The following is a 225,916-nucleotide window of genomic DNA, read 5'->3' as shown; positions in this document are numbered from 1 at the left end:
GATGAACTTTCGGATGATATCGATCCGGCGACGTTCGCAAGCGCCGGCGCGACCCTTACGCCGTCGGCCGTCTTGCTCCCTCTCCCGCTTGCGGGAGAGGGCAGGGGTGAGGGCCAGCGGCTGTGGCAGGCCGCAGCCGCACCCCGGCCAGCCGCGCCGCATACATCGCGGCACCGAGTTCCGGACCGAAGCGCGGCGCGATCAGCGTCGCGCCAGGCACGTCGCGGGCGAGCGCGCGCCGCAGCGCGTCAGTGACGGTGGCGCCGGCTTCGAAGACGCCGCCGGTGTAGGAGACCGGGACCTGCGCGTCCGCCGGCAGCGCCAACTGCCGCGCGATGGCGCCGGCGAGTGCCGCGAGTTCATCGCCGGCGCGCCCCAGCAGCGCGATGGCCTGCGAATCCCCGTCGGCGGCCGCCGCGGACACGAGCCGCGCGAACTGCGCGAGCCGGCTGCGCGCCGCGTCGCCGTTGATCGCCGCGCAGAGGTCCAGGTCGTGCGTGAGCTTGAAATGTTCCCGCACGAGCCCGAGCAGTGGGCCCGGTGCCGCACGTCCGTCGGCCATGCGCGAGAACAGCGCCAGCCCCTCGCGCGCCAGCCAGTAGGCCGAGCCTTCGTCGCCGAAGACTTCACCCCAACCGCCCGAGCGCGCACCGCGGCCTTGCCATTCGCCATAGGCGATCGAGCCGGTGCCCGCGACGAGGCTGATGCCGTCGTCGCCGCCTAGCGAGCCGGCCCAGCTGCAGACCATGTCGTTGCCGATGACCGCGCGCGGCAGGGCGCCGGCCAGCAGGCTGTCGAAGTCGGCGGTGAGCGCGCTGTCCTCGCCGTGCGCCGGGAGGCCGGCGAAGGCGGACGTGACGCGCTCCGGCGCGAGACCGGCGAGCTTCAGCGTCTCGGCGACGCCGTCGCGCAGCAGCGCGCGCAGCGCGCCGAAGCCGATCTCCAGGTAGTAGCTGGTCGTCGTCGTGTGGCGGGCGAGCAGCCGGCCGTCGCCGTCCAGCAGCAGGAAGGAGGTCTTGGTGCCGCCGCCGTCGATGCCGAGGAAGATCGGTCGATGGTCGCCGGCCTGAGTGCCGTGGGTGCCTGGAGTCATGAGCAGGTCAGTGGGCTGGTCGGAGGTCGGAGCGATGCGGGTTCCGCGGGTCGTGCGCGGATCGACTCAAGGACTCGGCGCGGTCAGGGGATGGATGATGACGCCGCTGACGACGCGTGTCACGGTGCCGGAGGCGCTCGGATTGTCCGGCGTGATGCCGAGCTTGAGCGAGGCCAGCAGCGCCAGGCACTGCGCGAAGACCAGCGCCACCGGCGCGAGGGCCAGGTCGGGCGCGTTCACCGGCAGGTCGAGCAGCACGTCGTCCTCGGCGAGCGCATCCTCGGCGTTCAGCGCCGAGGTGCTGAGCGCGACGATCCGGCCGCGGCCCTGGCGGCGCAGCTCGCGCAGCAGGTCCAGGTCGTAGCGACGGGTGTAGCTGTCGTTGGACAGGACGATCAGCACCAGCGTGCGGTCGTTCAGCACCGTCTTCGGACCGTGACGGAAACCCAGTGGCGAATCGGCCAGCGCGACCAGCCGGCCGTCGCTCAGCTCCAGCACCTTCAGCGCGGCTTCCTTCGCCAGACCCTGCAGGCCGTTGCTGCCGAGCACGACGACGCGTTCGAAGGGCACGGCGTTCAGCGCGTCCAGCCGGGCCGCCTCGGTCGCGAGCAACTGGCGCGCCGCGTCGCCGAGCGCTTCGGCCGAGGGCAGTGCCAGGCCGAAGGCCCAGGCCGCCGCCAGCAGCATGCCGGTGAAGCTGGAGGTCATCGCGAAGGCGCGGTCGTGGGTCTCGTCGGGCAGCAGCAGCACGTGGGCGCGCTGGCGATCGCCGAGCCGGCGCGCCAGCGTGCCTTCGGCCGCGCAGGTGACCGCCAGGTGATGGCACTCGCGCACTGTCGCGTCGGCCAGCTCCACCGCCGCCAGGCTCTCCGGGCTGTTGCCGGAGCGGGCGAAGGACACCAGCAGCGTCGGCACGCCCGGCTGCAGGCACTGCGCGGGGTTGGACACGATGTCGGTCGTGGCGATGGCCTCGACGCGGATCCCGGGCCTGGTGCCGAGCAACTCCAGCAGCGCCGGGGTCAGGCATTGCCCGATGAACGCGGAGCTGCCCGCGCCCGTCAGCACGATGCGCAGGTCCGGCAGCGCCAGCAGCGGCTGCAGGAAGGCATCGATCGCCGCGCGCTGCGACTGCACCAGCGCATGCACCGTGCGCCAGACCTCCGGTTGCTGGGCGATCTCGCGCGCGGTGTGCGGCGCGCCGCGGCGGGCGAGTTCGGCGGATTCGAAGTGGAGCAGGCTCATCGTGACGGGTCTTGTTTTGTGGGAAAGGGCCGGAGGTCGAAGCGGTTCAGGTCGTCGCGCGTTCTGGCATCCGGACGTTCGGGCGTTCTTGCGTTCTGTCGTTCATGCGGCGCAGGCGGCGAGGTAGGGGCGCAGCGACTGCGCGGCGCCGTCGCGCAGCAGCTCCGCGGGTCGGTTGCGCAGGCGGCCGTCGCGGATCGCGTCGTACTGGCGCGGCAGGAACTGGCTCAGGAGCGTCAGCGGCGGCGGCGAATGCTCCAGCCGGTCCAGCAGCGCCGCGCAGGCGGTCTGCACCTTCGGATGCGCCCAGTAGTAGCGGATGCGGTCGCTCAGGCTGTAGGCCAGGTCGACCTGCACACGCGCCGGGTCTTGGTAATAGGGCGCCCAATGGCCGGGCTCCGCGCGCATCACGCCGAGCACCGTGTCGATCAGGTTGTCCTGGCCGGTCTGCGGGCCCAGCCATTCGCGTTCGACGGCGGCCAGCGCCCACAGCGTCTCGCGCAGCGCGAAGGTGGCGCCCGGGCCGACCTTCAGGATCGCGAAGTGGTCGCGCGCCAGTTGCGCCAGGCGCTCCGGCGTCTGGTAGTCGGTCGAGTGCGCCTCGAAGACGAGGCCCGGCTGCGATGCGATGAACGCGCTCAGCGCGCGCGCTTTCTCGGGCTTGTAGTCGATGACCTTGTGGTGGTCGAACTCGACGCCCGGCTGGACGACCATCGCGATCACGCGTTCCCAGGCCGCGTCGAGTCCCGACTTCGCGAACGCATCGCGGTGCAGCGCCAGCGTCGCGCCGGCCGCCTCGGGCGAGGTCACCGCGAGGTCTTCCAGGTCCTCATGCGCGCCGCCCGGCACCGGCACCTCGGTGCCGATGACGTAGACCGGCGGCTCGCCGCGGTCGGGCGTGTCGCGCCAGGCGGCCTCGGCGGCCAGGCACAGGCGCACGGCGCGGGCGGCGATCTCGGCTTCGGACAGCGGCACCGGATCGTCCGCGCAGGACATCGAGCAATCCAGATGGATCTTGCGGAAGCCCGCCGCGACGTACTGCGCCACCATGACCTCCGCCTTGGCCATCGCCTGCGCCGCGGGCTGCTTGCGCCAGGCGTTGGGACCGAGGTGGTCGCCGCCGAGGATCAGCAGGCCGGGATCGACGCCTTCGGCTGTCGCGATCGCCTCGACGAAGCGGCGGAAGTCCGCCGGCTTCATGCCGGTGTAGCCGCCGTCCTGGTTGACCTGGTTGGAGGTCGCCTCGATCAGCGCGGGGCGGCCGAGCGCGCCGCACTCGCGCAGCGTCGCGGCGATGACGACCGGGTGGGCCGAGCACATCGACGGGATGCCGATGGCCGGAGCGGCCGGCCCGGCCGAACCTGCCGTGGCCCCGGACGCCGACTGCTTGTGGCGTCGCACGAGATCGAGCATGAGCTTCAAGGGGAATCCTTCCTGTCGAATCTGTCGGATGAGGGTGGGGCGGGCGACCGGGCCGTGGGGGTCAGGTCTTGGCGTCGCCTTCGGGTTGGAGGGCCAGCAGCAGCGCGGCGAGCAGCGCCAGCGCGACACCGGCCAGCTTGAAACCGCCGGGGGCGGCGCCGCTCATCGCCATCGACGCCAGCGCCGTCAGCAGCGGGGCGCCGGCGTTGACCAGCGGCGAGACCACGAGCGCCTTGCCGTAGCGGAAGGCGTAGACCAGCGTGAGCGCGCCGATCGCGTTGAGCACCTGGATGCAGGCCGCCAGGCCGGGACCGTCCCAGCCCCAGGGGATGGGCTTGGAGAAGTCGGTCATCCACAGCGCGGCCGGGATGCACAGCAGCGCGCTGAGGGTCATGTAGAAGAAGATGCTCTCCGCGCTGGCGGCGTTGTTGGCGGTCTTCAGGAAGTAGGCCTGCAGGCCCCACGCGGCCATCACGACGATGGCCAGCGCGAACCACAGTCCCAGCGCCTGGCTCTGCTGGCCGGGCTGGTAGTCGAAGAGCGGCAGGGCGAAGAGCGCCAGCACGATGCCGGCGACGCCGAGCTTGCCGGTACGCTCGCGCAGCAGTCCGAAGGACAGCGCGATGGTGACGCCCGGCGACAGCGACACGATCGGGAAGATCAGGTAGGCCGGCCCGGACTCGACCGCGCGGAACAGCAGCATCTGCCCGCCCGCGCCCAGCAGCCCGACCGTCAGGCCCTGGATCACGGCGCGGCGGTCGCGCTGCAACTGCCAGCCCGCGCGGGCCAGCACGAACAGGGCCGGCGGGATCATGGTCAGCGCCCACACGACGTAGACCAGCGTGTCCGGGAAGCCGCGTTCGGAAGACAAGCCCGTCAGCGCGCCCCACGCACCCCAGAACAGGGTCGTGACCAGCGCATAGGTCAGCCAATGGCGTTGCATGGAGATCGCTTTCTTTCTTGAAGGTCGTCTGAAGCTTTCGAACGAAAGAATAGGGGAAGGAAAGCGGAAACACAACGGAAGAAACCGTGAGAGGCCCTGATCAGGCGCATTTCGCGGGAAAACCCGAACGTGTCAGGCGCTATCGAGGTGCATTGGTAAGAATTTGCTGCTCGAATTCTTTCGACCGTCATCAATTCGAAAGAATAAACGTCGGTAAAAACGATATGCGAAATTAATCGAAAGACTACGTAGACTTGCGGCAAGCCGGTCGAGGTCCAGGACTGGCAGCGGACAAGCCAACAAAAGGAACCTGAGATGCGAGCTCCCCTGTCCTCCCTCCTGATCGCCGGTTTTGCGCCGCGGCCCGTCGCCGCCGCCGCGATCGCCGCGCTGACCGCCATGGGTGCGGCCCAGGCGCAGGTCCAGCCGCCGGCCGCGGCCGCGTCGGCGCCTGCCGAAGTCAAGGCCGACGCCAAGGCCGACGCGAAGGCCAAGGACGCCGACCAGACGCTCGACCGCGTCGAGATCACCGGCACCCGCGCCAGCCTGCAGCGCTCGCTGAACCTCAAGCGCAGCGCCTCGGGCGTGCAGGACAGCATCAGCGCCACCGAGCTGGGCCGCTTCCCCGACGACAACGTGGCCGATTCGCTGAGCCACATCACCGGCGTGTCGATCTCGCGCACGGCCGGCGGCGAAGGCCAGAAGGTCAGCGTCCGCGGCCTGGGCCCCGAATACACGCTGACGACCTTCAACAACCGCATCCTGGCCACCGACGGCGAGGGCCGCGACTTCGCGTTCGACGTGCTGCCCTCGGACATCATCAGCGGCGCCGACGTCGTGAAGTCGGCGCAGGCCTCGGTGATGGAAGGCGCGATCGGCGGCCTGGTGAACCTGCGCTCCGCCAGCCCCTTCGACCAGCCCGGCCAGCACGGCATCCTGCGCGTCGAAGGCGACCGCAACACCATGTCCAAGCTCAACGGCGGCAAGCTGTCGGCCACCTACAGCAACACCTTCGGCAAGGAACTGGGCGTGCTCTTCGGCGTGGTCTACGCCGACCGCAAGGTCCGCACCGACAGCGCCGGCAACGACGGCGGCTGGACGCGCAACCCGATCTCCGACCCGGCCGCCAACTGGACCGGCAACGCCTGGGGCGGCAACATCGATCCGAACGGCAACGGCGTGCTGGACAAGGACGAGGAAGGCCTGATCGGCCCGGGCCAGTTCCGCGTCGGCACCATCCAGGAACAGAAGAAGCGCACCGCCTTCTCGGGCAAGGTCGAATGGCGTCCGAGCGATGCGCTCAAGGTCACCGTCGACGGCATCAAGACGCGGCTGAATTCGCCGCAGGTCGGCTATCAGCAGTCGTTCTACACGCTGTTCGCGCCGGGCCGCTGGTCCAACATCAAGACCGAGAACGGCGTCGTCACCGGCTTCACGATGGACAGCGCCGATCCGGACAACCAGCTCAACCCCGAGCTGCTGAACCTGACCACGCACCGCGTCGTCGACAGCGCCGTCTACGGCATCAACGCCGAGTGGAAGGCGACCGAGTCGCTGAAGTTCAACGGCGATATCTACCAGTCGAGCTCCAAGCGGCATTCGGGCGGGCAGGACACTTACACGGTGCTGCGCATGAACCAGCCCAACGTGACGACGGTGAACCTGACCGGCTCGCAGGTGCCCGACATCAAGACCACCTTCGCCGACGGCCGCGACCTGATCGGCGGCCTGGCCAGCGGCGCCTTCGGTCCGAACGACTTCAACACCCACTACCTGGGCCTGAGCGGCGACAACATCGACGACAAGATCCGCGGCCTGACGCTGAACGGCACGCTGGCGGTGGACCGCTTCAACGTCGACCAGATCCAGTTCGGCGTGCAGGCCACGCGGCGCGACAAGAACCGCGACCTGGTCGACAACGCGATCAACGCCGGCGAGAACTACTACTCCGGCACCAACGCGATCAACGTCGGCCAGCTCGGCGGCAACGTGCTCAACGAGCACCTGAGCCCGCCCAACTTCATGAACGGCGTCAGCGGCAGCTTCCCGCGCACCTTCCTGGGCTTCGACGTGCCCAACTACCTGGCGGCGCTGCAGGCCTACAACGGCAAGCCGCGTCCGGACGGCGGCACCTACGACTTCAGCCAGGCCGCACCGGTCTGGAACCCGCTGCAGAGCTACCGAGTGCGCGAGAAGACGACCTCCTTCTTCGTCGAGGCGGACCTCTCCGGCGAGCAGTGGAACGCCGACATCGGCGTGCGCCTGGTCAAGACCAAGACGACGGCCAAGGCCTGGGACGCCAAGATCGACGGCCTGACCGAGAACGGCCCGTTCAACTACACGGCCCACTACGCGGACCCGACCGAGATCAGCCAGGACGCCGAGTACACCTACGGCCTGCCGTCGGCCAACTTCGTCTGGCACTTCACCGACAAGCTGCAGCTGCGCCTGGGCGCGGCCAAGACGATGGCGCGGCCGTCGGTCGAGCAGCTCGCGCCGACGAGCACGACGGCCAGCGTCGCCTGGGGCGACTTCACGCAGGTCTTCGGCGGCAACGCCGACCTGAAGCCCTACAGCGCCAAGCAGTACGACGCCTCGCTGGAGTGGTACTACGCGCGCAACTCGGCGCTGACCTTCGCGGTGTTCCAGAAGGACATCAAGAACCAGATCACCACCAGCTGGACTACCGGCGTCGACATCGGCGTGCCGGGTCACCTGTTCAACGTGATGAAGCCCATCAACGGCGACAAGGCCAAGGTCCGCGGCATGGAGATCGGCTTCCAGCACCTGTGGGACAACGGCTTCGGCGTGCGGGCGCAGTACACGCGCAACCGCTCCGACAGCTGGGTGGGCGGCGAGAAGCGCCCGCTGGAAGGCATCGCGCCGGCGACCTCGTCGCTGGGCGTGCTGTACGAGAAGGGCCCGTGGAGCATCAGCGCGACGGCCGACCACACGGACGAGTTCGTGTCCGCGATCAACGTGATCGGCCCGGGCTTCAACGAGCGCGCCAAGGCCATCACCTGGCTGACCGCGCAGGCCGCGTACGACGTCAACAAGTGGCTGCGCGTCTCCATCGAGGGCCGCAACCTCACCGACGCCAAGCAGGAGTACACGCTGGGCGACGGCAACATCACCTTGCCGCAGGGCTACAACCGCTGGGGCCGGGCGTTCACGCTCGGGGCGAGCATCAAGTTCTGACGCTGCGCTGATCGAAGAAGAACAGACCAGCAGACCGCTGGAAAAAAGAAGCAGCAAGACAAGCGGCCAGACAAGCAAGCAGGACAGACGGGAGACGCCGGACTGGGCCATCCAGCCGGCGTCATCCGGTCGCCGTATTCGAATCGGGATGTTCTTGAGAGGACGTTGGGCGTTCCACAACAAGCAGGCCGCGTTGCCGGCCGCATCCCAGGAGAACTCATGAAACGATCGCTGATCCGTTCGATGGCCACCGGCCTCGCCACCGCCGCCGCATTGGCGCTGGGTCTCACCGCCGCGACCGGCGCGCAAGCGCAGTCGTGGTGGAAGCCCGGCGTGAACACGACCTGGCAGTGGCAACTGACGGGCACGCTCAACACCGGCTACAACGTGGCCGTGTACGACATCGACCTCTTCGACACCACCGCGCAGACCATCGCCGGGCTGAAGGCGCAGGGCCGCAAGGTCGTCTGCTACTTCTCCGCCGGCAGCTCGGAGAACTGGCGCGCCGACTTCGGCAGCTTCAACGCCGCCGACATGGGCAAGGCGCTGGACGGCTGGGCCGGCGAGAAGTGGCTGGACACCCGCTCGGCCAACGTGCGCGCGGTGATGCTCAGCCGCCTCGACCTGGCGGTGTCCAAGGGCTGCGACGGCGTCGAGCCGGACAACGTCGACGGCTACACCAACGCGACCGGCTTCCCGCTGACGGCCGCGACGCAGCTCGACTACAACAAGTACCTCGCCAACGCCGCCCACGGCCGCGGCCTGGCCATCGCGCTGAAGAACGACGTCGACCAGCTGGCGCAGCTGGAGCCGTATTTCGACATGGCCGTCAACGAGCAGTGCAACCAGTACGACGAGTGCGGCGGCTACTCGGTGTTCACGAGCAAGAACAAGCCCGTGTTCAACGCGGAGTACGCCTCCAAGTACAAGAAGAACACCAACGGCGCGCGTGACAAGCTCTGCACGAAGATGACCGCCGCGAAGATCCGCACGCTGGTGCTGCCGCTGGACCTGGACGACGCCTACCGCTACAGCTGCAACTGACCTTCCTCCACTGCTTCCACAGTTGTTGATCCAATGACCCACATGACGAGAACTCCCGTCCGCGCCGCGCTGCCGGCCCTGCTGAGCGCCGCACTGACGGCCGTCGCGATGGCCGCCTCCTCCGGCGTCCTGGCGGCACCGACGTCCAAGGACAACGACGGAGACCGCTACACGATGGCGGACTTCGCGAAGGTCCCGAAGATCGATTCGCACGTGCATCTGCACAACGCCGATCCGGCGTTCATCGACGCCGCGCGCCAGCTCGGCTTCAAGGTGCTGACGATCAACGTCGACTACCCGGACTTCCCGCCGCTGGACGAGCAGCAGCAGGCGGCGATCGAGCTGCGCAAGGCGCGTCCGGCGGACGTGGCCTGGGCGGTGAGCTTCTCGTCGGACACCTCGGATCAACCGGGCTGGCTCGACGCGACGAAACAGCGCGTCGATGCCGGCCTGCGCGCCGGCGCGGTCGGCGTGAAGGTGTGGAAGAACATCGGCATGAGCCTGCGCGACAAGCAGGGCAAGCTCGTCATGATCGACGACGCGCGCTTCACGCCGCTGTTCACGTATTTCGAGGACAAGGGCATCACGATGCTCGGTCACCAGGGCGAGCCGCACAACTGCTGGCTGCCGCTGGACAAGATGACGGTCATCAACGACCGCGAATATTTCGCGCACCATCCGCAGTACCACATGGCGCTGCATCCGGAGATGCCGAGCTGGGAAGACCAGATGGCCGCGCGCGACCGCATGGTGGCGGCGCATCCGAAGCTGAAGTTCATCGGCATGCACATGGCCTCGCTGGAGCGCAACGTCGACGAGCTGGCCGCGTTCCTGGACCGCTTCCCGCTGGCCAAGGTCGACCTGGCCGCGCGCATCGGGCAGCTGCAGTACCAGAGCCAGCTGGACCGCGCCAAGGTGCGCGCCTTCATGATCAAGTACCAGGACCGTCTGATGTACGGCACCGACGTCTCGCAACCGCCGCAACAATCGGGGGCCGAGCTGCTGAAGGAAGTCGAGCCGGTGTGGCGCATGCACTGGCGCTACTTCAACACGGAGGAGTCGTTCAAGGTGTCCGATCTCAAGAAACCGGTGAAGGGCCTGGGCCTGCCCAAGGCCGTCGTCGACAAGCTGTACCACCTCAACGCCGAGCGGAGCTTCCCGACCGCCTGGAAGGCGGCTCAATGACCGGGCGCCGCGCGTTCCTCCAGTGGCTGGGGGCGGCTCCGGTCGCGACGATCACGCCGAAGCTGGCGCTGGCCGCGACAGTCGCCTCGCCCGGTGCGGCCGCGGCGGCGCGGTCGGCCGACCTCGGACGCGGCCACGTGCGGCTGCAGGACGAGCGGCTCTCGCTGCAATTCGATGAACGCATGCGCAGCCGGATCGTCCGGCTCGGCGGTGCGCGTCCGCTGGCGCTGACCGGCTTCGATGCGGGTGAGCAGCTCGTCATCGCGGAACTGAAACCCGTGGCGGCCGGTGCCGCGCTGCTCGGCGCGGAAGCGGCCGGCGCGCCCCCGGCGACGACGCCCCGGACGCTCGAACGCTTCGCGTTGACGAGCGCGGTGCCGAGCAGCGGTGCCACGCCGTTTGGCGCGGGACAACGCCTGACCCTCACCGGCAAGGCTGAAGGCGCCGCCGTCGAGAAGACGATGACGGTGACGCTGCTCGACGAGCATCCCGGCGTCGCGTTGATCGAGGTGGCTTTCATCAACCGCTCCGACAAGCCGTTGATGGTCCAGGGCTGGACCGTCGCGTCGCACCGCCTGCTGGCGGCGCCGCGACACGCGGGTGGGTGGTGGACCTATTCGGGCTCCACGCACACGGACCGGCGCGACTGGATGCAGCCGGTCAAGCGCGGCTTCGAGCAGCGCAACTTCCTCGGCATGGATTCGTCCGACTACGGCGGCGGCACGCCGCTCGTGGACGTGTGGCGGCGCGACCTCGGCGTCGCGGTCGGCCATCTGGACAAGCTGCCGCGTCTGGTCTCGTTGCCGGTGAAGGCGGTGGGTGAGCAGGTCGACATCGCACTGCGCGGCGACGAGCCGCGCACGCTCGCACCGGGCGAGACGCTGGCGCTGCCGCTGGCCTTCGTCGCGGTGCACGAGGGTGATTGCTTCGTGCCGCTGGACCGCTACCGGCGGCTGATGAATGCGCAGGGCCTGGCCGCGCCGGAGCCGCCGCGCAGCGCCCACGACGCGGTCTGGTGCGCGTGGGGCTACGAGCGCGACTTCTCGCTGGAGCGCGTGCGCGCCACGCTGCCGAAGGCGCAGGAGCTCGGCCTGAAGTGGGCGGTGCTCGACGATGGCTGGCAGCGCCAGACGGGCGACTGGTTCGACATCGATCTCAAGAAGTTCCCGCGCGGCGAGGAGGACATGAAGGCGCTGGTCGCCGACATCCATGCGCGCGGCATGAAGGCGCGACTGTGGATCGCGCCGCTGGCGGTGGCGCCGGGCAGCGACGAGCTGCATGAACACGCGGATCTGCTGCTGCTCGACCAGAACGGCGCGCCGCAGATGATCACGTGGTGGAACTGCCTCTACCTGTGCCCGGGCGCGAAGGGCACGCAGGAGCGCACCGCGGCGATGTTCCGCAAGATCATCCAGGAGTGGGGCTTCGACGGCGTCAAGGTCGACGGCCAGCACCTGAACGGCGTCGCGTCGTGCTTCAACCCGAAGCACCAGCACAAGAGGCCCGAGGACTCGTACGAGCACATGGCGGACTTCTACCGCGTGATGTTCGAGGCCTGCCACTCGGTGAATCCGGAAGCCGTGGTCGAGGTCTGCCCCTGCGGCACGAGCTACGCGTTCCACAACATGCCGTGGATCGACCAGGCGCCCGCGTCGGACCCGCTGTCGAGCTGGCAGGTGCGGCACAAGGGCAAGGCACTGAAGGCGCAGATGGGACGCTGGTCGGCGTATGCCGGCGATCACGTCGAGCTGTCGACCGGCGGCATGGACTTCGCGTCCGCGGTGGGCGTCGGCGGCGTGGTGTCGACCAAGTTCACGTGGCCGGAGGATCCGAAGCCGAAGGATTCTTTCCTGCTCACGCCCGAGCGCGAGACGCACTGGCGCAAGTGGATCACGGCGCACAACGCCAAGGGCCTGTCCGACGGCGCCTATCGCGGCGAGCTTTACGACATCGCGTTCGACAAGCCCGAGACGCACGTCGTCGAGAAGAACGGGGTGATGCACTACGCGTTCTACGCGCCGACTTTCGACGGCACGGTGACGCTGCGCGGGCTCGGCCCGGGCGTGTGGAGGATCCGAGATTTCGTGAACGGCACGGACCTGGGATCGGTCGACGCGGCGAAGCCGACGCTGAAGGTGAGCTTCAAGGAGAACCTGCTGATCGAGGCGGTGCTGACTTCGGCGATCGAGCGCCCCCTGGCGCGCGCCGCGCGGCTGCCGTCTCGGCTGATCGGACGCGACGGTTTCGCGCTGGCTTCGGCGTGGGAAGAGGCGCCGGCGCTGTTCTTCGCGCACGACTGGCGCGGTCGCCCGCTGACCGGCACGCAGTCGACGCGCGTGCAGCTGCTGCATGCGGACGGTGCGCTGCACCTGCGCTTCAACAGCCGCTACAACGCGCTGACGACGTATGAGCGCGAGGTCTCCGCGACGGACATCTGGCCGCTGTGGGAACGCGACGTGGTCGAGGTGTTCCTGCAGGCGCCGCAGGATGCGGGCACGGACCGCTACCGCGAGGTCGAGGTCTCGCCGAACGGCTTGACGATGGACCTGGAGGTGCGCGGGCAGGGCCGCAAGCGCTTCATCGGTGAGAGCCTGGCGCGTACGACGGTGGATGAATACCACCGCATGTGGACGGCCGAGCTTGTTGTGCCGATGCCGCGCAACGCGCAGTCGCTCGACGGCTGGCGGATCAACCTGTTCCGCATCGAAGGGAACAAGGAGTCGCGGCAGTTCAGCGCGTGGAATCCGACGGGGAGCGAGCGGCCAAACTTCCATGTGCCGGCCGCGTTTGGGCAGCTTCGGCTCGAGGCCTAGTCCGATCTGCCGACAGGGCCTCAGCACTGCCGCGGCCGCTGGCCCTCACCCCCACCCTCTCCCGCAAGCGGGAGAGGGAGCGAGAATGCACCGAGCCGGCCTGAAGGATCTCTCGCGCTTGCGAGCGTGGGCGCCCGACTTACTCCCTCTCCCGCTTGCGGGAGAGGGCAGGGGTGAGGGCCAGCGGCGGTTGAAGTACTGAAGCTTTCTCAGCGCCGTAGCGATCGACTCAAGCGCCCGCGGCCGCCTTCTTCGCGTCCCCGGCCTTCTTCATCGGCACCGGATCCGGCAGGTCCTTGGCCTGCAGCATGCGGGCCTGGACGACGAGCTGGTTGTGCGCGTCGAGGAACGCCGCGGCGATGACCTTGCCTTCATTGCTGTTGGCCCAGCCCGCGCCCGCGGCGCCGCCGAGCTTGCCCAGCACGAGCCCGCCCATGCCGAGGTCGGTGACGCGCACCGAGCCCGTCGCGGCGGCGACCTGTTCTGTCGTCTCGTTGTCGGTCAGCAGCAGCGCGACCTGCGCTTCCTTGAGCTTGATGTGCTCGGCCGCGCCGACGAACTTGTTGAGCACGGGAATCATCCCGAGGATGCCGCCGACCTGACGGCCCGCGTCCTGCTCGCTGAAGGTCAGGCTCGGGATCAGTGTGTACTGCGCTTCATAGCCCTTGCCCTTCTGCACGGTGCTGCCTTCCTTGCGCAGGATGCCGGAGTCCTTCAGCTCCTGCTCCCGGATCGTGGCCTTCAGGCCCGAATTCCGGTCGACCACGCGGAAGCAGCCGCTCTGCTGCGCGAGCAGCCGCACCAGCGGCAGCGGCGAATTCGGCAGGCCGTTGGGCGCGCTGATCGTGTAGCCGTTGGGGTTCTCCATCAGCGACAGCGTCGCGACCGGCGCATCGCACTTCATCAGTTCGCGGTTGGCCTTGTTGGCGCCGGCCGGGCCGGCGGAGCCGGTGATCTCCGAGCTGCCGTCGCCCAGCGTCGCGCCCTGCTTGCCGCACCCGGCGAGCATCGCCACGGCGACGCAAGCGGCGATCACGCCGCCCACGCGGGGCAGGGAAGGACCGATGGAGGCGAAGGAACGCGTGAGTGCCATGAGGGATCTCCTGAACGCAACGGCTGCGGGAACGGCCCGGACCTTATCGCAATTGCGGGCGAACCCGGCCCCCACCGATGGGTGTCTGCGTCGCTGAATGTCGCGTCCTGACGGCAGCTTTACGGGCGGTTACGAGGGGGAGGCGAGAATCCGCCCCTTCGGTCCCCCGCGACCGCACAAGATCCCCGAGGCCTTCCTCATGAACGACAAGTCCCCGAGCCGCGCCGTCGCGTGGCTGGTGTGCGCGCTGATCGCGGCGTCGCTGTACGGCAACTACTACGTCTACGACTCCATCGGCCCCGTCGCCGATGCGCTGCAGAGCCAGCGTGGTTTCAGCGACCAGCAGATCGGCCTGCTCAACGCGATCTACAGCCTGCCCAACGTCGTGCTGATCCTCGTCGGCGGCGTGCTCGTCGACCGCTTCGGCGCCGCGCGCATGACCGTGTGGACCGCCTCGATCTGCCTGCTCGGCGCGCTGCTGACCGCGCTCAGCCCGAACTTCGCCGGCATGGCCGCCGGGCGGCTGCTGTTCGGCATCGGCGCCGAGACCTTCGGCATCGCCACGCTGGCCGCGCTGGCGCAGTACTTCGTCGGCGGCAACGTGGCGTTCTCGATGGGACTGGCGCTGTCCATCGGCCGCCTGGGCTCGTTCTCCTCCGACATGTCGCCGACCTGGTTCCCCCATGCCTACGCGCAAGGCTGGCAACCGCCGCTGATGATCGCCGCGGCGATGGCGGCCGCCTCGTTCGCGGCGGCGCTGGCCTACTGGGCGATGGACCGACGTGTCGCCGCTTCCGCCAAGGGCGAGATCGAGCAGCAGGCGCAGCCCTTCGTCTGGCGCGACCTGCTGCACTTCGGCAAGGCCTACTGGTATCTGCTCACGCTGTGCGTGCTCTGGTACTCGGTGATCCTCGCGTTCCGCAGCACGTTCTCGATCAAGTACTTCCAGCATGCCCACGGCCTGGACCTGGCCGCCGCGGGCGCGATGAACAGCTATGTCTTCCTCGCCGCCGTCTTCGCAACGCCGGCCTTCGGCTGGCTGTGCGACCGCGTCGGTCGCTATGCGCCGTTCCTCGCGTTCGGCGCGGTGCTGCTGCCCATCGCGTTGGCGACGATGGCGTTGACGTCGACCAGCCTCTGGGTCGCCACGGCGCTGATCGGCGTGAGCTTCTCGCTGGTGCCCGCGGTGATGTGGCCGCTGGCCAGCAAGCTCGTGTCGCCGTCGCGCTTCGGCACCGCCATCGGCCTGATGTGGGTCGCGCAGAACGCCGGCATCGCCGGCGCCAATCTCGTCGCCGGCTGGCTCAACGACCGCGCCGGCGCCAGCGCGCAGAACCCCGCCGGGTATGAATCGATGATGCTGTTCTTCGGACTCGCCAGCGTCGGCGGCGCGGTGTTCGCGGTGATCCTGTGGCTCACGGCGGGGCGGAAGGCGCAAGAAGCGGGGGCGAATCCCGGCTGAGCTGGGCGATGCCATGGGGCGTCCACAGGAGGTGCTCCTCGCGCCCGCGTTCGCGCAGGCGCTTGTTCATCGCTCGTATTTCCGGCTGGTCGTAACCGCGCGGATGGTCGAGATGGAGCACCGGCGTGCGGTAGCGGATCCGTTTGCCGGTCACCCCGCTGCGATACAGGCGGTCGCCCATTTCCACGTCTTCCGCGCCATAACCCATGCGCTCATCAAAGCCGTTGACGCGCAGGATGTCCTCCAGCCAGCCTGAGGCGTTATGGCCGTTCCAGGTCAACGAGCAATGGACGATCCGGTCCAATACGCGACCCCAGCCCCTGCCGACGCCCAGGCGCCAGCTCCGTATCGTCCGCGGCAGGCCGTGTCCGTACAGCCAGGACAGGCTGAAGCACTGGCCTGACGCGATGGCTTCGGCGGAGACGGCCTGGCTCACCTGCATCGGCAGCTTGAAGTAGCCGCCGGACAGGAAGCGGCGCGCTTCGCGCAGACGCAGGTGGGTCGACACGAAGTCCGCGCGAGGGACGCAGTCGCCGTCGGTGACGATCACGTAGTCGGAACTCACCAGACGCAAGGCCGCGTTCAGGATGCGGCATTTGCGGAACCCGTCGTCGGGCTGCCAGACATGGCGGACGTAGACGGGGAGCTGCGGGCGCAACGCCTCGATGACCGCTCGCGTTTCGGGTCCCGAACCGTCGTCGGCCACGATGAGTTCGAAGTCGCTGCGATCCTGCGCTGCAAAGCCCAGCAGCGCGAGACGCAACCATGCGGGCTGGTTGTAGGTGGTGAACACGACGGAGGCCACCGGAGTGCCCGTCGATCGAGAAGGAATGGCCATGCCCCGCCGGCGGTGAATGACGAAGGGGACACAGTCGGCTCGCCGGGGCGAAACGTTCGATGGTGCCCGAACCGGCGCGCTGTGCCGGCACGGTGAGCTTGCGATTGCCGGAGGGCGATCGTCCAGCGACGTCCGGCGACGTTCAGCGCCTGAATTGATTGATCACTCGACGGCGCAGCGACTTGGCCAGCGTGAGGGCCACATCGCGGCGGCGCGGGCCGCGCGCGAGCAGACGGCCGAATCCCAGCAGGCCCGTCGTCAGGCTGCCGCGCGCGACGTTGGCATCGGCGTGGTGCAGGTGGCCGACGCGGCGACGCCGCGCGAGTTCCTCGCGATCGACGGGACCGCCGTGCGGGCACTCCAGACCGAAGCGCTCGACCAGCTGATCGCGCATGAGCTCGGTCGAGTTGCGTCGCGCCACCCGCTTGGAGAGCGAAGCCGCGCGCTGCCGGTACAGCACCAGCGGCATCGCGAGCTTGACCGCCGCGGTGAGCCTCGCGGCGCGAGTGAAGTACTCCCAGTCGTCCGTCTGGTGGTCGTCGCAACGGAACGGACCGAGGCGGTCCGCGAGCCGGCGTCGATACAGCACCGACGAGGGCAGCGCAAAGTTGGTCATGACCATCCGCGGATAGATCCAGCCGGTCAGACGCGGATCGGTCGAGCGCTCCGCGGCGCGCGCGAAGAAGTCGGGCGCGGCTTCGCCGTGCCACTCGCGGAACTCGGTGAAGCAGAGGTCCACCTCGGGGCGCTCCTCCAGCGCGGCCACCTGCAGCGCCAGCTTCTCCGGATGCCAGACGTCGTCCGCATCCAGCAGCGCGACGAATTCGGAACGGCTCATCGCCAGGCCCGCATTGCGCGTGGCGGACATGCCGCGGTTGTCGTGCCGGATCACGCGCACGCGCGGATCGCCGAAGGCCTTGGCGACCTCGGACGTGGCGTCGCTCGATCCGTCGTCGATGACGATGAGCTCGAAGTCGGTGAAGGTGCTGGCCAGGACGCTGCGGAGGGTCTCGCCCAGCTCCGCCGCGGCGTTGTACGCGGGGACGACGATGGACACGCGAGGGAACGGCGCCGCGATGGCAGGCGCATGCCCATCCGCGAGGGCGGTGCCCCCGAGTTCGATCGTCGTCATCTGGAATCCCTCCCGGCGCACTGGCCTGCTCCGCAGCTCTCCGGCCACGGGCGCGTCTGATCTCTTGTCCCCTGAATTATTTCGAGATCGGTCGCGTGGAATGTGCGCTCCCCCACACTCGGGTGGGTCGCGGAGTGCGCATTTGTGCGCAAAACGCGCCTGGGCGCGCAGGCCGCCAGGCCTCAGGGTTCCAGCACGTAGAGGGACGACATCGTCGCCAGTTGTTCCGGCGTCATGGTCGCGTAACGACGCTGTAAAGGCAGCGATTTCGCCAGCTGCCGGGTGGGCTCGTGGACCTTGTCCTGCTCCAGCGTCAGGCGGTAGCCGGCCGCCGCGAAGAGCGGCGGGTACTCGTGGTGCCGCAGCCGGTTCTCGCCCTCGCGCGTCAGGCGATTGACCCACGCATGTTTGCGCTCGGGCCAGGTCAGGAAGTTGATCTTGCTGATCGACTTGTCCGCATGCTCCAGGTGGTCCGAGTGATCCACCAGATGCACCATGCGACCGCGCGCGGAGAGCTTGGGACGCAGGGACTTGAGCAGCTGCACCAGCACGTCCGGCGGGATGTGCTCCAGCACGGTCCGCGAGGTCACGAGGTCGATCGATCCATCCGCCAGCGCGTTCACGTCGAAAGGCGCGAGGTAGGTGAGCGGGAGGTCCTTGCGCGACCGGATCTCGCGCAGGCGCTGGTTGGCGGGATCCACCCGCCGCAGGAAGTCCAGCGTCGCGGCGAAGCTGACATCGTCCAGATGCGCGTTGAGGTCGGACATGTAGACGTGTTTCGCACCCTGCAGGCACTGCAGGATCGGAATGGTCGGGAACCAGCCCGTGCCGATCTCCAGCACCGTGGCCCCCTCGATCGAGCCGCCCGTGTGCGACAGCGCCGCCCGCATCTGCGACCAGTTCTTGAGCGTGTCGCTGAGGTTGTCCGGATCGGGCCGGTAGCCCACGAGCCTGCGCTTCGTGACCCGCAGAAGCCGACCGAACGGCAGCCGCGTGAGGATGGCCTGTCGGCCCACCTTCCATCGCCAGTCCATCTTGCCCCCGCTTCCGCTGGTCCGATGACGGACTGATTCTGACGGATCAGGCGCCGGAATCCGCGGCGGGCCGTCCGAAGCGCTTCGCCGCGGCTTTCAGATGCGAGCGCACGACCAGCACGTGCCCCGGCAGGATCAGCGCGAGATAGAAGCGTCCGAGCCGGTTGTGGCAGTTCACGACGGTGGTCGCGATCGCTTCGCGACGTGTCGATCCGGCGCTCGGGCCGTCGACGCGGCGGATGAGGATGGAGAGCTTGAAATCGAGGTGCTGGTCCTGCTCGCCGAAGATCGCTTCGTCGCGGGTCGAGGACAGCACGCGGAAGATGTCGACGTGCTCGACGCCGATCTCGTCGAGGTGATGTCGCATCGCGGCCGAGGTCTTCAGCCCGAGCGGCTTCACCGCCGCATCGCGGATCGCGAGCAGCGCGCGGAACCACCACGGCGGATCCGCGAGCGTCGCACGCGCCAACGCCATCGCGTCGTCGGGCGCGTTGTCCGAGAGCGCGATGGCGAAGGCGTCGGCGAGATTCGCGCCGGCGTAGCTCGGCGCGAGTCGGCTGTCGGTCGGTGGATCAACGCGGCGGACGGGAGACATCCGCCGCATTGCATCACGACTTCGTGATCTTCACGGAGCGCAGGTTCCAGCCCGGACCGTTGGCCTTCACGGCGATCTGCTGCTGGCCGGCCGGCAGCGTCACGCGGTGCGAGATCGTCGTCCAGTTCTGCCATCCGCCGGTCGACGGCACGTTCAGCGCGCCGTACACCGGGGCGCCGCCGGCCATCTCCAGCTGCAGGGCGCCGCCGCCGTTCAGGCTGGCGACGCGGTACTCGACCGTGTAGGTCCCGCCCTGCGGCAGGTTGAGGTTCCACACCGCCCAGTCGCCGGTCTCGATCCAGCCGAGGTTCTGGCCGCCTTCCGTCGACGCTTCGAGCTGCATGCCCGACTGCAGCGCGAAGTTGGCCGCCTGCAGCGTCGTCGAGAACGCCGTGCCCGCGTCCTTCTTGTAGACGCGCACGTAGTCCACGTACATCTTCGCGGGCAGCTTGCTCTCGTCGATGTTCCATTGCGGCCAGTTGCCGCCCACCGCCAGGTTCAGCAGCAGGAAGAAGTCGCGATGGAATTCCTCGGTGCTGTTGACGCTGTTGGTGATGTCGGCGACGTGGAACTGGCGGCCGTCGACGAACCAGCGGATCGCCTTCTCATCCCACTCCACGGCGTAGATGTGATAGTCCGCGACGTTGTTGGCCGTGTGGCCGCCGTAGGACGCGTGGCCGCCGTCCGGGCCCTGCCAATGGATGGTGCCGTGGATGTCCGAATCGGCATTCACGTGTTCCATGATGTCGATCTCGCCCGACGCGGGCCAGCCGACGGAGGTGATGTTGCTGCCCAGCATCCAGAACGCGGGCCACATGCCCGAGCTCGACGGGGCCTTGATGCGCGCCTCGATGCGGCCGTACTTGAACTGGGCCAGGCCTTGCGTGGTCATGCGCGCCGACGTGTAGCGCATGCCGCCGAAGTCCTCGCGCTTGGCGGTGATGACGAGCTGGCCGTTCTCGATGGTCGCGTTCTCGCGCCGGTAGTACTGCAGCTCGTTGTTGCCCCAGCCGCCCGAGCCGGTGCCGGTCTCGAAACGCCATTGCGGGCCGATGCCGTTGGTGAACTCGTCCTGCCAGACGAGTTGCCAGTTCTGTGCCTGCGCCGCGACGCCCGTCAGGGCGAGCGCGACCGCGGCGAGTGATCGAATCCAGCGTGTCATGGGATCTCCTCTGAGTCAGTGGTGTGGAAAGGGAGGCGCACCACTATGTGAAAGCGCTTTCACCAAGTCTTCCGGGAATACCCTCGGAACTTCGCTTCGTTGGAAACAAGCGGTTGTGCGGCGCGTCGGCGAAGGCGCGGAGGTATCGCCGTGTTGCGGACGTGACCGGTCTGCGACGACTCGGGGCGGGCATTGTTGGGCTGCGTTGAATTCACATGCTCGCGCGCGCTGATCGACCCGCGAGCCGCGGATCCGAAGAATGCAGCCGACCTGCAACTCGAAAGTTCACCGATGGCCACAGCCTCCTTTCCGGTCTCCCGACGGGCGACGTCGCCGCGCGGCCTGGCGGCGCGCCTCGAACCGGCGGCCTACGCGCTGCTGCGCTTCGCCTTCGGCGCCATCCTGTTCACGCACGGCCTGCCGAAGGCGCTCGGGACTTCGCACGGCTCGATGGCGGATCCGATGGCGGGCTCGATCCGGCTCATCGACCAGGTGATGGGGTTGCCCTTCGCGCCACAGCTGGCGGTCCTCGTCATGCTGCTGGAGACGGTCGGCGCGGTGGCGCTGGCCATCGGCTTGTGCACGCGCTGGGTGGCGCTCGCGTTCGCGCTGGAGATGATCGGCATCTGCGTCGCGCTCGGCCCGACCTGGCCGTGGATCGACCGGGGCATCGAGTACCCCGTGCTGATGGCCGTGCTGGCGGCCTACGTCGTGGTGCGCGGCGGCGGGGCGTATGCGGTGGATGGACGGCTGCCGTGGGCGGCGGCGCGGGCGTGGCAAGATGGCTGAAACCCCGCGAGGATTTCCCCATGACGCAACGCCTGGCTTCCTGCAGCTGCGGCCGGCTCACGGCCCAGGTCGTGGGCGAGCCCGTCCGCATCTCCATCTGCCACTGCCTGAACTGCCAGCGCAGGACGGGCGGCCCCTTCGCCGAGCAGGCCCGCTTCCGTCGTCAAGACGTGGCCCCGTCCGGCGTGTCGTCGACCTACACGATCACCGGCGACGAAGGTACGAACGCCACGTTCCACTTCTGCCCGACCTGCGGGGCGACGGTCTACTACGAGATGGACGCGATGCCCGACTTCCTCGCGATCCCCGTCGGCGCGTTCGCGGATCCGGGCTTCCCGGCGCCGAGCGTCTCGGTCTACGAGAGCCGGAAACACGGATGGGTCGTTCCGCCGCCGGACGCGGAGCATTACTGACGAACCGGGCCTGACGCCCGGTCAAGCGCTCAGGCGGGTGCCTGTTCGGGCGCCTTCGCCCAGGGCTGGAGGTTCGTCTGGAGCCTGTCCCAATCCTCGGGGCTGTAGCGCTCCCGGGTGAGGGTGGCGACATGCGCCTTCGCCTCGCCGCGCCACTTGAGCAGGATGACCTTGGGACGCAGTTCCAGGATGAGGATGTCCTCGCGTCGGATGACGGCGCTGAGTTCGCGGCGGGTCAAGGTCAGCGAGTCCTGCGCGATGTCCACGTCGTTCCAGTGCAGGCGTTCCACCACCACCGTGAGGGTCACCATGACCGCGCCGAAGGCCAGGGCCACGAGGACCAGGGCCGACGGGTGCTTCCAGCCGCCGAAGACGGCCCAGAGACCGACGCACGCGAGCAGACGGAAAGCCTGGCCTTTCCACTTGCGGCCCTTGGCCTGCGCCGAGATGCGGAGCGTCACGTCTTGCCGCGCCGCGTTCAGCGCACCAGCTTGCCACCCGCGCCGAGCACGGCGAAGTCGACGTAGCGCGAGGTCGGGCCCTTGCCGAAGGTCAGGCGGTGGCCGCCGACGTCGGTCTCGAAGCCGCGGTCCAGCGTTTCCGTCAGGCCGACGGGGCCGGGCGCGGCCGTGCGTTCCAGCGCCTTCACGAGCGCGCGTGCGGCGATGAAGCCTTCGAGCGAGCGCGAGGACAGGTCCGGATCCTTGGCGTTGCCGCGCAGACGCTGGTAGTCGCGCACGAGTTCGCGGTCGGCGCGGTCGTCGGTCGGCAGCACCAGCGAGAACGCGAAGCCGCGGGCGCGGTCCGCGCCCAGCTTCGCGAGCAGCGCCTGCACGTCGATGATGGACATGCCGTACAGGGCGGCATGTCCGCCCGCGGTCTGGTACTTGTCGGTGAACTCGATGGCGGCCGCGGTGGTCGCGGCGAGGAAGATGACGTCGGGCGACTGCTTGATCATGTCGGCCACCGCCTTGCCGACCTCGGTGGTGTTGCGGGCGTAGCCCGACTGCGCGACCAGCGTCAGGCCGTAGGTCTTGGCCGAGGCCTGCGCGCCGGCGAGGGCATCGCGGCCCAGGCCGTCGTCCTGGTAGACGACCGCGACCTTGGTCCGGCCCATCTCGCCGAGCTGCTTGAAGAGGCGGTCCACCTCCTCGCGGTAGCTGGCCTTGACCGGGTACATGTTGCGCGCGGTGATCACGCTGTTGGCGCCGGAGACGGCGCCCACCATGGACACGCGGGTCTTCTCCAGCACGCCGTCCTGCTTGAGCGCTTCCAGGTTGGAGGTGCCGACGGTGCCGATCAGGGCGGTGGGCGCGTCGCTGGCGATCAGTTCCCTGACCAGGCGGACGGTCTCCTCGGGCTTCTGGGCGTCGTCGCGGGTGACGAGCTTGATCTTCTGACCCTTGACGCCGCCGCGGGCGTTGACGTCGTCGATCCACAGCTTGGCGCCGGCGCGGATCGCCTTGCCGGTGACGGCCTGCGGTCCGGTGAAGGGAGCCACCTGGCCGATGACGATGTCGGCATGTGCCGTCGAGGCGGCCGCGAGGCACAGGAGGGTGATCAGGCGGCGGGCGCGGCGGGCGATGGCGAGGGTCATGGTGAGTACGGCAGCTGGCGTGCGGGGACGGGCCATTGTGATCAATGGGATGATGGTTGCGGTAGCAGATGGGCGACTGGGGGAGCGCCGGACGGGCGTTCCGACAAGCGGCGCGATTGGCCGGAAAGAAGGTCCCCGTGGTGTAGACGCGCTACCTCTTTTGGGGCGCCGCCGCCCCACCGTGCTACTGCGGAAGCGGCTTCTGCGCCTCGGCCAGGGCCTCGCGGGCTGCGTCGAGCTGCTTCTGTTCCTTCGCGATCTTCTTCGGATCGCCCTTCGCCTGGGCGGTCGCGAGGTCGGCCTCCCGGCGGGTCACCTTCTTGGTCGCGGCGGCGATGTCGCGCTCCCGATCGGCTGCGAGCGAAGCGTCGGTGCAATGGCGCTTGTTGGCGGCCAGCGCCGACTTCAGGCCGGCGAGCTGTCGGCGATTGCCCTTGGCGGTGGCTTCGGAGATCTGGGATTCGATGCTGGCCCGCTTGGCCGCGCAGGCGGGCGAGGGCGCGTCGGCGGCGTGGACCGCCGTTGAACACGCGAAAGCGAGGAACGAGGCGACCAGAACCTTCATGACGAACCCTTGAAGCAGTGGTCGGGAAAGTCTAGATCAGGGCAGGCGACCAACGGAACGATTACATGCGGGTACGGCTCTAGCATCGGCGCATGACGCAAGCACCTTCCCGTCGCCACCTCCTTGGTGTAGCTCTCGCCGCGCCGACCGCGGTCATGGCCGCAACAGCCGCTTCTGCCGTGGACGCGGCAACGGGCGCAAAGGCCACCCCTGGCGGATCGCGCGGCGCGCCCGGATGCGGCAGCGCGTCCGTGACGATCTCGCCGAAACGCATCGAGCAGATGCTCCGCGGCGTGGTCGCCGACGGTCGCGCCGTGGGGGTGTCGGCGGTGGTGTGGCAAGGCGGGACGGAGCGCTACTTCGGCGCCTTCGGCCTGGCGGACCGCGAAGCACGGCGGCCGATGGCCCGCGACACGCTGGCGCGGATCTGGTCGATGACCAAGCCGGTGGCGTCGGTGGCGCTCATGCGGCTGTGGGATGCGGGTCGATTCCGGCTGGACGACCCGATCGCGCTCTACCTGCCGGAGTTCAAGAGCATGCGCGTCCATGCGGACGACGGTCGCGGCGAGCGGCCGGCCCAGCGACCCATCCTCGTGCGCGATGTGCTGCGGCACACGTCGGGCCTCACCTACGCGATGGAAGAAGGCCCGGCCGATCGCGCGTTCCGCGCGGCGAATCCGCTGGAGACATCGCCCGATCTGGCCGCGTTCAGCCGCGCAGTCGCGGCGCTGCCGCTGCGTCACGAGCCGGGCACGGCCTGGCAGTACGGCACCTCGACGGACATCGTGGCGCGCCTGGTGGAAGTGCTGGCCGACGAGCCTTTCGATGCGCACGTGCGTCGACACATCCTGCGGCCGCTGGGCATGAAGGAGACGGACTGGACGCAGCCCGACGCGGTCAAGGACCGGCGGGCGGCGACCTACCGCTTCGGCGCCGAGGGCCCGGCCCAGCGCGAGCCCGAAGTGCCTTTCCTCTTCGCCAGCGGCGGCGCGGGCCTGATCGGCCCCATCGACGACTACCTGCGCTTCGCCCGCATGCTGCTGGGCGAAGGCCAGATCGACGGCGTGCGCGTGCTGCGGCCAGCGACGGTGAAGCTGATGCTCGTCGATCACCTGGATCCGGCGATCGCGCCGCGGCACTTCCTGAAGAGCCCGGGCATCGGCTTCGGGCTTGGCGGCTCGGTGCGCATCGCGCCGACCACGCCCGACGAGCCGGCCGGCAGGGTGGGCGAGTTCTCGTGGGGCGGCGCGGCTTCCACGCTGTTCTGGGTCGATCCGGCCAACCAGCTCGCGGTGGTGTTCTTCGCCCAGAAATTCCCGTTCGACGAGGCGCTGCACAAGGACGTGCGGCGAGCGGTGTACGGCTGAGAGGTTTGGCGAGGCAAAGCGGGTACGCTGCCGACCGTCTCGTCACCGTGAGTCCTGTCATGTCCGTTCCCGAGACCACACTGGTCCCGCCTGCGTCCGAGCAGGTGTCTTTGATCCGGAGCTTCCTTGAGCAATTGGCGAGGGACGAGGCCGTCCCGCGGGCCGGCGCGACTGACGACTTCCTGCAGCGCACGCTCTTCGGCGAGTCTCCCGCCGCGACCGCGCGCTTGATCTGCCACCAGCGTCCCGGCGAAGCGGCGCCGCTGGCCTGCGGCCTCGCCGTCTACTCGTGGAAGTGGGGTGCATTCAGCGGCGTACTGGACATGTACCTGCACGTGCTTTTCGTCGAGCCGGCGTTCCGAGGCCGAGGCATCGCGCAGGCCGCTGTCGCCGACTTGATGGCGATCGCACAGGCGCACGGTGCGACGCGCCTGGAGCTGTTGACGACCGCGGGTAACGACAGGGCGGCGGCGTTCTACGACAAGCTCGGCATCGGGGTCGCCTCGCACATGGTCGTCAGGCGCAAGTCGTGCCCGTCATTGGAGACCGCGACATGACCGTGCTGCGCACCGATCGCCTCCTGTTGCGCGAACTGACGCCGGCAGACGACGCCTTCATCCTGCGGTTGATGAATGACGAGGCCTGGCTCGCCAACATCGGAGATCGCGGCATCCGCACCCTGGAGGATGCGCGCGGGTATCTGGACGAAGGTCCCTGGACCCAGTATCGCGCGCTGGGTTTCGGCTTCTACGCGGTGGAAATGGACGAGGCGCGGATCCCCGTGGGTGTCTGCGGTCTGGCCAGGCGCGCACATCTCGATGCGCCGGACATCGGATTCGCGTTCCTCCCCGAGCACCGGGGAGGCGGATATGCCGGTGAGGCAGCAGCGGCTGTCCTGGGGTTCGCGGCAAGCCTCGGGCTGCCACGTGTCGTCGCCACGGTCCGGCCGGCCAATGCCGCCTCGCGACGGGTGCTCGCTCGACTCGGCATGAGCGAGGAATCCAGCTTCATTTCGCCCAGCAGCGGTGAGCCGGTGTTGTTGTATGGGATCAGGCTGGAGGTGGGGCGATGAAAGAGATGCTGGTGCTGGTGATCGAGGTGGATCGCCCGCTGAGCATCGGCCATGACGGCGCCGGCGCGGCGAGATGACGCCCCTCCGCATGTCGAGTACTGCCTTTCCCTTCGTTCCGAAATCCACCCGCTGGCTGGAGCGAGGACAGTTCTGGGCGCTGCCGTTGGCAGACGGTCGATTCGGCGCGGGTTGCGTGGTCGGCTCTCACCTCACGATGAGAGGTGAGCGCAGCACGCGGCTCTTCGTTGCCGGCGTGATCGATTGGATCGGTGAGCAACCGCCCGTCGCATCGGATCTGACGGGACGAAGCATCGTGACGTTCGCCTTCGCCCACATCAAGGCGATCACAACGTGCGGCGCCGTGCTCGGGCAGGTCGAGCAATTGAATTACGGCGGCGCGCCAGCCGAAGCAGAGGCACTCAGCCTTCCGACGTGGGGCTATGCCATGCCGGGGATCCTGGCGGCTCGATCGGTCACCATGGAGTGACTGCGCGCGGTCAGGACGGCGGGATCAACTTTCTCGTGCGACTGGCGATGCCGCGGACTCCTCGCCGTCGGAGCCGCTGAGCGATCCCAGCGCCCGCCTCATGCCGCTCGCGCTCGGCGACTCGATGTAGACGCACTTCTTGTTGTGGCGCTTGCAGTGGTCCTTCACGCGCCAGTAGGCGTCGTGGCTGATGCAGCCGGTCTGACAGATCACGAGATCCGCGGCGGCCAGGCTGGCGTCGAGCTTGGAAACCGCGTCTTCCTCACCGCCGTCGTGGTGAAGGAATCGACCGCCGGTGCGCTCGATCAGCTGGCGATAGATCGGCACCACCGCCGGCCGACCGCCGACGCACAGCACCGAGCGCTCGTCGAGCGACGGCAGTGACTCCGAGTTCGGCTGCGATTCGGATTGCTGCGCCGAATGCGTCTGCTGCTGCTCCAGCTGACGCTCCGACTGCGCCAGCGCCTGCTGCAGTTCGTCCGCCCGGCGCTGCTCGCGCTCGGCCTGTTGGCGCGAGGTCAGCAGCGCGCGTTCCAGCTGATGGATGCGGTCCTGCTGCGTCTGCAGGTGCTTCGCCTGTTCGTGGCGATGGCGCAGGCCGGGAATGCTTTCCTCCAGCTGCTGCAGCTCCTCGCGCAGTCCCGCGGCCAGCGTGTCGCGCGCCAGCAGCTCACCGCGCAGGCGCAGGCATTCGGCCTGCGACAGCTCCAGCTCGCGCGCGCGCTCCGCGAGCAGGCGCGTGCTGCGCGACTGCGCCTGCGCCAGCTCGCGCGTCAGGATCGCGTGCTCGTCCTGCAACTCGTCGAGGCGCTGCAGGTCCGCGCGGTTCGCCGCGCCGACCTGGTGCTGCAGCATGTGGATGTCGCGCAGGACCTGCTCCTGCAGCGCCGCGTCGCACCGCGCATGCGTCAGCGCGCCCCACAGCGCGCCGCCGACGTCGTTGCCCTGTTGCGCGGCGTTCCACCAGCGCGTCAGCGACTCCGCCGTCTTGTGCTGCGACGACTGCCGCAGCGCGATCGAGAAGCGCTGATCCAGTTCCTTCTGCAGCATCTCGGAGATCGGCCCGCGACGCGCGCATTCGTTGATCGCGCCGCAGTGCATCTCGTAGTCGTTGGCCAGCGCCTCGCCGCCGAGCATCTTGCCCAGCTTGCGACGCAGCACCGGCATCGGCAGGCACACGCCGATCACCGGGCACAGGGCCTGCGCGGGCAGTTCCCACAGGCGGCGACGGCGCGAACCGCGCGGCACGGGCGTGTCGTCGGAGGAGGACGAGGCGTGCGACGAGGACGAGGCGGGCGATGAAGAGGCGAGTGCGTCGCCGCGTGCCAGGGCTTGCGCCAGCGGCAGACCTGCCACCGCGGCGGGCACGGTGTCGCCCTCCTGCATGAACACGCCGCCGCCCGTCACCGCGTTCGCGGCGGAGGCCAGCAACGGGGAATCGCCCGGCAGGCCGGAAGTGCCCGCGTCGGCGCGCGCCAGCAGGCTCAGGAGCGAAGGGGAGGTGGGCTTGTCGCACATGGAGTGGACTCCTTACTGCAAGGGGGACGCCTGGAGCGCGAAGCGCACCGGGTACTCGACCCAGCTGACCAGTCGCTGGTCGCCGCGTCGGGCAGGGACGAAGGGACAGGCTTCGGCGACGCGGCGCGCCGCCTCGTCCAGCAGCCGCCAGCCGCTGCCGCCGGCCACGACGACCTCGGCGGCGTGACCGTCGGCATCGACCTTGACGCGCAGCACGACCCGACCCTCGATGCCGCGATCGCGCAGCATTCCCGGGTAGTGACGCTCGATCTGTCGGGCGCTGCAGGCGCGATGGTCGGCAGGCATCTGGACCGGGACATCGGTGGTCGCCGGCGCTGGCGTGGTCGTGGGGGCGGACGGCGACGCCGTCGCCGTGGTCGAGACGGCGGCGACCGCGACTGCGACCGGACGGGCCGAGGCCGATTCCTGATCCGCTTGCGCCGCTGCAGGAGGATCGAATCGCAGCGGCGTCGCCGCGACGGCGATCGGCGGCGTGATCTCGATCTGCACGGGCGGCGGCGGGATGTCCGGCGTCGGAGGAACGCTCAACGCTGAGCGGGGCAATTGGATGGAGATCGACGACGGAGGCGTCGCTTCCGACGTGGGCTTCGAAGGCACCAGGCGCGCGCTGATCGTCAACGGCACGGGCGCGGGCGGGCGCTGGGGCGAGAAGGCGCTCGCCAGCGCCAGCAGCATCGCCACGTGGATCGCGCCCGTCACGGCCCAGCCGGTCCAACGAGGACTCATGCGCGCGCTCCCACCGTTCCCACCGCGCCGGCCAGCATCGGCAGGATCGCGAGACCGTGTTCATCGCGCAGCAGCCGCAGGCGCGTGTCGTAGAGCTGTTCCAGCAACGGCAAGGTCGCCGGCAGCGCGTCGCAGTCGGCCAGCAGCCGGCCCGATTTCATGAGCCAGAGCCGGTCGAAATGATTCACCGCGAGGTTGAGGTCGTGCAGCACCGCCACCAGCGCGTGGCCGCGCTGTGTCGCGAAGTCCGACATCGCGGCCATCAGCGAGACGCTCAGTCCCGGATCGAGCGCCGCCACCGGCTCGTCGACGAGCAGCAGCCCGTCGCGCGCATCCCAGGCCTGCGCGAACACGCGCGCCAGCTGGACGCGCGCCTGTTCGCCGCCGGACAGCGTATCGAAGCGGCGACCGTGCAGATGCTCGGCCTGTGCTTGCGTCAAGGCCTCGCGCACGATCGCGTCCTGGCGCCCGTCGCCTTGCCGCGCGACGCGGCCGAGGGCGACGACCAGCTCCACAGGCAGTCCGAACGCGACACCGTGCTGTTGCGGCAACACCGCGCGGCGTTGCGCCAACGCCGCCGACGACCAGGCGCCCAGCGGCTGTCCATCGAAATGAAGCGCACCCGCCGCCGGACGCAGCTCGCGCGCGATGAGGCGCAGCAGCGTCGACTTGCCGGCGCCGCTCGGGCCGAGGATCGCGACGTGTTCGCCCGGATCGACGCGCAGCGTCAGCGGGCCGATGGCCGTGCCGCCCAGCGTCACGCGCACGTCCTGCAAAGTCAGGAGCGATCCCATCACGCGCTCCCCATGCGGCGCACCGCGCCGCGCAGCAGGAACAGGAACCACGGCGCGCCGATCAGCGCGCTGAACACGCCGACGGGGATCTCTGCCGGCACTGCCAGCGTCCGCGCGAAGGTGTCCGCCACGACCAGCAGCAGGGCGCCCGCGAGCGTCGCGTTGGGCAGCACCTGGCGCTGGTCCGCGCCGACGAGTTGCCGCGCCAGGTGAGGTGCCATCAGGCCGATGAAGCCGATGCTCCCGCACCAGGCCACCGCCAGCGCCGACAGCAGCGCCACCATGGTGATGCACTGCCAGCGCAGACGTTCGACGTCGATGCCGACGTGGGCCGCTGCCGCTTCTCCGAGCGCGAGGGCATTCAGACGCGGGGCGACGCGCAGCGCCAGCGTGCCCAGCACGAGCAGCGCGCCGCTCATCACCGCGGCCATGATCCAGTTGGCGCCGGCCAGCGATCCGAGCGTCCAGAAATTGATCGCGCGCAGCTGATCGTCGTTGGCGATGAAGCTGCACAGGCCGACGACCGCGAAGGTCATCGCCTGCAGCGCGAGGCCGCACAGCAGCAACGCGGCGATCGAGCCCGGCGCGAGCCAGCGCGAGAGGCGGTCCAGCGAGAAGCACACCGCCAGCGCGCCGACGAAGCCGACCAGCGGCAGCAGCCACAGGCGGACGTCCGCGGGTAGCGCCGTGTGCAGGCCGGCGAAGACGGTGAGGGTGAGCGCCACCGCCGCGGCTGCGCCGCTGGTGACGCCGAGCAGGCTGGGCTCGGCCATCGGATTGCGGAACAGCGCCTGGCTGAGCGCGCCGGCCAGGCCGAGCGCCGCGCCCACCGCGAGCGTCAGCCCGAGGCGCGGCAGCCGCAGCTGCCACAGCACGTGGGCGCCGCCGGTCTTGGGCGCGTCGCTCCACGGTCCGTTGAACCAGTCGGCGGCCGCGATGGTCACAGCGCCGAACTGCACCGCCACGATCACCGTCAGCACCAGCGCCGCCGCCAGCAGCATCGGGCGCGACCACGCGCGCCGTGCCGGCACCGCGGCGAGCGGCGAGGGCAGGGCGGATCCGACCGGGTTCATTGCCTTGTCCGTCGTGCCGAGCGTCGTGCCGAACGTCGTGCTGGACGCCGCTCGCTGCTCACGCCGTCTTGCCCGCAACCGCCGGCGCATGCAGGGCTTGCGCCAGCGTGGTCAATGCCTTCGGCGTGCGCGGCCCGAAGCCGAGCAGCTCCATCGTTTCCATCACGACCACGCGCTTGTTCTGGCCGGCGGGCGTCTGCGCCAGGCCTGGCAGCTTCAGCAGACCGTCGATGCCGCCGCTGGCTTCGAGGCCCTGCGTCGTCGCGAGGATCACGTCCGGCGCCGCGGCGATCGCGGCTTCGGGCGAGAGCATCTTGTAGCCCTGCGCATCGCCGAGCGCATTGGTCGCGGCGGCGTAGCCGATCATCGCGTCCGCTGCCGTGGCGGAACCGGCGATGCGCGCCTGGTTCGCCGCGTTCGACAGCACGAAGAGCACGCGCGGCGCGCGATGGCCGGCGGCGAGCTTCGTCACCTGGACGCGGCTCGCGGTCCATTCAGCCTGCAGCTTCTGCGACAGGGCCGTCGCCTGCTGCTGGCGACCGAGCAGATCGCCCAGCGCCTTCGTCCGTTCGAGCACGCCTTCGAAGCGATGCTCCGCGCGCAACACGTGCAGCGGCACCTTGGCGGCTTCGAGCTGGCGCAGCACCGCCGGCGGGCCAGCTTCCTCGGTGGCGACGACCATCGTCGGCGCCAGCGACAGCAGTCCTTCGGCGGCCAGCGTGCGCGCGTAGCCGACGTTGGGCAGCTTGGTCGCGGCCGACGGATAGAGCGAGGTGCTGTCCACGCCAACAAGCTCGCCCTGCGCGCCCAGTTCGTAGATCAGCTCGGTCAGCGCGCCGCCGACGGCGATGACGCGCTGCGGCGCGGCCCACGCGCGGCCACCGATCGACAGCAGCGCCGCGGCAGGCGCCAGCGACAGGACGTGGCGGCGGCTCAGCACGGCACGGTCTCCGCCGGCGCGCCTTCGACCAGGCTCTCCAGCAGGTTGCGCCAGTCGCAGCGTTCCGCCTGCCCGGGCTTGCGTTCGCCGAACATCATCGCGATCGTGCGGCCCTGCGCGTCGAACAACTCCAGCGAGCACACCAGCCCGTCGACCGTGGGCTTGCGCACCAGCCAGGCGGAGGCGATGTGGTCTTCGCGCAGATGCAGGTTGAAGCCGGGATCCAGCACGTTGATCCACGGGCCCATCATCGCGACCTTGTTCACCGGACCGCTGTGGATCTGGATCATCCCGGGGTTGCCGACGAAGACCATGATCGACACGTTCTCCTGCGCGGCGCGGCTCAGCAGTTCCTGCGCGCTGGACAGCGCCACCGGCTGCGCGAAACGCGGCTCGGCCAGGCGCAGCGCCTGCGTGCGGGTCAAGCCGTGGCGCTTGAGCAGGCCGAAGAAATCGTGCGTGTCGCGCAGCGAGGCCCACTCGCCGCGGAAGGCCGCGACGTCGATGCGCGCGTCCGGCACTTCCGCCGGGTCCTGCCACGCATCGCCGGGCTCGAAGCCGGGCTTCTGATCGTCGGCCAGGAAGCGTTCCACCAGCGCCTCGTACGCGGCGAGGTCGCTCTCCGGCTTCACGAAGACCTTGTGGATCGCCTGCCCGGCGGCGTCGAAAAACTGCAGGCTGCGTTGCAACGCGCCGTCCGACAGCCGCTCGGCGACGGCGAAACCGTGACGCCAGTGGCTGTAGAAGACGCGCAGGTCGATCGCGCCGCCCAGCACCAGGCCCATCTGACGCTGCGGCCCCATCGCGCTGACGGCGCTGTAGACGCCGACCTTTTCATGCACGCAGGACTCGTTGCGGGTCAGCGCCATGACCGGGCCCAGCGGCTCCAGCGCGGCGATCAGGTCCTGCCACTCCGCGCGCAGGCGGCGCGCGCGCAGCGGGGACTCCTCGTCGGCGAACGGGCCGGCGTGCGCGGCCAGCAGTTCGCCTTCGGAGATGCGCAGGTCGCTGGCGATGTCTCGGTGGCGGGCCTTGCGCTCCTGGCGCGCCGTGGCGAAGGCCTGTCGCAGAGCGGTGAAGCTGGCATGCATGGGGAACAACTCCTGGTCAGAAATCGGCGCGCAAGGTCACCTGGAGGGCGCGGCCGGGGGCGGTGTAGCTGTCGATCGTGGCCAGCGCCGCGGGCGTGGCCGAGCTGATGCCGGTCACGTCGTTCCAGCGCCAGTACTTCTTGTCGAAGAGGTTGGTGACGTAAGCCGAGATCGAGAAGGTCTTGTCGAAGCGGTAGCCGCCGCCGACGTCGACGACGTCGTACTTCTTCGGCGTGAACTGGCCGGCGGTGCTGACGTCCGACGGCTTCTTGCCGGAGCTGTGCAGCCAGGTGGCTTCGACGCCCCAGGGGCCGGACTCGTAGTGCGCGCCGATCTTGCCGCGCAGCGGCTGCACGCTGTCCAGCGGCGTCTCGACGCCGTTCTCGATGCTGTGGCCGCGCGACTTCGCCACCGACGCGTTGACGTTGAAGCTCGAGGAGATGTCCCAGACGACACGCGCTTCCACGCCCTTGATGCGGGCCTGGCTCAGGTTGACGTACTGGAAGATCGCCGGATCGTTGGGCGTGAAGGAGCCGCGCACCATCTCCTGCGAGATGAAGTCGCGGTAACGGTTGTCGTAGGCGCTCAGCTGCCAGCGCAGCGTCTCCATCAGCTTGCCGCGCAGGCCCAGTTCCCAGCTGTTCGCGTGCTCCGCCTTCAGGTCGGGATTGCCGATGCTCTGGTAGCCCTGGATCGGATTGGTGAAGCCGTTGTTGACCTGGTCCGGCGTCGGCGCGCGGAAGCCCTGCGCCCAGTTGACGTAGGGCTGGACGAAAGGCGTGGCGCGCCAGATCAGGCCGATCCGCGGCGTCACCGCCTGATCCGACAGCGAGACGATCTGGCCGGTGTAGCCGTTCTGCTTGGGCGACAGCTTGTAGTGCTCGAAGCGCAGCGCGGGGATGAGCGTGAAGTCGCCCGCCTCGATCTCATCCTGCACGAAGGCGCCGGCCAAGGTGTACTTCGTGTCGGGGAAGGCCTTGCTCGGGAAGGTCTCGCCGGCCGGCGGCACGGTGCCGTCGCGCACGCCGTCGATCGTGTTGCGGCTCAGATCGACGCCGTAGCTCAGGCGCTGGTTGGCCAGCTGCGTCTGCGCCTGCGAGCTCAGGCCGATCACGCGTTCCTTGTAGGTGCCCAGCCGCGTGCGGTCGGGCGAGGTGTTGCGGTCCTCGGCGGCGAACTGGCGCGTCTCGCTGTCCTGCACGTAGACGTGCGTGGTCGCCTGCTGCAGCCACGTGGCGTTGAGGTCCTCGTAGCGGTGCTCCAGCGACACCCGCGTGCGCTCCAGCTTGTCGTGCGCGACCAGCCCCAGCACTGCCGTCCCCGGCAGCGTGCCGGTCGCCGGCGGCGCGGTCACGGCCGTCAGCACGTTGGTGTCGACCTTGCGCTCGCGGTACTCGAGCGTGCCCATCAGCCGGTGGTTCCCGTTCACGCGGTAGCCGAGCTTGGCCATCACGCTGCTGGACTCGACGTCGGTCGGATTGGGCTTGGTGCGCGTGGCGTTGGGCGCGTCGTTGTCGCCCTCGTTCTTCGTCTCGTGGCCGCGCTGGACGGTGGCCTGCACCAGGCTGCTCCAGTCGCCCGCGCCGAAGGCGACGGCGGCGCTGGCGCGTGTGGAGTCGTCGGCCGTCAGGCCGCTCAACTTGGCGAAACCGGCGAAGGTCTTGCCGTTCACCAGCAGGTCCTCCGGCGACAGCGTGCGCAGGCTCAGCGCGCCGGCCAGGCCGTCGCTGCCGTAGGAGGTGGAGGTCGGGCCGCGCAGCACTTCGGCGCTGACCAGGCTGTTGAGATCGACGAAGTCGGCCCGGCCGCTGGCGAACGCGCCGAACGCGAAGCTCTGCGGCAGGCGGATGCCGTCCACCATCATCAGCACGCGGTTGCCTTCCAGGCCGCGGATGTTGATGCCCTCGTTGCCCGAGCGGCCCGTGGACGCGCCGGCCGCCGTGAAGCGCGGCGTCATCGCCTTGACCGAGAGATCGACCTCGTCGGACAGCAGGTCCTTCAGGTCGCGCGCGTCACGGCGGTCGAGCTGCTTGCGGTTCTTGACGGTGACCGTGTTGGGCACCGCGTCGACCGAGCGTTCGGTGCGGGTCGCGGAGACGGTCAGTTCGCCGAGTGGCTGGGGGTTCTCGGCGGTCGCGGTCTTCGCGGCGGTCGAGGTGGTCGTGGAAGCCGGCTGGGTCTGGGCGAAGGCCGGCACGAAGGCCAGCGGGAAAGCCAACGACAGGGCGAGCGCGACGGGCGTCGGGCGCAGTTGCATGGTGACGAAATCCTTGTAGTTCTTGGATCTCGCACGGGCTGGCACGACGCGGGCTGGTGCGGGCGGGCGGTCCTCGCGGACGGCCGGCAGAGAGAGGGCGGAAAGGGGAAACGGAGACGGAGACAGGGACGGGGATCGCGAGCGGGCGGACCGGTCCTCGGCCGGCCGCGCCGCTCAGCGGATCACCCGATCACTTGGTCAGGATGAGCTTGCCCAGCGACGTCACACGCAGCCGGTAGAGCGAGCCGGCGTGTTCGATCTCGACCTCGCGGTCGTTGCCCATCAGCGCCTGGCTGCTGATGCGGCGGCGCTGGACCAGCGGAACCGCTTCGCGCGGCGAACCTGCGGCGACCCGTGCGCTGTCCAGCGCAACGGCTTGCAGGGCTTCAAGATGGGGGTGGTGGTGGGCGTTCATGCAAAGCATCTTAATGAGAACCATTCGCAATAGCAACCAAGAATCGCAGCGATTGATTTTTTCTTGATGGAACGTCGCTGGATCGCGGTCCGGATCGCGTCGCTTCCAGAGGCCCGTCGAATGGAAACGGGCTGCGAATACTTCGCATGCAGAGCGGGCGTGCCGGGTCTTGTCCCCATTCGGCGTAGGGATGAGGACAATGCGCCCCATCCCACCGAATTCCATCGAATCCCAGGAGAAGAACATGAAGGGCGACGCCAAGGTCATCGAGTATCTGAACGCGCAGCTGAAGAACGAGCTGACCGCGATCAACCAGTACTTCCTGCACTACAAGATGTACAAGAGCTGGGGCCTGGAGCGCCTGGCCAAGCACGAGTACGCCGAGTCCATCGAGGAGATGAAGCACGCCGACAAGCTGATGGATCGCATCCTGCTGCTGGAAGGCCTGCCGAACCTGCAGGACCTGGGCAAGCTCTACATCGGCGAGAACGCCGTCGAGGCGCAGCACTGCGACCTGAAGATCGAGATGGGCAGCCATCCGCTGCTGAAGGAAGCCATCGCCTACTGCGAGAGCGTGCGCGACTACATCTCCCGCGAAGTCCTCGAGGAGATCCTCGCCGACACGGAAGAGCACATCGACCACCTGGAAACCCAGATCGAGCTGATCGCGCAGATCGGCGAACAGAACTGGCTGCAAAGCCAGATGGGCGAAGCCAGCTGAACGCCAGCCCGCCCATCCCGGGGCCCCAGCCGCCGCCAGGAACCCCAAGCCCCGCTCTGCGGGGCTTTTTTTTGTCCGCCTGGCGGGAAGGCTGCGTCCGCTTGGCGGGAAGGTTGCGTCGTGATGACGAGGGGTCAGCTTCCGTGTCGTTGTTCACCGACAGTTGTCCGACGCGTCGCAGGGGCTCTGCAATCTAATTGAGAGGAATTCGCGTTTGCGCTAGTATCACGGCTATCCCAGGTTCATCCTGACTCGCCGCCGCCATGATCGTCTGCCTCTGTCATCGAGTTTCCGACCGCGACATCCGCCGCAACGTGGCCGACGGCGTCCACAACTTCGACGTGCTCCAGGACGAGACCCAGGTGGCCTCCGCCTGCGGCAGCTGCCACGACTGCGCGCGCGACGTCTTCAATGAAGCGCTGCGCCACTGCGCCGCCGCCCACGGCGTGACCTGCGCCACTTCCTCGCGCGTCATCCCGATCGCCCAACTCGCTGCCTGATCGGCCGGCTGATTCCTCCAGCCGCTCAGCGGCTTCCAGGCGAGCGCTGGACAAAGAAAAACCGCAGACCGGTCACCCGGTACTGCGGTTTCTTTTTTGGGGCGTGGGGGCGCCCGTGGCGCCTCCCACTTCCGCGCCGATTACTTGGCGGCGGAAGCGCCTTCGGCCGGCTTCTCAGCCTTGTCGGCCTTCTTGTGGCCGGCCTTGTGCGCGGCGGTCTTGTCGCCGGTCGCCTTGTGATGCTTGCCGCCCTTGTGCTCGGCCTTGGCGTCGGACGCCGGCGCGGCGGTCGCTGCGGGAGCGGCCTGCGTCGTCGGCGCCGCCGGGGTGGCGGTGCCTTGGGCCATCGCGGCGCCGGCAATCAGCAGGGCGGGGATCAGGGCCAGGGTCTTGATGGTCTTGAAGGCTTGCATCTGGTTTCTCCAGCGGGTTGAACAAGGTGAGCAGACAACGACGCGGCGACACCTTGTGTTGACAGCCCGACGCTGCTTTGCAATGGGTTACGCAATCCGCACGGGTCCTTCACGCGTCAGGTCTTGCGCGCTGTCGCCCGGGCAGGGCATCGGGCAAGATGCCGCGCACCCCTTCAGGAGACAGCGATGACCGCCCCCCACCACGCCTTCGACTGGACCACCGGTTACGCGAGCCGACGCAGCCCGGTCTTCGCGCGCAACGTCGTGTCGACCTCGCATCCGCAGGCCGCGCAGGCGGGCCTGCGCATCCTCGGGCAGGGCGGCAACGCGGTGGATGCCGCGATCGCGACCGCGGCCTGCATGACGCTGCTGGAGCCTTGCAGCAACGGCCTGGGGTCGGATGCCTTCGCGATCGTGTGGGACGGCAAGACGCTGCAGGGACTGAACGCTTCCGGCCTGTCTCCGCAAGCGTGGACGTCCGAGTACTTCGATCGCAAGTACGGCGCGGGTTCCTCGCTCCCGCTGCGCGGCTGGGACGCCGTGACCGTGCCGGGTGCGGTGGGCGGGTGGGTCGCCTTGAGCAAGCGCTACGGCAAACTGCCTTTCGCCGATCTGATGGCGCCCGCGATCGAGATCGCCGAGCGCGGCTACGCCGTGCCGGTGGTCGTGCAGGGCAAGTGGCGGCTGGCGTCGAAGGTCGAGGACCTCGTGTCGCAGCCGGGATTCGCCGAGGCCTTCCTGCCGAAGGGCCGCGCGCCGGAGGTGGGCGAGGTGTTCCGCTTCGCCGCGGCCGCGCGCACGCTGCGACTGATCGCCGAGACGAACGGCGACGCCTTCTACCGCGGCGAGATCGCCGAAGCCACCGCGGCCTTCGCGCGCGAGACCGGTGGCGCGATCACCGCCGCCGACTTCGCCGCTTATGCGCCGGAGTGGGTGGACACGATCTCGATGGACTACGCCGGCCACACGCTGCATGAGATCCCGCCGAACGGGCAGGGCATCGCGGCGCTGATCGCGCTGGGCATCCTCAAGCAGTTCGACATCGCGTCGCTGCCGGTGGACAGCGCCGAGTCGCATCACCTGCAGATCGAGGCGATGAAGCTCGCCTTCGCCGACACCTACCGCTACGTCAGCGACGCGCGCACCATGAAGGTCCAGGCCTCGGAGATGCTGGACCCGGCCTACCTGGCCGAGCGCGCGAAACTGATCGACCGCCGCAAGGCCCAGGACTTCCAGGCCGGCAATCCGGTCAAGGGCGGCACCATCTATCTCACCGCCGCCGACGAGAACGGCATGATGGTCAGCTTCATTCAGAGCAACTACCACGGCTTCGGTTCGGGCGTCGTCGTGCCGGGCTACGGCCTGTCGCTGCAGAACCGCGGTCACGGCTTCACGCGCGAGGCGGGACACGCCAACGTCGTCGCGCCGGGCAAGCGGCCGTTCCACACCATCATCCCGGCCTTCCTGATGAAGGACGGTCAGCCGCAGATGAGCTACGGCGTGATGGGCGCCAACATGCAGCCGCAGGGCCATCTGCAGACGCTGGTCCGCATGGTCGATCACCGGCAGCATCCGCAGGCCGCCTGCGACGCGCCGCGCTGGCGCTACAACGCGGGCCTGTCGATCAACGTGGAGTCGACGATGAATCCCGAGGCCGTCTCCGGCCTGCGCGCGCTGGGCCACCAGATCGCGGAGATCAACGACAGCTACCAGGACTTCGGCGCGGGCCAGTTCATCTGGCGCCTCGGCGATCCGGCGGTGGAGGGCTACGTCGCCGCGAGCGATCCCCGTCGCGACGGCGCGGCCGCCGGCTGGTGAGTCGAGGCACGCGCCCTGTCCGCGCCGCGTCCCCTGCCTTTCCTCACTTGTCGATGACACAGGGGCGCTGATAGCATCGGCGCCTTCTTCCTCCCCGGAAGCTCTCACGCCACGATCCACGATCGGAGCCGACCCATGACCAAGCTGCTAGACCGCACCAAAGACGACGCCCCGGCGTCGGTGCGCGCGCTTGGCCGGGCCGGCTGGGCGCGACGACCGTAGCGCCTTCACGGCGCCCGCCGGCACGATGCTGCCGGCCTCCCAGGTCCTTGGCTTTCCGCGAGCCCGACGCCCACGGCGTCCCGCTCGCCCGATCCGCAACCGGCGCACGACGCCCCGCGCGGACCGCATCCGGAGTTTCATCATGTTGCCCAAGAGGACAACCACGTGGGTCGACCGTCTGCTCGACCGCCTGCTGGACCTCATCCAGCTCCCCGCCGGCGATCTGCTGCGCAACCTCGTCTACCGGCGTCTCTGGACCTCGATCCTGATCAGCTCGCTGGGCGGGCAGATCACGCTGCTGGCGCTGCCGCTGACCGCGGCCGTGCTGCTGCATGCCTCGCCGACGCAGATGGGCGTGCTGACCGCCATGGAGCTCGCGCCCTTCGTGCTGTTCTCGCTGCCCGCCGGCGTCTGGCTGGACCGCGTGCGCAAGCTGCCGGTCTACATCGTCGGCGAGCTCACCCTGGCCGTCGCCGTGGCCAGCGTGCCCGTCGCCCACTGGATGGGCTGGCTGGGCATGCCCTGGCTGTACTTCGTCGGCTTCCTGCTGGGGACCGTGTACACGATCGCGGGCAGCGCCTCGCAGATCGTGCTGACGCAGGTCGTGAGCCGCGACCGGCTGGTCGAGGCGCATGCGAAGAACGCGCTGGCCTCCTCGGGCGCTGAAGTCGCCGGTCCCGGCGTCGCGGGCGCGCTCATCAAGCTGGTCGGCGCGCCGCTGGCGCTGGCGGTCGACGCGTTGCTGCTGGTGGCCTCCGCGGCCATCCTGCGCGGCGTCAAGGTCAACGAGACCCTGCATCGCCTGGACGGCGCCGACTTCTGGCGCGACCTGAAGGCCGGCGTCGCCTTCGTGCGCGGCAAGCCGATGCTGGTCGCGCTGGCCTGCGCGGTCGGCGGCTGGCAGATGTTCAACCAGGCGGCGCAGGTGGTGCAGATCCTCTTCGCGACGCGCGTGCTGGGGCTGTCGGCGCAGAGCGTCGGCCTGTCCTACATCGCGCTGGGCGCCGGCACGGTGCTGGCGAGCGCCATCGGCCACCGCGTCAGCGCGCGCCTCGGACCCGGTCCCTGCCTGGTCAGCGGCTTCGCGTTGTGCGGCGTCGGCTGGGCGGCGCTGTGCGTCGCGCCGGCCAACGCCTGGGGCGTGGCGGCCTTCGCCTTCACGCTGTTCATGTTCGGCCTGGGCGCGGTGTTCATCTTCATCAACTTCCTGTCGCTGCGGCAGGCGGTGACGCCGGGTCCGCTGCTGGGCCGCATGACCAGCACGATGCGCTGGCTGATCCTGATCCCCGCCGGCCCCGGCGCGCTGATCGGCGGCTGGCTCGGCGAACACGTCAGCCTGCGCGCCGCGCTGGCCTTCGCCGGCGTGGGCGCCCTGCTGCTGGCGGCGCTGGCCTGGCAGGTCCGGGCCATCCGCACGGTGACGGTGCTGCCCAAGGTCGAGGAGGAAGATCCCCCGCTGGGCGTGGAAGCGATGCCGGGCATCCCTCCGGCGAGTCAGGCGAACGGCACGAACCTGCAGCCGGCCAACGGCAACTGATTGCGGTCACCCTCCACCATGCGAGTCATGCCAGCCGACGACCCCATCCTCATCGACGTTCCCGAACGCCTGGAGACGTCGCGGCTCCTGCTGCTCGCGCCGCGCGCGGGCATAGGCGCGCAGCTCAACCGGGCGGTCCTCGACGCGCAGGAGCACCTCAAGCCGTGGATGCCCTGGGCGCATGAGAAGCCCAGCGTCGAGCAGTCCGAAGCGATCGCGCGGCGCATGCAGTCGCAGTTCCTGCAGCGGCAGCATCTGGCGTACTACGTGCACGAGCGCGCCGACGACGGCAGCGCCGGCGCCATGATCGGCGGCGCGGGGCTGCACACGCTGGAGTGGAAGGTGCGTCGCTACGAGATCGGCTACTGGATCAGCCCGGCGCACACCGGGCGCGGGCTGGTGTCCGAAGCGGTGGTGGCGCTGGCGCGAATGGCCTTCGGCCCGCTGCGCGCGCGCCGGCTGGAAATCCGCACCGATTCGCGCAACACGCCGAGCCGCGCCGTCGCCGAGCGTTGCGGCTTCTCACTGGAAGGGCTGCTGAGAGACGACGCGCTCAACGTGGCCGGCCAGCTCAGCGACACCTGCATCTACGGGATGATCTCGGTCAACGAGCTGATCGATCCCGCGCGCTGAGCCGCCGCCTGAAACCGCTGCTTGAGCTGCCGCTCAGGCCGTCGGGCTGAAGCGGTCGACCGCGTCGGTGATGATGCCGTCGACGCCGTTGGCGATCAGCCACTGCGCGGCGGCGGCGTCGTTCACGGTGTAGACCAGCGCCTTCATCTCCGCCTCGTGCAGGCGCGTCACCAGCGCCTGATCCATCAACGCGTAGTGCGTGATGACGGCGCGGCAACCCAGCGACTGCGCCAGCTGCAGCCAGCCGTCGCCGTCGAGCTTGTCGAGCAGCAAACCCCGGGGCACCTGCGGCGCCGTCTCGCGCGCGCCGCGCAGCGCCTCTGGCTGGAAGCTGCTGAACAGCACCGTGTCCGGCGCCGATCCTTCCCACAGGCGCAGCACCTCGCCGCCGACCACCTCGCCGGTGCGGAACTCGTCGCCGGGCGTGGGCTTGATCTCGATGTTCAGCGCATGCTGGTTGCGACGAACGAAGGCCGCGATGGCTTCGAGGCTGGGCGGCGGCTCGCCCGCGAAGGCGCGGCTGTGCCAACGGCCCGCGTCCAGCCGCGACAGCTCGCTCCAGGTCCGGTCCGCGGCGCGGCCGCGCGCGCTCGTCGTGCGGTCCAGCGTCGCGTCGTGCAGCAGGAAGGGCACGCCGTCGGCGCTCAGCTTCACGTCGCATTCGAAGGCGCGGTAGCCGTGGCGCGCGCCTTCGCGGAAAGCCGCCAGCGTGTTCTCCGGCGCCAGCTTGCCGGCGCCGCGATGCGCGACCCAGAAGGGCAGCGACCAGGGCCAGTTGCTCTCGTCGTCGAGGACGGGTGTCCGCAGCGTCATGTCGTTCTCCCTGATCGAGGATCCTCGAGGCGGATTCAGGCCGGTCGCGCTCAGTCGACGCGCTGCCCGGTCGTCGGATCGAACCAGTGCAGCCGCTCGGCCGGTGCTTTCAGCAGCACCTCGTCGCCGGGCTGCGGCGGTGTGTCCGTCCCGTCGATGCGCAACGTGAAGGCCGCGTCGCCGAGCCGGCCGTACACCAGCCGCTCCGCGCCCAGCATCTCGACCATCTCCACCTTCAGCGGCCAGGCGGTCGTTTCGCCGGCGACGATCTGGCCGTCGTGCGGCAGCGCATGCTCCGGACGCAGGCCGAGGACCAGTTCCCCTTCGCGCGGCGCCGGTTGCGGCAGCGGCAGCGACGCGTTGCCGATGATGAATCGGCGGCCCTCGACGCGACCCTTCAGCAGGTTCATCGCCGGCGAGCCGATGAAGCTCGCGACGAAGGTCGTCGCCGGGCGGCCGTAGACCTCCTCGGGCGTGCCGAACTGCTCCATCCGGCCGCCGTTCATGACGACGATGCGCTGCGCCAGCGTCATCGCCTCGACCTGGTCGTGGGTGACGAACAGCGAGGTCACGCCCAACTCGCGGTGCAGCTTCTGGATCTCCAGCCGGGTCTGCACGCGCAGCTTGGCGTCGAGGTTGGACAGCGGCTCGTCGAACAGGAAGACCTGCGGATCGCGCACGATCGCGCGTCCCATCGCCACGCGCTGGCGCTGGCCGCCGGAGAGCTCGCGCGGCTTGCGCTGCAGCAGGTGGGCGAGCTCCAGGATGCGTGCCGCCTTGTCGACGCGCTCGCGGATCTGGGCGTCGGGCAGCTTGCGGATCTTCAGGCCGTAGGCCATGTTCTCGAACACGCTCATGTGCGGATACAGCGCGTAGTTCTGGAACACCATCGCGATGTCGCGGTCGGCGGGTTCGATCTCGTTGACGACGCGGTCGCCGATGGCGATCTCGCCGCCGCTGATCTCCTCCAGGCCTGCGACCATGCGCAGCAGCGTGGACTTGCCGCAGCCCGACGGGCCGACGATGACGACGAACTCGCCGTCCGCGATCTCCGCGTCGACGCCGTGAATGACCGGGTTGGCCTTGGCGCCGGTGCCGTACTGCTTGACGACCTTGCGCAGGGAGATGCTTGCCATCGGAGTCTTCTCTCGTTTTACTTTTCAGTGTCCACCAGGCCCTTGACGAACCAGCGCTGCATCAGCACGACGACCAGCGCCGGCGGGATCATCGCCAGCAGGGCCGTGGCCATGATGATGTTCCAGTCGTTGGCCGCGTCGCCGCCGCTGATCATGCGCTTGATGCCGATGACGACGGGGTACATGCTCTCGTCGGTGGTGACCAGCAGCGGCCACAGGTACTGGTTCCAGCCGTAGATGAACTGGATGACGAAGAGCGCCGCGATGCTGGTCTTGGACAGCGGCAGCAGCACGTCGCGGAAGAAGCGCAGCGGCCCGGCGCCGTCGATGCGCGAGGCTTCGACCAGCTCGTCCGGGATGGTCAGGAAGAACTGCCGGAACAGGAAGGTCGCGGTCGCCGAGGCGATCAGCGGCACCGTCAGGCCGGCATAGCTGTTGAGCATCTTCAGGTCGGAGACGACCTGGTAGGTCGGGCCGATGCGCACCTCCACCGGCAGCATCAGCGTGACGAAGATGGCCCAGAAGAAGAAGTTGCGCGCCGGGAAGCGGAAGTAGACGATGGCGAAGGCCGACAGCAGCGAGATCGCGATCTTGCCCACCGCGATGACCATCGCGGAGACGAAGCTGATCCACATCATCTGCCCGACCGGCGCCTTGGAGCCGCCGCCGCTGTTGCCGAACAGCGCGGCCGACCAGGTGTCCAGGAAGTGCGAACCCGGCAGCAGCGGCATCGGGGCCTGGACGATCTCGTTGGCCGTGTGCGTCGACGCAACGAACGCGATGTACAGCGGGAAGGCGACGATCAGCACGCCGAGCACCAGGATCAGGTGCGACAGCATCGTCAGGGCGGGGCGGCGTTCGACCATGTCAGTACTGCACCTTCTTTTCGACGAAGCGGAACTGCAGCACCGTCAGCGTGATCACGATCGCCATCAGCACCACGCTCTGCGCGGCCGAGCCGCCCAGGTCCAGCGCCTTGAAGCCGTCGTAGTAGACCTTGTAGACCAGGATCGCCGTGTCCTTGCCGGGGCCGCCGTGGGTGGCCGCGTCGATGATGCCGAAGGTGTCGAAGAACGCGTAGACGACGTTGATCACCAGCAGGAAGAACGAGGTCGGCGACAGCAGCGGGAAGGTGATCGTCCAGAACCGGCGCCACGGGCCGGCGCCGTCGATGGCGGCGGCTTCCAGCAGCGACTTGGGGATGGATTGCAGCCCCGCGAGGAAGAACAGGAAGTTGTACGAGACCTGCTTCCACACGGCGGCCATGACCACCAGCGCCATCGCCTGGTCGGCGTCGAGCAGGTGGTTCCAGTCGACGCCCAGGCGCTGCAGGCCGTAGGAGACGACGCCGATGGACGGCGCGAACATGAACAGCCACAGCACGCCCGCGATCGCCGGGGCGACGGCGTAGGGCCAGATCAGCAGCGTCTTGTAGACCGGCGCGCCGCGCACGACGCGGTTGGCCATCGTGGCCAGCAGCAGCGAGACGGCCAGTCCGAGCACCGCCACGAGCAGCGAGAACACCGCCGTCGTCTTGAACGAGGCGAGGTAGCTGTCGTCGTTGAACAGGGTGCGGAAATTGTCCAGGCCGACCCACTCGGTCGACAGGCCGAAGGCGTCCTGCTGCTGCAGGCTCTGCAGCAGCGCCTGGGCCGCCGGCCAGAAGAAGAACACGCCGATCACCAGCGCCTGCGGCGCCAGCAGCAGCCAGGGCAGCCAGCGCGATCGGAACACCACGCGTTTCTGTTGGGACATCCGGAGTCGGCGCCGAAAGAGGAAGGGGAAGGACCGGGAGCGTCGGCCCCGGAGCGGCGGGGCCGCTCCGGAGATTCAGCCGCTCAACCGGGGGTCAGGACTTGTTGGCCTTCTGGAAGCGCTCAAGCAGCTCGTTGCCGCGCTTGACCGCGGCGTCCAGGCCTTCCTTGGGCTGCTTCTTGCCGGCCCAGACCTGTTCGAGCTCCTCGTCGATGACGGTGCGGATCTGCGCGAAGTTGCCCAGGCGCACGCCGCGCGACTTGTCCGTCGTCTTGCGGATCATCTGCTGCACGGCGACGTCGGTGCCGGGGTTCTGCTTGTAGAAGCCGCTCTTCTCGGTCAGCTCATAGGCCGCCTTGGTGACCGGCAGGTAGCCGGTGCGCTTGTGGCTCTCGGACGCGACCTGGGCCTGGGCCAGGTACTGGAAGAACGCGGCCACGCCCTTGTACTCCGCGGGCTTCTTGCCCGACATCACCCACAGGCTGGCGCCGCCGATGACGGTGTTCTGCGGCGCCCCCGGCACGTCGGGGTAGTAGGGCAGCGTCGAGATGCCGAAGTTGAACTTGGCGCTCTTCTTGACGTTGGCGTAGAGGCCGGAGGAGCCGGTCATCATGGCGCACTCGCCGGAGAAGTAGCTCGAGTCGGCGCTGTTGCCGCGGCCCTTGTAGACGAACAGGCCCTGCTTGGCCATGTTGGCCAGGTTCTCGATGTGGCGCACGTGCAGCGGCGTGTTGAACGCCAGGCGCGTGTCCAGGCCGCCGAAGCCGTTGTTCTTGGTCGCGTACTCGACGTTGTGCCAGGCGGAGAAGCTCTCCAGCTGCGTCCAGCTGACCCAGCTCGTGGTGAACGGGCACTTGGAGCCGGAGGCCTTCAGCTTGGCCGCGGCGGCGGCGACTTCCGGCCAGGAGGTGGGCGGCTTCTCGGGATCCAGGCCGGCGGCCTTGAACGCGTCCTTGTTGTAGTGGAAGACGGTCGTCGAGCTGTTGAACGGGAAGCTCAGCATCTGGCCGTTCGGCGCGGTGTAGTAGCCGGCCACGGCGGGCACGTAGGCGGCGTTGTCGAACTTGACGCCGGCCTGCTGCATGACCTGGCCCACCGGCACGATCGCGCCCTTGCTGGCCATCATGGTGGCGGTGCCGACCTCGAAGACCTGCAGGATGTGCGGCGCGTTGCCGGCGCGGAAGGCGGCGATGGCGCCGGCCATGGACTCGTCGTAGCTGCCCTTGTAGGTCGGGACGATCTTGTAGTCCTTCTGGCTGGCGTTGAAGTCCTTGGCCAGGTCGTTGACCCAGTCGCCGAGGGCGCCGCCCATCGAGTGCCACCATTGGATCTCGGTCTGCGCCGACGCGGCGGCGGGAGCGATCAGCGCGGCGAGCGCGACGGCCGACGTGGCCAGCAGGGAAGTCGGGAGGTGCTTCATGGGTCTCCGATGCTCGGGAAGGGTGGTTCTGCGGTCCGCGGCGGACATCGTCGGGTGGACGGTCCGCCGAGGGCCGGCGAGCTTATCGATGGATTGTGACACTGGCGAACCGTTCGCCGAGGGGTGGGCGGCGGCAGATCCCTAGAGTCCCTCGCCGGGGATTGCCCTCTGGCGCTGCGGTACGATTCCCACCATTGCCCAGACCGGGCCGGCCGCCGATCGCGGCCATTCGCGAACGCCACTTCCACGCCTGTGTCCAGCCGGCGCGGGGACCACAAGTCCGGGGCGCTGTCCGGTCCACGGCCACAGCTCTCTCCGCTTGTCTTTCCAGCCTGGCATCGGTGTCCGCTCCCCTGGACGCCGGCCTGCCGCAACCCCGGTGCGCGAGCACCTGGCCGCCATGAATGCACCGCATCTGCTGATGCCCGCCGACCCCGCGATGGCCGGCGACCTGAGCCAGCCGCACGCGCCCGCCGCCCGGCTGCGCGAGATTCCGTACAACTACACGTCCTTCTCCGATCGCGAAATCGTCCTTCGCCTGCTCGGTGCCCGGTCGTGGGAACTGCTGGATCAACTGCGCACCGAACGCCAGACGGGTCGCTCCGCGCGCATGCTGTACGAGGTGCTCGGCGACATCTGGGTGGTGCAGCGCAACCCCTACCTGCAGGACGACCTGCTGGACAACCCCAAGCGCCGCGAGGCGCTGATCGGCGCGCTGCGCCATCGTCTGGGCGAAGTGCAGCGCCGTCGTCATCCGGAAGACGACGCCAAGCGCGACGCCTGGGTCGGCGAGCTGCTGACCGCGGCGGAAGCGGCGGTGGGCGCGTTCTCGCACCAGTTCGAGCAGGTGGCCGAGCTGCGCAAGCGCGCGGTCAAGGTCTTCGCGAAGGTCACCGCCAAGGACAACGTCAAGTTCGACGGCCTGTCGCGCGTCTCGCACGTGACCGACGCGACCGACTGGCGCGTCGAGTACCCCTTCGTCGTGCTGACGCCCGACACCGAGGCCGAGATGGCCGCGCTGGTGGCCGGCTGCTTCGAGCTGGGCCTGACGGTGATCCCGCGCGGCGGCGGCACCGGCTACACCGGCGGCGCGGTGCCGCTGGTGTGGAACAGCGCGGTGATCAACACCGAGAAGCTCGAAGCCATGCGCGGCGTCGAGATGCAGCGCCTGCCGGGCCTGGACCGGGACGTCCCGACCATCTGGACCGAGGCCGGCGTCGTCACGCAGCGCGTGTCGGATCTGGCGGAGCTGCACGGTTTCGTGTTCGCGGTCGATCCCACCTCGGCCGAAGCCTCGTGCATAGGCGGCAACGTCGCGATGAACGCCGGCGGCAAGAAGGCGGTGCTCTGGGGCACGGCGCTGGACAACCTCGCCTCGTGGCGCATGGTGACGCCGGACGCGAAGTGGCTGGAGGTCGTCCGCGTCAACCACAACCTCGGCAAGATCCACGACGTCGAGGTCGCGAGCTTCGACCTGCACTACTACGACGCGACCGGCAAGACGCTGGAGCGCACGGAACGCCTCGACATCCCGGGCCGCACCTTCCGCAAGGAAGGCCTGGGCAAGGACGTGACGGACAAGTTCCTCGCGGGCCTGCCGGGCATCCAGAAGGAAGGCTGCGACGGCCTGATCACCAGCGCGCGCTGGATCGTGCACCGCATGCCGGCGCACGTGCGCACGGTCTGCCTGGAGTTCTTCGGCAATCCGAAGGAGTGCGTGCCGTCCATCGTCGACATCAAGGACTTCATGTTCGGCGAGATGAAGAAGCCGAACGGGGCGATCCTCGCCGGCCTGGAGCATCTGGACGACCGCTACCTGAAGGCCGTCGGCTACGCGACCAAGAGCAAGCGCGGCGGGCTGCCGAAGATGGTGCTGATCGGCGACATCGTCGGCGACGACGCCGATGAAGTCGCGCGCGCCACCAGCGAGGTCGTGCGCCTGGCCAACGGGCGTTCGGGCGAAGGCTTCGTCGCGGTCAGCGCCGATGCGCGCAAGAAGTTCTGGCTGGACCGCAAGCGCACGGCGGCGATCTCCAAGCACACGAACGCGTTCAAGGTGAACGAGGACGTCGTGATCCCGCTGCCCCGCATGGGCGAGTACACGCTGGGCATCGAACGCATCAACATCGAGCTGTCGCTGCGCAACAAGCTCGCGCTGATCGACGCGCTGCGCACCTTCTTCGCCGACGGCCACCTGCCGCTGGGCAAGGGCGACGACGCCGGCGAGATCCCGAGCGCCGAACTGCTCGAAGACCGCGTGGCGCAGGCGCTCGCATTGCTGGACGAGACCGGCCTGCAGTGGCGCACCTGGATGCAGGAACTGGACGTCCCTCGTGAAGGCGAACGCTCCTACTTCGAGCAGCTGCAGGACTACACCCTGCGCGCGAGCTGGAAGCGCCAGATCCTGAAGCCGTTGCAGGACGTCTTCGCGGGCGGGGCGTTCGCGCCCATCCTGGCGGAGTGCAAGCGCATCCACAAGGAGGTGCTGCGCGGCCGCGTCTGGGTGGCGCTGCACATGCATGCCGGCGACGGCAACGTGCACACCAACATCCCGGTGAACTCGGACAACTACGAGATGCTGCAGACCGCGCACGAGGCGGTCGCGCGCATCATGACGCTGGCGCGCTCGCTGGACGGCGTGATCTCGGGCGAGCACGGCATCGGCATCACCAAGCTCGAGTTCCTCAACGACGACGAGCTGGCGGGCTTCGCCGACTACAAGGCGCGCATCGACCCGCAGGGCCGCTTCAACAAGGGCAAGCTGCTGCGCCCGGGTACCGGCGGCCAGGGCGGCCAGACGACCTTCGCGGATCTGACCAACGCCTACACGCCCAGCTTCGGGCTGATGGGGCACGAGTCGCTGATCATGCAGCAGAGCGACATCGGCGCGATCAGCGAGTCCATCAAGGACTGCCTGCGCTGCGGCAAGTGCAAGCCGGTCTGTGCGACGCACGTGCCGCGCGCCAACCTGCTCTACAGCCCGCGCAACAAGATCCTGGCGACCTCGCTGCTGGTGGAGGCCTTCCTCTATGAGGAGCAGACGCGCCGCGGCGTGTCGATCAAGCACTGGGAGGAGTTCGAGGACGTCGCCGACCACTGCACGGTCTGCCACAAGTGCGTGAACCCGTGCCCGGTGAAGATCGACTTCGGCGACGTCACGATGAACATGCGCAACCTGTTGCGCAAGATGGGCAAGAAGAGCTTCCGTCCCGGCAACGCCGCGGCGATGCTGATGCTCAACGCGACCAATCCGGAGACGATCAAGGTGGCCCGCGCGGCGATGGTCGGCGTCGGCTTCAAGGCCCAGCGCATCGCCAACAGCCTGCTCAAGCGCGTCGCGCGCAAGCAGACCGCCGCGCCGCGCGCGACGGTGGGGACCGCGCCGATCAAGGAACAGGTCATCCACTTCATCAACAAGAAGCTGCCCGGCGGCCTGCCGAAGAAGACGGCGCGCGCACTGCTCGACATCGAGGACAAGGACTACGTCCCCATCATCCGCAACCCGCAGAAGACCTCGGCGGAAGCGGAGGCGGTCTTCTACTTCCCGGGCTGCGGCTCGGAGCGCCTGTTCAGCCAGGTCGGCCTGGCGACGCAGGCCATGCTCTGGCATGCGGGCGTGCAGACGGTGCTGCCGCCGGGTTACCTCTGCTGCGGCTATCCGCAGCGCGGCTCGGGCCAGTTCGACAAGGCCGAGAAGATCATCACCGACAACCGGGTGCTGTTCCACCGCGTGGCCAACACGCTGAACTACCTCGACATCAAGACGGTGGTGGTCAGCTGCGGCACCTGCTACGACCAGCTCCAGGGCTACAAGTTCGAGGACATCTTCCCGGGCTGCCGCATCATCGACATCCACGAGTACCTGCTGGAGAAGGGCATCCAGCTCGACACCAAGCAGGCCTACCTCTATCACGACCCCTGCCATTCGCCGATGAAGCTGCAGGAGCCGATGAAGACGGTGAAGGCGCTCGTCGGCCCCGAGGTGATGAAGAGCGAACGCTGCTGCGGCGAAAGCGGCACGTTGGGCGTCACGCGGCCGGACGTGTCGACGCAGGTGCGCTTCCGCAAGGAAGAGGAACTGCGCAAGGCGGAGACGCAGCTGCGCGCGGCGGGCAAGGTCGGGGCCGAGGAGAACCTCAAGATCCTCACCAGCTGCCCGTCCTGCCTGCAAGGTCTCAGCCGCTACGGCGACGACATGCAGAACGGCCTGCTGGAGGCGGACTACATCGTCGTCGAGATGGCCCGCAAGATCCTCGGCGAGAACTGGATGCCCGAGTACGTCGCCAAGGCCAACAACGGCGGCATCGAGCGCGTGCTGGTCTGAGGGCTTCCGTACTGCCCCGGCCGCTGGCCCTCACCCCCGCCCTCTCCCGCAAGCGGGAGAGGGAGTGAGAATGCACCGAGCCATTCGGGGCAGGTGCACTGGGGTGGCCCCCTCTCCCGCTTGCGGGAGAGGGCGGGGGTGAGGGCCAGCGGCGGTGGAAGTACCGCCCGCCGCGACGATCAGACCCGGAACTGTCCGACCTGCTCCACCAGCCGGTGCGCCTGCTCCCGCAGGCTTTCCGCGGCGGCGGTGCTTTCCTCGACCAGCGCGGCGTTCTGCTGCGTGCCTTGATCCAGCTGGGCGACGGCGCCGTTGATGCGCGTCACGCCTTGGGACTGCTCGCGCGACGCGGTGGAGATCTCTCCGATGATGTCGGTCACGCGCTTCACGCTGGTGACGATGTCGCGCATCGCCTCGCCGGTGTCGCCGACGAGCTTGGCGCCGGACTCGACGCGCTCGCCGCTGGCGGTGATCAGGCCCTTGATCTGCTTGGCGGCTTCCGCGCTGCGTTGTGCCAGGTGGCGGACCTCGGACGCGACGACCGCGAAGCCGCGGCCCTGTTCGCCGGCGCGCGCCGCTTCCACCGCGGCGTTCAGCGCCAGGATGTTGGTCTGGAACGCGATGGAATCGATCGTGCCGATGATGTCGCCGATCTGGCGGCTGGCGGCGGAGATCTCGTCCATCGTCGTCACGACCTGGGCGACGACGTTGCCGCCGCGCTGGGCCGCGCGATCCGATTCGCCGACCAGCTGATGGGCCTGCGCGGCCGACGCGGCGGTCTGGCTCATCGAGCTGGCGAGTTCCTCCAGCGCGGAGGCGGTCTCCTGCAGATGGCTGGCCGACTGCTCGGTCCGTGCCGACAGGTCGCGGCTGCCCGCGGCGACTTCCGCCGAGGCGGTGCCGATGGAATCGCTGGCCTGGCGCACTTCGTTGATGGTGCGCGACAGCTGCAGACGCATGCGTTCGACGCCGGCGGCCAGGGCGCCCAGGTCGTCCTGCTGGCGCACGATCACCGGACGGGTCAGGTCGCCCGCGGCGACGGCGCTGACGGCCTCGTTCAGGTCCGCCAGCGGCCGGCCGACCCAGCGTCCGAGGATCCAGGTCACGCCCAGGCCCAGCAGCACGACGGTCGCGAGGATCAGTCCCCACAGCACCCACAGCGTGGTGTTGTGCGCCGCCAGCGCCTGCGCGCGCGAGGCTTCGGCGACCACCCACCAGCCGGTGGCCTGCGACTTGCGCGCCACCGCGAACGCGTCCTTGTAGCCGTCGCCGTAGACGGCCTGGACCTTCTCCAGCACGCCGTCCTGATCTTCGGTCAGCGTCTTCACGTACTGCTCGGCCTGGTCGGCCGGCATCACTTCGGACAGCTTCTTGCCCTGCGAGCGCGGATGGGCGCGCAGCAGCGCGTCGGCCGGCGTCTTGCCCGGGTCGAGCAGGTACAGGCCGCCGGTTTCGTAGAGCTTGACCGCGTCGGCCATCTTCACGAGCTCCTGCTGCAGGCCGCGCATGTCGAAGCCGATGAACAGGATGCCGACGACCTTGCCGCCCGCGTCCTTGATCGGCGAGTAGCGGGTCATGTAGGGCACCTTGAACAGCGTCGCCGGGCCCACGTAGGTGTCGCCCGCGGAGAGCTTGCCGAACGCCGCGCCGGCGCGGTCCAGCGTCGTGCCGACGGCGCGGGAGCCGTCTTCCTTCTTCACCGAGGTCGTGACGCGGATGAAGTCGTCCGAGCCCTTGCGCGCAAAGATCGTCGCCACGCCGCCGGTGCGGCGCGAGAAGCGGTCGACCGCGTCGAAGTTGCCGTTGAGCTTCTGACCGTTGAAGGCCAGTTCGCCGTCGCCGTCCAGCGTGAAGGCGCCGCCTTCGAAATCGCCGGCCAGCACGTCGTAGAGCCGGTTGGCCGAATCCCGCGCCGTGCGGTCCAGGGCGTCCGCGACGCGCGCCACCGACGAAGCTTCCGCCGACATGTAGTCCAGCGTGCGCTGCTGCGCCTGATTCGTGAGCACCCACGACAGGGCGCCGCAGATGACGATCAGGAGCACCGCGATGGCGGCGCTGGACCAGATGGAGACGCGACGGGCGACCGTCGCGCGCACGGCGTTGCTGTTGTTCATGACGGGACGGCTCCGCGACGAGGCGGAGCGGAAGTGATGGGGAAGAGGCCTCCTAGCGCGTCGTTATCGTTTTTGTCTTTGCGCTGGGTCAAACTTTATTGCGTAAGACAGCGTTTCTGGCAGTTTTGCTTATCGCCCTTCCAGGGATAACCCGGGGCTATTTCACGCACAACGGAAGTAATCGCCCCCACGTCCCCTCAGAGGAGGACAGCGCTATCAGTCCATGATCGGACGACCGACCGGACGGTCGGGAGTCGCGATATATCCACCGGAATATGGCGAGCCGACCTCGTCGAGATCGACATCGAGAACGCCTTCGAGCCCCGGTGACGGGTCACTCGGCCGAGATGCCGCGGCTGCGGATGAGGGCGTGCCACTTCGTCGTTTCGGCCTGGATGAAACGGGCCAACGAGGCAGCGTCGCCCGGTGCGACTTCAAGGCCGAAGTCTTCCAGCTTTGCTTTCAGGTCCGGCTGCGTGAGCGCCTTGCCGAGTTCGGCGCCCAGGCGGGCCACGATCGCGTCGGGCGTTCCTTTCGGGACGAACAGGCCCTGCCAGGCGCTGACCTCCACGCCGGTGACGCCGGTCTCGTCGAAGCTCGGCACGTCGGGCAGCGCGGCGATGCGCTTGGGCGCGAGCACGGCCAGCGCCTTCAGCTTGCCGGCGCGCAGATGGGGCAGGGCGGCCGCGGTGTCGAGGATGCCCATGGGCACGACGCCCGCGATCAGGTCCTGCGTCGAGAACGCCGTGCCGCGGTAGGGCACGTGGACGATGTAGCTGTTGGTGCGGTCCTTCAGCAGCTCCATCGCCAGGTGGTGCGGGCTGCCGACGCCGGGCGAGGCGTAGCTGTGCTTCCCCGGCCTGGCCTTGATGGCGTCCAGCCACTGCTTCGCCGAACTGAAGCCGGCGTTGGGATTGACCACCAGCAGCAGCGGGAAGCGCGCCATGAGGCCGACCGGCGCGAAGTCCGCCGGCGCGTACGGCAGCTTCTTGTACAGCGCGCTGTTGAACACCATCGCGCCGTTGTCGCCGGTGAGGAGGGTGTAGCCGTCCGGCGGCGACTTGGCGGCGTTGTCGGTGCCGATGATGCCGGCGGCGCCGGGCTTGTTGTCGATGATCAGCGTCTGTCCGAGCGCCTTGCCGAGCACCGGCGCCAGCTGTCGCGCGAGGAAGTCGGAGCCGCCGCCGGCGGGGTAGGCCACGACCCAGCGGACCGGCTTGGAGGGCCAGGTGTCGGCTTGCGCGGCCGAGGGCCAGCCCAGCGCGCCGGCGGTGGCGCCCAGGGTGCCCGTGATCAGCAGGGAACGTCGCGTGGCATCGGTCGGGCGGACGGGCATGGCAGGGGTCTCCGGGTTGTCGTGCCGACCATCCTAGCCAGCCGCCCGAGGCGCCCCCTCCCGGAACAACCCGATCAGCGCCCGTCGATCAACGTTCGTCGATCAACGTCCGTCGACCATCGCCGCGCTCGCCGCGCCGGCGGACGAGCCCGCCGCCGGCGGGGCCATCTCGAGCAGCGCGACGCGGCCGCTCATGTCGTCGCGGGCGTCCTCGTTGCGGAAGGACACCTGCATCACGTAGAGCGTGTCGCGCGCGGCGCCCTGGCATTGCAGCGAGCGCACGGCGCGGCGCAGCGCGGTGCGGTAGGCCAGGGGACCGCGGTCCTGCACGTCGCTGACGACGTTGCCGTTCAGGCGGAAGCTGACCGTGGACAGGCCCTCCTTGCCTTCGACGAACTGGACCTTGCCCAGCCGGTCGCCGAGCGCCTTGTCCACGCCGGGGCAGGTGGCGCGCACGTCGGTGCGCGGGATCTCGCCGGGGCGGCGGCCGGAGATCTCGACGCGCTGCAGGTCGTCGGGCGCGGCCTGCGCGGTGCCGACGGCCAGGGCGGCGAAGACCGCGCCCGCGGCGAGGCCGGTGGCGGCGCGGAGGAGGTTGGTGCGGACGGTGCGGATGGTGCGGCGGGTGGTGGCGGTGGTGGCGGTGGTGGCGTGCATGTCGTGCTCCTGAGGGCTGAGGAACCGTCGCGACCCGCGTCGAGGTGGCGGAACGATCGGTCTTTTTTCAGCGTAGGCAGCACGGGGTCGTCGACCAAGCGGCGAGCGACCAAGCGTCGAAGACGGGGGGCGGAGCGCGGGAAATCCGCGACGAAACGCACGTCGCCGCGACGAGCCGTGAATCGACTTTCCCCAGTATCCATCGGGTAGAAAGTCATGCATGACTTCCCGCGCATCGTCGCGTGACGGTGCGATGACAAGACCTGGCACCGCACGTGATGCGCACGGTCCATGACTTCCGCGCGCGGGTCCCGAAAGGCACGGGTCCTGAATGGCACGGGGCCTGCCGCGCCTCACGGCGGGCAGGCCCCGGAGGCCGCGGCGGGGTCGCGCCGCGGCGGGTTCAGCGCGTCACCAGACCTTGATCGGATCGGCCGCCACCATCGCATCGCCGCCCTTGCAGCTGAAGGCCTTGGCGAACTCCGGCATGTTGGACATGGGCGCCAGCACGCGGAACTTGCCCGGCGAATGCGGATCGGTGCGCAGCTGGTTCAGCAGCGCCGCTTCGCGCGTCTTGTTGCGCCAGACCATGGCGTTGGACAGGAAGAAGCGCTGCTCGGGCGTGAAGCCGTCGATCTTGTCCGTCTTCCCCGTGCGGCGCAGCGCGTTCTGCAGCGCGTCGAAGGCGATCGGCATGCCGGCCATGTCGGAGATGTTCTCGCCCAGCGTCAGACGGCCGTTGATGTGCGTGCCCTTGACCGGCTCGTAGCTCTCGTAGAGCGCCACCACGCGGTCCGCGCGCGCCTTGTAGTTGTCGGCGTCGGAGGCGGTCCACCAGTCGTTGAGGCTGCCGATGCTGTCGAACTGCCGGCCGCGGTCGTCGAAGTGGTGGACGATCTCGTGCCCGATCACCATGCCGATGCCGCCGTAGTTGACCGCGTCGTCGGCCTTCGCATCGAAGAACGGCGGCTGCAGGATGCCGGCGGGGAAGGTGATCTCGTTCAGACCGCCGGCCTGCGCGTTCACGATGTACGGCGACATCGTCCACCGCGTGCGGTCGCTCGGGCGGTCCAGGTCCTTGATCTGCTCGCCGTGGAACCAGGCCGCGGCGCGCAGCTGGTTGCCGGCGAAGTCCTTGGGATCCAGCGTCATGCCCTCGTACTTCGGCCAGGTCTCGGGCGCGCCGATCTTGGGCTGCATCGCCTCCAGCTTCTCCAGCGCCCTGACCTTGGTCTCGGGGTTCATCCAGGCCAGGTTCTGGATGCGCGTCTTCATCGCGGCCTTGACGTCGCCGATCAGCAGCGTCGCGCGGCGTTGCGCCTCCGGTGAGAAGGCCTTGGAGACGAACAGCTCGCCCAGCGCCAGTCCGAGCGGGCTGCCGCCGGTGCGGCCGCCGATCAGCTGGATGACTTCCTCGTTGCGCGGCGTCGGCTGTTCCAGGCCGGAGATCGCCACGCCGCGGTAGTCGAAGTCGGCATCGGCGAAGGCCTTGGGCAGGCGTGCGGCGCTGTTCTCCAGCACCCGGACGCGGAGGTAGGTCTGCCAGGTGGCGAGCGGCACCTTGCCGGCCATCTGGCCGACGCGGGCCAGGAAGTCGGGCTGCGCCACGATCAGCCGCTCGACGCCGCCGGCGCGCGTGTCGCTGCGCGTCAGCGCCTTCAGATAGGCGTCCCAGGCCAGGCCCGGCGCCTTCTCGCCCAGCTCCGGCGTCGTCATCGGGTTGTAGACCTTGAGCGGATCGCGCAGCTGCGCGCGCGGCGTCGTCGCGTCGGCCAGCTGGGACTCGAAGGCCATCAGGGCGTCGATCGTCGCCGGCGTGGCGTCGAAGCCGGCCGACGACAGCAGGCGCTGCGCGTACAGCCGGTAGGCCGCGCGCAGCTTCTTCGCGATCTCGGTGTCCTTGAAGTAGTCGTCGCGGTCCGGCAGGCCCAGACCGGCCTGGCCCAGCGTCAGCACGTTCACGCGGGTGTTCTTGACGTCGGCGCGCACGCCGGCGCCCACCGGCGCGGCGATGCCCACGCGGCCCAGCTGCGCCAGCGCGAAGGGCAGGTCCTCGGCCGACTTCATCGAGGCGACGCGGTCCAGCAGCGGCTTGATCGGCTTCAGGCCTTGCGCCTCGATGGCGGCGCGGTCCATGCCGCTGGCGTAGTACGCCGCGACCTGCTTCAGCCCCGGCGACTTCTGCAGCGCCGGCTTGGCCAGCAGCTCCGCCAGCGCCTCGCTCAGCAGCCGGTCGTTGGCCACGCGCAGCGCGTCGAAGCTGCCGATGCGGGTGCGGTCGGCCGGGAGCTCGGTCCGGGCGACCCACGGGCCGTTCACGTAGTCATAGAAGTCGGCGCAGGGCGCGACGTCGGGCGAGAAGCTCGCGACGTCCAACGCGCGGGCCGGCGCGACGGCCAAGGCCAGGGTGGAGGCGGCCGCGGCGGCGATCAGGCGTAGAGGGAACATGGTTATCTGTCACCAATGTGTGGCGAAAACGACAAGTCCCACAGGCTAATCGAGCCCCCGGCGACCCGCCATCGGAGGCGTCCCGCGCATGGCTTCCGGCACCCCGGGCACGCCGCTCGCGCGGCCTCGCAAACACCGCGCAAACCTTACGAATCAGCGCGTTAGCCGTAAGAAAGGGGCGATTGGCGGATCAAAGTCTGCGTTTTGACACAAAAAGGTTATAGGGGTATTCCTTCCTGTTAACTGTTTCAGGTGGGGCGTCTGGCGCCCGACTGTCTTCCTACACTGCGTCGCACGCCAATCGGATAGGCCGGTCGGCGTGCCCCACCAGAGGTGCCAACGCGCCAGGGCGTTCGGGGCTTTGCAGGCGTCGGTGAACCCGGCGTCGTTCGAGGAACTCTGGAGATGACAAGCATGTTGCGATTGAACAAGCTCAGCGTCGCGCTGGCTGTGGGTCTCGTCACGATGGGCGCCGCCCAGGCGGGCGTGTCGTCGGTGGACATCGACAAGGCCCCGCGGCAACTGAGCGAACAGACCGATCGGCTGATCGTGAAATACAAGGACGGCAGCACCGTCGTGCAAGGGCGCCTGGGCGCCGCGATCCAGGCGCAATCGGTGGCGAGCGACGCCATCGGCGCCCGTACCGAGCGCCTGCAGCAACTGGCCGCGCCGCTGGGCGCCCGCCTGTCGCTGGTGCGCCAGATGGGCACCGGCGCCCACGTGTTCCGGCTGGACCGCCGGATGAACCTGCAGGAGCTGCGCGAACTGGGCGACCGCATCAAGGCGCAGGACGCCAACGTCGAGTACGTCGAGCCCGACCGCAAGATGCACGCGTTGATGGTGCCCAACGACAGCAGCTACGGCCAGCAGTGGGACCTGTCCGAGACGGCCGGCGGCATCCGCGCGCCGCAGGCCTGGGACCAGGCGACCGGCACCGGCGTGGTGGTGGCGGTGATCGACACCGGCTACCGGCCGCATGCGGACCTGTCGGGCCAGATCGTCGCGGGCTACGACATGATCGTGGACACCACGGTCTCGGTGGACGGCAACGGCCGCGACAGCGACCCGAGCGATCCCGGCGACTTCAACGCCGCCAACGAATGCCAGGCCGGCGATCCGGCGTCCACCTCGAGCTGGCACGGCACGCACGTGGCCGGCACGATCGCGGCCAAGACCAACAACAACCTGGGCGTGGCGGGCATCGCCTTCAACGCCAAGGTCCAGCCGATCCGCGTGCTGGGCAAGTGCGGCGGCTACACCTCCGACATCGCCGACGGCATGACCTGGGCGTCTGGCGGATCGGTGTCGGGTCTGCCGACCAACACGACGCCGGCCAAGGTGCTGAACCTGTCGCTGGGCGGCGGCGGCGCCTGCGACACCACGACGCAGACGGCGATCAACGGCGCGCGTTCGCGCGGCGCCAGCGTCATCGTCGCGGCGGGCAACGAGAACCAGAACGCCTCCAACTCCAGCCCGGCGAACTGCTCGGGCGTGGTGGTGGTCGCGGCGACGGACCGCAACGGCGCGCGGGCGTACTACTCGAACTACGGTTCGATCGTGACCCTGGCGGCGCCGGGCGGCGACGTGCGTTCCAGCGCCAGCAACGGCATCCTGTCGACGCTGAACGCCGGCACCAGCACGCCGGGTGCGGACAGCTACGCGTACTACCAGGGCACCTCGATGGCCACGCCGCACGTCGCGGGCGTCGCGGCGCTGATGTACAGCGCCAAGCCGACGGCGACGCCGGACGAGATCACGGCCGCGCTCAAGAGCAGCGCCCGGGCCTTCCCAGGCACCTGCAGCCAGTGCGGCTCGGGCATCCTGGACGCCAACGCCGCGGTCACCGCGATCAAGGGCGGCGGCGGTGGCGGCGGCACGATCCCCGAGGTCGAGCCCAACAACAGCCGCACCGCGCCGCAGACGATCAGCGCGCCGACCAAGGTGACGGGCAGCCTGTCGACTTCTGACACCAACGACTACTTCAAGGTCACGCTGCCCGCGGGCAAGACGCTGAGCGCGAGCCTGGCGCCGGCGTCCGGCAAGGACTTCGACCTGCAACTGGTGAACGGCAGCGGCACGGTGCTGAAGTCCAGCACCAACGGCGCCGGCGCCGTCGACAGCTTCACGTACACGAACAGCGGCACGTCCGCGGTCGTCGTGTATGTGCGGGCTTATTACTACTCGGGCACCAGCGGGACGTACTCGCTGACCCTGGGCTGGTAATGAACCCGTCAGGACTTGCCACTCTCCTCGTTTGGTAAGCCGGGTGCCTCGGGCCCGAACGGGGCTCCCGTTGAATCCCGCCAGTGAAAGCTGGCGGGATTTTTTTCGTTCGGCCCCTGGAGGGTGATGAAAGGGGGGAGGCGTCGCCCCTTGAAGCGGGCCGCTACACTGCCTCCTCGATTTCCAACGCGTTCTTCGCGCGGTTTATGGCCGGTCTCGCCCCCAATTCCCCGCTCCCCACCGACATCGTGGTGCACCAGCAGTCCAAGGTGCTGGAGCTCGCCTTCACCGACGGCGCGCGGTTCCGCATCCCGTTCGAGTTGATGCGTGTGCGCAGCCCGTCGGCGGAGGTGCAGGGCCACGGCCCCGGGCAGGAGACGCTGCAGACCGGCAAGCGCGACGTGACCATCGTGGCGGTCGAGCAGGTCGGCCACTATGCGCTGAAGCCGACCTTCTCCGACGGCCACGAGAGCGGCCTGTTCACCTGGGCCTATCTGTACGAGCTGGGCCGGGATCAGGACGCGCTGATGCGCGATTACGAAGAGAAGCTGGCCGCCGCGGGCCTGGACCGCGACGCGCCGATGACGAAGGGCGCAGGCGGCCACTCGCACGGCGGCGGCAGCTGCAGCAGCCATTGACCTGACCGCTCGCAACCGCTCGCTCCCGCACGGCCATCGCCCCCGACGCTCCCCCATTCAGCAGGACCCCCTCATGAGCTCCACCCACTTCGGCTTCGAATCCGTCGACGAGACCGTCAAGGCCAAGCGCGTTCGCGGCGTGTTCGATTCGGTCGCGTCGCGCTACGACGTCATGAACGACCTGATGTCGATGGGGATGCACCGCGCGTGGAAGCTGTACACGCTGGCCGTGGCCAACCTGAAGCCGGGCGACCGCGTGCTCGACATCGCCGGCGGCACCGGCGACATGGCGCGGCTGTTCGCGAAGAAGGTCGGCGAGCGCGGCATGGTCGTGCACACCGACATCAACGAGGCGATGCTGCGCACCGGCCGCGAGCGTCTGATCGACGAGGGCATGGTCCTGCCGACCAACCTCTGCGACGCCGAGGCGCTGCCCTACAAGGACGGCTCCTTCGACCTGGTGTGCGTGGCCTTCGGCCTGCGCAACATGACGCACAAGGACCAGGCGCTGGCCGAGATGAACCGCGTGCTGCGTCCAGGCGGCCGGCTGCTGGTGCTGGAGTTCTCGCAGGTCGCGGAGCCGCTGCGCAAGCCCTACGACTGGTACTCCTTCAAGGTGCTGCCGCGCATCGGCTCGCTGATCGCCGGCGATGCGGACAGCTACCGCTACCTGGCCGAGTCGATCCGCATGCATCCGCCTCAGGCCGAGCTGAAGGCCATGATGAAGACGGCGGGCTTCGGCCACGTGGACGTGCACAACCTGACCGGCGGCGTCGTGGCGCTGCACGCGGGGATCAAGTGCTGAGCCGGGGCTGAGCGCACGGAACGCCCGATGGCGTTCTCTCCATGAAGCAGGGCCCCGAGAGGGGCCCTGGCTCATTGGGGAACGGAAATCAGCGGGTCGGCGTCAGCAGGGCGCCTTCCACTCCCTGAGTTCAGTCGCGAGGATCGGATGACCGTCGGCCTCGGCACGCCGGGCGAGTTCGTCCGCGTTGCCTTCGGTGACGTACTCGTGGCCGACGCCCTTCACGAGCTGGCCATAGACGCTGTCGAGGTCATCGGCATCGATGTCGCTGTCGGTGGTCGGGAACGGTGGGATGTCGGCCGGCAGTTCGGGGCGGAGTTGTTGCGTCGGACGGGACGGGGAGTGGGCCATCGGAGTGCTCCTTGAGTCGATGAAGTCGAGGGGAGGTCGTGCGGAATGGCGAGGCCGCCGTCACTTCGGGCGGACGGCCTTGCGATTGGAACGGGGCAGGTTTCCCTCCCGCAACTGTTTGACCGCGTCGCCGACGAGGTCGGCCACCAGACGAACCTCGTCCTGGAGGGCCTCGTCGCGGTCGAGCGCCTCGTGGCTGTTGAAGTAGGGCTCGAAGTAGCCGATGTAGCGGTCGAGCTGCGAAAGGTTGCCGGCATCGATCAGTCCCATCCAGTCCAGCCAGTCGCCGAGATTGCGTCGCTGCGCCTCCACGCCGGCCACGTCGCCGTGCACCACCAGGCCGTAGGTGCGGCCTTCGAGGTGCTTGGGATAGTCCCAGCCCTTCTCCTCGATGGCCTTGGCTTCCGCCACCTTCTTGCCGTGGGTCGAGGTCGGATCCGGATTGCCGCCGTCCGCGCAGACGAGGCGGTCGATCATCAGCTTCAGCGCGCTGGGCGACTGGTACCAGTAGGTGGGGGTGAGCAGGATCACGCCGTGCGCGGAGACCCAGCGCTCATAGATCTCGTTCATCCAGTCGCTGGACTGGTCGAGCGCGTGGTTCGGATAACAGCTGCAAGGCCAGTGGCAGAGCGGCATCGCGGTCGACACGCAGCCCTTGCAGGGATGGATCTGGCGCCCGTATTCCGAGGTGATCAGGCTCAGGTCCAGCACATCGACGATCACGTCGTGGCGGGTGAGCTGCTCCTTGGCGATCTGCGTCAGGCGCCAGGTCTTGGACATCTCGCCCGGGCAGGTGCCGTCGTTGCGGTCGCTGCCGCACACCAGCAGCACGCGCGAGCGGGTGGCGGGATCGCTCCAGCGCTGCTGAGCCATCTTGAGCCGCTGATGCGTGTCGAGCCACTCGACCGCGGTCTCGTACGACGGGTCCTTGAAGCCGTTGCCCGCCGGGCGGGTGATCGGCGCCTTGCGACCTTCCTTCATCGCCTCGAAGGCGATGGTCTCCAGGCGGGCGATGGCTTCATGCTCGGCGCGATAGGCCGGGTCCTGGAAGCGACGCATGAAGCGTTCGTGGAACTGCTCTCGGGTCAGCTCCGCAGGCTGCTGGCCCTTGCGGATCACGGTCATCGGCGGCCTCTCGGGTGGCGGTGGAGACAGTATTCGGGGGGCCGCTCGCCGGGACCGTCGGACAAGGGCGGGTTGTCCGGAGGGTGTCGTCCTACGCTGCAAATATGCCGGATCAGGCATATTTGCTGTTTATGCCTGATAAAGCATAAGTTCAGAATATGTCTTGAAAGACATTTATTGCAAATATGCTCTTGAGGTCATATTCTTCTCCGCATGGATTACCCACTGCAGACGCCTCAACAGCTTGCTGGACATCTCCGCGCGCTCCGACGCGCCAGCGGACTCAGCCAGAAGGAAATTGGCGAGCGAATTGGCGTAGGTCAAAGTCGCATCACGCGGATTGAGCGCGACCCTTTGCTCGTCAACTTCCAGCAGTTGCAGGACTACTTGAATGCATTAGGCGTGCAGTTGGTGCTGCGCACTCCTGATGCGCTGGAGCGACCCGTGCTTCCGCCCTCTGTCGCCGCGACGCCACGACCCTCGACGGAAGAGCCCTGGTAGCTGAGCGACAGTGGGCGTCATGGCAGAACTGCATTTGTGGATGAATGGCTTGCACGTCGGCGTCTGGACCGTGCAGCGGGGTGGCACGTCGGTGCTGCGTTACTTCCCGTCCTGGCGAGATTCGCCACACGGACGAGCCTTGTCGCTCTCGTTGCCGTTCAACACGCCGCTGGAGCACCGCGGCGAGGTGGTGGACAACTACTTCCAGAACCTGCTGCCTGACAGCCATGTGATTCGAGCTCGGTTGAAAGCGCGCTTTTCAACACCGACCGAGGATCCGTTCGACCTGCTGTCCGCCATCGGACGCGACTGCGTTGGCGCGCTGCAGGTCCTCCCTCCCGAGCAGTCGCCGGATGGATGGGATCGCATCGAGGCAGAGCCACTCGACGAACCCGCGGTCGCACGCGTCCTCCGGGCGGCCACTTCCAGTCGCGGCCCGGGTTGGGTCGACGAGGACGATGAGCTTCGCGTGTCGCTCGCCGGCGCACAGGAGAAGACAGCGCTGCTTCGCATGGGCAAGACCTGGTACCTGCCTCGCGGGGCGACACCGACCACGCACATCCTGAAGCTCCCGCTCGGTCTCGTCGGCAACATGAAGGCGGACATGACCGAATCGGTGGAGAACGAATGGATCTGCGCGCAGCTCCTTCGTGAGCTGGGCCCACCTGGCGGCCGATCGCCAGCGGCGCGCGTCGCCATGCCGCGCAGTTCCTGAGCGACGCCCGGAGCGTCTCGCCCAAGGCGGTCTGACGCCCCAGACGGCCGCGGGTCCACGTCGGTGCGGGATGCACCTGACCCCCCGTCGCAGCCCCCAACCCGCACCTCCTTCGTGCAGCCAGCCCCCTCAAACGCGGGGTGCGGCATTCCCTCCTCCGGGCTTCCCCGCAACCTGCTTGTCACGAACCGACCCTACGCTCCGCACCGTTCCTTACCAGCGCGAAGTCAAGCGCACAACTTCACACATTTGCTGACAAAGTTTTGCCGTAAACGTTTGCGCAAACATTTGTTGGCCTTCTCGACAGCGGAGCCACCCCCATGAAATTCCAACCCCTCGCCCTGGCGCTCGGCGCCTTCCTGGCCCTCGGCGGCCTCAACGCCCACGCCGACATCGTCGCCCAGTGGGACTACAACAAGGGCTCGACCAAGCACTCGCAGAGCATGAACGGCGCCTCGTTCGCCACGCTCGGCGGCGTCACGACGTCCTTCGTCGCGCAGACCGGCTCGTCGGACCCCAACGCCGGCCAGGCGATGAACACCGCCAGCTATGCCGCGCAAGGCACCGGCAGCCTGACCCGCGGCGTGCAGTTCGGCGTCGACACCACCGCCTACGAGAACATCGTCCTGACCTTCGACCAGCGCAACAGCGCCACGGCCTCCGCCTGGACCGCGCTGCTCTACACGATCGACGGCGAGAACTGGTCCCAGGCCACCACCTTCAAGATGGCCACCGGCAACCTGGACTTCGTCAAGGGCCTGAGCTTCGACTTCTCGTCCATCGCCGGCGTCGCCGACAACACCAACTTCGCCTTCCAGCTGGTCAGCATGTTCGCCCCCGGCACCAGCAGCTACCTGGCCACCGGCGCGACCAGCAACTACGGCCCGGCCGGCACCATCCGCTACGACATGGTCACCATCTCCGGCACGGAAATCATCGCCGCCGCCGTGCCGGAACCCGAGAGCTACGCGCTGATGCTGGCCGGCCTCGGCGCCATGGCCCTGGTCCTGCGCCGTCGTCAGCGTCAGGCCTGATCGCGGACCTGCCGTCCGATCCAGCGTCGGGTTCCCGAGGCGTCGACAGCGGCGCCTCCCGCACCTGATCCCCACCGATCCCATGGCGCGCCCGCCGCGCCCAGCGAGGTTCTCATGAGCCGAATCCCTTCCTCCCTGCTGCTGTCCGGTCGCGCCGTGCTGCGCGTGACCACCTTCGCGGCCGTGGCCGTCGTGCTGACCGCCTGCGGCGGCGGCCTCAACGGCGAGAAGTCGCAGACGCAGCAACAGGCCGCCACGCCTGACGACCGCGCCAGCGCCCTGGTCGCCGATCCCGCGGCCAAGTATCCGGACCACCACGAGTTCGACGCCGCGCTCGACGTGCCCTTCACCGGCGCGGAAGCCACCGGTGCGCGCGACTTCGCGGTCCACCTCGACTACGTCGGCGCGCCCGCCGGCACGCTGCTGGCCTACCGCGTCGAGCTGCGCTCGCCCGCCGGCGCCGTGATCAAGCACTGGACCGGCGTCGAGAAGTACGCCGGCGACGTCAAGAGCGTCGCGCTGAACTGGGCCGGCCGCGGCAGCGCGAGCCTGCCCGACGGCATCTACACCGCGACGCTGACGGCGCTCAGCGCCAAGGCGGAGACCGAGCTCAAGACCTCCGGCGCCGACGCGCAGTTCGCCGAACTCCTCGCCGCGCAGCAGGCTGCCGAGCCCGGCGAAGGCGGCCACGCCGTCGAGCAGAGCTGGAACTTCGCCCTCGGCAAGCCGGCCAAGATCGCGATGGGCACGCTGCGTCCGCTGGCCGCGGGCGCCTCGGGCGAAGCCGACCAGCGCGTGCGCGCGCAGTCGGCGGCGGTGGGCGCGGGCTCCTGGCCTTACACCATCTACTACGGCAGCTTCCACGGCCAGACCAACGACTCCGACGGCGGCGGCGCGATCGGCAGCTGCAGCTCGTCGCAGCCGGCGCAGACCGGCGCCTTCGGCCCGGATGCCGCCTTCCCGTATGCCAAGGGCGCGGGCCTGGACATCTTCGCCAACACCGACCACAACCACTACTACGACGGCTCGTCGAGCACCAACACCAGCGGCAGCGCCACGGCGGCCAAGGCCCGCTACCAGCGCGGCCTGCAGATCGCGTCCGACTACACCTCGGCCAACCCCGGCTTCCTGGCGGTGTACGGCATGGAGTGGGGCGTCATCAGCAACGGCGGCCACCTGAACATCTTCAACAGCAACGAGCTGTTCTCGTGGGAGTACAACCAGCAGAACGAACTCTTCGGCGACCGCTTCATCGCCAAGAGCGACTACGCGACGCTGTACTCGGTGATGCGCGCGCAGGGCCTGATCGGCCAGTTCAACCATCCGGACTCGAGCGGCCAGTTCATCATCAACGGCACCGACATGGCCTACAGCGCCGACGGCGACGAGGTGATGGTGATGTCCGAGGTGATGAACACCTCCGCGTTCTCGTCCAACACGACGGAGAGCGAGACCTCGCGCAGCTCGTATGAAGGCTCGTGGAAGAAGCTGCTGGAGCGCGGATTCCACGTCGCGCCGGCGACCAACCAGGACAACCACTGCGCCAACTGGGGCAAGTCCTACACCAACCGCACCGCGGTGCTGATCCCGACGGGCACGCCGCTGAGCAAGGCCGCGCTGGTCGACGCGCTGAAGGCGCGCCGCGTCTTCGCGACGCTGGACAAGAACTCGCAGCTGATCTTCAGCGCCAACGGCAAGATCATGGGCGAGCGCTTCGACAACGCCGGCGCGCTGTCGCTCAACGTCGGGTTCTACAACCCGAACGGCCGCACGGTGGTGCAGACCGAGATCTGGGAAGGCGTCCCCGGCCGCAACGGCACGGTCACGCTGCTGAGCAGCAACCCGACGGCGACCGTCACGCCGGCCAACGGCAAGCACTTCTACTACGCCAAGGTCACGCAGGACGACGGCAAGGTGCTGTGGTCCGCGCCGATCTGGGTCAACCAGGGCGTCAGCGGCGGCGACACCACGCCGCCGTCGGTCACGGCCGCGGTGAACGGCACGACGGGCACGATCACGTTCTCCGCCACCGCCAGCGACAACGTCGGCGTGACGCAGGTCGAGTTCTGGCTGGACGGCGCGCTGCGCGACATCGACACGACCGCGCCGTATTCGATCTCGGTCAACTCGGCGCAACTGGCCAACGGCACGCACAGCCTGGTCGCCAAGGCCTACGACGCGGCAGGCAACACGACGACGTCCGCGCCGGTCAGCTTCACCGTGACCAACGTGGTCGACACGGCCGATGAAGTCGAGCCGAACAACGCGATCTCGACCGCCAACGCCGTGGGCTCCCGCAACCAGCTGACCGGCTTCATCAGCACGGCCAACGACGTCGACTACTACAAGGTCGCGCTGGCGGCGAACCAGCGTCTGCGCGTCGACATGACCGGCCCGACCTCGTCGAGCATCGACTACGACCTGTACGTGGTGAAGTCCAACGGCGCCGGCCTGGCCCGCTCGGAAGCCGTCGGCAGCAGCGAGTCGCTGACCTACCAGAACGGCGCAGCCGCGCAGACCGTCTACATCAAGGTGATGTCGTACGCGGGTTCGAGCACGACCTCGAACTACAAGCTGACGATCAGCTATCCGTGATGAAGGCATACAGCCGCTGAGGGGCGGCCAGGAGGAGGAACTGGCGCTCTCTTGCTCCCTCTCCCGCACTGCGGGAGAGGGCGGGGGTGAGGGCCAGCAGCCGATGAAGTCAGAGAAAGGCGGCCCTGCGAAGGGCCGCCTTTTTTCATTGGCGCGCGGCGTGAGCTTCTGTGCCGGGCGGCTCTCGGGACGACTCCCACCCGCCGCCCAGCGCGAGGAACAGCTGCACCTGCTCGTCGATCAGCGTGGCTTCGGAAGCGGCCAGCGCGGCGTCGCTCGCGGCGAGCGCGCGTTCGGCATCGAGCGCGTCCAGATAAGCGACCTTGCCGCCCTGGTAAAGCCTTCGCGCCTGCCCGGCGACGATCGCCGCCTCGTCGCGCGAAGCCTGCAGCGCCGCGCGGCGATCCAGCTCCCGCGCGTACTGGTTGAGCGCGGTCTCCGTTTCGCGCAACGCGTTCAGCACGGTGCCGTCAAAGCGCGCCGCGGCCTGCCGCGTGCCGGCTTCGGCCTGCGCGATGCGCGCGTCGGCGACGCCGTTGTTCGGCAGCGTCCAGGAGATCAGCGGCCCCAGGCTCCAGCTCAGCGTGTCGCTCTTGCCGAAGCCCGCGAGCGTGCCCGCCGAGCCGGCCGACAGGCCGAGACTGATCTTCGGATACCGGTCCGCGATCGCGACGCCGATGCGCGCCGTCGCGGCGTGCAGCTCACGCTCGGCTTGGCGGATGTCGGGACGGCGACGCAGCAGCGCGGCGCCGTCGCCGACCGGAATGGTGCCGGTCACCTGCGGCGCGACATGGCACTCGGCCAGCTCGCGCGGGAAGTCCTCCGGCAGTTCGCCGGTCAACGTCGCGAGGCGATACAGCGCCGACTGGCGCTGCGCCAGCAGCGGCGGCAGCGCTGCGCGCAACTGCTGAAGCTGGCTGCGAGCGCGCGCCGCGTCGATCTCGCCGACACGACCGGCGCGTTGCAGGCGCTCGGTGACATCGATGGCCTCCTGCTGCAGATCGACCGAATGCTGCGCAGACGCCAGCCGCTGGCCCGTCGCGCAGGCTTCCGCATACGCGCGCGCCGTGCCCGCCGCCACATTCACCTTCACGAGATCGAGCGCGGCCGCGGCCGCTTCGGTGCTTGCGTGCGAGGACTCGATCGCACGGCGGATCTGGCCGAAGAGGTCGAGTTGATACGACAGCCCCACGCCCGCGCTGTAGCGATAGGTGTCGGGCGGCACGTAGTCCTTCTTCAGCATCGACAGACCCGACGGATGTCCGTAGCTCGGCCCGCCGTTGACGCTGACGGTCGGCTTCTCGCCGCCGGCGACTTCGGATTCCAGGGCCTGGACGCGTTCGAGGTTCGCGACGGCCTGGCGCAGGTCGGTGTTGCGCGCGAGCGCCTGCTCGACCAGTCCATCCAACTTCGGATCCTGGAACAGTCGCCACCAGTGCGGCGGCAGCGGCGCGGCGTCGAACGGTGCCGACGCCGAGCCCTTGCCCTTGGCGTGGGCATCGCTCTTCACGGCCTGCGCGGCCTCTGCGGCACGTTGCTGTTCGAGGAAGGTCGCCGACGCGCGCGGCTTCAGCACGACGGCTTCGGCGGGCACCTGATAGTCCGGACCCTTAGGCGCCGTGGAGCAGGCGGCCAGCGCCGCCGCAGCGATCACCGCCAGCAGGGGCTTCATCGCGCTGCTCATGACTTCGACTCCGTCTTCGCTGCCGCGGTGACCGTCGATGCGGGTATCACCTGCACGGTGACCGTCTGCCCCGCGACGAGCCGCTCGCCAGCCGGCAGCGGATCGAGCTTCACCCGCACCGGCACGCGCTGCGGCAGTCGCACCCAGTTGAAGGTCGGGTTCACGCTCGGCAGCAGGTTGGCGCTGGTGCTGCGGTCGCGGTCGGCGATGCCGGCAGAGAGGCTTTCGACGCGGCCCGTGAGCGCGCGGCTCGCGCCCATCGGCTTGACTTCAACCGCGTCGCCGACGTGGATGCGGGGGAGCTTGGTTTCCTCGAAGTAGCCTTCGACGTAGAGCGAGCCCGCGTCCACGAGCGCGAGCACCGGATGCCCCGCGGTCGCGTACGCGCCCTGGCGCAGATCGAAGTTGGTGATCGTGCCGGCGGACGGCGCGCGGATCTCGGCGCGCGCCAGGTTGAGCTTCGCGCTGTCGACGGCCACCTCGGCCTGCGCGACGGCGGCGCGCGCCTGCTCGGCGCGGCTGCGGGTCTGCTCGCTCGCTTCCTGCGAGACCAGCGTGCCGAGTCCCCGGTTGCGATCGGCTTCGCGCAGCGCCTGCGCCAACGCGACCTTCTGCGCCGACAGCTGCGCCTGCGACTGGCGCAGTGCGAGTTCGTAGCGGGCGCGGTCGACCTCGAACAGCAGCGCGCCGGCGGCGACCTGCTGGTTGTCCTGCACCGGCACGGCGGTGACGAGGCCGGACACGTCCGGCGCGATCTGCACGACGTTGGCGCGCACGCGGCCGTCGCGGGTCCAGGGCTGGAGCTCGTAGCGGTCCCAGAGCTTGCCGGCCGCCCACAGGGCGCCGCCGACCACCGCCAGGGTGACGGACATCGAGATCACGCGGCGAAGGGGGAAGGAGGAGGTGTTCATGTCGTCAGGTCCGGACTGCCGGAGAGAGTCATTCGTTGATCGTTCGCTGATCGTTGAGCGGAGGGTGCCGTCGTCATCCTGGCCCGTGCAGCAGGTGCAGCGAGACGACGCTCAAGCCCCACAGCAGCAGCACGTAGACCGCGAGATCGAACAGCGCCGGATGCCAGATCCAGCGATACGCGCCGACCGCGGCGAGCAAGCGTCGCACCGCGGACAAGGCGAGCAGCGCCAGCGCCGCGAGCGGCATCAGCCAGGGCAGATAGAGCCCGAAGAAATCCACTGCGCCGGTCATGCCGAGATCTCCTTGTCCAGATCGATGTCATCCACGGGAAGCTGCGGCGTGGGGGCCCGCGGGAACAGGTTGCGGCGCAGACCCATCAACGCGCTCGCGGCAGGAATCGCTTCCGCGGGCAGCGGCAGCGAGGCGGGGTAGGCCTCGACGAGCGCTGCGAGTGCGGCGTCCAGCCGTTCCAGCAAGACGGCGGGCGGCGCCGCGATCGCCTCGGTGCGGCCGGCGATGCGCGCGCGCTGCCAGTCGCCGATGGCGTCGAGCAACGGTTGCAGCGGCAGCGTCGCTTCGACCGGCAGACGGCCGCGTGCGCCCTGGAGCGCGACCAGGTCGGCGCCCACGCGCAGGTCGTGCAGCGCGTCGTCGGTGGGCACACCCGGCACCGAGCCGCCCGCCTGCGCGACGCGCGGCGCCAGCAGCGAGATGCGGTCCAGCATGCGCAGCAGATAGGCCTGCGCGCGGCTCGTCGAACGCGGCAGACGGGCGAGCTCGTCCAGCTCGCGCCAGGTCGCGCGCTGGATGCGTCGGGCGCTCCAGTCCGCGCCGACGGAACGCATCAGCCGCGTGACCCGCGCTGCGACGAACACGCCCGCCAACTGGCCAGACATGGAGTTCAGGAAGCTCGTCAGGTCCGCCTGCGCGGTGTCGTGCATCACCAGCGTGCCGATGACGCCGAACAGGAAGGGCAGGGCGGCGCCGAAGGTCGACGGCCGGCCGACGTACGCGCCGACGATCAGGAACATCGGCGCGCAGACGGCCATCAGCGTCCACATGTCCTGCACCAGCGGCAGCAGCACCAGCACGTAGAGCGCGCCGAAGGGCATCGACAGCACGGTCCAGTGGAGGAAGCCGTTGATGGCCGGCACGGGGTCGTCCATCGCCGCGAAGAAGCAGCAGAAGATCGCGGCCATCATCGCGGCGGCCGAGCCCATCGGCCAGCCGGTGAGGATCCAGAACGCGCAGCAGACGAGGATCGCGATCAGCGCGGCCGCGCCGGACCACAGCGCCATGCCCATGTCGCGGTGGAGCTTGGGGCCGCTCAGCGCTGGCGCGGGCCGCGCGCGCATGGCCTCGCCCGCGAGGCCGCGGTCGATGTCGACGCGCAGCTGCATGCAGTGCAGCCAGCCGTCGAGCAGCTCGCCCAGGCGCTCCGCCAGCGCGACGCGCAGCAGGCGCGCCCACGGATCGTCGGCGAGGCGCTCGCGTGCGGCGTCGCCGGTCAGCGCAGCCAGCTGCGCGCGCAGGTCGGGCAGTCGCGCTTCAGCGTCGACCGCTGTCGACGCGAGCCACGGGCCGATGGCATCGAGCATCGCACGCACGTCGTCAGGAAGCGCATCGCCTTTGCTGCCGCCGGCATTGGCGGCATTGGCGGTGTGAGCTTCAAGCGCCTGCAGCCGATCCTCGACGCCCGCCAGCAGCGGCGTCAGCGCGGCCACGCCGTCCTGCATCGCATGCACGGCGTCGGCGGTCCAGCGCAGATGACTGGTGTCGAACGGAATGTGGATGGACAGCAGCCGCAGCTGCGTGATGTCGCCGGCGACGCGGCGGCGGTCCGCGCCGCCGTCGCGGCGACCGGCGATGTCGGACAGCCAGGCGCGCGTGTCGCCGAGCGTGCGGTCCAGCAACCCGATCACCGAGCTCGACAGGCTCTTGGGCAGCACCAGGCTATGGACCAGTGTCGCGGCCAGCACGCCCAGGCCGATCTCCTCCAGTCGTGCGACGGCGGTATCGAAGATGGCCAGCGGCGAATCGACCGAGGGGAAACCGATCAGCGCGGCGGTGTAGCCCGCCAGCATGAAGGCGTAGGCGCGCGGCGTGCGATCGCGCAGCGACAGGCACAGGCAGCCCGCCACCCACAGCGCGAGCGCCAGGCTCAGCAGCTCCGGCGCGTTGGCGAAGCGCGGCACCAGCAGCACGGCCGCCGCGCCGCCGATCAGCGTGCCGACGAAACGGAACAGACCCTTCGAGCGCACCGCGCTCGCCAGCGGATTCGCCACGACGTAGGCCGTCATCAGCGCCCAGAAGGGCCGAGGCTGTCCGGCCCAGCTCGCGAGGAACACGGCCAGCATCGCCGCGGCGAAGGCCTTGAACGAGAAGAGCCACTCGGCGCCCGTGAAGCCGGGGCGCAACACGGCGGGCAGCTTCGGCAACCGCAGTGAGGGCGCGCGGAGCGAGGCGAAGGGGAGGGCAGGGAACTTCATGGCCGCTGTACTGCTCGACTCGGCCTCACTTGCGCCGCGGCGGCACGACCGCCTTCGGCGCGCCGACGCGTTCGGACAGCGTGGCGAAGACGCGCAGCGCGGCTTCGATGTCGGCGTCGGCGATGCCCTCGTAGAGCGCGTTGCGCAGGTCGCGCAGCGTGACCTCGATCTGCTCGCAGGCGCCCGCGCCCAGCGCGGTCAGGTGCAGCGTCTTGGCGCGGCGGTCGCCCGGATCCTCGTGGCGCTCGATGAAACCGCCGGTGATCAACTGGTCCAGCGATCGCGTCAGCGACGGCCCTTCGATGCCCAGCAGCGTCGCGAGCTCGCCCTGGCGCAACCCGTCGCCGCTGCGGCCGATCATCACCAGGGGCCAGGCGAGCGCCTGCGACAGCCCCACGTGTGCCATGGCCAGGTTGGCCCTGGCGCGGTAGGCGCGCTCCAGCACGGGGAGCGTCATGCCGATCGACATCAGCGCCGTTTCGCGGGCGGTGCGCGTCAGGGCGCGCGGCGACTTGGGGTTCGAGGACGTCATGGCCCGCATTCTAATTAGGTAGCTTGCTATCTAATTCAGTGGGGTTATTCAGGCCGCCCACAAAGAAGAACGGCCGATCTCTCGATCGGCCGTTGCTTTTTCGCGTCGCGGGCTGTCAAGCCCGTGTCGCGAGTTCGGGTGTCAGTCCTTGTCCTTCATCGTGAGCATGCGGTTCGTGCGCAACGCCACCAGGGTCACAATCGCACCCGAGAGCAGGTAGGCGGTGACCGCCCACAGCCCGAACTTGGCCGACAGTCCCAGGGCCACCAGCGGGGCGAAGGCCGCGCCGATGATCCAGGCCAGGTCCGAGGTCAGCGCCGCGCCCGTGTAGCGGAAGTGGGGCAGGAAGTTGGACGTCACGGCGCCCGAGGACTGGCCGTAGGACAGCCCCAGCAGCACGAAGCCGACCAGGATGAAGATGTTCTGGCCCATGGTGCCGCTGTCCAGCAGGATGGGGGCGAACAGGCTGAAGATCCCGATCGTCGTGGCCAGCATGCCCAGCGTGCTGCGCCGGCCGATGCGGTCGGCGATCAGCCCGGAGATCGGCATCGCCCCCGCCGCCAGCAGGGCGCCGATGAGCTGCACGACCAGGAACTGGGTGACGTTCTGGTCCCCGTACAGCATCACCCACGACAGCGGGAACACCGTGACGATGTGGAACAGCGCATAGCTGGCCAGCGCCGCGAACGCGCCGATGAACAGGGTGGCGCCCTGCTGCTCGAACAGCTCGTCGACGTCGCAGGGGTCGAGCTCATGCTCCTCGAGGTTCTTCTCGTACTCGTGCGTCACGACCAGGCGCAGCCGGGCGAACAGCGCCACCACGTTGATCGCGAAGGCCGCGAAGAACGGGAAGCGCCAGCCCCAGCTCAGGAAGTCGATGGTGGCCAGGCTGCTCCACAGGTAGGCGTAGAGCGCCGCGGCGATCAGGAAGCCGATGGGCGCACCCAGCTGCCCCAGCATCGCGTACCAGCCCCGGCGTCCCGGCGGGGCGTTCAGCGCCAGCAGCGAGGGCAGGCCGTCCCAGGAGCCGCCCAGGGCCAGGCCTTGACCGATCCGGCACAGCGCCAGCAGCCCGATGGCCGCGCCGCCCCAGGTGTTGAACCCGGGCAGCACGGCGATCGTGCAGGTCGAGATGCCCAGCAGGAACAGCGCCACCGTCAGCTTCACGCTGCGGCCGAAGCGCCGCTGGATCTCCATCCCCACCAGCGTGCCGATCGGGCGCACCACGAAGGCCAGCGCCAGCAGCGCGAAGGCGTACAGCGTACCCTCCAGCCGCTCCATGTGCGGGAAGAAGATCGAGGGGAAGACCAGGACCGAGGCGATGCCGTAGACGAAGAAGTCGAAGTACTCCGACGCCCGCCCGATGATCACGCCCACCGCGATGTCGCCCGGGGCGACCGCGTCCTGCTCCTCTTTCGTCGCCACCCCGTTGCCTCGCGGCAGCGGTTGGCCCACGGTCGCCAGGTGTTGCCCGGCTGTCGGAAGGGTGCTGCTGTTCATACGTCTCCTACCTGGGACAAAATGTCCAATAGTTAGCTTTGGTCAATCGGGCAAAATCTGCGCCCGGCGTGCAACGGTCGACAAGTGTCGTTTTCCCCTTTATCGCTTTCCCTTCGGAAGAAACCCCACCAGGTTTTGGACGACGGGATCCCACGGCGAGGAGGGGGTTCCGCGTGAACTACGCCTGATGGTCTGCTGAGTCCCATGTACCTCAAAGCATCTGCAAAAACAAGTCTCGCCGGCCCCATCCGGTCACTGGCCCGTCTCGGGCTGCTGGCCCTGGCGCTGCCCCTCACCGCCTGCAACATGGTCGTGATGAAACCTTCGGGCGACATCGCGAACCAGCAGGCGCAGCTCATCGTCGCATCGACGCTGCTGATGCTGCTGATCATCGTCCCGGTGATCATCCTCACGCTGGTCTTCGCCTTCCGCTACCGCGCGTCCAACACCCAGGCGACCTACTCGCCGGAGTGGGACCACTCCACGCGGCTGGAACTGATCATCTGGGGCGCGCCCCTGCTGATCATCATCGCGCTGGGCGCGATGACCTGGATCAGCACCCACAAGCTGGACCCCTTCCGCCCGCTGGAGCGGCTGGACGCGCAGCGCGCCATCCCCGCCGGGGTCGAGCCGCTGAACGTCGAGGTCGTCGCGCTGGACTGGAAGTGGCTGTTCATCTATCCGGACCAGGGCGTGGCGACCGTCAACGAACTCGTCGCGCCGGTGGATCGCCCGATCCACTTCAAGATCAGCTCGTCGACCGTGATGAACGCGTTCTACGTGCCCGCCATGGCCGGCATGATCTACGCGATGCCCGGCATGCAGAGCCAGCTCCACGCCGTGATCAACAAGCCCGGCGTGTATGACGGTTTCTCGTCGAACTTCAGCGGCGACGGCTTCTCGCACATGCGCTTCAAATTCCACGGCCTGAGCAACGACGAGTTCGCCGCCTGGGTCGAGCGCAACAAGGCCGACGGCGTCGCGCTGACCAAGGAGCTGTACCTCGACCTCGAGAAGCCGACCGAGCGTCAGCCGGTGCGCCGCTTCTCCAGCGTCGCGCCCGGCCTGTTCGACGCGGTCGTCAATCGCTGCGTCGACGGCTCCAAGATGTGCATGGGCCAGATGATGGCCATCGACGCGGCCGGCGGCGGCGGCAAGGGCGCCATCGACGGCCTGGCCAGCAAGCCCTGGAGCAACGAGCAGAAGCGGATCTTCGTGGCCGCGCTGTGCACGCCTGACAACGCGGGGCAGTACGCCTCGCAGTGGCAGGCCTCGGCCACCCGTAACTGATCGGCGTCCCCGGCGCATCGACTGCGAACTGCCGTGACCAGCGGCGCCGGGATCGCAAGCACTACCGAGATCCAAGATGATTGACCTTCAAAAGCTCATCTTCGGGCGCCTCAGCCTAGAGGCACTCCCGTTGCACGAGCCGATCCTGATCGGCACCTTCGCCATGGTGGCGCTGGGCGGCCTGGTCGTCCTCGCGCTGATGACCAAGTTCCGCCTGTGGGGCCCCTTCTGGCGCGACTGGGTGACCAGCATCGACCACAAGAAGATCGGCATCATGTACATCGTGCTGGGCCTGGTCATGCTGCTGCGCGGCTTCGCCGACGCGCTCATGATGCGCGCGCAGCAGGCCATCGCCTTCGGCGACCAGCTGGGCTTCCTGCCCCCGCACCACTACGACCAGGTCTTCACCGCCCACGGCGTGATCATGATCTTCTTCGTGGCGATGCCGCTGATCACGGGCTTCATGAACTACGTCGTGCCGCTGCAGATCGGCGCGCGCGACGTGGCCTTCCCGTTCCTGAACAACTTCAGCTTCTGGATGACCACCGGCGGCGCCGTGCTGTGCATGGCCTCGCTGTTCGTCGGTGAATTCGCGCGCACCGGCTGGCTGGCCTATCCGCCGCTGTCGGGACTGCTGGCCAGTCCGGGCGTGGGGGTGGACTACTACATCTGGTCGCTGCAGGTGGCGGGTGTCGGCACCACGCTCTCGGGCATCAACCTGATCGCGACCATCATCAAGATGCGCGCGCCGGGCATGACCATGATGAAGATGCCGGTCTTCACCTGGACCTCGCTGTGCTCCAACATCCTGATCGTGGCCTCGTTCCCGATCCTGACCGCGGCCCTGGCGCTGCTGTCGCTGGACCGTTACGCCGGCACCAACTTCTTCACGACCGATCTTGGCGGCAACGCCATGATGTACATCAACCTGATCTGGATCTGGGGCCACCCCGAGGTCTACATCCTGGTGCTGCCGGCCTTCGGCATCTTCTCTGAAGTGGTCTCCACCTTCAGTCAGAAGAAGCTGTTCGGCTACGCGTCCATGGTCTACGCGACCGTCGTGATCACCATCCTGTCCTACCTCGTGTGGCTGCACCACTTCTTCACGATGGGATCGGGGGCCAGCGTCAACTCGTTCTTCGGCATCACGACGATGATCATCTCGATCCCGACGGGCGCGAAGATCTTCAACTGGCTGTTCACGATGTACCGCGGCCGCATCAAGTTCGAGGTCCCGATGTACTGGACCGTCGGCTTCATGGTCACCTTCGTGATCGGCGGCATGACGGGCGTGCTGCTGGCGGTGCCGCCGGCCGACTTCGTGCTGCACAACTCGCTGTTCCTGATCGCCCACTTCCACAACGTGATCATCGGCGGCGTGCTGTTCGGCCTGCTGGCGGGCATCTCGTTCTGGTTCCCCAAGGCCTTCGGCTACAAGCTGGATCCGTTCTGGGGCAAGTGCTCGTTCTGGTTCTGGCAGATCGGCTTCTTCGTGGCCTTCACGCCGCTGTACGTCCTGGGCCTGATGGGCGTGACGCGCCGCATGAGCCACTTCGACGACCCGTCGTTCCAGATCTGGTTCCAGATCGCCGCCTTCGGCGCGCTGCTGATCGCAGCCGGCATCGGCAGCTTCCTGATCCAGCTGGTGGTGAGCTACTTCAAGCGCGACCAGCTGCGCGACTTCGACGGCGATCCGTGGCAGGGCCGCACGCTGGAGTGGTCGACCTCGTCGCCCCCGCCGCAGTACAACTTCGCGTTCACGCCGGTGGTCCACGACCACGACGCGTGGCACGACATGAAGACCCGCGGTCACCAGCGTCCGGTCGCCGGCTTCAAGGAGATCCACATGCCGAAGAACACCGGCGCCGGCGTGATCCTGGCCGGCCTGTCGACGCTGTTCGGCTTCGCCCTGATCTGGCACATGTGGCTGGTGGCGGGTGTCGCCTTCGCGGTGACGGTGATCGCCGCGATCGTCCACACCTTCAACTACAAGCGCGACTACTACATCCCCGCGGATGAAGTGGCCCGCACGGAAGAAGCCCGCACCAAGGTGCTGGCCGCCCAGGCCTGATTCCGCAGCGAGCGAACTCCAAATGCAAGCAACGACCCTGACGAACAACACCGGCGCGCCGGTGTTCTACGACAACGGCGACCATCACCCGCAGCACGGCACGCTGCTCGGGTTCTGGATCTACCTGATGAGCGACTGCCTCATCTTCGCGGTGCTGTTCGCGACGTATGCGGTGCTGGGCCGCAGCTACGCGGCCGGCCCGTCGGGCGCCGACCTCTTCGACCTGCCGCTGGTGGCGCTGAACACCGGTTTCCTGCTGCTCTCTTCGATCACCTATGGCTTCGCCATGATCAAGATGCTGGGCAACAAGAAGACCGGCACGCTGGCCTGGCTGGCGGTCACCGGCGTGCTCGGCCTGTGCTTCCTGGCGGTGGAACTCTATGAGTTCGCGCACCTGATCCATGAAGGCGCGGGTCCGCAGCGCAGCGCGTTCCTGTCCTCCTTCTTCACGCTGGTCGGCACGCACGGCCTGCACGTCACCTTCGGCTGCATCTGGCTGGTGACGCTGATGATCCAGGTCTCCAAGCTGGGCCTGACCAAGGAGAACAAGCGCCGCCTGATCTGCCTGTCGATGTTCTGGCACTTCCTGGACGTGATCTGGATCGGTGTCTTCACCTTCGTTTATCTGATGGGAGTGCTGCCGTGAGCAACAACCACCAACACGACCACGGCCACGGTCATGACGACCACGGCCACGGCGGTCACGGTCACGACGACCACGAAGACGTCGGCTACCACGCCACCGTCAAGGGCTACCTGATCGGCTTCATCCTGTCGCTGATCCTGACGGCGATCCCGTTCTTCCTGGTGATGACGAAGTCGATCTCGTCGTCGGCGGCGATGGGCATCGTGCTGCTGGGCTTCGCGGCCGTGCAGATCGTGGTCCACATGGTCTATTTCCTGCACATGAACTCGAAGGTCGAAGGCGGCTGGTCCATGCTGTCGCTGATCTTCACGATCGCCGTCGTGGTGATCATGCTGGCCGGCTCGATCTGGGTGATGTTCCACCTGAACAGCAACATGATGCCGGTCCACGACATGCGCAACATGCCCTGATGACCGAGTTCCACCCGGAACCGCTGCGGCCGCGCCGCGGCATCGCCTTCTGGGCGTTGCTGCTGGGCGCGGCCCTTTCGTTTGTGTTGTTCGTTTTCCTTGGCGTCTGGCAGGTGCAGCGGCTGGCCTGGAAGGAAGACCTGATCGCACGGCTGGACAAGCGCCTGGCGGCGGCGCCCGAGCGCGCGCCCGGCGCGGACCGCTGGGACGCGATCACGAAGGACGGCGACGAGTACCGCAAGGTCGTGCTCACCGGCAGCTTCGACCATTCGCGCGAGACGCTGGTGGGCGCGAGCACCGAGTTGGGCACCGGCTACTGGGTGCTCACGCCGCTGCGCACCGAGCGCGGCGACTGGGTGCTGGTGAACCGCGGCTTCGTGCCGCCGGAGTTCAAGACCCGCGCGTCGCGCACGGCGTCGGAGACGCAGGGCGAGGACCGCGTCGTCGGCCTGCTGCGGCTGACGGAGCCGGGCGGCAGCCTGCTGCGCAAGAACGAGCCGGCGCAGGACCGCTGGTACTCGCGCGACGTCGAGGCGATCGCCAAGGCGCGCCAGGTCGTCGAGGGCCCGGTGGCGCCGTACTTCGTCGACGCCGCCGCGGCGGACGACCAGACGCAATGGCCGCGCGGCGGGTTGACGGTGGTGCGCTTCAACAACCATCACCTGCAGTACGCGCTGACCTGGTTCGCCATGGCGGCGATGCTCGCGGGCGTGGGCTTCTGGCTGTGGCGTTTTGATCGTCGCCGCACGACGGACTGAGGCCGCGACGATGCCCTTGAGCCGTCCCGATCCGGACGACGACCACCCCGACGACAGCCGCTACCTGGACGGCGCGGCGGGGGCGCTGGGCATCGAGGACTCGTCGGGCGAGGGCGCGCTGCAGGCCGGCCGCAACAACCTGCAGCAGCTGGTGCAGCTGCGCTGGCTGGCGGCGGCGGGGCAGTTCGGCACGGTGCTGTCGGTGCACTTCGCGCTGCACATCCGGCTGCCGATGCCGGAGATGCTGACGCTGCTGGCGGTCCTGGTGCTGTTCAACGTGGCCTGCTGGCTGCGCACGCGCTGGGTGCCGAGCGTGCGCAACGCCGAGCTCTTCGCCGGCCTGCTGGTGGACATCGCGGTGCTGAGCGGCCAGCTGTACTACAGCGGCGGTGTCACCAACCCCTTCATCTTCCTGTTCCTGCTGCAGATCGCGGTGGGCGCGGTGCTGCTGCCCTCGCGCTACATCTGGTTCACGGTGGCGGTGACGGGCGGCTGCTTCGTCGCGCTGACGCAGTGGCACCTGCCGCTGCTGGTGCCGGACATGGAAGGGCTGGCGCTGCCGACGCACTACATCGGCGGCCTGCTGATCTGCTTCGCGATCAACGCGGCGCTGCTGGTGATCTTCATCCAGCGCATCGGGCGCAACCTGCGCCAGCGCGACGCGCGCCTGGCCGACCTGCGCCAGCGCGCGGCCGAGGAGGAGCACATCGTCCGCATGGGCCTGCTGGCCTCGGGTGCGGCGCACGAGCTGGGCACGCCGCTGGCGACGCTGTCGGTGATCCTGGGCGACTGGTCGCGGATGGCGCCGTTCGCCGGCGATCCGGAGCTGCGCGAGGAGATCGAGGAGATGCAGATCCAGCTGCGCCGCTGCAAGGCGATCGTCAGCGGGATCCTGATGTCGGCGGGCGAGCTGCGCGGCGAGGCGCCGACGGTGACGACGCTGCAGGCCTTCCTCGACGAACTGGCCGAGCACTGGCGCGCGACGCGGCCGCATCACGGCCTGGAGTACCTGCCGTCACCGGACCTGCCGAAGGTGCGCATCGTGTCGGACGTCGGGCTCAAGCAGATGATCGACAACGTGCTGGACAACGCGCTGGAGGCGGCGCCGGGTCGCCCGGTGTCGCTGCGCGCGCTGGCCGAGGACGGCGAGCTGGTGCTGCGCGTGAGCGATCGCGGGTCCGGCTTCCTGCCGGAGATGCTGGAGCGCTTCGGCAAGCCCTATCAATCGAGCAAGGGCCGGGCGGGCGGCGGGCTGGGCCTGTTCCTCGCGCTGAACGTCGTGCGCTCGCTGGGCGGGAAGCTGCAGGCGCGCAACCGGCTGGCGGAGGAGGGCGGCGGTGCCGAGGTGGAAATCCGGATGCCCCTGTCCGCGCTGGCGCCCCTGGGACTGCCTGACAATGCTGCCCATGACCACGGATGACCTCGCCGCGGATACCGACCGCCTGCTGCTGATCGTCGAGGACGACGATGCGTTCGCGCGCACGCTGTCGCGCTCCTTCGAGCGCCGCGGCTACCAGGTGCTGCGCGCGACCAGCGTGGAGCAGGTGCAGAAGCTGCTGGCCGACCGCGGGCCGGAGGAGGCGCCGGAGTACGCGGTCGTCGACCTGAAGCTGGCGGGCGGCGGCTCGGGGCTGGCCTGCGTGCAGACGCTGCACGAGCACGATCAGGAGATGGTGATCGTGGTGCTGACCGGCTACGCGAGCATCGCGACGGCGGTGGAGGCGATCAAGCTGGGCGCGCGGCACTACCTCGCGAAGCCGGCGAACACCGACGACATCGAGGCCGCGTTCTCGCGCGCGCAGGGCGATGCCGAGGTCGAGGTCACCGACCGCGCGACCACGTCCATCAAGACGCTGGAGTGGGAACACATCCACGAGACGCTGGCGGCGACGGACTTCAACATCTCGGAGACCGCGCGGCGGCTCGGCATGCACCGGCGCACGCTGGCGCGCAAGCTGGAGAAGCAGCGGGTGAAATAGGACGAGCGCCTCGTCCCTGCGGAATCTTAGGGCGCCGTGGCGGGCATCTCGTCCCAAGTGCGTCCTTCGAGCACGCGACCGTTGGCCGACTTGGCACGCCGCTTCCCATCGGCGCCCCAACCGCCCCATTGTTTGAAGAAGAAGGCGACCCCCTGAGCCTCGCATTGTTGCTGCACGGCCAGCGCCCAGGCCTTTTTCATCGGCCTGGCTTTCGGCCCCGACTCGCCGCCGACGATCACCCAATGCATGTCGCTCAGGTCTATCGAACCAAGGTCCTCTAGCAGCGGTTCAACCGAAAGGAATCGAATCGACGCCGGCACCTTCCGGAGTTGATCGATGCGCGGCAGACCATATTTCCGGTCCTCCACGGAGACGCCGATCCACGCATTGCGCGGCACCGGATGCGTTGAGAAGAAGGCGGCCAGACGGTCGGCGCGCTTGGTGAGGATCTGGTAAGTGTGCTGCGGCGTCCGGGCGATGACGTCGAAAACCTGGGTGATGAACGCATCCGGGATCTCGTCGTGGAAGAGGTCGGACATCGAGTTCACGAAGTACACCGTCGGCTTCTTTCGACCGAGAGGGTCCTCGAGCCGATCGGGGAGCAGCGTGAGTTCGAAGCCGTTGGCGTAGCCCGATGCGCGCATGGCCTGCAGGCGCCGCGCCATCACTTCGGCGTAGCAGTGCTTGCATCCGGGGGAGATCTTGGTGCATCCGACCGTCGGATTCCACGTGCGTTCGGTCCATTCGATGCGGCTGACAGTGGTCATGAAGCAGTCCAGGCGATTGATCAGAAGGGTAGCGACAGGTTGGGACTCTTTGCGACGTCGTTCCAGATCCGTTCCGGGAACGGATTCCTGCTGAAGAAGACCAGGCGGTAAATCGCTCGGCCTTCGGATTCGATCAGCGGCATCACGTCGCTGATCGTCATGCCGAGTCCACGAATCTTCCCGCACCAGTAGTCGAAGAACCAGTCCTTGAGGCTCGCTTTCGACAAACCGTTCGGCATGTTGAGGCGCCAATCGGGCGCGGCCTCAGCGAACCGATCACGCTTGGGATCGAGTTCCATGTCGACATTGCGTGTCAGGTCCATGAGGCTGAAGTGCACGGCGAAGTCCACGCACTTCAAGCGGCTCAGTTGCTCGAGATCGCCCACGAAGACATGCGTGAAAGGACACCCCGAGGCGACGGACTGCCGCCATGCCACGATCGCGCCGCCGTCGCGAGTGTCCTGCTCCCCCTTTATCTGAACGCGGCCGGGGCCGCAGAACGGGTCGATCAGGACACGACGCGGGAACTTCGTCTGGGCCTTGCGCGTGCCGTCGATGTATTTCGCCAGGCAGGTGTGCTTGATTTCGGGAACCCACCATCCCACTCCCTCGTCGGCGGGCCCGCGTTCAACGGGCATTCCGGGGCAGGGGTCAGGATGGCGGGGCAGGATGAAGGAGGTACGTTTGTTCATCCCGCCAAGTTCTGCAGGAGGTTCTCCGAGAACAAACCCAAAGCATTGCTGAAGAACCTCTTTCATCCACACTTCTAAGGAAGAGCGATGACTGCAATGGAGGTCTGAGTCGCGATCAGCTCGCTGATGTCAGAACCAGAAACGACAGAAGGGGCCGCGAGGCCCCTTCGTCGTGATGAGCGAGCAACGCTCGCCTGAGCAGCGCTCAGTTCGTGCGCGTCGCCGCCGGCGCGCGCATCACGCGCGACTTGCCGCCGGTGGTGACGATGATCACCGGCTCGCCGGAGGCGAAGTTCTCGTTGCCTTGCGCCTGGACGATCGCGCGGCGTTCGCCGTTGCGCAGCTGCAGCAGGATCTCGACGGCCTGTTCCTTCGTCGTGCTGCGCTCCACCGCATTGCCCAGCGCCGCGCCGGCCACCGCGCCCAGCACGCCGACGATCACGCCCTCGCGGCTGCCGCCGACGCTGCCGCCGGCCACGCCGCCCGCCACCGCGCCCGCGACGGCACCGACGCCGCTCTGCGAGCCGTCCACCGTCACCGGACGCCAGGACAGCACCGTGGCGTCCTGCACCTGCGACAGGCGCTGCGCGTCGCCGCGCTGGACCACGTCGGGATTCGTCGTCGTGCAGGCGGCCAGGGCCACCACCATCGTGGCAATCAGCAGCTTCTTCATCTCAGTTCTCCAATCGATGCACGGCCAACGAACAACCGGAGGTCCGGGTTGACCACGCAACAAGTCTTTACCTCGCCGCCATCGGCCCCGCCGCCCGTCAAGGCGGCACAGGGAGACTCTACCGCAGGCGGCTTTGGGGGCTCTTAAGCAGGGACGGACGACTGCACCGTCGACACGGGCAAATCCTTCGCCCGGCGAAGGACGGGCTCAGGCGCTCCGGGCGGCCTTGCCGTCGGTGCGCGATGCGAAGCGCTGCCGCGCCTGTGCAATCTCGTCCCGATGGCGCTCGGCCCATTGCCACACGCCACACAGCGCGCGGCTCAATTCGCGTCCCAGCGACGTCAGCTCGTACTCCACGCGAGGCGGCACCTCCGCATGCACCGTGCGCGTGAGCAGGCCGTCCTCCTCCATCCCGCGCAGCACCTGCGTCAGCACCTTCTGGCTCACTGCCCCGACGCGTTGCCGGACCTCGGTGAAACGCAGCCGTCCATGCTCCGTCAGCACCTCCAGCGCGATGAGCGACCACTTGTCCGCGACCCTGCCGATGATGTCGCGGACCACGGCCTCGATCTCGGGATCCAGCGGCTCGCCGCTGTGGGGATGAACGAAGTGATGCGAGGAAGCGGCAGGGGAGGTCGGTGTGGTCACGGCGGGGTCCAAAGGTTACCGGCGGGTAATCAGGCGCCCGAAAAGTGCGTACTTCACAGGCTCTTCACGCGCCTCTAGGCTCGCGCATTCCCCCTGTCGAAGGACCCTCCGATGAGCGACTCCTCCTCCGCCACGACCCTCGATCGCCGAGCGTTCATGGTAACCACCGCGAGCGTTGCGGGTCCAGCGCTGACCGCTGGATGCGCCGCGTCCGGTCCCGCCGCGGCACCGCCCACGAGTGCGCCGCGCTGCGAGGTCGTGGTCAACGGCCGTCCGCATTCGCTGCGGATCGAGGCGCGCGCCTCGCTGCTGGACGTGCTGCGCGAAGACCTGCAGCTGACCGGCACCAAGAAGGGCTGCGACCACGGCCAGTGCGGCGCCTGCACCGTGCACATCGACGGCCGCCGCGTGGCGTCGTGCCTGACGCTGGCGGCGAAGTGCGACGGCCGCGAGGTCCGCACGATCGAAGGGCTGGAGCGCGCCGACGGCGCGCTGCACGTGATGCAGCAGGCCTTCATCGATCACGACGCGCTGCAATGCGGCTACTGCACGCCCGGCCAGATCATGGCCGCCATCGCCTGCGTGCGCGAAGGCCATGCGCAGACCGACGACCAGATCCGCGAATACATGAGCGGCAACCTCTGTCGATGCGGCGCCTATGTCGCCATCCTCGAAGCGGTGCGCGACGGCGCCCAGCGGATGAAGGGAGGCGACCATGCGTGACTTCAGCTACGGCAGCCCGGACAGCGCGAACGCCGTGCTGGCGCGCCGCGCCGCGGACGAGGCGCCCGGCCTGCGCTACCTCGGCGGCGGCACCACGCTCTTCGACCTGATGAAGCTGAACGTCGAGGCGCCCACCGCGCTGATCGACGTGACGCGCTGCCAGGACCTGCGCACCATCGACCTCGGCCGCAGCGAATGGCGCTTCGGCGCCGGCATGACGATGGGCGAGATCGCCGACCACGAGCGCGTGCGCAGCGAATTCCCCGCGCTCAGCGAGTCGCTGTGGAAAGCCGCGTCGCAGCAGATCCGCAACATGGCCACGCTGGGCGGCAACCTGCTGCAGCGCACCCGTTGCGCCTACTTCCGCGGCACGCCCGCCTATCCCTGCAACAAGCGCGAGCCCGGCTCCGGCTGCTCGGCGCTGGAGGGCGCCAACCGCGGCCATGCGCTGTTCGGCGGCAGCCCCCAGTGCGTCGCGACCTATCCCGGCGACCTCGCCATCGCGCTGATCGCCTTCGACGCGGTGGTCGACCTGCGCAGCCCGCGCGGCGCGCGCAGCGTCCCGTTCGGCGAGTTGCATCGCGAGCCCGGCGACACGCCGCACCTGGACACGCAGCTGGCGCCCGATGAACTGATCGTGGCGATCCGCATCCCGCGCTCGCCGGCGATGAAGGCCTCGGTCTATCACAAGGTCCGCGACCGGGAGTCCTACGCCTTCGCGCTGGTGTCGGCCGCCGTCGGCCTGCAGATGGCGGCGGGGCAGGTCATCGACGTGCGCATCGGGCTGGGCGGCGTCGCCACGCGGCCCTGGCGCGCCGTCGCGGCGGAGCGCCACCTGCGTGGTCGCGCGCTGACTCGCGAATCGGCGCGTCAGGCGGCCGAGCTGGTCTTCGCCGACGCGCGGCCGCTGCCGCACAACCGCTTCAAGGTCGCGCTCGGGATCGACACGCTCACCGACGCGCTGATGCAATCCAAGGAAAGGCTCTGACATGGCGACGTCTTCCTCCTCCCGACGCCGCGAAGGCCCCGAGCGCGTCGATGCACGCGACAAGGTGCGCGGCGCGACGCGTTATGCGGCCGATCAAGTCCCCGCCGGCGTGCTGCATGCCGCGCTGGTGCCGGCGCCCGTCGGCCGTGGGCGCATCGACGCGATCGACATCGCCGCGGCGGAACGCGTGCCGGGCGTGCGGCTCGTGCTCACGCACGCCAACATCGGGCCCTTGCAGGGTGCCGGTTTCCTGATGGGCGGCGGCTTCGGCTTCCAGAGCCTGCAGCCGCTGGCGAGCGCCGACGTGGCCTATCGCGGCCAGTACATCGCGCTGGTCGTCGCGGACTCGCTCGAGGCCGCGCGTGAAGGCGCGTGGCGCGTCTCGGCGCGCATCACGCCGGCTCCGGTCGCCGCCACGCCGGAGTCGCCCGGCGCTCAGACGATCGGGCAGCCTGCGGCGCTGCCGCTCCCGTTCCTCGCCGACAAGCGCCTCGGCGACGCGGACGCGGCCTTCGCGCAGGCGCCGGTGCGCATCGACGTCACGGCGCAGATGCCGGCGCAGCATCAGAACCCGATGGAGCTGATCGCCACGCTGGCGCTGTGGGACGGCGACACGCTGGTCGTCCACGAACCCACGCAGAACGCCGAGTCCGTGCGCCACGGCCTGGCGCGTCAGCTCGGCCTGCCGCCGTCGGCGGTGCGCGTCATGTCGCCGACGATTGGCGGCGGCTTCGGTCAGAAGAACTCGCTGCAATCGCAGACGGTGCTGGTCGCCATCGCCGCGCGCCGGCTGGGTCGGCCGGTGAAGCTGGTCGTGCCGCGCGCGCTGCTCTTCCACAACAGCTCCTTCCGGCCGCGCAGCGTGCAGCGCGTGCGCCTGGGCGCCGACCGGCAGGGGCGCGTGCTGGCCGCGATCCACGAGACGGACCAGCAGACCTCGCGTCACGACTTCTTCCCCTCGACCGGCAGCGACACCACCGCGCGGCTCTACGACATCAGGCACTTCCGCAGCGCCGACCGGCTGATCCGCACCGACGTCCAGACGCCGGGGTTCATGCGCGGCCCGCACGAGCATCCTTCGGTCTTCGCCTTCGAACTCGCCATGGATGAGCTGGCGACCGCCACCGGCATCGATCCGGTCGCGCTGCGGCTGCTGAACGACGGCACCGCCGATCCGCTGACCGGCAAGCCGTATTCGTCGCGCCACGTGGGTGCCTGCCTGCGACGTGGGGCCGATCTGATCGGCTGGAAACGCCGCAGCGCAGCGCCGCGCTCGATGACGCTGCCTGACGGCACGCTGGTGGGCCTGGGCGTGGCGATCGGCGCCTACAAGGCCGCTTCCGCGCCCGCACGGGCCCATGTGCGGCTGGAGGCCTCCGGCCGCCTGCAGGTGTCGGTGGGCGGCCATGAGATGGGTCAGGGCATGCGCACCGCGATCGCCACCAGCGTGGCGCGCCTGACCGGCGCACCGGTCGGTGCCATCGAGATCCGCATCGGCGACACGCAGGTCGCGCCGCAGCACGTCACGGCCGGGTCGTGGGGCACGGCCACCGCGCTGCCGGCCGTCGAGGAGGCGTGCCGTCGGCTGATGGAGGACCTGCGCGCCAAGGCCGGTGCGAACGGCGGCGGCAGCCTGCTCGACCTGCTGAAGGCCAGTGGACAGGAGGTCGCGGAAGCTCGCAGCCAGACGCGCGCGCCGGGGCAGCCGGAGCAGGTCTTCGGTCGCCTGGACGGCGGCCTGCCCGCGGCGGCGGGACCGGTGTATCCGGACTTCGTCGCGTTCAGCTACGCCGCCCACTTCATCGAGGTCCACGTCGAACCGACCACGCGCCGCATCCGTGTCGCGCGGTGTGCCAGCGTCATCGATTGCGGTCGCGTCATCAGCCGTCGCACCGCGCGCAGCCAGGTCGAAGGCGGCGTGGTCTGGGGCATCGGCGCCTCGCTGCGCGAGATCAGCGAAGTGGACCCGCGTCACGGCGGGTTCCTCAACGCCGATCTGGCGGAGTACGTGATCCCGGTCGCCGCCGACATCGGCCGCATCGATGTGGACTTCATCGACGAGCCCGATCCCAGGCTCAATCCGCAGGGCGTGAAGGGCCTGGGCGAGGTCGTGATGGTGGGCGTGGCCGCGGCGGTCGCCAACGCGGTGTTCCACGCGACGGGCCGGCGCGTGCGGCATCTGCCGATCCGCGTGGAGGACCTCTACGAGGCATGAAGGACCTCAAGGACCTGCAGGTCCCCTGAGCGGCGCAATGGACTGCCGCAGTGCGTCACGGCGCGCCGCGGCGTCCTACGTGGGATACAGCCGCGACGACTTGGGCACGCTCGCCAGCAGGAACTCCATCTGGTCGGCCACGATGCGACGGCCGCGCAGGATCATGTCCTCGTGCAGGCTGGGCACGTAGGGCAGGTAGAGCAGCGCCATGTGCGCCTCTTCCGGCGTGCGGTTGCCCTTGCGGCCGTTGCAGGCGCGGCAGGCGGTGATGCAGTTCATCCACGTGTCCCGGCCGTTGCGCGACACCGGCTGGATGTGCTCCCGCGTCAGCAGGTCCGCATGCAGCACGTGCCCGCAGTACGCGCAGACATGGCGGTCCCGCGCGAAGAGCTTGAAGTTGGACAGCGCCGGCGCCTGGCGCCACGCGCGGCTCGGGACCGCGCCGCGGACCGCGACGATGGGGTGCAGTTCGATGCGCGATTGCAGGCCGGTCAGCCGCTGGTACCCGCCGCGCAGGACGTGGAAGGGCTCGCCCAGCGTCCACGCGATGGCGTCGCTGGCGTACAGCACCGCCGCTTCCTTCGACGAGATCCAGGCCTGCGGTCGGCCCGAGATGTCCAGTTGGAGAACGTCCACGGTCGTTGACCTCCTGCGACGGAGAGTAATCCAGTCGGAGGGGGCAACTCAAGTGCCCGACGGGCACGGTGGCGCCGCCGAGACGTTATTTCAGCTGTTCGCCGAACTTAGGCGCCCGATGCCAGAGGTTCAAGTCGGGAAATGACCAGGATGAGCTGACTCTTTCGGGTCAGCCCGCCCGGTCATGCGCTCGTCACCGGGTCAGGACGGCAGTTTCCCCAGCGCCCGGAGCTCCGCGACCGCGACCAGCCCGCCCGCGGAGAGCGCGTCGTCCGGCAGCCGGGCCTGTCCGAGCCGCGTGTCGGGGGCCAGGGCGTCCAGCCGCTCCCGCATCGACGGCGCGTCGTCGCTGTCGATCTGCACGACGCAGAGCTGCGCATCGCCCGGGGCGCCGCTCCAGCCGACCAGATCGCCGTGCTCGAGTCCGACGATCAGTTGCGCCGCCAGCGGCGGCAGCGAGGCCGCCGGCCCCGCGATCACGTGCACGACGACCTCCGAGCCGTCCCGCATCGCGAGCTTCACCGTCTGGTCGAGCCGTTCCCGCAGCGCAGCGGGGGAGAGCGGCTCCGGCGCGGGCACTTCGGGCTGGCCGGTGAGGTGACGCAGCATCACGTCGAGTTCCTCGGCCTTGTCGAAGAAGCCGTTCGCGCCCGCCGCCAGCACCGCCGCGCGGTACGCGTCGGTCTGGTGCGAGAGCACGTGCACCTGCCCCGCATAGCCCTGCTTGCGCAGCGCCTTGAGCACCGCCAGCCCCGAGCCGCCGTGCGCGAGCGACAGGTCCAGCAGCACGGCGTCCGGCCGCAGGTGGCCGATCAGCGTGAGGGCCGTGCTCTCGTCGGCGGCCTCGCCGACCACGCGCAGCCCGGGCACCGTGTCCAGCCGCTGCAGCAGCTGCCGGCGGATGGTCAGCGAGTCCTCGACGAGGACGATGGTCATGGGAATCGCGGTCGCTTGCATCGTGATGTCGTGTCTCCCTCGTCACACGGTCCGTTCGTGGTCATTCGTCCAGCGGATCGAGGTCGCCCCAGCTCGTGCGGCTGATCGCGCGCTTGACCTCGTCCATGAAGTGTCCCTGAGGATTCGCGGGCCCGCGGGCGCCAGGCGCGCCGGACGATCCTGCGGCGGGCTCCGCCGACACGCCGTCCACGGCCGGATCGCGCGTCGCGCGCTGCACGTGCCGGTTCAGCAGCTCGCGGTCGCGCGTCGTCAGCTGCGAGGCCGCCACGACGATCACCGGGATCGCCGCCGTCAGCGGATCGCGCTGCAGCGCCTCGACGACGCCGATGCCGTCGACCTCCGTCATCAGCAGGTCCAGCACGATCAGGTCGGGCACGTGGCGGCGCGCCAGCTCGATGCCTTCCTTGCCGCCGGTCGCTCGCAGCACCGAGAAGCCCGGTTGCGACAGGTGCGCGCTGAGCGACTGCAGATCCCCGGGCGCGTCGCTGATCGCCAGCACCAGGAACTTGCGCGTGGCCGTCGGCTTGAAGCCGAGCATCTCCAGCTCCTTGCTCAGCGCCTTGCGCGACACCGGCTTGTGCAGCACCGCCGACGCGCCCAGCGACAGCGCCACCTCCTGTCCCGCGTCCACCGACACGACCACCACCGGGATGTGCGCCCAGCCCGGCAGGTTCTTCAGGCGCGAGAGCAGCTCCCAGCCGTCCAGGCCGCCCGGCAGGTTGACCTCCAGCGTGATCAGGTCGGGCCGCAGCTGCGGCGCGAGTTCCAGCGCCGCCTCGGCCGACGCCACGTGGCGGACGCGGAAACCCGCCGCGTTCAGCTGCGTCTGCATCAGCGCGGCGGCCGGCTCGTGGTGTTCGATCACCAGGGCCAGCGGGCTCGCGCTGGGCTCGTCCGGCAGGATGACGTCGGGCACCGTCGGATCGCGCCAGGGCAGCCAGCAGGTGAAGCAGCTGCCCTTGTCCGGCGCGCTGCTCACCGCCACCGCGCCGCCGTGCAGCTGCACCAGGCGCGCCACCGTCGCCAGGCCCAGGCCGGTGCCCTCGACCTTGTGCGTCAGCACGTTGCGCACCTGGTTGAAGGGCTGGAACAGCTTGTCCAGACCTTCCGGCGGGATGCCGATGCCGTTGTCGGTGACGCTGATCTGGATGAACTCGCCGTACTCGCTGTCGGGCAGCTCCGAGCGGCGGCCGTCCGGGAAACCCGGCAGCGCCTCGCGGGCGCGGACCCGCGTCACGCGACGCGCCTCGAGCCGGATGTTGCCGCCCTTGGGCGTGAACTTGGCGGCGTTGGACAGCAGGTTGTAGATGATCTGCCGCAGCCGGCGGCGGTCGACGCACAGCCGCTGGCCGCCGCCCACGCCGAAGAAGTCCATCTGGATGCGGTTCAGCCGCGCGCGTTCCTGGACGATGGCCAGCGCGTCGCGCAGCAGCTCGTCGAGCTCCACCGGCTCGATGTCGAGGTCGACGCGGCCGGCCTCGATCTTGGCCATGTCCAGCAGGTCGTTGACCAGCGACAGCAGATGCTGCCCGGCGTTGTGGATGTGGTTGCAGAACTCGGACTGCCGGTCGCTGACGGGGCCCGCGGCGCCGTCGCGCATCAGCTGCGCGAAGCCGATCACCGCGTTCAGCGGCGTGCGCAGCTCGTGCGACATCGTCGACAGGAAGGCGGTCTTGGCGCTGCTGGCGCGGCTGAGTTCGGCGTTGAGCTGCTCCAGCGCGTCGTTGCGCTGCTGCAGCACGGCCAGCAGCTCCGCGCGGCTGTCGGCGAGGTCGCGCGCCGCGCGCGCTTCCGCGGCCTCCATCGCGCTGCTGTGCAGCTCGGCGTGGACGCGGCGGGCCTCGTCCTCGAACTGCTTGCGCCGCAGCTGCGCGCGCAGCCGCGCCTTGAGCAGCTCGACCTCGCCGTTGGCCTTGACGACGTAGTCGTCGGCGCCGGCCTCCAGGCCGGCCAGCATCGACGCGCGTCCCTCGAAGGCCGTCAGCAGCACCACCGGGATGTCGCGCAGCGCCGGCGCGGCCTTGATGCGCCGGCAGGTCTCCAGCCCGCCGATGCCCGGCATCTGCACGTCCAGCAGCACGGCGTCCACGGGCTGCACCGCGAGCAGCTCCAGCGCCAGCTCGCCGGTGCCCGCGGCGATCACGTCGTAGCCGTCGTCGCGCAGCGTCGCGCCGAGCTCCGCCAGCACGTTGGCGCTGTCGTCCACCAGCAGCAGCCGCTTGGGGCCCGACAGGCTCGCGCCCTGTTCCGGCAGGCTGGACTTGGCGCTGCGCAGCATCGCGGCGACGCGCGCCAGGATCAGGTCCACGTCGTCCTGCTTGCGCGCGAAGGCGTCCGCGCCGGCTTCGAGCGCGCGCAGTTCCGCCTCGGGACCTTCGTCCGCGGTCAGCAGCAGGCAGGGCGTGTGGCGCAGCGCCGGATCCAGCCGCAGCCGGCGGATCACCGCCGCGCCGTCGATGCCCGGCATGTGCTGGTCGACGATCACCGCGTTGGGCCGCAGCGCGGCGGCCTGGCGCAGGCCTTCCTCGCCGTGCGCGGCCATGTAGATGTCGTAGCCGTGCGGCTCCAGCGCGTCGCACAGCGCCTCGCGGAAGGTCTCGCTGTCGTCGATCAGCAGCACCGAGGCGACATGCGGCTCCGGCGTCAGCACGCGCGCCTGGCGCTGCCGCACCAGCTCGCGGGCGCGGTCGACGACGTAGCCCCGGTCGTAGGGCTTGCCGACGTATTCGTCCGCGCCGTGCGCGATGCCGCGCAGCCGGTCGCTGGCCTGCGAGGCGTTGGACAGGATCAGCACGACGCAGTCGGCGCCGCCCTGCGGCGTGGCGCGCAGCTCGGCCAGCCAGCTGCCGCCGTCGCCGTCGGGCAGCTGGTTGTCCAGCAGCACCAGCGCCGGCATGGACTCGGCCAGCGCGGCCCGGGCCTGCGCCAGCGTCGCGCATTCGACGCAGTCGAAGCCGGCGTCCTCGAGCGCTTCCCGCAGGTCCATGCGGACCGTCAGGCTGTCCTCGACGATCAGGGTTCTCTTGTTCATGTGTGGGCTCCTCCCCAGGCCATACCGCTCAAGCCCAACAGGGCGGGGCCGATGTCGGTCAACGTCAGCACCCGCTCGGCGGCGCCCAACTGGGCAGCCTCGCGCGGCATCCCGTAGACCATCGAACTGGCTTCATCCTGCGCCAGCGTCGCGCCGCCGGCCCGGCGGATCGCGAGCAGGCCCGCGGCCCCGTCGCGTCCCATGCCGGTCAGCAGCGCCGCCGCGACGCCCGGGCCGTTCTCCGCGGCCAAGGATTCGAACAGCTCGTCCACCGACGGCCGGCACGAATGCCGCGGCGGCGTGTGGACCAGCTCGATCTGTCCGCCGCGCACGATCATGTGCACGTCCGGCGGCGCGAGCACCACCTGGCCCGCGAGGTCGCGCAGCCGCTCGCCGCCGTGGGCGTAGCGCACGCGGTGCGGCGTCTGCGCGTCCAGCCATTCGGCGAAGCCTCGGCTGAACACGGCGTTGATGTGCATCACGATCAGCACCGGCAGCGGCGCCGGCGCGGGCAGCGCCTGCAGCACCTTCATCAGCGCGCCGGGACCGCCGGTGGACGCGCCCAGGGCCAGCACGGCGCGGCGCGGCGTCGGCGGCGGGGCCGGCGGCTTCGCGGCGGGTCGTCCGCCGATGCGCGCGCGCACGTGCGTGATGACGCGGATCCGCGCCACCAGCCGCAGCAGCGTCACGTAGCGCCGTTCCCATTCGCCTTCGGGCTGGCTGGCGTTGGGCTTCTCCAGCACCTCGACGGCGCCGGCGGCCAGCGCCTCGTAGGTGCGCAGCAGTTCGCCGCGGTTGGTCGACGAGGAGACGATCAGGATGGGCGTCGGGCAGTGGGCCATGATGGCCTCGGTCGCCTCCTGGCCGTTCATGCCGGGCAGCATCATGTCCATCGAGACGACGTCCGGCCGCAGCTGCTGGCACAGCGCCACGGCCGTCGCGCCGTCGTGGGCCTCGCCGACGACCTCGATGTCGCTCTGCGCGGCCAGCACCTCGCGGATGTGGGCCAGCACGGTGATCGAGTCCTCGACCACCAGCACGCGCAGCGTCTTCGTCGACGGCGGCGCGCTGCCGCCCAGGCCGCCGATGCCGCCGACACCGCCGACACCGCCGACACCGCCGACACCGCCGATACCGCCGCCTGCTCCTCCGCCCGCGCTGCCGCCGCCGATGCCGCTCATGCCGAGGCTCCCTGCGCCGGCGCGGCGATCGCGGCGGCCTGGGCCGCCTGGGCCGCGCCCGACGAGCGCGCGACCAGCCGCGCCACCTGCGCCAGGAACTCGTTCTGCGCGAACTCGCCCTTGACGATGTAGCCGTCCGCGCCGACGGCCTTGCCGCGGGCGAGGTCCTCGGGCGCGTTGCGCGAGGTCACCAGCACCGCCGGGATGTCGCGCAGCGCGGCGTCGGCACGGATGCGGGTCATGAATTCGAATCCGTCCATGCCGGGCATCTCCACGTCGCACAGGATCAGCGCGTAACGCTCGCGCTTGGCGGCTTCGAGGCCGTCCTCGGCGGAGGCGGCCATGTGCACGCGGTACCCCGCGGCTTCGAGGATGCTCTGTTCGAGCATGCGCGTGGTGAGCGAGTCGTCGATGACCAGGATGGTGCCGGTCCGGGCCGGCGCCGCCACCGGGCGGGGCCGGGACTGGCGCGCCGCGGCGATCAGGCCCTCGGGCGCGAGCACCGGCACGGGCTGCTGCGCCGCGTCCAGCGCCAGGCCGGAGATGAGCGGCGACGCGGGCAGCAGCGCCGGCGGCGGCCGCAGCACGACGCTGGTGACGCCGTCCAGCGAATCCACGCCCAGCACGGCGCGTTGACCGCCGGCGCGCAGCACCAGCGCCGAGCGCGGCGGCGGAGCCGCGACGCCGGGACGCAGCGCTTCGGCGAGCGAGAGATGAGGCAGCAGTTCGTCGCCGACGGCCACATGCGAGCCGTTCAACTCCGGGCGCTGGAGCACGCATTCGACCGCTTCGAGCGGGACCCAGGCCGACACGGTGCCGGCACACAGGCGGATGGCGCGCAGCGCGGCCAGCTGAAGTGGAACGCAAAGCTCGACGGTGGTGCCCTCTCCGCGCCGGCTGCGCAGCGAAAGCCGGCCGCCGAGACGGTCGGCCGTGTCGCGCACAAGGTCCATGCCGACGCCGCGGCCCGCCAGCGAGTCGACGCGACGCGCGGTGCTCAGGCCGCCGCGCAGCAGACGTTCGACGAGGGCCTCGTCGTCGAGATAGGCCGCGCCGGCGACGCCCTTGTCGATGGCGGTGCGTCGCACGGCGTCCAGGTCCAGTCCGGCGCCGTCGTCCGAGCAGCAGAACAGCACCTCGCGGCCGCGCCGCTCGATGCGCAGTTCGATGCGGCCCTGCGGCGGCTTGCCGGCGGCGACGCGATCGGCCGGCAATTCGATGCCATGCGCCACGGCGTTGCGCACCATCTGCACCAGCGCGGCGGAGATGGCATTGAGCAGCGCCGCCTCCAGCTTCACGTCGCCGCCGTGGCCGGTCAGCCGCGCCTGCTTGTCCTGGGAACGCGCCGCATCGCGCGTGGCGCGTTGCAGGGGGGCGAAGAGCTGGGACGCCGGGAGCAGGCGCAACTGCTCGGCGCTGTCGCGCAGGGAAACGAGTTCGCGGGCGAGCTGCCGCGCGCCGCGCTCGATCTGGTCTTCGATGCGCGCCAGCGGACCGGCGAGGATCTCCTGTTGACCCTGCAGCGCGCCGCGCAACTCGCGCAGCAGCATCCCGGCACGCTCCAGCGGCGCCAGGTGGCCCTGCGTGCGCGCGATGTCGGCGAGCAGACCGTCGAGCTCTTCAGGCACCAATTGAGGAATCGTCAGCATCGCGCCGACGGGATCGTCGACCGGCTCCGGCTCGGATGAGCCTGGTGCGGCTGTTGCGCCTGCTGCGTCGGGCGCGGCTGGTACGGCGAGTGTGGCGGGTGCCGGCAGGGTCGTGGCCTCGGTCTTCGGAATCGAAGCGGGAGGCGACGCCTTGTCCTTGGCGACGGGTGCGCCCGTCGCAGGCGCATCGAGCGCCGTGATCGACTCCTCCCCGGCGTCGAACAGCGCGAGCAGCGCGTCGAGTTCGGCGCGTCCGGGCGCCTCGCCGCTGTCGCGCAGCGGCGTCAGCAGGTCCTCGATCGCATGCGCCTGCGCCGCGATCGCGGGCAGACGCACGACGCTGGCCGCGCCCTTGAGCGTGTGGGCCAGCCGCAGCAGCCGCGCGGGCAGGTCCGGCGCGGGCGCCTGCTCGGCGGCAAGCACGGCCTCGCTCATCTGCCGGAGCAGATCGCGGGCTTCGACGCGGAAGAAGCGGTAGGGGTCCTTGGCCACGGCGCGGGTGTTTCTGTTCGGGGTCTGGGCTCGGAGGGCTTCGCGGGGCGGGCGATCAGGTCGGCTGCGCCTGCACCAGACGGAGCAGGTCGCGCGACATCTCCGCCAGCTCGGTCGCCGTCTGCGAGGTCTGGCCGGAGCTGGCCTCGGTCTCGCGCGATGCCTGCGCGGTGTTGGACAGCGCCACGTTGAGCTGCTCGACCGCGGTGGCCTGCTGCTTGGTGGAGAGCTCGATCTCGCGCGCCGCGTCGGTGGTCGTGACGACCTGGCCGGCGATCTTGGCGAAGCTCGCGGCGACGTCGTCGAACTGGCGCGCGCCGGCGTCGACGGCCTTGGAGCCGGTCTCCGTCGCCATCACCGTGGTGTTGACCGCGCCGCGCACGTCGTCGATCTGCAGCCGGATCTCCTTGGTCGACGCGGTCATGCGGTCGGCGAGCTTGCGGATCTCGTCCGCGACGACGCTGAAGCGCCGGCCGGCGTCGCCGGCGACGGTGGCCTCGATCGTGGCGTTGATCGCCAGGATGTTGGTCTGCTCGGCCAGTTCGCCGACCAGGTCCAGCACCACGCCGATCTGCTGCGACTTGCGGCCCAGGTCCAGCATGTGGTCGACGACGAGGTCGATCTGCCGCCGCATCGCCGCGATGCTCTCGCGCGCCGACTGCAGCGTGCCGTCGCCGCCGCGCGCCAGGCCGGCGGTCTGCTCCGCGATCACGACGACGCGCTGCGCGCTGTCGGCGATCTGGCGCGAGGTCGCGAGCAGTTCGGAGATGGTGGTGGAGATCTCGGTCATCGAGGTCGCCGTCTCGCGCGCGCCGGCCGCCTGCTGGTTCGCCGCGGCCTGCAGCTCGGCCGACGAGCGCTGCACGTGCTTCACGGCCGTGCCGACCTGGCCGCTCAGCGCGCGGCTCAGCGTCAGCGCCGCGATCAGCACCAGCAGCGCGCCCGCCACCGTGCCCCAGACGATGGCCGCCCGCACCGTGGTGGCGGTGGACTCGACGTCCCTCGCGCGCTCGCGCAGGACGTCGTTCTCCTCCTCCTCCATCTGGCCGGCGACCGCGCGCAGCTCGTCCATGCGACGCTTGCCTTCGCCCAGCGCGACCGTCTTCAAGGTGACTTCCAGGCCGCTGACCCGCCGCGATTCGATGCGCTCCTTGTGCAGCTGCATCAGGCCGTCGATCATGGTGGCCACCTGGCTGAACCGGGTCTGCTGCGCAGGGTTGTCGCGCAGCAGCGGCTTGAGCTCCGCCAAGGCGCGCGGCACGTTGGCGACCGCGCCGCGATAGGGCTCGAGGTAGGCCTCGTCGCCGGTCAGCAGGTAGCCGCGCTGCGCGGTCTCGGCGTCTTTCATCAGGCTCATCACCGCGCCGATGTGGCCCACCGCCGAGTGCGTGCGGCTGACCTGGTAGCTGGTCTGCGTCAGCACGTCCACGCCGCGGTAGGACAGGATCCCGATGAGCAGCAGCAGCGCGAAGGACAGCGCGAAGCCCACCGACAGCTTTCTTCCGAAGGTCCACATGGCACGGGTCTCCCTGTCATCGGCCGGCGGCGCCGGCGCTTGTTGTCATCGATGTCGATGTCGATGTGGTCGTCGCTGCCGTCGAGTTTGCGGTGACGGCCGCGATCAGTCCGTCGAGCTCGATCAGCGGGCGCAGCGCGCCCCCGCAGCGCACGGCCCAGCCGGTGCCGGCGGCGTCGTTCTGCTGCAGCCGGTCGCCGGCGGCGAGCCGCCATTGCCCGTCGAAGCCCTCGAAGGCCAGCGCCAGCGGCGCGGCGCGGGCGATGGCCCACCAGCGCACGTCGCCCGCGTGGCCGCGACCGATCAGCGCCTGCAGGTCGTACAGCGGCAAGACCTGGCCCTGGTGACCGGCGAGTCCGAGCAGCCCGGGGGCGGCGGCGGGATAGGGGGCGGCGGGCATGGCGGGTGTGAGTCCGGCCAGGTCGGCCAAGTTCAGGGCGAACGGGGCCCCGGCAATCCGTATGCCCAGCACGTCGAGCACCGCCTCGTCGTCGGCGTGGCGGCGGGGTTCGCCGAAGGAGCGGTCGAAGGCCTCACGCCATTCGGCGAGCAGCTCGCGGGACGCTTGCGTCATGCGCGGGTCTCCTGCATCTCGTCGCGGCACAGGCGCCGCAGGTCGTCGCGGTCGAAGCCGCCGCCGAAACGGCGCAGGCGTCCGGTCGATTCGTCGTCCAGCAACTCCAGCGCACGGCGCAGCTCGCGGCGCGCGGCGATGATCTCGCCCCGGCGTCGCGCGAGCAGGCCCAGCCGAAGGTGCGGCAGCGCGAAGGAGGCGTCCTTCGCGGCCGCGCGCTGGTGGTGCCATTCGGCGGCGGGCAACTGGCCGCGTTCCTCCATCGCCAGCCCGTGCAGGAACAGGCCCTCGGCCTGCAGCGCGGCCGGTGTGCCGGGCGTGATCAGCCGCGCGCAGAGGCGCAGGCCGTCCTCCACCTGACCGGCCTCGATCAGATGCAGGGCCTCGTCGAGCAGGGTCTGGTCGGCGTCGCTGTCCGTTCCGGCGGAGACCCGGGACGCCTCCACGTCGTCCGTGCCGGACCCCCGGGCGGAAGAGGCTTCGCCCGGCGGGATGAGGCCGGCGTCGGCATCACGTCCAGCGGCGCGGGCGCTGGCACCGGCGTCCGGCTCGGTGGCCGTGGCGGCTGCTGCAGACCATGACAAGGGCCAGGCGCGGGCGTTCTCGGGCGCCTCGCGCCGGTAGAAGAAGCAGCCGTGCGCCTGCCGCAGCACCAGACCGGCTTCCTGCGCCACGTCCTTGCCGCGCAGGGTTTCCGCGTGACCGAGGAAGAGCGCGCCGCCCGGCGCCAGCGCGCCGGTGAGATTGCGGATCGCCTGGCGGAGCGCCTGGGGCTCGAAGTAGATCAGCACGTTGCGGCAGAAGATGATGTCGAAACTGCCGGGCGCCCAGAACATCGCGTCGGGTTGACCGAGATGGCGCTGCGCAAAGCGCACGTGCTCGCGGATCGCCGGCAGCGGCGTCCACACGCCGGGCTCGACGCGGTGGAACCAGAAGTCCCGCTGATCCTGCGGCGTCGCGCGCAGGCTCCATTCGCCGTAGCGGGCCGCCGCGGCGCGTGCCAGCGCGGCCGGGTTCAGGTCCACCGCCAGCACGCCCCAGTCGATGCCCTGCGCCTGCAGACCGGCGCGGTGCAGCGTGATCGCGAGGGTGTAGGCCTCCTCGCCGCTGGCGCAGCCGGCGGAGAGCGCCCGCAGCCGCCGTCCGGGGCCGCCGAGCTGTCCGCCGTTCTGCCCGCCGACCTGTGCGGTGGCGCTTCCCGACGCGGCGTGCGCGTCGCCCGACAGGCTGCGCACCATGGCCGGCAGCAGGTCGAAACGCAGCGCGTCGAACTGCTCCGCATGCCGGAAGAAGAAGGTTTCGCCGACGGTCAGTTCCGCCGCCAGCGCGTCGAGCCGGGCGCGCGTGGGCGCCAGCTCCATCTGGTCGAGGAAGCGCTCTGGGCTGACCGGCCCCGCGACGCGCATGAGCGCCGCGGCGAGCCGGTCATCCTGTCGTTCGTCGAAGTGAAGCCCGAGCCGGGCGGCGAGCAGCACGCGCAGCCGCGGCAGCAACGCGGAGAAGTCGATCGCGGCCAGCGCGGCGCGCGTCATGGGCCCGCCTCTGCGCGAGGCGGCGAACCCGTGTCGCCGGCCGGACCGGTGACGTTGTGCAGCGAGGCCAGCGAGTCCGCCGGCAGCAGCCGGGCCTGGTCGAGGACGGCGATCAGGTCGTCGTCGCGCTCGGCCAGCGCGGCGATGGCGCCGTGTTCGCGATCCCGCAGCAGCGGGGGCAGTGCGCGGACGCCGTCGGCGGGGAGGGCTTGCAGGCCGAGCACCTCGGTCACGGCCAGCGCGACGCGGCGTTCGCCGGCGCGCACGACCACATAGCGGCGCGCCTGGCTGGCGCCCGCGAGGGGGGCCAGGCCGAGCAGCCCGGTCAGGTCGACGACCGGCACCCAGTCGCCGCGGATGCGCGCCAGACCCGGCACATGGACGACCGGCGACGCCAGCGGTCGCAGGGGCTGCGGGCGCAGGGTCTCCTCGACGGCGTCCAGGGGCAGGCCGCACAGCCGGGACTGCACCCGGCACACCAGCACCCGGAGGACGCCCATCGCGCCAGCCGCGCCGACCGTTCCAGCCGTTCCAGCCGCGCCGCTCGTGCCATTCACGCCCATCGCGCCATTCGATGGCTTGTGCATTCTTCTGGCTCCCTGTTTGTGCCAGTCTATGCCGGCATCCGGCGGGCCCGCATCGCCCAAGGTCACTCGGGCGCCCGCGTCCCGCGGGTGACCCAGCGTCGCAGAGAAGTCGGCACTCACGGGTGCGGGTAAACCCGGGGAAGTTTTTTAGTCGGTCATCACTAAAAAGGGGTGGTCAAGGATTGCGTTTCCGGCCCGGAACTGCTCAAAATAGAACGATCGTTCGTTTTATTATTCCGGGCACCGTGTCCACCTCCTCCTTCACCTCCGCCAAGCCTGCGGGCGCCAAGCCGATCGCCTCGTCGCGCAGCGGCTCGCGCTCGCTGCACAAGGGCGCCCAGACCCGAGCCGCGATCCTCGACGCGGCGCTGGGTCTGGCCTCGCACATGGGGCTGGAGGGGCTGTCCATCGGCGCGCTCGCCGATGTGACCAAGATGAGCAAGTCCGGCGTGTTCGCCCATTTCGGCTCGCGCGAGGAACTGCAGATCGCCGTGGTGCGCGAGTACCACGCCAAGTTCGAAGAAGAAGTCTTCTACACCGCGATCCGCCAGCCGCGCGGCCTGCCGCGCCTGCGCGCGCTGTTCGAGCGCTGGGTGCATCGCACCTCGGTCGAGGTCGACTCGGGCTGCATCTACATCAGCGGCGCGGTCGAATTCGACGACCGGCCCGGTCCGGTGCGCGACGCGCTGGTCGGCATGGTGCGCGACTGGCACGCCGCCATCCGCAAGGCCATCCTGCTGGCGCAGGAAGTCGGCCACCTGGCGCCGGACGCCGATCCGGACCAGGTGCTCTTCGAGATGCACGGCCTGATCCTCTCGCTGCATCACGATGCGCGTTTCCTGCGCAGCGACGGCGCGCTGGCCCGGGCCCGCACGGGCCTGGAGCGCATCCTCGGCAGCTTCGCCACGCCGGCCGGCCGCAAGGCCGACGCCGAGACGCGGCAGACCCTTCCTCATCCCGCCACCGCCGCTGCTGCCGTCGCAGGAACTCCGGTTCCCGGCCGCAAGCGCGCCTGAGCGGGGCGGGACACTTCCGATCGCCTTCCGATCCTTTTCATAGAACCATTCCTCAGGAGAGCCCCCATGCCCCAGTACAACCCGCCCCTGCGCGACATGCAGTTCGTGCTGCACGAGCTGCTGCACGCGGTCGACGAGCTGAAGCTGCTGCCCGCGCATGCCGAGATCGACGAGGACACCATCAACGCGGTGCTGGAAGAGGGCGGCAAGTTCGCCTCGGAAGTCCTGACCCCGATCAACCTGTCGGGCGACCAGGAAGGCTGCACGCTGGACAAGACCACGCACGAGGTCAAGGCGCCCAAGGGCTTCAAGGAAGCCTACGCGCAGTACGTTGAGGGCGGCTGGCCCGCGCTGTCGTGCGATCCTGAATACGGCGGCCAGGGCCTGCCGGTCCTGCTCAACCAGTTCATGTACGAGATGATGAACTCGGCCAACCAGGCCTGGACGATGTACCCCGGCCTGAGCCACGGCGCGTATGAGGCGCTGCACGCGCACGGCACGCCGGAGCAGAAGGCCACCTACCTGCCCAAGCTGACCTCGGGCGTGTGGACCGGCACCATGTGCCTGACCGAACCGCATTGCGGCACCGACCTGGGCCTGCTGCGCGCCAAGGCCGAACCGCAGGCCGACGGCAGCTACAAGATCACCGGCCAGAAGATCTTCATCTCCGCCGGCGAGCACGACCTGGCCGAGAACATCATCCACCTGGTGCTGGCGCGCCTGCCGGACGCGCCGCAAGGCTCCAAGGGCATCTCGCTGTTCGTCGTGCCCAAGTTCAACGTCAAGGCCGACGGCTCGCTGGGCGAGCGCAATCCGGTCTACTGCGGCGGCCTGGAACACAAGATGGGCATCCACGGCAACGCCACCGCGCAGATCGTGCTGGACGGCGCCGTCGGCACGCTGGTCGGCCAGCCGCACAAGGGCCTGCAGGCGATGTTCGTGATGATGAACGCCGCCCGCCTGGGCGTGGGCAACCAGTCGCTGGGCCTGACCGAAGTCGCGTACCAGAACGCCGTCGTCTACGCCAAGGACCGCATCCAGATGCGCGCCCTGTCGGGTCCGAAGTCGCCGGACAAGCCGGCCGATCCCATCATCGTGCACCCCGACGTCCGCAAGATGCTGCTGACCGCGCGCGCCTACGCCGAAGGCGGCCGCGCCCTGTCGGCCTACACCGCGCTGCAGCTGGACAAGGCGCTGGCCAGCGACGACGCCGACGAGGCCAAGGCCTGCGAGGACGAAGTCGCCCTGCTGACGCCCATCATCAAGGCCTTCATCTCGGACAACGCCTGGATCGCCACCTCGCACTGCATGCAGGTCTTCGGCGGCCACGGCTACATCCACGAGTGGGGCATGGAGCAGTTCGTGCGCGACTCGCGCATCAACATGACCTACGAAGGCACGAACACCGTGCAGTCGCTGGACCTGCTGGGCCGCAAGATCCTGGGCAACAACGGCGCGACGCTGAAGAAGTTCGGCAAGAAGATCGCCGAGTTCGTCGAGGAAGAGGGCACCAGCGAAGCGATGCAGGAGTTCATCAACCCGCTGGCCGACATCGGCGACAAGGTCACCAAGCTGACCACCGAGATCGGCATGAAGGCCTTCCAGAACCCCGACGAAGTCGGCGCCGCCGCGGTGGACTACCTGCGCGTCGTCGGTCACCTGTGCTTCGCCTACATGTGGGCGCGCATGGCCAAGCTGGCGCTGGAGAAGAAGGACTCGGGCGATCCGTTCTACACCGCCAAGCTTGCGACCGCGCGCTTCTACTTCGCCAAGCTGCTGCCCGAGACCGCGAGCCTGATCCGCACCGCGCGCGCCGGTCTGAACCCGCTGATGGAAATGGACGAGGCGCTGTTCTGAAGACAGCGTCACGGGCGCCCCCTCGAGCGGGGCGCCCGCGTTCACCGGCAGACGTCGCCACCCGCATTCCATAAAAAACCGGAGAGAGACACGATGAAACCGCTGTTCGCCACCGCCGTCGCCCTGGGCCTCGGCATGTCCGCCAATCTCGCGCTCGCGCAGGCCTCGGCGCCCGCCGCGACGGTCACCACCCCCGTGGGCGTCTGGAAGACCATCGACGACGACACCAAGCAGGAGCGTTCGACGGTCCGCATCAGCGAGGTCAACGGCGTGCTCACCGGCAAGATCGAGAAGATCACCGACGCCAGCAAGCAGGACGCCAAGTGCGACGAATGCAGCGACGAGCGCAAGGGTCAGCCCATCCTCGGCCTGACCATCCTGCGCGGCGTCAAGAAGAACACCGGCGACGCCGCGCTCTGGGACGGCGGCGACATCCTCGACCCGGGCAACGGCAAGGTCTATCGCGTCCGCTTGCGTCCGGTCGACGGAGGCAAGAAGCTGGAGGTCCGCGGTTTCATCGGCATGCCGATGCTGGGCCGCACGCAGACCTGGATCCGCGTCGAATAAAGCCATCGATGGACGCGCCGACATGAGCGCGCCGTACAAACCACATTCCTACATCCTCGGGATGTTCATCGGAGAAACCATGAGTCGATTCCAAGTTCGCAAGGTCGCCGTGCTCGGCGCCGGCGTGATGGGCGCGCAGATCGCCGCCCATCTGGTCAACGTGAAGGTGCCGGTCGTCCTGTTCGACCTGCCCGCGAAGGAAGGCCCGAAGAACGGCATCGTGACCAAGGCGGTCGAAGGCCTGAAGAAGCTCAAGCCGGCGCCGCTGGGCGTGGCCGAGAACGCCGCGCTGATCCAGCAGGCCAACTACGAAGAGCACCTCGAGCTGCTCAAGGACTGCGACCTGATCATCGAGGCCATCGCCGAGCGCATGGACTGGAAGCTGGACCTGTACACCAAGATCGCGCCGTTCGTCGCGCCGCACGCAATCGTGGCGTCCAACACCTCGGGCCTGTCGATCACCAAGCTGTCGGAAGTCCTGCCGGAATCCATCAAGCCGCGCTTCTGCGGCATCCACTTCTTCAACCCGCCGCGGTACATGTACCTCGTCGAGCTGATCAACACGCCGACCACCAATCCTGAAGTCATCGATCAGCTGGAAAGCTTCGTGACCTCGGCCGTGGGCAAGGGCGTCGTGCGCGCCAACGACACGCCCAACTTCGTCGCCAACCGCGTCGGCATCGCCGGCATGATGGCCACGATGATCGAGGCCGAGAAGTTCGGCCTGTCCGTCGACGTCGTCGACGACCTGACCGGCAAGAAGCTGGGTCGCGCCTCCTCGGGCACCTTCCGCACCGCGGACGTGGTGGGCCTGGACACGATGGCGCACGTCGTCAAGACGATGCAGGACAACCTGAAGGACGACCCCTTCTACTCGACCTACGCCACGCCCAAGGTGCTGGCGGGCCTGATCGAGAAGGGCGCGCTGGGCCAGAAGGCCGGTGCGGGCTTCTACAAGAAGGTCGGCAAGGACATCCAGCGCCTGGACTTCGCCACCGGCGAGTACGTCGCCGGCGGCGGCAAGGCCGAGGAGATCGTCGCACGCATGCTGAAGAAGCCGGCCGCCGACCGCATCAAGCTGCTGCGCGAATCGAGCAACCCGCAGGCGCAGTTCCTGTGGTCCATCCTGCGCGACTCCTTCCAGTACGTGGCCGTGCATCTGGACACCGTCGCCGACACCGCGCGCGAGATCGACTTCGCCATGCGCTGGGGCTTCGGCTCGCAGCAGGGCCCGTTCGAGCTGTGGCAAGCCGCCGGCTGGAAGCAGGTCGCGGAGTGGGTCAAGGCCGACATCGACGCCGGCAAGACGCTGTCGAGCGCGCCGCTGCCCGCCTGGGTCTTCGAAGGCCCGGTCGCCGAGAACGGCGGCGTGCACTCGAAGGACGGCTCGTGGAGCGCCGCCGAAGGCAAGTTCAAGCCGCGCGCCAAGCTGCCGGTCTATGAGCGCCAGGCCTTCCCCGAGTCGCTGGTCGGCGAAGGCGCCGTCGAGCCGCTCAAGGCCGGCACCGAAGAGTTCAAGAACGAGGAAGTCCGCGTCTGGTCGCTGGACGGCGAAGTCCTGATCGCCTCGATCCACTGCAAGCTGCACCTCATCAGCCCGACCGTGACCGAAGGCCTGCTCAAGGCCGTCGAGATCGCCGAGGCCAAGTACAAGGGCCTGGTCATCTGGTCGCCGGACGACGTGTTCTCCGCCGGCGCCAACCTCGAGGCGCTGATGCCCGTCTTCATGAGCAAGGGTGCCAAGGGCATCGCGCCGGAAGAGAAGAAGCTGCAGGACATGATGCTGCGCGTGCGTTACGCCAACGTCCCGGTCGTCGCCGCGATGCGCGGCCTGGCGCTGGGCGGCGGCTGCGAACTGGCGGTGCATTGCGCCCGCCGCGTCGCGCACATGGAGTCCTATGTCGGCCTGGTGGAAGTGGGCGTCGGCCTGATCCCGGGCGGCGGCGGCCTGACCTACATCGCGCGTCGCGCGGCGGAGATGGCCTCGGCCGGCAACGCCAACGCGGACATCTTCGCCTTCCTCAAGGACGGCTTCACCAACGCCGCGATGGCCAAGGTGGCGACCTCCGCGCTGGAAGCGCAGAAGCTGGGCTACCTGCTCGACAGCGACATCATCGTCCCCAACAAGGACGAGCTGCTGTACGTCGCCACGGCCCAGGCCAAGGCGATGGCCGACTCCGGCTACCGCGCCCCGCTCAAGGCCAAGTTCCCGGTCGCGGGCCGTTCCGGCATCGCCACGGTGAAGGCCCAGCTGGCCAACATGCGTGACGGCGGCTTCATCAGCGCGCACGACTTCCACCTGGCCTCGCTGATCGCCGACGTCGTCTGCGGCGGCGAAGTCGAAGCCGGCTCGCTGGTGACCGAGGAATACCTGATGTCGCTGGAGCGCAAGCACTTCTGCAGCCTGCTCGAGCACCCCAAGACCCAGGAACGCATCATGGGCATGCTGCAAACCGGCAAGCCGGTCCGCAACTGATCCGAGCGGCACACAAGGAATCCATCATGAGCAAGCAAGTTCAAGACGCCTACATCTGCGCCGCCACCCGTCTGCCCATCGGCAAGTCGGGCCGGGGCTACTTCAAGAACACCCGTCCGGACGAGATGCTGTCGCGCGTCATCCAGGCCGCCATGGCCCAGGTGCCGGGCCTGGACCCGTCGGTGATCGAGGACGCCATCATCGGCTGCTCCTTCCCCGAAGGCGAGCAGGGCATGAACATCGCCCGCGTCGCGGCCGTGTTGTCGGGCCTGCCGAACACGGTCGGCGGCGTGACGGTCAACCGCTACTGCGCCTCGGGCATCACCGCCCTGGCGATGGCCGCGGACCGCATCCGCGTCGGCGAATCCGAAGTGATGATCGCCGGCGGCGTCGAATCGATGTCCATGGTTCCGATGGGCGGCAACAAGCCCTCGTTCCCGCCTGCGATCTTCGAGCGCGACGAGAACATCGGCCTGGCCTACGGCATGGGTCTGACGGCCGAGAAGGTCGCGGACAAGTGGAAGGTCTCGCGCCAGGCGCAGGACGAGTTCTCGCTGGAATCGCATCGCCGCGCGCTGGCCGCGATCGAAGGCGGCTTCTTCAAGGACGAGATCACCCCGTTCGAACTGAAGGACCGTCAGCCCGACCTGAACGGCGACGGCGTCATCGTCAAGAGCCGCATCGTCGACACCGACGAAGGTCCGCGCAAGGACACGTCGATGGAAGGTCTGGCCAAGCTCAAGCCGGTGTTCGCCGCCAAGGGCAGCGTCACCGCCGGCAACAGCTCGCAGACCTCCGACGGCGCGGGCGCGCTGATCGTGGCCTCTGAAGCTGCGGTCAAGCGTTTCGGCCTGACCCCGCTGGCGCGCTTCGTGTCCTTCGCCGTGCGCGGCGTGCCGCCCGAGATCATGGGCATCGGCCCGATCGAGGCGATTCCGGCGGCGCTCAAGCTGGCTGGCATCAAGGCCGAGGATCTGGGCTGGATCGAGTTGAACGAAGCGTTTGCCGCGCAATCGCTGGCTGTGCTGAACGATCTGGACAGCAAGGGCATCGTGCTGGACCGTTCCAAGGTGAACCCCAACGGCGGCGCGATCGCGCTGGGTCACCCGCTGGGCGCGACGGGCGCGATCCGCGCGGCGTCGGTCATCCATGGCCTGCGTCGTACCGGCGGAAAGTACGGCATGGTCACCATGTGCGTCGGCGCTGGCCAGGGCGCGGCCGGCATCATCGAGCGTCTGTAAACGCCGCAGCCGGCGTACTTCGCCGGCTGCTGGCCCTCACCCCCGCCCTCTCCCGCAAGCGGGAGAGGGAGTGAGAATGCACCGAGCCATTCGGAGCAGGAGCACTGGGGTGGCTCCCTCTCCCGCTTGAGGGAGAGGGCAGGGGTGAGGGGCGCACGCAGCGCGCGGGCTCGCCGCAGTCATGAGGCCTCTTACTCCCTCTCCCGCTTGCGGGAGAGGGTAGGGGTGAGGGCCAGCGGCGGTGGAAGTACGGAGACCCTCTCGAATAGCTTGCCGGGGAGATCGCGATGATCAGTTTCCGAGCGGAGGATGGCTTCGAGCTTCGAGGCCATTTGTACGGCGACGCGGCGACCGCGAAGGCGGGATTGCTGATCGCTCCGGCGATGGGTGTGGAGCAGCGTTACTACGCCGCCTTCGCGCGCTGGATGGCGCAGCAGGGCTGGCTGGTGCTGAGCTTCGATTACCGGGGCATGGGCGCCTCGCGTCCGGACGCGATGAAGCGCTCCTTGCGAGGGCTTGAAGCCGACATCCACACCTGGGCCGAGCGCGACGCCGCCGCTGCGTTGTCGCACCTCGACCGCCTGCTCGGCGACCGTCGCGAGATCCACTGGCTGGGTCACAGTTTGGGCGGCCAGATCCTCGGCATGCTCCCCAACCGATCGCGCGTCTCTCGTGCCGTGACGGTGGGTTGCGGCAGCGGCTACTGGCGCGAGAACTCCATCGGTCTGCGCCGCTACGTCTGGTGGCTCTGGTACGTCGTGGTCCCGCTGGCGCTGCCGGCTTTCGGTTACTTCCCGGGCCGCAAGCTGCGCAAGGTCGGCGACCTGCCGCGCGGCGTGATGGCGCAGTGGCGCCGCTGGTGCCTGGATCGCGAGTACATGATGGGCGAGGGCGGCGACGCCTTGCGCGCGCAGTACGCGTCGCTGTCGATGCCCATGCTCTCGCTGGCATTCACCGACGACGAGTTCATGTCCCGTCGCAACACTGAATCCTTGCACGGCTTCTACGCCGGCGCCCATCCCGAGATGCGCCGCATCGCCCCCAAGGACATCGGCGAGCGTCGCATCGGCCATTTCGGGTTCTTCCGCGATCGCTTCGAGCGCAGCCTCTGGCCGCAGGTCAGCGCGTGGCTGGCATGATCGCGACATTCATTCGAACAGACGGCCGTTGAGAAACGGTCGTCCCCCAATCGGCCGTCGCGAGACCGGCCGTCCCAACGAGGAGAGTGCTCCATGAGCATCAAGACCGCCATCGTCAACGGCGTGCAGACCATCGAGATCGCACGGCCCGAAAAGAAGAACGCGCTGACCCGCGCGATGTACCAGGAGATGGCCGATGCGCTGGTCACGGCCAACGCCGACAACGCCGTGCGTGCGGTGCTGATCCAGGGCCAGCCGCAGATTTTCACCTCGGGCAACGACATCGAGGATTTCATGGGCAGCCCGCCGCGCGATGAAGACGCGCCGGTGTTCCAGTTCATGCGCGCGATGATCGGCTGCGACAAGCCCATCGTGGCGGCGGTGAACGGCGCGGCGATCGGCATCGGCACGACGCTGCTGCTGCATTGCGACTTCGTCTACGTGGCCGACGATGCGCGTCTCGCGATGCCCTTCGTCAGCCTGGGCCTGGTGCCGGAATTCGGCTCCAGCCTGCTGGTGCCGCGCCTGATGGGCCCGCGTCGCGCCGCCGAGAAGATCCTGCTGGGCGATCCGTTCACCGGCGAGCAGGCGGTCGAGTGCGGCGTCGCCAACGCGGTGCTGCCGGCGTCGGAAGTGGTGGCGCACGCGCGCCGCGTCGCCGAGCGCTTCAACAAGCTGCCTCCGAGCGCCGTGCGCGAGAGCAAGCAGCTGATGCGTCGCACGTCCAAGGACGAGCTGCTGGCGACCATCCAGGCCGAGGCCGAGATCTTCAGCGCGCGTCTGCGCAGCCCTGAGGCCACGGAAGCCTTCCAGGCCTTCTTCCAGAAGCGCCAGCCGGACTTCTCGAAGTTCTGAGCGGACGCGGCGATGCCGCGGTCAAGGAGAGGGCGCCGCGGGCGCCCTTTCTGCTTTCTGAAACGCCTGGTCGACCGACCACCCTCATTCGCGCAGGGGTCACCACTTGACCAAGTCAGCGCGAATGCCAACTGCACGAGAACATGTAATTGGCACGGCCACACGACCTCGGAATCATGAGGACTCCTCTGTTGATTGGAGTGATTCCTGATGAGCAAGAAGTCGAACGGAAAAGCCGCCAAGCCGGCGAAGCGCAAGAGCCTCTGCGAGCGGTGCGGGCAGGTCGCCAAGGCGTCGGTGAAGGTCACTGAACCGCCGAGCTGGGCGCACAAGGCGGGAGATTTCAGTCTGCTGCGGACGAAGCGTCGTGCACTCTCGCTGGAAGAGGCTCGTGAATGCGCGATCGCCGCCGGGATCATCGACCACGACGGAAATCTGATGCCGAGGTACCAATGAGCGAAGGTCAATTGATCCTCGCGTACCACGGGTGCGACATCACCGTGCGAGATCGGCTGGTCAAAGGCCTTCTGCCTCGCTTGACGCCTTCGTCGAATCGATACGACTGGCTGGGCGAAGGTGTCTACTTTTTCGAAGGCGATGCTCAGCGGGCGATGGAATTTGCGGAAGCAGCGTGCTTGCAATCTTCCAAGCTGTTGTCGGCTCGACCCATCGTGACGCCTTCAGTGGTCGGGGTGATCTTGTGCATCTGGCGATGCTGGGACATGACGACGGTTGGCGGGCGGCAGGACTATCTGGAGGCGCATGAAGAGCTGCGCAAAGTGGTGAGCGCCACTGGACGGGCCATGCCAACCAATCGTCCCGCGGATGCCCTTGACGAAGAGACGTTGATCCGCGGTCTGGATTGCGCGGTGTTCAACATGGGTCATGAAATGCGGGAGCGTGAAGGGCTGGGGCCGGTTCAACTGCTACGGGCGGCGTTTTATCAGGGGCGTCCGATTCTGGACGGAAGCGAGTTCCGAGCGGGCACGCATATTCAGCTCGCGCTCCGCGACCCGCAATGCGTCATCGGATGGTTCCTGCCGGAAGGCGTGGGATCCGCATTGCTCAGCGAGGCTGAGCTTCGCGAGGCTGACGCGGCAATGGCTCGCGCCATCCGCGCCAGGACTGCCAACAAACCTCGCGTGAGGGCCTCGCCATGACGTCGACCACACGAAGAAGAATGAAAAACGCGCCCCTCAGGGCGCGTTGTCGTTCATGGGTGCCGATCGCTCACGCGGTCTCGGCCGGTCCGGCCACGCGGACCGGCAGGTCGTCCGTGTCACCCGACTTGCCCGACAGCGCCAGGTCCAGCGCGTCGTGGTCCAGCGCGCGTTCCCACTTCGACACGACGATGGTCGCCACCGCGTTGCCGACGAAGTTGGTCAGCGAGCGGCACTCCGACATGAAGCGGTCCACGCCCAGGATCAGCGCCATGCCGGCCACCGGCACTTCCGGCACCACCGACAGCGTCGCCGCCAGCGTGATGAAGCCCGCGCCCGTCACGCCCGCCGCGCCCTTGGAACTCAGCATCGCCACCAGCAGCAGCGTGATCTGGTGCGTCAGCGTCAGCTCGGTGTTGGTCGCCTGCGCGATGAACAGCGCCGCCAGCGTCATGTAGATGTTGGTCCCGTCCAGGTTGAACGAGTAACCCGTCGGCACCACCAGCCCCACCACCGTCTTCTTGCAGCCGGCCTTCTCCATCTTCTCCATCAGCGACGGCAGCGCCGACTCCGACGAGGAGGTGCCCAGCACCAGCAGCAGCTCCGCCTTCAGGTAGCGGATCAGCTTCAGGATCGAGAAGCCGCACAGTCTGGCCACGATGCCCAGGATCACCAGCACGAACAGCAGCGAGGTCAGGTAGAAGCTGCCCACCAGCATGCCCAGGTTGAGCAGCGAGGCCACGCCGTACTTGCCGATGGTGAAGGCCATCGCGCCGAACGCGCCCACCGGCGCCGCCTTCATCAGGATGTGCACCATCCGGAAGACCGGCGCGGTCAGCGACTCGAAGAAGGTCAGCACCGGCTTGCCGCGGTCGCCCGTCAGCGCCAGCGCGATGCCGAACAGCACCGCCACGAACAGCGTCTGCAGGATGTTGCCGTCCGCCAGCGCGCCGATCAGCGACTTCGGGATCACGTCCATCAGGAAGCCGACCAGGGTCAGGTCATGCGTCTTTTCGACGTAGCGGTGCACTTCCTTCTGGTCCAGGTCCGCCACGTTGACGTTCATGCCGGCGCCCGGCTGCACGACGTTGGCCACCACCAGGCCGACGATCAGCGCCAGCGTGGAGAAGAACAGGAAGTAGGCCATCGCCTTGCCGAACACACGACCGACGGCGCTCAGCTGCGTCATGCTGGCGATGCCGGTCACGATGGTCAGGAAGATCACCGGCGCGATGATCATCTTCACCAGCTTGATGAAGGCGTCGCCCAGCGGTTGGAACTTGACCGCCAGTGCCGGCTCGAAATAACCGAGCGTGATGCCGATCAGGATCGCAATGACGACCTGGAGGTAGAGATGGCGATACCACGGCACGGGCACGGCCGGCGCGGCGGAGGCGGAAGGGGTCAGCATGGGGTACGGCTCCGGTTGCGGGTGGCCGCAGGCGCCGTCACCGGCGTGTCTGCGCACCCTGGCCGGGCAGTATCCCACCCGAGGTTTTTCCGACGCTGCGGGATCTACGTACAAACCCTGGTGGGCGAATGCCCATTCGCCCGCCGGGGCGCACACCAGCCGGACGGCCCCATCCCGGGGCCCGTGTGCACGGATCGGGTCAGGCCTCCTGGCCGAAGACGCGCGACTTGCCTTCGCGATCGATCGCGACGTAGGTGAGGTTGGCCTCGGTCACCTTGACCACGTGCGGATTGGCCGGGTTGCGCTCGGCGAAGACCTCCACGTGCACGGTGATCGAGGTGCGCCCGATGCGCGTGACCTGCGCGTAGAAGCTCAGCAGGTCGCCCACCGACACCGGCTGCTTGAAGATGAACTGGTTGACCGCCACCGTCGCGATCCGGCCGCGCGAGATGCGCGCCGGCAGCACCGAACCGGCCAGGTCCACCTGCGCCATGATCCAGCCGCCGAAGATGTCGCCGTTGCCGTTGGCATCCGCCGGCATCGGCATCACGCGCATCACCAGCTCGCGCGGACCGATGGTCTCGGGCGACAGGAGCGTGGAGCCCGGGGCAGGCGCGGCGGCGGCCGAGCTGGCAGCGCCGGCAGGGACATTGGAATCGGTGGAGTCGCTCATGATGGCCAAACGGTGACAATGAGCGGCATTGTCGTCCAGCATGTCCGCCCTCGCCAGGGCGGGTGCCCGACTCCACGGCAAGGCCACGCTCCCTCTCCATGCGTCGTTCCACACTCGCCGGCACCGCGCCGACGCCCCCCGCTCCTTCCACCGACGGCGCCGCCGCGTCTGCGCCTGAAGCGCGGGGCGATTGGCACACCATCGCCCGCCTGCTCCCTTACTTCTGGCGCTACCGCTGGCGCGTCGGCATCGCGCTGGGCTTCATGGTCGCGGCCAAGCTCGCCAACGTCGGCGTGCCGCTGCTGCTGAAGAAGCTGGTCGACAGCCTCGACATTCCCGCCGGCAGCGCGCAGGCGCTGATGGTCGTGCCGGTCGGCCTGCTGCTCGCCTACGGGATGCTGCGGCTGTGCACCTCGCTGTTCACCGAGGCCCGCGAGCTGATCTTCGCCAAGGCCACCGAGGGCGCCTCGCGCAGCATCTCGCTGCAGGTGTTCCGCCATCTGCACGACCTCAGCCTGCGCTTCCACCTCGAACGCCAGACCGGCGGCATGACCCGCGACATCGAGCGCGGCACGCGTGCCGTGCATGCGCTGATCTCGTACTCGCTCTACAGCATCTTCCCGACGCTGGTCGAGGTCGTGCTGGTGCTCAGCCTGCTCGCGGTCAAGTTCGACGTGCTCTTCGCCTGGATCACCGGCGCCGCCCTGGTGTTCTACATCGGCTTCACCATCGTCGTCACCGAGTGGCGCACCAAGTACCGCAAGCTGCTCAACGAGCTGGACTCGCACGCGCACAGCAAGGCGATCGATTCGCTGCTGAACTACGAGACGGTGAAGTACTTCAACAACGAGGACTTCGAAGCCGCCCGCTACGACCAGAGCCTGGAGCGCCTGCGCCGCGCGCAGCTGAAGTCGCAGCGCACGCTGTCGCTGCTCAACAGCGGGCAGCAGGTGATCATCGCGGTCGCGCTGGTGGCCATGCTGTGGCGCGCGACGCAGGGCGTCGTCGACGGCCGCATGAGCCTGGGCGACCTGGTCATGATCAACGCCTTCATGATCCAGCTGTACATCCCGCTGAACTTCCTCGGCGTGATCTATCGCGAGATCAAGCAGAGCCTGACCGACCTGGAGAAGATGTTCGGCCTGCTGGCCCGCGAGCGCGAGATCGCCGACGCACCCGGCGCTCAGCCGCTGCGCGTGGACGGCGCGGCCGTGCGCTTCGACGACGTCCACTTCGCCTACGAGCCGCAGCGCCCCATCTTGAAAGGCGTGAGCCTGGAGATCCCGGCGGGCAAGAAGGTCGCGGTCGTCGGTCCGAGCGGCTCGGGCAAGAGCACGCTGGCCAGACTGCTCTACCGCTTCTACGACGCGCAGTCGGGCCGCATCGCCATCGACGGCCAGTCGCTCGCCGAGGTCACCCAGCACAGCGTGCGCCGCGCGATCGGCATCGTGCCGCAGGACACCGTGCTGTTCAACGACACCATCGCCTACAACATCGCCTACGGCCGGCCCGAGGCGACGACGGAAGAGATCGAGGCCGCGGCCAAGTCCGCGCACATCCACGACTTCATCCGCCACCTGCCGCAGGGCTACCAGACCATGGTCGGCGAGCGCGGCCTGAAGCTCTCCGGCGGCGAGAAGCAGCGCGTCGCGATCGCGCGCACGCTGCTCAAGGATCCGGCGATCCTGATCTTCGACGAGGCGACCTCCGCGCTGGACTCGCGCAACGAGCGCGCCATCCAGGCCGAGCTCGAAGCCGCCGCGCAGGACAAGACCGTGCTGGTCATCGCGCACCGGCTCTCCACCGTCGTCGACGCGCACGAGATCCTCGTGATGGAGCAGGGCCTCATCGTCGAGCGCGGCACGCACGCCGCGCTGCTCGCGCAGCGCGGCCGGTACGCCCAGATGTGGGCCCTCCAGCAGGATGGTCAGGACCGCTCCGATCCGCAGGGATAAACTCCCGCGCCGTGGAAACCAAATGGCTTGAAGACTTCGTGAGCCTGGCGGAGACGCGCAGCTTCTCCCGCTCGGCTCAACTGCGGCATGTCACGCAGCCCGCGTTCTCGCGCCGCATCCAGGCGCTGGAGGCCTGGGCGGGCGTGGATCTGGTCGACCGCTCGTCCTATCCGACGCGGCTCACCGCCGCCGGCGAGACGCTGCTGGGCCAGGCCGTGGACCTGCTGGGCAACCTGCAGGCCACGCGCAACATGCTGCGCAGCCATCAGTCGGCGGGGCAGGACATGATCGAGTTCGCCGTGCCGCACTCGCTGTCCTTCAGCTTCTTCCCGCACTGGCTGATGGAGCTTCGCCAGCGCTTCGGCGAGGTGAAGTGCCGGCTCAATGCGCTCAACGTCCACGACGCGACCCTGCAGCTCAGCGAAGGCAACTGCGACCTGCTGGTCGTCTACCACCACCCCAGCCAGCCGCTGCAGCTGGACCCGGAGCGTTACGAATCCGTCTCGCTCGGCCACGAGACGCTGGCCGCCTATGCGAAAGCTGACACAACCGGCGCGCCGATGTTCCGGATTTCCGGACACCCGGGCCAGAAGATCCCCTTCCTGAGCTACGCCTCGGGGGCCTACCTCGGGCGATTGGTGGAACTGATCGTCAAGGGCGCGGCGCAGCCGCTGAACTTCGAATCCGTCTTCGAGACCGACATGGCCGAGAGCCTCAAGGCCATGGCCATCGAGGGCCACGGCCTGGCCTTCCTGCCGGCCAGCTCGGTGAAGAAGGAAGTGAAGGCGCGCCGTCTGGTGCGGGCCGCGGAGCCCGGCCAGTACGAGCTCAACATGGAATTGCGCATGTACCGCGAGCGCCAGGGCTCGACGCGGCGCGTCAAGCCGGTCGCGCAGGCGCTGTGGAACTTCCTGACCCACGCCGAGAAGATCGACGCCTGAGGGGGCGGTCGAGTCGGTGCTTGAGCCTCCGACCTGAACCGGGCACGGAACCTGCATACGTAAGCCACGCAACAAGTCGAGATGCGTGATACTCCCTACCCAGCAAAGCGACCGCGCATGGTCTGCTCTGCCGGTTGGGAGGCTCACCGGTCGAACCTCCCTCGAATCCGCTTTTTGAATCCGAACAAGCAGGAGCATCTATGAAGAAGGCATTGCTGGTACTGGCCCTTGGTGCGGCGTTGGTGGGCGTGGCCCAGGCCGACACGCTCAAGAAGATCAAGGACACAGGCAGCGTGACCATGGGCGTTCGCGAGTCCTCGGGCGCGCTGTCGTACACCCTGGGAGACGGCAAGTACGTCGGTTACCACGTCGAGATCTGCCAGCGCGTGCTGGCCGACGTGCAGAAGCAGCTGGGCCTGGCCAAGCTGGACATCAAGTACCTGCCGGTGACCTCGCAGAACCGCGTCCCGCTGGTGCAGAACGGCACCGTGGACATCGAGTGCGGCTCGACGACCAACAACCTGACCCGTCAGAAGGACGTGGCCTTCGCCGTCACGACCTATGTCGAGGAAGTGCGCATCGCCGTGAAGGCCGATTCGGGCATCACCTCGATCGCCCAGCTCAACGGCAAGACGGTCGCGACGACCACCGGCACCACCTCGGTCCAGCTGCTGCGCAAGCATGAGCGCGCCAACGGCGTGGACTTCAAGGAAGTGCTGGGCAAGGACCACGCCGACAGCTTCCTGCTGCTGGAGTCGGGCCGTGCCGACGCCTTCGTGATGGACGGCCAGATCCTGGCCGGCAACATCGCCAAGTCGCGCAACCCGGCGGGCTTCAAGATCGTCGGCGAAGTGCTGTCGGTCGAGCCGATCGCCATCATGGTCCGCAAGGACGACCCGGCCTTCAAGAAGGCCGTGGACGACAGCATCAAGGGCCTGATGAAGTCGGGCGAGATCTCGAAGCTGTACGACAAGTGGTTCATCCAGCCGATCCCGCCGACCAACACCAAGGTGGGTCTGCCGGCGACGGCCGCGACCAAGGACGCGTGGGCGAACCCGAACGACAAGCCGGTCGAGGAATACCTCAAGAAGTAATCGGCCTCGCCTGAGCACAAGGCGCCCCGCGGGGCGCCTTGTCGCAACAGGCCTTCGTTTTGAAGGATGGAGCACGCCATGGCGAGCTGGGATTGGCAGTTGTACTGCACAGACATGGTGACCGAGGAGGTCGCGCCGAAGTGTTTCGGCGCTCCCGGTTATGAGACTTACCTGGACGCGATGATCCACGGCTGGGGCTGGACGATGTTCGTCTCGGTCGTCGGCCTGCTGGTCGCGCTGGTGGCGGGGTCGCTGATCGGCGTGCTGCGCACGGTGCCGAACAGGAAGCTGGCGATGTTCGGGGAATCCTGGACGGAGCTGTTCCGCAACATTCCGCTGATCGTGCAGCTGTTCATCTGGTACCACGTGGTGCCGCGGCTGTTCCCGGTGCTGGACCTGCCGCCCAGCGTGCTGGTGGTGATCGCGATCGGGCTGTTCACGTCGGCGCGGATCTCGGAGCAGGTCAAGGCCGGCATCCTGACGCTGCCCAAGGGCCAGCGCTACGCGGGCCAGGCGCTGGGGCTGACGCTGCCGCAGACCTACCGCCACGTGCTGCTGCCGATGGCGTTCCGCATCGTCATCCCGCCGCTGACCAGCGAGAGCATGAACATCGTCAAGAACTCGGCGGTGGCGTTCGCGGTGAGCATTCCCGACCTGGCGCAGTTCGCGCTGCAGGCGTCGGAGCAGTCGAGCTTCGTGCAGATCTTCCTGCCGGTGACGATCCTGTACTTCGTCTCCGCCTACGCGATCAACCGCGTGGCCAAGGTCATCGAGTGGTACGTCCGCGTGCCCGGCATCCTGGGGGCGAAGTGACATGACGCAACTCGATTTCTCGTTCCTGACCTGGGACGTCCTGACGTCCTTCGTGGCCAAGGGGTTGTGGTTCTCCATCCAGCTGACCTTCTCGGCCATGATCGGCGGCATCGTGCTGGGCACGGTGCTGGCGCTGATGCGGCTGTCGGGCAGGTGGTGGCTGGAGAAGCCGGCGGCGATCTACGTCGACACGCTGCGCTCGATCCCGCTGGTGATGGTCATCCTGTGGTTCTTCCTGCTGATCCCGTACATCGCGGGTCCGCTGGGGCCGGAGAAGACGGCGCTGATCACCTTCACGCTGTTCGAGGCGACCTACTACTCGGAGATCATGCGCGCGGGCATCCAGTCGGTGTCCAAGGGCCAGGTCTACGCCGGGTACGCCATGGGCATGACCTACCGCCAGACCATGAGCCTGGTGGTGCTGCCGCAGGCCTTCCGCAACATGCTGCCGGTGCTGCTGACGCAGACCATCGTGCTGTTCCAGGACACGTCGCTGGTCTATGCGATCGGCGCGTACGACCTGCTGAAGGGCTTCGAGGTCGCCGGCAAGAACTTCGGTCGGCCGATGGAGACCTATCTCTTCGTCGCCGTCGTCTATTTCGTGATCTGCTTCAGCCTGTCCATGCTGGTCCGCCGGCTGCAGAAGAAGATCGCCATCATCCGCTGAGGTCCGCTCCATGATCGACATCAAGAACGTTTCCAAGTGGTACGGCCCGTTCCAGGTGCTGACCGACTGCTCCACCACCATCCAGAAGGGTGAGGTGGTGGTGGTGTGCGGCCCGTCGGGGTCGGGCAAGTCCACGCTGATCAAGACCGTCAACGCGCTGGAGCCCATCCAGGCGGGCGACATCGTGGTCGACGGCACCAGCCTGACCAATCCCAAGACCAACCTGCCCAAGCTGCGGTCGCGGGTGGGCATGGTGTTCCAGCATTTCGAGCTGTTCCCCCACCTGTCGGTGACGGAGAACCTGACGCTGGCGCAGGTCAAGGTGCTGGGCCGCAACATGGCCGACGCCAAGACCCGCGGGCTGAAGATGCTGGAGCGGGTGGGCCTGATGGCGCACAAGGACAAGTTCCCGGGTCAGCTCTCGGGCGGCCAGCAGCAGCGCGTGGCGATCGCCCGGGCGCTGTCCATGGACCCGATCGTCATGCTGTTCGACGAGCCGACCTCGGCGCTGGACCCCGAGATGGTCGGCGAAGTGCTGGACGTGATGGTCCAGCTGGCCAACGAAGGCATGACCATGATGTGCGTGACGCACGAGATGGGCTTTGCGCGCAAGGTCAGCAACCGCGTCATCTTCATGGACGCCGGCAAGATCATCGAGGACTGCACCCGCGACGAGTTCTTCGGCGATCCGGAAGCGCGCTCGCCGCGCGCCAAGGACTTCCTGGCGAAGATCCTGCAGCACTGAACCCCGACGCCTCCGGCGTCCCGCGTTCCGTCGTGTTCTGCCCAGAAGGCCCGCTCCGCAAGGTGCGGGCCTTTTGCTTTGAGGCAACCATCGAGGTCTTCGCGATTCGATCAACTTGTGCGGCGAGTCGCACGAGGCGCGATGGCGTCGTGCGGGAATCCGCCCGGCAACACCTGGCACCAACTAAGGAACGTCGTCAGGTTGATGCTGCTGGCGGGGCAGCATTTGGGGCGGTGAGACAATCCCGCCCCATGAGCGAAACCCTTGTCCTGACCCGTCCCGACGACTGGCACGTGCACCTGCGCGACGGTGCCGCCCTGCAGAGCGTCGTCCCGTATACCGCGCGCCAGTTCGCGCGCGCGATCGCGATGCCGAACCTGAAGCCGCCGATCACGACGGCCGAGCAGGCCCTCGCGTATCGCCAGCGCATCCTCGCCGCGGTACCCGCCGGCGTGGACTTCGAGCCGCTGATGACGCTCTATCTGACCGATCGCACCACGCCCGAGGACATCGCCGCCGCCAAGGCTGCTGGCGTCGTCGCGCTCAAGCTGTATCCGGCCGGTGCCACGACCAACAGCGATGCCGGCGTCACCGACATCCGCAAGACCTACGCGACGCTGGAGGCCATGCAGAAGGCCGGCCTGCTGCTGTTGGTGCACGGCGAAGTGACCGACGGCGACGTCGACGTCTTCGACCGCGAGGCCTTCTTCATCGACCGCGTGATGCAGCCGCTGCGCAAGGACTTCCCCGAGCTGAAGGTCGTCTTCGAGCACATCACGACGAAGGAAGCCGCGCAGTACGTGACCGGTGCCGACCGCTTCACCGGCGCGACCGTCACGCCGCAGCATCTGCTCTACAACCGCAACGCGATCTTCATGGGCGGGCTGCGTCCGCACTACTACTGCCTGCCCGTGCTCAAGCGCGAGGAGCATCGCCTTGCGCTGATCAAGGCGGCGACTTCGGGCAGCGCCAAGTTCTTCCTCGGCACCGACAGCGCCCCGCATGCGTCGGTGATGAAGGAGAACTCGGTGTGCGGCGCCGGCTGCTTCACCGCGCTGTCCGCGATCGAGCTCTACGCCGAGGCCTTCGAGGCCGCTGGCGCGCTCGACAAGCTCGAAGCGTTCGCGAGCTTCAACGGCGCCGACTTCTACGGCCTGCCGCGCAACACCACGCAGGTCACGCTGCGCAAGACCGACTGGACGCTCCCCGACGCCGTCCCCTTCGGTGAAGCCGCGCAGCTCAAGCCGCTGCGCGGCGGTGAAGTCATGAGCTGGAAGCTCGACTGACCCTCACTTGAACTGATACGACGCCGACAAGTAGAAGAACCGTCCCCGCGGATCCGTGTAGCTCGGGTCGTATCCCGAGATGAAGAAGTAGGCCTGGTTCGAGAACGGCGGCGCCTTGTCGAACAGGTTCTTCACCCCGGCGCGGAGGGTGAGGGCGGAGGTGGCTTCCCATCCGCCTGCCAGGTCCCACAGCGAGTACGCCTTCACCCTGTTCTTCGAGACGATGTTCCCGGCGTCGTTGTCGATGGCCGAGTTCTGGTCGTCGTAGCCGCTGTAGAACGTGTTGGCGAGGTTGAGGCTCCACGGTCCGCGCGACCAGTCGAAGTTCAGCCGATGGCGCCAGCGTTGCACGACGCCGTCGGTGACGAAGCGGCCGAGGTTGCTGATGAACGGATCGCCGTCGCCGGTCTGCTTCTTCGACGACAGCGTCAGCGTCCCCACCAGCCGGGCGCCGAAGCGTCCCCAATCGGTGGCGGGCGAGCGGAACTGCAGCGTCAGGTCCAGCCCGGACGCCTTCTGCTTGCCGCGGTTCTCCTTGTGCAGCTCGATGAAGCAGATCGACGAATCGTCGGGGTCGAAGTCGCAGCCGTCGACCGGCACCGCGTCGTTGTAGCGGTGGATGAGCGAGGCGTACTTGTCAGCGTTGGCCAGGATCACGTCCTCCCCGATCGTGCTGATCAGGTTGCGCTTCTCGATGTTCCAGTAGTCCAGGCCGAGGCTCCAGTTCGGCGTCGGATCCGTCAGCACCCCGATCGAGAACTGTCGCGACTTCTCCGGCTTCAGCTTGGAGTTCGAGTAGATGCGCGTTTCCCAGAAGTCCGAGCAGGTGGTCAGGTCGTTGTCGTTCTCGCGCATGCAGACCGGGTCGGCCAGCACCGGGGTCGTGCTGGTCTTCACCGAGCGGTAGAGGTCGTTCATCGAGGGTGCACGGAAGCCCGTGCCCGCCGAGGCGCGGAAGGTGAGGTCCTTCATCGGCGCGAAGCGCAGGCCGATCTTGGGATTCGTGGAGCCGCCGATCTTCTGGTAATGGTCATGACGCAGCGCCAGCTGCAGTTCCCACTGCTTGGCGAAGGGCACCAGCAGCTCCCCGTACGCGGCCCAGATGTTGCGCGCGTTCTTGGTGAACTGCGCGTCGCCGGGCGTCGGGTCGCCGAGGATGTCATCCGACAGCAGCAGGTCGCTGGCGGACGACTCGGACTTCTCGCGCCGCATTTCCGCACCGACCGCGATCGCCATGTCCCCGCCGGCCAGACGGCTCAGCGTGCGCGTCGCCTTGACGTCCAGGCTGTCCATGGTGCCGCGCGCGCGGCGCACTTCCTGGTTGATGTTGTTGTCGCGCAGGAAGTCGAGTCCCGCCTGGCTGGACGGGCCGAACGGATTCAGGATCCCGTCGGCATAGGCCTGCATCGTCGCGTTGTAGGGCAGGTAGCCGCGCACGTCGCGGTCCGAGATCCGGTTCACGCTGTGGTTGAGGCCCCAGTCGTAGTCCCACGCGCCGATCGTGCCGGTCATGCCCAGCACCACGCGGCTGCCGGTGCTGGTGAGCTCGCTGGCGCGATTGCCGGCTTCGAGCATGCGGGTGCGGACCTCGATCTCCGGATCCACATCGGCCAGGCCGGTCGCCGCCAGCGCCGGGATCATGGACACGTCGAGCAGTGCGTCGATCCGGTTGCTCGTGCCCACGTACCAGCTCTTGCTGCGCGAGTAGGAGGCCTCCACGAAGAGCTGGTGGCTGCCGCCCAGCGCCACCACGCCGCGGCCGAGGAAGTTGCCCTTCTCGGTCTTGGGGTACAGCTCGAGGTCGCGCATGTAGTCGTACGAGCAGGCGTCGACCCCGCCGATGCCGGCCGGCAGGTAGAGCGTATGCGGCGCCTGGCAGTCCGGGATGCTCAGGTTGATCGTGCGGTTCGTGATGGGCCGGCCGTTGAGCAGGAAGCCCTGTTCCTGCAGGTAGTCGCGCTGGTCGGAACTCAGGCGGATGTTGCCCGGGAAGGTCACGCCCGACAGCAGGTGCGGCAGCCGCTCGGGGATGCGCAGGTCGGAGATGAAGTCGCGCTGCGAGGTCCGCAGCGCGTCGGTCTTCTGGAAGTCCAGCACGCCCATCACGTTGAAGCCGTCGCGCGCCAGGTCGCCGTGACCGGCGGCGATGGACGCGGTGCGCTTGCCCGCGCCGCCTTCGCCGGTCTTGCCGGCGTAGACGTCGAGCTGCACGCCCTGGTAGTCCTTGCGGGTGATGAAGTTGACGACGCCGCCGATCGCGTCGGTGCCGTAGATCGCGGAGGCGCCGTCGAGCAGCACCTCCACGCGCTCGATCGCGGCGGCGGGGATGTTGTTGAGGTCGACGCCGTTGTCGTCGCCCGGCGAGGCGAAGTTGGCCATGCGCCGGCCGTTCAGCAGCACCAGCGTCGACGAGGTGCCCAGCCCGCGCAGGTTGGCCGAGTTGAAGCCCATCTGGTCCTTGACGCCGCCCGTGCCGATGCTGACCCCGTCGGTCAGCGCGTTGCTCATGGCCGAGACCGTCGCCATGATCTCGGCTGCGGTGGTGACGCCGGCCTTGACGATGTCGTTGCGGTTGATGACCTGCACGGGCAGCGCGCCCTCGTCCGCGATGCGCTTGATCGCGGAGCCGGTGATCTCCACGCGCTGCAGCTTCTGCGTGGCCGTCGGGGTGCCGGGCGCGGAGGCGGCCGACTCCGGCGGCGTGACCTGTGCGTACGTGGCCTGCGTCAGTCCGACGCTGCAGAGCGCGATCAGGGCCGCGGCCGCGCAGGCACGCGGGGCGAACGGCGGGCGAAGCGAGGCGCGCGTGGAACGGACGGTCATGAGGGGCTCCCGGAGGCCGATAGGGGGTGGCTCTGTCGGACCAGTCTAGGGAGCGGACCGTCACGGGCAAGGGTGATACCCCGCGACAGTCGCGACGAAGCAACTGAGCTGTGACCAATGGTCACCCGTTGGAGGGTGGGTGAGGCTATGGTGGTGTGAAAAGCCGCCCCGCGCGGCGGGAGGCCCTGTCGATGTTCGATCGCTGTCTGCTGCGCCGCGCCGTCGGCGCGCTCCTGGTGTCGTGGTCCGTGCTGCCGGCGTTCGCCGCTCCGCCCACCGTCCCGCCCACCACGCCGGCGCCGTCCCGGTCCACGGCGGCCGCGAAGCCCGCGCCGCCTCCCGCCGCCGCACCCGTGGTCCCGTCCGCCGGTCCTACCGCAAGTCCTTCAGCGAGTCCTTCCGCTGCTGCGGCCCAGGCAACGCCTGCCCCCCCATCGGATGTCCCCATTAAAGGCCACGCCATGGCCATCGGCGGCGCGCTGAAGGCCGACAACGACGAGGTCTGGAACCGGCTGATCGCCCTGGCCGGCGGACGCGGCGCGCGGTTCGTCGTCTTCGGCACCGCGGCCGAGGACCCCGAGGCCAGCGCCAAGCAGGTCGTCGAGCAGCTGCAGCGCCGCGGCGCCTTCGCCGAGGCGCTGCCGGTGGCACCGAAGTTCTCGTGGGTCGACCTCAACAAGGTCGTGCGCGACGCCGCGCTGATCGCCAAGGTGCGCAACGCCAAGGGCATCTTCTTCACCGGCGGCTCGCAGGAGCGCATCGTCGACGTGCTCTACCCGGGCGGGCACTCGACGCCGATGCTCGACGCCATCTGGGACGTCTATCGCAAGGGCGGCGTGGTCGCCGGCACCTCGGCCGGGGCGGCGGTGATGAGCACGGTCATGTTCCGCGACGCCCCCAGCGTCATCAGCATCCTCAAGGGCCAGTGGGAGGAGGGCAAGCAGATCGACCGCGGCCTGGGCTTCGTCGGCCCCGAGCTCTTCGTCGACCAGCATTTCCTCAAGCGCGGGCGCTTCGGCCGCATGGTGCCGCTGATGCTGGCCAAGGGCTACAAGCTCGGACTGGGCGTGGACGAGAACTCCGCCGCCGTGATCCGCGGCGACGAGGTCGAGATCCTCGGCCACAAGGGCGCGCTGCTGGTCGACCTGAGCGAGGCGTCCTCGGACCGCAGTCTCGGCGTCTTCAACCTGAAGAACGCCCGGCTGACCTACCTCGACCACGGCGACCGCATGAACCTGCGCACGCGCGGCGTCACGCCCTCGCCGGTGAAGCTGCGCGGCCAGAAGCTCGAGCCCGGCGCGCCCGACTACAAGCCCTATTACACGCTGCCACAGTTCTACACGGACATGCTGGGCGATTCGACGATCTCCACGGCGATGTCCATCCTGATCGACAGCGTCCAGCCCGAGTTCCGCGGCCTGAGCTTCGAAGCCGCGCCCAAGGCCGGCGACACGCTGGCGGACCTGGGCTTCCTGTTCCGGCTCTACAAGGGCCCGGGCAGCATCGGCTGGAGCACGGACGAACTCGGTCCCGAGGACTACACGGTGGTCAATCTCTACCTCGACGTGACCCCGGTGCGCATGCCCTTGCCCCTGTTCGGGCCCTGGCCCGGCGAGGCCCGCCCGAAGAAGCCGGCCGCGGCCGAGGAGCCTCCCGCCGGCGAGCGCCCGCAGCAGTGAAGAGCGCCGAACCGATCGCAGGGCGGGCCGGAATGGCCGCCGCCCGGGCGATCGGCAAGGCCGTCCGGCATTCCGATTGCTGGCGGCCTCTGCAAAGCCGCTAGCATGCGGCGTCCGCCCGCTCTTGCGCGAGCCTGCTCTTCCCCAGCTCCCCCCAGCTGTTCTCCTGGAGTCTCCTGCGTTGTCGCGAAAACCTCTCACCCCTGGGCGTGCCGCCGTCGGGGCGGTCCTGCTGCTGCTGAGCGCGGCGCTGGGCCTGCCCGTCGCGGCGCAGACACGCCCCGCGCCGCTGCCGGCCTCAAAGCCGGCTTCGCCGGCATCGCCCGCCGTGCCGACCCAGCCGTCCGTCCCGCCGGGCGTTCCGGCCGCGGCCGCCAGCCAGGCGCTCCCGTCCGCGCCGGTCTCGGCCAGCGCCCGCCGGCTCTATGACCGCAGCCGCGCACAGCTGCTGCAGGTCCGCACGCTCTACAACGGCAGCCAGGCCTCGGTGGGTTCGGGCTTTGTCGTCAGCGACCAAGGCCACGTCATCACCAACTATCACGTCATCAGCCAGCACGCGCTGGAACCGGAGCGCTACCACCTCCAGTACCAGACGCCCGAAGGCGACGGCGGCGACATCGAGCTGCTGGACTTCGACGCCCGTCGCGACCTGGCGCTGCTGCGCATCGTGCGCAAGGGCGACACGCCCGACCCCAAGGGGGTCGTGGCGCGCATGACGGCCACGCCGCTCGTGTTCCGCAAGGCGGACCAGCCGCTGGCCAAGGGCGAGCGCATCTACTCGATGGGCAACCCGCACGACGTCGCCTTCGCCGTCGTCGAGGGCACCTACAACGGCCTGGTCGAGCGCAGCTTCGACCCGTTGATCTACTACTCCGGCTCGATCAACCCCGGCATGAGCGGCGGTCCCGTGATCGACGAGGACGGCGAGATCGTCGGCATCAACGTGTCGACGATGATCTTCGCGCAGCAGATGAGCTTCCTCGTCCCGGGCGAGCACGCCGCCGCGCTGCTCGCGCGCAGCCGCAACGCCGCGCCGATCAAGGGCGCCGCCTGGCCCAAGCTGCGCCAGCAGCTGATGGCCTACCAGGACGAGCTCTCGCGCAACTTCCTGGCGCAGCCGTGGCGCACGCTCACGCATCCGCGCTACCGCTTCCCGATCCCGCAGGAGGAATACATGCGCTGCTGGGGCAGCGGCTCCTCCGCCGACGAGCAGGGCCTGCAGATGCAGCGCACGCAATGCCGGATGGAGCACGCGCTGTTCATCAGCGAGTCGCTGCAGACCGGCTACTTCGGCGTCACCGAGGAGGTCTACGACGGCAGCAAGCTGGGCGCGCTGCGCTTCTCGGCGATCTATTCGGCGAGCTTCCGCAACGAGCGCCTGGGCGGCCCGGACCGCGACCGCACCGCGCCCTACTGCAAGGAGGACTTCGTCCAGCAGAAGGACGGCCCGCCGCTGCGCGCGGTCGCCTGCCTGCGCGCCTACCGCAAGCTGGAGGGACTCTTCGACCTGACCGTGCTGGTCACCAACGTGGACGCCCCGACCGAAGGCGCCCTCGGCCGCTTCGACGCCCGCGGCGTCAGCTTCGCGAATGCCACCAAGCTGACGCGTCACTATCTGCAAGGATTCGCATGGACCACGCCGCGGTAATCGAGATCGTCGACCGGGACGGTCATTGCCGGGAGATGCACAAGGTGCGCGCGTGGCCGCTGCGCATCGGGCGGTCGCCGTCATGCGACCTCGTGCTGTCGGACCCGCATCTGGCCGGTGAGCACGCGCTGCTGCACTGGGACCGCGGCGAGCCCGCGGCCGAGCGCAGCGACGAGACCCTGGACCAGGACGCCTCGCCCGTGGCGGGCGGTCCGGTGCTGGAGCTGCTGCCCAGCCAGAACGGCGCGTGGCTGGACGGACGCCGACTGGCGGCGGGCAGCCGCGCGGCCTGGCCGTCGTCGGCGCTGCTGCAGATCGGCACCACGCGGCTGCGGCTGCGCACGGCGCTGGATCCGCTGCCGGCCGAAAAGGCGATGAACCGCGCCGACGAGCCCGTCAAGCGCGACGCTCGTCCGTCCTGGGCGCTGCCGGCGCTGCTGGCCTTCTGGGCGCTGATGCTGTGGGGCGCCAACTGGGCGGCCAGCGACGGCTCCGCGAGCTGGGTCGACACCGTGAGCGCGCTGCTCGCGCCCATCGGCGTGGCGCTGATCTGGGCCGCGCTCTGGGCGCTCGTCACGCAGCTGTTCCGGCACTGGTTCGCGTTCGGCGCGCACCTGTGGCGGGCCTTGATCGCGACCGTGGCGATGACGCTGCTGGATCTGCTGCTGCCGTTGCTCGGCTACATGGTGAACGCGCCGCGCCTGCTGGCGCTGGAGCCGGTGATCATGTCGGTGGGCGCCGCGCTGCTGCTGTGGTGGCACGCGACGGTGGTGTGGCCGCGCGCCTCGCGCCGCGTGGCGGTGGGCATAGGCGCGATGTGCCTGGTGGGCCTGGCGCTGACCGTCGGACGTCGGACCGAGCAGCAGTACTGGCTCGGCCCGAACTACATGGCCACGCTGGCGCCGCCGTCCTTGAGACTGGCCTCGCCCAAGCCCGTCGACAGCTTCATCGAAGGCATGGACAAGCTCGAGGCGCCCCTGCTCAAGCAGGCGGAGAAGCGCAACGAGCAGGCCGGCGGCAGCGGCGACAACGAGGAGTAGCGCCTCGGCTCAGCTTGGCTCGATCTGATTCGAGTCGAGTCGAGTCGGCTCAGGCCGTCGCCGTCGGAACGGCCACCGCGCGCGGCGCGGTGCGCCGGCGCAGCCAGGCGACGACGGGCAGCTCGATGAGGCGCCCGATCAGCCAGCATCCCGCGACGGCGGTCGCGACGGCGATCGTGAAGGTGACGATCTCCGGCAGCGCGTGATACACGCCGGCTTTCGCCAGCAGCGTCAGCACGACGTTGATCAGCAGGCAGTGGGCGAGGTAGAGCGAGTACGACACCGCGCCCAGCTGCGCGAGCGCCTTCGGCACCCGCACGGCCTGGCGCCGTTCCATCGCCACCAGCGTGGCCAGCACGAAGGCCGAGGCCAATCCCAGCGCGACGCGTCCGCCGAAGGCATGGGCGCCTTGCGGGCCGAGCCGTTCGTAGAGCACCGCGCCGACGAAGATCGCGCCGACCATCCATCCCTGGCGAGGCACGAGCGGCAGCGTGACGCGACGCGCCAGCAGCCCGGTCGCGACGCCCATGAGGAACTGCAGGCAGTGCGGCTCGCCGAGCTTCAAGGGCAGGGGGCCCGGCAGCGCGCCGAAGGCCTGCGCCAGGACGAGCGCGGCCCACAGCCCGTACAGCGCGAGGCCGCCGCGCAGATGCAGCAGCAGCACGCAGAAGCTCAGGTAGAACAGCACCTCGTACTGCAGCGACCAGGCGACGCCGACGTACTCCGGCGGATGGCCGCCTATCCAGAGCAGCAGCGTGCCGGGGATGTCGTCGCCGCCGAGTTCCGAGACCGGCGTGCGGCCGGCCAGGAGGCGCGAGAGGATGGACGGGCCGGCGGTCATCGCCAGCACCACCCAGTAGATGGGGAACACGCGCACGAAGCGCTTCCACAGGTAGCCCGGCCAGCGCGCGGCGCCGCGACCCAGCTCGGCGTGGTGGACGAAGGTGATGATGAAGCCGCTGAGGACGAAGAAGAAGTCGACGCCGACGTAGCCGAAGTCGAACATGCCGCCCAGTGCGACGTGGCCGGTGAAATGCTCCACGCGCATCAGGTGCGTCGTGTGCATGAGCACCACCGCCAGCGCGGCGAGCGCGCGGGCCGCCTCGATGGCGGCCAGCCTCGGCGCGTGGGACCCTGCCGGAGAACCGGCAGGTGAGCCGGTGGCGGAAGCGGCGTGGGCGGTAGGGTGGGGGATGGCGTTCGAGGCCATGGCGGCGGGGCGTTGGTGGAAACCAGAGCAGCCCGCACGGTACGGCGACACCGCCGAATCCGCTCACCACCGTTCCCCCGGGACGGGGGAACCCCTCCAGGGGACAGACCTTCAGTTGGCCGTCAGCCGCTTTTCCATGAAGACGGACAACGGATCTTCGGCATACGTGCCGAAGGGCGCGCGCCGGTCGTATCCCAGTGTTTCGTAGAGCTTGAGCGCCTCCGGCTGGTGCACGCCGGTCTCCAGACGCGCCAGTTCGATGCCCTTCGCCCTGAGGTGGGACTCGAGTTCTTCCATCAGGACCTTGGAGATCCCGCGCCCCCGGAAGTGCGGCTGGACGAAGACCCGCTTGATCTCGCCGTACGGGCCCTCGGCGTCGTCGACGACCTTGACCGCGGCGCATCCGGCCAGCCACTCCGCCAGCCAGACGCCGATGAAGCGCACCTGCGGCTCGGACAGCGCGTGCGGGTCCAGCAGGTGGTTGCTCTCGCCGGGGTAGAGGGCCGCCATGTACGCGTCAGACTGCGCCAGCAGGGACATCGCGGCGGGGCTGTGGGGGTCCAGGGGTTCGATCTGCATGCCCGGAAGGTAGCAACCGATGTGCCCAACCGGGCGGGATCCGGGAAAGACCCTGAAAAGAACTGCAAGCCGATGTTCGCTCGCAGTGTCGTCATAAATGTGAAGCAAGCCGATAGGCCGGATTCTGTGCGCGGCTCCTCTTGCGATTCGCCGCGTGACCGCCATTCCTCTGGGCCGGGCATCGCTGCCCGGCTCGGTGCCACCTACCCGCCAGCTCTGCGAGCCGCATCGACGCTGGCCTACTTGGTGTTGCTGCGCGTAGAGATTGCCCGTTTCACCCGACGCCGGCTTGCGCCGCCGTCGACTCGTCTCTGTTGCTCTGATCCTCGGCTTTCGCCGGGCAGCCGTTAGCTGCTACGCCGCTCTATGCAGTCCGGACCTTCCTCCAGTGCCGTGTTTCCACGATCGCACCAGCGGCGGTCTGGCTTGCTTCACGGGAGCGAGTTTACCTCGGGGGCCGCAGTGCCCCGGGCAACGCGCAGCGCCGGCGGGTCAGGCCTTGCCGGCCAGCACCGCTTCGATGGTCTTCTGCACCGCCAGCGCCTCGGCGAAGCCCGGCAGGCTGTGCGAATGGCCGTCCAGCATCGCCGACCAGTGGCTGAGCTGGTCCGTCATGCCGTTCATGCGCAGCGTCTCCGCGTCGCCCATGCTCTGCACGCGTTCGCCCTGACGCTGCTGCGTCACCCCGAACCAGTCGCGCAATTCGATCTCGCCCTCGCTGGCGCGCCACAGCATGCGGTTGTCGTCGGCGCGGTCGCCGCCCACGCTCGCGCTGATGGACACGGTCACGCCGCCGGCGACCAGTTCGGCCTCCACGGCCTGCTCCGAGCCGACGCCGTCGGCCGGATAGTCCACGCGGCTGCGTACGACCTGCGCCGGACCCAGCACCCGCTGCAGGACGAAGACGAAGTGCGAGAGCACCTCGCGGGAGAAGCCGCCCTCGGCGCGCTGCGACAGCCAGGCGCCGGCGCCGGACTGCCAGGGCCGCGGCCAGGCGGCGAAGCGCAGCTCGATGCTGACGCCGTGGAGGGCGCCCAGCGGCCGGCGCGATCCCGCGCCGAACGCCAGCTGCAGCTGCGCCAGACCGGTCGACGAGGCCAGCGAATAGTTGACCGCCGCCCGCTGCCGCTCGCGCTCGATGCGCTCGATGCAGGCGCGCGCGGCCTCGAAATCGGTGGTCAGGGGTTTCTCGCACAGCACCACGAGGCCGGCGTCGAAGGCCTGTTCCGTCAAGGCGATGTGCGGTCCCGGCGGGGTCGCGATGTAGAGGCCGTGAAGTCCCGGCTCCTGGATCAGCGCCTCGGCGCTGGCGGCCGCGCGCAGCAGCGGATAGTGGGCCAGCGCCTGGGCCAGCACCGCGGGGTTCTCGTCCCACACGCGGGTCACCCGCAGACGGGCGTGCCCGGCCAGACGCGCCAGCATCCGCTGACCCATCACGCCCAGTCCGACCACCCCAATGCTCAATACGCCTGGCACCACGTTCCCCGCCTGAAGTTCCGCAAAAGTCCCGCAGTGTAGGGGCCCCGCTACACTGGCGACCGCCGACCGGGCTGCCCGGGCGGCCCGCGCACGCTTCTCCCCGCAAGCGTCGTTCCCGGTCGGCATGACCGCCGGTCCCGCCGCTTGCCGGGGGTTATCGTCGGCGGCTTCCCCGTCCGCAAGCTCGCAACGCATCCACGCATGAACCCAGAAGCCAGCCAACTGTGGCGCGCCCCGCGCTGGGCCCTCGCCATTCTGCTGGCCGCGCTGGCCACGGTGGGGCCGTTCTCGATCGACACCTACATCCCGGCCTTCGCCGGCATCGCGCAGGCGCTGGACGCCACGCCGATCGAGATGCAGCAGACCTTGTCGGGCTACCTGCTCGGCTTCGCGGTGATGAACCTGTTCCACGGCGCGCTGTCGGACAGCTTCGGTCGGCGCCCCGTGGTGCTGTGGGGCATGGCCGTCTTCGCGCTGTCCTCGATGGGCTGCGCGCTGGCCGGCAGCATCGGGCAGCTGGTGTTCTGGCGCACGGTGCAGGGGCTGTCGGCGGGGGCGGGCGTGGTGGTCTCGCGCGCCATCATCCGCGACATGTTCCCGCCGTCCGAGGCGCAGCGGGTGATGTCGCAGGTGACGATCTTCTTCGGCCTGGCGCCGGCGATCGCGCCCATGATCGGCGGTTTCCTCTACGTGCACGCCGACTGGCACGCGATCTTCTGGTTCCTGGTCTTCATCGGCGCGCTGCTGTTCGCGGTCACCTGGCGCCTGATGCCCGAGACTCTGCATCGTGACCACCGCCAGCCCTTCCGGGTCGGCTCGCTGCTGCGGGGCTACCGCACGCTGGTGGGCAGCCGCCGCTTCCTGCTGCTGGCGCTGGCCAGCGGCATCCCGTTCAACGGCATGTTCCTGTACGTGCTGGCCGCGCCGGTGTTCCTCGGCGAACACCTGGGCCTGGCGCCGACGCAGTACTTCATCTTCTTCCTGTTCAGCATCGGCGGGATCATGGGCGGCGCCTGGCTGAGCGGCCGGCTGGCCGGCAAGATCGCGCCGCGCAAGCAGATCCGGCGCGGGTTCCTGATCATGGGCTTCACGTCCATCGCCAACGTCGTCTGCAACCTGACCCTCCCGCACAGCCCGTTCTGGGCCTTCCCGCTGATCAGCAGCTTCGCGTTCGGCTGGGCGCTGATGGTGCCGGTGGTGACGCTGCTGGTGCTGGACCAGGCGCCCGAGCGCCGCGGCATGGCGTCTTCGCTGCAGGCCTGCATCGGCAGCGCGGCCAACGGCCTGGTCGCCGGGGTGCTGGTGCCGATGGTGATGCATTCGATGCTGGCGCTGGCGGTGACCTCCGCCGCGATGATGTGCATCGGGCTGGTGGCCTGGACCTGGGTCAAGCGCGAGGTGTCCACGGCGGCGGCCGAGCCTGCGCCGGTGACGCCGGCGCCTGAGGCGTGACATCGCGACACCGGGCCGCCCTCAAGATGACGGGTCAGGCTCCGAAATAGAAGGGTGATCCTTCTGTCCCCCGGAGCCCACTTTCATGTCTGACCGTCCCGGATCCGGCGCCTTGCTGCCGGCGGCCCTCTGCCTGTTCCTGCTGCTGCCGGCGGCATCGCATGCGGCCGATGCGTCCGCGCCCGCTCCGAAGGGGGAAGCGTCCAGCGAACAACTGCGCGATCGCCTGGCGGACCGTCTGAAGGAAGACGCTGCGGCGCTCAAGCTGAGCACCAAGCCGGCCACTGCGCCTGCGGACGTCAAGACCAGCAACCCGGTGGACCTGCGCGCACGCCGCGCCGCCAAGCCCGCGGCGGCGGCCTCGGGCGCGAAGTCGTCGACGCCCTGGTCCTACACCGGCGAGGGCGCTCCCGACAAATGGGGCCAGCTGCAGCCCGAGTTCCGCCAGTGCGCGATCGGCACCCGCCAGAGCCCGATCGACCTGCGCGACACGATCAAGGTCGACCAGGAGCGCATCCAGTTCGACTACAAGCCCAGCAGCTTCTCGGTGGTCGACAACGGCCACACGATCCAGGTGAATGTGGCGCCGGGCAACGGCCTGACGATCATGGGTCGTCGGTACGAGTTGCAGCAATTCCATTTCCATCGCCCGAGCGAGGAACGCATCAACGGCCGCCAGTACGACATGGTGGCGCACCTGGTCCACAAGGACGCCGGCGGGCGCGAGGCCACGGTGGCGGTGCTGCTGGAGCGCGGCCAGGACCAGGCGCTGATCCAGACGGTCTGGAACTACCTGCCGCTGGAACGCGGCGACACCTACACCGCGCCGGTCCCGATCGACCTGACCCAGCTGCTGCCCAAGGACCAGGGCTACTTCTCGTACATGGGATCGATGACCACGCCGCCCTGCACCGAAGGCGTGCTGTGGCTGGTGCTGCGCCAGCCGGTGCAGCTGTCGTCGCAGCAGATCTCGGTGTTCTCGCACCTGTACCCGATGAACGCACGCCCGCTGCAGGCGCAATCGGGCCGGCTGATCAAGGAATCGAACTGACGCGGGCCGCGAGGGGAAGGCCCCTCGGGACGCTGACCGACTGAGCCGCGGAAGAGGGATGTTCCGCTTCGGGCCGGCGTCGTGACCACCGTCACGGCGTCGGCCTTCTTCTTGGTGGAAACCCTTGGTTTCCGCCGGAACGCCGGGAGAATCCGGGCCGCCGCGATCGCGATCTGCGTGATTCTTGATTCTTATCAAGAACTTGCGGCGAATCCTCACCTCTCTCAGGACTCCGCCGTGTTGAAGACCATCAAGTCGCGCCTGATCGCGATCAGCATCCTCATCGTGGTGGCGGCCGTCGCGCTCGCCACCTTCGCCAGCTACTGGGCCGTGCGCGATCACGCGCGCCGCCAGGTGCAGGCCCAACTGACCGACCTGGCCACGGCCAACGCCGCGGGCGTCGCCGCCTGGGTGAAGTCGCAGAAGGACGTGGTCGCCGCGATGGCGCCGGCCGCGCAGCTGGAGGACCCGCGCGCCGTGCTGACGCAGGCGCTGCAGTCGGGCCGGCTGGACCTGGCCTACGTCGGCGGCGCAGACAGGCGGATGATCTCCATCCCCGACCGCCAGCGCCCGGCGGACTACGACCCGACCGGCCGCGGCTGGTACAAGCTGGCCTCCGGCACGGACCAGCCGGTGATCACCGCGCCCTACGTGGCGGCGTCGAGCAAGAAGCTGGTCGTGACCTTCGCCAGCGCGGTGCGCGCGGGCGGCGACGTCAAGGCCGTGGTCGGCACGGACGTCGCGCTGGACGACATCGTCGCGACGATGAAGTCCATCAAGCCGACCGCGAGCGGCTTTGCGATGCTGCTGGACAAGCAGGGCACGGTGATCGCGCATCCCGATGCGGCGCTGACGCTGAAGCCGGTGAAGGACCTGTCCGCCGCCATCGACGGCGCGCTGCTGGCGACCGCCCACGGCGTCGAGCCGACACTGGCCGACGTCGGCGCCGACCGCTTCTTCCTGAAGGCCGTGGACGTGCCCGGCACGGACTGGGTGCTGGTCGCCGCGGCCGAGCGCAACGAGGCCCTGGCCGCGTTGTCCGACGTGCTGCGCAACGCCGGCCTGACGATGCTGGTGGTGACGGCGGTGGCGGCGCTGGTGGCCGCGGCGGCGGTGGGCGCGCTGTTGAAGGGACTCGCCGGCATCAAGCGCGCGATGAACGACATCGGCGCGGGCGAGGGCGACCTCAGCCAGCGCCTGCAGGTGCGCGGCGAGGACGAACTGGCGGACATCTCGCGCGGCTTCAACCAGTTCGTGCACAAGATCGAGCAGGTGATGCTGCAGGTGCGCGAGACCAGCCAGTCGATCGCGGTCGCCTCGCGTCAGATCGCCGCGGGCAACCACGACCTGAGCCAGCGCACCGAGGAGACGGCCAGCAACCTGCAGGAGACGGCCAGCTCCATGGAGGAGCTCAACAGCACCGTCGCCAACAGCGCGGCGAATGCGGATCAGGCGCGGCAGCTGGCCGACACCGCCAGTCGCGTGGCGCGCCAGGGCGGCGAGGCGATGGGGCAGGTGGTCGCGACCATGGAGGAGATCAGTACCAGCTCGCGTCAGATCGGCGACATCATCGGCACGATCGACGGCATCGCCTTCCAGACCAACATCCTGGCGCTGAACGCGGCGGTGGAAGCCGCGCGCGCGGGCGAACAGGGCCGCGGCTTCGCGGTGGTGGCCAGCGAGGTGCGCGCGCTGGCGCAGCGTTCCGCCGGCGCGGCCAAGGAGATCAAGTCGCTCATCACGGCCAGCGTCGAGCGCGTCGACACCGGCGCGCGCCAGGTTTCCTCCGCGGGCGAGACGATGAACGAGGTGGTCGGCAGCGTGCAGCGCGTGGCGCAGATGATCGGCGAGATCAGCCACACCGCGCAGGAGCAGAGCCACGGCATCGGCCAGGTGAACGTGGCCGTCGCGCAGCTGGACCAGGTGACGCAGCAGAACGCGTCGCTGGTCGAGGAATCGGCGGCGGCCGCCGAGAGCCTCAAGGACCAGGCGCAGAAGCTGGCCGACGTCGTCGGCACCTTCCGCCTGAGCGGCTCGTCCTCGACGCCCACGACGTCGTTCTGAGCTTCAAAGCTCGCCCGTCAGGCTCGCTGCCTCTTTCTCCCTCTCCCGCTTGCGGGAGAGGGCAGGGGTGAGGGCCAGCGGCCGCCGCAGGACGGCAAGAACTGGCGCGCTCAGCGCGCCGGATCGACCGCGTGGAATCCCAGGAACATGTCGGTCGCCGAATCGGCCACCTGCCGCTGCTGCGCCTTGTCCAGCGGTGGTTGTCCCATCGTGATCTGAGGCCAGAAGGCGAAGCCCTTCACCAGCGCCTGCAGCTGCGAGGCGGCAAAGGCCGGATCCCCGACCTTGAGCCGGCCGTCGGCCATCGCCGCGCGGATCCACACGGTCAGCGCTTCCTCCCGGCCGCCGAGCCGGCACAGCATCTCCCGCGCCCGCTGCGGCGCATGGATCGCCTCGGCGATCAGCACCCGCGCCAGATCCAGGAACTGCGGATCGTCGCTCATCGCGAGCTTCTGCTCAACCAGCGTCAGCAACTGCTCGCGCAAGGGCAGGTCGGCGCGGTAGGTCAGCTTGAGCTTCGCCTCGGTCGCGACCCACAGCCGCTCCAGGATGGCGTCGAACAGCGCGTCCTTCCCGCTGAAGTGGTTGTAGACGGTGCGCTTGGAGACCTGAGCGCGACCCGCGATACGGTCCATGTTCGCGACCTCGAAGCCGTGCTCGCGGAACTCGGCGATCGCCGCGTCGACGATCGCCTGCCGCTTGCGATCGGTGAGCCGCACGCGCTCGGCCTCGCCGAAGGCGGTGAGGTCCTCGGGCGTCGGCGCGGGGTGGGGCAGGGCGGCGTCGGAAGTCATGAAAGCAATCTTACACCGGGGAGTTTACTTTTCAGATTCCTGCGTCTAGACTGCTGCAAAACTACACTGTGTAGTGCAAGTTTCAGATGAGCCCGCAACCTCCCCGACACCCTGTCGCCCGTACCGCCCGCGCGCTGCCGCGCTCGCTCACCGCCTTGAGCAGCCTGGCCGCCGTCCTGATTGTTGGAGCCCTTGCCATGACCGCTTCCCGCGTGATGTCCTCCCCCGCCGTGGTGCCCGCCAGCGGCGTCGCCGCTCCCGCTCCGGAGGGCACCCAGCCGTCTCTGGAGCAGTCGCCCCAATGGGCGAAGGGCCAGTTCCGCAACCCCGCCGTGGAGCCCGAACAGGGCTTCTGGAAGACGATGGGGATCATGTGGGACTTCATGTTCCACAAGCCGGCCGGCACCGCACCGGACGCGCCGATCGAGGTCAGGGCGCTGACCAAGGAGCAGTTGCTCGCGGCGCCCGATCGGACGCTGTTCCGGCTCGGCCACTCGACCGTGCTGCTCAAGCTGCGCGGCCGTTTCTGGCTGACGGATCCGGTGTTCTCGGAGCGCGCCTCGCCGTTCTCCTTCATGGGTCCGAAGCGCTTTCACGCGCCCCCAATCGCGCTCGACGAACTGCCCGAGATCGAGGCGGTGATCCTGTCGCACGACCATTACGACCACCTCGACCACGACACCGTGCTGGCGCTGGCGCCCAAGGTGCGCCACTTCGTGACGCCGCTGGGCGTGGGGCAGCGCCTGATCGACTGGGGCGTGCCCGCGGCCAAGGTGCAGCAGTTCGACTGGTGGCAGGGCACTTCCATCGCCGGCGTGCAGCTGACGGCGACCCCGGCGCAGCATTTCTCCGGCCGCAGCCTGAGCGACCGCAACTCGACGCTGTGGGCCTCGTGGGTGTTGATCGACGACGATCTGCGCGTGTTCTTCAGCGGCGACACCGGCTACTTCGACGGCTTCAAGACGATCGGCGAGCGCTTCGGCCCCTTCGACCTGACGCTGATGGAAACCGGCGCCTACGACCCGCGCTGGCCCTATGTGCACATGCAGCCGGAGCAGACCATGCAGGCGCACGTCGACCTGAAGGGCAAGCGGCTGCTGCCGATCCACAACGGCACCTTCGACCTGGCGATGCACCGCTGGCAGGATCCGTTCGAGCGCATCAGCGCGCTGGCGCGGCTGCGCAACGTGGAGCTGGTGACGCCGGTGATCGGCGCGCCGCTGGCGATCGAGCAGCCGGGGCCGACGCCGCAGTGGTGGCAGGGCGCCGCGGTGAGCGCGCCGGAAGCCGGGATGGCCGGCGAGCCGGCGACGTCGGCGGTTGGTCGCTGAGCATCTAGCCAGGTGTCAACCGGAAGCGTCAGCGGCGTTGGAACCTGCGCGGGAGTCGGCTGACGCCTGGGACGCGGCTGCCGGCGTCCACCGGGACGCTGTAATAGTCCAGGCAAGAAAAAAGGCACGGAGAACCGTGCCTTGATCGTGGAGGCGCGGGGCTCAGAAGTCGTCGTACGTGCGAGACAACGCGAACGGCTGGTCGCACAGTCTTTCGATCAACGCAGCTGACGAGTTCGTTCCACCGGTACCGCCAACCGCGGCAGCCCACGATTGCTGGGCGGCGAACAGCGTCTCGCCCAACTCGACCGAGTTGGCGAAGCTCTCGCCCAAGGCGATGGCACGTTGTTCAAAGTCGGCGTTCTTCACGATTCGCTCCGGAAAAGGGCTCGGCCCTGGAAATGAATATACGCCAACGGGATGCGGGCCGAAGAGGTCGCCGCAAGGTCTCGGGTTGGGGCGAACCAGACTCCAGCCGTTGGACACCGCTTGTCTGCGCGAACCTCCCTCAGTTCCGCTCCCACCCCCCCCAAAAGCCCGGCCTGGCCGGGCTTTTTGCATGGCTCCCACTTTTCCACCACTGCGGGGCCGTTTCAGACCGCTTCAAGGGGGGATGGCGCCGACTCCGGCCCCCATTTCGGTGCGATCGGTCCGAAGCCCGTGTCCCGGTTTCGGGTGGGTACGACAGCCGCTTTGAGTTGATCCATCACTTGCACTGCAGTTCTTAAGTCCTTCATTTTGAACAACTTTTATTTCATGCACTGACTTGAAAATGGTGGCTAAGTAATTGATTTGATTGGGAAAAACGCCAAATTTCCTTGACCGGTGCCCGACCCGCCATTAAAGTGGGAGAAAGTGCAATTCGGTGGGGCAAAGTGGCGAATGTCGTGTTTCAGGGGGCGAGTGCCTTGGCGTTGGACGCCAAGGGGCGCTTGACCGTCCCTGCGCGGCATCGCGACGTGCTCCAGGCGCTGTGCGGCGGCCAGCTCACGCTGACCAAGCACCCCGAAGGCTGCCTGATGGTCTTCCCCCGTCCCGCCTGGGAACAGTTCCGCGACAAGGTCGCCGCGCTGCCCATGTCCGCCGCCGGCTGGAAGCGCGTGTTCCTCGGCAACGCCCAGGACGTCGAGATCGACGCCGCCGCCCGCGTGCTGATCGCCCCCGAGCTCCGCACCGCCGCCGGCCTGCAGAAGGACACGATGCTGCTCGGCATGGGCAGCCACTTCGAACTCTGGGACGCCCAAGCCTACGCCGCCCACGAGGCCGCCGTCATGCAGTCCGAGATGCCGGCCGTGCTCCAGGACTTCAGCTTCTGACCGTCATGAGCGAGCAGTCCCCCTCCGCCGACGCCCCCGCGTCCCCCGTCTTCTCCCACACCACCGTGCTGCTGCACGAGACGGTGGACGGCGCCTTCACGACCCCCGACGGCATCTACGTCGACGGCACCTTCGGTCGAGGCGGCCACTCGCGCCTGCTGCTGTCGCGGCTGGGGGAGAAGGGGCGCTTGATCGCCATCGACCGCGACCCCGAGGCGGTCGCGGCCGCGACGACCGGACCAACGCGGGTCGACGACCCGCGTTTCCACATCTGCCACAGCGCGTTCGCCGACATGGCCGCGCAACTCGACGCGCTGGGCATCGCCCAGGTCGACGGCATCCTGCTGGACCTGGGCGTGTCCAGTCCGCAGATCGACAACCCGGAGCGCGGCTTCAGCTTCCGCTTCGACGGCCCCCTCGACATGCGCATGGACACGACGCGGGGCGAAAGCGCCGCGGACTTCATCGCCCGCGCGGAGGTGGACCAGCTTGCACAGGTGATCCGCGACTATGGTGAAGAACGGTTTGCTCTCCCGATTGCAAAGGCGCTTGTGGCTCGCCGGGAAGGCGGGCGCCCTGTCCGCACAACCGCCGAGCTTTCCCAAGTCGTGGCTGGTGCAGTCAAAACCCGCGAGCCGGGCAAGGACCCTTCGACGCGGACATTTCAGGCTCTACGGATATTCGTCAACGCCGAGCTTGAAGAGCTGCAGCAGGGGCTGAGCGCCGCGCTGTCCAAGCTCAAGCCCGGCGGCCGGCTGGCGGTGATCAGCTTCCATTCGCTGGAAGACCGCATCGTCAAGAACTTCATCGCCGAGCACAGCAAGGAAGTGTTCGACCGCCGCGCCCCGTTCGCCGAACCCAAGCCGCAGCCGCTGCGCGCCATCGCGCGCATCAAGCCGAGCGAGGCCGAGGTGTCGGCCAATCCGCGCGCGCGTTCGTCGATCCTGCGCGTGGCCGAGCGCACCGACGCGCCGCTGCCGCCGCCCGTCGCGGCCGACACCGGCAAGCGCAAGAAGGGAGGCCGTCGATGATCGGCCGCCTCAACCTGCTGCTGATCGCCGCGGTGATGGTGTCGGGCATCTACATGGTGCGCAGCGCCTATGACTCGCGCCGCCTGTTCACCGAGCTGGACCGCGCGCAGACCGAGGGCCGCCGGCTCGAGGCCGACTACCAGAAGCTGATGGCCGACCGCCAGGCGCAGGCGACCAACCTGCGCGTCGAGCAGGTCGCGCGCGAACGGCTGAAGATGCGTCCGATCTCGCCGGCGATCACCTTCAACCCCGACGCGCCCGCGATCGAGGCCAGCGGCGTGCGCGGCCGTCCGCTGGCGAATGCTCAAACGTCGGCGCAGACGTCGACGCAAGGAGCCGCCCGATGATCGGCAAGCTCCGCAAGAAGCTGGGCAACAGTGCCCGCAACGCCTCGCGCAATGCCGCCAGAAACGGCACGACGCGCGGCGTCAGCTATTCGAGCAGCCCGCTGCTGGCGTCCAAGACGCCGCCGTGGCGTTCGCGTTTCCTGGTGGCGCTGGTGGGCCTCGCGTTCACCGGCCTGCTGGCGCGCGCGGCTTACATCCAGCTCATCGGCGAGGACTTCTTCCAGCGCCAGGGCGAGGCCCGCTACGCCCACAAGATGGAGCTGCCCGCCAGCCGCGGCAAGATCAGCGACCGCGGCGGCCAGGTGCTGGCCGCCAGCGTCGCCGTGCCGTCGATCTGGGCCTTCCCGAAGGAAGTCGACACCGATCCCGACAAGCGCCGCCAGCTCGCGAAGATCCTCGACATGTCGCGCGCGGAACTCGACAAGCGCCTCGACCCGGCGAACCGTTTCGTCTTCCTGCGCCGCCAGGCCGACGACGAGACCGCCCGAAAGATCAAGGAACTCGGCCTGAAGGGCGTGTTCCAGGACCGCGAGTACAAGCGCCAGTACCCGGAAGGCGAAGCCGCCGCGCACATCGTCGGCTTCACCAACATCGAGGAGCAGGGCCAGGAAGGCATCGAGCTCGCGTTCCAGAAGGACCTGCAGGGCCGCGACGGTTCGCGCTCGGTCGTGCGCGACCGGTTGGGCCGCGTCGTCGAGGACATCGGCGAACGCGTCCCCGAGACCAACGGCAAGGACATCGAGCTGTCGATCGACGCCAAGGTGCAGTTCTTCGCCTACCAGCGCGTGCGCGACGCGGTGGCGGAGAACAAGGCCAAGGCGGGCTCCGTCGTCGTGCTGGACGCGCGCACCGGCGAGATCCTGGCGCTGGCCAACTTCCCCAGCTACGACCCCGGTCACCGGCAGAACCTGTCCGGCGAGCAGCTGCGCAACCGCGCGCTGACCGACGTCTTCGAGCCCGGCTCGACGATGAAGCCCTTCACCGCCGGCCTCGCGCTGGAGACCGGCCGCGTGCGTCCCGACACGCTGCTGAGCACCGGTCCGCGCAGCGTGGTGATCTCGGGCTGGTCGCCGACCGACGCGCACCCGCACGGCGACCTGACCGTGCAGCAGGTGATCCAGAAGTCCAGCAACATCGGCGCGGCGCGGCTCGCGCTGATGATGCAGCCGCGCGAGATGCACGAGATGTTCACCGCGATCGGCCTGGGCCAGCGGCCGCAGATCGACTTCCCCGGCGCCGTGACCGGCAAGCTGCGCCCGTGGAAGAGCTGGCGCCCGATCGAGCAGGCGACCATGAGCTACGGCTACGGCCTGTCGGCGTCGCTGCTGCAGCTGGCGCGGGCGTACACGGTCTTCGCGCGCGAGGGCGACATCATCCCGATCACGATGACCAAGCACCCGGCCGACCAGCCGGTGAACGGCATCAAGGTCTTCAGCCCCAAGGTCGCCGCCGAGATCCGCGGGATGCTGCAGATGGCGGCCGGCCCGGGCGGCACCGCGCCGCAGGCGATGGTCCCGGGCTACAGCGTCGGGGGCAAGTCCGGCACGGCGCACAAGCAGGAAGGCAAGGGCTACGCGAGCCACAAATACCGTTCGTGGTTCGTGGGCATCGCGCCGATCTCCAAGCCGCGCATCATCGTGGCGGTGATGGTCGACGAGCCGAAGAACGGCCAGTACTTCGGCGGCGCGGTCGCGGGTCCGGTGTTCAGCCAGGTCGTGGCGCAGACGCTCAGATTGCTGGGCGAGCCGCCGGACCTGGACGTGAAGCCGCAGATCGTGGCGCAGCAGCGGCTGCAAGCCGTCGACGAGAGTTTCTGAGCGGGCACGAATCATGTTGATGCATCTCAAATCCCCCGAAGCCGCTGCCCGCTGGCTGCAGGAATGGACGCCCAGCGGCCAGCTGCGCACGGACAGCCGCGCCGTGGGCGCGGGCGACGCGTTCATCGCGTGGCCGGGTTATGCGAAGGACGCGCGGCAGTTCGTCGCCGGCGCGCTGGCGGCCGGCGCGGCGACCGCGCTGGTCGAGCACGCCGGCGCGGCCGAGTACGGCTTCACCGACGCGCGCATCGCCTCGCTGCCGGACCTGAAGCTGAACTGCGGCCGCATCGCCTCGGCGTTCTACGGCGAACCGAGCAAGCGCCTGAACGTGCTCGCCGTCACCGGCACGAACGGCAAGACGTCGAGCGCCTGGTGGATCGCGCAGGCGCTCACGCTGCTGGGCTCGCGCTGCGGCGTGATCGGCACGCTGGGCGTCGGCCAGCCGCCGGTGCCCGGTGCTGTGCCCGGCTCGGCGACCGCCGCCTCCATCGAAGCCACCGGTCTGACCACGCCCGATCCGGTCCGTCTGCAGGAAGCCTTCAAGCGCATGGCCGACGACGGCTTCGGCGCATGCGCGATCGAGGCATCGTCCATCGGCATCGAGGAACACCGGCTCAGCGGCACCGCCCTCCAGGTTGCGCTGTTCACCAACTTCACGCAGGACCACCTGGACTACCACGGCGGCATGGACGCCTACTGGGTGGCCAAGCGCAAGCTGTTCGACTGGGACGGCCTGAAGGCCGCGGTGCTCAACATCGACGATCCGAAGGGCGTCGAATTGGCCGCCGAGCTGAGCGCCGCCGGCAAGCTCGACGTGTGGACCTACGGCCTCAACCGCGCCGATGCGCGTCTGAGCGCCGTCGACCTGCGCCATGACGCGAGCGGTCTCGCATTCACGCTGCGCGAGGGCGCCGCGTCGGTGCCGGTGCAGACCGGGCTGATCGGCGACTACAACGTGTCCAACCTGCTCGGCGTGATCGCCGGGTTGCGAGCGCTGGGCCATGGGCTCGAAGACATCGCGCGCGTCGCCGCGCTGGTGACACCGGTGCCGGGCCGCATGCAGCGCGTCGGCAGCGGCCGTGAGCTGCCGCAGCTGGTGGTCGACTACGCGCACACGCCCGACGCGCTGGAGAAGGCGCTGAGCGCGCTGCAGCCGCTGGCTGCCGCACGTGGCGGTGAGTTGCGCGTCGTGTTCGGCTGCGGCGGCGACCGCGATCCGACCAAGCGTCCGCTGATGGGCGCGATCGCCGCGCGGCTGGCTGCGCACGTCGTGCTGACCAGCGACAACCCGCGCACCGAAGATCCGCTGAAGATCCTCGCCGACATCGAGGCCGGCCTGCCGGCCGGTGTGGCGCGCGAAGTGATCGCGGACCGCGCCGTGGCGATCTCGCGCGCCGTCGATCAGGCGGGCGCCCGCGACGTCGTGCTGGTCGCCGGCAAGGGCCACGAGGATTACCAGGAGATCCACGGCGAACGCCGTGCGTTCTCCGACGTGCAGGCGGCGCGCGCCGCGCTGATCGAAAGGGCGGGGCTGTGAACGACGCAACGCCGATCACTGCGGGTTCCGCCGCTTCGGGCGTGCCGGGTGCGCCGATGATGACGCTCGGCCGCGCGTTCGAACTGCTGTCGCCGCTGCTGCCGGCCGCGACGCTCGTGGGCGAGCCTTCCACGCCGCTGCTGCGCGTGCACACCGACACGCGCTCGCTGCGCGCGGGCGACCTGTTCGTCGCGCTGCGCGGCGAGCGTTTCGACGCGAACGACTTCCTCGCGCAGGCGAAGGCGTCCGGCGCCGCCGCGGCCATCGCCGAGCGCGGCCTCGCCGAGACCGACCTGCCCGGTCTGCTCGTGCCCGATGCCAAGGCCGCGCTGGGTCTGCTCTCGCAAGCCTGGCGCGAACAGCATCACCTGCCGGTGATCGCCGTCACCGGCAGCAACGGCAAGACGACCGTGACGCAGATGATCGCGTCCATCCTGCGCGCCTGGCTGGGCGACGCGGCGATGCTGGCGACCGAAGGCAACTTCAACAACGAGATCGGCGTGCCGCTGACGCTGCTGCGCCTGCGCCAGAACGAGGCCGCGTGGCATCGGGCGGCGGTGGTCGAGCTCGGCATGAACCACCCCGGCGAGATCGCGCCGCTGGCCGCGATGACGCAGCCGACGGTGGCGCTGGTGAACAACGCGCAGCGCGAGCACCAGGAGTTCATGCACACCGTCGAGGCGGTGGCGCGCGAGAACGGCGCCGTGATCGGCGCGCTCGGCACGGCCGGTGTCGCGGTGTTCCCCGCCGAAGATCCGTGCGCGCCGGTGTGGCAGTCGCAGGCCGTGGGCCGCGCGACGCTGACCTTCGCGCTGCAGGGACAGGCCGACGTCATGGGCCGCGCGCAGTGGGTCGCGCCGACCGATGCGACCGCGGCCGCCGGCAGTGCGGGCCATTGGGCGATCGAGATCCTCACCCCCGCCGGGTCCGTCCCGGTCGCGCTGGCGATGGCCGGCCAGCACAACGTCCGCAACGCGCTGGCCGCCGCGGCCTGCACGCTGGCCGCGGGCGCGCCGCTCGCCGCGATCCGCGACGGGCTGCAGTCGTTCAAGGCCGTGAAGGGCCGCTCCGCGCTGCAGACGGCGGTGTGGCAGGGCCGTCGCATCACGCTGATCGACGACAGCTACAACGCCAACCCCGACAGCGTGCGCGCCGCCATCGACGTGCTGGCCGAGCTGCCGGGCGCGTCGTGGCTGATCCTCGGCGACATGGGCGAGGTGGGCGAACAAGGCCCGGCCTTCCACGAGGAAGTCGGCGCGCATGCGGCCGACCAGGGCCTGGCCGCGCTGTGGACCGCCGGTGCCGCCGCGCGCGACGCCGCGACCGCCTACGGCGCGGGCGCCCGCGCGTTCGACACCGTCGCCGAACTGATCGTCGCGCTGAAGGACGCGCCGCAAGTGCAGAACATCCTCGTCAAGGGTTCGCGCTTCATGAAGATGGAACAGATCGTGGCCGCCTTGCAGTCCGGCGGCCCAGGAGACCCCCATGCTGCTTAGTCTGGCCCAATGGCTGCAGGCCAATTACTCTGAACTCGGGTTCCTCCGCGTCTTCAACTACATCACCTTCCGCGCGGTGATGGCGGCGCTGACGGCGCTGCTGATCGGCCTGGCCTTCGGCCCCTGGGTGATCCGCCGCCTGACCGAGCTCAAGATCGGCCAGCCGATCCGCGAGTACGGCGTGCAGCAGCATCTGGCCAAGAGCGGCACGCCGACCATGGGCGGCGTGCTGGTGCTGATCGGCATCGGCGTGTCCACGCTGCTGTGGTTCGACTGGTCCAACCGCTTCGTCTGGGTGGTGATGCTGGTGACCATGGGCTTCGGCCTGATCGGCTGGGTCGACGACTACCGCAAGGTGGTCAACAAGGACCCCGAGGGCATGCGCAGCCGCGAGAAGTTCCTGTGGCAATCGATCATCGGCCTGATCGCCGCGATCTACCTGGCCTTCAGCGTGTCGGAGACCAGCTTCCTTGGCGTCGTGCAGCTGTTCTTCCGCTGGGTCACGAGCGGCTTCTCGACCGAGCTGCCGCCCAAGGCCGACCTGATGCTGCCGTTCTTCAAGTCGATCAGCTACCCGCTGGGCGTGTTCGGCTTCATCGGGCTGTCCTACCTGGTCATCGTCGGCACCAGCAACGCGGTGAACTTCACCGACGGCCTGGACGGCCTGGCGATCATGCCGGTGGTGATGGTGGGCTCGGCGCTGGGCGTCTTCGCCTACGTGACGGGCTCGTCGGTGTACAGCCGCTACCTGCTGTTCCCCTACATTCCCGGCGCCGGTGAACTGCTGATCTTCTGCGCCGCGCTCGCGGGCGCGGGGCTGGCCTTCCTGTGGTTCAACGCGCATCCGGCGCAGGTGTTCATGGGCGACGTGGGCGCGCTGGCACTGGGCGGCGGCCTGGGCACGCTGGCCGTGATCACGCGCCAGGAGATCGTGCTCGGCATCATGGGCGGCGTCTTCGTCGCCGAGGTGCTGTCGGTGATGCTCCAGGTGACCTGGTTCAAGTACACGAAGAAGAAGTACGGGGAAGGGCGGCGCATCTTCAAGATGGCGCCGCTGCACCACCACTTCGAGAAGTCGGGCTGGAAGGAGACGCAGGTCGTCATCCGGTTCTGGATCATCACCATGCTGCTGTGCCTGGTCGGCCTGGCCAGCCTGAAGCTGCGCTGAGCGGGAACGGAACGACGATGTCCTCCCTCCACTTCCCGGCGCTCTTCCAGGACCGGCACGCGTTCGTGCTGGGCCTGGGCGACTCCGGGCTCGCGATGGCGGCCTGGGCCGCGCGCCTGGGCGCGCGCGTCACCGTCTGGGACAGCCGCGAACAGCCGCCGCAACTGGCCGCGCTGCGCGAACGCCTGCCCGACGCCGCGTTCGAGCACGGCGAGTTCTCGCCGGCGCTGCTGGCCTCGATCGACCACAGCTGGGTGCTGCTGAAGAGCCCCGGCCTGTCGCCGCTGGACGCGCGGCTGAAGCCGCTGTTCGAGCGCGCGGAGGAGATCGGCCTGCGCGTGCGCGGCGAGCTGGAGCTGTTCGCGCAGGCGCTGGCGGAGCTGAAGACGCTGTACCGCTACGAGCCCGGCGTGCTCGCGATCACCGGCACCAACGGCAAGACGACGACCACCAGCATGACCGCGCTGCTGGTCGAGCGCGCCGGCCGCCGTGTCGCGATGGCCGGCAACATCGGCCCGACGCTGCTGGGCACCTTGAGCGAGGCGCTCGACAAGGAGCCGATGCCGCAGCCCAAGGGGGACGAGGTCGCCGCCGACATCGCCGCCGAGGCCGATGCGGCCGACGCTGCGGATGAAGCCGTCGTCGACCTGGCCGTGGAATCCGTGGTGTCGACGGCGCCCGGAGAGACCGTCGCCGTCGAGGACGTGGGCGACGTGCCCGAAGTCCCGAACGCCGACGTGCTGCTGGAGTCGTTCGACGCGAACGAGATCGAGCCGGGCGAGGCTGCGGAGTCGAGCGAGCCGACCGAACCGGTGGTGGAGTCCGTTGCCGCGCAGGCGCCCACGGATGACCGCACCGCGCTCGAAACCGTTGCCGAACTGCTCGACGAGCAGCCGCTGCCGATCAAGCCGCCGCCGCCCAAGCCGGCCGAATTCGAGGTGCTGCCGCAGGTCTGGGTGCTGGAGCTGTCGAGCTTCCAGCTCGACGGCGTGAAGGGCTTCGAGCCGAGCGCCGGCGCGGTGCTCAACATCACGCAGGATCACCTGGACTGGCACGGCGACATGCCGGCCTACGCGCGCGCCAAGGGTCGCGTGTTCGGCGAGCACGGCGTGCTGGTGATCAATCGCGACGACCCCGAGGTCGAAGCGCTGATCCCGGCGCCGATCACCGTGAAGCAAGGCCGCGGTCGCCCGGCGAAGGTCGTCGAACGCACCGTCGTCCGCTTCGGGTTGGACGCGCCGCGTCGTCCCGGCGACTTCGGCCTGGTGGTCGAGAACGGCATGGCGTGGCTGGTCCGCGCCCGTGAGGCCGAAGAAGAACTGAAGGGCCTGAAGCGGCGCAAGGATGACGAGGAAGATCTCATCATCCAGCGCCTGATGCCCGCCGACGCGCTGCGCGTGCGCGGCCGCCACAACGCCGCGAATGCGCTGGCGGCGCTGGCGCTCGCCACGTCCATCGACTGCCCGCTGGCGCCGATGCTGCACGGCCTGCGCGAGTACCACGGCGAGCCGCACCGCGTCGAGTTCGTCACCTCCATCAAGGGTGTCGACTTCTACGACGACTCCAAGGGCACCAATGTCGGCGCGACCGTCGCCGCCGTGATGGGGCTGGGCGCCGACCGTGCGCCGGCCAAGCTGGTGATGATCCTGGGCGGCGACGGCAAGGGGCAGGACTTCTCCCCGCTGGCCACGCCGATCGCGCTGCACGCCCGCGCGGTGGCGCTGATCGGCCGCGACGCGCCGCAGATCGAAGCCGCGCTGCAGGACAGCGGCGTCCTGATGCACCGCCACGACTCGCTCGAAGCCGCGACGCACTGGTCGCTCGCGCAGGCGCAAGCCGGCGACAGCGTGCTGCTGAGCCCGGCCTGCGCCAGCCTGGACATGTTCCGCAACTACGCCCATCGCGCCGAGGTGTTCATCGCCACCGTGCGCGAGATGACGGAAGACGAGGGCCTCATCGGATGAGCGCCGCGTCCTTCTTCGAGACCGTGAGCGAGCGCGTGCGCGCGCTGGCCTCGCGCCGTCCGTCCGCCGCGGGCGCCGGCGGCGCGGGCAGCGTCGACGTGCCGGTGCGCGACTGGGTGTCCACCTCCGCCGGCCAGCCCACGCGGCTGCTCGGCTTCGACCTGACGCTGATCTGGGTCGTGCTGTCGCTGCTGGCGCTGGGCCTGCTGATGGTCTATTCGGCGTCGATCGCGCTGCCGGACAACCCCAAGTTCGCGAAGTACCAGCCGATGCACTTCTTCGTGCGTCAGAGCCTGTTCATCGCGATCGGGCTGTTGTCGGGCTGGATCACCGTGATGGTGCCGGTGAGCTTCTGGGAGCGTCACGCGCCCAAGCTCTTCGTCGTCGCGCTGGCGCTGCTGATGATCGTGCTGATCCCGCACGTCGGCAAGGGCGTCAACGGCGCGCGCCGCTGGCTGCCGCTGGGCGTCATGAACTTCCAGCCCTCCGAGCTGGCCAAGCTGGCCATCGCGATGTACGCGGCCAACTACATGGTCCGCAAGATGGAGGTGAAGGAGAACTTCGTCCGCGCCGTGTGGCCGATGGCCGCCGCGCTGGCCTTCACCGGCATGCTGCTGCTGGCCGAGCCGGACATGGGTGCCTTCATGGTCATCGCGGCCATTGCGATGGGCATCCTGTTCCTGGGCGGCGTCAACGGCCGCATGTTCTTCCTCAGCGTGGCGGTGCTGATCGGCGCCTTCGTGCTGATGATCACCTTCAGCGACTTCCGCCGCGAACGGATCTTCGCCTACCTCAATCCGTGGGACGAGAAGTACGCGCAGGGCAAGGCCTACCAGCTGACGCACTCGCTGATCGCCTTCGGCCGCGGCGAGTTCTTCGGCCAGGGTCTGGGCTCCAGCCTGGAGAAGCTGCATTACCTGCCCGAGGCCCACACCGACTTCCTGCTCGCCGTCATCGGCGAGGAGCTCGGCTTCATCGGCGTGGCCATCGTGATCTTCGCGTTCTTCTGGCTGTCGCGCCGGCTCTTCCACATCGGCCGCCAGGCGGTGGCGCTGGACCGCGTCTTCGCCGGTCTCTACGCGCAGGGCATCGGCATCTGGATGGGCGGCCAGGCCTTCATCAACATGGGCGTGAACCTCGGCGCGCTGCCGACCAAGGGCCTGACGCTGCCGCTGATGAGCTACGGCGGTTCCGCCACCGTTTTGAATTGCATTGCCTTGGCCATCTGCTTGCGCATCGACATCGAGAACAGACAACTGATGCGGGGAGGGCGGGCATGAGCGCAGCGCCGGGCCGCCCCAAGCAAGCTCACGTCCCCTCGGGGGACCGGACGCGGCGAGCCGCGGACGAGGGGTCCACATGAGCACGCGTCACCTCGTCGTGATGGCCGCCGGTACGGGCGGTCATGTCATTCCCGGACTCGCCGTCGCCGCGGAGATGCAGCGCCGCGGCTGGACCGTATCCTGGCTCGGCACCGAAGCCGGCATGGAGAACAAGCTCGTGCCGCCGTCCGGTCTGCCGATGGACCGCCTGTCCTTCGCCGGGCTGCGCGGCAAGGGCCTCAAGCATTCGCTGCTGGGCGTCGTGCGCATGTTCAAGGCGCTCGGCCAGAGCGCGCACGTCTTCAGCGCGCGCAAGGCCGACGCGGTGCTCGGCATGGGCGGCTACGTCTGCTTCCCCGGCGGCCTGATGGCCTGGGTGATGCGTCGTCCGCTGATGCTGGTGAACGCCGACGCCGCGCTGCTGCTGTCCAACAAGGCGCTGGCGCCGGTCGCGAAGAAGATCGCCTTCGGCTTCGACGGCCTCGCCGCCGCGCAGCAGAAGAAGAGCGTGGTCACCGGCAACCCGGTCCGCGTCGAGATCGAGGACCTGCCCGCGCCCGAACTGCGCTTCGCCGAACGCAACGGTCCGCTGAAGGTGCTGGTGGTCGGCGGCTCGCTGGGCGCGCGTGCGATCAACGACGTGCTGCCGCAGACGCTCGCGCTGTGGGACGAGCATCAGCGGCCGCTGGTCACGCACCAGACGGGCGAGGCCAACTTCCCGCTCGTGCAGGCCGCCTACGCCAAGGTCGGCGTGCAGGCCGAGGTCGTGCCCTTCATCAACGACATGGCGCAGCGTCTGGCCGAGGCCGACGTGGTGATCTGCCGCGCCGGCGCGGTGACGGTGTCCGAGCTGTGTGCCGCCGGCGTCGCCAGCATCCTGGTGCCGCTGGTCGTCAGCACGACCTCGCACCAGCGCGACAACGCGCAATACATGGCGCAGCACAACGCAGGCACGCACCTGCCGCAAGGCGAGCTCAGCGCGCAGGCGCTGTTCGACCTGCTGCAGCAGCCGCGCGAGCACTGGCTGGCGATGGCGTCCAAGGCGCGCTCGCTGGCGCGTCCGCGCGCGGCGGGCCGCGTCGCCGATGAGCTCGAAGCGCTCGTGAACGCCCGCGACGCCAAGTCCGAGAACGGAGCGCGCGCATGAAGCACGCCCTCCAACGCATCCACTTCACCGGCATCGGCGGCGCCGGCATGAGCGGCATCGCCGAGCTGCTGGCCGCGCAGGGTTACCGCGTCAGCGGCTCCGACCAGGGCGAGAGCGACACCACGCGCCGCCTGCGCACGCTGGGCGTCGACGTGATGATCGGCCACGCCGCCGAGCACGTCGGTGCCGCGCAGGTGCTGGTCAAGTCCAGCGCGATCAAGGCCGACAACCCCGAGCTGATGGCCGCGCACCAGCACGGCATCCCCGTGCTGCTGCGCGCGCAGATGCTGGCCGAGCTGATGCGCCCGCGCCTGGGGATCGCCGTCGCCGGCACGCACGGCAAGACGACGACGACCTCGCTGCTGACGACGGTGATGCAGCAGGCGGGGCTGGATCCGAGCTACGCGATCGGCGGACAGCTGCTGGCCGCGGGCGCGAATGCCGCGCTGGGCGGCGGGCTGCACATGGTCGTCGAGGCGGACGAATCCGACGCCTCCTTCCTGCACCTGTTGCCGCAGCTGGCGATCGTCACCAACATCGACGCCGACCACATGGATACCTACGGGCACGACATGGCCCGTCTGCGCCAGGCCTTCGTCGACTTCCTGCACCGCATGCCCTTCTGGGGCGCGGCGGTGCTGTGCGGCGACGATGAGGGCGTGTGCAGCATCGTGCCGATGCTGTCGCGGCCGGTGATCCTGTACGGGTTCGAAGCCGGCAACGCCGTGCGCGCGACCGACGTCGCCGCCGAAGCGGGCGGCGGCATGCGCTTCGTCGCGCTGCGCCGCGATCGTCAAGGTCGCGAGCTGCCCGCGCTGGACGTGCTGCTGCGCCTGAACGGCCAGCACAACGTGCTGAACGCGTTGTCGGTGATCGCGATGGCGATGGAGCTGGGCGTCGACGACGCCGCGCTGCTCCAGGGCCTCGCCAACTTCGGCGGCGTGGGTCGTCGTTTCCAGTCCTACGGCGAGCTGCCGGTGTCGCCCGCGAGTGGCGCGACGGCGGAGGGCACCGCGCTGCTCATCGACGACTACGGCCATCACCCGGTCGAGATGCAGGCCGTGCTGAAGGCCGCGCGCGGCGCCTATCCGGGCCGCCGTCTGGTGCTGGCCTTCCAGCCGCACCGCTACACGCGCACCCGCGACTGCTTCGAGGAATTCGCCGACGTCCTGGCGCAGGCCGACGGCGTATTGCTGACCGAGATCTATGCCGCCAGCGAGTCCCCGCTGCCCGGCATCAGCGGCGAAAGCCTGGCGCGCGCGGTGACCGACCGCGGCACTGCGGCGGGCTTCGTCGGCGACTGGCAGGGACTGCCGCAGGCGATCGCCCACCAGGCGCGCGCCGGCGATGTGGTGATCGTGATGGGGGCCGGCTCGATCGCCGCCGTCCCCGCGCGCACCGTTGAACTCATGACGAAGGGAGGCCGCGCATGACCACGGACCTCAACAACGCCTCGGCGCCCGCTGGGCCTTCCGCGCATTCGGCGCATTCGGCGCTCTATCAACACCTGGCCATCGACCGCATCGATGCGAAGTCGCTGGGCAAGGTCGCCGTGCTCTTCGGCGGCGACTCGGCCGAACGCGAGGTCTCGCTGATGTCGGGCAGCGGCGTGCTGGCCGCGCTGCAGTCGGAGGGCGTGGACGCGCACGCCTTCGATCCGGGCCAGCGCAACCTGCTCGAACTGAAGACCGAAGGCTTCCAACGCGCCTTCATCGCGCTGCACGGCCGTCACGGCGAGGATGGCACCGTGCAGGGCGCGCTCGAACTGATGGGCATCCCGTACACCGGTTCCGGCGTGATGGCCTCGGCCATCGCGATGGACAAGATCACGACGAAGCGCGTCTGGCTGGCCGACCGGCTGTCGACGCCGCGCTGGGTCAGCCTCAAGCGCGGCGAGCTGCAGCGCGAGCGCGTCCGCGCCGTGCCGGACGAGCTCGGCCTGCCGATCTTCGTCAAGCCGCCGCACGAGGGCTCCTCCATCGGGGCGAGCAAGGTGATGGGCTACTCCGACATGCAGGAAGCCGTCGAACTCGCCGCGAAGTACGACGCCGAAGTGCTGTGCGAGGAATTCGTCGACGGCGCCGAGCTGACCTGCCCGGTGCTGGGCGAGGGTGCCGACGCGATCGCGCTGCCGGTCATCGAGATCCGCGCCGAGGGCGGCAACTACGACTACCAGAACAAGTATTTCACCGACACGACCCAGTATCTGGTCGGTCAGCTGCCGGCCGACGAGCAGGCCCGCGTGCAGGACCTGGTGCTCGCCGCCTACCGCTCGCTGGGCGCGCGCGGCTGGGGCCGCGTCGACGTGATGCGTCGCAAGTCCGACGGGCAACTGTTCCTGCTGGAGATCAACACCTCGCCGGGCATGACCTCCCATTCGCTGGTGCCGAAGGCGGCCGCCGCCGTCGGCATCTCCTATCCGAAGCTGTGCCTCTACCTCCTGTCGCAGGCGCGGCTGGACAGCCAGGCCTGAGTCGGCCCCGAACGACCCCGACACGCACCCGAGACCCCGAGCCACCGCCATGGGCGCCACCTTCACCCACACTGCCAGCCCGCTGCCGCCGGACATCCGCGTGATGAACGGCGTCGCGGGTCTGCTGCTGGCCGTCCTGGCGCTGGCCGCCGGGGCCGTGGGGCTGCACTGGCTGGCCAGACAACCGGCGTTCTCGATCAAGTCGATCACGGTCGAGGGCGACGTGAGCCGCAACAGCAGCGCCTCGCTGCGCGCGAACGCGCTGCCCCGGCTGAGCGGCAACTTCCTGACGATGAACCTCCAGCAGGCGCGCGCCGCCTTCGAGGCGGTGCCTTGGGTGCGCCACGCCACCGTGCGCCGCGTCTGGCCGCTGCACCTCGTGGTCTCGCTCGAGGAACACCGTCCCGCCGCCTACTGGGAAACCAAGGCCGACAACGCCGACGCCGACAGCGAGGCGGTCGTCGATACCCGGTTGGTGAACAGTTTCGGCGAGGTCTTCGAGGCGAATCTCGGCGACGTCGAGGACGAGGACCTGCCCACCCTGGCCGGCCCCGCCAAATCCTCGGCGGCGATGCTGGCGATGTGGCGGCAACTCGATCCGCTGACCCACGGAAAACTGGACGAGGGCGTCGCCCGGCTGGATTTGTCGGGTCGCGGCTCCTGGAAGGCGACCCTGGAAAAGGGGGCCGTCGTGGAACTCGGCCGCGGCAGCGAGGCCGAGGTCGTCGCCCGGTATGGCCAATTCATCGCCAGCATTCCCCAGATCACCGCCCGCTACCGCACCTCGCTGGTATCGGCGGACCTCCGCCACGAATCCGGATATGCGGTCCGGCTGGCGGGCGTGACGACGGTTACCACTGCGCCCAAGGGCGCCAAGAAGAATTGAGGACAGGCATGGCCAAGGAATACAAGGATTTGGTCGTCGGGTTGGACATCGGCACCGCCAAGATCATGGCGGTGGTGGCCGAGGTGATGGGGGACGGCCAATTGCGCATCGCCGGTCTGGGCGTCGCGCCGAGTCACGGTCTCAAGCGCGGCGTCGTGGTCAATATCGACGCCACCGTCCAGTCCATCCAGCAGGCCCTGAAAGAGGCCGAAATGATGGCCGACTGCCGGATTTCTAGGGTTTATACCGGGATTACCGGCAGCCATATCCGCGGCCAGAACTCGACCGGGATGGTGATCGTGCGGGACAAGGAAGTCACGCCGGTGGATGTCGCGCGGGTGGTGGAAACCGCCAAGGCCATCAATATCCCGAACGACCAGCGCCTCCTTTTGGTGGAGCCGCAGGAATTCGTCATCGACGGCCATGAGGTGAAAGAGCCGATCGGCATGAGCGGCGGCCGGCTGGAGGTCAAGGTCCACATCGTGACCGGCGCCCAGAGCGCGGCCGAGAACATCGTCAAGTGCGTGCGCCGCTGCGGACTGGAAGTCGAGCAACTCGTCTTGAATCCTAGCGCTTCCAGTTTGGCGGCACTGACTTCGGACGAGCGCGACCTGGGCGTGGCGCTGGTCGACATCGGCGCCGGCACCACCGACGTGGCGATTTTCACCGGCGGCTCGATCCGCCATACCGCGGTGATTCCGATCGCCGGCGACCTGATTACCAGCGATATCGCGATGGCGCTGCGCACCCCGACCAAGGATGCGGAGGAAATCAAGGTCGAGCACGGCGTGGCCAAGCAATTGCTGGCCGATCCGGCGGATCAGGTGGAAGTTCCGGGTTTGGGCGACCGGGCACCCCGCATGCTCTCCAAGCAGGCTTTGGCCGGGGTCATCGAACCTCGGGTCGAGGAAATCTTCTCGCTCGTCCACCAGGTCATCCGGGAATCCGGCTACGAAGAGCTGCTTTCTTCCGGAATCGTCCTGTCGGGCGGTTCCTCGGTCATGCCGGGGATGGTGGAACTGGCCGAGGATATTTTCCTGAAACCGGTACGTCGGGGAAATCCGACCTACAACGGCGCATTGTTCGACATGGTGGCCAATCCCCGTTCGGCCACCGTGATGGGATTGTTGGAGGAAGCGCGGCTGTCGCGCACACGGGGATTCAAGGCGGCGCAGCAGGCGGGGTCCGTGAAGACCTTGTTCGGTCGCGCCAAGGACTGGTTCCTGGGGAATTTCTAAGAAGTCGGCACCGACCGGCTCACGCTTTCTTTACGACGTTTGAGGGTTTTGCCCCCTAAAAAAGGGTGGATCCCACTTCTATTTTGCTGATGGCAACTGCACAATATGGACAGGAGGTTTGATATGGCGATCGAGATGATCGAAGAGTTTGATCAAGGCACCCAGATCAAGGTGATCGGCGTGGGCGGCGGCGGCGGCAACGCGGTCGAGCACATGATCAGCCAAGGTGTCCAGGGCGTGGAATTCATCGTGGCCAACACGGATGCCCAAGCCCTGAATCGCTCCAAGGCCGATCAACTCCTGCAACTGGGCCATACCGGCCTGGGCGCCGGCGCGAAACCCGAGGTCGGCAAAACTGCCGCCGAGGAAGCCGAGGCGCGCATCCGCGAATCCATCACCGGCGCGCACATGCTGTTCATCACCGCCGGCATGGGCGGCGGGACCGGCACCGGCGCGGCGCCCGTGATCGCCCGCGTGGCCAAGGAAATGGGCATCCTGACCGTCGGCGTGGTCACCAAGCCGTTCGAGTTCGAAGGCAACCGCCGCGGCAAGGCCGCGGACCTGGGCCTGCAGGAACTCGAAGCGAACGTGGACTCGCTGATCGTCGTGTTGAACGACAAGCTGCTGGAAGTGCTGGGCGACGACGTCACGCAGGACCAGGCCTTCGCGCACGCCAACGACGTGCTGAAGAACGCGGTCGGCGGCATCTCCGACATCATCCACATGCCGGGCCTGGTCAACGTCGACTTCGAAGACGTGAAGACCGTGATGAGCGAACCGGGCAAGGCGATGATGGGCACGGCCGTGGCGGCCGGTCCGGACCGCGCGTCCAAGGCCGCGGAAGGCGCCGTCGCCTGCCCGCTGCTGGAAGGCATCGATCTGTCCGGCGCGCGCGGCGTGCTGGTGCTGATCGCGGCGAGCCGCAACAACTTCAAGCTGGCCGAGAGCCGCAACGCGATGACCGCGATCAAGCGCTACGCCGCTGAAGACGCGCACATCATCTACGGCACCGCCTACGACGAATCGCTGGGCGACCAGCTGCGCGTCACCGTGATCGCGACCGGCCTGAGCCAGCGCGCCGCGGCGCGCCAGCAGCCGCAGCTGGTCGTGCAGCAGCCGCAGCTGCGCACCGGCACCGACAACATGCCGGTGCTGACGCAGCCGGTGGTGATGCCGGGTTCGGCCGCCGCGCAGGGCTCGCCCGCCGCCGCACCGATGTCGGCCTCCGACTTCGGCGGCATGAGCGTCCCCAGCGTCTGGCGCCACGGCCGCACCGCCGCGGCCAAGGTCGAGGCGCTGTCGTCCAACGGCATGGACGAGATCGAGATCCCGGCCTTCCTGCGCAAGCAGGCGGACTGAGACCCGAGACCGACCTCTCGAACGCCATCAGCTTCAAGACCGTGTCCCGAAAGGGCCACGGTCTTTTTTCGTCCCGGCGCTGGGGTCGCGGATGCCCGCATTCAAGGGGCTCGGAGGCTCTTGTTGCAATTGAAGGCTCGTCCCGGACTGTGAACTTCGGCACACTGGCGCGCGATCACAAGACAGAGCGAATGCATGGTCCAGGGTGAGGTTGGGGAAACGGCGTCGGCAGCACCGGCCTCGCGCGCGCTTCGGGCGCGGGCGTGGGTGCGGCGTCCGTCCACGCCGCTGCTGATCGCCCTGCTGGCCAGCCTGATCCTCGCGCTGTTCGTGCTGGCGCCCGACGTGGGGAGCGCGCAGGTGGCGCAGGTCGCGCAACCCACGCATGCCACCGGCGCGGCCCCGCATGCGCAGGTGCTGCAGGCGTCGCCGCTCGGCCCCGCGCGTCCGGTGCCCGAGACCGTCCAGCCCGCCGGCGCGCAGCGCGCGACCGAGGCGGAGGTCGCCACCAGCGACTGGACCCAGGACCAGCTGAAGGCCTGGTGGCGCGCGCTGCGGGTCATGGACGGCGCGGACGGCGCCCTGCCCATGGATCTGCTGCCGCCGTCCGATCCGAAGGCGTGGCAGGCGGTGGAACTGCCCGAGGTGCGCCAGCGCGAGGCCACCAACAGCACCGGCGATGCGCGCTTCCAGATGCGCTGGTACCGCGTCCGCTATGCCGCGCCGAACGGCCGCTGGCCGACCAGCGTCGCGCTCTACATGCCGCGCCTGGTGGCGCTGGCGGCGGCGGTGCTGGTGAAGACCGACGACGGCTGGCGGCCGGTCTTCGACAACCAGTCCGGCGCGCGCGAACAGTGGGTGCGGCCGCTGTGGGTGGTGCTGCCCGCCGCGCTGACCGAGATCCAGCAGGCGCGCGAGATCGAGGTCGTCATCGCGGTGCCGGTGATGCAGTCCGGCTACTACTCGGTGTCCAGCGTGTGGCTGGGCGCGCGCGAGGACCTGGAGCCGCGCCACGACCGGCGCTGGGTGCTGCAGATCGGCGTGCCGCAGGCGACCGGGCTGACGCTGGTGACGCTGGGTCTGTTCGCACTCGTGCTGTGGGCCAAGCGGCGCGAGGATTCCTCCTACCTGCTGTTCTCGCTGGCCACCGTCGCCTGGCTGGTGCGCAACCTGCACTACCACCTCGACCTGCCGCGCACGCGCGACGCGCTCGAATGGTTCTGGTGGGTCACCCACGCGTCGATGTCGTGGGTGATGCTGCTCACCTTCCTCTTCGCGCTGCGCTTCGCGCGCCAGCGTTTCGCCCGTTTCGAGAAGGGCGTCGCGCTCTTCGTGCTGGTGTCGAGCCTGTCCTCGATGCCGATGTGGGGCAACGGTTTCGACGCGCTGGTGCTGCTGCACCTGTGCAACGCGGTCGTGGGCCTGGCGGGCACCGGCTTCGTCGCCAGCGTCGCCTGGCGCCAGGGCACGCGCGAGCTGCGCGTGATGGCCGCCGCGCTGGTGATCGGCGTCGTGCTGGGCGTGCACGACCTGGGCCTGCTCGCGGGCTGGTGGTGGCCGGAGCACATCTACCTGATGCCCTTCGCCACGCTGGTGATCCTGGCCAGCTTCCTCTACGCGGTGCAGTTCCGCTACATCGAGGCGCTGCGCGGCGTGGAGCGCGCCAACGGGGAGCTCGGCCAGCGGCTGCAGGCGCAGAGCGTGGAGCTGAGCTCGCAGCACGACAAGCTGCGCGAGGTCGAGCGCCAGCAGGCGCTGCTGCTGGAGCGCCAGCGGATCATGCAGGACATGCACGACGGGCTGGGCTCGTCGCTGCTGTCGGCGATGGTGGCGGTGGAGCAGGGCACCATGCCGCAGGAGCAGGTCGTGACCGTGCTGCGCGAATGCGTGGACGACCTGCGGCTGGTGATCGACTCGCTGGAGCCGGTGGGCCACGACATCGTGTCGCTGCTGGCGACCATGCGCTACCGGCTGGGCAAGCGGCTGCAGCTGGGCGGGCTCAAGCTGGAATGGGACGTGCACGACCTGCCCCCGCTGGAGTGGCTGGAGCCGCCCGATGCGCTGCACGTGCTGCGGCTGATGCAGGAGGCGCTGACCAACGCGCTGAAGCACGCGCGGGCGTCGCGGGTGCGGGTCGTGACGCGCGATCTGGGCAAGCGCGTGGAGATCCGCGTCGAGGACGACGGCGAGGGCTTCGACGTGGCCTCGATCGCCCAGGGCCGCGGGCTGCGCGGGCTGCAGCGGCGCGCGAAGGTGCTGGGCGGTTCGCTGCGGGTCGACAGCAGTCCGGGACACGGCACGGTGGTGACGCTGCGCCTGCTGGTGTCGCGGGCCGATCGCGAGGCCGTGGTCCAGGCGAGCGCCCAGCAGGGTTGACCCCGTTTTGGGACAATACGCCCCATGATCAAGCAACGCACCATCAAATCGCTGACCCGCGCGGTCGGGGTCGGCATCCACAGCGGCCAGAAGGTGGAGATCACGCTGCGTCCGGCCGCGCCCGGCACCGGCATCGTGTTCCGGCGCGTGGACCTGGCGCAGCCGGTCGACATCCCGGTGAACACGCACAGCGTCTGCGACACGCGCATGGCCACGACGATCAGCCCGCAGGGCGACCCGGGCCAGCCCAAGGTGCAGACCATCGAGCATCTGCTGTCGGCCTGCGCGGGCCTGGGGCTGGACAACCTGCTGATCGACATCAACGCGGACGAGGTGCCGGTGCTGGACGGTTCGGCGGCGAGCTACGTCTTCCTGCTGCAGTCGGCGGGCATCGAGCTGCAGAACGCGCCCAAGCAGTTCCTGCGGGTGAAGAAGCCGGTGGAGGTGCGCAAGGGCGAGGGCAAGAGCCTGATGTGGGCCAAGCTGACGCCGCACCACGGCTACACGCTGAGCTTCCAGATCGAGTTCGACAACCCGGCGGTGTCGGCGACGGGGCAGCAGTACGTGTTCGACATGGGCAGCGGCGAATACAAGCGCGAGATCGCGCGGGCGCGCACCTTCGGCATGACCAAGGACATCGAGCTGATGCGCTCGCGCGGGCTGACGCTGGGCGGCAGCATGGACAACGCGATCGTGGTCGACGACTACCGCGTGCTGAACGCCGAGGGCCTGCGCTACGACGACGAGTTCGTGAAGCACAAGATCCTGGACGCGATCGGCGACATGCAGGTCGTGGGGCATCCGCTGCTGGCGGCGTACACCTCGTTCAAGGGCGGGCACGCGCTGAACAACCTGCTGCTGCGCGAACTGCTGTCGGACGCCGAGGCCTACGAGATCGTCACCTTCGAGGACGAGCGCGAAGCGCCGGCGGGCTTCGCCGAACTGGCGCCCGCGTGGTGAGCCCGACGGATCGCTGAAGGTGCTGGTCTTCCGTCTCGTCTTCGCGCTGCTGCTGGCCGCGGGCCTGCTGTGCTTCGCCGTCTACATCGGCACCCGGCAGCCGGTCTGGCGCCGCCGCGGCATCCTGCTCATCAAGTGGACCGTGATCGCCGGCATCGGCTTCTTCGCGGTGCTGATCCTGGAGCGGCTGGTGCTGCTGGTGTGAGCTCGTAGCGCCAGCCCCTGTCCTCTCCCATGGAAGCCTGGTTGAATGACCGGGCTTTCGTCTTTCTGCGCCCGACGGCTGCGGCCGCACCGGCCCGTCATGACAACCCGTCTTCTGTGACGACCGGCCCATACGGGCTTGGTGCAATCCCTCGGCCGGGAAAACACGTCCCGCGAATGCGCGGGATGCCGTCTTCGGGTTTTGGCGTTGCAATCCGTTCTTACAAGCAGGTGCTGCCTCGCTGCCATGCGTGCGCGGTGCTCAAACCTCACAGGGAGTCACCTTGGGCATGAGCGCGCGAAAGAGACGGGTCTTCAACGACTACTACCAGATCGGTCAGCACTACCCGATCTTCCTGGACCCGCCCGAGGTGGTGGAGTTCTTCCTCAAAGCCCTGCGTCACTGTCTCTGGCCCGACGCCAAGGGGATGAAGATTCCCCACCCCAGCCCGGCCGACATCGAGGCGCTTGAAGTCCGGGTGAGGCGTCATGGCGCCTGTGCGGCGATCCTGGCAGCACGCCGGCAGCGGGCGCTCGCAAGGGAACCTCAGCCGAAGAAGAAGCGCGAGCTCAAGGGGCTGCTGGCCGTTGCGCAGACCTGCAAGCCTGGCGCCGACGGAAGGTGTCTGGATGTCGATGAACTGAGGCAGTTCGTCGATATCGTCAATGCTTCGGGGCCAGAGGCGTCCATCGCCCGCGCGGAGCGGGGCGCACTCGCGCCCAGCGACCGGGACCAGTTCTCGGCCGCCAGGTTCTTGAGGAACGAGAACCGCATGCGTCGCCTCAAGCCGAGCTACAAAGCCGCTCGCGTGAATGGGATCCTGCGGGATATCGAGGATGAGTGTGAGCCGGACACCGCAGGGAAAGACTATCCCCTCGGCACGCTGCTCGCGTTGTGCTGGCACGTGAAGCAGTCGGTCATTCCGGACAGGAGCTTCCATGAAAAAGGGTAGCCTGAGAGCGCGCATGCTGCTCTGCCTCCGCCAGTTGGAGGCCCCTCGCGGCGCTCGCGGCCGCAAGTTGCGCATCGGCGCCGGCCGCCTGCCGGTCCGCGATCTGATCCAGTTCCTGGAGAGCAGCGGTGACGAGCAGGTGGAGATCGCGAAGCGCTGCCTCTGGAAGATCTCGTTCAATTCGCCGCTGTTCCCGCCGTCATCGCTGTTCCGGCGGATCCTGTCGCTGCAGACGGAGGAGAAAGGGCTGGATGCAGGCACCGGACACCGTTCCCGGGATCACATCCGGCATCTGATCTATCTGTCCATCCTGGGCATCTATCTGTTCTCGATCGACGCCAACCTGCAACGCCGATTCGATCGACAGGCGACGCATCAGAAGCGACGGCACCGCGTGGGTGCTTTCAACAATATCGATCTGTTCGTGCAGTCCTGGCTGGCGTTCTGCATCTTCCATGACATCGGGTACCCGATCGAACGCCTGCACAGCGCGGAGAACCCCGAGGTGCTGGCGTCCATCGAGAGGAACACGCTGAGCAGCTATCAGGACCTCGGAAAGGCCTATGGCGAGGAATACACGGTGCGTGCCGTCGCCAACCTCTGCGCACTGGTCGCACTGCTGGAGTTCGACGATCACGAGTTCGGCGATCTGGTTCTCCCCCATCTCGACGACGCGAAGGTCGATGACCTGAAGAAGGCGCTCAAAACCTCCAAGGTCAGCTATGACGGCGTGCGACGCGCCAAGCCGATCGCCTTGTTCAGTCCGCCCTATGCGCGACTGGTGGGCGCGCTCATCGGGCGTCGCGCGTTGTTGGCCGTGATGGAGTCGGAGGCGACCGGCCGGATCGTGTGGATGGGCAATCAAGACCGGTCCATCGATCTGCATTGCGACGGCGCGGTCGACGCGCGGGCGGCGTGGCAACAGGCCTACGCCGCGGGACCGGAACCGCTGAGCGGGTACAGCATCAAGTACTACCCCTGTGCGTCGCTCACTGCGCGCGAAGTGGTGGCGTCCGTACTGCCGGCGCGCCCCGGCGCGAACGCGGACATTCAGCAGATCTGCAAGGAGTTGCTGAAACGGGACGATTTCCGCCGCGGCGCCCGCACGGCCGAAGCCTTGACGGTGGGACTGTCGAGCGTGGCCTACGGCGCCTTGTGCGGCACCGACTTCATGAGCCATTCCCTGGACGGGCGTTTTGAAGACGAGCGTGGCGCCGAGGTCGCACGCGCCGCCGTCGGACGGCACGCCGGGGAGGTGATCGAGCAATTGGCCAGGAGCTTCGAGCTGGCCTTGCGGCAGCGTTGGAAGGACAAGGTGTTCCCCCTGGAAGACGTCTTGTCGACGTCCAAGGCGTCCGAAGCCTATGAACAGCTGACGCGACAGGCCCTCGAGCACGACGATCTGATGCTGGCCCTGTCGCGTCGGCTTGCCGCCTCCGGAGGGGGCGCCTTGCGTGGTGCGGGTCAGCTCCGGGCGGCCGTCGAGGAAGTACGGGAGCGCTTTGAAGAGGACAGCCGGATGCAGGGGACGATGGCGAAGTCGCTGCAGGCGGCCGTCAAGCCGATGCTGGAAGAGGCCGTGGCTCGCGAGCGCGCCATCAACCGGACCTTCACCTTGCTGATGCCCGCCGTCCAGGCCATCGTCGACCAGGCGACGACCTCTGTCGACATGGCCGACGTCGCGGGACTTGCGAAGGCGGATCCTGCCTCTCCTGGATTGATCCGGGAACTCTTCGTCGACCATGCCTTCGGCCGTTCGGTCGACATGTTGACGGAGCAGGACAGGGCCTTGCTGGCCGACATCGGCAAGGACTACAAGCCGACGTGGCGCGTGGATCACGGCTTCTATGCGGCCGCCATCGCGCTCTGGTCGAGTTGCTTGCGGTTGTCGATGATCCGGGCAAGTCGAGACGGTTCAGGGACGCCGGACACGGAAGCACGGAGCCGACTGGCCTGCCTGATGACTTTCAATCCCGCGGCCGCGTATCAAGGGCAAGGGGCATTCGCCGACTCGGAAGCAGAATCGGAAGCGCTGAGAAGCGCCACCGATCTGTGCTATCGGAGCATCGCGCTGCACAACTTCTATCCGAAGCTCTCGCTGGCGCATCGCCACTTGCAGCACGCCATCGGCAGTCACGCGTTCACGTACATCGCGCTGCTTTGCGACGCGCTTCAGAACTGGGATCGCGACGTCCAGTACAACCCTGGAAAATTCGATCTCACCGACCTGAAGCCGGACGGCATGTACGACATCTTTCTCGAAGGCGATCGCCTCTGTGTCGTGATCGATCGGTCCTATTTCACCGAGGCTCGGATCGTGGCGCTGCGAAAGGACCTGGCGAGCTATCTGCGCGATCTCGACACGATCGTGGAGATCCGTCTGGGTTGAGCCGGACCGTCGATCCCGGAGCAGGTCGCGCTGCTGGTGTGGCGCCCGCCGCGCACGCCGCGACGCCAGAATGAAGAAGGGCCGCCGGAGTGATCCGGCGGCCCTTTGTCATGGCGCTGCCTGTATCGGCGCGTCAGCGCGCGACCACGTAGTAGCTGGTGCCCGAGGACCGCGGCGTGGTGCCGCCGGTCTGCAGCAGCAGCACGTGGCGACCCGCGGTGCTGTGGAACACCCGCAGCAGGCGGCTCTGCTGGCCGGCGATGACCGGCGCGGGCAGCGGCGCGGCGTCGGGCAGGAAGAGCCCGGTCGTGAAGCGCTTGTAGGTGGTGGGCAGGTCGTAGGCGCCGCCGTACCACCAGCCGCTGCCGTACTGCATCGTCGTGGGCTCCACGACCAGCGACTCTCCGGTCGCCGCGAAGTTGCTGAAGCTGACGACGCCGTTCACGACACCGTTGAGCGCGCCGGCGTACTGCCGGTCCGCGGTACGGAAATAACGTCCGTTGGTCGAGACCACCACATCCTGGATTTCCGTCAGGGACAACGGGGCCTCGGCGTAGTAGGTGTTGTTCTGCGGGACGCTGCTGGGAGGCGGAGGCACCGTGGCCGGCGTCGGCGAGCGGTAGGAGAAGCCGGTGACGCCCGGCGAGGACATGCTATCCACCGAGAAGACGCGGTTCAGTCGACCCGCCACGACGCCGCCGCGGCTGCTGCCCACGTCGTAGCTGCCGAGGGCGTAGTCGTGGTCGATCACGTAGGCGCCCGTGTAGCCGTTGATCGTGATCAGCAGGGAATTCGCGCCGCCGGCGAGCAGCATGATGAACCCCTCGTCGTCCACGAGCGCCTCGTACTGGCTGCCTCCGGTATGCGAGGTCCGGATCGCCGTGAGTGTGACCAGGTCGACCAGGGTGGCGAGGCCGCCCTGGTGGATCACCGCTGCCAGACGCCCGTTCGGGCTCACGCTGAAATTGTAGGGCGGGGCGGGCAGCGCGATCGTCTGCACCGAGCCGCTGAAGGGATCCACGACGCGCAAGGCGTCCGGCGACGCGGTCGACAGGACCAGCTTGTCGAGCGAAGCGCTGTAGTGCGCCTCGAGCGGCGTGAAGGCCAGCGTCGCGCTGGCGCCGATGGCGGGAATCACGTTGAGCTCGACCGTGGCGCTGGCGCTCTGCTGGCCGTTGGACACGGTGACGGTGGCCGCGTACTGGCCGGCGACGTCCGGCACCAGGCTCAGCGCGGCCTGGTTGGGGGTCGGGATCGTGGCGCTGCTGCCGGCCGGCCGGACGTCGAGCGTCCACTGATAGCTCAGGCTGCCGCCGTCGCGGTCGAAGCTCAGCGCGCCGGTGGCGCGTGCCGTGTCGCCGGTGACCATGGTCACGCGGGCGCGATCGACCAGGGCCACCGGGCCGCGAGGGCCGACGTTCAACTGGATCGTGCGTTCCGAATAGGCGCCCGCGGTGTCCGTCACCCGCAGGCGGATGACGAAGGTCCCATCCCGGTCCACGGTCAGGCTCGGGTTGACGGCGCTGCTCGAAGACAGGGCGGCGGTGCTGCCTGCGGGCCGGCTGTCGATCGTCCACAGATAGGTCAGCGGATCGCCGTCGGCATCGACGCTGTTGCCGCCGCGCAGCGTGATCTGGGTGCCGCTGGCCAGGTTCTGCACGGGCGCGGCGGGAAGCGCCTGCGGCGTCGAGTTGGTGCCGATCTCGGCGACCGGGCGGCGGTTGCCCACGCGCACGGTGATGACCTTGCTGCTGCGCGCGCCCAGGGCGTCGGTGACGGTCAGGTAGACGACATAGTCGCCGAGCGTGTCGGGCAACAGGTTGATCGACGCGCCCGTCGTGGCCGAGAGCGCGGTCGCGCTGCCTGCCGGTCGGCTGGTCAGGTTCCAGGTCCGGCCGGTGATGTTGTTGTCGGGGTCGGTCGAGTTGCTGCTGTCCAGCTGGGCCATGTAGCCCACCGTGCCGTCCAGCGTCACCGGCGCGGTGAACTGCTCGCTGACGAGGATGGAGTTGACCATCACCGGCAGGGGCGCACGGTTGTCGGCGACGAAGACATGCGTGTTCACGAAGCTGGCGCCGCGCGAGTCGGTGCCGGTGACCTTGACCTTGTAGGTGCCCGCGAGATCGGTGCCGAGGAAGATGCGTCGGTTGTCCGGCGCCATGACGGCGGCGCTGCCCGCCGGCTTGCCCACCAGTTCAAAGCGCAGGTCCGCCAGCCGTCCGTCCGAGCCCATGCTCCCGGAAGCGTCGACGACGACCGTGGCGCCGACGGTGATGCTGCGCGGCGGCTCTTCGGTCGGCACCGGCTTGAATTCGGTCTGCACCGTGACGGTGGGCGTAGGCGCGCGGTGGTCGGCAAGGATCGGGTAGGTGGTCTCGAAGCTGGCGCGGCCGTCGCTGCCGATCACCTTGACCCGGTAGAGGCCGCCCAGGTCGGCTTCGAGCCTCGCCTGCTTGCCGTCGACGGTCAGTCGGGCGGCGCTGCCGTCGGGCCGGCTCGTCAGTTCGAAGCGGATGGAGACGGGGTGTCCGTCCGGATCGCTGCTTTGCGCCGCGTCGAACAGTGCCGTGCCGCCGATGCTCATGGACTGCTGGGGCTGCTCGGTCGGCACTGCCGTGAAGACCGGGGTGACCACGACGTTGCCCGAGGGCGCACGGTTGTCCACATTGATGGAGACCTGCTGCGTCGTGGCGCCTCCCCGGCCATCGGAGAGCTTGAGCGCGACCGTGTAGACGCCCATCACATCCGGTCGGAACTGGAGCGCGCGCGCTTGCGTGTCGGTCAGCGTCACCTGGCTGCCGGTCGGCTTGGCCACGAGGCTCCATTCCTGGCTGAGCGGATCGCCGTCGGGATCGGTGCTGCTTCCGGAGTCCAGACGCACGAGTCCGCCCAGGGTCGCGGCCAGTCCCGCGGCGCCGTCGGCAGCGGGCCGCACATCGCCGCCGCCCAGAATGCTGGCGCGCGGTGGATTGTTGGTCGCCACCGGCGTGACCGGCGTCGAGCCGCCGCCACCGCCTCCGCCGCCTCCGCACGCGCTCAGCGCGGACAGGACGACGACGGACAGCAGGGCGCGACGCGCCCCGCGAAGGAATCGATGCATGAGGAGAACTCCCTGGATGCCGCAGGATCTGGCGTCCAGGGCGCGCGGATTCTAGGGAATCGGGCGTCATTCGCCCGTTCCTCAACGCTGTTCTGATCCCCCATTCGAGGAGGGTCAGTTCATGCCTGTGCGATCTGCGACCCGTCGGGTCACTCCTCCAAGGCTTGCAGTTGCACCAGCCGCTGGTAGATCCCGCCCTCGACCGCCATCAGCTCGTCGTGCGTGCCGCGCTCGTCCAGATGGCCGTGGTTCAGCACCACGATCTGGTCGGCCTCGCGGATGGTCGACAGCCGGTGCGCGATCGCGATCACCGTGACCTGGCCGCGCAGCGCGCGCAGCGCCTCGCCGACCTGCGCCTCCGTGGCGCTGTCGATGTTGGCCGTCGCCTCGTCCAGCAGCAGGATGCGCGGATCGCCGGCCAGCGCGCGGGCCAGCGCGATCAGCTGCTTCTGCCCCGTCGACACCGCCAGCCCGCCGTCGCCCAGCCGGCTGTCGTAGCCCTGCGGCAGCACGCTCAGGAACTCGTGGGCGCGTGAGGCGCGGGCCGCCGCCTCGATCTTCTCGTCGGAGATCGCGCGACCCATGCGGATGTTCTCGCGCACGCTGCCGGCGATCAGGTAGGGTTCCTGCGGCACCAGGCCGAGCGCGGCGTGGAAGGTCTCGTCGGGCAGCTGGTTCAGCGGTTGGCCGTCGATCAGGATGCGCCCCTGCTGCGGCTGGTAGAAGCGCAGCAGCAGCGCCAGCAGCGTCGACTTGCCCGAGCCCGTGTGCCCTGCGATGCCGACAAAGCTGCCGGCCGGGATCTCGAGGTCCAGGTCGCGCAGCACCGGCTGCTCCGGCTTGTAGGCGAACTGCAGGTGTTCGAAACGGATCGCGCCCGCGCCGACCACGAGGTCCGGCCGATACGAGCGCGGCTCGCAGGGCTCGCGCAGCAGCGCGCGCACGCGCGACGCGGCCACCAGCGCCTGCTGCAGCTGGCTGAACTGCATCGTGATCTGGATCAGCGGCTCGACGACGCGGGCGATGTAGGCGAGGAAGGCGTACAGCAGGCCGACCTCCAGGCCCGACAGTTCGCGCAGCCCGAAGCCGTAGATCACCGTCACGATCAGCAGCACGTTGAGCAGGTCCAGCGCCGGGCGCAACAGCCAGGCGTTGGCGCGCAGCTCCTGCACGCGCGCCTCCAGCTGCGCGCGGTTGGCGGTCTCGTAGCGCGCGGCGAAGCGTTGCGCGGCGCCGGCCGACTGCAGCATCGCCATGCCGGCCATGCTCTCGGCCATCTGCGCGTTGAGCTCGGCCCGCAGCGCGCGGGCGCGTTGCACCGGGCCGCTGCTGGCGCGCTGGTAGAGCCAGATGATCCCGGAGCTCGCCGGCACCAGCGCCAGCACGATCAGCATCAGCCGCCAGTCCAGCCACGCCATCGCGACCAGCGCGCCGGCCACCACGATGGTCGAGTCCAGCATCACGAACAGCACCTGCCGGTACAGGTTGTTGACCGCGTCGGTGTCATTGGTGATGCGGCTGAGCAGCTGGCCGGTGATGCTGCGGTCGAAGAAGGCCATCGGCTGCGCGAGCACGTGCGCGTAGACCTGCTCGCGCAGGCGCAGCACCGAGCGCCGCGCGACCGAGGCCATGCGGCGCAGCTGCGCGTAGCGCAGCAGGCTGGCGGTCCAGCCGGCCAGCAGCATCGCGCCCAGCAGCAGCGCCATCGGGCCCAGCTCGAAGTGGCGCGGCAGCACGTGCGCGTCGATGAAGTGCTTGCCCAGGATGGGGCCGATCGCCTCCAGCGACGCGGCGACGACCAGCCAGCCCAGGCCCTTCACCAGCCCGCGGCGCTCCGGCGCGGCGGCCTGCGCCAGCAGCGCCAGCGCTTCGCGCGGCGAGTGATCGCTCTGCGGGTTCGTCGGTTTCTTGCCGTCCTTGCCGGACGCGGTCTCAGGCGGCGTCAAGGCTGGCCTCCAGTTGTTGGTAGCGCCACTGGCCGGCATACCAGCCGCCCAGTGCGAGGAGTTCGTCGTGACGGCCGCGCTCGACGATGCGTCCCTGCTTCAGCACGACGATCTCGTCCGCCTCCATCACCGCGGACAGCCGGTGGCTGACGACCGCGAGGCTGCGCTCGGGGTGCCGCTGGCGCAGTTCGCGCCAGTGGTCGAGGATCTGCGTCTCCGTGCCGCTGTCCACGGCCGACAGAGCGTCGTCCAGCAGCAGCACCGGCGCTTCCGCCAGCAGCGCCCGCGCGATCGCGATGCGCTGGCGCTGGCCGCCGGACAGCGTCACGCCGCGCTCGCCGACCAGCGTGTCGTAGGCCTGCGGCAGCCGCGCGATGTCGTCGTGCACGGCGGCGAGCTCCGCCACCGCGCGGATCTGCTCGCGCGTCGCGTCCGGGCGGGCGAGGGCGATGTTGTCCGCCACAGAGGCCGAGAACAGGAAGGGCTCCTGCGGCACCCAGGCCAGCGTGCGTCGCAGCGCGGCCAGGCGGATCTCCGGCGCGGGGACGCCGCCCAGCCGCACGGCGCCCGCGTCGGGCTCGTACTGGCGCAGCAGCAGCCGCAGCAGCGTCGACTTGCCGGAACCCGTCGCGCCGACGATGCCCAGCGTGCGGCCCGGCGGCAGCGTCAGCGCAATGTCTTCGAGCGTCGGCTGCGACATGCCGGGATAGCGGAAGGAGACGCGGTCCCAGGCGATGTCGGCGTTCGCCGGCAGGTCGCGGGTGCCCGTGTCCACCAGACTGACCGGCGCGTCGAGCACCGGCTGCAGGCGCGACCACGCGGCGCGTCCGCGTTCCAGGAGCGACAGCACCCAGCCCGCCGCGAACATCGGCCAGATCAGCTGGCCGAGGTACATCGTGAACGCGGTCAACTGACCGATGCTGATGACGTTCGTGCCGACCAGCCACGCACCGACGCCCAGCGCGATCACCGTCGCCGCGCCGAGCGACAGGCCGACGGCGGGTTCGAACATCGCTTCCCAGCGCTGCGCCTGGAAGGAGGCGTCGCCGGCTTCGCGGGCGAGTTCGCCGAACTGTTCGCGGCTGCGACGCACGAGGCCCAGCGCCCGCACGGTGCGCACGCCGGCGAGGCTGTCCTGCACCTGCTGGTTCAGCGTCGAGAAGCGCTTGAGCGAATCGGCGGAGGCCACGTGGATGCGCGTCGAGATGCGCCAGAACGCGTAGGCCATGAGCGGGAAGGGCACCAGCGCGGCCAGGCCCAGCCGCCAGTCGACGCTGATGGTCATCATCCCGAGCACGAGGACCAGCGTCAGCGAGCCGTCGAAGGCGGCCAGCAGCGCTTCGCCGGCGGCCATCTCGATGGCGTCGACGTCGTTGGTCGCCAGCGCCATCAGGTCGCCGGTGCGCTGGGCGTGGAAGAACGCGGGGCCTTGATTCGTCAGCTGCGCGTACAGCCGCATGCGCAGCTGGCGGCCGAGTTCGTAGGCGGTACGGAAGAGCGCCAGGCGCCAGCCCACGCGCAGCAGGTAGATCGCCAGGCCGGCCAGCACGAGCAGGCCGAGCTGGCCGACCAGGTCCCAGCCGGCGATGCGGTGCGACACCAGCGCGTCGACGACGTGGCCGACCTGTCGCGGGATCCAGACCGTGAGGACCGCGATGGTGCTGAGCATCAGTGCGCTGGCCGCATAGGGCCGCCAATGGCCGCGGATATGACCGAGGATCAGGCGAGTGAGAGACATAGGGCGGCCATTGTGCCCGCCGGGTTCCGACCGTCGGAAGGTCAGGGCGATGGCCGGCGCGACGACCGCGCGCCCGGCGACCTCAAGGCGCGGAGGACGCCCGCGCGATCATGCCGATGCGCGCGTGGACCAGGTCGGTCAGCACGCGCAGGCGCCGCTCGTCGAAGTTGCCGCTGAGCGCGTAGGCGAGCTTGCCGTCGATCCAGAAGAGGCTGCGCGTGGTCTGGCCCGCCTCGACACGCTGCATCAGGCGGAAGGCCACGGGCGCTTCGGGCGAGCTCGCGCCGGTGCTGACGTAGAGCGTGAAGCGCTCGCCGGCCTCGTTCTCGTACATGAACTGCGCGCGGGCCAGCGCTGCGCCGCCGGAGGCGCCGGCGGACGTGCCTGCCGCAGCGTCGTCGCCCGCCGGCAGCAGGCGGCCGCCGACCAGCTTCCAGCCGTAGTCGCGCAGCACGGGTGCATACAGCGGCTGTCCGAGCCGCTTGCTCAGCCATTGCATCAGGTGATCGGCCTGGTCGGCGCCGACCTCCACCGGATGGCGCTTCTCGGGCTGGTACACGGCATGCGCGATGGCGGCGTCGCGGACGTATTCGGGGATGGACGGATCGCGGCCGGCGGCGCGCGCGGCCGCCGCGGCGGCGGCCATCTCGGCGGCTTCCTTCTTGCCGTACCACCAGGCGTGGCCGCCCCAGCCGCCGGCGACGCCGGCACCCAGGCCGACCGCCAGCAGCAACGCCGCCGCCCAGGCGCGTGGCCAGCGCGGGGCATTTGCGGCGGGGGGGCGCAAGGCGGTGGTGAGGGACGGGGGCACGGGCTCGTCGAGCCAGTCGCGATGCAGGGCCTTCAGCGACTCGCGCTGTTCGCGCCAGCCGAGCACCTGCTGCGCGGCGCGCGGGTGGCGCAGCAGCCAGTCCGCGACCTGCGCGGCGCGCTCGGGCGGCAGTTGTCCGTCCACGTAGGCGTGGAGCGTGGGGTCGTCGATGTCGATCTCGTCGTGGGTCATGGTGCGGCGCTCATTTCACCACCCGCAGCGGCGGGCGACCCGGCGCGGCGCCGTCCATGGACAGGCGCAGCCGTTCGCGGGCGCGGGACAGCCGCGACATCACCGTGCCGACAGGCACGTCCAGCACGCGGGCGGCGTCCTGGTAGCTCAGTTCCTCGACGCAGACCAGCAGCAGGATCTCGCGCGACGCGGCCGGCAGCGCCGCCAGCGCCCGTTCGAGATCCAGCCGCAGGGCGACGCGCTGCTGCGGTTCCTCGATCGCGGGCTGCGGCGCGTCGTCCTCGTCCAGCGAATCGTGGAGCGCCTCGCGGGCGTCGCGCCGCTGGTTCAGGTAGAGGCGGTGCATCAAGGTCAGCAGCCAGTTGCGCAGGGCATCCTGGCGCGTCGGTCCGGCCTCGGCATGGAACAGCGCGCCCTTGCGGGCGGCGCGTTCCAGCGTGTCCTGCAGCAGGTCGTCCGCCCGGGCATGGTCGCCGCACAGCAGCCGCGCATGGCGGCGCAGACGGGGAAGCAGCGGCAGCGCTTCGTCGAGGACCAGGGGCATGGGCGGGTCGATCTGCGGGAGCTCAGCCCTTAAGGTTTGGCCGTATGCCAGACCTGATTGATGCCGTCACCCGTCTTGTCGCCGGGCTTGGCGTCCTTGGCCCAGAAGTACAGCGGCTTGCCCTTGTAGGCCCACTGCTTGGAGCCGTCGTCGCGGGTGATGATGGACCAGTCGCCGGAGACCTTGTCCTCAGGGCGGGCCATCAGCGGCGGCCAGTTGGTGGCGCAGCCGCCGTTGCACACGCTCTTGCCGTTGCCGGCGGTGTCCTTGTCGAAGGTGTAGAGCGTCATGTCGTTCGGGCCGACCAGCGCGCCGTCCTTGGCGGTCGCAGGGGCTGTCTGCGCGGCGGCCAGACCGGCAGCCGCCATCAGGACGGCGGCGGCGGTGAGCTTCAGGGTGATCTTCATGGGGTCTCCTGGTGGATAGGTACTGAAGAAACACGGCAGAGGGGCAGCTTATTCCAATCGTGAGACATTCCGTTGCAACAGCAGGGGCGACAAGGGCGCGCAGCAGCGGGGACAACAGCGCGATTTGCTCGATGACGATCCGAGCACTAGCCTGCGGGTTCTGACTGCGCTGCCAGGAGACCCCAGCATGACCGACCGCGCCCAGGCGCTTGCCGCCGAGCTGATCCGCAACTTCCATGAGGCCGAGCTGACCTCGTTCAAACGCGAGCCGCTGTACGAGTCGCGCTTCGCGCGCCTCGCCCGCGGGACCGCTGCGCGCAAGCTCGGCGCGTCCTACGACATCGTCGAGCCCGGCAAGACGACCTGCCCCTACCACCTGCACTACGCGCAGGAGGAGATGTTCATCGTCCTCGAAGGTTCCGGCACGCTGCGCGTCGCCGGCGAGCGCCTGCCGATCAAGGCCGGCGACGTGATCTTCATCCCCGCCGGGCCGGAGTACCCGCATCACATCATCAACACCTCGGATGCGCCGCTGAAGTACCTGTCCGTCAGCACGATGGAGCAGCCGGAAGTCTGCGTCTATCCGGACTCGAACAAGTTCATGGCCGAGCACGGCCCCGACAAGGCGACCCGCCCTTTCGAGGCCATCCGCAAGGTGGGCGAGGGCGACCTCGACTACTGGCAGGACGAGCCCTGAAGAGGCCCGCCGAAGCGCGCGTAGCGCGCGGCATGCACCCGTGCGCTCAGTACGTCCGCGAGCCCTTGAACTGCGCGTGCTGGCGCCGCTGCAGCGTCGTCTGCTTGCCCATCGCCTCGAAGGACACGCGCGCATGCGCGTCCATGATCGCGATGCCCAGCGCGTCGGCCGCATCCTTGCCCGGTTCGCCGGGCAGCTTCAGCAGCCGAGCCACCATCGCCTGGACCTGCGCCTTCGCGGCGCCGCCGTGGCCGGTGATGGCCTTCTTCATCTGCACGGCGGTGTACTCCGACACGTGCAGGTCGCAGGACACCAGCGCCGTCAGCGCCGCGCCGCGCGCCTGTCCCAGCAGCAGCGTGGACTGCGGGTTCACGTTGACGAAGATGATCTCCACCGCCGCGCAGGTCGGCTGATACCGCGACACCACCTCGCGGATGCCGTCGAAGAGGATCTTCAGCCGACCCGGCAGGTCGCCGGTCGGCAGCGCGTTGGTCTTGATCGTGCCGCTGGCCACGTACGACAGGCGCGGGCCGTCCGCGTCGATGACGCCGAAGCCCGTCGTCTGCAGGCCGGGGTCGATGCCGAGGATGCGCATGCCGTCGCCTCCCTGCGCGTCAGGTGCCGGCGCGGAAGTACCACCGCACCGAATGGAAGAACACCGGCGCCGCGAAGCACATCACCGCGATGCGGTCCAGCAGGCCCACCGCGCCGGTGATCGCGCTGCGGTTGCCCCAGGCGTTGATGCCGGCGTCGCGCTTGAGCGCCTGCATCACGAACACGCCGAAGCTGCCGCAGCCCGCCGCGACGAACGCGGCGATCGCCGCCTGGCCGGCCTTGAACGGCGTGATCCAGTACAGCAGCGCGCCCGCCAGTGCCGCCGCGAACGCGCCTATCCACCAGGCCTTCATCGTGAAGGAGCGGCTGATGCGGCGCGCCACCGGCTTGGCGCGGAAGCGGCTGGTCGCCACCGCCTGCGCGATCTGCCCGCAGGCCACCACCGCCACCAGGAAGAACAGCAGGAAGGCGCCGCGGCCTTCGTACTTCGGGAACTCCAGCAGCAGCAGCGCCGGCGCATGCGACAGGCCGTAGACGCAGACCATGATGCCCCACTGGATCTTCGAATTGCGTTCGAGGAAGCGCTGCGGATCGTCCGCCAGCGCGCTGGCCACCGGGATCGCCAGGAACCCGTAGACCGGGATCAGCACCGAGAACAGGTCGAAGTGGCGCGTGCCCACCAGCACGTACTGCAGCGGCAGGATCACGAAGAAGGCCATGATCAGCCCGCGATGGTCGGCGCGGCGGGTGTGCAGCAGCGTGATGAACTCGCGGAAGGCCAGGAACGAGAAGACCGCGAACAGCAGCGTCGCGCCGACCGGCCCCGAGACCCACGCGGCCCAGAACAGGCAGGCGCCGACCCAGACCATGTTGAGCTCGTGCCGGAAGCGCGCCCAGCGCGCCTGCCAGGCTTCCTGTTCGTCGTCGGGACGGTCGCGCAGCGACCACAGCACCGAGCCGATGCTGACCAGCAGCAGCGCGCCGAACAGCACCACGAACAGGAAGGCCACCTGCTCGCTGCTGTTCAGGGATTTGAGCCACCTCATTCCTTCCACCCTCCCGGACGCAGCGCCATCACCGCGGCGCGGGCGCGTTCGAGGAAGGCGCCCTTGTCCTCGCCGGGTTCGATCCGGATCGGCGCGCCGAAGGTGACCGTGCACAGGATGGGCACCGGCACGACCTCGCCCTTGGGCATGACGCGCTGGACGTTGTCGATCCAGGTGGGGATGAGCTGCACGTCGGGGAACTGTTCGGAGAGGTGGTAAAGGCCGGCCTTGAAGGCCTGCGGCGCGCCTTTGTTGGAGCGCGTGCCCTCCGGGAAGATGACCAGCGAGTCGCCGCCCTGGAGCGTGTCGACCAGCGGCTCGAGCGGATCCTCGTCGGGCGTGGCGCGCGTGCGGCTGACGTAGACCGCGTTGAACACGGCCGTCGTGATCCAGGTCTTGAGGGCGGAGCTCGTCCAGTAGTCGCGCGCGGCGATCGGTCGGGTGCGCGCTCTCAGTTCGCCGGGCAGGGAGGCCCAGATCAGCACCCAGTCGAAGTGGCTCTGATGGTTGGCGAAGTAGATGCGTTGTTCGGACGTCGGGGGACAGCCTTTCCAGTGTCCCTGCGCGCCGGTGATCAGGCGTGCCAGTGAGGACAGGAACAGGCCGGTGATTTCGGCAAGGACCATGGCGCGATTATCCCGGAGGACGGCGTGCTACTCATTTAACGATTCGATCATTCAAACGAGTCATAAATGTTGAGGTTCAGGCGTTGATGGGTCATGGCGTTCGAAAGGTGTGTGCCGGGACACTGCGGGCAGTACGTTTTCTCGTCAAGGATCCCTTCGATGAATAGCCAGACCTCAGATCAAGTCAATGTGCGGACCACGGCCGCGCCGGGTCGCGAACCCGGCGCGCCGCCGTCCTTCGGCAAGCGCGTGGCGCAGGCCCGTCGACCGGGCGACATGGTCGCGACGGTACAGCCCGGCGACGACCGTCACGCCGAAGCGTCGCCGTCGGAACCGTCCGCAGGTGGCGCCCCGGACGCGGTGTTGCCGGACGATGCGGGGCGCGGCAGTTCGACGGACGGTGAACGGATCGATGCGCAGGGCGGTGGACAGTCAGAAGACCAGTCCTGCCGGGAGATCCACAGCGACGGCAGCGAAGACGACTGCGATCGGTCTGCTGCGGTGTGGCCGTGGATGATCGCTGGCGCTGGTGTCCTGCTGGCCGGCGCGGCGGGAGCCGGCGGCCATGGCGGCGACAGCCACGCCTCGGCGGCAGCGCCCACGACGCCAGCGGCACCTCCGCCCGCACCCGCGCTTGCACCTGCACCTGCACCTGCACCTGCACCTGCACCTGCACCTGCACCTGCGCCCGCACCCGCGCCTGAGCCTGCACCTGAGCCTGCACCGGCACCGGCACCGGCACCGGCACCCGTGCCGCCCGCCGCGCCGCATCTGTCCACCAGCACGGGCAAGGACACGATCGACGGCGGCGGCCATGTGGACGTCGCGCTTGCCTCACCGGGGACCTCCTGGGTCTATCGCATGGACGGCGACGACACCTGGCACCCCGGTCAGGGCACCCGCATCGACGCCGGCACGCTGGACCGTGGTGTTCACGCGGTGATGGTCGCGCAGCTGGACGACCAGGGCCGGCCCGGCGACATCGCCACGCTGGCGGTCCGTGTCCACGACGAGGTGCTCGCGCCGACGCTGGCACTGGCGCACGACAACGGCAGTTCGTCCACGGACGCGCTGACCAACGACGGAACGATCGCCGTCTCCGGCCTCGCGTCCGGCGCGAGCTGGTTCTATCGCGTGAACGGCGCCCCCGACTGGATCGAGGGCAAGGACGGTCAGGTGCCGGCCGGCGCGCTCGTTGCGGGCCAGAACCGGATCGAGGCCTACCAGGTGGACGCTGGCGGCGAACACGGTCCGCTGACCAGTCTGGCCGTGACGCTGGACCTGACGCCGCCGGAAGCGCCGCTGCTGCAGACCAGCAACGGCACCGACCTGCTGAACGCGCACGACTTCATCAATGTGTCCGGCATCGAAGGCGGCGCGAGCTGGCGCTTCCGCGTGAACGGGCAGGGCGACTGGATCGAAGGCCACGACGGCCGCATTCCGGCGGACGCACTGGCGGCCGGAGAGAACCATGTCGACGTCGTGCAGGTCGATGCCGCAGGCAACGTCGGCGCCGCGGCGACGCTGACGGTCCGGCAGGACCTCGAGGCGCCCGATCCTTTGCGGGCGCACGTAGACGGCGGGCGCGGCAACCTCGTGTCCCTGCAGGGGGCGATCGTCCTCGACAACATCGAGGCCGGTGCGACCTGGAAGTACCGCATCAACGGCGAGAACGGCTGGCACGTGGGCGACGGCTCGCAACTGTCGGCGACCCGTCTGCTCGAAGGTCGCAATGACGTGACGCTGATGCAGACGGACAGCACCGGCCATGACAGTGCCGCCACGGCCATCACCGTCACGCGTGACAGCGTCGCACCGGACCGGCCCGAGCTGGTGACCAGCAACGGCCTGCCGCTGATCAATGCGCAGGGCGGCCTGCTGGTCCATCGCCTGGAAGAGGCCGCGAGCTGGGAGTACCGCATCGACGGCGGCGATTGGCTCGCGGGCAAGGGCGACTCGCTGGCGTCGGGCGCCTTGCACGAAGGCCTGCAGACTGTCGATGTGCGTCAGACCGATCTGGCCGGCAATGTGAGCGACATCGAGTCGATGACAGTGACGCTGGACTCGATCGCGCCGGACGCCGTGGCGGCCAGCGTCCACATGCAGGGAGGCGCCGCGGCGCATGGCAATCTGATCAATGCGAGCGGTTATGTCTCCATCGACAACCTGGAACCGGGCGCCGTCTGGGAGTTCAAGGGGCCCGGCGACGAGCACTGGCGGCAAGGTGTCGGGACGCAACTCAGCACGCGGTTCTTCGACGATGGCACCAACACTGTCGACATCCATCAGATCGATGCGGCGGGCAATGTCAGCGCAGACCGTTCGTTGCAGTTCACGCTGGACACCGTGCCTCCATGGTCTGAGGTGAACACAAAGAGCGCCTCTCCCGATGGGGCTCAGAATGGGTATGTCAACGCGAACAGCGATTTTTCGGTGCGTGTTCACGGCAATCAGTCCTCGACCGTGTTCTTCAACGGGATGCCCTATGACCTGGGGGCAGATTCCTTTGGCCACGGGACCGCAGCCACCTGGGCGGCGAGCTACTTGCATTCAGGATTCAACAGCATTCGCGTGATCGCCGTCGACGAGGCCGGCAATCGCCTCGACCAGAGCTTCACGGTCATTCTCGACACCTCCGCCCCGGGCGAGCCGAGCCTGACGCTGAAGAACGACACGGGCGCGAGCAGCACGGACCGGATCACCTCCGATGCCACGGTGAACGTTTCCGGTCTGGAGAATGGGGCCTATTGGCGTTACAGCACCGATGCCGGCCAGCATTGGACCTGGGGATCGGGCGCCGAAATCGCGGGCGCGGTGTTCGGCGCTGACGGGCTCAAGGATCTGCAGGTGCAGCAGGTCGACGCGGCGGGAAACTACGGCGGCACGCAATCGCTCCAGTTCACGCTCAACTCGGCAGTGATCTGAGCCCGACCTCTCCGATCATCGATAGACGCCCCGCGCCGTGCGGGGCGTCTTTCATTGAGCGCGGAGCAGTGTGGCGGCCTTCTCCGCGATCGCCACCACCGGCGCGTTCGTGTTCCCGCTGACGACGCTGGGCATGATGGACGCGTCCACGACGCGCAGCCCCTCGATGCCGCGCACGCGCAGGCGGTCGTCCACGACCGCCTGCGCGTCCTTGCCCATCCGGCAGGTGCCCACCGGGTGATACACCGTGTCGACGCGACGGCGCAGCAGCGCCTCGATGTCGGCGTCCGCGTCGACGCCCGCGCTCCAGAGCTCCCGCTTCCAGAACGCCTTCATGGCCGGCGCGCGCATCAGGTCGCGCGTCAGCTTGTAGCCCTCGATGAGTTCGCGCACGTCCTCGGCGTCCTGGAGGAAGGCCGGATCGATGCGCGGCGCGGTCAGCGGGTCGGCGTTGGTCAGCGTCAACGCGCCGCGGCTGCGCGGCCGCAGCAGGCACACGTGACACGACAGGCCGTGCCCCAGTCGAAGTTTGCGTGCGTGGTCCTCGACGAGCGCCACCACCAGATGCAGCTGCACGTTGGGCGCCGGCAGATCCGGACGCGTCGCCAGGAACCCGCCGCATTCGGCGAAGTTGCTGGTGACGAGCCCGCGCCGCTCGCGCCGGTAGCGCTGCAGCTGTCCGAGGAAGCGGGCGCTCCCGCGCGCGGAGATGCCGGCAAGTTCGAGGCAGTCCGACTCGTAGCCGAACACGAAGTCCGGATGGTCGTGCAGGTTGCGGCCAACGCCGGGCAGGTGGTGCCGGACCGCGAGGCCGTGCGACTGCAGCTGCGCGCCGTCGCCGATGCCCGAGAGCATCAGCAGTTGAGGCGATTGCAGCGCGCCGGCGCAGACGATGACCTCGCGCGCCGCCCGCACCGTGCGGCGATGACCGCGTTGCAGCATGTCGACGCCGACGGCCCGTCGCTCTTCCAGCACGAGTGACAACGCGCGCACGCCTGTCTCCGCGCGCAGGTTGGATCGTCGTCCGAGATGCGGTTCCAGATACCCGCGCGCGACGCTCCAGCGCTCGCCTTGATGCTGCGTGACCTGGTAGACGCCGAGGCCCTGCATGTCCGCGCCGTTGAAGTCGTCGAGGATCGCATGACCCGACTCGCGCGCCGCCGTCCGCCAGGCGGCGTGGATCGGCGAGTCGGTGCGCAGGTCGCCGACGCGCAGCGGACCCTCCTGGCCGTGCCACGGCGCCCCCAGGCGTTCGTTGCGCTCCGCGTTGATGAAGAAGGGCAGCAGGTCGTCGTAGCCCCAGCCGACGTTGCCGGCCGCGGCCCAGGCGTCGTAGTCGCTGCGATGCCCGCGCGTGTAGACCATCGCGTTGATCGCCGACGATCCGCCCAGCGCCTTGCCGCGCGGCTGGTAGCCGCGACGGCCGTTCAGGCCGGGCTGCGGCGCGGTCTCGAAGCCCCAGTTGTTGATCTTCGCGGCAACCTGCAGCGCGCCGGCGAACGGCGTCGTCGTGACCCAGCCGTCGCCCCGACCGCCGGCTTCGAGCAGCAGCACGCGGCAGCCCGGGTCCTCGCTGAGTCGGCTCGCAAGCACCGCGCCCGCGGAGCCGCCGCCGACGATCACGAAGTCGGCATCGAACCCGTCCGTCGCGCTCATGCGATCTTCTTCAGCAGGCCGAGCAGGCGGTCGAAGGTCGCGCCGTACGGCGGATGGAACAGCTTCGTGCCGGCGAAGCGCGACTGCAGGAACACCGGCTTGAGCTTGCTGAAGGTGTTGAAGCCCCAGACGCCGTGGTACGACCCCATGCCGCTGGCGCCGACGCCGCCGAAGGGCTGCTCCTCCTGGCCGAGGTGCCAGATGCAGTCGTTGACGGTGACGCCGCCGGCATGCGTGCGGGCGAGCACGTCGTCGCGCGCGGCCTTGTCCTTGCCGAACCAGTAAAGCGCGAGCGGCCGGTCGCCGGCGTTGACCTGCGCGATCGCCTCGGACGGGTGGCCGTACGGCACGATGGGCAGCAGCGGGCCGAAGATCTCCTCGCGCATCACCGTCATCTCGGGCGAGGTGCCGAGCACCAGCGTCGGGACGATGCGACGGTCCGTGGGCGCATCGTCGTGGGTGGGACGCAAGGTCGCACCGCGGGCGCGTGCGTCGTCGAGCAGGCCCTTCAAGCGCGCGTGATGGCGCGGACTGACGATGGCGGTGAAGTCCGGGTTGCCGTCGATGCGCGGATACAGCCGGCGCACGGCGGCGACGATCGCATCGGCCAGCGGCGTCACGAGCTCCTCCGGCACCAGCACGTAGTCCGGCGCGACGCAGGTCTGCCCGGCGTTGAGCAGCTTGCCGAAGGCGATGCGCTCGGCGGTCCGGGCGATGTCGGCGCTGCGGTCCACGATGGCGGGGGACTTTCCGCCGAGTTCCAGCGTGACCGGGGTCAGGTGTTGCGCCGCGGCCTGCGCGACCAGTCGACCGACCGGCGTCGATCCGGTGAAGAACAGGTGATCGAAGGGCAGCTGCGTGAAGGCCTTGCCGACCTCGGCGTCGCCGGTGACGACGGTCATCTCGTCGGGGGAGAAATGCTGGGCGACGAGCCGGGCCATCAGTTCGGAGGTGGCGGGCGTCAACTCGGACGGCTTGATCATCACGCGGTTGCCGGCGGCCAGCGCCGCCAGCGCGGGAGCCATCGCGAGGTAGTACGGATAGTTCCACGGCGCGACGATGCCGACCACGCCGAGCGGCTGCGGCATCAGCCGGTTGCCGGCGGGCAGGAAGTGCAGGGCGGTGGGCGCGCGCTTCACGGCCATCCAGCGCTTCAGATGGCGCATCGCATGCCGGGCGCCGGACTGCACGGTGAAGAGGTCGGCCAGCAGGCTCTCATGCCGGGAGCGATGCCCGAAGTCGCGGGACATCGCGTCGGCGAGCGCCTCCGCGTGGTCGGCGGTCATGCGCAGCAGCCGCGCCAGACGGTCCTTGCGCTGCGCGTGCGTCGGCGTCCGCTCGCGGTCGAACGCGGCGCGCTGCTGCTCCAACACAAGGTGCAGGCGTTCGTGCAGGGCTTGGTCCATCGATGTCTCCGCTGTTGCTCTTGTGGAGACGAAGGCTATGCGCATTCGGACACCGGGCCAAGCGAAGCGACCCTGGACTAGAGAGGTCCGACTAGCAGAACGCTGGGCCGCAACGCAAAAGCCCGGCCAAGGCCGGGCTTTGTTGGAGAGGCTCCGAAGAGCCCGGCCGGATCGCCGCGAGGCGATCCCGGCGATCAGAAGCGGTAGCCCGCGCCCAGCGTCACGCCGGAGGCCTTGACGCCGTCCTTGTTGTAGTAGCTGGTGTAGTCCAGCGCGCCGTACCACTGCTTGCTGAAGGCGTAGCTCACGCCGACACCGTAGGACACGTCGTCGTCGCTGCCGGAGGCGGACAGGCCCCCGAAGCTGGACTTGATCTTGGTGTGCACGTAGCCCAGGCGGCCGAACACCTGGATGCCGTTGCCGAAGTCGTACTTGGGCTTCAGGTAGAAGCCGTAGGCGTTCGACACCTTGGTCTTGACGCCGTCGGTGTTGTCGTCCTTGACGCCGGTGGCCAGCAGGCCTTCCACGGCGAGGTAGGGATGGGCGTTCCAGCCGACGATGCCGCGCAGCAGGCCCGGCTCCAGGTCCGGGCCGCCGGCGTCGATGGTGATGAAGCTGTAGCCCACCTCACCGTACAGCGCTGGCTTGACGGCTTGTGCTTGGGCGACGCCGGCCAGCAGGAGGGCAACGGCGGCAATGGCGGAAATCTTGGTCATGTTTGCTTGGTCTTGAACAACAGCACCAGAACGGTGCCGGCGCGCAAGGTAGCATCCGGACCCGGGAAAACCCGATCGTTCCCGCCACGGAGTTGTCACAACTCATTCCGGGAGTTGTGACCGCGCGACGCCTTTCAATGACGGAAGTGGCGCACGCCCGTCAACACCATCGCGATGCCGCGTTCGTTGGCTGCTGCGATGACCTCCTCGTCGCGCATCGAGCCGCCCGGCTGGATGACGCAGGAGGCGCCCGCGTCGGCCAGCACATCCAGGCCGTCGCGGAACGGGAAGAAGGCGTCGCTCGCCACGGCCGAGCCGGTCAGCGTCAGGCCGGCGTTCTCCGCCTTGATCGACGCGATGCGCGCCGAGTCGATGCGGCTCATCTGGCCCGCGCCGACGCCCAGCGTCATGCCGCCGCCGCAGAAGACGATGGCGTTGCTCTTCACGTACTGGGCCACGGTCCACGCGAACATCAGGTCGTCCAGCTGCTGCGCGGTCGGCTGCAGCGTGGTGACCACCTTCAGGTCGGCCTTGGTCAGGAAGTGGTTGTCGGCCGTCTGCACCAGCAGGCCCGAACCGACACGCTTCACGTCCTGCGCGTTGCGGCCCTGGTCCCACGGACGCGCGCCGCCCGGCGGCAGCGCGATCTCGAGCAGGCGCACGTTGACCTTGCCCTTGAAGACCTCACGCGCCTCGGCGCTGAACGACGGTGCCATCAGCACTTCGACGAACTGCTTGGACACGAGTTCCGCGGCGGCGCGGTCCACCTCGCGGTTGAAGGCGATGATGCCGCCGAAGGCGCTGGTCGGGTCGGTCTTGAAGGCCTTGGCGTAGGCGTCGGCGGCGTTCGCCGCCACGGCCACGCCGCAGGGGTTCGCGTGCTTGATGATGACGCAGGCCGGTGCCTCGAAGCTCTTCACGCATTCCCACGCGGCGTCGGCGTCGGCGATGTTGTTGTAGCTGAGTTCCTTGCCCTGCAGCTGCTTGCCGGTCACCAGCGAACCGGGCGCCGGGTACAGGTCGCGGTAGAGCGCGGCGGTCTGGTGCGAGTTCTCGCCGTAGCGCAGGTCCTGCACCTTGATGAAGCTGCTGTTCATCTGCGCGGGGTATTCGGCCAGCGAGCCGTCTTCCAGACGGGCGCTCAGGTAGTTGCTGATCGCGGCGTCGTACTGGGCGATGCGGTTGAACGCGGCCACCGACGCGGCAAAGCGCGTCTTGTCGCTGGTCTTGCCGTGGGCCTTCAGTTCCTCCAGCACCTGCGCGTACTGCGACGCGTCGGTCAGCACGGTCACGTCCTTCCAGTTCTTGGCCGCGCTGCGGACCATCGCCGGGCCGCCGATGTCGATGTTCTCGATCGCGTCCTCCAGCGTGCAGCCGGGCTTGGCGACGGTGGATTCGAACGGGTAGAGGTTGACCGCCAGGATGTCGATCGTGTCGATGCCGTGCTGCTCGATCGCGGCGACGTGCTCGGGCAGGTCGCGGCGGGCCAGCAGGCCGCCGTGGATCTTCGGATGCAGCGTCTTGACGCGGCCGTCCAGCATCTCCGGGAAGCCGGTGTGCTGGGCGACTTCGGTCACCGGCAGGCCGGCGTCGGCCAGCAGCTTGGCGGTGCCGCCGGTGGACAGCAGGCGCACGTCCAGCGCGTGCAGCGCCTTGGCGAAGTCGACGATACCGGTCTTGTCGGAGACCGAGATCAGGGCGGTGAGTTGTGCCATGGGAGCTCTCTAAAGGGGATTCGGTTCGGCGCGGGCGCTCAGATCAGCTTGTGCTCGACGAGCTTGCGGCGCAGGGTGTTTCGGTTGATGCCCAGCCATTCGGCGGCTTTGCTCTGGTTGCCGTCGCTGTGCTGCATCACCACTTCCAGCAGCGGCTTCTCGACGAGGCGGATCAGCATCTCGTGCATCGAATGCGGCACTTCGCCGCCCAGGTCTCTGAAGTAGACCTCCAGGTTTTCGCGGATGCAGGAGTCGATCGGTTTGGGCGTCATGCCGTGAGCCTTCTTTCTTGGTCTTGGTGTTCGTCGTTCGCGGCGGCGGCTGCGTCAGGGTCTGCGTCGTCGAGGGCGTCGTCGGCGGGCGGCAGGTAGGGCAGGCGGTCATGGTCGTCCGCCAGCGCGTCCAGCCAGTCCGTCAGTGCGCGGACCTGGCCGTCGCAACTCTCGAGGGTGTTCATGCGGCGGCGGAAATCCTCGCCGCCGGGGAGCGAACGCACGGCCCAGCCGATGTGCTTGCGCGCGCTGCGCATGCCCGTGAGTTCGCCGTACAGCGCGTAGTGGTCGTGCAGGTGCTCGATGAGCCAGCCCTTGGCGTCGGCGATGCGCGGCGCGGGCAGCTCCTCGCCGGTGGCCAGGAAGTGCGCGATCTCCGCGAAGATCCACGGACGACCCTGCGCCGCGCGGCCGATCATGATCGCGTCCGCCCCGGTGGCGGCCAGCACCTCGCGGGCCTTCTGCGGCGTGTCGATGTCGCCGTTGGCGACCACGGGGATGCGCAGCGCGGCCTTCACCGCGGCGATGGTGTCGTACTCGGCGTGGCCGCTGTAGCCCTGCTCGCGCGTGCGGCCGTGCACGGTGACCATCGCGACGCCGGCGGACTCGGCGGCACGCGCGAGCGCCACCGCGTTCTTTTCCGCCTGACACCAGCCGGTGCGCATCTTCAAGGTCACCGGCACGCCGCGCGGCGCGCAGGCGGCGACCACGGCTTCCACGATCTCCAGCGCCAGCGCCTCGTCCTGCATCAGCGCCGAACCGGCCCACTTGTTGCAGACCTTCTTGGCCGGACACCCCATGTTGATGTCGATGATCTGCGCGCCGCGATCCACGTTGTACGCCGCGGCCTCGGCCATCATCTGCGCATCGGTCCCGGCGATCTGCACGGAGATCGGGGCCGACTCGCCCTCATGATTCGCACGGCGCGAGGTCTTCAGGCTGTTCCACAGATCCTTGCGCGAGGTCACCATCTCGCTCACCGCATACCCCGCGCCGAGCTTCTTGCACAGCACGCGGAAGGGCCGGTCGGTCACGCCCGCCATGGGGGCGACGAACAGACGGTTCGGCAGGAGGTAGGGACCCAGCGCAAGCGGGCTGGATGACGGGCCGGGGGACGGCGTGAACATCGGGAACAGTGAGGCGGTTGCACAAAAAAGAGGCAGAAGTATACCGCCCCCGGCGTGCCCGCTCCGTGGCCCCTGTCAGAGGGAAGGCTGCTTGCGCCAGAGCACGAAACCCTGGTCGACGAAACGGTTCATCACGCGGTCCTGCGACAGCTTGTAGACCGCCCGCGCAATGCGACCCCTCAACTCAGGCGAGTTGCAGCGGGAACGGTGCGAGAGCGTCAGGTACAGGCCCTCGCGCGCGATCGCCGGCATCAGCGGCTGGATCGCCGGACCGCCGTTGCGCGCCGCGTAGGCCTCGGCCGGCGTGTCCTCGTAGATCAGGTAGTCGGCACGGCCGCGCTGCAGCATCAGGATCGCCTGCTCGATGCTGGCCACCTGGCTGATCTTCAAGGACTGGCGCGCGTAGTTGTCGAACTCGACGCCGAAGCTGTTGTTGATCACCGTCACGCCCTGCTTGGGCGCGAGGTCGCTCCAGCGCTTGTAGGTCACCGGCGCCGCGGTCCGCGTCCAGATGACGCTGCGCGTCTCGCGGAACGCAGGATGGAAGTAGTCCATGTACTCGGTGCGCGGCAGCGTGAAGAAGGCGCCCGCGATGAGGTCGATGCGACCCGCGCGCATCTCCTCCTGCACGCGGCCCCACGGGCCGACGTAACGGGTCTCGATCGGGATGCCGATCTCCGCCGCGAGCCACTGCATCAGGTCCGCGTTGGCGCCGACCAGCTTCTGCTCGTCCGCCGGATCGCGCCACAGGTAGGGCGGATATTGCGGGTTGCCGGAGGCGACCAGCATCGGGCAGCCGGCGATCGGCGCGGGCGGGGTCTGGGGAGCGGCCTGCGGGCTCGGCAAGGCGCCGGGCGCCGCGCTTGCCTGCACGGAGGAAGGCGGCGGCGCGGTCTGCGCCGACGCCGGGCCGGCGACGGCCAGGCCGATCAACGCGAACGACGAAACGGCTAGGCGGCGCAAGGACATGGTCTTCAGATAATCCCACGCATGGAAGCTTGGCTGCAACAGATGATTCACCTGATGCTGGAGACCCTATCTCTCCCGCAGGTGGGCTTGGGCGCGGTGTTCGTCGTCGCGCTGATTTCGGCGACGCTGCTGCCGATGGGCTCGGAGCCCGTGGTGCTCTTGCTGGTGCATGCGAAGCCGGAGCTGTTCTGGCCCGCGATCCTCGTGGCCACCGCGGGCAACACGATAGGCGGGGCGATCACCTGGTGGATGGGCTACGGCGCGGAACGCGCGTACGAGGCCGCCGTGCACCACACGCCGCGCGACCAGCGCGTGCTCGGCTGGCTGCGCCGTTTCGGCGCGAAGACCTGCCTGATGAGCTGGTTGCCCATCGTCGGCGATCCGCTATGCGCCCTGGCCGGCTGGCTGCGCCTGCCGTTCTGGCCCTGCGTGGCCTACATGGCGGTGGGCAAATTCCTGCGCTACCTGCTCATGACCGCCATCGGCGTCGCGATTTTTGAATGAGCGCACGGACGTTCTCGCCACTTCGGGGGTGACCGCTGGCGTCGAAGGTCTGAGCTTGCACAATCACGGGGCACTCGAGAGGAGACCCCGTCATGAGCATCCCCAGCACCCCGGCCTACGAGGCCTTGTGCCAGCGCCACCAGCGCATCCACCGTCTGTCCCACCTGCAGTCGATCGCGTCGTGGGACCAGTCCGCCTTCATGCCGACGCGCGGCGCACAGGCGCGCGCCGAGGCGCTCGCCGAGATGGGCGGACTGCTCCATCAGCTCGGCACCGATCCGGCGCTTCGCCAGCTGCTGGACGACGCCGCGCTGGAGCCGCTGGACGACTTCCAGCGCGCCTCGCTGCGCGAGATGCGCCGCGTGTGGCGCTCGGCCAATGCGGTGCCGCAGCGGCTGGTGGAAGCGCGGTCGCTGGCCAACTCGCACTGCGAGCACGCCTGGCGCAGTCAGCGCGCCGCGAACGACTGGACCGGCTATGTCGAGAACCTGCGCCCCGTCGTCCGCTACGCACGGGAAGAGGCGCAGTATCTGTCCGACGACTCCGGCCTGAGCCGCTATGACGCGCTGCTCGACCAGTACGAACCCGGCATGCGTTCGGCCGACATCGACCGCGTTTTCGGCGATCTTCGCCAATGGCTGCCCGGCCTGATCCGGCAGGTGATGGCGCGTCAGGCCGACGAGCAGGTGATCCATCCGCAGGGACCGTTCCCCGCCGCGTCGCAACGCGCGCTGGGCCTGGACGCGATGAAGCTGCTGGGCTTCGATTTCGAGGCGGGTCGCCTGGACGAGAGCGCCCATCCCTTCTGCGGCGGCGTGCCGGAAGACGTGCGGATGACCACGCGTTACCGCGACGACAGCTTCCTGCAGAGCCTCACCGGCACCATCCACGAGACCGGCCACGGCCGCTACGAGCAGAACCTGCCGCGCGAGTGGCTGGGCCTGCCGGTGGCCGGCGCGCGCTCGATGGGCCTGCACGAGAGCCAGAGCCTGTCCTTCGAGATGCAGCTGGCCTCGCATCCCGGCTTCGCCGGACTGCTGCAGCCGCTGGTGGAACGCCACCTCGGCACGCAGCGCGGCTTCGCCGCCGACAACCTGCACAAGCTGATGACGCGCGTCGCGCCGGGCTACATCCGCGTGGACGCGGACGAGGTGACCTACCCGGCGCACGTGATCCTGCGCTATGAGATCGAACGCCCGCTGATCGAGGGCCAGATCGAGGTCGAGGACATCCCCGCGCTGTGGGACGCCAAGATGCAGGAGCTGCTGGGCGTGGACACGCGCGGCAACTACAAGGACGGCTGCATGCAGGATGTGCACTGGGGCTGCGGGCTCTTCGGCTACTTCCCCTGCTACACGCTGGGCGCCATGTACGCGGCGCAGTGGTTCGCGACGATGCGCCGCGAACGTCCGGCGCTGGACGCGGAGATCGCGCGCGGCGAACTCGCGCCGGTCTTCGACTGGCTGAAGACGCGCGTGTGGACGCAGGGCAGCCGCTGGGAGACGCCCGAGCTGGTGCAGCGCGCCAGCGGCGAGGCGCTGAACCCGGCGCACTTCCGCCGGCATCTGGAATCGCGCTACCTCGGCTGAGCACCGAAGCGCCGCCCGTTCACCGGGCAGGCGCGGCGGATGAAAAAAGGGCACCCCGCGAGGGGTGCCCTCTTCTTCTTGCGCGTCCGCGGTCTCTACCCACGGCGCTCCCAACGAGTCTTCGAGGACTCGAATTCCTTTGGCGTGGGGTCAGGCCTTGCCGGCCGTCTTGCGGCGACGCAGCACGACACCCATCGCGCCCAGGCCGGCCAGCATCAGCGCCAGGCTTTCCGGTTCCGGCACGGCCGCGGCGTTGCCGCCGCCACCGATGGTGTTGACGGTGATGGCGTCCAGCGAGGTGCCGTAGCCGTCGCTGGTGCCGACGGCGGCGAAGCGCAGCGTCATCGGGCTGCCGGTGCCGACGAAGGTGGTCGAGAAGGTGGCCCAGGAGGTGTTGGTGTTGTCGCCGACGGTGCCGCTCAGGCCGCCGATGCTCCAGGCCAGGCCGTTGCTGGCGGCGCCCAGGTTGTCCGGGCGATTCGCGTAGGCGAAGCTCAGCGAGTAGGTCTGGCCGGCGATGGTGTTCAGCGCCTGGCTGATCCAGCTGTTGGCGCTGGTGTCGAGTTCGGCGAAGTTGCTGCCGACGTAGGCGCTGCCCGCGACGTTGTTGCGGATCTCCAGGCCGTTCGGGCCGACGGTCCAGCCGACCGCGCTGTTGACGATGGTCCAGGTGCCCGGGCCGACGGCCGGCGTCTCGAAGCTGCCGTTGGCGACCAGGTTCACCGGAGTCGCGGAAGCGAACAGCGGGGCGGCGACGAGGAGGGCAGTGATCAGGCGCTTCATGGGGCGGGCTCGGGAGTTCGACAGGAGGTGCGCAGGAGCGTCTGCGCTTGTGTCGAATTGTTCGAGACCGCCTCGCGGGTGCCATCCCCCTGGGCGATGGGGATGGCGATACGTTTCGTGACGCAGTGCACGCCGCCGGACGGCGGCAGAGGGTCAGGTGGTGCGCTTGCCGCCCCGGGCGGCCTTGGCGGGCTTGGCCGCCTTCGCCGCGGGCTTCTTCACAGCGGCCTTCTTCACGGCCGTCTTCGTCACAGCCGTCGTCGTCACGGGCGCCTTTGTTGAAGCTGTGTTCGTCGAGGTCGCCTTCTTCGTGGTGGCCTTCTTCGCGACCGGCTTCTGCGGGGCGGCTCCGGACTGCGCGGCGCGCAGCATCGCGACTTCCGCGGACAGCGCCTCGACACGCGCCTTCAACTGCGCGACCTCGTCCGCCGCCGGCATGCCCAGCCGCGTGAGCGCGCGCGCCACGCGGTCCTCGAAGATCGATTCCAGCTTGTCCCAATGCTGGCCCGCGCGGGCGCCGACCTCGCCGGCCAGATCGCTCATGCGATGCGCGGCGGTGTCGATCCTGGCCTCGGCCTTGCCGACGGCCGCGCCGCCCTGGTCCTGGGCCTTGGCGAACGCGGCCAGGCCGGCCGACCAGATCTGCTGCGCCGAGGTCCGGACCTGTTCCGCGAACGGGGTGTCCGCCGCTTTCGACGATGCGGGCGAGGCGGACGCGGCGTTCTTGCGGCGGCCTTGCGCCGGCTGGGGCGCGGCCGTCTTCTGTTGCTTCTTGACCATGGGCGTTCCTTGTCGTCACGGGGCGGGGGCCTGACGCCCGACGCTCTCCGGAAACCGGACTATAGGCGGCGGACCGACCGTGTGCGGTGCGCCACGCCGAGGTCGCCATGTCTCGCAACCCCCCATCGGGGCGATCCGCGCAGGGACCAGAATGTCAGGCATGTCCTTGCCGACCACTTCGACCTCTTCGCGGGGCCGCCCGCCGGGCGACGAGTTCCCCGATACCGTGCCCGACCAACCCCCGGCGCTGCCGCCGTTGGCGATGGATCGCGACCTGCCGTTGCGCAAGGGCGCGTTCATCGACTGCCCGCAGTGCCGCTCGCCGATGCGCCATGTGACGCTGCCCGGGCACCATGCGCCGGCGACCGTCGACATCGATCACTGCGAGCCCTGCGGCCTGGTCTGGTTCGATGCGCGTGAGTCGGTGCAACTCTCTCCAGCCGCCTGGATCCAGTTGCTGCGCGACCTGAACCGGCTGCGCCAGAGCGACCGCCCGCACCAGCCGAACCGCGCCTGTCCGCTGTGCGCGAAGACGCTCAAGGAAGTCAGGAACCTCACGCGTTTCGGCCGCTTCCCGGTGCTGGAATGCGGCCACTGCGGCGGCCATCTGCACAGCCAGGCCGGGATGCTGGCTGAGCGCGGCCTGGTCCGCCCGCTGCTGCCCGGCGAGCGTTATGCGCTGCAGGCCGAGAAGCGCGAGTTCCTCTGCCTGAGCTGCGGCGGTCCCGCCGACGGCCGCAGCGAGGACTGCGCCTGGTGCAAGAGCCCGTTGCTGATGGTGGACATGCCGCGCCTGGCGAATGCGCTGCGCCGGCGCTCGCCGTCGGAGCCGCTGCTGATGCCCAACGGCGGCAAGCCGGTGGGCTGGGCCTGCCGCGGCTGCGGCGCGCCCATGGACCCGACACGCGAGACGCGCTGCGGGCGTTGTCACCACACGGTGGTGGCGCCGTCGATGGACGACCTGGGGCCGTTGCTGGACGCCCTCGAACATGACGGGCACGAGGCCGACGCGCAGCTGGAGCGCGAGCGGCGCGAGCGGTTGCGGTCCTACAACTTCGAGCACCGCGACCCGGCCGGCGGCAAGCACGGCCTGTTCTGGAAGGGCGAACTCGAGAAGCGCTACGACGAGGAGAACGATCGTCGCGAGCGGGGCGGACGGCGCGGGTGGGGCGCTTGGGCGGAGGCCGCGGACGAGGCGCCCACGCTGATCGAGATCGCACTGCGCATCGCGGCGAAGCTGCTGCGCTGATTCGCCCCTGAGACGGGAGCGGCGGGCATGGCGGGCACGGCGCGCCGTGGAACGTCGCGCCGTCGCGCCCTCGGGTCAGAGTTCCAGCACCCCGATCGGTTTGGCGCAGGCGGCCGGCGTGCCGCCGCCGCGCACGACGAAGGGCAGTTCGCCCCAGGGGCCCGAATCGCGAGGGCAGCCGTTGCGCAGCGTGCCGCCCGGGCAGCCGCAGCCCTTGGTCTTGACCAGCTTGTCCAGCGTCTGCGACTGCTGCGGATTGAGCTTGGGCAGGTCGTGGCGGAACACCAGCTGCAGCGCCGTCGTCGGTGCCGGCGCGTCCAGCGCGGGCACCGGCCCGAGCAGCGTCGCCATCGACTGCGTTTCCTTCAGCGCCGCGGCGGGCTTCATGCCCTTGGCGCGACGCAGGTAGTTCAGCGCCACCTCCATCGCCGCATAGCCGCGCGCGGCCGAGGCCGTGAACGGCTTGCGGAACGCCGCGCCGTAGGTGTTGGCCACCTGGTCCCAGCGACCGCGGTCGATGGTCAGCACGGGGCACAGCACGGCGTCGACGCGTTCCGACAAGGTCGCGTCGAAGTCCATCCAGCACGAGGTCCGCGCGCTGATGCGCAGGCCGGTCTGGCGGCGCAGGTCGGCGGCGATCTTCTCGCCGGCATTGAGCTCGATGCGTCCGAGCTGCAGCTGCAGGTCCTGGTCCTTCATCCGTTCCGCGTTGCTGGAGATGAACGGGATGCCCGCGACGCGCAGCGCGTCCGCGCCGGCGTTGATCTCGCACCAGTTGCCCAGCACGACGTCGACCTTGGCCGCGATGAATTCCTGGGAGATGGCGAGCGCCTTGCGGGCGTCGCAGCCGCTGTCCTTGACGATCAGCTTGGGCGCGGCGTCGCCGGGCCAGGTCTTGAGCGCGAGCGTCATGCCGAGCTGGAGCTCCTCGGCCTGTGTCGTGCTGGGATAGCTGCCCGGCAGGATGACGCCGATGGTGGCGGCGGCGGCCGGCGCGGCGGCGCAGAGCAGGGCGGCTGGCAGGACGATGGCCAGGACCTGGCGGATGTTCATGACGATCCCTCTTCTTCTTCGTGGCCGGGGTCGGCCGTGCGTTGACTTTGTCGCCCGAACTGCTTTGTGGCGTCCGAGTCCCGAGGTATCGCTTGCGCGGAGGGCGCGCGCACTGGAGGTTTTCCCGGGAGACCCCACGAATGAAAACGCCCCGGCGGGCCGGGGCGGTAAGACGTCACAGTCGTGACGGAAAGTGCGGCAAGCGCGCAACGTGAGCCGTACAGCGCACGAAGCTCAGGCAGGCCAACCCTGCAGCACAAGCTTGCCGCGTTGGCGCTGACTTTCCTGCAGGGCGTGGGCGCGCTTGAGGCTGTCGGCGGAGATCGTCCCGACGACGTCGGACAGCGTCGTGCGGATCGTGCCGGCGTCGACCAGTGCGGCGACCTCGGTCAGCAGGCGGCCCTGCGCGGCGATGTCGTGCGTCGCATGCATGCTGCGGGTGAACATCAGCTCCCAGTGCAGCGACAGCGACTTGCCCTTGAGCGCCATCACATCCAGGTCGTTCGGGCCGAAGTCGTCGATCATGGCCAGCTTGCCCTGCGGCTCCAGCGCGTCGACGAAGCCCTGGAAGTGCTGCGGCGTGTGGGTCAGGCTGGTCACGTAGCGCAGCGGCGGCACGCCGGCCTGCTGCAGCGCGGCGATCTGCGGCGCGATCGGTTCGCGGTGGTTGATCACGTGGTGAGCGCCCAGCGCGTGCAGCCACTTGCCGCCTTCGCCGTCCGGCTCGGAGCTGGTGCCGATGACGGTCAGGTGCGCATGGCGGCGCGCCAGCTGGACCAGGATGGAACCCACGCCGCCGGCCGCGCCGGTGACCAGCAGGCTGACCGGACGTTCCGGCTGCTGCTGGACCTGCAACCGGTCGAACAGCAGTTCCCAGGCGGTGATGGCGGTCAGCGGCAGCGCGGCGGCCTCGGCGTCGCTGAGCGAGGCGGGCGCCTTCGCGACGATGCGGTGGTCGACGCACTGGAACTGCGCGTTGCTGCCGGGGCGGGTGATGTCGCCGGCGTACCAGACACGGTCGCCGACGGCGAAGCCGGAGACCTCCGGGCCGATGGCGCGCACCGTGCCGACGGCGTCCCAGCCGAGGACCACCGGCGTCGTGCCGTCGGCGCTGGCGCGGCGCACGCGGATCTTGGTGTCGACCGGATTGACGGCGATCGCGCCGACCTCGACCAGCAGGTCCTTGGGACCCGGGGCGGGGGTGGGCAGCTCGAGGTCGATCAGCGATTCGGCTTCGCTGATGGGCAGGGACTTGAAGTAGCCGACGGCTTTCATGGCGGGACTCCTCGGGGTTCTGGAGAAAGGGACAGGCAGACGTAGCGGGATGCTGTGGGGACGAATGGTGGGGCTTCCGGCAGAATCAATGAAGAGCGCTGAATCGCTATCAGTTTCAACGCTGGATTGAAGATCGCATTGAGGATCGCCAGAGGAGGGCCGCCATGGACATCGAGAACACCGCCGAACTGCGCCTGCTGATCGAATGCGCGCGCGGTGGCAGCCTGACGGCGGCGTCGCGGGAGATGGGCATCACCCCGGCGGCGGCCAGCGCGATGCTGAAGAAGCTGGAGGCGCGGCTGGGCGTGCGGCTGGCCGAGCGCAGCACGCGGGCGCTGCGGTTGACGGCCGCCGGCGAGCGGCTGAGGGACTATGCGCAACGCGCGCTGGAGCTGCTCGACGAAGGCCTCGCGCTGGTCACCGAGGGCGGCGACGACGCGGCGGCCAAGGGTCGCGGCGCGACGGCGCTGCGCGGGCGGATCCGTGTCAGCGCGTCCAGCGACCTGACGCGCCGCATCGTGCTGCCGCTGCTGGACGATTTCCTCGATCGCCATCCGGGGATCGAACTGCAGCTCAACGTCGGCGACGCGCTCCAGGATGTCGTGCGCGACGAGGTCGATCTGGCGCTGCGTTACGGCGAGCTGGCCGATTCGCGGCTGGTGGCGCGCAAGCTGCACGACGGACGCCGGCTGCTGGTGGCGTCACCGGACTATCTGAAGCGGCACGGTCGGCCGTCGAATCCCGCCGAGCTGACGCAGCACGAGTGCATCCGCTTCAAGATCGGCGACCGGCTGGAGCGCGAGTGGCGCTTCTGGCGCCGCGATGCGATGCAGGCCGCGCCCGTGGACGTGACCGTGCAGGGGCGCCGCACGGCGGACGACGGCGGCATCGCCCATCAGTGGGCCCTCGAAGGGCGGGGGCTGACCTACAAGAGCTGCCTGGATATCCGCGAGAGCCTCGCCAGCGGGGCGCTGGTCGAGGTGCTGCCGGACTGGGTCGGGCGGACCATGCCGCTGCACGCGCTCATGCCCAGCCAGCGCTTCCTGCCGCAACGGCTGAAGGCGCTGGTGGATCACCTGGCGGAAGGGCTCAGACGCTGAGTCGCTGAGTCGCCGAGTCGCCGAGTCGCCTTTGGGGGCGCCGGGAGGCGCCGTTCAGTGCTTGTGGTCGCCGTGACCCGCGTGCGGGTCCTTGGCGTCGGGCGACGCGACGGGGCCAGTTCTTGCGGGGGCCTGGACCGTGACGGTCGAGCGGGACTTGTCCGCACCTTCGAACACCAGCGTCAACGCCACCGCGTCGCCGGTCTTCAACGGCCCCTTCAGGTCCATCAGCATCACGTGATAACCGCCGGGCTTGAGGTCCACCGGCTTGCCCGCGGGCACCGCCAACGCCGCCACCGGCCGCATGCGCATCACGTCGCCGTCCATCGCCATCTCGTGCACCTCGGCCACGCCGGCCGCCGGCGTGCTGATCGACACCAGCTTCACGTCCGTCGGCGACTTGATCTGCATGAACGCACCCGTCGACTTCTGCTGCGGCACCGTCGCACGCACCCAGGCGTCGGCGACGACGACCTGGGCCTGCGCCAGACCGGCAGTCAGCAGCAGGGCGGGAACAACGGCCAGACGGGCGAGGGAACGGAACTTCATCGGGGTGTCCAATCCTGGAACTATGACGGATCGGCAGTATCGGTCATCGCTCTTCGATCGCGCCCATGGCACCCATCTTGCGCAGCACCTGCTGGACGATCTCCACCCGCTTCTGAGAGAAGGCCGGATCCTTCATGTCCATGTTGAGGGCGAAGTAGACGGGGCGCGCGTCGCGGTCCTGCTCCGCCCAGCCGACGAACCAGCCCAGACCCGGCTCGGCGTTGTCGGCCCAGCCGGTCTTGGCGTACAGACGCCAGCCGGGACCCTGGTCGCGCAGCAGGACCTTGCGGGCGATGTCGTAGGTGCGGTCGGACAGCGGCAGTGCACGGTCGTGCACGCGGCGCAGGAACTCGATCTGGCCGACGGCGGAGATTCGCAGGTTGCCGTCGAGCCAGAAGCGGTCGCCGATCGGACCGGCCACGGCATTGCCGTAGCGGAAGTCGCGCACGAACTGCTGCACCGTGGGCTGGCCGATCTGCCGAGCCAGCGACTGGAACACCCAGACCGCAGAGACCTTGTAGGCCGAGCCCAGCGTCTGGTCGCGGTTCCAGTCCTCGATGCGGCGCTTCGTGCCGTCCCACTTGAAGGGCTGCGTCTCGTCGACGGCGGCGCCGGTCTCCAGCGCGATCAGCGACATCGGGATCTTGAAGGTCGACGCGGGCAGGAAGCCTTCGAACGCACGCACGCTGTCCGACGCGATCCAGCGATGCGCGCGGGTATCGAGGACGACGAGCGTGCCCTTCGTGCCCAGTTCGTCGAAGGGGCGTTGCAGCTCGGGGCGGGTCTCCCAGCGCTCGCGCTGATCGGCGGGCGTGGTCTGCGCGATCGAGGCGCGACACGCGGTGAGCACGAGGCAGGCGAGCAGCGCGCTCGCCATCAGACGGGGAAGGGACATGGCGGTCTCCAGTCGATGAGGGATGTCGCCAGTGTGCGAAGTCCCCCTCGCCGTCAGTCGTCGAAGTGCCGTTACGCCCGTTGCGCGCGCGGCATCAACGCGTCGGCCTCATCGAGATAGCGCCGCCGCGCTTCCTCATCGCGCAGCTTGCGCGCCTGCAGTCGGGCCTGCCGCACCAGGTCGGTCGCGCTGAACGCATCGCCTTCGGCGAGCGCGTGCCGGGCCCAGAGCAGCAGGAAGGCGCAGCGCTGGTCGGCCGGGATCTGCGACTGTCTCGCGCGGCAGGAGGCCCAGCGCTGCGCGGCGAGGTCGCCGAAGGACGTGGCGGGCAGGGGCAGGCCTTGCGCGGTGGCCAGACGCTGCAGCGCCGCGAAGTCCAGGCGCCCCAGCGCTGCGAGCCGGAGCAGGAAGATCGTGTTCAGCAGCGAACTGCGTCCGAGTTGCCAGCGCGCGCAGAGCGCGTCGCTGAGCAGCAGCCAGCGCAGGGCGTCCTCCACGCCGGGACTGTCGGCGCTGTCCGGGCCGGCGGCGGGGAGCAGCTCGGCCTCGACGAGGCGGCCGATCGCGTTGGACAGGTTGGCGGCGCAGACCTGGAGCGCGTCGGGCAGTCCGGCCAGCGAGGCGCTGCGCAGCGCGTCGCCGAGGCTGGCCAGCGACTGCGCCGCGAGCGCCGCGTCGCCGCGGGCGATGGCGAGGTCGCGCAGGACGATGCCGCGCAGGTTGCCGTGGTCGCAGCGCAGCGTGGAGTCGGCGGCGAGCACGTCGGGATCGACCTCGTCGAGCTTGTCCAGCGCCGGCGCGGCCTGGCCGAGGCTGCCGAACCAGTGCCAGGCCGCGAGGATCGCGACGCGGGCGCGCAGCTGGCGGCGTTCCAGGCGCGGCAGTCGGCTGTGGTTGAGCGTCTGGCCGAGGTCGCGCAGTTCGTCCTGCAGCGCCGCCCAGTCGCCGAGCCGGCGCGCGATGCGGGCGCGTCGCAGGCCGAGTGCGGCGGCCGCGGCGTCGTCGCCCGGCGGCACGTGCGGCGCGGCCTGCTGCAGCGCGAGGCGGGCGGGGTAGAGCTCGCCGCGGTCGAGCAGGTAGTCGGCGCGGGCGAGCGCCTCGGCATAGGCCAGCGGGAGCAGCGGCGCCGCGACCGGCGCGCGCACCGGGCGCTGCTGGCCGAGCCACTGCGCGAGCGCCTCGCCGGTGGCGGGTGCGCCGTCGATCTCGAAGCGGCAGGCGGGCAGCAGCGCGGTGTTGAGCCAGAACGGACCGCTGCTGCGGGCGCTGGCCTCGATCAGCGCGGCCAGCGGGCTGTCGTCCAGCAGCGCCAGCGCGCGCCAGACCTGCGTGCGGTGCAGCTCGGCCATGCCGGCGATGCGCTCGCGCAGTTCGGCGCGCGAGCAGGGGCTGTCGACGCGGGCCAGGCCCTGCTCGTGCGCCTGCAGCAGCGCGGCGATCAGGCGCGGCAGCAGCCGGTTGCGCAGCTCGGGCAGGCCGTCGATGCGCAATCCCTGCGGGAGCAGCTGGACGCAATGCGCGGGGGCGTTGACGGCGGGCATGGCAAGAGAGGCGGGAGAGGCAGGAACGGTGGAAGCGGTCATCGGAGGCGCATTCTGCGCCGGGTGCGTTTGCGGTGTGACGGCGTTGCCGTAACGGGCGTTACGCGCATCGGTTACGGCCGCGACGCAAAGCAATCGTTAAGGCGTCCGCGGCGCGCGTGGGCGCGTCCCGTCGTGAGGACAGGTAACGAAACGTCGGGTCCGCCTCTTGCCTGTAGCTCGTCATCACAACTCGAGGGGACTGCCATGGTGGCGAAGAATGAGGCCTGGTATGCGGGCGAGACCGCCGTCGGCGGGGTGCTGGCCCCGCGCGCGTCGGCGTCCGCAGTGTCATGGGGCGCGGTGCTGGCCGGTGCCGCAGCAGCAGCGGCGCTGTCGCTGATCCTTTTGCTGCTCGGCGTGGGGCTGGGGCTGGCGGCTGCGTCGCCGTGGGCCAACGACGGCGCCAGCGCCGCGACGCTGGGCGTGGCGGGCATCGTGTGGCTGGCGTTCACGCAGCTGGCGGCGTCCGGTCTCGGCGGGTATCTCGCCGGTCGCCTGCGCGTCCGATGGCGCGATACGGACGCGGACGAGGTCCATTTCCGCGACACGGCGCACGGCCTGCTGTCCTGGGCCGTGGCCACCCTGTTCACGGCGGCCGTGCTGTCCGCGTCGGTCGGTGCGATCGCCGGGATCGGTGTGAAGGGTGCGGCAGTGGCGGCCGGCACGGCGGCGACCGGTGCGGCGGCAGTCACTGCGGCCGCCGGAGCCACCGCCGACGAGTCCGGCGCGAAGGGCGGTGCCTCCGGCGCGACGGCCCGGACCTCACTCGGCAGCGGCGACTTCGGCTATTACGTGGACACGCTGCTGCGTCCCGCGGCAACCGCGCCGGCCACGACGGCGACGCCGTCCACCGCACCGGCCGGCGCCAACCCGGCGACGCTGCGTGCCTGGCCGGATGCCTCGATGGTCCATGCGGACGAGCACTCCTCGGCGGCGCTGAACCGCCTGCTGGTGCGCGCGGTCCGTGACGGCGGCACCTTGTCGCCGGAGGACACGCGAGCCGCCTCGCAGCTCGTCGCCCAACGCACCGGCCTGACCCAGGCGGACGCCGAGCGCCGTGTCACCGAGACGCTGCAGCGCGCCCGTGCCGAGGCGCAGGCGCTGGAAACCAAGGCCCGCGAGGCTGCGGATGCCGCGCGCAAGACGGCGTTGACGACGGCCTTGTGGATGTTCGTCGCGCTGTTGATCGGCGCGTTTACCGCAAGCCTGCTGGCCACCGTCGGCGGCCGGCAACGCGACCTCATCGACTGAGACAAGGAGAACTCACATGCGATCGATCCTGCTCTACATGCTGGGCGTGCCCATCCCCATCATCATCCTGATCGCGTTGATCCGCTGATCATCCAGGAGCTGCCGGTCCGCGTCTGGGCGGCCCGGCAGCGGCACCCCATCTGCACCTCATCGGCCGATCTTCTGGATCGACTCGAAGGTGCCCAGGTCATCCATCAATGGGCCATGAACCATGCTCCGAAGCACGGGGTTGAGGGGTTGGCCTTGTCGAGCGGCATCGATGAGCGCATCCGCTGGAGGACCCAGTTCCCGATCCGGTTCAGGACGAGATTGACGCACCAAACTTATCTCCTTCACATAGTTGGCCGTGATGAGTTCGCGCGCATCGGGGTCCATGGGATTGACCTCGAGTGTGCAGCCACCGAGCCTGTAGAGCCCGGCCAGCAGCGCCGGGATGTTGCCGGGTGGCGGATCGGCCAGCTTGAAGGCCTCCAGCAGGGGATGCAGATGCATGAGGACGGTGGCGACGATGGAGCGGGCCTCTTCCGCAATGGCCTGCGCACTTGATTCGTCGAGGGGGCCTCTGAGCTGCTTCCACAAATGGTCGAGACGCGACGGCAGGTGGGACTGCAGGCGTGTTCTCCCCATCGAGTCGAAGTGGTCCCGCACGAACTGCTCGCATGCGTCAAAGTAGGCGCTGCACTCCTTCAGCGGCACGGGCATCGGGCGGCGGAAGAGATCGATCGCGATGACTTCGGCGGCGTTGTAGATCGCGAGCTGGGGGTCGGCGCCGTCGGCGGCCTGCTGTTCCGTGAGACGGTGCGCATAGGCCGAGACGTAGGGCAGCATGTAGAGCGTCATAGGCGGAAGTGGAAGTGGCGGGCACTGTCAGTCCCTCGCTACGCGTCAGGGTTCGCGCCCGGCGGCGTCGCGAGCCAGGCGACATGGGGGCGACGCCTGGGTCGATCAGGACATCGCGACGTCCGGTGCGGCGCCGTAGGGCCGCCATGAGCCGGATGCGTGCGACAGTCGATCCGCCACGACCTTGAGCACGGCAGGATTCCAGACCAGTCCGCAATGGCTGCCGTCGACCTCGACGTTGTCGATCATCGGATGGTCCTCGGGCTGCACGCAGGCCTGCCACGCAACGACGCCGTCGCTGCGGCTGTAGATCGAGGTCGTCGGCACCTGCGGCGCGGCGATGAGGCGCGACTTGAAGTCGTCGTCCAGCACCGGCAGCGTGCCGTTGACCCAGCGGTAGATCAGGCTGACGTTGGTCTGCGTGGCTTCGCCGGTGATGGGCGTGCCGATCGTGATCACCTGCCGGACCGGCAACGCGATGCGCTTGGCGATCTCGCGCGCGTAGATGCCGCCCAGGCTCCACCCCACCAGGGATACCGGCTGCGACTCGCCGGTCACGAGCGCCTCGATGTCGGCGGCCAGGGTGTCCAGCCACAGGTCGATGTCGACGGTCGGACCGGTGTTGATGCCGCGGCCCCAGTCGCGCGCCGCATAACCGAGCCCGTGGCAGAAGCCCACCAGCGGGGCGATCGACTGCGCGTCGGCCGCGAGGCCGGGGAACACGATGACGGGATGTCCGTCGCCTGGCGGATGACCGCTGCGATCCATCATCCGGCAGCTGGCGTACTCCATTGCCGCGCGCAGCGGTTCGATGCCCAGCAGGGCCCACGACGGTGAGCAGATGACGGGGGCCGGCAGGGGCGCGGCATCGGGAAGGGCGGCGATCTTCTTCATGGTCTTGAGGCCGCCTTTCCGACGTGACCTGCGAGGTCGGCGGCAAGGTCGGCAGAAGGACAGTTGAGTCCATCTTTCCGCAAGCCGCGTTTCACGGGCATCCCCACAAGGTCGCATGTGATCGTCGGACGGGACCTACATCCGGGGGAGGTCCGGAGATCTCTCCCACCATTGACGGAAGTCAGAGGGAGAGGCGGTTTTTGGGCATCGTCGAGGACTAGTCTTGCAGCTCTCAAACGGACTTTGAAGGAGCGCGTTTCATGAGCGTCTTGACGATCGACCTGTTGCCGATGACGGTGACGCAGAGGCGGACCATCCAGTTCGACCCGCTGGTCCTTCAGCAGATGAAGGTGAAGCCGGGCGAAAAGATAGAGATTGATTTTCTGCTCGACGGTTGCTGCGTACTGCGCGGTCCGCGCTCCGGAGACATCAGCGATCTGTACGGAATTCTCGCCAACGTTCCGCGTGGACGGGAGGGGCCGGTGTCCATCGAGGAGATGAACGAGACCATCGCTCGTGGATGGGCGGGTGAAAAATGAAGGTCACGGTGGACACGAATGTGCTGGTGAGGGTCGCCGTTCTGGATGACCTTGATCAGGCTCGTGCCGCCGCGAAACTGCTCAGCGAAGCGCAACTGGTCGTCGTGACCATCGCATGCCTGTGCGAATTTTCTTGGGTGCTGGGTCGTTCCTACAGGTATGCCTGCGCGGACATCGCCAGGGCGATTCGGACCGTTGTGGGGAAACCCGCCGTCAGGGTCGATCGGGTGGCAGTTGCCGCAGGGCTGTCCATGCTCGATCTTGGCGGGGACTTCGCCGATGGGGCCATGGCTTGCGAAGGTCGTATGGCCGGCGGAGAGGTGTTCATGACGTTTGACAAGGAAGCCATGCGCAAACTGATCCTGTTGGGCAATGCCGTCGGCAGGCCTCTCGACGCGGAGACGTTGCCGGAGCCGAGTCAATGAAAATCCCGGCTCTCCGTCCTCAACCGTCCCAGCATCGGGGTCAGGTCTTCCAGGTGTCCGGCGATGAGGTTGCGCACGTCGCCGCTGCGCTGCCACTTGCCCTTCACCGCCATCAGCCGTGAATGCAGCATCACGTGGCGCTGGCGCTGCCACAGCGCGCGGTGCACGATGACCTGGATGTCGCCGGTCTCGTCTTCCAGCGAGATGAAGATCGTGCCCTTGGCCGTCGCCGGCTGCTGCTTGACCGTGACGATGCCGCAGCCCCGCGCCGGCCGGCCGTCGGGCAGCGCGTTCAGTTCCTCGGCCGACATCCAGCGCTGCTCGCGCAGCAAGGGCCGCAGCAGCGCCAGCGGATGGCGGCGCAGCGTCAGACCCAGCGACGCGTAGTCGAAGACGATCTCCTCGCCCTCCGGCGCCAGCGGCAGCGCGAGGAAATCCTCCTGCACCGGCGCCGAGGCCAGCAGCGGCGGCGGCGCGTGCTGCGCGGCCGCGTCCCACATCTGCTGGCGGCGGTGGCCGCTGATGCTGGTCAGCGCATCGCCGGAGGCCAGCATCGTCATCTGCTGCTGGTTCAGCCCCGTGCGTCGCGCCAGGTCCTCGGCATCGTTGAACGGGCCGTTCCGGCGCTCCCGGCAGATCAGTCCCGCCGAACTCTGCTGCAGTCCCTTGACGAGCCGCAAACCCAATCGCACCTTGACCGGCGCCGCATCCGCCGCCAGCGCTTCGTCCGCATCGAGGAAGGGATCGCCGTCGTCTTCCACGACGATGCCGTCCTCGTCCAGCGGCAAGGCATCGATCGTGTCCGCGGCCTGGCCGCGGCGCGCCGGCCGGATGACGCGTCCGTCCGCGCGTTCCAACGTGCAGTCCCAGTCGCTGTGTGTCACATCGGGCGGCAGCACCTCGACCCCATTGCGTCTGGCTTCCTGCACCAGCTGACTCGGCGAATAGAAACCGAGCGGCTGCGCGTTCAGCAGACCCGCGAGGAACTCCGCCGGACGGTGGCATTTCAGCCAGCTGCTCGTGTAGACCAGCAGCGCGAACGAGGCGGCGTGCGACTCCGGGAAGCCGTACTCCGAGAAGCCCTTGATCTGCTCGAAGATCTGCTCGGCGAAGGCCACCGGGTAGTTCCGTTCCCGCATGCCGTCGACCAGCTTCGCGCGGTACTTCTCCAGGCTGCCCTTGCGTTTCCACGCCGCCATCGAGCGCCGCAGCTCGTCGGCCTCGCCGCCCGAGAACCCGGCCGCGATCATCGCGATCTGCATCACCTGTTCCTGGAACACCGGCACGCCCAGCGTGCGCTCCAGCACCGACTCCAGCCCCTGCGGATACACGACCTGCTCGAAGCCCTGGCGGCGCTGCAGATAGGGGTGCACCATGCCGCCCTGGATCGGCCCCGGCCGCACGATGGCGACCTCGATGACCAGATCGTAGAAAGTCCTGGGCTTCAGGCGCGGCAGCATGCTGCGCTGCGCGCGGCTCTCGATCTGGAACACGCCGATGGTCTCGGCGCGCTGGATCATCCGGTAGGTCGCGTCGTCCCCGTCCGGGATGTCCTTCAGCTCGAACGGATACCGCTCCCGCTTGCCCACGAAGTCCAGCGTCTTGCGGATCGCCGTCAGCATGCCCAGTCCCAGCACGTCGACCTTGAGCAGACCCACGGCGTCGAGGTCGTCCTTGTCCCACTCGATGACGGTGCGGTCCGGCATCGAGGCGTTCTCCACCGGCACCATGCGCGTCAGCGGGCCGTGCGTCAGCACGAAGCCGCCCGGGTGCTGCGACAGGTGTCGCGGGAAGCCCAGCAGCTCCGACGTGATCTCGACCAGCTGGCGCACCGCGAGGTCGTCCGCCTCCAGCCCCGATTCGCGCAGCCGCTCCGCATCGATGGTCTGGCCGTCCCACCACTGGTGGTTGCTGCACAGCGTGTCCAGCACCTCGGGCTCGAACCCCAGCGCCTTGCCGACGTCGCGCAGCGCGCTCTTCACCCGGTACGAGATCACCACCGCCGCCAGCGCCGCGCGTTCGCGCGTGTACTTGCGGTAGAGGTACTGGATGACCTCCTCGCGGCGCTCGTGCTCGAAATCGATGTCGATGTCCGGCGGCTCGTTGCGCTCCTTGCTGATGAAGCGCTCGAACAGCACCTGCATCCGGTCCGGATCGACCTCGGTGACGCCGGTGCAGAAGCAGACGATGGAGTTCGCCGCGCTGCCGCGACCCTGGCACAGGATGCCCTGCGAACGCGCGAAGTGGACGATGTCGGCCACGGTCAGGAAGTAGTGCTCGTAGCGCAGTTCCTCGATGAGCGCGAGCTCGCGCTCGATCTGCTCGCCGGCCGCGGCCGGCACGCCCGCCGGCCAGCGCCGGCCCGCGCCTTCGTAGGTGAGCCGTCGCAGGTGGCTGGCCGGCGTCTGGCCGTCGGGCACGACCTCGGAGGGGTAGTGGTAGCGCAGCTCGTCGAGGCTGAACTCGCAGCAGGCGGCCACGCGCAGGGTCTCGGCGAGCAGGTCCGCCGGGAAGCTGAGCGCGAGGCGCCCGCGGTGGCGCAGATGGCGCTCCGCGTTGCGGTCCAGCGCCTGGCCGCAGTCCGTCAGCGGCTTGCCCAGCCGGGTCGCGGTCAGCACGTCCTGCAGCGGCTTGCGGCTGCGCACATGCATGGTGACGTCGCCGACGGCCACCAGCGGGATCTCCGTCAGCGCGCCGGCCTCGCGCAGGCGCAGCAGGCGGATCTCGTCGTCGGCATGCTGCGGCTGGTCGATGCCCAGCCAGCAACGCCCGGTGAAGCGCGACAGCAGCCAGCGCGACATGGCCAGCAGTTGCACCGGCATCGCATGCCGGTCCGGGCAGGCGATCACGACGCAGTCGTCCAGCGTCTGCGGGCCGATGTCGGCCAGCGTGCAGCGGTAGGTGCCCTTCTCGGACGAACGCCGCAGCCGCGAGATGAACTGGCACAGGTTGCCGTAGCCGTTGATGCTGCAGGCCAGCACGACCAGCGTGAAGGGGCCGTCGTCGTCCGAGGCCGGCTCGATGAGGAACTGGCTCCCCACCAGCAGCGTCATGCCATGCTGCTTCGCCGCCACGTGCGCGCGCACCATGCCGGCCATGCTGCATTCATCGGTGATCGCGAGCGCGGCGTAGCCGAGCTCCCGGGCGCGCAGGACCAGTTCCTCCGGCCAGCTCGCGCCCTTCAGGAAACTGAAGTTGCTGAGGCAGCGCAGCTCGGCGTAGTCGGGGAGGACCGAGGCGGGGAGGGCCGAGGCGTCGGTCGATGCGGCGTCAGGCATACATGCCGTGGAGGTACCACGCCTCGACGGCCACCTTCTCTTCGCCCTCGTTCCCCGCTGCGGTCAACCGTTCCTGATAGACGGCCAGCACGCCCGCGTTCTCGTTCACGGCGATCCAGTAGTCGCGGGTCACCTGGCGGTGATGCTGCGTGCGCTGTTCCGTGGCCGGCACGCGGTCCCACCAGCCGCCTTCGACGCGGTCCGGGCCGATCAGCAGGGTCAGCGGGCCCTGGTAATGGGGCCGGTGCTCGCGCACCGCCAGCCGCAGCGGCGGGTCGAGCAGGAAGGCCGGTTCCGGCACCGCCGGCGCACGCACCGCCGCCTGCCGGCCCTTGCGGCGGGACGGCGTGCGGCCGTCGCCGCAGGTGCGCCAGCGCGTCATCCATTCGGGGCGGTGGTCGTCGGCGAGGATCGGCTGCAGCACGCGCTCCGGCCCCAGCCGCGCGGCGATGCGCTCCAGCGTCAGGTACAGCGTCTCGCCGGTGCGCACGACGTCGGGCAGCAGCGAGCCGCTGTCCTCGACCAGCGACTGCACGCCGACCGCCTCCAGCCGCAGCTCGCCGACCGGCGCCAGCAGCTCGGTCTTGGCCAGGTGCTCGGCCATCAGCCGGCAGAAGTGTTCGAGTTCGCGGATCGGCTCGGCGGTGCGCACCGTGAGGCTTCCGCCTTCGCCGGCGTCCTTGGCGCGCATCGAGTCGTGCACCCAGTGCAGCGTCACGCCGGTGGCGCCGGCATGGCGCGCGGCCAGCCAGCCGCACAGCCGCATCAGCAGCGGCCGCGTGCCCAGCAGCAGCGCGGGCGCGTGGTCCTCGCGGCTGGGCAGTTCGATGCGGGCATGGAAGTCCTCGGGCAGGGCCACCCAGGCGTGCGCCTCGGGCCGCAGGCCGTAGGCCTGGTCCAGCATCGTCAGCAGCGCCGCGCCGAAGCGCCGGCCGATGCCGCCGCGCGGCAGCGCCCGCAACTGGCCCAGCGTGTTGATGCCGGCGCGGCTCAGCGGCTCGGCGTGTTCCGCGCCGGCGCTCAAGGCCTGCAGCGGCAGCGGATCCAGCACCGCCTGCAGCAGCCGACCGCCCAGGTCGAGCACGCCGCAGCGCGCCAGCACCAGCGCGGCGGTGGCCGACGGCGCCCAGCCGATGCCGACGGCGCCCAGGTCGGGCGCCTCGTCGCTCAGCCGCGCCTTGAGCGCGGGCAGGCCGCGGAACAGGCGCAGGCTGGCCTCGACCTCCATCACCACGGCGTCCTCCATCAAGGCCACGCGCGGCGTGAACTGCAGGCACCAGACCGCGAGCCCGGCCTGCGTCTCCGCGCAGATCCCCCAGGGATGCTGCGGCGGCGCGGTCGTCGGGTCCTCAAACGGTGCCGGCGGACGAGGCGGCAGGATCAGCGCGACCCACAACATGGGAGAACTCCGGGAACAGGGCGAGCGCGACGGGCTCGTGGAGGGATTCGGACATCGACACAGGAGCCGGCACGGGCACCGGCGCCACCGGCCGCATCGTGCTGGGCTGCATCACGCGCGGCGTGAGCACGTGTTCCAGCCCGCCGGGGATGGAGGCCAGCCGCAGCGGGGTGTCGTGGGCGGGGCCCTTGCGCTTGAGGATGCGGACGTCCAGGGCCCAGTCGACATCGATGGTCGCCAGCAGCCGCAGGGGCGCCGGCGACGGGTCATGGCGCGCCGACAGCGGCCGGAACAGGAACACCGGTCCTTCGAACGACTGCGCCAGCACCTGCAGCCGCCGCAACTGCTCGGGCGCGGCCTGCGGCATCCAGGCCAGCACCGCGCCGGCGGCGTTGGACTTGATCAGCTGTTCGGCGCACCAGAGCCGCTCCGACGGCGCGCGCGCGTCGATCCAGACAAGATGGCGTTCGTCCAGCCCCAGGTGCATCAGGCCGGGCAGGTGGGGGCGCTTGGGCGGACCGACCATCGCCACCGCCGCGCCGTCGGCGACCACGCGCCGCAGCGCCGGTCCCGCCAGCCGCCATTCGGCCAGCGAGAACTGCGGCAGCAGCACTTCGGTCAGCTGGCGCCCGGGCCAGCCGCCGCCCGGCAGCTCGGCGTCGAGCGCGTCGAAGCCGCTCGGCCAGACGGTGTCGGTGCCGCGACCCAGTTCGTCGCCGCGCCAGAGCGCGTCGGCCACGGCCGGCGGAAGCGGGACAAGAGGGGTGGACAGGGGAGACATGGCGATGCGTCGTCGGAGACGGAAACGCCGGTCCATGAACCGGCGCGGAATGACTGTATGAACATACAGTATAGGGCGACGACGGGCTCGTCCAGGTCTCTTTCAACTCATGCGCATGGATCGGGGAACCTGGGCTGCGGCGGCCGGTACTCCGTCACTTTCCTCTTCCAGAGATTGGCGATGCACAGGATCAGATCATGGTTCACCCGGTGGTACGAAGGAACTTCCCCGGAAGAGGCGTCACAGGCGCGGACGACCCCGGGCACGGGCGCGCACACCCATCGGGTGGAGGCCTTCCGCCGATCCGCGGACGAACTGCTGAAGCTCGGGCAGGCGCTCCCGCCGACCGCGACGCCCCAGCAACGCTTCCAGCAGATGCGGGACGAGGTGTTTCTGATGAAGGACGCGTTGAGACAGGGCGTGTCCTTGTTCGAGCGGCAAGACGAGGATGCGGCGCGGCGCGTCGACGCCCTGCTGAAGTCGGCCCAGGAGCAGCTGGCTTCCCCCGCCGCCGGGCCCACGGAGCAGACGCAGTCCCGCCGGCTGGAGTCCTGCTGTGCGGAATCCCGCTCCCTGCTGCAGGCCGCCTATGAGGCGGTGGAGTCCTACGACCGCGAGCCGAGCTACGTGGTGGAAGTGATGTCCTTGGAGGCGGCGCCGGATGTGGCGCCTGGCAATCTGCTGGATCTCCAGCGGGCCTTCTTTTCCCTGCACCAGAAGACTTGTGGCGCGGTCAGGGCGCACTGCGAAACCGCGCTCCGGGAAACGGAAGCGGCGATGGAGGACCCGGAGTGCCTGGATCGCTTTCAGCGCAAGTATGCGGACCTGCAGGCGCAGGCGCAGGTGCAGAACCGCGGCTTCAGTTGAACGGCGAGGGGGGTGTGCCTGGCGGCGTAGCCCCGAACGTCAGCACGAAGCGCGTCCCGCCCTTGACCGGCGCTTCCAGGCTGACGGTCCATCCCAGGTGCTCGGCGACGCGCTTGACGATGGCCAGGCCCAGGCCCGCGCTGCCGGCGCCGGCCGGGTCGACCTGCATGAAGCGGTCGAAGATCCGGTCGCGCACGGCCGGCGGGATGCCGATGCCGGTGTCCTCGATGACCACGCGGCCAGCCTCCAGCCGGATGTCGACGCGGCCCTGGTCGGTGAACTGGCAGGCGTTGCGGATGAGGTTGCCCAGCGCGATGGCGGCGAGCTCGGGTCGCGCGGGCACTTCCAGGCCGGCGTCGTCGGACGCCGCGTGCAGCGTCATCTCGACCTCCTTGCCCTTGAGCAGCGGCCGGCAGCGCTCCATCTCCTGGCGCAGCAGCGGCAGCAGCGCGGTCGGCGGCGCGCCGATGCTGGCCGGATCGCGCGACAGCAGCAGCATCGCGACGACGCGCTCGCTGGTGTCGGCGGCGGTGCGCCGGATGCGTTCGGCCAGCTCGACCATGTCGCCGCGGTCGTGCAGCCTCGCCTTCAGGATCTCGGCGGCGCCCAGCATCACGGCCAGCGGCGTGCGCAGCTCATGGCTGACGTCGCCGGTGAACCAGCGCTCGCGGTCGAGGTAGCGCTGCTGCGCCTCGGTCTTGGCGGCGAAGGCGCGCGACAGCACGCCCAGTTCGTCGGTCGAGTCCAGCAGCGGGTACTCGCGCGGCGCGGCGTCGGTCTCGACGGCGCGGGCCAGCGCCGTCACCGGAGCGACGATGCGGCTGGCGGTCAGTTGCGCCAGGAACAGCGCCAGCCCCAGGCAGCAGACGAAGGCCAGGCCGAGCAGGCCGTAGACGCCGGCCTCGATCTTGGCGAAGTCCTCGTCGCGGTCGGTCAGCACGAAGACGGTTCCGAGGTCGTCGCGGACCAGCGCGGTGAAGGTGGCGTCGTCCTGCGGCAGCGTGTACTTGCCCGGCGGCTTGCCGCGCAGCGCCTGCGGGATGGCGTCGCCGCGGTAGAGCGTGACGCTGGGCGGCAGGTCGGCCTCCAGGCCCTGCTTCTCGCGCGCGATCAGCTCGTCGGCGGTGCGGTCCAGGCGCTGGTCGACGAGGCGGTCCTCGATGCTGGAGGCGATGCGCACCGCGGCCACCGCGAAGGCGCCGCAGACCAGCAGCGTCAGCAGCAGGAAGGCCGCGGCGACACGGGTGCGCAGCGTCGTGGGCGCGGAAGTCGAGCGGCCGGCGCGGGACGGGGGGCGGAGGGTGTCGCGCTCGCGTGCCGGCTCATCCCGCATCGGGCGACACCAGCCGGTAGCCGATGCCCGGATGGGTCTTCAGCAGCGGGACGGGGAAGGGCTTGTCCAGCGCCGCGCGCAGCGCGTGGATGTGGGTGCGCAGCGCGTCGCTGTCGGGCGGGTCGTTGCCCCAGACCTCGCGTTCGAGGTCCTCGCGGCGGACCAGCTTGGGCGCCTCGCGCAGCAGCGCGGACAGCAGCTTGTAGCCGGTGGGCGTCAGCTGCAGCGGCTTGCCGGCGCGGGTGGCTTCCAGCGTGTCGGGGTCGAAGCTGACGTCGGCGTAGCTCACCGCCGAGCTCAGGTTCAGCCCGTGGGAGCGGCGCATCAGCGCCTTCAGGCGGATCTCCAGCTCGACCAGCGAGAAGGGCTTGACGAGGTAGTCGTCGGCGCCGCTCTCGAAGCCGGTGACCTTGTCGGCGATGGTGTCGCGCGCGGTCAGCATGAGGATGGGGGTGGGGCGGCGGAAGTCCTTGCGCAGGCGCCGGGCGACGTCCAGGCCGTCCAGGCCGGGGAGGGTCAGGTCCAGCACGATCGCGTCGTAGGAGCCGGCGGCGGCCTGCGCCAGGCCGCCCAGGCCGTTGCGGGCCACGTCCAGCGCGTAGCCCATCGGCTCCAGGTAGGCGAACAGGTTGGCGACGATGTCCGGGTTGTCTTCGATGACCAGCAGCTTCATGGCGAGGCTCACGTTCCTGCGGCGCCGGAGCGCCGCGTCGTCCTGGGGGACGGGACTCGACGGGGAGGCAGTTCCCCCGCAAGGCCCGCGGATGTCGGGAATGCTATGCGAGCGGGGCCCTTCCGACCTGTCCGCGGGCTGTCGGCACCGCCCGGGCGAGGGACATCGTCCGGCGAACGGGCGATTGGCGAGCGACGTCCCCAATGCTTCTCCGGTTCCCTCCGCTTCGTCACATTTCGTGACGCAAGTCCGGGGCTGTCACCGACCGCTCGGTCGAGGCTGCACTTGAAATCCGGCTTGGGCGCATAATTTGCGGGTTAACCCTATGCTTGCGCCCTTCATCTCCATCCCCGCCGTCGAGCGGCTCACCGCGACCCGCCGGCTGAGCCTGCGTCCGCCCGCCGCGGCGGATGCCCGCAGCTTCCGCGACCTGCTGACCGATCCCGCGAACCGCCGGTTCGACACGGGCGGTCCGGCCGCGTCGGAGCGGCTGGAGCTGTGGCGCGCGCTCTGGACCCGTGACGGTCTGGGGCCGTGGGCGGTGGCGCTGCGCGACCAGCCTGCGCTGGGCGCGATCGGCTTCGGCGGCCTGAGCCGGGGCCGCATCTGCGGCGCGCCGGCGCTGCTGCTGGAGTTCCACTTCCTGTCCAACCACTGGGGCCAAGGGTATGCGGCGGAGATGGCCACGGCCGCGCTGGCGCTGGCTTTCGACAGCCTGCATGCGACGTCCGTGCACGCGCTGCTGGCGCCGGGTAACACGGCGGCGCGCAAGACGCTGGAGCGCGTCGGCCTGCGCCTGACCGGCTCGGTCGCCGACTGCCCCGGCGAAGCCGCCAGCCTGCTCTACGAGATCAACGCCGGCCAGTACGCGGCGCTGCCGCAGCAGCCGCCGGAAGCGACGCCCTTCGGCGCGTGAGCCCGACCCGCTACTGCTGCGGATAGACCCGCAACCCCGCGAGATCGAGGACCCTGAGCCCGCCATACTCGACGGCGATGAGGCGCTGCTCCTGCAGGTGGCGCAACGCCTCGTTGACGCGCTGGCGCGAGAGTCCCACCAGATGCCCCAGCTCCTGCTGCGTGATGCGCAGCAGCCCGTTCACCCCGGGGTAGAGCTGCGGGTGGAACAGCGCCGCGAGGTTGCGCGCCACGCGCAGGTCGGGGTCGCTCTGGCGGTCGATCTCGCGCGCGGCGATGAACTGCCCCAGCCGCTCGTTGAGCTGGTTGAGCACGTAGCGGTTGAAGGCCAGGCTGGTCGCCAGCAGCTCGTGGAAGCTCTCCAGCGGCAGCCCCGCGACCACGCTGCGCCGCAGCGCCTGGATGTTGTAGCGGTAGGCCTCGCGCTTGAGCAGCGTGCCCTCGCCGAACCAGCCGCCCGGCGGCACGCCGGTGAAGGTGACCTGCCGCGCCGCCGCCTCGTCGTTGCTCATCTTGAGCAACCCGTCGATCACGCCGAACCAGAAATTCGCTTCGCGTCCGATCCGGCAGATGCGCTCGCCGACCTCGACCTCCGCGACCTGGATGCTGGACGCGACCCGCTCGCGCAGCTCGGGTTCGATCGCCTTCAGCCAGGGGATGGCGCCCATCTCCTGCGCACTCGCGGCCCGCGCGCGCAGCCGGATCGGCTGCGTCGGCACGGCCCCCGCGAGGGGCGGTTGCAGGGCCGCGGGCGGGGGCGAACCCGGCGCGGCGTGGACAACGGTGTCGGTGGTCGGGGCCATCCCCCGTTCATCGCGCCTGTGCATGACACGAACCTGACGCGGCCCCCTGGGGAAAACGCTTCCCCGAAGTCTCCCTAGGACTGTCGTCGCAATGACAACACGACGTCAATGAGCCGGCCTACAGTCGGCGCAACCCCGCGACCAGAGCGCCTCCACCAGAGACGGCGACAGCGGGGAGCACAAAGGAGACGACGGTGGAACAGACCTTCCCCCGCCTGCTGCTCGATCACGCCGCCCGACGCCCCCGTGCGCCGGCGCTGCGCGAGAAGGAGCTCGGCATCTGGCAGACGCTCGACTGGGCGGCGCTGGCGGCGCTGGTGCGCGATCTCGCGCACGGCTTCGCCGCGGCCGGCCTGACGCGCGGTCAGCATCTCGTCGTGATCGGCGAGAACCGGCCCCGGCTCTACGCCTCGATGCTCGCCGCGCAGTCGCTGGGCGCCATCCCCGTGCCGCTGTACCAGGACGCGGTCGCCGCCGAATTCGCCTACCCGCTGCAGAACGCGGAGGTCGCCTTCGCCGTCGTCGAGGACCAGGAGCAGGTCGACAAGCTGCTCGAGATCCGCGCGTCCTGCCCTGCACTGCGGCGCATCTGGTTCGACGACCCGCGCGGCCTGCGCCATTACGCGGCCGACGGACTGGCCTCGATCGACGCCCTGTGCGACGACGGCCGCGGGCATGCGATGCGCCATCCCGGCTGGTTCGAGCGCGAGGTCGAGGCGGGCCGCCCCGGCGACGTGGCGGCGATGTTCTTCACCTCCGGCACCACCGGCCACCCGAAGGGCGTGGTGCACACGCACACCTCGCTGATCGACCGCGCCCAGGCCGGCGCGCGCTTCGACAAGCTGAGCGCCGACGAGGAGGTCCTCGCCTACCTGCCCTGCGCCTGGATCGGCCAGAACGTCTTCAGCTACGCGCAGTGGCTGGCCTGCGGCTACGTCGTCAACTGCCCCGAGTCGGCCAGCACCGTCAGCATCGACCTCAAGGAGATCGGCCCGACCTACTACTTCGCGCCGCCGCGGGTCTTCGAGGGCCTGCTGACCAGCGTGATGATCCGCATGGAGGACGCCGGCGCACCCAAGCGCTGGCTCTTCGCCAAGGCGATGGCGCTGGCGAACCGCGTCGGCCCCGCGCTGATGGACGGCAAGCCGGTGGACGCCTGGGAGCGCTTCAAGTACCGCCTCGGCGACCTCGCGATCTACGGGCCGCTGCGCAACGCGCTGGGCTTCTCGCGGGTGCGCGTGGCCTACACGGCGGGCGAGGCGATCGGGCCCGACCTCTTCAGCTTCTACCGCTCGATCGGCATCAACCTCAAGCAGCTCTACGGCTCGACCGAGACCGCCGTCTTCGTCTGCCTGCAGCCGGACCACGAGGCGAAGTCCGACACCGTCGGCGTGCCCATCGACGGCGTCGAGATCCGGCTCGCCGACAGCGGCGAGATCCTGGTGCGGTCGCCGGGCCTGCTCCAGGGCTACTACAAGAACCCGGAGGCGACGGCCGAGGTGCTGGGCGCCGACGGCTGGTACCGCACCGGCGACGCGGGCTTCCTCGACGCCGGCGGCCATCTGAAGATCATCGACCGCGCCAAGGACGTCGGCCGGCTGCGCGGCGGCGCGCACGACGGCGAGATGTTCGCGCCCAAGTACGTCGAGAACAAGCTGAAGTTCTTCGCCTTCATCAAGGAGGCGGTGGCCTTCGGCGACGGGCGCGACCGCGTCTGCGCCTTCGTCAACATCGACTTCGAGGCCGTGGGCAACTGGGCCGAGCGCCGCAACCTCGCCTACGCCGGCTACACCGATCTCGCGGGCAAGCCCGAGGTGCTGGCGCTGATCAAGGACTGCGTCGAGAAGGTCAACGCCGACCTGGCGCAGGACCAACTGCTGGCCGGCAGCCAGATCACGCGCTTCCTGGTGCTGCACAAGGAGCTCGACGCGGACGACGGCGAACTCACCCGCACGCGCAAGGTGCGCCGCGGCGCGATCGCCGACAAGTACGCCGTGCTGATCGACGCGCTCTACGCGGGCAAGGCCTCGCAGTACATCGAGACGGCCGTCCGCTTCGAGGACGGCCGCAGCGGCAGCGTGTCCGCCGAGCTGCGCATCGAGGAGGCCGCCACCTTCCCCCACACCCGGAAGGCCGCCTGATGAGCGACAGACGCATCGGCGACGTGATCCTGGATGTCGAGCACATCACCCTGTCCTTCGGCGGCGTGAAGGCGCTCAACGACATCAGCTTCGACGTCCGCGAGCACGAGATCCGCGCCATCATCGGCCCCAACGGCGCCGGCAAGAGCTCGATGCTGAACTGCATCAACGGCGTCTACCAGCCGCAGCAGGGCGACATCCGCTACCGCGGCGAGAACGTGCGCCGCCTGAGCCCGCGCACGCGGCTGCGCCGCATGGCCGAGCAGGGCGTGGCGCGCACCTTCCAGAACCTGGCGCTGTTCAAGGGCATGAGCGTGCTGGACAACATCATGTCCGGCCGCAACCTGCACATGAAGCGCAACCTGCTGTGGCAGGCGCTGCGCCTCGGTCCCGCGGCGCGCGAGGAGATCGAGCACCGCGAGAAGGTCGAGCGCATCATCGATTTCCTCGAGATCCAGGCGCACCGCAAGACGCCCGTCGGCGGCCTGTCCTACGGGCTGCAGAAGCGCGTGGACCTGGGCCGCGCGCTGGCGATGGAGCCCAAGGTGCTGCTGCTCGACGAGCCGATGGCCGGCATGAACGTGGAGGAGAAGCAGGACATGTGCCGCTTCATCCTGGACGTCAACGACGAGTTCGGCACCACCATCGTCCTGATCGAGCACGACATGGGCGTGGTCATGGACATCAGCGACCGCGTGGTGGTGCTCGACTACGGGAAGAAGATCGGCGACGGCACGCCCGACGAGGTGCGCGCCAATCCCGAAGTGATCCGCGCCTACCTCGGCGCCGGCGAGTGACGGCAGGAAGAAGCAGACAGCAAGCGGGCAAAGGCAAACATCATGGGCTTCTTCCTCGAAACCGTCTTCGGCGGCCTGATGGCCGGCATGCTCTACGCGCTGGTCGCGCTGGGCTTCGTGCTGATCTTCAAGGCCTCGGGCGTCTTCAACTTCGCGCAGGGCGCGATGGTGCTGTTCGCGGCGCTGGCGATGGCGCGCTTCGCCGAATGGTTCCCGCAGTGGTTCGGCTTCGAGAGCCTGCTGCTGGCCAACCTGCTGGCGCTGGCGGCCGCGACGGCCTGCATGGTCGTCGTGGCGTGGCTGGTGGAACGGCTCGCGCTGCGCGGCCTCGTCAACCAGCCGGCGATCACGCTGCTGATGGCGACGCTGGGCATCAGCTACTTCCTCGACGGCGCCGGCCAACTGCTCTTCGGCAGCGCGACCTACAAGATCGACGTGGGCCTGCCCAAGGATCCGCTGTTCGTGCTGGAGGACAGCTTCCCCGGCGGGCTGCTGCTCAACAAGGAAGACCTGTACTCGGCCGTGATCGCCGCGGCGCTGGTGGGCGTGCTGTCGCTGTTCTTCCAGAAGACCCGCACCGGCCGCGCGCTGCGCGCCGTCGCCGACGACCACCAGGCCGCGCAGTCCATCGGCATCCCGCTGTCGCGCATCTGGGTGATCGTCTGGTCCGTCGGCGGGCTGGTCGCGCTGGTCGCGGGCATCATCTGGGGCAGCAAGCTGGGCGTGCAGTACTCGATCTCGCTGGTCGCGCTGAAGGCCTTCCCCGTCGTCATCCTCGGCGGGCTGACCTCGGTGCCGGGCGCCATCGTCGGCGGTCTGATCATCGGCGTCGGCGAAAAGCTGTCGGAGATCTACCTCGGTCCTACCGTCGGCGGCGGCATCGAGAACTGGTTCGCCTACGTGCTCGCGCTGGGCTTCCTGCTGGTGCGGCCGCAGGGCCTCTTCGGCGACAAGATCATCGACCGCGTGTAAGGAGCAACGACCGTGTTCTATCGTGAAAACGGCCAGTTCAAGGCCTCCTACCGCGCGGACCTGGCGCTGTTCCCGGTCGCGCAGGACCGCCGCGCGGTGATCGCGCTGGCGCTGGTCGCCTTCGTCGCCGTGCCCTGGCTGGCCAGCGACTACACCTTCCGCGCGGTGCTGATCCCCTTCCTCGTGCTGTCGCTGGCGGCGCTGGGCCTGAACGTGCTCGTGGGCTACTGCGGGCAGATCTCGCTGGGCACCGGCGCCTTCATGGCCGTCGGCGCCTACGCGGCCTACAACCTGCAGGTGCGCATCGACGGCATGCCGCTGCTGCTGTCGCTGATCGGCGGCGGCCTGGCCGCGACGGTCTGCGGCGTGATCTTCGGATTGCCCAGCCTGCGCATCCGCGGGCTCTACCTGGCGGTGGCGACGCTGGCGGCGCAGTTCTTCATCGACTGGTTCACCAACCGCGTGCCGTGGGTGACCAACAACTCCTCGTCGGGCTCGGTCAGCGTCGGCACGCTGCAGCTGTTCGGCCTGCCGCTGGAGACGCCGGCGCAGCGCTACCTGCTGTGTCTGTCGCTGGTGGTCGTGTGCGGGGTCCTCATCAAGAACCTGGTGCGCGGCGCCATCGGCCGCGAGTGGATGGCCATGCGCGACATGGACGTCGCCGCCGCCGTCATCGGCATCCGGCCGGTGCACGCCAAGCTGACGGCCTTCGCGGTCAGCAGCTTCATCGTCGGCGTGGCCGGCGCGCTGTGGGGATTCGTGCACCTGGGCGCGTGGGAGCCGGCGGCCTTCGGCATCGACAAGTCCTTCCAGCTGCTGTTCATGATCATCATCGGCGGGCTGGGATCGATCGTCGGCAGCTTTTTCGGCGCCGCGTTCATCGTGCTGCTGCCGCTGCTGCTCAACCATGTGCCGCACTGGCTGGGGTTGCCGCTGTCCACGGCCACGGCCTCGCACCTGGAGCACATGATCTTCGGTGCGCTGATCGTGTTCTTCCTCATCGTCGAGCCGCACGGCCTGGCTCGCCTGTGGTCCACCGCCCGTCAGAAGCTGAGGCTGTGGCCCTTCCCGCATTGAACTCGCAGGACCTACGAGATTTCAAACCGCACCGCAGAGTGCACCATCAGGAGACGACACCATGAGCTTGAAGACCCTGGCGCGTGGCGCGCTATCCCTCGCGGCACTGGCGGGCGCGTTGCTGCCCGTCGCCGTGCAGGCGCAGGCGGCCAATGAGCAGTTCATCCCGCTGCTGGTGTACCGCACCGGCCAGTTCGCGCCGCTGGGCATGCCCTGGGCGGACGGCAAGCAGGACTACCTGAAGCTGATCAACGCGCGCGACGGCGGCGTCAACGGCGTCAAGCTCGCCTTCGAGGAATGCGAGACCGCGTACGACGCCGCCAAGGGCGTCGAATGCTACGAGCGCCTGAAGGGCAAGGGCGGCGGTGCGTCGGGCTTCGACACGCAGTCGACGGGCATCACCTTCGCGGTGACGGACAAGGCCTTCGTCGACAAGGTGGTCGTGGAGACCCCGGGGTACGGCCTGTCGCAGTCGGCCGACGGCACCGTCTTCGAATGGAATTTCCCGCTGCTGGGCACCTACTGGACCGCCGCCGACGTGATGCTGCAGGACATTTCGAAGAAGGAGAAGGGCTCGCTCAAGGGCAAGAAGATCGCGCTGGTCTATCACGACAGCCCCTACGGCAAGGAGCCGATCCCGCTGCTGCAGAAGCGCGCCGCGGCCGACGGCTTCGAGCTGGTGCTGTATCCGGTCACGCCGCCCGGGGTGGAGCAGAAGTCGACCTGGCTGCAGATCCGCCAGCAGCGGCCGGACTACGTGCTGTTCTGGTCCGCCGGCGTCATGACGCCGGCCGGCATCCGCGAGGCGCAGGCCAGCGGTTATCCGCGCGAGAAGATCTACGCGATCTGGTGGGCCGGCTCGGACCACGACGTCAAGGACATCGGCGCCGGCGCCAAGGGCTACAACGCGATCACGCTGCACAACAGCTCGGCGAAGGACAAGGTCCATGACGAGCTGAAGAAGTTCGTCTACGACAAGGGGCTGGGCACCGGTCCGGCCACCGGCATCGGCGCGCTGGCACACACGCGCGGGATGATGATCTCGATGCTGCAGGTCGAGGCGATCCGCACCGCGCAGGAGAAGTTCGGCAAGGGCAAGGTCATGACGCCCGAGCAGGTGCGCTGGGGCTTCGAGAACCTGAACCTGACCGCCGACCGCCTCAAGGCGCTGGGCTTCGGCGAGGTGATGCGCCCGGTGCAGACCAGCTGCGCCAACCACATGGGCAACGACTGGGCCCGCATCGTCCAATGGGACGGCGCCAAATGGAACCTCGCGTCCGACTGGTACACCTCGGACAAGACCCACATCGATCCGATGGTCAAGGAGTACGCGGCCAAGTACGCCAAGGACAAGAACCTGAAGCCGCGCAGCTGCAGCTGACGCCTGCTTGAACTCCGCTTGAACCCCGCCTGAGCACGACTGCCATGCAAGCCACTTCCGTTCCTCCGCCTTCCGTCGCGGCCACCGCGACGGCGGCGCCCGCGCTGCTCGACGTCAACGGCATCGAGGTCATCTACCACCATGTGATCCTGGTGCTGAAAGGCGTCTCGCTGCGCGTGCCCGAAGGGGCGGTCGTGGCCCTGCTCGGCGGCAACGGCGCCGGCAAGACCACGACGCTGCGCGCGGTGTCCAACCTGCTCGCGGGCGAACGCGGCGAGGTCACCAAGGGATCGATCGAGCTGCGCGGCGAGCGCATCGAGCGGCTCACGCCGGCGGACCTCGTGCACCGCGGCGTGGTCCAGGTGATGGAGGGGCGGCACTGCTTCGCGCACCTGACCATCGAGGAGAACCTGCTCACCGGCGCCTACACCCGCACCGACGGGAAGGCGGCGGTGGCGCAGACGCTGGAGAAGGTCTACGCCTACTTCCCGCGGCTGAAGACGCGGCGCACCTCGCAGGCGGCGTACACCTCGGGCGGCGAGCAGCAGATGTGCGCGATCGGCCGGGCCCTGATGGCGGATCCGAAGATGGTGCTGCTGGACGAGCCCTCGATGGGGCTGGCGCCGCAGATCGTCGAGGAGGTCTTCGAGATCGTGCGCGACCTCAACCGCAAGGAGCGCACGACCTTCCTGCTGGCCGAGCAGAACACCAACATGGCGCTGCGCTACGCCGACTACGGCTACATCCTGGAGAACGGCCGCGTCGTCATGGACGGCGAGGCCCAGGCGCTGCGCGACAACGAGGACGTGCGCGAGTTCTACCTCGGCATGGGCGGCACCGACCGCAAGAGCTTCCGCGACGTGAAGAGCTACAAGCGCCGCAAGCGCTGGTTGGCTTGAATTGAAGGATTGATGGGAGAGCAGTTCATGGACAACGACTTCTTCGCGCCTCCGCCGTTCAAGGCCGAGGAGGCGCTGGTGCAGTTGAAGCGCGCGCTGCGCGACCTGCGCGCGCTGACCGAGCGCGGCACCGGTTGGAGCTTCGAGAACCAGGAGGTCCTCCAGCTCGCCGCCGCCGAGGGGCAGATCACCGCGAAGCTGGCGAAGAAGCCGGCGCGCAGCCCCGACTGGGAGACGCGCGTGTGCCGCAACGCGGCCGACGTGCGCAAGCTGCAGGACGATCTCAAGCGTCGGCTGGCGCAGTGGGCGGAGGAGTGATGGGCGCCGCCGATCGCGACTTCTACGATGCGCTGGAGACGCGCGACCCCGCCGTGCGCGAGGCCGCGCTGCTGGCGGCGCTGCCGCATCAGGTGGCGAACGCGCGTCAGAACACCGATGCCTTCGGCGAACTGCTGGCCGACGTGGAGCCGGACCTGGTCCGCACCCGCGACGCGCTGGCGCGGCTGCCGGTGACGCGCAAGTCGGAGCTGCTGGCGCGCCAGCAGGCGGTACGCGCGGACGCGGCGCGCGTGCCCTTCGAGCCCTTCGGCGGCTTCTCGACGATCGGCTGGCGCGGTCTGAAGCGCGACGGCGGGGCGCGTCGCGTGTTCCAGTCGCCGGGCTCGATCTACGAGCCCGAAGGACACGGGCGCGACTACTGGCGCGTCGGCCGCGCGCTGCACGCGGCGGGCCTGCGCGCGGGCGATCTGGTCCACAACTCGTTCAGCTATCACCTGACACCGGCCGGCGCCATGATGGAAGGCGGCGCGGAAGCGCTCGGCTGCACGGTCTTCGCCGGCGGCGTCGGCAACACCGAGCTGCAGCTCCAGGCGATGGCGGAACTGCGGCCGCAGGCTTACGTCGGGACGCCGAGCTTCCTCAAGATCCTGCTCGACAAGGCGGCGGAGCAGGGGCAGCCCTTGTCCGTGCGCAAGGCGCTGGTCAGCGGCGAGGCCTTCCCGGCCGCGCTGCGCGACTGGTGCGTCGAACGGGGCGTGTCCGGCTTCCAGTGCTACGCCACGGCGGACCTCGGGCTGATCGCCTACGAGACCGCGGCGCGTCAGGGACTGGTCGTCGACGAGGGCGTGATCCTCGAGATCGTGCGACCCGGCACGGGCGATCCGGTGCCCGACGGGGAGGTGGGGGAGGTCGTCGTGACGACGCTCAACCCCGACTATCCGCTGATCCGCTTCGGCACCGGCGACCTGTCGGCGGTGCTCCCCGGGACCTGCCCGACCGGGCGCACGAACGTCCGCATCAAGGGCTGGATGGGGCGTGCCGATCAGAGCGCCAAGGTGCGCGGCATGTTCGTGCACGCCGGGCAGGTGGCCGAGGTGCTGCGCCGCTTCCCGCAGGCGCGGCGCGGGCGGCTGGTCGTCGAGGGTGAGATGGCCCAGGATCGGATGACGCTGCACGTCGAGAGCGACGGCGGCGTTCCCGAGGACCTGGCCGACGGCTTGGCCGCCGCCCTGCGCGACGTGACCAAGCTGCGCGGCGAAGTGGTGTTCGTCGCGGCGGGCTCGCTGCCCAACGACGGAAAAGTCATCGAGGACCTGCGGAAGTTCGACTGAAATCCCGCAGGAGGCGGGGATGGCAGCGGTGCCATCCCTTGGGGGTATCCCGGCTTACGTAGTTTCCGTAAGTTGCGATGTGGGGCGGCGACCTAGCATCCGCGCCATCACCCACACCTCCAACGAGGAAGAGACACCATGAAGAAGATCTTGCTCGCCTCCGTCGCGGCGCTGAGCGTCGGCGCCGCCTGGGCCGACTACCCGGACAAGCCGGTGACCATCGTCGTCCCGTTCGCCGCCGGCGGCCCGACCGACAAGGTCGCCCGCGACCTGGCCGAGGCGCTGCGCAAGCCGCTCAACGCGACGATCGTGATCGAGAACGTCGGCGGCGCCGGCGGCACGCTGGGCGCCACCAAGGTGTCCAAGGCCGCGCCGGACGGCTACACGCTGCTGCTGCATCACATCGGCATCTCGACCTCGCCGGCCCTGTATCGCAACCTGCAGTACAAGACGCTGGACGACTTCGAGTACCTGGGCCTGGTCAACGAAGTGCCGATGACGCTGATCGCGCGTCCCAACCTGCCGGCGAACAACTACGCCGACCTGGTGAAGTGGCTGGGCGCCAACAAGGGCAAGATCAACCTGGCCAACGCCGGCCTGGGATCGGCCTCGCACCTGTGCGGCCTGCTGTACATGAGCACGGTCAAGATCGACATGACCACCGTCCCGTACAAGGGCACGGGCCCGGCGATGACCGACCTGATCGGCGGCCAGGTCGACCTGATGTGCGATCAGACGACCAACACCACGACGCAGATCGACGGCGGCAAGGTCAAGGCCTACGCGGTGTCGACGACCAAGCGCCTGGGCGGCTCGCTGGCCAAGCTGCCGACGCTGGACGAGTCCGGCCTGAAGGGCTTCAACGTGACGATCTGGCACGGCATGTACGCGCCCAAGGGCACGCCGAAGGCGGTGCTGGACAAGATCAACACGGCGCTGAAGACGGCCCTGAAGGATCCCGAGTTCCACAAGCGCGAGGAAGCGCTGGGCGCGGTCATCGTGACCGACAACCGCGTGAACCCGGCCGAGCACAAGAAGTTCGTCGCCGACGAGATCAACAAGTGGACGCCGATCATCAAGGCGGCGGGTCAGTACGCCGATTGATGGTCGGTTGATCGCCGACCGGCGCGGCATCGGCGCCTGATCGCCGACGTCACCCGGAGCGGGACCTCCCGCTCCGCCTCAAGGCCCGCCTCCGGCGGGCCTTTTCATTGGCGTCCGGTCGTCGGCCTGGCCGGGGGGGGGCAGCCTCAGGCCGCCATCGTCACGCCGGCGATCGGCACACCACGCCCACCTTGTTGCCGTCCAGATCGCGGAAGTAGGCCGCGTAGAAGTTCGGTCCGTAGTTCTCGCGCGGACCGGGGCGGCCGTCGTCCTTGCCGCCGCCGCTGATCGCCGCGGCGTACACCGCGTCGACCTGCGCCCGCGTCGACGCCGCCAGCGCCACCATCGTGCCGTTGCCGACCGTGGCATCCAGTCCGTTGAAGGGCTGGACCACCCATAGCTGCGTCTCGCCGCCCTCGGGGCCGTAGCCGACCATTTCGTCGTCCGAATACCCCGGCTTCAGGCCCAGCGGCGCGAGCGCGGCATCGTAGAACTCCTTGGCCGCGCGGCGGTCGTTGCTGCCCAGGGTGACGTAGCTGATCATGATGAAGTCCTGGCTTCGAATGAGGATGCGTGACTCGCATTCTCGCCATTCCCGGAGATGATTTTGAGAGGCTGAACTCGAAACAGTGGGTGGGTGATGTCTGCACATTGAGGCCGCAGGCGTACTCACCTGGCTTCTCAATTCATCGGCGTGGCCTGTGTCCTACAACATCGTTTTTATCAACAACCTTGCCGACGCCAGTTCGGTGGCCTTTGTGGATGGCCAACCGCCGCGCTGCGGGCCGTCCCGTCGTGACGCGCGCGACGCTCGCAAGGAGGGGGAGCGCGGCTTCCATGCCCTGCAGGATTTGGCGGCACGGGTGCCCCACGATTTCCGGAAGATGGCCGCAACCTGCGTCAGCAACGCCAAGGAGCATCTGGAGCGACTCCGGAACCTGGATATCGTCGATCCCCGGGTCCTCGATGCGCAGGTTGCGGCAATCGCCGCCATCACACGCACGCTGGAGGAGAAGGTCGCGAAGCGGCGGGAGGGCGACGCGGCCTCGAGCCGGACGGCCGACCGGCAGTTGAAGGCCATCCAGCAGATGAAGGCCAAGAACCCCTACCCCGTCGACGACACCGGGCATGTCAATTTCCGGGAATTGCTGGAGACCATCGAACAACAGTGGTCCGGCGCGGATGCCGCCAAGCGCAAGCGGTTGCTGGACCGGGCCCGGGACGCCTGCAGCCGAGCCAATCCAGGCTGGGCATCGCGTGGGTCATCCGGGCCCGCCCACATCGATCGTGCAGAGATCGTCTCGATCTCGGGCGAACGTGCCACCGTCGACGGTCGTCAGTCGCCCTGAGTCGCGGCCGCGGCGGCCCCATCACATCCGCATCGGAATCGTCACCGGCCCGTCGTTGACCAGGCTGACCTGCATGTCCGCGCCGAACTCCCCGGTTTCGACGACGGGATGCTGCGTCCGCGCGAACGCGACCGCGTGGTCGTAGAGCCGCCGGCCGAGTTCCGCCGGCGCCGCGCCGGTGAAGCTCGGCCGGTTGCCGCCGGAGACGTCCGCCGCCAGCGTGAACTGCGAGACGATCAGCAGACCGCCGCCCACGTCCTGCACGCTGCGGTTCATCTTGCCGGCCTCGTCGCTGAAGATGCGCAGCTTCAGGATCTTCTGCAGCAGCTTCTCGGCCACGGCCTCGTTGTCCTGCGGTTCGGCGCAGATCAGCAGCAGCAGGCCCTGGTCGATCTTCCCGGTGCATCGGTCGCCGACGTCGACCCGGGCGCCCTTGACGCGTTGAAGCAGCGCGATCATTCCTGTCCTTCCTTGGCGTTGTCTTGGGCGGCGGTCGCGGTGGCCGCGCCGGGTAACGCGTCCTCGCGCGCCGCCAGCTCGGCGAAGCGCGTCTCGACGTTCACCGGCAGCAGCTGGATGCTGGCGCGCAGGCCGGGCAGGGCGCGCATCAGCGCCTGCTCGACCTGACCCCGCAGCGCGGCCGCCTCGCCCAGCGTCCAGCGCGCCGGCACATGCAGGTGGAAATCGACGTGACGCTGCTGCCCGGCCACACGCGTGGCGACGTGGTCGAAACGCAGCTCGGGCGACTCGAAGCGCGTCAGCACCTCGGCGATCGTGCGTTGGTCCTCGGGCTCCAGCGCCATGTCCATCAGCCCGCCGGTGGACTTCCACATCAGGTGCACCGCCTCGCGCAGGATGTTCAGGGCCACCAGGATGGCCAGCAGCGGATCCAGCCAGGTCCAGCCGGTCAGCATCACGCCGATCAGGCCGGCGACGACCCCGACCGAGGTCCAGACGTCAGTGAACAGGTGGCGCGCGTCCGCCTCCAGCGCGATGGAACGGTGCTCGCGCGAGGCCTGCAGCATCTTCCACGCCAGCGCGCCGTTGATGGCGGTGCTCACCAGCGACAGCGCCATGCCGAGGCCGAGCTGCTCCAGCGGTTGCGGCGCGCGCAGCCGCTCGACCGCGGCCCAGCCGATGCCCAGCGCGGCGATCAGGATCAGCGCGCCCTCGAAGGCGCTGGAGAAGTACTCCGCCTTGTGGTGGCCGAAGGGGTGGTCCTCGTCGGGCGGCCGCCGCGCGACGGTCACCATCGCCAGTCCGAAGAGCGCCCCGGCGAGATTCACCCCCGATTCGAGCGCGTCGGAGGCCAGGCTCACCGAGCCGGTCCACCACCAGGCGGCCGTCTTCAGGGCGATGGTCAGCACGGCCACGACCGCCGAGAGCTTCAGGTATTGCTGCACTTGCATGGCGTCGATTTTGCCGGTCCTAGAATGGCGCCCGATTCATTCCAAGTCCCGAATCCCACCTCGTCCCACCCCTCAGCCTCCTCCGGACAGCACCATGAGCAACACCCCGCCCGTCCACGACGCCGACCTGAGCCACATCCCGCCGCGCGACAAGGCGGAGCTGCTCTCCCAGGCGCTGCCCTACATCCGCAAGTACCACGGCAAGACCATCGTCATCAAGTACGGCGGCAATGCGATGACCGATCCCGCGCTGCAGCAGGACTTCGCCGAGGACGTGGTGCTGCTCAAGCTGGTCGGCCTGAATCCCGTGGTCGTGCACGGCGGCGGCCCGCAGATCGAGGACGCGCTCAACAAGCTCGGCAAGAAGGGCCACTTCATCCAGGGCATGCGCGTCACCGACGAGGAGACGATGAGCGTCGTCGAATGGGTGCTCGCCGGCGAGGTGCAGCAGGACATCGTCGGCCTGATCAACGTCGCCGGCGGCAAGGCCGTGGGCCTGACCGGCCGCGACGGCGGCATGATCCGCGCCAAGAAGCTCAAGCTGATCGACAAGGACGACCCGGCCAAGGAACACGACGTGGGCTCCGTCGGCGACATCGTGTCCATCGACCCCAGCGTCGTGAAGGCGCTGCAGGACGACCAGTTCATCCCCGTCATCAGCCCGATCGGCTTCGGCGAGAGCAACGAGAGCTACAACATCAACGCCGACGTCGTCGCCGGCAAGCTGGCCGAGGTGCTCAAGGCCGAGAAGCTGGTGCTGCTGACCAACACCCCGGGCGTGCTCGACAAGCAGGGCCAGCTCCTGACCGACCTGTCCGCGCGCGAGATCGACGAGCTCTTCGCCGACGGCACGCTGTCGGGCGGCATGCTGCCCAAGATCGCCTCCGCGCTGGACGCCGCCCGCAGCGGCGTCAAGGCCGTCCACATCATCGACGGCCGCGTCCCGCACGCCATGCTCCTGGAAATCCTTTCCGAACAGGCTTACGGCACGATGATCCGCTCGCATTGAGCGGAGCGCCTCCCGGCCCCTTCCTGAAGCCTCCGCCGTCCGCGCCAAAGCGTCGGCTGCCGTCGCCGAACGGGCCGTGACTGCGCCCTCGGATCCCCCTGAAGGGTGGAATCCCGTACCGAGCCCCCTCCGAACGAGGGGGCTCGGTCGTTTCGGGCGGGCGTGCAGGATCGATGCTTGCCCTTCGCTGACCCGCTGGCCGCCCGGCTTGGTCGAAGGTCATACCACTGCAAGCTGGGGATTGCCGCTGAAACACGCGACATCCCAGAATGCGCCACGAAACGGCTGCTCAGGCCGTGAGGGATTGCATGTCACTTTTCAGCGTCTTGATCGTCGAGGATCAGCTTCGTTTCCGCGAAGCGTTTGCCCATGCCCTTGAGAAAGCACCCGACATCCGTCTGGTGGGCATGGCCACCGATCTCCAGCAGGGCCGGAAGATGTTCGACCAGACGCGTCCCGACGTGCTGCTGGTCGATCTCGACCTGCCCGGCGGCAGCGGGATCGAGCTGATCCGCCACGCCGCCCACGTCGCCCCGGAGTGCGAGGTGATGGTCATCTCCGTCTTCGGCGACGAGCAGCATGTGCTGTCCAGCATCGAGGCCGGCGCGACCGGCTACCTGCTCAAGGACTCGCTCGCGCTGGACCTGCCGGGTCAGCTGCGCTCGCTGCGCGCGGGCGGCAGCCCGATCTCCCCGGTGATCGCGCGCCGGCTGCTGCTGCGCCTGGCGCCGCAGGGCGCGGGCGCGCATCCGCGCGGCTTCGGCGACTCGGCCCCGATGCCGCTGGTCGACGAGCAGGTCGTCGCGCTGTCCGAGCAGGAATCGCGCGTGCTGCACCTGGCCGCCAAGGGCTTCACCTTCGACGAGATCGCGCAGTTCATGAACGTGTCGCCGCACACCATCATGACCTACGTGAAGCGCACCTACCGCAAGCTGCAGGTGCGCTCCAAGGTCGAGGCGATCTACGAGGCGCGCCGCCTCGGCTGG

194 protein-coding genes and 1 other RNA gene (1 of these 195 cut by a window edge) are annotated in these 225,916 nt (G+C 69.1%); 100 read left to right on the top strand and 95 right to left on the bottom strand.

The window, feature by feature from the left end; genetic code table 11:
* Positions 1–55: 55 nt before the first annotated feature.
* The 4 genes from ACQZ13_RS24650 to ACQZ13_RS24635 all read right to left on the bottom strand — a co-directional run bounded on the left by ACQZ13_RS24650 (position 56) and on the right by ACQZ13_RS24635 (position 4,700).
* Entirely contained in the window at positions 56–1,093 is a 1,038-nt protein-coding gene (locus tag ACQZ13_RS24650) for a BadF/BadG/BcrA/BcrD ATPase family protein (RefSeq protein ID WP_431048505.1), read from the bottom strand.
* Between the two features lie 66 nt (positions 1,094–1,159).
* Positions 1,160–2,335, bottom strand: coding sequence for an SIS domain-containing protein (locus ACQZ13_RS24645; protein WP_431048504.1), 1,176 nt, complete (start codon positions 2,333–2,335; stop codon positions 1,160–1,162).
* Positions 2,336–2,437: 102 nt separating this feature from the next.
* The gene (locus ACQZ13_RS24640; protein ID WP_431048503.1) at positions 2,438–3,757 is read right to left on the bottom strand and encodes a D-tagatose-bisphosphate aldolase, class II, non-catalytic subunit; all 1,320 of its coding nucleotides are present in this window, start codon (positions 3,755–3,757) and stop codon (positions 2,438–2,440) included.
* 61 nt (positions 3,758–3,818) lie between these two features.
* The gene (locus ACQZ13_RS24635) at positions 3,819–4,700 is read right to left on the bottom strand and encodes an EamA family transporter (RefSeq protein ID WP_431048502.1); all 882 of its coding nucleotides are present in this window, start codon (positions 4,698–4,700) and stop codon (positions 3,819–3,821) included.
* Between the two features lie 315 nt (positions 4,701–5,015).
* Between ACQZ13_RS24635 and ACQZ13_RS24630 the strand changes: the two genes are divergently transcribed.
* The 4 genes from ACQZ13_RS24630 to ACQZ13_RS24615 all read left to right on the top strand — a co-directional run bounded on the left by ACQZ13_RS24630 (position 5,016) and on the right by ACQZ13_RS24615 (position 12,940).
* On the top strand, positions 5,016–7,898 hold the full coding sequence (locus ACQZ13_RS24630) for a TonB-dependent receptor (RefSeq protein ID WP_431048501.1): 2,883 nt from the start codon (positions 5,016–5,018) through the stop codon (positions 7,896–7,898).
* 219 nt (positions 7,899–8,117) lie between these two features.
* Positions 8,118–8,942: an endo alpha-1,4 polygalactosaminidase gene (locus ACQZ13_RS24625; RefSeq protein WP_431048500.1), complete on the top strand. Its 825-nt coding sequence runs from the start codon at positions 8,118–8,120 to the stop codon at positions 8,940–8,942.
* Between the two features lie 42 nt (positions 8,943–8,984).
* On the top strand, positions 8,985–10,127 hold the full coding sequence (locus ACQZ13_RS24620) for an amidohydrolase family protein (RefSeq protein ID WP_431048499.1): 1,143 nt from the start codon (positions 8,985–8,987) through the stop codon (positions 10,125–10,127).
* Complete coding sequence (locus tag ACQZ13_RS24615; RefSeq protein ID WP_431048498.1) at positions 10,124–12,940, top strand: alpha-galactosidase; 2,817 nt, start codon at positions 10,124–10,126, stop codon at positions 12,938–12,940. The genes ACQZ13_RS24620 and ACQZ13_RS24615 overlap by 4 nt, the downstream gene beginning before the upstream one ends.
* 229 nt (positions 12,941–13,169) lie before the next feature.
* On the opposite strand, the gene ACQZ13_RS24610 is transcribed toward ACQZ13_RS24615, so the two are convergent.
* Positions 13,170–13,949, bottom strand: a complete 780-nt coding sequence (locus ACQZ13_RS24610; RefSeq protein ID WP_231993321.1) for a CsgG/HfaB family protein — start codon at positions 13,947–13,949, stop codon at positions 13,170–13,172.
* Positions 13,950–14,232: 283 nt separating this feature from the next.
* On the opposite strand from ACQZ13_RS24610, the gene ACQZ13_RS24605 reads away from it, so the two are divergent.
* Entirely contained in the window at positions 14,233–15,495 is a 1,263-nt protein-coding gene (locus ACQZ13_RS24605; protein ID WP_431048497.1) for an MFS transporter, read from the top strand.
* Here the strand turns inward: ACQZ13_RS24605 and ACQZ13_RS24600 are convergent.
* The 5 genes from ACQZ13_RS24600 to ACQZ13_RS24580 form a co-directional block, all read right to left on the bottom strand.
* Positions 15,449–16,333 (bottom strand): glycosyltransferase family 2 protein, encoded by an 885-nt coding sequence (locus tag ACQZ13_RS24600; RefSeq protein ID WP_431048496.1) that lies wholly within the window; start codon positions 16,331–16,333, stop codon positions 15,449–15,451. The two genes, ACQZ13_RS24605 and ACQZ13_RS24600, sit on opposite strands and share 47 nt — an antisense overlap.
* 142 nt (positions 16,334–16,475) lie before the next feature.
* Positions 16,476–17,465 carry a glycosyltransferase family 2 protein gene (locus ACQZ13_RS24595; protein ID WP_431048495.1) on the bottom strand — a complete coding sequence of 330 codons (990 nt, stop codon included), beginning with the start codon at positions 17,463–17,465 and terminating at the stop codon, positions 16,476–16,478.
* A gap of 182 nt (positions 17,466–17,647) precedes the next feature.
* The gene (locus ACQZ13_RS24590; RefSeq protein ID WP_431048494.1) at positions 17,648–18,499 is read right to left on the bottom strand and encodes a class I SAM-dependent methyltransferase; all 852 of its coding nucleotides are present in this window, start codon (positions 18,497–18,499) and stop codon (positions 17,648–17,650) included.
* A gap of 46 nt (positions 18,500–18,545) precedes the next feature.
* Positions 18,546–19,094: a DUF2867 domain-containing protein gene (locus ACQZ13_RS24585; RefSeq protein ID WP_431048492.1), complete on the bottom strand. Its 549-nt coding sequence runs from the start codon at positions 19,092–19,094 to the stop codon at positions 18,546–18,548.
* Positions 19,095–19,107: 13 nt separating this feature from the next.
* Entirely contained in the window at positions 19,108–20,256 is a 1,149-nt protein-coding gene (locus tag ACQZ13_RS24580; protein WP_431048491.1) for a carbohydrate-binding protein, read from the bottom strand.
* A 291-nt stretch (positions 20,257–20,547) separates the two neighbouring features.
* Between ACQZ13_RS24580 and ACQZ13_RS24575 the strand changes: the two genes are divergently transcribed.
* Together ACQZ13_RS24575 and ACQZ13_RS24570 are read left to right on the top strand one after the other, a co-directional pair.
* Positions 20,548–21,045, top strand: a complete 498-nt coding sequence (locus ACQZ13_RS24575; protein WP_431048490.1) for a DoxX family protein — start codon at positions 20,548–20,550, stop codon at positions 21,043–21,045.
* A gap of 20 nt (positions 21,046–21,065) precedes the next feature.
* A complete protein-coding gene (locus ACQZ13_RS24570) occupies positions 21,066–21,458 on the top strand; it encodes a GFA family protein (protein WP_431048489.1) in 393 nt (130 codons plus the stop codon).
* Between the two features lie 29 nt (positions 21,459–21,487).
* Here the strand turns inward: ACQZ13_RS24570 and ACQZ13_RS24565 are convergent, their stop codons facing one another.
* From ACQZ13_RS24565 to ACQZ13_RS24555, 3 genes are all read right to left on the bottom strand, one after another.
* Positions 21,488–21,919, bottom strand: a complete 432-nt coding sequence (locus ACQZ13_RS24565) for a hypothetical protein (protein WP_431048488.1) — start codon at positions 21,917–21,919, stop codon at positions 21,488–21,490.
* A gap of 17 nt (positions 21,920–21,936) precedes the next feature.
* Positions 21,937–23,055: an ABC transporter substrate-binding protein gene (locus ACQZ13_RS24560; RefSeq protein ID WP_431048487.1), complete on the bottom strand. Its 1,119-nt coding sequence runs from the start codon at positions 23,053–23,055 to the stop codon at positions 21,937–21,939.
* Positions 23,056–23,239: 184 nt separating this feature from the next.
* Positions 23,240–23,620, bottom strand: a complete 381-nt coding sequence (locus ACQZ13_RS24555) for a DUF1090 domain-containing protein (protein ID WP_088406227.1) — start codon at positions 23,618–23,620, stop codon at positions 23,240–23,242.
* A gap of 251 nt (positions 23,621–23,871) precedes the next feature.
* Here ACQZ13_RS24555 and ACQZ13_RS24550 point away from each other — a divergent pair, with 251 nt between their 5' ends.
* The 4 genes from ACQZ13_RS24550 to ACQZ13_RS24535 all read left to right on the top strand — a co-directional run bounded on the left by ACQZ13_RS24550 (position 23,872) and on the right by ACQZ13_RS24535 (position 26,546).
* The gene (locus ACQZ13_RS24550) at positions 23,872–24,987 is read left to right on the top strand and encodes a serine hydrolase domain-containing protein (protein WP_431048486.1); all 1,116 of its coding nucleotides are present in this window, start codon (positions 23,872–23,874) and stop codon (positions 24,985–24,987) included.
* A 59-nt stretch (positions 24,988–25,046) separates the two neighbouring features.
* Positions 25,047–25,544 (top strand): GNAT family N-acetyltransferase, encoded by a 498-nt coding sequence (locus ACQZ13_RS24545; RefSeq protein ID WP_431048485.1) that lies wholly within the window; start codon positions 25,047–25,049, stop codon positions 25,542–25,544.
* Positions 25,541–26,059, top strand: a complete 519-nt coding sequence (locus ACQZ13_RS24540; RefSeq protein ID WP_431048484.1) for a GNAT family N-acetyltransferase — start codon at positions 25,541–25,543, stop codon at positions 26,057–26,059. The genes ACQZ13_RS24545 and ACQZ13_RS24540 overlap by 4 nt, the downstream gene beginning before the upstream one ends.
* Before the next feature lie 73 nt (positions 26,060–26,132).
* Positions 26,133–26,546 carry a hypothetical protein gene (locus tag ACQZ13_RS24535; RefSeq protein WP_431048483.1) on the top strand — a complete coding sequence of 138 codons (414 nt, stop codon included), beginning with the start codon at positions 26,133–26,135 and terminating at the stop codon, positions 26,544–26,546.
* A gap of 24 nt (positions 26,547–26,570) precedes the next feature.
* On the opposite strand, the gene ACQZ13_RS24530 is transcribed toward ACQZ13_RS24535, so the two are convergent.
* The 8 genes from ACQZ13_RS24530 to hemP form a co-directional block, all read right to left on the bottom strand.
* Positions 26,571–28,064, bottom strand: a complete 1,494-nt coding sequence (locus ACQZ13_RS24530) for a DUF2325 domain-containing protein (protein WP_431048482.1) — start codon at positions 28,062–28,064, stop codon at positions 26,571–26,573.
* Between the two features lie 12 nt (positions 28,065–28,076).
* On the bottom strand, positions 28,077–28,811 hold the full coding sequence (locus ACQZ13_RS24525) for an energy transducer TonB (protein ID WP_431048481.1): 735 nt from the start codon (positions 28,809–28,811) through the stop codon (positions 28,077–28,079).
* Positions 28,808–29,605, bottom strand: coding sequence for an ATP-binding cassette domain-containing protein (locus tag ACQZ13_RS24520; RefSeq protein WP_431048480.1), 798 nt, complete (start codon positions 29,603–29,605; stop codon positions 28,808–28,810). The genes ACQZ13_RS24525 and ACQZ13_RS24520 overlap by 4 nt, the downstream gene beginning before the upstream one ends.
* Positions 29,605–30,678 carry a FecCD family ABC transporter permease gene (locus ACQZ13_RS24515; protein ID WP_431048479.1) on the bottom strand — a complete coding sequence of 358 codons (1,074 nt, stop codon included), beginning with the start codon at positions 30,676–30,678 and terminating at the stop codon, positions 29,605–29,607. The genes ACQZ13_RS24520 and ACQZ13_RS24515 overlap by 1 nt, the downstream gene beginning before the upstream one ends.
* A 58-nt stretch (positions 30,679–30,736) precedes the next feature.
* On the bottom strand, positions 30,737–31,618 hold the full coding sequence (locus tag ACQZ13_RS24510; RefSeq protein WP_431048478.1) for a heme/hemin ABC transporter substrate-binding protein: 882 nt from the start codon (positions 31,616–31,618) through the stop codon (positions 30,737–30,739).
* A complete protein-coding gene (locus ACQZ13_RS24505; protein WP_431048477.1) occupies positions 31,612–32,709 on the bottom strand; it encodes a hemin-degrading factor in 1,098 nt (365 codons plus the stop codon). Before ACQZ13_RS24505 ends, ACQZ13_RS24510 begins: the two co-directional genes overlap by 7 nt.
* Positions 32,710–32,725: 16 nt before the next feature.
* Entirely contained in the window at positions 32,726–34,966 is a 2,241-nt protein-coding gene (locus tag ACQZ13_RS24500; RefSeq protein ID WP_431048476.1) for a TonB-dependent hemoglobin/transferrin/lactoferrin family receptor, read from the bottom strand.
* Positions 34,967–35,156: 190 nt separating this feature from the next.
* Positions 35,157–35,627 carry a hemin uptake protein HemP gene (gene hemP, locus ACQZ13_RS24495; protein WP_431048475.1) on the bottom strand — a complete coding sequence of 157 codons (471 nt, stop codon included), beginning with the start codon at positions 35,625–35,627 and terminating at the stop codon, positions 35,157–35,159.
* On the opposite strand from hemP, the gene bfr reads away from it, so the two are divergent.
* Complete coding sequence (gene bfr, locus ACQZ13_RS24490) at positions 35,626–36,102, top strand: bacterioferritin (protein ID WP_067277196.1); 477 nt, start codon at positions 35,626–35,628, stop codon at positions 36,100–36,102. The genes hemP and bfr overlap by 2 nt on opposite strands.
* Positions 36,103–36,365: 263 nt before the next feature.
* Positions 36,366–36,602, top strand: coding sequence for a (2Fe-2S)-binding protein (locus tag ACQZ13_RS24485; RefSeq protein ID WP_431048474.1), 237 nt, complete (start codon positions 36,366–36,368; stop codon positions 36,600–36,602).
* 140 nt (positions 36,603–36,742) lie between these two features.
* Here ACQZ13_RS24485 and ACQZ13_RS24480 read toward each other — a convergent pair whose 3' ends face one another.
* Positions 36,743–37,015: a hypothetical protein gene (locus ACQZ13_RS24480; RefSeq protein WP_431048473.1), complete on the bottom strand. Its 273-nt coding sequence runs from the start codon at positions 37,013–37,015 to the stop codon at positions 36,743–36,745.
* A gap of 186 nt (positions 37,016–37,201) precedes the next feature.
* Between ACQZ13_RS24480 and ACQZ13_RS24475 the strand changes: the two genes are divergently transcribed.
* From ACQZ13_RS24475 to ACQZ13_RS24465, 3 genes are all read left to right on the top strand, one after another.
* Positions 37,202–38,833, top strand: a complete 1,632-nt coding sequence (locus tag ACQZ13_RS24475; RefSeq protein ID WP_431048472.1) for a gamma-glutamyltransferase family protein — start codon at positions 37,202–37,204, stop codon at positions 38,831–38,833.
* 364 nt (positions 38,834–39,197) lie between these two features.
* Complete coding sequence (locus ACQZ13_RS24470; protein WP_431048471.1) at positions 39,198–40,592, top strand: MFS transporter; 1,395 nt, start codon at positions 39,198–39,200, stop codon at positions 40,590–40,592.
* 27 nt (positions 40,593–40,619) lie between these two features.
* A complete protein-coding gene (locus ACQZ13_RS24465) occupies positions 40,620–41,225 on the top strand; it encodes a GNAT family N-acetyltransferase (protein WP_431048470.1) in 606 nt (201 codons plus the stop codon).
* A gap of 33 nt (positions 41,226–41,258) precedes the next feature.
* Here ACQZ13_RS24465 and ugpQ read toward each other — a convergent pair whose 3' ends face one another.
* From ugpQ to ugpB, 5 genes are all read right to left on the bottom strand, one after another.
* Positions 41,259–42,038 carry a glycerophosphodiester phosphodiesterase gene (gene ugpQ / locus ACQZ13_RS24460; RefSeq protein ID WP_431048469.1) on the bottom strand — a complete coding sequence of 260 codons (780 nt, stop codon included), beginning with the start codon at positions 42,036–42,038 and terminating at the stop codon, positions 41,259–41,261.
* A 50-nt stretch (positions 42,039–42,088) separates the two neighbouring features.
* Entirely contained in the window at positions 42,089–43,174 is a 1,086-nt protein-coding gene (locus tag ACQZ13_RS24455; protein WP_431048468.1) for a sn-glycerol-3-phosphate import ATP-binding protein UgpC, read from the bottom strand.
* A 17-nt stretch (positions 43,175–43,191) separates the two neighbouring features.
* The gene (gene ugpE, locus ACQZ13_RS24450) at positions 43,192–44,040 is read right to left on the bottom strand and encodes a sn-glycerol-3-phosphate ABC transporter permease UgpE (RefSeq protein ID WP_431048467.1); all 849 of its coding nucleotides are present in this window, start codon (positions 44,038–44,040) and stop codon (positions 43,192–43,194) included.
* Position 44,041: 1 nt separating this feature from the next.
* Positions 44,042–44,929: a sn-glycerol-3-phosphate ABC transporter permease UgpA gene (ugpA, locus tag ACQZ13_RS24445; protein WP_431048466.1), complete on the bottom strand. Its 888-nt coding sequence runs from the start codon at positions 44,927–44,929 to the stop codon at positions 44,042–44,044.
* A gap of 94 nt (positions 44,930–45,023) precedes the next feature.
* Positions 45,024–46,349, bottom strand: coding sequence for a sn-glycerol-3-phosphate ABC transporter substrate-binding protein UgpB (ugpB, locus tag ACQZ13_RS24440; protein ID WP_331614752.1), 1,326 nt, complete (start codon positions 46,347–46,349; stop codon positions 45,024–45,026).
* 400 nt (positions 46,350–46,749) lie between these two features.
* Here ugpB and ACQZ13_RS24435 point away from each other — a divergent pair, with 400 nt between their 5' ends.
* Entirely contained in the window at positions 46,750–50,673 is a 3,924-nt protein-coding gene (locus ACQZ13_RS24435) for a DUF3683 domain-containing protein (protein WP_431048465.1), read from the top strand.
* Between the two features lie 179 nt (positions 50,674–50,852).
* Here the strand turns inward: ACQZ13_RS24435 and ACQZ13_RS24430 are convergent, their stop codons facing one another.
* The 4 genes from ACQZ13_RS24430 to ACQZ13_RS24415 form a co-directional block, all read right to left on the bottom strand.
* The gene (locus ACQZ13_RS24430) at positions 50,853–52,787 is read right to left on the bottom strand and encodes a methyl-accepting chemotaxis protein (RefSeq protein WP_431048464.1); all 1,935 of its coding nucleotides are present in this window, start codon (positions 52,785–52,787) and stop codon (positions 50,853–50,855) included.
* Between the two features lie 334 nt (positions 52,788–53,121).
* Positions 53,122–54,123, bottom strand: coding sequence for a Bug family tripartite tricarboxylate transporter substrate binding protein (locus tag ACQZ13_RS24425; RefSeq protein WP_431048463.1), 1,002 nt, complete (start codon positions 54,121–54,123; stop codon positions 53,122–53,124).
* Between the two features lie 102 nt (positions 54,124–54,225).
* Positions 54,226–54,780 (bottom strand): hypothetical protein, encoded by a 555-nt coding sequence (locus ACQZ13_RS24420; RefSeq protein ID WP_431048462.1) that lies wholly within the window; start codon positions 54,778–54,780, stop codon positions 54,226–54,228.
* A gap of 411 nt (positions 54,781–55,191) precedes the next feature.
* Entirely contained in the window at positions 55,192–57,228 is a 2,037-nt protein-coding gene (locus ACQZ13_RS24415; RefSeq protein WP_431048461.1) for a M13 family metallopeptidase, read from the bottom strand.
* Positions 57,229–57,642: 414 nt separating this feature from the next.
* Between ACQZ13_RS24415 and ACQZ13_RS24410 the strand changes: the two genes are divergently transcribed.
* The 3 genes from ACQZ13_RS24410 (at position 57,643) to ubiE (ending at position 60,894) form a co-directional block, all read left to right on the top strand.
* Entirely contained in the window at positions 57,643–59,451 is a 1,809-nt protein-coding gene (locus ACQZ13_RS24410) for a S8 family peptidase (protein WP_431048460.1), read from the top strand.
* A gap of 206 nt (positions 59,452–59,657) precedes the next feature.
* The gene (locus ACQZ13_RS24405) at positions 59,658–60,089 is read left to right on the top strand and encodes a gamma-butyrobetaine hydroxylase-like domain-containing protein (protein WP_431048459.1); all 432 of its coding nucleotides are present in this window, start codon (positions 59,658–59,660) and stop codon (positions 60,087–60,089) included.
* Between the two features lie 73 nt (positions 60,090–60,162).
* The gene (gene ubiE / locus ACQZ13_RS24400) at positions 60,163–60,894 is read left to right on the top strand and encodes a bifunctional demethylmenaquinone methyltransferase/2-methoxy-6-polyprenyl-1,4-benzoquinol methylase UbiE (protein ID WP_088406201.1); all 732 of its coding nucleotides are present in this window, start codon (positions 60,163–60,165) and stop codon (positions 60,892–60,894) included.
* A gap of 102 nt (positions 60,895–60,996) precedes the next feature.
* On the opposite strand, the gene ACQZ13_RS24395 is transcribed toward ubiE, so the two are convergent.
* Both ACQZ13_RS24395 and ACQZ13_RS24390 read right to left on the bottom strand, forming a co-directional pair.
* Positions 60,997–61,245, bottom strand: a complete 249-nt coding sequence (locus ACQZ13_RS24395) for a hypothetical protein (protein ID WP_431048458.1) — start codon at positions 61,243–61,245, stop codon at positions 60,997–60,999.
* A gap of 60 nt (positions 61,246–61,305) precedes the next feature.
* On the bottom strand, positions 61,306–62,370 hold the full coding sequence (locus ACQZ13_RS24390) for a flavodoxin family protein (RefSeq protein WP_431048457.1): 1,065 nt from the start codon (positions 62,368–62,370) through the stop codon (positions 61,306–61,308).
* Between the two features lie 213 nt (positions 62,371–62,583).
* Between ACQZ13_RS24390 and ACQZ13_RS24385 the strand changes: the two genes are divergently transcribed.
* The 4 genes from ACQZ13_RS24385 (at position 62,584) to ACQZ13_RS24370 (ending at position 67,215) form a co-directional block, all read left to right on the top strand.
* Positions 62,584–62,871: a helix-turn-helix domain-containing protein gene (locus ACQZ13_RS24385; RefSeq protein ID WP_431048456.1), complete on the top strand. Its 288-nt coding sequence runs from the start codon at positions 62,584–62,586 to the stop codon at positions 62,869–62,871.
* 19 nt (positions 62,872–62,890) lie between these two features.
* Positions 62,891–63,586: a HipA N-terminal domain-containing protein gene (locus tag ACQZ13_RS24380; protein WP_431053378.1), complete on the top strand. Its 696-nt coding sequence runs from the start codon at positions 62,891–62,893 to the stop codon at positions 63,584–63,586.
* A gap of 320 nt (positions 63,587–63,906) precedes the next feature.
* On the top strand, positions 63,907–64,620 hold the full coding sequence (locus ACQZ13_RS24375) for a PEP-CTERM sorting domain-containing protein (protein WP_431048455.1): 714 nt from the start codon (positions 63,907–63,909) through the stop codon (positions 64,618–64,620).
* A 114-nt stretch (positions 64,621–64,734) separates the two neighbouring features.
* The gene (locus ACQZ13_RS24370) at positions 64,735–67,215 is read left to right on the top strand and encodes a CehA/McbA family metallohydrolase (RefSeq protein WP_431048454.1); all 2,481 of its coding nucleotides are present in this window, start codon (positions 64,735–64,737) and stop codon (positions 67,213–67,215) included.
* A gap of 145 nt (positions 67,216–67,360) precedes the next feature.
* Here ACQZ13_RS24370 and ACQZ13_RS24365 read toward each other — a convergent pair whose 3' ends face one another.
* The 6 genes from ACQZ13_RS24365 to ACQZ13_RS24340 all read right to left on the bottom strand — a co-directional run bounded on the left by ACQZ13_RS24365 (position 67,361) and on the right by ACQZ13_RS24340 (position 74,332).
* Positions 67,361–68,899, bottom strand: coding sequence for a TolC family protein (locus tag ACQZ13_RS24365; RefSeq protein ID WP_431048453.1), 1,539 nt, complete (start codon positions 68,897–68,899; stop codon positions 67,361–67,363).
* Positions 68,896–69,810, bottom strand: a complete 915-nt coding sequence (locus ACQZ13_RS24360) for an efflux RND transporter periplasmic adaptor subunit (protein ID WP_431048452.1) — start codon at positions 69,808–69,810, stop codon at positions 68,896–68,898. Before ACQZ13_RS24360 ends, ACQZ13_RS24365 begins: the two co-directional genes overlap by 4 nt.
* A 73-nt stretch (positions 69,811–69,883) precedes the next feature.
* Positions 69,884–70,102, bottom strand: coding sequence for a DUF1656 domain-containing protein (locus ACQZ13_RS24355; RefSeq protein WP_067277126.1), 219 nt, complete (start codon positions 70,100–70,102; stop codon positions 69,884–69,886).
* Positions 70,099–72,300: an FUSC family protein gene (locus ACQZ13_RS24350; protein ID WP_431048451.1), complete on the bottom strand. Its 2,202-nt coding sequence runs from the start codon at positions 72,298–72,300 to the stop codon at positions 70,099–70,101. Before ACQZ13_RS24350 ends, ACQZ13_RS24355 begins: the two co-directional genes overlap by 4 nt.
* Before the next feature lie 25 nt (positions 72,301–72,325).
* A complete protein-coding gene (locus ACQZ13_RS24345) occupies positions 72,326–72,832 on the bottom strand; it encodes a MarR family winged helix-turn-helix transcriptional regulator (protein ID WP_431048450.1) in 507 nt (168 codons plus the stop codon).
* A gap of 141 nt (positions 72,833–72,973) precedes the next feature.
* The gene (locus tag ACQZ13_RS24340) at positions 72,974–74,332 is read right to left on the bottom strand and encodes an MFS transporter (RefSeq protein ID WP_431048449.1); all 1,359 of its coding nucleotides are present in this window, start codon (positions 74,330–74,332) and stop codon (positions 72,974–72,976) included.
* 204 nt (positions 74,333–74,536) lie between these two features.
* Here ACQZ13_RS24340 and cyoA point away from each other — a divergent pair, with 204 nt between their 5' ends.
* From cyoA to ACQZ13_RS24305, 7 genes are all read left to right on the top strand, one after another.
* A complete protein-coding gene (gene cyoA / locus ACQZ13_RS24335; RefSeq protein ID WP_088406191.1) occupies positions 74,537–75,622 on the top strand; it encodes a ubiquinol oxidase subunit II in 1,086 nt (361 codons plus the stop codon).
* Positions 75,623–75,698: 76 nt separating this feature from the next.
* Positions 75,699–77,693 (top strand): cytochrome o ubiquinol oxidase subunit I, encoded by a 1,995-nt coding sequence (cyoB, locus tag ACQZ13_RS24330; RefSeq protein ID WP_088406190.1) that lies wholly within the window; start codon positions 75,699–75,701, stop codon positions 77,691–77,693.
* Between the two features lie 22 nt (positions 77,694–77,715).
* Positions 77,716–78,339: a cytochrome o ubiquinol oxidase subunit III gene (gene cyoC, locus ACQZ13_RS24325; RefSeq protein WP_088406189.1), complete on the top strand. Its 624-nt coding sequence runs from the start codon at positions 77,716–77,718 to the stop codon at positions 78,337–78,339.
* Positions 78,336–78,749, top strand: coding sequence for a cytochrome o ubiquinol oxidase subunit IV (cyoD, locus tag ACQZ13_RS24320; protein ID WP_431048448.1), 414 nt, complete (start codon positions 78,336–78,338; stop codon positions 78,747–78,749). Before cyoC ends, cyoD begins: the two co-directional genes overlap by 4 nt.
* Positions 78,749–79,507 carry an SURF1 family protein gene (locus ACQZ13_RS24315; protein ID WP_431048447.1) on the top strand — a complete coding sequence of 253 codons (759 nt, stop codon included), beginning with the start codon at positions 78,749–78,751 and terminating at the stop codon, positions 79,505–79,507. Before cyoD ends, ACQZ13_RS24315 begins: the two co-directional genes overlap by 1 nt.
* A gap of 10 nt (positions 79,508–79,517) precedes the next feature.
* Positions 79,518–80,927: an ATP-binding protein gene (locus ACQZ13_RS24310; RefSeq protein ID WP_431048446.1), complete on the top strand. Its 1,410-nt coding sequence runs from the start codon at positions 79,518–79,520 to the stop codon at positions 80,925–80,927.
* Positions 80,914–81,486: a response regulator transcription factor gene (locus ACQZ13_RS24305; RefSeq protein ID WP_088406185.1), complete on the top strand. Its 573-nt coding sequence runs from the start codon at positions 80,914–80,916 to the stop codon at positions 81,484–81,486. The genes ACQZ13_RS24310 and ACQZ13_RS24305 overlap by 14 nt, the downstream gene beginning before the upstream one ends.
* Before the next feature lie 26 nt (positions 81,487–81,512).
* On the opposite strand, the gene ACQZ13_RS24300 is transcribed toward ACQZ13_RS24305, so the two are convergent.
* The 4 genes from ACQZ13_RS24300 to ACQZ13_RS24285 all read right to left on the bottom strand — a co-directional run bounded on the left by ACQZ13_RS24300 (position 81,513) and on the right by ACQZ13_RS24285 (position 84,266).
* Positions 81,513–82,253, bottom strand: a complete 741-nt coding sequence (locus tag ACQZ13_RS24300) for a DUF5131 family protein (protein ID WP_431048445.1) — start codon at positions 82,251–82,253, stop codon at positions 81,513–81,515.
* Between the two features lie 20 nt (positions 82,254–82,273).
* Positions 82,274–82,945, bottom strand: coding sequence for a three-Cys-motif partner protein TcmP (locus ACQZ13_RS24295; protein ID WP_431048443.1), 672 nt, complete (start codon positions 82,943–82,945; stop codon positions 82,274–82,276).
* Positions 82,946–83,150: 205 nt separating this feature from the next.
* A complete protein-coding gene (locus tag ACQZ13_RS24290) occupies positions 83,151–83,618 on the bottom strand; it encodes a glycine zipper 2TM domain-containing protein (RefSeq protein ID WP_088406184.1) in 468 nt (155 codons plus the stop codon).
* 207 nt (positions 83,619–83,825) lie between these two features.
* Entirely contained in the window at positions 83,826–84,266 is a 441-nt protein-coding gene (locus ACQZ13_RS24285; RefSeq protein ID WP_431048442.1) for a winged helix-turn-helix transcriptional regulator, read from the bottom strand.
* Positions 84,267–84,377: 111 nt separating this feature from the next.
* Between ACQZ13_RS24285 and ACQZ13_RS24280 the strand changes: the two genes are divergently transcribed.
* Genes ACQZ13_RS24280 through ACQZ13_RS24270 form a run of 3 tightly spaced genes read left to right on the top strand, consistent with a single transcriptional unit; the run spans position 84,378 to position 88,192 of the window.
* Positions 84,378–84,989 (top strand): (2Fe-2S)-binding protein, encoded by a 612-nt coding sequence (locus ACQZ13_RS24280; protein WP_431048441.1) that lies wholly within the window; start codon positions 84,378–84,380, stop codon positions 84,987–84,989.
* Complete coding sequence (locus ACQZ13_RS24275; protein WP_431048440.1) at positions 84,982–85,977, top strand: FAD binding domain-containing protein; 996 nt, start codon at positions 84,982–84,984, stop codon at positions 85,975–85,977. The genes ACQZ13_RS24280 and ACQZ13_RS24275 overlap by 8 nt, the downstream gene beginning before the upstream one ends.
* A 1-nt stretch (position 85,978) precedes the next feature.
* Positions 85,979–88,192 (top strand): xanthine dehydrogenase family protein molybdopterin-binding subunit, encoded by a 2,214-nt coding sequence (locus tag ACQZ13_RS24270; RefSeq protein WP_431048439.1) that lies wholly within the window; start codon positions 85,979–85,981, stop codon positions 88,190–88,192.
* A gap of 75 nt (positions 88,193–88,267) precedes the next feature.
* On the opposite strand, the gene ACQZ13_RS24265 is transcribed toward ACQZ13_RS24270, so the two are convergent.
* The 9 genes from ACQZ13_RS24265 to ACQZ13_RS24225 all read right to left on the bottom strand — a co-directional run bounded on the left by ACQZ13_RS24265 (position 88,268) and on the right by ACQZ13_RS24225 (position 100,347).
* Positions 88,268–88,828, bottom strand: coding sequence for an HNH endonuclease (locus tag ACQZ13_RS24265; RefSeq protein ID WP_431048438.1), 561 nt, complete (start codon positions 88,826–88,828; stop codon positions 88,268–88,270).
* Positions 88,829–89,029: 201 nt separating this feature from the next.
* Positions 89,030–89,764, bottom strand: a complete 735-nt coding sequence (locus ACQZ13_RS24260) for a response regulator (RefSeq protein ID WP_431048437.1) — start codon at positions 89,762–89,764, stop codon at positions 89,030–89,032.
* A gap of 61 nt (positions 89,765–89,825) precedes the next feature.
* A complete protein-coding gene (locus ACQZ13_RS24255; RefSeq protein WP_431048436.1) occupies positions 89,826–92,816 on the bottom strand; it encodes a response regulator in 2,991 nt (996 codons plus the stop codon).
* Positions 92,813–93,997: a chemotaxis-specific protein-glutamate methyltransferase CheB gene (cheB, locus tag ACQZ13_RS24250; protein WP_431048435.1), complete on the bottom strand. Its 1,185-nt coding sequence runs from the start codon at positions 93,995–93,997 to the stop codon at positions 92,813–92,815. Before cheB ends, ACQZ13_RS24255 begins: the two co-directional genes overlap by 4 nt.
* Positions 93,994–96,138, bottom strand: a complete 2,145-nt coding sequence (locus tag ACQZ13_RS24245) for a hybrid sensor histidine kinase/response regulator (protein ID WP_431048434.1) — start codon at positions 96,136–96,138, stop codon at positions 93,994–93,996. The genes cheB and ACQZ13_RS24245 overlap by 4 nt, the downstream gene beginning before the upstream one ends.
* A gap of 55 nt (positions 96,139–96,193) precedes the next feature.
* Positions 96,194–97,654: a CHASE3 domain-containing protein gene (locus ACQZ13_RS24240; RefSeq protein ID WP_431048433.1), complete on the bottom strand. Its 1,461-nt coding sequence runs from the start codon at positions 97,652–97,654 to the stop codon at positions 96,194–96,196.
* Positions 97,655–97,670: 16 nt separating this feature from the next.
* Positions 97,671–98,228: a chemotaxis protein CheW gene (locus ACQZ13_RS24235; RefSeq protein WP_431048432.1), complete on the bottom strand. Its 558-nt coding sequence runs from the start codon at positions 98,226–98,228 to the stop codon at positions 97,671–97,673.
* Positions 98,225–99,760, bottom strand: a complete 1,536-nt coding sequence (locus tag ACQZ13_RS24230; protein WP_431048431.1) for a CheR family methyltransferase — start codon at positions 99,758–99,760, stop codon at positions 98,225–98,227. The genes ACQZ13_RS24235 and ACQZ13_RS24230 overlap by 4 nt, the downstream gene beginning before the upstream one ends.
* Positions 99,757–100,347 (bottom strand): chemotaxis protein CheW, encoded by a 591-nt coding sequence (locus tag ACQZ13_RS24225; RefSeq protein WP_431048430.1) that lies wholly within the window; start codon positions 100,345–100,347, stop codon positions 99,757–99,759. Before ACQZ13_RS24225 ends, ACQZ13_RS24230 begins: the two co-directional genes overlap by 4 nt.
* Positions 100,348–100,592: 245 nt before the next feature.
* Between ACQZ13_RS24225 and ACQZ13_RS24220 the strand changes: the two genes are divergently transcribed.
* From ACQZ13_RS24220 to ACQZ13_RS24180, 9 genes are all read left to right on the top strand, one after another.
* Entirely contained in the window at positions 100,593–101,363 is a 771-nt protein-coding gene (locus ACQZ13_RS24220; protein WP_431048429.1) for a TetR/AcrR family transcriptional regulator, read from the top strand.
* Positions 101,364–101,429: 66 nt separating this feature from the next.
* A complete protein-coding gene (locus ACQZ13_RS24215; RefSeq protein ID WP_431048428.1) occupies positions 101,430–103,220 on the top strand; it encodes an acyl-CoA dehydrogenase C-terminal domain-containing protein in 1,791 nt (596 codons plus the stop codon).
* A 93-nt stretch (positions 103,221–103,313) separates the two neighbouring features.
* Entirely contained in the window at positions 103,314–103,787 is a 474-nt protein-coding gene (locus ACQZ13_RS24210; RefSeq protein ID WP_431048427.1) for a DUF2147 domain-containing protein, read from the top strand.
* Positions 103,788–103,866: 79 nt separating this feature from the next.
* The gene (locus tag ACQZ13_RS24205; RefSeq protein ID WP_431048426.1) at positions 103,867–106,263 is read left to right on the top strand and encodes a 3-hydroxyacyl-CoA dehydrogenase/enoyl-CoA hydratase family protein; all 2,397 of its coding nucleotides are present in this window, start codon (positions 103,867–103,869) and stop codon (positions 106,261–106,263) included.
* 26 nt (positions 106,264–106,289) lie between these two features.
* The gene (locus ACQZ13_RS24200) at positions 106,290–107,504 is read left to right on the top strand and encodes an acetyl-CoA C-acyltransferase (protein ID WP_088406167.1); all 1,215 of its coding nucleotides are present in this window, start codon (positions 106,290–106,292) and stop codon (positions 107,502–107,504) included.
* Positions 107,505–107,791: 287 nt separating this feature from the next.
* Positions 107,792–108,643: an alpha/beta hydrolase family protein gene (locus ACQZ13_RS24195; RefSeq protein ID WP_431048425.1), complete on the top strand. Its 852-nt coding sequence runs from the start codon at positions 107,792–107,794 to the stop codon at positions 108,641–108,643.
* Between the two features lie 93 nt (positions 108,644–108,736).
* The gene (locus tag ACQZ13_RS24190) at positions 108,737–109,498 is read left to right on the top strand and encodes an enoyl-CoA hydratase (RefSeq protein WP_431048424.1); all 762 of its coding nucleotides are present in this window, start codon (positions 108,737–108,739) and stop codon (positions 109,496–109,498) included.
* A 210-nt stretch (positions 109,499–109,708) separates the two neighbouring features.
* On the top strand, positions 109,709–109,954 hold the full coding sequence (locus tag ACQZ13_RS24185; RefSeq protein ID WP_431048423.1) for a hypothetical protein: 246 nt from the start codon (positions 109,709–109,711) through the stop codon (positions 109,952–109,954).
* Positions 109,951–110,658, top strand: coding sequence for a hypothetical protein (locus tag ACQZ13_RS24180; protein ID WP_431048422.1), 708 nt, complete (start codon positions 109,951–109,953; stop codon positions 110,656–110,658). Before ACQZ13_RS24185 ends, ACQZ13_RS24180 begins: the two co-directional genes overlap by 4 nt.
* 70 nt (positions 110,659–110,728) lie before the next feature.
* Here the strand turns inward: ACQZ13_RS24180 and ACQZ13_RS24175 are convergent, their stop codons facing one another.
* Positions 110,729–112,069, bottom strand: coding sequence for a dicarboxylate/amino acid:cation symporter (locus ACQZ13_RS24175; protein ID WP_431048421.1), 1,341 nt, complete (start codon positions 112,067–112,069; stop codon positions 110,729–110,731).
* A 199-nt stretch (positions 112,070–112,268) separates the two neighbouring features.
* Entirely contained in the window at positions 112,269–112,625 is a 357-nt protein-coding gene (locus tag ACQZ13_RS24170; protein WP_331617084.1) for an acyl-CoA thioesterase, read from the bottom strand.
* Positions 112,626–112,840: 215 nt separating this feature from the next.
* On the opposite strand from ACQZ13_RS24170, the gene ACQZ13_RS24165 reads away from it, so the two are divergent.
* From ACQZ13_RS24165 to pyrC, 7 genes are all read left to right on the top strand, one after another.
* The gene (locus tag ACQZ13_RS24165) at positions 112,841–114,697 is read left to right on the top strand and encodes an ABCB family ABC transporter ATP-binding protein/permease (protein ID WP_431048420.1); all 1,857 of its coding nucleotides are present in this window, start codon (positions 112,841–112,843) and stop codon (positions 114,695–114,697) included.
* Positions 114,698–114,708: 11 nt separating this feature from the next.
* The gene (locus tag ACQZ13_RS24160) at positions 114,709–115,638 is read left to right on the top strand and encodes a LysR substrate-binding domain-containing protein (protein WP_431048419.1); all 930 of its coding nucleotides are present in this window, start codon (positions 114,709–114,711) and stop codon (positions 115,636–115,638) included.
* Positions 115,639–115,838: 200 nt separating this feature from the next.
* The gene (locus ACQZ13_RS24155) at positions 115,839–116,732 is read left to right on the top strand and encodes an amino acid ABC transporter substrate-binding protein (RefSeq protein WP_431048418.1); all 894 of its coding nucleotides are present in this window, start codon (positions 115,839–115,841) and stop codon (positions 116,730–116,732) included.
* Positions 116,733–116,810: 78 nt separating this feature from the next.
* Positions 116,811–117,545: an amino acid ABC transporter permease gene (locus ACQZ13_RS24150; RefSeq protein WP_431048417.1), complete on the top strand. Its 735-nt coding sequence runs from the start codon at positions 116,811–116,813 to the stop codon at positions 117,543–117,545.
* A gap of 1 nt (position 117,546) precedes the next feature.
* Complete coding sequence (locus ACQZ13_RS24145; protein ID WP_431048416.1) at positions 117,547–118,212, top strand: amino acid ABC transporter permease; 666 nt, start codon at positions 117,547–117,549, stop codon at positions 118,210–118,212.
* A gap of 10 nt (positions 118,213–118,222) precedes the next feature.
* Positions 118,223–118,957, top strand: coding sequence for an amino acid ABC transporter ATP-binding protein (locus ACQZ13_RS24140; RefSeq protein WP_431048415.1), 735 nt, complete (start codon positions 118,223–118,225; stop codon positions 118,955–118,957).
* Between the two features lie 251 nt (positions 118,958–119,208).
* On the top strand, positions 119,209–120,243 hold the full coding sequence (pyrC, locus tag ACQZ13_RS24135) for a dihydroorotase (RefSeq protein ID WP_431048414.1): 1,035 nt from the start codon (positions 119,209–119,211) through the stop codon (positions 120,241–120,243).
* A gap of 3 nt (positions 120,244–120,246) precedes the next feature.
* Here pyrC and ACQZ13_RS24130 read toward each other — a convergent pair whose 3' ends face one another.
* Positions 120,247–123,066, bottom strand: coding sequence for a TonB-dependent receptor (locus ACQZ13_RS24130; RefSeq protein ID WP_431048413.1), 2,820 nt, complete (start codon positions 123,064–123,066; stop codon positions 120,247–120,249).
* Between the two features lie 461 nt (positions 123,067–123,527).
* Here ACQZ13_RS24130 and ACQZ13_RS24125 point away from each other — a divergent pair, with 461 nt between their 5' ends.
* The 3 genes from ACQZ13_RS24125 to ACQZ13_RS24115 all read left to right on the top strand — a co-directional run bounded on the left by ACQZ13_RS24125 (position 123,528) and on the right by ACQZ13_RS24115 (position 127,433).
* The gene (locus tag ACQZ13_RS24125; protein ID WP_431048412.1) at positions 123,528–124,745 is read left to right on the top strand and encodes a cyanophycinase; all 1,218 of its coding nucleotides are present in this window, start codon (positions 123,528–123,530) and stop codon (positions 124,743–124,745) included.
* A gap of 181 nt (positions 124,746–124,926) precedes the next feature.
* Entirely contained in the window at positions 124,927–126,393 is a 1,467-nt protein-coding gene (locus ACQZ13_RS24120) for a trypsin-like peptidase domain-containing protein (RefSeq protein ID WP_431048411.1), read from the top strand.
* Positions 126,375–127,433, top strand: a complete 1,059-nt coding sequence (locus tag ACQZ13_RS24115) for an FHA domain-containing protein (protein WP_431048410.1) — start codon at positions 126,375–126,377, stop codon at positions 127,431–127,433. Before ACQZ13_RS24120 ends, ACQZ13_RS24115 begins: the two co-directional genes overlap by 19 nt.
* A 49-nt stretch (positions 127,434–127,482) precedes the next feature.
* On the opposite strand, the gene ACQZ13_RS24110 is transcribed toward ACQZ13_RS24115, so the two are convergent.
* The 4 genes from ACQZ13_RS24110 to ACQZ13_RS24095 all read right to left on the bottom strand — a co-directional run bounded on the left by ACQZ13_RS24110 (position 127,483) and on the right by ACQZ13_RS24095 (position 130,701).
* Positions 127,483–128,643 carry an acyltransferase family protein gene (locus ACQZ13_RS24110; protein WP_431048409.1) on the bottom strand — a complete coding sequence of 387 codons (1,161 nt, stop codon included), beginning with the start codon at positions 128,641–128,643 and terminating at the stop codon, positions 127,483–127,485.
* A gap of 111 nt (positions 128,644–128,754) precedes the next feature.
* Positions 128,755–129,222: a GNAT family N-acetyltransferase gene (locus ACQZ13_RS24105; RefSeq protein ID WP_431048408.1), complete on the bottom strand. Its 468-nt coding sequence runs from the start codon at positions 129,220–129,222 to the stop codon at positions 128,755–128,757.
* Between the two features lie 97 nt (positions 129,223–129,319).
* Positions 129,320–129,655: RNase P RNA component class A (gene rnpB / locus ACQZ13_RS24100), an RNA gene on the bottom strand.
* 59 nt (positions 129,656–129,714) lie between these two features.
* Positions 129,715–130,701, bottom strand: a complete 987-nt coding sequence (locus ACQZ13_RS24095; protein ID WP_431048407.1) for a Gfo/Idh/MocA family protein — start codon at positions 130,699–130,701, stop codon at positions 129,715–129,717.
* Positions 130,702–130,902: 201 nt separating this feature from the next.
* On the opposite strand from ACQZ13_RS24095, the gene ACQZ13_RS24090 reads away from it, so the two are divergent.
* The 3 genes from ACQZ13_RS24090 to ACQZ13_RS24080 all read left to right on the top strand — a co-directional run bounded on the left by ACQZ13_RS24090 (position 130,903) and on the right by ACQZ13_RS24080 (position 135,268).
* Positions 130,903–132,153: a multidrug effflux MFS transporter gene (locus ACQZ13_RS24090; RefSeq protein WP_431048406.1), complete on the top strand. Its 1,251-nt coding sequence runs from the start codon at positions 130,903–130,905 to the stop codon at positions 132,151–132,153.
* A gap of 85 nt (positions 132,154–132,238) precedes the next feature.
* On the top strand, positions 132,239–133,204 hold the full coding sequence (locus ACQZ13_RS24085) for a carbonic anhydrase (protein ID WP_431048405.1): 966 nt from the start codon (positions 132,239–132,241) through the stop codon (positions 133,202–133,204).
* 237 nt (positions 133,205–133,441) lie between these two features.
* On the top strand, positions 133,442–135,268 hold the full coding sequence (locus ACQZ13_RS24080; protein WP_431048404.1) for a methyl-accepting chemotaxis protein: 1,827 nt from the start codon (positions 133,442–133,444) through the stop codon (positions 135,266–135,268).
* Between the two features lie 110 nt (positions 135,269–135,378).
* Here ACQZ13_RS24080 and ACQZ13_RS24075 read toward each other — a convergent pair whose 3' ends face one another.
* On the bottom strand, positions 135,379–136,062 hold the full coding sequence (locus tag ACQZ13_RS24075) for a TetR/AcrR family transcriptional regulator (RefSeq protein WP_431048403.1): 684 nt from the start codon (positions 136,060–136,062) through the stop codon (positions 135,379–135,381).
* A gap of 215 nt (positions 136,063–136,277) precedes the next feature.
* On the opposite strand from ACQZ13_RS24075, the gene ACQZ13_RS24070 reads away from it, so the two are divergent.
* Entirely contained in the window at positions 136,278–137,393 is a 1,116-nt protein-coding gene (locus tag ACQZ13_RS24070) for an MBL fold metallo-hydrolase (RefSeq protein WP_431053376.1), read from the top strand.
* Between the two features lie 162 nt (positions 137,394–137,555).
* Here the strand turns inward: ACQZ13_RS24070 and ACQZ13_RS24065 are convergent, their stop codons facing one another.
* Positions 137,556–137,762, bottom strand: a complete 207-nt coding sequence (locus ACQZ13_RS24065) for a hypothetical protein (RefSeq protein ID WP_431048402.1) — start codon at positions 137,760–137,762, stop codon at positions 137,556–137,558.
* A gap of 518 nt (positions 137,763–138,280) precedes the next feature.
* Here ACQZ13_RS24065 and mraZ point away from each other — a divergent pair.
* From mraZ to ACQZ13_RS23965, 20 genes are all read left to right on the top strand, one after another.
* Positions 138,281–138,709, top strand: coding sequence for a division/cell wall cluster transcriptional repressor MraZ (gene mraZ / locus ACQZ13_RS24060; RefSeq protein ID WP_088406419.1), 429 nt, complete (start codon positions 138,281–138,283; stop codon positions 138,707–138,709).
* 5 nt (positions 138,710–138,714) lie between these two features.
* Positions 138,715–139,740 carry a 16S rRNA (cytosine(1402)-N(4))-methyltransferase RsmH gene (gene rsmH / locus ACQZ13_RS24055; RefSeq protein ID WP_431048401.1) on the top strand — a complete coding sequence of 342 codons (1,026 nt, stop codon included), beginning with the start codon at positions 138,715–138,717 and terminating at the stop codon, positions 139,738–139,740.
* The gene (gene ftsL / locus ACQZ13_RS24050) at positions 139,737–140,087 is read left to right on the top strand and encodes a cell division protein FtsL (RefSeq protein ID WP_431048400.1); all 351 of its coding nucleotides are present in this window, start codon (positions 139,737–139,739) and stop codon (positions 140,085–140,087) included. Before rsmH ends, ftsL begins: the two co-directional genes overlap by 4 nt.
* Positions 140,084–141,904: a peptidoglycan D,D-transpeptidase FtsI family protein gene (locus ACQZ13_RS24045; RefSeq protein ID WP_431048399.1), complete on the top strand. Its 1,821-nt coding sequence runs from the start codon at positions 140,084–140,086 to the stop codon at positions 141,902–141,904. Before ftsL ends, ACQZ13_RS24045 begins: the two co-directional genes overlap by 4 nt.
* Before the next feature lie 13 nt (positions 141,905–141,917).
* Positions 141,918–143,441: a UDP-N-acetylmuramoyl-L-alanyl-D-glutamate--2,6-diaminopimelate ligase gene (locus ACQZ13_RS24040; protein ID WP_431048398.1), complete on the top strand. Its 1,524-nt coding sequence runs from the start codon at positions 141,918–141,920 to the stop codon at positions 143,439–143,441.
* 59 nt (positions 143,442–143,500) lie between these two features.
* The gene (locus tag ACQZ13_RS24035; protein WP_431053374.1) at positions 143,501–144,937 is read left to right on the top strand and encodes a UDP-N-acetylmuramoyl-tripeptide--D-alanyl-D-alanine ligase; all 1,437 of its coding nucleotides are present in this window, start codon (positions 143,501–143,503) and stop codon (positions 144,935–144,937) included.
* A complete protein-coding gene (mraY, locus tag ACQZ13_RS24030) occupies positions 144,927–146,105 on the top strand; it encodes a phospho-N-acetylmuramoyl-pentapeptide-transferase (protein WP_088406135.1) in 1,179 nt (392 codons plus the stop codon). Before ACQZ13_RS24035 ends, mraY begins: the two co-directional genes overlap by 11 nt.
* A gap of 17 nt (positions 146,106–146,122) precedes the next feature.
* Complete coding sequence (murD, locus tag ACQZ13_RS24025) at positions 146,123–148,069, top strand: UDP-N-acetylmuramoyl-L-alanine--D-glutamate ligase (RefSeq protein ID WP_431048397.1); 1,947 nt, start codon at positions 146,123–146,125, stop codon at positions 148,067–148,069.
* Positions 148,066–149,349 carry a putative lipid II flippase FtsW gene (gene ftsW, locus ACQZ13_RS24020; RefSeq protein WP_431048396.1) on the top strand — a complete coding sequence of 428 codons (1,284 nt, stop codon included), beginning with the start codon at positions 148,066–148,068 and terminating at the stop codon, positions 149,347–149,349. Before murD ends, ftsW begins: the two co-directional genes overlap by 4 nt.
* A 79-nt stretch (positions 149,350–149,428) precedes the next feature.
* Positions 149,429–150,538 carry an undecaprenyldiphospho-muramoylpentapeptide beta-N-acetylglucosaminyltransferase gene (gene murG, locus ACQZ13_RS24015; protein WP_431048395.1) on the top strand — a complete coding sequence of 370 codons (1,110 nt, stop codon included), beginning with the start codon at positions 149,429–149,431 and terminating at the stop codon, positions 150,536–150,538.
* Positions 150,535–151,971, top strand: coding sequence for a UDP-N-acetylmuramate--L-alanine ligase (gene murC / locus ACQZ13_RS24010; RefSeq protein ID WP_431048394.1), 1,437 nt, complete (start codon positions 150,535–150,537; stop codon positions 151,969–151,971). Before murG ends, murC begins: the two co-directional genes overlap by 4 nt.
* Entirely contained in the window at positions 151,968–153,011 is a 1,044-nt protein-coding gene (locus tag ACQZ13_RS24005; RefSeq protein ID WP_431048393.1) for a D-alanine--D-alanine ligase, read from the top strand. Before murC ends, ACQZ13_RS24005 begins: the two co-directional genes overlap by 4 nt.
* A gap of 49 nt (positions 153,012–153,060) precedes the next feature.
* Positions 153,061–153,897, top strand: coding sequence for a cell division protein FtsQ/DivIB (locus tag ACQZ13_RS24000; protein ID WP_431048392.1), 837 nt, complete (start codon positions 153,061–153,063; stop codon positions 153,895–153,897).
* Between the two features lie 8 nt (positions 153,898–153,905).
* Positions 153,906–155,135 carry a cell division protein FtsA gene (gene ftsA, locus ACQZ13_RS23995; protein WP_067276931.1) on the top strand — a complete coding sequence of 410 codons (1,230 nt, stop codon included), beginning with the start codon at positions 153,906–153,908 and terminating at the stop codon, positions 155,133–155,135.
* A gap of 123 nt (positions 155,136–155,258) precedes the next feature.
* A complete protein-coding gene (gene ftsZ, locus ACQZ13_RS23990; protein ID WP_088406129.1) occupies positions 155,259–156,494 on the top strand; it encodes a cell division protein FtsZ in 1,236 nt (411 codons plus the stop codon).
* Positions 156,495–156,761: 267 nt separating this feature from the next.
* Complete coding sequence (locus tag ACQZ13_RS23985) at positions 156,762–158,870, top strand: sensor histidine kinase (protein WP_431048391.1); 2,109 nt, start codon at positions 156,762–156,764, stop codon at positions 158,868–158,870.
* A 24-nt stretch (positions 158,871–158,894) separates the two neighbouring features.
* Entirely contained in the window at positions 158,895–159,830 is a 936-nt protein-coding gene (lpxC, locus tag ACQZ13_RS23980; protein WP_431048390.1) for a UDP-3-O-acyl-N-acetylglucosamine deacetylase, read from the top strand.
* A gap of 19 nt (positions 159,831–159,849) precedes the next feature.
* The gene (locus ACQZ13_RS23975; RefSeq protein ID WP_297530308.1) at positions 159,850–160,035 is read left to right on the top strand and encodes a hypothetical protein; all 186 of its coding nucleotides are present in this window, start codon (positions 159,850–159,852) and stop codon (positions 160,033–160,035) included.
* Between the two features lie 289 nt (positions 160,036–160,324).
* Positions 160,325–160,987 (top strand): hypothetical protein, encoded by a 663-nt coding sequence (locus ACQZ13_RS23970; RefSeq protein WP_431048388.1) that lies wholly within the window; start codon positions 160,325–160,327, stop codon positions 160,985–160,987.
* Between the two features lie 13 nt (positions 160,988–161,000).
* Positions 161,001–163,376: a hypothetical protein gene (locus ACQZ13_RS23965; protein ID WP_431048387.1), complete on the top strand. Its 2,376-nt coding sequence runs from the start codon at positions 161,001–161,003 to the stop codon at positions 163,374–163,376.
* A gap of 133 nt (positions 163,377–163,509) precedes the next feature.
* On the opposite strand, the gene ACQZ13_RS23960 is transcribed toward ACQZ13_RS23965, so the two are convergent.
* The 6 genes from ACQZ13_RS23960 to ACQZ13_RS23935 form a co-directional block, all read right to left on the bottom strand.
* The gene (locus ACQZ13_RS23960; RefSeq protein WP_431048386.1) at positions 163,510–166,476 is read right to left on the bottom strand and encodes a PKD domain-containing protein; all 2,967 of its coding nucleotides are present in this window, start codon (positions 166,474–166,476) and stop codon (positions 163,510–163,512) included.
* A gap of 149 nt (positions 166,477–166,625) precedes the next feature.
* Entirely contained in the window at positions 166,626–168,422 is a 1,797-nt protein-coding gene (locus tag ACQZ13_RS23955) for an ABC transporter ATP-binding protein (RefSeq protein WP_431048385.1), read from the bottom strand.
* Positions 168,409–170,160, bottom strand: a complete 1,752-nt coding sequence (locus tag ACQZ13_RS23950; protein WP_431048384.1) for an ABC transporter ATP-binding protein — start codon at positions 170,158–170,160, stop codon at positions 168,409–168,411. Before ACQZ13_RS23950 ends, ACQZ13_RS23955 begins: the two co-directional genes overlap by 14 nt.
* An 82-nt stretch (positions 170,161–170,242) precedes the next feature.
* Positions 170,243–171,163, bottom strand: a complete 921-nt coding sequence (locus ACQZ13_RS23945; protein ID WP_431048383.1) for an anti-sigma factor family protein — start codon at positions 171,161–171,163, stop codon at positions 170,243–170,245.
* Between the two features lie 10 nt (positions 171,164–171,173).
* On the bottom strand, positions 171,174–171,707 hold the full coding sequence (locus ACQZ13_RS23940; RefSeq protein ID WP_431048382.1) for an RNA polymerase sigma factor: 534 nt from the start codon (positions 171,705–171,707) through the stop codon (positions 171,174–171,176).
* Between the two features lie 29 nt (positions 171,708–171,736).
* Positions 171,737–172,114, bottom strand: a complete 378-nt coding sequence (locus ACQZ13_RS23935) for a COG4315 family predicted lipoprotein (protein WP_431048381.1) — start codon at positions 172,112–172,114, stop codon at positions 171,737–171,739.
* Positions 172,115–172,301: 187 nt separating this feature from the next.
* Between ACQZ13_RS23935 and ACQZ13_RS23930 the strand changes: the two genes are divergently transcribed.
* The gene (locus ACQZ13_RS23930) at positions 172,302–172,811 is read left to right on the top strand and encodes a cupin domain-containing protein (RefSeq protein WP_431048380.1); all 510 of its coding nucleotides are present in this window, start codon (positions 172,302–172,304) and stop codon (positions 172,809–172,811) included.
* A gap of 46 nt (positions 172,812–172,857) precedes the next feature.
* On the opposite strand, the gene ruvC is transcribed toward ACQZ13_RS23930, so the two are convergent.
* The 3 genes from ruvC to ACQZ13_RS23915 are packed head-to-tail and all read right to left on the bottom strand — an operon-like array spanning position 172,858 to position 175,038.
* Positions 172,858–173,406, bottom strand: a complete 549-nt coding sequence (gene ruvC / locus ACQZ13_RS23925; protein WP_088406119.1) for a crossover junction endodeoxyribonuclease RuvC — start codon at positions 173,404–173,406, stop codon at positions 172,858–172,860.
* Positions 173,407–173,425: 19 nt separating this feature from the next.
* Complete coding sequence (locus ACQZ13_RS23920) at positions 173,426–174,412, bottom strand: phosphatidate cytidylyltransferase (protein WP_088406118.1); 987 nt, start codon at positions 174,410–174,412, stop codon at positions 173,426–173,428.
* Complete coding sequence (locus ACQZ13_RS23915) at positions 174,409–175,038, bottom strand: lysophospholipid acyltransferase family protein (protein WP_431048379.1); 630 nt, start codon at positions 175,036–175,038, stop codon at positions 174,409–174,411. The genes ACQZ13_RS23920 and ACQZ13_RS23915 overlap by 4 nt, the downstream gene beginning before the upstream one ends.
* A 159-nt stretch (positions 175,039–175,197) precedes the next feature.
* Between ACQZ13_RS23915 and ACQZ13_RS23910 the strand changes: the two genes are divergently transcribed.
* Positions 175,198–177,963, top strand: a complete 2,766-nt coding sequence (locus ACQZ13_RS23910) for a hypothetical protein (protein ID WP_431048378.1) — start codon at positions 175,198–175,200, stop codon at positions 177,961–177,963.
* Between the two features lie 51 nt (positions 177,964–178,014).
* Here ACQZ13_RS23910 and ACQZ13_RS23905 read toward each other — a convergent pair whose 3' ends face one another.
* The 7 genes from ACQZ13_RS23905 to ACQZ13_RS23875 all read right to left on the bottom strand — a co-directional run bounded on the left by ACQZ13_RS23905 (position 178,015) and on the right by ACQZ13_RS23875 (position 185,818).
* Entirely contained in the window at positions 178,015–179,619 is a 1,605-nt protein-coding gene (locus tag ACQZ13_RS23905; protein WP_431048377.1) for a GMC family oxidoreductase, read from the bottom strand.
* Complete coding sequence (locus ACQZ13_RS23900) at positions 179,616–181,025, bottom strand: coniferyl aldehyde dehydrogenase (RefSeq protein ID WP_431048376.1); 1,410 nt, start codon at positions 181,023–181,025, stop codon at positions 179,616–179,618. The genes ACQZ13_RS23905 and ACQZ13_RS23900 overlap by 4 nt, the downstream gene beginning before the upstream one ends.
* Before the next feature lie 194 nt (positions 181,026–181,219).
* A complete protein-coding gene (locus ACQZ13_RS23895) occupies positions 181,220–181,741 on the bottom strand; it encodes a porin family protein (protein WP_431048375.1) in 522 nt (173 codons plus the stop codon).
* 134 nt (positions 181,742–181,875) lie between these two features.
* Positions 181,876–183,456 carry a bifunctional phosphoribosylaminoimidazolecarboxamide formyltransferase/IMP cyclohydrolase gene (gene purH / locus ACQZ13_RS23890; protein WP_431048374.1) on the bottom strand — a complete coding sequence of 527 codons (1,581 nt, stop codon included), beginning with the start codon at positions 183,454–183,456 and terminating at the stop codon, positions 181,876–181,878.
* 38 nt (positions 183,457–183,494) lie between these two features.
* Entirely contained in the window at positions 183,495–183,728 is a 234-nt protein-coding gene (locus ACQZ13_RS23885) for a helix-turn-helix domain-containing protein (RefSeq protein WP_088406111.1), read from the bottom strand.
* A complete protein-coding gene (gene dusB, locus ACQZ13_RS23880; RefSeq protein ID WP_431048373.1) occupies positions 183,725–184,855 on the bottom strand; it encodes a tRNA dihydrouridine synthase DusB in 1,131 nt (376 codons plus the stop codon). Before dusB ends, ACQZ13_RS23885 begins: the two co-directional genes overlap by 4 nt.
* 75 nt (positions 184,856–184,930) lie before the next feature.
* Positions 184,931–185,818 carry a transporter substrate-binding domain-containing protein gene (locus ACQZ13_RS23875; protein WP_431048372.1) on the bottom strand — a complete coding sequence of 296 codons (888 nt, stop codon included), beginning with the start codon at positions 185,816–185,818 and terminating at the stop codon, positions 184,931–184,933.
* A 27-nt stretch (positions 185,819–185,845) separates the two neighbouring features.
* On the opposite strand from ACQZ13_RS23875, the gene ACQZ13_RS23870 reads away from it, so the two are divergent.
* The gene (locus ACQZ13_RS23870) at positions 185,846–186,328 is read left to right on the top strand and encodes a YqaA family protein (protein WP_431048371.1); all 483 of its coding nucleotides are present in this window, start codon (positions 185,846–185,848) and stop codon (positions 186,326–186,328) included.
* 92 nt (positions 186,329–186,420) lie between these two features.
* Positions 186,421–187,917: a carboxypeptidase M32 gene (locus ACQZ13_RS23865; protein ID WP_431048370.1), complete on the top strand. Its 1,497-nt coding sequence runs from the start codon at positions 186,421–186,423 to the stop codon at positions 187,915–187,917.
* A gap of 150 nt (positions 187,918–188,067) precedes the next feature.
* On the opposite strand, the gene ACQZ13_RS23860 is transcribed toward ACQZ13_RS23865, so the two are convergent.
* On the bottom strand, positions 188,068–188,700 hold the full coding sequence (locus ACQZ13_RS23860; RefSeq protein WP_431048369.1) for a PEP-CTERM sorting domain-containing protein: 633 nt from the start codon (positions 188,698–188,700) through the stop codon (positions 188,068–188,070).
* Between the two features lie 153 nt (positions 188,701–188,853).
* Complete coding sequence (locus ACQZ13_RS23855; RefSeq protein WP_431048368.1) at positions 188,854–189,480, bottom strand: phasin family protein; 627 nt, start codon at positions 189,478–189,480, stop codon at positions 188,854–188,856.
* A gap of 160 nt (positions 189,481–189,640) precedes the next feature.
* Here ACQZ13_RS23855 and ACQZ13_RS23850 point away from each other — a divergent pair, with 160 nt between their 5' ends.
* Entirely contained in the window at positions 189,641–190,729 is a 1,089-nt protein-coding gene (locus ACQZ13_RS23850; RefSeq protein WP_431048367.1) for a hypothetical protein, read from the top strand.
* 75 nt (positions 190,730–190,804) lie between these two features.
* On the opposite strand, the gene ACQZ13_RS23845 is transcribed toward ACQZ13_RS23850, so the two are convergent.
* The gene (locus ACQZ13_RS23845) at positions 190,805–191,782 is read right to left on the bottom strand and encodes a hypothetical protein (protein WP_431048366.1); all 978 of its coding nucleotides are present in this window, start codon (positions 191,780–191,782) and stop codon (positions 190,805–190,807) included.
* A gap of 234 nt (positions 191,783–192,016) precedes the next feature.
* Positions 192,017–193,057, bottom strand: coding sequence for a zinc-binding alcohol dehydrogenase family protein (locus tag ACQZ13_RS23840; RefSeq protein ID WP_431048365.1), 1,041 nt, complete (start codon positions 193,055–193,057; stop codon positions 192,017–192,019).
* 164 nt (positions 193,058–193,221) lie between these two features.
* Between ACQZ13_RS23840 and ACQZ13_RS23835 the strand changes: the two genes are divergently transcribed.
* Positions 193,222–194,157 carry a LysR substrate-binding domain-containing protein gene (locus tag ACQZ13_RS23835; protein ID WP_431048364.1) on the top strand — a complete coding sequence of 312 codons (936 nt, stop codon included), beginning with the start codon at positions 193,222–193,224 and terminating at the stop codon, positions 194,155–194,157.
* A 54-nt stretch (positions 194,158–194,211) separates the two neighbouring features.
* Here the strand turns inward: ACQZ13_RS23835 and ACQZ13_RS23830 are convergent, their stop codons facing one another.
* The 3 genes from ACQZ13_RS23830 to ACQZ13_RS23820 form a co-directional block, all read right to left on the bottom strand.
* Entirely contained in the window at positions 194,212–194,706 is a 495-nt protein-coding gene (locus ACQZ13_RS23830; RefSeq protein WP_431048363.1) for a copper chaperone PCu(A)C, read from the bottom strand.
* A gap of 43 nt (positions 194,707–194,749) precedes the next feature.
* Positions 194,750–195,601, bottom strand: a complete 852-nt coding sequence (blaOXA, locus tag ACQZ13_RS23825) for a class D beta-lactamase (RefSeq protein WP_431048362.1) — start codon at positions 195,599–195,601, stop codon at positions 194,750–194,752.
* A gap of 71 nt (positions 195,602–195,672) precedes the next feature.
* Positions 195,673–197,184, bottom strand: a complete 1,512-nt coding sequence (locus ACQZ13_RS23820) for a hypothetical protein (RefSeq protein ID WP_431048361.1) — start codon at positions 197,182–197,184, stop codon at positions 195,673–195,675.
* A 204-nt stretch (positions 197,185–197,388) separates the two neighbouring features.
* On the opposite strand from ACQZ13_RS23820, the gene ACQZ13_RS23815 reads away from it, so the two are divergent.
* On the top strand, positions 197,389–198,435 hold the full coding sequence (locus ACQZ13_RS23815) for a hypothetical protein (RefSeq protein ID WP_431048360.1): 1,047 nt from the start codon (positions 197,389–197,391) through the stop codon (positions 198,433–198,435).
* A 147-nt stretch (positions 198,436–198,582) separates the two neighbouring features.
* Here ACQZ13_RS23815 and ACQZ13_RS23810 read toward each other — a convergent pair whose 3' ends face one another.
* Together ACQZ13_RS23810 and ACQZ13_RS23805 are read right to left on the bottom strand one after the other, a co-directional pair.
* Positions 198,583–199,263 (bottom strand): hypothetical protein, encoded by a 681-nt coding sequence (locus tag ACQZ13_RS23810; protein ID WP_431048359.1) that lies wholly within the window; start codon positions 199,261–199,263, stop codon positions 198,583–198,585.
* Between the two features lie 117 nt (positions 199,264–199,380).
* Positions 199,381–200,169 (bottom strand): esterase/lipase family protein, encoded by a 789-nt coding sequence (locus ACQZ13_RS23805; protein WP_431048358.1) that lies wholly within the window; start codon positions 200,167–200,169, stop codon positions 199,381–199,383.
* Between the two features lie 260 nt (positions 200,170–200,429).
* On the opposite strand from ACQZ13_RS23805, the gene ACQZ13_RS23800 reads away from it, so the two are divergent.
* Both ACQZ13_RS23800 and ACQZ13_RS23795 read left to right on the top strand, forming a co-directional pair.
* Positions 200,430–200,708 (top strand): AbrB/MazE/SpoVT family DNA-binding domain-containing protein, encoded by a 279-nt coding sequence (locus tag ACQZ13_RS23800; protein WP_431048357.1) that lies wholly within the window; start codon positions 200,430–200,432, stop codon positions 200,706–200,708.
* Complete coding sequence (locus tag ACQZ13_RS23795) at positions 200,705–201,133, top strand: type II toxin-antitoxin system VapC family toxin (protein ID WP_431048356.1); 429 nt, start codon at positions 200,705–200,707, stop codon at positions 201,131–201,133. The genes ACQZ13_RS23800 and ACQZ13_RS23795 overlap by 4 nt, the downstream gene beginning before the upstream one ends.
* Here ACQZ13_RS23795 and ACQZ13_RS23790 read toward each other — a convergent pair.
* Genes ACQZ13_RS23790 through imuA form a run of 3 tightly spaced genes read right to left on the bottom strand, consistent with a single transcriptional unit; the run spans position 201,127 to position 206,591 of the window.
* A complete protein-coding gene (locus ACQZ13_RS23790; RefSeq protein ID WP_431048355.1) occupies positions 201,127–204,411 on the bottom strand; it encodes an error-prone DNA polymerase in 3,285 nt (1,094 codons plus the stop codon). The genes ACQZ13_RS23795 and ACQZ13_RS23790 overlap by 7 nt on opposite strands.
* Positions 204,404–205,810: a Y-family DNA polymerase gene (locus ACQZ13_RS23785; protein ID WP_431048354.1), complete on the bottom strand. Its 1,407-nt coding sequence runs from the start codon at positions 205,808–205,810 to the stop codon at positions 204,404–204,406. The genes ACQZ13_RS23790 and ACQZ13_RS23785 overlap by 8 nt, the downstream gene beginning before the upstream one ends.
* Positions 205,761–206,591: a translesion DNA synthesis-associated protein ImuA gene (gene imuA / locus ACQZ13_RS23780; RefSeq protein ID WP_431048353.1), complete on the bottom strand. Its 831-nt coding sequence runs from the start codon at positions 206,589–206,591 to the stop codon at positions 205,761–205,763. The genes ACQZ13_RS23785 and imuA overlap by 50 nt, the downstream gene beginning before the upstream one ends.
* A gap of 285 nt (positions 206,592–206,876) precedes the next feature.
* Between imuA and ACQZ13_RS23775 the strand changes: the two genes are divergently transcribed.
* Positions 206,877–207,458, top strand: coding sequence for a hypothetical protein (locus ACQZ13_RS23775; RefSeq protein WP_431048352.1), 582 nt, complete (start codon positions 206,877–206,879; stop codon positions 207,456–207,458).
* On the opposite strand, the gene ACQZ13_RS23770 is transcribed toward ACQZ13_RS23775, so the two are convergent.
* Both ACQZ13_RS23770 and ACQZ13_RS23765 read right to left on the bottom strand, forming a co-directional pair.
* Complete coding sequence (locus ACQZ13_RS23770) at positions 207,451–208,791, bottom strand: sensor histidine kinase (protein WP_431048351.1); 1,341 nt, start codon at positions 208,789–208,791, stop codon at positions 207,451–207,453. The two genes, ACQZ13_RS23775 and ACQZ13_RS23770, sit on opposite strands and share 8 nt — an antisense overlap.
* Complete coding sequence (locus tag ACQZ13_RS23765; RefSeq protein WP_088406092.1) at positions 208,781–209,464, bottom strand: response regulator transcription factor; 684 nt, start codon at positions 209,462–209,464, stop codon at positions 208,781–208,783. Before ACQZ13_RS23765 ends, ACQZ13_RS23770 begins: the two co-directional genes overlap by 11 nt.
* Before the next feature lie 325 nt (positions 209,465–209,789).
* Here ACQZ13_RS23765 and ACQZ13_RS23760 point away from each other — a divergent pair, with 325 nt between their 5' ends.
* The gene (locus ACQZ13_RS23760) at positions 209,790–210,380 is read left to right on the top strand and encodes a GNAT family N-acetyltransferase (RefSeq protein ID WP_431048350.1); all 591 of its coding nucleotides are present in this window, start codon (positions 209,790–209,792) and stop codon (positions 210,378–210,380) included.
* 10 nt (positions 210,381–210,390) lie between these two features.
* Here the strand turns inward: ACQZ13_RS23760 and ACQZ13_RS23755 are convergent, their stop codons facing one another.
* Entirely contained in the window at positions 210,391–211,047 is a 657-nt protein-coding gene (locus ACQZ13_RS23755; RefSeq protein ID WP_431053372.1) for a Crp/Fnr family transcriptional regulator, read from the bottom strand.
* 329 nt (positions 211,048–211,376) lie between these two features.
* Between ACQZ13_RS23755 and ACQZ13_RS23750 the strand changes: the two genes are divergently transcribed.
* From ACQZ13_RS23750 to ACQZ13_RS23710, 9 genes are all read left to right on the top strand, one after another.
* A complete protein-coding gene (locus ACQZ13_RS23750; protein ID WP_431048349.1) occupies positions 211,377–213,323 on the top strand; it encodes an AMP-dependent synthetase/ligase in 1,947 nt (648 codons plus the stop codon).
* A complete protein-coding gene (locus ACQZ13_RS23745) occupies positions 213,323–214,120 on the top strand; it encodes an ABC transporter ATP-binding protein (protein ID WP_431048348.1) in 798 nt (265 codons plus the stop codon). The genes ACQZ13_RS23750 and ACQZ13_RS23745 overlap by 1 nt, the downstream gene beginning before the upstream one ends.
* Positions 214,121–214,162: 42 nt before the next feature.
* Positions 214,163–215,092, top strand: coding sequence for a branched-chain amino acid ABC transporter permease (locus tag ACQZ13_RS23740; RefSeq protein WP_431048347.1), 930 nt, complete (start codon positions 214,163–214,165; stop codon positions 215,090–215,092).
* A 12-nt stretch (positions 215,093–215,104) separates the two neighbouring features.
* Positions 215,105–216,169 carry a branched-chain amino acid ABC transporter permease gene (locus ACQZ13_RS23735; protein WP_431048346.1) on the top strand — a complete coding sequence of 355 codons (1,065 nt, stop codon included), beginning with the start codon at positions 215,105–215,107 and terminating at the stop codon, positions 216,167–216,169.
* A 61-nt stretch (positions 216,170–216,230) separates the two neighbouring features.
* The gene (locus ACQZ13_RS23730) at positions 216,231–217,550 is read left to right on the top strand and encodes an ABC transporter substrate-binding protein (RefSeq protein WP_431048345.1); all 1,320 of its coding nucleotides are present in this window, start codon (positions 216,231–216,233) and stop codon (positions 217,548–217,550) included.
* 44 nt (positions 217,551–217,594) lie between these two features.
* On the top strand, positions 217,595–218,449 hold the full coding sequence (locus ACQZ13_RS23725) for an ABC transporter ATP-binding protein (RefSeq protein WP_431048344.1): 855 nt from the start codon (positions 217,595–217,597) through the stop codon (positions 218,447–218,449).
* Between the two features lie 27 nt (positions 218,450–218,476).
* On the top strand, positions 218,477–218,767 hold the full coding sequence (locus ACQZ13_RS23720) for a hypothetical protein (protein ID WP_331618143.1): 291 nt from the start codon (positions 218,477–218,479) through the stop codon (positions 218,765–218,767).
* Entirely contained in the window at positions 218,767–220,059 is a 1,293-nt protein-coding gene (locus ACQZ13_RS23715; RefSeq protein ID WP_431048343.1) for a phenylacetate--CoA ligase family protein, read from the top strand. Before ACQZ13_RS23720 ends, ACQZ13_RS23715 begins: the two co-directional genes overlap by 1 nt.
* Positions 220,060–220,197: 138 nt before the next feature.
* Positions 220,198–221,163: a tripartite tricarboxylate transporter substrate-binding protein gene (locus tag ACQZ13_RS23710; RefSeq protein ID WP_088406081.1), complete on the top strand. Its 966-nt coding sequence runs from the start codon at positions 220,198–220,200 to the stop codon at positions 221,161–221,163.
* Between the two features lie 160 nt (positions 221,164–221,323).
* On the opposite strand, the gene ACQZ13_RS23705 is transcribed toward ACQZ13_RS23710, so the two are convergent.
* Positions 221,324–221,707, bottom strand: coding sequence for a VOC family protein (locus ACQZ13_RS23705; protein WP_431048342.1), 384 nt, complete (start codon positions 221,705–221,707; stop codon positions 221,324–221,326).
* Positions 221,708–221,864: 157 nt separating this feature from the next.
* Here ACQZ13_RS23705 and ACQZ13_RS23700 point away from each other — a divergent pair, with 157 nt between their 5' ends.
* Positions 221,865–222,512 carry a hypothetical protein gene (locus ACQZ13_RS23700; protein ID WP_431048341.1) on the top strand — a complete coding sequence of 216 codons (648 nt, stop codon included), beginning with the start codon at positions 221,865–221,867 and terminating at the stop codon, positions 222,510–222,512.
* Between the two features lie 21 nt (positions 222,513–222,533).
* Here the strand turns inward: ACQZ13_RS23700 and dtd are convergent, their stop codons facing one another.
* Positions 222,534–222,971, bottom strand: coding sequence for a D-aminoacyl-tRNA deacylase (gene dtd / locus ACQZ13_RS23695; RefSeq protein ID WP_431048340.1), 438 nt, complete (start codon positions 222,969–222,971; stop codon positions 222,534–222,536).
* Positions 222,968–223,921, bottom strand: a complete 954-nt coding sequence (locus ACQZ13_RS23690) for a cation diffusion facilitator family transporter (protein ID WP_431048339.1) — start codon at positions 223,919–223,921, stop codon at positions 222,968–222,970. The genes dtd and ACQZ13_RS23690 overlap by 4 nt, the downstream gene beginning before the upstream one ends.
* A 94-nt stretch (positions 223,922–224,015) precedes the next feature.
* Between ACQZ13_RS23690 and argB the strand changes: the two genes are divergently transcribed.
* Positions 224,016–224,930: an acetylglutamate kinase gene (argB, locus tag ACQZ13_RS23685; RefSeq protein WP_431048338.1), complete on the top strand. Its 915-nt coding sequence runs from the start codon at positions 224,016–224,018 to the stop codon at positions 224,928–224,930.
* 308 nt (positions 224,931–225,238) lie between these two features.
* Positions 225,239–225,916, top strand: partial view of a response regulator gene (locus ACQZ13_RS23680; protein WP_067276757.1) — the 5' portion only. Its footprint extends 12 nt past the window's final position; the window shows 678 of its 690 coding nt (coding positions 1–678); its start codon is at positions 225,239–225,241; its stop codon lies off the right edge, out of view.

The sequence above is a fragment of the Roseateles sp. L2-2 genome, assembly GCF_050613215.1.
In the GTDB taxonomy this organism is placed as follows: Bacteria; Pseudomonadota; Gammaproteobacteria; order Burkholderiales; family Burkholderiaceae_C; genus Roseateles; species Roseateles noduli.
The sequence above is the reverse complement of the archived record's forward strand: the minus strand, read 5'-3'. Positions and strand labels throughout refer to the sequence as shown.

Excerpts from the sequence above, each read along its gene's own strand:
- ACQZ13_RS24650 (WP_431048505.1), bottom strand. The coding sequence starts at position 1,093 with ATGACTCCAGGCACCCACGGCACTCAGGCCGGCGACCATCGACCGATC.
- ACQZ13_RS24645 (WP_431048504.1), bottom strand. The coding sequence starts at position 2,335 with ATGAGCCTGCTCCACTTCGAATCCGCCGAACTCGCCCGCCGCGGCGCG.
- ACQZ13_RS24635 (WP_431048502.1), bottom strand. The coding sequence starts at position 4,700 with ATGCAACGCCATTGGCTGACCTATGCGCTGGTCACGACCCTGTTCTGG.
- ACQZ13_RS24630 (WP_431048501.1), top strand. The coding sequence starts at position 5,016 with ATGCGAGCTCCCCTGTCCTCCCTCCTGATCGCCGGTTTTGCGCCGCGG.
- ACQZ13_RS24625 (WP_431048500.1), top strand. The coding sequence starts at position 8,118 with ATGAAACGATCGCTGATCCGTTCGATGGCCACCGGCCTCGCCACCGCC.
- ACQZ13_RS24620 (WP_431048499.1), top strand. The coding sequence starts at position 8,985 with ATGACGAGAACTCCCGTCCGCGCCGCGCTGCCGGCCCTGCTGAGCGCC.
- ACQZ13_RS24615 (WP_431048498.1), top strand. The coding sequence starts at position 10,124 with ATGACCGGGCGCCGCGCGTTCCTCCAGTGGCTGGGGGCGGCTCCGGTC.
- ACQZ13_RS24610 (WP_231993321.1), bottom strand. The coding sequence starts at position 13,949 with ATGCTCGCCGGGTGCGGCAAGCAGGGCGCGACGCTGGGCGACGGCAGC.
- ACQZ13_RS24605 (WP_431048497.1), top strand. The coding sequence starts at position 14,233 with ATGAACGACAAGTCCCCGAGCCGCGCCGTCGCGTGGCTGGTGTGCGCG.
- ACQZ13_RS24600 (WP_431048496.1), bottom strand. The coding sequence starts at position 16,333 with ATGGCCATTCCTTCTCGATCGACGGGCACTCCGGTGGCCTCCGTCGTG.
- ACQZ13_RS24595 (WP_431048495.1), bottom strand. The coding sequence starts at position 17,465 with ATGACGACGATCGAACTCGGGGGCACCGCCCTCGCGGATGGGCATGCG.
- ACQZ13_RS24590 (WP_431048494.1), bottom strand. The coding sequence starts at position 18,499 with ATGGACTGGCGATGGAAGGTGGGCCGACAGGCCATCCTCACGCGGCTG.
- ACQZ13_RS24585 (WP_431048492.1), bottom strand. The coding sequence starts at position 19,094 with ATGTCTCCCGTCCGCCGCGTTGATCCACCGACCGACAGCCGACTCGCG.
- ACQZ13_RS24580 (WP_431048491.1), bottom strand. The coding sequence starts at position 20,256 with ATGACACGCTGGATTCGATCACTCGCCGCGGTCGCGCTCGCCCTGACG.
- ACQZ13_RS24575 (WP_431048490.1), top strand. The coding sequence starts at position 20,548 with ATGGCCACAGCCTCCTTTCCGGTCTCCCGACGGGCGACGTCGCCGCGC.
- ACQZ13_RS24570 (WP_431048489.1), top strand. The coding sequence starts at position 21,066 with ATGACGCAACGCCTGGCTTCCTGCAGCTGCGGCCGGCTCACGGCCCAG.
- ACQZ13_RS24560 (WP_431048487.1), bottom strand. The coding sequence starts at position 23,055 with ATGACCCTCGCCATCGCCCGCCGCGCCCGCCGCCTGATCACCCTCCTG.
- ACQZ13_RS24555 (WP_088406227.1), bottom strand. The coding sequence starts at position 23,620 with ATGAAGGTTCTGGTCGCCTCGTTCCTCGCTTTCGCGTGTTCAACGGCG.
- ACQZ13_RS24545 (WP_431048485.1), top strand. The coding sequence starts at position 25,047 with ATGTCCGTTCCCGAGACCACACTGGTCCCGCCTGCGTCCGAGCAGGTG.
- ACQZ13_RS24540 (WP_431048484.1), top strand. The coding sequence starts at position 25,541 with ATGACCGTGCTGCGCACCGATCGCCTCCTGTTGCGCGAACTGACGCCG.
- ACQZ13_RS24535 (WP_431048483.1), top strand. The coding sequence starts at position 26,133 with ATGACGCCCCTCCGCATGTCGAGTACTGCCTTTCCCTTCGTTCCGAAA.
- ACQZ13_RS24530 (WP_431048482.1), bottom strand. The coding sequence starts at position 28,064 with ATGTGCGACAAGCCCACCTCCCCTTCGCTCCTGAGCCTGCTGGCGCGC.
- ACQZ13_RS24525 (WP_431048481.1), bottom strand. The coding sequence starts at position 28,811 with ATGAGTCCTCGTTGGACCGGCTGGGCCGTGACGGGCGCGATCCACGTG.
- ACQZ13_RS24520 (WP_431048480.1), bottom strand. The coding sequence starts at position 29,605 with ATGGGATCGCTCCTGACTTTGCAGGACGTGCGCGTGACGCTGGGCGGC.
- ACQZ13_RS24515 (WP_431048479.1), bottom strand. The coding sequence starts at position 30,678 with ATGAACCCGGTCGGATCCGCCCTGCCCTCGCCGCTCGCCGCGGTGCCG.
- ACQZ13_RS24505 (WP_431048477.1), bottom strand. The coding sequence starts at position 32,709 with ATGCATGCCAGCTTCACCGCTCTGCGACAGGCCTTCGCCACGGCGCGC.
- ACQZ13_RS24500 (WP_431048476.1), bottom strand. The coding sequence starts at position 34,966 with ATGCAACTGCGCCCGACGCCCGTCGCGCTCGCCCTGTCGTTGGCTTTC.
- bfr (WP_067277196.1), top strand. The coding sequence starts at position 35,626 with ATGAAGGGCGACGCCAAGGTCATCGAGTATCTGAACGCGCAGCTGAAG.
- hemP (WP_431048475.1), bottom strand. The coding sequence starts at position 35,627 with ATGTTCTTCTCCTGGGATTCGATGGAATTCGGTGGGATGGGGCGCATT.
- ACQZ13_RS24485 (WP_431048474.1), top strand. The coding sequence starts at position 36,366 with ATGATCGTCTGCCTCTGTCATCGAGTTTCCGACCGCGACATCCGCCGC.
- ACQZ13_RS24480 (WP_431048473.1), bottom strand. The coding sequence starts at position 37,015 with ATGCAAGCCTTCAAGACCATCAAGACCCTGGCCCTGATCCCCGCCCTG.
- ACQZ13_RS24475 (WP_431048472.1), top strand. The coding sequence starts at position 37,202 with ATGACCGCCCCCCACCACGCCTTCGACTGGACCACCGGTTACGCGAGC.
- ACQZ13_RS24470 (WP_431048471.1), top strand. The coding sequence starts at position 39,198 with ATGTTGCCCAAGAGGACAACCACGTGGGTCGACCGTCTGCTCGACCGC.
- ACQZ13_RS24465 (WP_431048470.1), top strand. The coding sequence starts at position 40,620 with ATGCCAGCCGACGACCCCATCCTCATCGACGTTCCCGAACGCCTGGAG.
- ugpQ (WP_431048469.1), bottom strand. The coding sequence starts at position 42,038 with ATGACGCTGCGGACACCCGTCCTCGACGACGAGAGCAACTGGCCCTGG.
- ACQZ13_RS24455 (WP_431048468.1), bottom strand. The coding sequence starts at position 43,174 with ATGGCAAGCATCTCCCTGCGCAAGGTCGTCAAGCAGTACGGCACCGGC.
- ugpE (WP_431048467.1), bottom strand. The coding sequence starts at position 44,040 with ATGGTCGAACGCCGCCCCGCCCTGACGATGCTGTCGCACCTGATCCTG.
- ugpA (WP_431048466.1), bottom strand. The coding sequence starts at position 44,929 with ATGTCCCAACAGAAACGCGTGGTGTTCCGATCGCGCTGGCTGCCCTGG.
- ugpB (WP_331614752.1), bottom strand. The coding sequence starts at position 46,349 with ATGAAGCACCTCCCGACTTCCCTGCTGGCCACGTCGGCCGTCGCGCTC.
- ACQZ13_RS24435 (WP_431048465.1), top strand. The coding sequence starts at position 46,750 with ATGAATGCACCGCATCTGCTGATGCCCGCCGACCCCGCGATGGCCGGC.
- ACQZ13_RS24430 (WP_431048464.1), bottom strand. The coding sequence starts at position 52,787 with ATGAACAACAGCAACGCCGTGCGCGCGACGGTCGCCCGTCGCGTCTCC.
- ACQZ13_RS24425 (WP_431048463.1), bottom strand. The coding sequence starts at position 54,123 with ATGCCCGTCCGCCCGACCGATGCCACGCGACGTTCCCTGCTGATCACG.
- ACQZ13_RS24420 (WP_431048462.1), bottom strand. The coding sequence starts at position 54,780 with ATGCACGCCACCACCGCCACCACCGCCACCACCCGCCGCACCATCCGC.
- ACQZ13_RS24415 (WP_431048461.1), bottom strand. The coding sequence starts at position 57,228 with ATGTTCCCTCTACGCCTGATCGCCGCCGCGGCCGCCTCCACCCTGGCC.
- ACQZ13_RS24410 (WP_431048460.1), top strand. The coding sequence starts at position 57,643 with ATGTTGCGATTGAACAAGCTCAGCGTCGCGCTGGCTGTGGGTCTCGTC.
- ACQZ13_RS24405 (WP_431048459.1), top strand. The coding sequence starts at position 59,658 with ATGGCCGGTCTCGCCCCCAATTCCCCGCTCCCCACCGACATCGTGGTG.
- ubiE (WP_088406201.1), top strand. The coding sequence starts at position 60,163 with ATGAGCTCCACCCACTTCGGCTTCGAATCCGTCGACGAGACCGTCAAG.
- ACQZ13_RS24395 (WP_431048458.1), bottom strand. The coding sequence starts at position 61,245 with ATGGCCCACTCCCCGTCCCGTCCGACGCAACAACTCCGCCCCGAACTG.
- ACQZ13_RS24390 (WP_431048457.1), bottom strand. The coding sequence starts at position 62,370 with ATGACCGTGATCCGCAAGGGCCAGCAGCCTGCGGAGCTGACCCGAGAG.
- ACQZ13_RS24385 (WP_431048456.1), top strand. The coding sequence starts at position 62,584 with ATGGATTACCCACTGCAGACGCCTCAACAGCTTGCTGGACATCTCCGC.
- ACQZ13_RS24380 (WP_431053378.1), top strand. The coding sequence starts at position 62,891 with ATGGCAGAACTGCATTTGTGGATGAATGGCTTGCACGTCGGCGTCTGG.
- ACQZ13_RS24375 (WP_431048455.1), top strand. The coding sequence starts at position 63,907 with ATGAAATTCCAACCCCTCGCCCTGGCGCTCGGCGCCTTCCTGGCCCTC.
- ACQZ13_RS24370 (WP_431048454.1), top strand. The coding sequence starts at position 64,735 with ATGAGCCGAATCCCTTCCTCCCTGCTGCTGTCCGGTCGCGCCGTGCTG.
- ACQZ13_RS24365 (WP_431048453.1), bottom strand. The coding sequence starts at position 68,899 with ATGAGCAGCGCGATGAAGCCCCTGCTGGCGGTGATCGCTGCGGCGGCG.
- ACQZ13_RS24360 (WP_431048452.1), bottom strand. The coding sequence starts at position 69,810 with ATGAACACCTCCTCCTTCCCCCTTCGCCGCGTGATCTCGATGTCCGTC.
- ACQZ13_RS24355 (WP_067277126.1), bottom strand. The coding sequence starts at position 70,102 with ATGACCGGCGCAGTGGATTTCTTCGGGCTCTATCTGCCCTGGCTGATG.
- ACQZ13_RS24350 (WP_431048451.1), bottom strand. The coding sequence starts at position 72,300 with ATGAAGTTCCCTGCCCTCCCCTTCGCCTCGCTCCGCGCGCCCTCACTG.
- ACQZ13_RS24345 (WP_431048450.1), bottom strand. The coding sequence starts at position 72,832 with ATGACGTCCTCGAACCCCAAGTCGCCGCGCGCCCTGACGCGCACCGCC.
- ACQZ13_RS24340 (WP_431048449.1), bottom strand. The coding sequence starts at position 74,332 with ATGAACAGCAGCACCCTTCCGACAGCCGGGCAACACCTGGCGACCGTG.
- cyoA (WP_088406191.1), top strand. The coding sequence starts at position 74,537 with ATGTACCTCAAAGCATCTGCAAAAACAAGTCTCGCCGGCCCCATCCGG.
- cyoB (WP_088406190.1), top strand. The coding sequence starts at position 75,699 with ATGATTGACCTTCAAAAGCTCATCTTCGGGCGCCTCAGCCTAGAGGCA.
- cyoC (WP_088406189.1), top strand. The coding sequence starts at position 77,716 with ATGCAAGCAACGACCCTGACGAACAACACCGGCGCGCCGGTGTTCTAC.
- ACQZ13_RS24315 (WP_431048447.1), top strand. The coding sequence starts at position 78,749 with ATGACCGAGTTCCACCCGGAACCGCTGCGGCCGCGCCGCGGCATCGCC.
- ACQZ13_RS24310 (WP_431048446.1), top strand. The coding sequence starts at position 79,518 with ATGCCCTTGAGCCGTCCCGATCCGGACGACGACCACCCCGACGACAGC.
- ACQZ13_RS24305 (WP_088406185.1), top strand. The coding sequence starts at position 80,914 with ATGACCACGGATGACCTCGCCGCGGATACCGACCGCCTGCTGCTGATC.
- ACQZ13_RS24300 (WP_431048445.1), bottom strand. The coding sequence starts at position 82,253 with ATGACCACTGTCAGCCGCATCGAATGGACCGAACGCACGTGGAATCCG.
- ACQZ13_RS24295 (WP_431048443.1), bottom strand. The coding sequence starts at position 82,945 with ATGAACAAACGTACCTCCTTCATCCTGCCCCGCCATCCTGACCCCTGC.
- ACQZ13_RS24290 (WP_088406184.1), bottom strand. The coding sequence starts at position 83,618 with ATGAAGAAGCTGCTGATTGCCACGATGGTGGTGGCCCTGGCCGCCTGC.
- ACQZ13_RS24280 (WP_431048441.1), top strand. The coding sequence starts at position 84,378 with ATGAGCGACTCCTCCTCCGCCACGACCCTCGATCGCCGAGCGTTCATG.
- ACQZ13_RS24275 (WP_431048440.1), top strand. The coding sequence starts at position 84,982 with ATGCGTGACTTCAGCTACGGCAGCCCGGACAGCGCGAACGCCGTGCTG.
- ACQZ13_RS24270 (WP_431048439.1), top strand. The coding sequence starts at position 85,979 with ATGGCGACGTCTTCCTCCTCCCGACGCCGCGAAGGCCCCGAGCGCGTC.
- ACQZ13_RS24260 (WP_431048437.1), bottom strand. The coding sequence starts at position 89,764 with ATGACCATCGTCCTCGTCGAGGACTCGCTGACCATCCGCCGGCAGCTG.
- ACQZ13_RS24255 (WP_431048436.1), bottom strand. The coding sequence starts at position 92,816 with ATGAACAAGAGAACCCTGATCGTCGAGGACAGCCTGACGGTCCGCATG.
- cheB (WP_431048435.1), bottom strand. The coding sequence starts at position 93,997 with ATGAGCGGCATCGGCGGCGGCAGCGCGGGCGGAGGAGCAGGCGGCGGT.
- ACQZ13_RS24240 (WP_431048433.1), bottom strand. The coding sequence starts at position 97,654 with ATGTGGACCTTCGGAAGAAAGCTGTCGGTGGGCTTCGCGCTGTCCTTC.
- ACQZ13_RS24235 (WP_431048432.1), bottom strand. The coding sequence starts at position 98,228 with ATGACGCAAGCGTCCCGCGAGCTGCTCGCCGAATGGCGTGAGGCCTTC.
- ACQZ13_RS24230 (WP_431048431.1), bottom strand. The coding sequence starts at position 99,760 with ATGACGCGCGCCGCGCTGGCCGCGATCGACTTCTCCGCGTTGCTGCCG.
- ACQZ13_RS24225 (WP_431048430.1), bottom strand. The coding sequence starts at position 100,347 with ATGCACAAGCCATCGAATGGCGCGATGGGCGTGAATGGCACGAGCGGC.
- ACQZ13_RS24215 (WP_431048428.1), top strand. The coding sequence starts at position 101,430 with ATGCCCCAGTACAACCCGCCCCTGCGCGACATGCAGTTCGTGCTGCAC.
- ACQZ13_RS24210 (WP_431048427.1), top strand. The coding sequence starts at position 103,314 with ATGAAACCGCTGTTCGCCACCGCCGTCGCCCTGGGCCTCGGCATGTCC.
- ACQZ13_RS24205 (WP_431048426.1), top strand. The coding sequence starts at position 103,867 with ATGAGTCGATTCCAAGTTCGCAAGGTCGCCGTGCTCGGCGCCGGCGTG.
- ACQZ13_RS24200 (WP_088406167.1), top strand. The coding sequence starts at position 106,290 with ATGAGCAAGCAAGTTCAAGACGCCTACATCTGCGCCGCCACCCGTCTG.
- ACQZ13_RS24195 (WP_431048425.1), top strand. The coding sequence starts at position 107,792 with ATGATCAGTTTCCGAGCGGAGGATGGCTTCGAGCTTCGAGGCCATTTG.
- ACQZ13_RS24190 (WP_431048424.1), top strand. The coding sequence starts at position 108,737 with ATGAGCATCAAGACCGCCATCGTCAACGGCGTGCAGACCATCGAGATC.
- ACQZ13_RS24185 (WP_431048423.1), top strand. The coding sequence starts at position 109,709 with ATGAGCAAGAAGTCGAACGGAAAAGCCGCCAAGCCGGCGAAGCGCAAG.
- ACQZ13_RS24180 (WP_431048422.1), top strand. The coding sequence starts at position 109,951 with ATGAGCGAAGGTCAATTGATCCTCGCGTACCACGGGTGCGACATCACC.
- ACQZ13_RS24175 (WP_431048421.1), bottom strand. The coding sequence starts at position 112,069 with ATGCTGACCCCTTCCGCCTCCGCCGCGCCGGCCGTGCCCGTGCCGTGG.
- ACQZ13_RS24170 (WP_331617084.1), bottom strand. The coding sequence starts at position 112,625 with ATGCGCGTGATGCCGATGCCGGCGGATGCCAACGGCAACGGCGACATC.
- ACQZ13_RS24165 (WP_431048420.1), top strand. The coding sequence starts at position 112,841 with ATGCGTCGTTCCACACTCGCCGGCACCGCGCCGACGCCCCCCGCTCCT.
- ACQZ13_RS24155 (WP_431048418.1), top strand. The coding sequence starts at position 115,839 with ATGAAGAAGGCATTGCTGGTACTGGCCCTTGGTGCGGCGTTGGTGGGC.
- ACQZ13_RS24150 (WP_431048417.1), top strand. The coding sequence starts at position 116,811 with ATGGCGAGCTGGGATTGGCAGTTGTACTGCACAGACATGGTGACCGAG.
- ACQZ13_RS24145 (WP_431048416.1), top strand. The coding sequence starts at position 117,547 with ATGACGCAACTCGATTTCTCGTTCCTGACCTGGGACGTCCTGACGTCC.
- ACQZ13_RS24140 (WP_431048415.1), top strand. The coding sequence starts at position 118,223 with ATGATCGACATCAAGAACGTTTCCAAGTGGTACGGCCCGTTCCAGGTG.
- pyrC (WP_431048414.1), top strand. The coding sequence starts at position 119,209 with ATGAGCGAAACCCTTGTCCTGACCCGTCCCGACGACTGGCACGTGCAC.
- ACQZ13_RS24130 (WP_431048413.1), bottom strand. The coding sequence starts at position 123,066 with ATGACCGTCCGTTCCACGCGCGCCTCGCTTCGCCCGCCGTTCGCCCCG.
- ACQZ13_RS24125 (WP_431048412.1), top strand. The coding sequence starts at position 123,528 with ATGGCCATCGGCGGCGCGCTGAAGGCCGACAACGACGAGGTCTGGAAC.
- ACQZ13_RS24115 (WP_431048410.1), top strand. The coding sequence starts at position 126,375 with ATGGACCACGCCGCGGTAATCGAGATCGTCGACCGGGACGGTCATTGC.
- ACQZ13_RS24110 (WP_431048409.1), bottom strand. The coding sequence starts at position 128,643 with ATGGCCTCGAACGCCATCCCCCACCCTACCGCCCACGCCGCTTCCGCC.
- ACQZ13_RS24105 (WP_431048408.1), bottom strand. The coding sequence starts at position 129,222 with ATGCAGATCGAACCCCTGGACCCCCACAGCCCCGCCGCGATGTCCCTG.
- ACQZ13_RS24090 (WP_431048406.1), top strand. The coding sequence starts at position 130,903 with ATGAACCCAGAAGCCAGCCAACTGTGGCGCGCCCCGCGCTGGGCCCTC.
- ACQZ13_RS24085 (WP_431048405.1), top strand. The coding sequence starts at position 132,239 with ATGTCTGACCGTCCCGGATCCGGCGCCTTGCTGCCGGCGGCCCTCTGC.
- ACQZ13_RS24075 (WP_431048403.1), bottom strand. The coding sequence starts at position 136,062 with ATGACTTCCGACGCCGCCCTGCCCCACCCCGCGCCGACGCCCGAGGAC.
- ACQZ13_RS24070 (WP_431053376.1), top strand. The coding sequence starts at position 136,278 with ATGTCCTCCCCCGCCGTGGTGCCCGCCAGCGGCGTCGCCGCTCCCGCT.
- rsmH (WP_431048401.1), top strand. The coding sequence starts at position 138,715 with ATGAGCGAGCAGTCCCCCTCCGCCGACGCCCCCGCGTCCCCCGTCTTC.
- ftsL (WP_431048400.1), top strand. The coding sequence starts at position 139,737 with ATGATCGGCCGCCTCAACCTGCTGCTGATCGCCGCGGTGATGGTGTCG.
- ACQZ13_RS24045 (WP_431048399.1), top strand. The coding sequence starts at position 140,084 with ATGATCGGCAAGCTCCGCAAGAAGCTGGGCAACAGTGCCCGCAACGCC.
- ACQZ13_RS24040 (WP_431048398.1), top strand. The coding sequence starts at position 141,918 with ATGTTGATGCATCTCAAATCCCCCGAAGCCGCTGCCCGCTGGCTGCAG.
- ACQZ13_RS24035 (WP_431053374.1), top strand. The coding sequence starts at position 143,501 with ATGACGCTCGGCCGCGCGTTCGAACTGCTGTCGCCGCTGCTGCCGGCC.
- mraY (WP_088406135.1), top strand. The coding sequence starts at position 144,927 with ATGCTGCTTAGTCTGGCCCAATGGCTGCAGGCCAATTACTCTGAACTC.
- murD (WP_431048397.1), top strand. The coding sequence starts at position 146,123 with ATGTCCTCCCTCCACTTCCCGGCGCTCTTCCAGGACCGGCACGCGTTC.
- ftsW (WP_431048396.1), top strand. The coding sequence starts at position 148,066 with ATGAGCGCCGCGTCCTTCTTCGAGACCGTGAGCGAGCGCGTGCGCGCG.
- murG (WP_431048395.1), top strand. The coding sequence starts at position 149,429 with ATGAGCACGCGTCACCTCGTCGTGATGGCCGCCGGTACGGGCGGTCAT.
- murC (WP_431048394.1), top strand. The coding sequence starts at position 150,535 with ATGAAGCACGCCCTCCAACGCATCCACTTCACCGGCATCGGCGGCGCC.
- ACQZ13_RS24005 (WP_431048393.1), top strand. The coding sequence starts at position 151,968 with ATGACCACGGACCTCAACAACGCCTCGGCGCCCGCTGGGCCTTCCGCG.
- ACQZ13_RS24000 (WP_431048392.1), top strand. The coding sequence starts at position 153,061 with ATGGGCGCCACCTTCACCCACACTGCCAGCCCGCTGCCGCCGGACATC.
- ftsA (WP_067276931.1), top strand. The coding sequence starts at position 153,906 with ATGGCCAAGGAATACAAGGATTTGGTCGTCGGGTTGGACATCGGCACC.
- ftsZ (WP_088406129.1), top strand. The coding sequence starts at position 155,259 with ATGGCGATCGAGATGATCGAAGAGTTTGATCAAGGCACCCAGATCAAG.
- lpxC (WP_431048390.1), top strand. The coding sequence starts at position 158,895 with ATGATCAAGCAACGCACCATCAAATCGCTGACCCGCGCGGTCGGGGTC.
- ACQZ13_RS23970 (WP_431048388.1), top strand. The coding sequence starts at position 160,325 with ATGAGCGCGCGAAAGAGACGGGTCTTCAACGACTACTACCAGATCGGT.
- ACQZ13_RS23965 (WP_431048387.1), top strand. The coding sequence starts at position 161,001 with ATGCTGCTCTGCCTCCGCCAGTTGGAGGCCCCTCGCGGCGCTCGCGGC.
- ACQZ13_RS23960 (WP_431048386.1), bottom strand. The coding sequence starts at position 166,476 with ATGCATCGATTCCTTCGCGGGGCGCGTCGCGCCCTGCTGTCCGTCGTC.
- ACQZ13_RS23950 (WP_431048384.1), bottom strand. The coding sequence starts at position 170,160 with ATGTCTCTCACTCGCCTGATCCTCGGTCATATCCGCGGCCATTGGCGG.
- ACQZ13_RS23945 (WP_431048383.1), bottom strand. The coding sequence starts at position 171,163 with ATGACCCACGACGAGATCGACATCGACGACCCCACGCTCCACGCCTAC.
- ACQZ13_RS23940 (WP_431048382.1), bottom strand. The coding sequence starts at position 171,707 with ATGCCCCTGGTCCTCGACGAAGCGCTGCCGCTGCTTCCCCGTCTGCGC.
- ACQZ13_RS23935 (WP_431048381.1), bottom strand. The coding sequence starts at position 172,114 with ATGAAGATCACCCTGAAGCTCACCGCCGCCGCCGTCCTGATGGCGGCT.
- ACQZ13_RS23930 (WP_431048380.1), top strand. The coding sequence starts at position 172,302 with ATGACCGACCGCGCCCAGGCGCTTGCCGCCGAGCTGATCCGCAACTTC.
- ruvC (WP_088406119.1), bottom strand. The coding sequence starts at position 173,406 with ATGCGCATCCTCGGCATCGACCCCGGCCTGCAGACGACGGGCTTCGGC.
- ACQZ13_RS23920 (WP_088406118.1), bottom strand. The coding sequence starts at position 174,412 with ATGAGGTGGCTCAAATCCCTGAACAGCAGCGAGCAGGTGGCCTTCCTG.
- ACQZ13_RS23915 (WP_431048379.1), bottom strand. The coding sequence starts at position 175,038 with ATGGTCCTTGCCGAAATCACCGGCCTGTTCCTGTCCTCACTGGCACGC.
- ACQZ13_RS23910 (WP_431048378.1), top strand. The coding sequence starts at position 175,198 with ATGAATAGCCAGACCTCAGATCAAGTCAATGTGCGGACCACGGCCGCG.
- ACQZ13_RS23905 (WP_431048377.1), bottom strand. The coding sequence starts at position 179,619 with ATGAGCGCGACGGACGGGTTCGATGCCGACTTCGTGATCGTCGGCGGC.
- ACQZ13_RS23900 (WP_431048376.1), bottom strand. The coding sequence starts at position 181,025 with ATGGACCAAGCCCTGCACGAACGCCTGCACCTTGTGTTGGAGCAGCAG.
- ACQZ13_RS23895 (WP_431048375.1), bottom strand. The coding sequence starts at position 181,741 with ATGACCAAGATTTCCGCCATTGCCGCCGTTGCCCTCCTGCTGGCCGGC.
- purH (WP_431048374.1), bottom strand. The coding sequence starts at position 183,456 with ATGGCACAACTCACCGCCCTGATCTCGGTCTCCGACAAGACCGGTATC.
- ACQZ13_RS23885 (WP_088406111.1), bottom strand. The coding sequence starts at position 183,728 with ATGACGCCCAAACCGATCGACTCCTGCATCCGCGAAAACCTGGAGGTC.
- dusB (WP_431048373.1), bottom strand. The coding sequence starts at position 184,855 with ATGTTCACGCCGTCCCCCGGCCCGTCATCCAGCCCGCTTGCGCTGGGT.
- ACQZ13_RS23870 (WP_431048371.1), top strand. The coding sequence starts at position 185,846 with ATGGAAGCTTGGCTGCAACAGATGATTCACCTGATGCTGGAGACCCTA.
- ACQZ13_RS23865 (WP_431048370.1), top strand. The coding sequence starts at position 186,421 with ATGAGCATCCCCAGCACCCCGGCCTACGAGGCCTTGTGCCAGCGCCAC.
- ACQZ13_RS23860 (WP_431048369.1), bottom strand. The coding sequence starts at position 188,700 with ATGAAGCGCCTGATCACTGCCCTCCTCGTCGCCGCCCCGCTGTTCGCT.
- ACQZ13_RS23855 (WP_431048368.1), bottom strand. The coding sequence starts at position 189,480 with ATGGTCAAGAAGCAACAGAAGACGGCCGCGCCCCAGCCGGCGCAAGGC.
- ACQZ13_RS23850 (WP_431048367.1), top strand. The coding sequence starts at position 189,641 with ATGTCCTTGCCGACCACTTCGACCTCTTCGCGGGGCCGCCCGCCGGGC.
- ACQZ13_RS23845 (WP_431048366.1), bottom strand. The coding sequence starts at position 191,782 with ATGAACATCCGCCAGGTCCTGGCCATCGTCCTGCCAGCCGCCCTGCTC.
- ACQZ13_RS23840 (WP_431048365.1), bottom strand. The coding sequence starts at position 193,057 with ATGAAAGCCGTCGGCTACTTCAAGTCCCTGCCCATCAGCGAAGCCGAA.
- ACQZ13_RS23835 (WP_431048364.1), top strand. The coding sequence starts at position 193,222 with ATGGACATCGAGAACACCGCCGAACTGCGCCTGCTGATCGAATGCGCG.
- ACQZ13_RS23830 (WP_431048363.1), bottom strand. The coding sequence starts at position 194,706 with ATGAAGTTCCGTTCCCTCGCCCGTCTGGCCGTTGTTCCCGCCCTGCTG.
- blaOXA (WP_431048362.1), bottom strand. The coding sequence starts at position 195,601 with ATGTCCCTTCCCCGTCTGATGGCGAGCGCGCTGCTCGCCTGCCTCGTG.
- ACQZ13_RS23820 (WP_431048361.1), bottom strand. The coding sequence starts at position 197,184 with ATGACCGCTTCCACCGTTCCTGCCTCTCCCGCCTCTCTTGCCATGCCC.
- ACQZ13_RS23815 (WP_431048360.1), top strand. The coding sequence starts at position 197,389 with ATGGTGGCGAAGAATGAGGCCTGGTATGCGGGCGAGACCGCCGTCGGC.
- ACQZ13_RS23810 (WP_431048359.1), bottom strand. The coding sequence starts at position 199,263 with ATGCTGCCCTACGTCTCGGCCTATGCGCACCGTCTCACGGAACAGCAG.
- ACQZ13_RS23805 (WP_431048358.1), bottom strand. The coding sequence starts at position 200,169 with ATGAAGAAGATCGCCGCCCTTCCCGATGCCGCGCCCCTGCCGGCCCCC.
- ACQZ13_RS23800 (WP_431048357.1), top strand. The coding sequence starts at position 200,430 with ATGAGCGTCTTGACGATCGACCTGTTGCCGATGACGGTGACGCAGAGG.
- ACQZ13_RS23795 (WP_431048356.1), top strand. The coding sequence starts at position 200,705 with ATGAAGGTCACGGTGGACACGAATGTGCTGGTGAGGGTCGCCGTTCTG.
- ACQZ13_RS23790 (WP_431048355.1), bottom strand. The coding sequence starts at position 204,411 with ATGCCTGACGCCGCATCGACCGACGCCTCGGCCCTCCCCGCCTCGGTC.
- ACQZ13_RS23785 (WP_431048354.1), bottom strand. The coding sequence starts at position 205,810 with ATGTTGTGGGTCGCGCTGATCCTGCCGCCTCGTCCGCCGGCACCGTTT.
- imuA (WP_431048353.1), bottom strand. The coding sequence starts at position 206,591 with ATGTCTCCCCTGTCCACCCCTCTTGTCCCGCTTCCGCCGGCCGTGGCC.
- ACQZ13_RS23770 (WP_431048351.1), bottom strand. The coding sequence starts at position 208,791 with ATGCGGGATGAGCCGGCACGCGAGCGCGACACCCTCCGCCCCCCGTCC.
- ACQZ13_RS23765 (WP_088406092.1), bottom strand. The coding sequence starts at position 209,464 with ATGAAGCTGCTGGTCATCGAAGACAACCCGGACATCGTCGCCAACCTG.
- ACQZ13_RS23760 (WP_431048350.1), top strand. The coding sequence starts at position 209,790 with ATGCTTGCGCCCTTCATCTCCATCCCCGCCGTCGAGCGGCTCACCGCG.
- ACQZ13_RS23755 (WP_431053372.1), bottom strand. The coding sequence starts at position 211,047 with ATGGGCGCCATCCCCTGGCTGAAGGCGATCGAACCCGAGCTGCGCGAG.
- ACQZ13_RS23745 (WP_431048348.1), top strand. The coding sequence starts at position 213,323 with ATGAGCGACAGACGCATCGGCGACGTGATCCTGGATGTCGAGCACATC.
- ACQZ13_RS23740 (WP_431048347.1), top strand. The coding sequence starts at position 214,163 with ATGGGCTTCTTCCTCGAAACCGTCTTCGGCGGCCTGATGGCCGGCATG.
- ACQZ13_RS23730 (WP_431048345.1), top strand. The coding sequence starts at position 216,231 with ATGAGCTTGAAGACCCTGGCGCGTGGCGCGCTATCCCTCGCGGCACTG.
- ACQZ13_RS23725 (WP_431048344.1), top strand. The coding sequence starts at position 217,595 with ATGCAAGCCACTTCCGTTCCTCCGCCTTCCGTCGCGGCCACCGCGACG.
- ACQZ13_RS23720 (WP_331618143.1), top strand. The coding sequence starts at position 218,477 with ATGGACAACGACTTCTTCGCGCCTCCGCCGTTCAAGGCCGAGGAGGCG.
- ACQZ13_RS23715 (WP_431048343.1), top strand. The coding sequence starts at position 218,767 with ATGGGCGCCGCCGATCGCGACTTCTACGATGCGCTGGAGACGCGCGAC.
- ACQZ13_RS23710 (WP_088406081.1), top strand. The coding sequence starts at position 220,198 with ATGAAGAAGATCTTGCTCGCCTCCGTCGCGGCGCTGAGCGTCGGCGCC.
- ACQZ13_RS23705 (WP_431048342.1), bottom strand. The coding sequence starts at position 221,707 with ATGATCAGCTACGTCACCCTGGGCAGCAACGACCGCCGCGCGGCCAAG.
- dtd (WP_431048340.1), bottom strand. The coding sequence starts at position 222,971 with ATGATCGCGCTGCTTCAACGCGTCAAGGGCGCCCGGGTCGACGTCGGC.
- ACQZ13_RS23690 (WP_431048339.1), bottom strand. The coding sequence starts at position 223,921 with ATGCAAGTGCAGCAATACCTGAAGCTCTCGGCGGTCGTGGCCGTGCTG.
- argB (WP_431048338.1), top strand. The coding sequence starts at position 224,016 with ATGAGCAACACCCCGCCCGTCCACGACGCCGACCTGAGCCACATCCCG.